General features: G+C 67.7%; 193 protein-coding genes and 3 riboswitches (2 of these 196 cut by a window edge). Of the genes, 98 read left to right on the top strand and 95 right to left on the bottom strand.

The annotated features are described in order from the left end of the window. From QT382_RS04240 to QT382_RS04220, 5 genes are all read right to left on the bottom strand, one after another. Positions 1–971 carry the 5' portion of a beta-galactosidase gene (locus QT382_RS04240; RefSeq protein ID WP_289252798.1) on the bottom strand. Its footprint begins 1,489 nt before the window's first position, so only the first 971 of its 2,460 coding nucleotides appear in the window; its start codon is at positions 969–971; its stop codon lies beyond the left edge, outside the window. A 9-nt stretch (positions 972–980) separates the two neighbouring features. Then, positions 981–1,613 (bottom strand): 2-dehydro-3-deoxy-6-phosphogalactonate aldolase, encoded by a 633-nt coding sequence (locus tag QT382_RS04235; protein ID WP_289252797.1) that lies wholly within the window; start codon positions 1,611–1,613, stop codon positions 981–983. Then, complete coding sequence (locus tag QT382_RS04230; RefSeq protein ID WP_289252796.1) at positions 1,610–2,572, bottom strand: 2-dehydro-3-deoxygalactonokinase; 963 nt, start codon at positions 2,570–2,572, stop codon at positions 1,610–1,612. The genes QT382_RS04235 and QT382_RS04230 overlap by 4 nt, the downstream gene beginning before the upstream one ends. Next, positions 2,572–3,720: a galactonate dehydratase gene (gene dgoD / locus QT382_RS04225; RefSeq protein ID WP_289252795.1), complete on the bottom strand. Its 1,149-nt coding sequence runs from the start codon at positions 3,718–3,720 to the stop codon at positions 2,572–2,574. Before dgoD ends, QT382_RS04230 begins: the two co-directional genes overlap by 1 nt. A 113-nt stretch (positions 3,721–3,833) precedes the next feature. After that, a complete protein-coding gene (locus QT382_RS04220) occupies positions 3,834–5,279 on the bottom strand; it encodes a GGDEF domain-containing protein (RefSeq protein WP_289252794.1) in 1,446 nt (481 codons plus the stop codon). 372 nt (positions 5,280–5,651) lie between these two features. Between QT382_RS04220 and QT382_RS04215 the strand changes: the two genes are divergently transcribed. From QT382_RS04215 to QT382_RS04205, 3 genes are all read left to right on the top strand, one after another. Continuing rightward, on the top strand, positions 5,652–6,506 hold the full coding sequence (locus QT382_RS04215) for a bile acid:sodium symporter family protein (protein WP_289252793.1): 855 nt from the start codon (positions 5,652–5,654) through the stop codon (positions 6,504–6,506). Positions 6,507–6,788: 282 nt separating this feature from the next. Continuing rightward, on the top strand, positions 6,789–7,223 hold the full coding sequence (locus QT382_RS04210; protein WP_289252792.1) for a hypothetical protein: 435 nt from the start codon (positions 6,789–6,791) through the stop codon (positions 7,221–7,223). Between the two features lie 10 nt (positions 7,224–7,233). Further along, positions 7,234–8,352 (top strand): hypothetical protein, encoded by a 1,119-nt coding sequence (locus tag QT382_RS04205; protein WP_289252791.1) that lies wholly within the window; start codon positions 7,234–7,236, stop codon positions 8,350–8,352. A 60-nt stretch (positions 8,353–8,412) separates the two neighbouring features. On the opposite strand, the gene QT382_RS04200 is transcribed toward QT382_RS04205, so the two are convergent. Next, positions 8,413–10,032, bottom strand: coding sequence for a rhamnogalacturonan acetylesterase (locus tag QT382_RS04200; protein WP_289252790.1), 1,620 nt, complete (start codon positions 10,030–10,032; stop codon positions 8,413–8,415). Between the two features lie 145 nt (positions 10,033–10,177). Between QT382_RS04200 and QT382_RS04195 the strand changes: the two genes are divergently transcribed. From QT382_RS04195 to QT382_RS04180, 4 genes are all read left to right on the top strand, one after another. Continuing rightward, entirely contained in the window at positions 10,178–11,536 is a 1,359-nt protein-coding gene (locus QT382_RS04195) for a TolB-like translocation protein (protein WP_289252789.1), read from the top strand. 430 nt (positions 11,537–11,966) lie between these two features. Beyond that, positions 11,967–15,131 (top strand): TonB-dependent receptor, encoded by a 3,165-nt coding sequence (locus QT382_RS04190; protein WP_289252788.1) that lies wholly within the window; start codon positions 11,967–11,969, stop codon positions 15,129–15,131. 78 nt (positions 15,132–15,209) lie between these two features. Then, complete coding sequence (locus QT382_RS04185) at positions 15,210–17,990, top strand: rhamnogalacturonan lyase family protein (RefSeq protein WP_289252787.1); 2,781 nt, start codon at positions 15,210–15,212, stop codon at positions 17,988–17,990. Continuing rightward, positions 17,987–18,964: a family 43 glycosylhydrolase gene (locus QT382_RS04180; RefSeq protein WP_289252786.1), complete on the top strand. Its 978-nt coding sequence runs from the start codon at positions 17,987–17,989 to the stop codon at positions 18,962–18,964. Before QT382_RS04185 ends, QT382_RS04180 begins: the two co-directional genes overlap by 4 nt. 12 nt (positions 18,965–18,976) lie before the next feature. Here QT382_RS04180 and QT382_RS04175 read toward each other — a convergent pair whose 3' ends face one another. Both QT382_RS04175 and QT382_RS04170 read right to left on the bottom strand, forming a co-directional pair. Further along, on the bottom strand, positions 18,977–20,581 hold the full coding sequence (locus QT382_RS04175; RefSeq protein WP_289252785.1) for a serine hydrolase domain-containing protein: 1,605 nt from the start codon (positions 20,579–20,581) through the stop codon (positions 18,977–18,979). A 369-nt stretch (positions 20,582–20,950) separates the two neighbouring features. Continuing rightward, positions 20,951–21,889 carry a LysR family transcriptional regulator gene (locus QT382_RS04170; RefSeq protein WP_289252784.1) on the bottom strand — a complete coding sequence of 313 codons (939 nt, stop codon included), beginning with the start codon at positions 21,887–21,889 and terminating at the stop codon, positions 20,951–20,953. A gap of 124 nt (positions 21,890–22,013) precedes the next feature. Here QT382_RS04170 and QT382_RS04165 point away from each other — a divergent pair, with 124 nt between their 5' ends. The 6 genes from QT382_RS04165 (at position 22,014) to QT382_RS04140 (ending at position 26,574) form a co-directional block, all read left to right on the top strand. Continuing rightward, positions 22,014–22,934 (top strand): alpha/beta hydrolase, encoded by a 921-nt coding sequence (locus QT382_RS04165; protein WP_289252783.1) that lies wholly within the window; start codon positions 22,014–22,016, stop codon positions 22,932–22,934. 11 nt (positions 22,935–22,945) lie between these two features. Beyond that, positions 22,946–23,875 (top strand): alpha/beta hydrolase, encoded by a 930-nt coding sequence (locus QT382_RS04160; protein ID WP_289252782.1) that lies wholly within the window; start codon positions 22,946–22,948, stop codon positions 23,873–23,875. Further along, the gene (locus tag QT382_RS04155; protein WP_289252781.1) at positions 23,872–24,510 is read left to right on the top strand and encodes an SDR family oxidoreductase; all 639 of its coding nucleotides are present in this window, start codon (positions 23,872–23,874) and stop codon (positions 24,508–24,510) included. Before QT382_RS04160 ends, QT382_RS04155 begins: the two co-directional genes overlap by 4 nt. 36 nt (positions 24,511–24,546) lie before the next feature. Beyond that, positions 24,547–25,140: a GAF domain-containing protein gene (locus QT382_RS04150; protein ID WP_289252780.1), complete on the top strand. Its 594-nt coding sequence runs from the start codon at positions 24,547–24,549 to the stop codon at positions 25,138–25,140. Continuing rightward, positions 25,134–25,817, top strand: a complete 684-nt coding sequence (locus QT382_RS04145) for a flavodoxin family protein (RefSeq protein ID WP_289252779.1) — start codon at positions 25,134–25,136, stop codon at positions 25,815–25,817. The genes QT382_RS04150 and QT382_RS04145 overlap by 7 nt, the downstream gene beginning before the upstream one ends. Positions 25,818–26,133: 316 nt before the next feature. Beyond that, on the top strand, positions 26,134–26,574 hold the full coding sequence (locus QT382_RS04140; RefSeq protein WP_289252778.1) for a hypothetical protein: 441 nt from the start codon (positions 26,134–26,136) through the stop codon (positions 26,572–26,574). On the opposite strand, the gene QT382_RS04135 is transcribed toward QT382_RS04140, so the two are convergent. The 7 genes from QT382_RS04135 to QT382_RS04105 all read right to left on the bottom strand — a co-directional run bounded on the left by QT382_RS04135 (position 26,475) and on the right by QT382_RS04105 (position 36,450). Continuing rightward, positions 26,475–27,362, bottom strand: a complete 888-nt coding sequence (locus QT382_RS04135) for an alpha/beta hydrolase family protein (RefSeq protein WP_289252777.1) — start codon at positions 27,360–27,362, stop codon at positions 26,475–26,477. The two genes, QT382_RS04140 and QT382_RS04135, sit on opposite strands and share 100 nt — an antisense overlap. Continuing rightward, positions 27,362–28,405 carry a glycoside hydrolase family 43 protein gene (locus tag QT382_RS04130; RefSeq protein ID WP_289252776.1) on the bottom strand — a complete coding sequence of 348 codons (1,044 nt, stop codon included), beginning with the start codon at positions 28,403–28,405 and terminating at the stop codon, positions 27,362–27,364. Before QT382_RS04130 ends, QT382_RS04135 begins: the two co-directional genes overlap by 1 nt. A gap of 58 nt (positions 28,406–28,463) precedes the next feature. After that, positions 28,464–31,136, bottom strand: a complete 2,673-nt coding sequence (locus tag QT382_RS04125; protein WP_289252775.1) for a glycoside hydrolase family 2 TIM barrel-domain containing protein — start codon at positions 31,134–31,136, stop codon at positions 28,464–28,466. Positions 31,137–31,150: 14 nt separating this feature from the next. After that, on the bottom strand, positions 31,151–31,483 hold the full coding sequence (rhaM, locus tag QT382_RS04120) for an L-rhamnose mutarotase (RefSeq protein WP_289252774.1): 333 nt from the start codon (positions 31,481–31,483) through the stop codon (positions 31,151–31,153). A 17-nt stretch (positions 31,484–31,500) separates the two neighbouring features. Beyond that, a complete protein-coding gene (locus QT382_RS04115) occupies positions 31,501–32,898 on the bottom strand; it encodes a glycoside hydrolase family 28 protein (protein WP_289252773.1) in 1,398 nt (465 codons plus the stop codon). A 2-nt stretch (positions 32,899–32,900) separates the two neighbouring features. Continuing rightward, positions 32,901–34,196, bottom strand: a complete 1,296-nt coding sequence (gene rhaI, locus QT382_RS04110; protein ID WP_289252772.1) for an L-rhamnose catabolism isomerase — start codon at positions 34,194–34,196, stop codon at positions 32,901–32,903. Positions 34,197–34,341: 145 nt separating this feature from the next. Further along, a complete protein-coding gene (locus tag QT382_RS04105; protein ID WP_289252771.1) occupies positions 34,342–36,450 on the bottom strand; it encodes a bifunctional rhamnulose-1-phosphate aldolase/short-chain dehydrogenase in 2,109 nt (702 codons plus the stop codon). Positions 36,451–36,883: 433 nt separating this feature from the next. On the opposite strand from QT382_RS04105, the gene QT382_RS04100 reads away from it, so the two are divergent. Together QT382_RS04100 and QT382_RS04095 are read left to right on the top strand one after the other, a co-directional pair. Continuing rightward, on the top strand, positions 36,884–37,765 hold the full coding sequence (locus QT382_RS04100) for a DeoR/GlpR family DNA-binding transcription regulator (RefSeq protein WP_289252770.1): 882 nt from the start codon (positions 36,884–36,886) through the stop codon (positions 37,763–37,765). Further along, positions 37,762–39,156: an FGGY-family carbohydrate kinase gene (locus QT382_RS04095; RefSeq protein ID WP_289252769.1), complete on the top strand. Its 1,395-nt coding sequence runs from the start codon at positions 37,762–37,764 to the stop codon at positions 39,154–39,156. The genes QT382_RS04100 and QT382_RS04095 overlap by 4 nt, the downstream gene beginning before the upstream one ends. A gap of 4 nt (positions 39,157–39,160) precedes the next feature. Here the strand turns inward: QT382_RS04095 and QT382_RS04090 are convergent, their stop codons facing one another. The 4 genes from QT382_RS04090 to QT382_RS04075 are packed head-to-tail and all read right to left on the bottom strand — an operon-like array spanning position 39,161 to position 44,318. Continuing rightward, entirely contained in the window at positions 39,161–39,838 is a 678-nt protein-coding gene (locus QT382_RS04090) for an HAD domain-containing protein (protein ID WP_289252768.1), read from the bottom strand. 54 nt (positions 39,839–39,892) lie between these two features. After that, a complete protein-coding gene (locus QT382_RS04085) occupies positions 39,893–40,927 on the bottom strand; it encodes a helix-turn-helix transcriptional regulator (protein ID WP_289252767.1) in 1,035 nt (344 codons plus the stop codon). Positions 40,928–40,953: 26 nt separating this feature from the next. Further along, entirely contained in the window at positions 40,954–42,516 is a 1,563-nt protein-coding gene (locus tag QT382_RS04080) for a hypothetical protein (protein WP_289252766.1), read from the bottom strand. A 50-nt stretch (positions 42,517–42,566) separates the two neighbouring features. Beyond that, a complete protein-coding gene (locus QT382_RS04075; RefSeq protein ID WP_289252765.1) occupies positions 42,567–44,318 on the bottom strand; it encodes a hypothetical protein in 1,752 nt (583 codons plus the stop codon). Positions 44,319–44,446: 128 nt separating this feature from the next. On the opposite strand from QT382_RS04075, the gene QT382_RS04070 reads away from it, so the two are divergent. Next, on the top strand, positions 44,447–46,408 hold the full coding sequence (locus QT382_RS04070) for a DUF2779 domain-containing protein (protein WP_289252764.1): 1,962 nt from the start codon (positions 44,447–44,449) through the stop codon (positions 46,406–46,408). Here QT382_RS04070 and QT382_RS04065 read toward each other — a convergent pair. Further along, positions 46,405–46,866 (bottom strand): helix-turn-helix domain-containing protein, encoded by a 462-nt coding sequence (locus QT382_RS04065; RefSeq protein WP_289252763.1) that lies wholly within the window; start codon positions 46,864–46,866, stop codon positions 46,405–46,407. The two genes, QT382_RS04070 and QT382_RS04065, sit on opposite strands and share 4 nt — an antisense overlap. Before the next feature lie 80 nt (positions 46,867–46,946). Here QT382_RS04065 and QT382_RS04060 point away from each other — a divergent pair, with 80 nt between their 5' ends. The 9 genes from QT382_RS04060 (at position 46,947) to QT382_RS04020 (ending at position 53,328) form a co-directional block, all read left to right on the top strand. Then, positions 46,947–47,465, top strand: coding sequence for a DUF2938 domain-containing protein (locus QT382_RS04060; RefSeq protein WP_289252762.1), 519 nt, complete (start codon positions 46,947–46,949; stop codon positions 47,463–47,465). 13 nt (positions 47,466–47,478) lie between these two features. Next, on the top strand, positions 47,479–48,054 hold the full coding sequence (locus QT382_RS04055) for a flavodoxin family protein (RefSeq protein WP_289252761.1): 576 nt from the start codon (positions 47,479–47,481) through the stop codon (positions 48,052–48,054). 11 nt (positions 48,055–48,065) lie between these two features. Continuing rightward, positions 48,066–48,293 carry a DUF2798 domain-containing protein gene (locus QT382_RS04050; protein WP_289252760.1) on the top strand — a complete coding sequence of 76 codons (228 nt, stop codon included), beginning with the start codon at positions 48,066–48,068 and terminating at the stop codon, positions 48,291–48,293. 43 nt (positions 48,294–48,336) lie between these two features. After that, the gene (locus tag QT382_RS04045) at positions 48,337–49,485 is read left to right on the top strand and encodes an acyltransferase family protein (RefSeq protein ID WP_289252759.1); all 1,149 of its coding nucleotides are present in this window, start codon (positions 48,337–48,339) and stop codon (positions 49,483–49,485) included. Between the two features lie 45 nt (positions 49,486–49,530). Beyond that, positions 49,531–51,240: an alpha/beta hydrolase family protein gene (locus tag QT382_RS04040; protein ID WP_289252758.1), complete on the top strand. Its 1,710-nt coding sequence runs from the start codon at positions 49,531–49,533 to the stop codon at positions 51,238–51,240. 97 nt (positions 51,241–51,337) lie between these two features. Then, entirely contained in the window at positions 51,338–51,664 is a 327-nt protein-coding gene (locus QT382_RS04035) for an ArsR/SmtB family transcription factor (RefSeq protein ID WP_289252757.1), read from the top strand. Positions 51,665–51,683: 19 nt separating this feature from the next. After that, positions 51,684–52,136 (top strand): ArsI/CadI family heavy metal resistance metalloenzyme, encoded by a 453-nt coding sequence (locus QT382_RS04030; RefSeq protein ID WP_289252756.1) that lies wholly within the window; start codon positions 51,684–51,686, stop codon positions 52,134–52,136. A 2-nt stretch (positions 52,137–52,138) separates the two neighbouring features. Further along, the gene (locus QT382_RS04025) at positions 52,139–52,642 is read left to right on the top strand and encodes an arsenate reductase ArsC (RefSeq protein WP_289252755.1); all 504 of its coding nucleotides are present in this window, start codon (positions 52,139–52,141) and stop codon (positions 52,640–52,642) included. Between the two features lie 11 nt (positions 52,643–52,653). Then, positions 52,654–53,328 carry an aquaporin gene (locus QT382_RS04020; RefSeq protein ID WP_289252754.1) on the top strand — a complete coding sequence of 225 codons (675 nt, stop codon included), beginning with the start codon at positions 52,654–52,656 and terminating at the stop codon, positions 53,326–53,328. Here the strand turns inward: QT382_RS04020 and QT382_RS04015 are convergent. From QT382_RS04015 to QT382_RS03990, 6 genes are read right to left on the bottom strand one after another with little or no spacing between them, the layout of a single operon-like run. Next, positions 53,294–54,586, bottom strand: a complete 1,293-nt coding sequence (locus QT382_RS04015) for a serine hydrolase domain-containing protein (protein WP_289252753.1) — start codon at positions 54,584–54,586, stop codon at positions 53,294–53,296. The two genes, QT382_RS04020 and QT382_RS04015, sit on opposite strands and share 35 nt — an antisense overlap. Positions 54,587–54,588: 2 nt before the next feature. Next, positions 54,589–55,800, bottom strand: a complete 1,212-nt coding sequence (locus QT382_RS04010) for a rhamnogalacturonan acetylesterase (RefSeq protein WP_289252752.1) — start codon at positions 55,798–55,800, stop codon at positions 54,589–54,591. Between the two features lie 56 nt (positions 55,801–55,856). Next, positions 55,857–58,571: an exo-rhamnogalacturonan lyase family protein gene (locus QT382_RS04005; RefSeq protein ID WP_289252751.1), complete on the bottom strand. Its 2,715-nt coding sequence runs from the start codon at positions 58,569–58,571 to the stop codon at positions 55,857–55,859. Positions 58,572–58,628: 57 nt separating this feature from the next. Next, entirely contained in the window at positions 58,629–60,254 is a 1,626-nt protein-coding gene (locus QT382_RS04000; protein WP_289252750.1) for an MFS transporter, read from the bottom strand. A gap of 22 nt (positions 60,255–60,276) precedes the next feature. Continuing rightward, positions 60,277–61,443 (bottom strand): beta-galactosidase BglB, encoded by a 1,167-nt coding sequence (gene bglB, locus QT382_RS03995; protein WP_289252749.1) that lies wholly within the window; start codon positions 61,441–61,443, stop codon positions 60,277–60,279. A gap of 5 nt (positions 61,444–61,448) precedes the next feature. After that, positions 61,449–65,327 (bottom strand): beta-galactosidase, encoded by a 3,879-nt coding sequence (locus QT382_RS03990; RefSeq protein ID WP_289252748.1) that lies wholly within the window; start codon positions 65,325–65,327, stop codon positions 61,449–61,451. Between the two features lie 202 nt (positions 65,328–65,529). Between QT382_RS03990 and QT382_RS03985 the strand changes: the two genes are divergently transcribed. Beyond that, positions 65,530–67,092: an alpha-N-arabinofuranosidase gene (locus tag QT382_RS03985; RefSeq protein ID WP_289252747.1), complete on the top strand. Its 1,563-nt coding sequence runs from the start codon at positions 65,530–65,532 to the stop codon at positions 67,090–67,092. Between the two features lie 95 nt (positions 67,093–67,187). Beyond that, positions 67,188–67,631: a VOC family protein gene (locus QT382_RS03980; protein WP_289252746.1), complete on the top strand. Its 444-nt coding sequence runs from the start codon at positions 67,188–67,190 to the stop codon at positions 67,629–67,631. Between the two features lie 12 nt (positions 67,632–67,643). Here the strand turns inward: QT382_RS03980 and QT382_RS03975 are convergent, their stop codons facing one another. Both QT382_RS03975 and QT382_RS03970 read right to left on the bottom strand, forming a co-directional pair. Next, positions 67,644–68,450, bottom strand: coding sequence for a LytR/AlgR family response regulator transcription factor (locus QT382_RS03975; RefSeq protein ID WP_289252745.1), 807 nt, complete (start codon positions 68,448–68,450; stop codon positions 67,644–67,646). Between the two features lie 19 nt (positions 68,451–68,469). After that, positions 68,470–69,537, bottom strand: a complete 1,068-nt coding sequence (locus QT382_RS03970) for a sensor histidine kinase (RefSeq protein WP_289252744.1) — start codon at positions 69,535–69,537, stop codon at positions 68,470–68,472. A 604-nt stretch (positions 69,538–70,141) separates the two neighbouring features. On the opposite strand from QT382_RS03970, the gene QT382_RS03965 reads away from it, so the two are divergent. From QT382_RS03965 to QT382_RS03955, 3 genes are all read left to right on the top strand, one after another. Continuing rightward, positions 70,142–70,579: a FixH family protein gene (locus tag QT382_RS03965; RefSeq protein WP_289252743.1), complete on the top strand. Its 438-nt coding sequence runs from the start codon at positions 70,142–70,144 to the stop codon at positions 70,577–70,579. Between the two features lie 7 nt (positions 70,580–70,586). Continuing rightward, positions 70,587–71,912 (top strand): cytochrome-c peroxidase, encoded by a 1,326-nt coding sequence (locus QT382_RS03960; protein ID WP_289252742.1) that lies wholly within the window; start codon positions 70,587–70,589, stop codon positions 71,910–71,912. Between the two features lie 76 nt (positions 71,913–71,988). Beyond that, entirely contained in the window at positions 71,989–72,864 is an 876-nt protein-coding gene (locus tag QT382_RS03955) for a hypothetical protein (protein WP_289252741.1), read from the top strand. On the opposite strand, the gene QT382_RS03950 is transcribed toward QT382_RS03955, so the two are convergent. From QT382_RS03950 to QT382_RS03915, 8 genes are all read right to left on the bottom strand, one after another. Further along, positions 72,842–73,447, bottom strand: a complete 606-nt coding sequence (locus QT382_RS03950) for a PEP-CTERM sorting domain-containing protein (protein WP_289252740.1) — start codon at positions 73,445–73,447, stop codon at positions 72,842–72,844. The two genes, QT382_RS03955 and QT382_RS03950, sit on opposite strands and share 23 nt — an antisense overlap. 32 nt (positions 73,448–73,479) lie before the next feature. Next, on the bottom strand, positions 73,480–75,576 hold the full coding sequence (locus QT382_RS03945) for a family 10 glycosylhydrolase (RefSeq protein ID WP_289252739.1): 2,097 nt from the start codon (positions 75,574–75,576) through the stop codon (positions 73,480–73,482). Positions 75,577–75,829: 253 nt separating this feature from the next. Continuing rightward, complete coding sequence (locus QT382_RS03940; RefSeq protein WP_289252738.1) at positions 75,830–76,762, bottom strand: M14 family metallopeptidase; 933 nt, start codon at positions 76,760–76,762, stop codon at positions 75,830–75,832. Between the two features lie 14 nt (positions 76,763–76,776). Next, positions 76,777–77,391 (bottom strand): TMEM175 family protein, encoded by a 615-nt coding sequence (locus tag QT382_RS03935; protein WP_289252737.1) that lies wholly within the window; start codon positions 77,389–77,391, stop codon positions 76,777–76,779. A 101-nt stretch (positions 77,392–77,492) separates the two neighbouring features. Further along, complete coding sequence (locus QT382_RS03930) at positions 77,493–78,134, bottom strand: RpiB/LacA/LacB family sugar-phosphate isomerase (protein ID WP_289252736.1); 642 nt, start codon at positions 78,132–78,134, stop codon at positions 77,493–77,495. A 256-nt stretch (positions 78,135–78,390) separates the two neighbouring features. Then, complete coding sequence (locus QT382_RS03925) at positions 78,391–79,242, bottom strand: hypothetical protein (protein WP_289252735.1); 852 nt, start codon at positions 79,240–79,242, stop codon at positions 78,391–78,393. After that, positions 79,239–80,855, bottom strand: coding sequence for a putative bifunctional diguanylate cyclase/phosphodiesterase (locus QT382_RS03920; RefSeq protein WP_289252734.1), 1,617 nt, complete (start codon positions 80,853–80,855; stop codon positions 79,239–79,241). The genes QT382_RS03925 and QT382_RS03920 overlap by 4 nt, the downstream gene beginning before the upstream one ends. Before the next feature lie 213 nt (positions 80,856–81,068). Further along, entirely contained in the window at positions 81,069–81,815 is a 747-nt protein-coding gene (locus QT382_RS03915) for a DUF6250 domain-containing protein (protein WP_289252733.1), read from the bottom strand. Between the two features lie 95 nt (positions 81,816–81,910). Here QT382_RS03915 and QT382_RS03910 point away from each other — a divergent pair, with 95 nt between their 5' ends. Then, entirely contained in the window at positions 81,911–82,984 is a 1,074-nt protein-coding gene (locus QT382_RS03910) for an aldose epimerase family protein (RefSeq protein WP_289252732.1), read from the top strand. Here the strand turns inward: QT382_RS03910 and QT382_RS03905 are convergent. Beyond that, the gene (locus tag QT382_RS03905; RefSeq protein ID WP_289252731.1) at positions 82,981–84,135 is read right to left on the bottom strand and encodes an alpha-hydroxy acid oxidase; all 1,155 of its coding nucleotides are present in this window, start codon (positions 84,133–84,135) and stop codon (positions 82,981–82,983) included. The two genes, QT382_RS03910 and QT382_RS03905, sit on opposite strands and share 4 nt — an antisense overlap. A 66-nt stretch (positions 84,136–84,201) precedes the next feature. Then, on the bottom strand, positions 84,202–85,095 hold the full coding sequence (locus tag QT382_RS03900; protein WP_289252730.1) for a LysR family transcriptional regulator: 894 nt from the start codon (positions 85,093–85,095) through the stop codon (positions 84,202–84,204). 89 nt (positions 85,096–85,184) lie between these two features. Here QT382_RS03900 and QT382_RS03895 point away from each other — a divergent pair, with 89 nt between their 5' ends. Continuing rightward, positions 85,185–85,751 carry a PAS domain-containing protein gene (locus QT382_RS03895; RefSeq protein WP_289252729.1) on the top strand — a complete coding sequence of 189 codons (567 nt, stop codon included), beginning with the start codon at positions 85,185–85,187 and terminating at the stop codon, positions 85,749–85,751. Between the two features lie 10 nt (positions 85,752–85,761). On the opposite strand, the gene QT382_RS03890 is transcribed toward QT382_RS03895, so the two are convergent. After that, complete coding sequence (locus QT382_RS03890) at positions 85,762–87,288, bottom strand: tryptophan halogenase family protein (protein ID WP_289252728.1); 1,527 nt, start codon at positions 87,286–87,288, stop codon at positions 85,762–85,764. Between the two features lie 106 nt (positions 87,289–87,394). On the opposite strand from QT382_RS03890, the gene QT382_RS03885 reads away from it, so the two are divergent. The 16 genes from QT382_RS03885 to modA all read left to right on the top strand — a co-directional run bounded on the left by QT382_RS03885 (position 87,395) and on the right by modA (position 112,926). Next, positions 87,395–88,618 carry an ROK family transcriptional regulator gene (locus QT382_RS03885; protein ID WP_289252727.1) on the top strand — a complete coding sequence of 408 codons (1,224 nt, stop codon included), beginning with the start codon at positions 87,395–87,397 and terminating at the stop codon, positions 88,616–88,618. Further along, positions 88,618–90,102 (top strand): xylulokinase, encoded by a 1,485-nt coding sequence (xylB, locus tag QT382_RS03880; protein ID WP_289252726.1) that lies wholly within the window; start codon positions 88,618–88,620, stop codon positions 90,100–90,102. Before QT382_RS03885 ends, xylB begins: the two co-directional genes overlap by 1 nt. Continuing rightward, positions 90,099–91,421, top strand: a complete 1,323-nt coding sequence (gene xylA, locus QT382_RS03875) for a xylose isomerase (protein ID WP_289252725.1) — start codon at positions 90,099–90,101, stop codon at positions 91,419–91,421. Before xylB ends, xylA begins: the two co-directional genes overlap by 4 nt. Before the next feature lie 166 nt (positions 91,422–91,587). Next, entirely contained in the window at positions 91,588–94,581 is a 2,994-nt protein-coding gene (locus tag QT382_RS03870) for a TonB-dependent receptor (RefSeq protein WP_289252724.1), read from the top strand. Positions 94,582–94,589: 8 nt separating this feature from the next. Continuing rightward, a complete protein-coding gene (locus tag QT382_RS03865; RefSeq protein WP_289252723.1) occupies positions 94,590–96,230 on the top strand; it encodes a GH35 family beta-galactosidase in 1,641 nt (546 codons plus the stop codon). Next, positions 96,227–98,416: a hypothetical protein gene (locus QT382_RS03860; protein ID WP_289252722.1), complete on the top strand. Its 2,190-nt coding sequence runs from the start codon at positions 96,227–96,229 to the stop codon at positions 98,414–98,416. The genes QT382_RS03865 and QT382_RS03860 overlap by 4 nt, the downstream gene beginning before the upstream one ends. Beyond that, on the top strand, positions 98,413–100,755 hold the full coding sequence (locus tag QT382_RS03855; RefSeq protein ID WP_289252721.1) for a glycoside hydrolase family 95 protein: 2,343 nt from the start codon (positions 98,413–98,415) through the stop codon (positions 100,753–100,755). Before QT382_RS03860 ends, QT382_RS03855 begins: the two co-directional genes overlap by 4 nt. Beyond that, the gene (locus QT382_RS03850; protein ID WP_289252720.1) at positions 100,752–102,068 is read left to right on the top strand and encodes a GDSL-type esterase/lipase family protein; all 1,317 of its coding nucleotides are present in this window, start codon (positions 100,752–100,754) and stop codon (positions 102,066–102,068) included. Before QT382_RS03855 ends, QT382_RS03850 begins: the two co-directional genes overlap by 4 nt. Beyond that, on the top strand, positions 102,065–103,426 hold the full coding sequence (locus tag QT382_RS03845) for a GH1 family beta-glucosidase (RefSeq protein ID WP_289252719.1): 1,362 nt from the start codon (positions 102,065–102,067) through the stop codon (positions 103,424–103,426). Before QT382_RS03850 ends, QT382_RS03845 begins: the two co-directional genes overlap by 4 nt. A gap of 11 nt (positions 103,427–103,437) precedes the next feature. Beyond that, positions 103,438–104,529, top strand: a complete 1,092-nt coding sequence (locus QT382_RS03840; RefSeq protein ID WP_289252718.1) for a LacI family DNA-binding transcriptional regulator — start codon at positions 103,438–103,440, stop codon at positions 104,527–104,529. A gap of 9 nt (positions 104,530–104,538) precedes the next feature. Continuing rightward, positions 104,539–105,966, top strand: a complete 1,428-nt coding sequence (locus QT382_RS03835) for an MFS transporter (protein ID WP_289252717.1) — start codon at positions 104,539–104,541, stop codon at positions 105,964–105,966. A 3-nt stretch (positions 105,967–105,969) separates the two neighbouring features. After that, positions 105,970–107,547 (top strand): family 43 glycosylhydrolase, encoded by a 1,578-nt coding sequence (locus QT382_RS03830; protein WP_289252716.1) that lies wholly within the window; start codon positions 105,970–105,972, stop codon positions 107,545–107,547. After that, positions 107,544–109,121 carry a GH39 family glycosyl hydrolase gene (locus QT382_RS03825; RefSeq protein ID WP_289252715.1) on the top strand — a complete coding sequence of 526 codons (1,578 nt, stop codon included), beginning with the start codon at positions 107,544–107,546 and terminating at the stop codon, positions 109,119–109,121. Before QT382_RS03830 ends, QT382_RS03825 begins: the two co-directional genes overlap by 4 nt. Positions 109,122–109,153: 32 nt before the next feature. After that, positions 109,154–110,308, top strand: coding sequence for a glycoside hydrolase family 5 protein (locus tag QT382_RS03820; RefSeq protein ID WP_289252714.1), 1,155 nt, complete (start codon positions 109,154–109,156; stop codon positions 110,306–110,308). A gap of 165 nt (positions 110,309–110,473) precedes the next feature. Further along, entirely contained in the window at positions 110,474–112,069 is a 1,596-nt protein-coding gene (locus tag QT382_RS03815) for a TonB C-terminal domain-containing protein (protein WP_289252713.1), read from the top strand. Positions 112,070–112,161: 92 nt separating this feature from the next. Next, the gene (gene modA / locus QT382_RS03810; RefSeq protein ID WP_289252712.1) at positions 112,162–112,926 is read left to right on the top strand and encodes a molybdate ABC transporter substrate-binding protein; all 765 of its coding nucleotides are present in this window, start codon (positions 112,162–112,164) and stop codon (positions 112,924–112,926) included. On the opposite strand, the gene QT382_RS03805 is transcribed toward modA, so the two are convergent. From QT382_RS03805 to gcvT, 6 genes are all read right to left on the bottom strand, one after another. Further along, positions 112,905–114,200, bottom strand: a complete 1,296-nt coding sequence (locus tag QT382_RS03805) for an MFS transporter (RefSeq protein ID WP_289252711.1) — start codon at positions 114,198–114,200, stop codon at positions 112,905–112,907. The two genes, modA and QT382_RS03805, sit on opposite strands and share 22 nt — an antisense overlap. After that, positions 114,197–116,476 carry an alpha-xylosidase gene (yicI, locus tag QT382_RS03800; RefSeq protein WP_289252710.1) on the bottom strand — a complete coding sequence of 760 codons (2,280 nt, stop codon included), beginning with the start codon at positions 116,474–116,476 and terminating at the stop codon, positions 114,197–114,199. Before yicI ends, QT382_RS03805 begins: the two co-directional genes overlap by 4 nt. A gap of 340 nt (positions 116,477–116,816) precedes the next feature. Then, positions 116,817–118,205 carry an L-serine ammonia-lyase gene (locus tag QT382_RS03795; protein WP_289252709.1) on the bottom strand — a complete coding sequence of 463 codons (1,389 nt, stop codon included), beginning with the start codon at positions 118,203–118,205 and terminating at the stop codon, positions 116,817–116,819. A gap of 55 nt (positions 118,206–118,260) precedes the next feature. Further along, entirely contained in the window at positions 118,261–121,137 is a 2,877-nt protein-coding gene (gcvP, locus tag QT382_RS03790) for an aminomethyl-transferring glycine dehydrogenase (protein WP_289252708.1), read from the bottom strand. A gap of 102 nt (positions 121,138–121,239) precedes the next feature. Beyond that, positions 121,240–121,614: a glycine cleavage system protein GcvH gene (gene gcvH / locus QT382_RS03785; protein ID WP_289252707.1), complete on the bottom strand. Its 375-nt coding sequence runs from the start codon at positions 121,612–121,614 to the stop codon at positions 121,240–121,242. Between the two features lie 54 nt (positions 121,615–121,668). Further along, on the bottom strand, positions 121,669–122,787 hold the full coding sequence (gcvT, locus tag QT382_RS03780) for a glycine cleavage system aminomethyltransferase GcvT (protein ID WP_289252706.1): 1,119 nt from the start codon (positions 122,785–122,787) through the stop codon (positions 121,669–121,671). 50 nt (positions 122,788–122,837) lie between these two features. Then, a riboswitch (glycine riboswitch) is annotated at positions 122,838–122,947 on the bottom strand. A 9-nt stretch (positions 122,948–122,956) separates the two neighbouring features. Continuing rightward, positions 122,957–123,061: riboswitch (glycine riboswitch) on the bottom strand. A gap of 53 nt (positions 123,062–123,114) precedes the next feature. Between gcvT and QT382_RS03775 the strand changes: the two genes are divergently transcribed. Both QT382_RS03775 and QT382_RS03770 read left to right on the top strand, forming a co-directional pair. Continuing rightward, on the top strand, positions 123,115–123,774 hold the full coding sequence (locus QT382_RS03775; protein WP_289252705.1) for a response regulator: 660 nt from the start codon (positions 123,115–123,117) through the stop codon (positions 123,772–123,774). Further along, the gene (locus QT382_RS03770; RefSeq protein ID WP_289252704.1) at positions 123,771–125,126 is read left to right on the top strand and encodes an ATP-binding protein; all 1,356 of its coding nucleotides are present in this window, start codon (positions 123,771–123,773) and stop codon (positions 125,124–125,126) included. Before QT382_RS03775 ends, QT382_RS03770 begins: the two co-directional genes overlap by 4 nt. A gap of 19 nt (positions 125,127–125,145) precedes the next feature. Here the strand turns inward: QT382_RS03770 and QT382_RS03765 are convergent, their stop codons facing one another. Next, complete coding sequence (locus QT382_RS03765; protein WP_289252703.1) at positions 125,146–125,733, bottom strand: PEP-CTERM sorting domain-containing protein; 588 nt, start codon at positions 125,731–125,733, stop codon at positions 125,146–125,148. 236 nt (positions 125,734–125,969) lie between these two features. Here QT382_RS03765 and QT382_RS03760 point away from each other — a divergent pair, with 236 nt between their 5' ends. Further along, positions 125,970–127,499 carry a DegQ family serine endoprotease gene (locus tag QT382_RS03760; RefSeq protein ID WP_289252702.1) on the top strand — a complete coding sequence of 510 codons (1,530 nt, stop codon included), beginning with the start codon at positions 125,970–125,972 and terminating at the stop codon, positions 127,497–127,499. A 63-nt stretch (positions 127,500–127,562) separates the two neighbouring features. Here the strand turns inward: QT382_RS03760 and QT382_RS03755 are convergent, their stop codons facing one another. Then, entirely contained in the window at positions 127,563–130,886 is a 3,324-nt protein-coding gene (locus QT382_RS03755; RefSeq protein ID WP_289252701.1) for an amidohydrolase family protein, read from the bottom strand. Positions 130,887–131,150: 264 nt separating this feature from the next. Between QT382_RS03755 and QT382_RS03750 the strand changes: the two genes are divergently transcribed. Together QT382_RS03750 and QT382_RS03745 are read left to right on the top strand one after the other, a co-directional pair. After that, entirely contained in the window at positions 131,151–133,688 is a 2,538-nt protein-coding gene (locus QT382_RS03750) for a hybrid sensor histidine kinase/response regulator (protein WP_289252700.1), read from the top strand. 65 nt (positions 133,689–133,753) lie between these two features. Next, the gene (locus tag QT382_RS03745; RefSeq protein ID WP_289252699.1) at positions 133,754–134,479 is read left to right on the top strand and encodes an energy transducer TonB; all 726 of its coding nucleotides are present in this window, start codon (positions 133,754–133,756) and stop codon (positions 134,477–134,479) included. Positions 134,480–134,566: 87 nt separating this feature from the next. Here QT382_RS03745 and QT382_RS03740 read toward each other — a convergent pair whose 3' ends face one another. Both QT382_RS03740 and QT382_RS03735 read right to left on the bottom strand, forming a co-directional pair. Continuing rightward, positions 134,567–136,024 (bottom strand): sensor histidine kinase, encoded by a 1,458-nt coding sequence (locus tag QT382_RS03740; RefSeq protein WP_289252698.1) that lies wholly within the window; start codon positions 136,022–136,024, stop codon positions 134,567–134,569. Further along, positions 136,021–136,686, bottom strand: a complete 666-nt coding sequence (locus QT382_RS03735) for a response regulator transcription factor (protein WP_289252697.1) — start codon at positions 136,684–136,686, stop codon at positions 136,021–136,023. The genes QT382_RS03740 and QT382_RS03735 overlap by 4 nt, the downstream gene beginning before the upstream one ends. Before the next feature lie 124 nt (positions 136,687–136,810). Between QT382_RS03735 and QT382_RS03730 the strand changes: the two genes are divergently transcribed. After that, complete coding sequence (locus QT382_RS03730) at positions 136,811–137,902, top strand: glycosyltransferase (RefSeq protein ID WP_289252696.1); 1,092 nt, start codon at positions 136,811–136,813, stop codon at positions 137,900–137,902. Next, on the top strand, positions 137,895–138,833 hold the full coding sequence (locus QT382_RS03725) for a glucosamine inositolphosphorylceramide transferase family protein (protein WP_289252695.1): 939 nt from the start codon (positions 137,895–137,897) through the stop codon (positions 138,831–138,833). The genes QT382_RS03730 and QT382_RS03725 overlap by 8 nt, the downstream gene beginning before the upstream one ends. A 10-nt stretch (positions 138,834–138,843) precedes the next feature. Here the strand turns inward: QT382_RS03725 and QT382_RS03720 are convergent, their stop codons facing one another. The 7 genes from QT382_RS03720 to mltG all read right to left on the bottom strand — a co-directional run bounded on the left by QT382_RS03720 (position 138,844) and on the right by mltG (position 143,645). Beyond that, positions 138,844–139,050 carry a hypothetical protein gene (locus QT382_RS03720; RefSeq protein WP_289252694.1) on the bottom strand — a complete coding sequence of 69 codons (207 nt, stop codon included), beginning with the start codon at positions 139,048–139,050 and terminating at the stop codon, positions 138,844–138,846. 163 nt (positions 139,051–139,213) lie between these two features. Beyond that, positions 139,214–139,852, bottom strand: coding sequence for an ankyrin repeat domain-containing protein (locus QT382_RS03715; protein WP_289252693.1), 639 nt, complete (start codon positions 139,850–139,852; stop codon positions 139,214–139,216). After that, on the bottom strand, positions 139,849–140,628 hold the full coding sequence (locus QT382_RS03710; protein WP_289252692.1) for a TatD family hydrolase: 780 nt from the start codon (positions 140,626–140,628) through the stop codon (positions 139,849–139,851). The genes QT382_RS03715 and QT382_RS03710 overlap by 4 nt, the downstream gene beginning before the upstream one ends. Before the next feature lie 23 nt (positions 140,629–140,651). Then, the gene (locus QT382_RS03705; protein ID WP_289252691.1) at positions 140,652–141,035 is read right to left on the bottom strand and encodes a PilZ domain-containing protein; all 384 of its coding nucleotides are present in this window, start codon (positions 141,033–141,035) and stop codon (positions 140,652–140,654) included. Further along, positions 141,032–142,039: a DNA polymerase III subunit delta' gene (holB, locus tag QT382_RS03700; RefSeq protein WP_502929810.1), complete on the bottom strand. Its 1,008-nt coding sequence runs from the start codon at positions 142,037–142,039 to the stop codon at positions 141,032–141,034. The genes QT382_RS03705 and holB overlap by 4 nt, the downstream gene beginning before the upstream one ends. Next, entirely contained in the window at positions 142,036–142,659 is a 624-nt protein-coding gene (tmk, locus tag QT382_RS03695) for a dTMP kinase (RefSeq protein ID WP_289254685.1), read from the bottom strand. Before tmk ends, holB begins: the two co-directional genes overlap by 4 nt. A gap of 2 nt (positions 142,660–142,661) precedes the next feature. Then, positions 142,662–143,645 (bottom strand): endolytic transglycosylase MltG, encoded by a 984-nt coding sequence (mltG, locus tag QT382_RS03690; protein WP_289254684.1) that lies wholly within the window; start codon positions 143,643–143,645, stop codon positions 142,662–142,664. Positions 143,646–143,741: 96 nt separating this feature from the next. Between mltG and ygfZ the strand changes: the two genes are divergently transcribed. The 3 genes from ygfZ to QT382_RS03675 are packed head-to-tail and all read left to right on the top strand — an operon-like array spanning position 143,742 to position 145,386. Then, entirely contained in the window at positions 143,742–144,680 is a 939-nt protein-coding gene (ygfZ, locus tag QT382_RS03685) for a CAF17-like 4Fe-4S cluster assembly/insertion protein YgfZ (protein ID WP_289252689.1), read from the top strand. A gap of 11 nt (positions 144,681–144,691) precedes the next feature. Then, positions 144,692–144,943, top strand: a complete 252-nt coding sequence (locus QT382_RS03680; RefSeq protein WP_289252688.1) for a DUF4936 family protein — start codon at positions 144,692–144,694, stop codon at positions 144,941–144,943. Between the two features lie 5 nt (positions 144,944–144,948). Beyond that, positions 144,949–145,386 (top strand): acyl-CoA thioesterase, encoded by a 438-nt coding sequence (locus QT382_RS03675; RefSeq protein ID WP_289252687.1) that lies wholly within the window; start codon positions 144,949–144,951, stop codon positions 145,384–145,386. 3 nt (positions 145,387–145,389) lie between these two features. Here the strand turns inward: QT382_RS03675 and QT382_RS03670 are convergent, their stop codons facing one another. Further along, the gene (locus tag QT382_RS03670; RefSeq protein WP_289252686.1) at positions 145,390–146,262 is read right to left on the bottom strand and encodes a YbgC/FadM family acyl-CoA thioesterase; all 873 of its coding nucleotides are present in this window, start codon (positions 146,260–146,262) and stop codon (positions 145,390–145,392) included. After that, entirely contained in the window at positions 146,259–147,167 is a 909-nt protein-coding gene (locus tag QT382_RS03665) for an alpha/beta hydrolase (protein ID WP_289254683.1), read from the bottom strand. Before QT382_RS03665 ends, QT382_RS03670 begins: the two co-directional genes overlap by 4 nt. A gap of 91 nt (positions 147,168–147,258) precedes the next feature. On the opposite strand from QT382_RS03665, the gene gbd reads away from it, so the two are divergent. Then, on the top strand, positions 147,259–148,407 hold the full coding sequence (gene gbd, locus QT382_RS03660; protein ID WP_289252685.1) for a 4-hydroxybutyrate dehydrogenase: 1,149 nt from the start codon (positions 147,259–147,261) through the stop codon (positions 148,405–148,407). Between the two features lie 8 nt (positions 148,408–148,415). Here gbd and QT382_RS03655 read toward each other — a convergent pair whose 3' ends face one another. Both QT382_RS03655 and aceA read right to left on the bottom strand, forming a co-directional pair. Further along, positions 148,416–149,114, bottom strand: coding sequence for a UCP032817 domain-containing protein (locus QT382_RS03655; protein ID WP_289252684.1), 699 nt, complete (start codon positions 149,112–149,114; stop codon positions 148,416–148,418). A gap of 245 nt (positions 149,115–149,359) precedes the next feature. Next, positions 149,360–150,649 (bottom strand): isocitrate lyase, encoded by a 1,290-nt coding sequence (gene aceA, locus QT382_RS03650; RefSeq protein ID WP_289254682.1) that lies wholly within the window; start codon positions 150,647–150,649, stop codon positions 149,360–149,362. Positions 150,650–150,965: 316 nt separating this feature from the next. On the opposite strand from aceA, the gene QT382_RS03645 reads away from it, so the two are divergent. Then, a complete protein-coding gene (locus tag QT382_RS03645; protein WP_289252683.1) occupies positions 150,966–151,535 on the top strand; it encodes a GNAT family N-acetyltransferase in 570 nt (189 codons plus the stop codon). Here the strand turns inward: QT382_RS03645 and QT382_RS03640 are convergent. The 5 genes from QT382_RS03640 to queG all read right to left on the bottom strand — a co-directional run bounded on the left by QT382_RS03640 (position 151,514) and on the right by queG (position 157,309). Beyond that, complete coding sequence (locus tag QT382_RS03640) at positions 151,514–152,116, bottom strand: MarC family protein (protein ID WP_289252682.1); 603 nt, start codon at positions 152,114–152,116, stop codon at positions 151,514–151,516. The genes QT382_RS03645 and QT382_RS03640 overlap by 22 nt on opposite strands. 41 nt (positions 152,117–152,157) lie before the next feature. Beyond that, positions 152,158–154,527 carry a TonB-dependent receptor gene (locus QT382_RS03635; protein ID WP_289252681.1) on the bottom strand — a complete coding sequence of 790 codons (2,370 nt, stop codon included), beginning with the start codon at positions 154,525–154,527 and terminating at the stop codon, positions 152,158–152,160. Positions 154,528–154,665: 138 nt separating this feature from the next. Further along, complete coding sequence (gene xerD / locus QT382_RS03630; protein WP_289252680.1) at positions 154,666–155,574, bottom strand: site-specific tyrosine recombinase XerD; 909 nt, start codon at positions 155,572–155,574, stop codon at positions 154,666–154,668. After that, positions 155,574–156,155, bottom strand: coding sequence for a chalcone isomerase family protein (locus QT382_RS03625; RefSeq protein ID WP_289252679.1), 582 nt, complete (start codon positions 156,153–156,155; stop codon positions 155,574–155,576). Before QT382_RS03625 ends, xerD begins: the two co-directional genes overlap by 1 nt. 50 nt (positions 156,156–156,205) lie before the next feature. Further along, positions 156,206–157,309: a tRNA epoxyqueuosine(34) reductase QueG gene (gene queG, locus QT382_RS03620; RefSeq protein ID WP_289252678.1), complete on the bottom strand. Its 1,104-nt coding sequence runs from the start codon at positions 157,307–157,309 to the stop codon at positions 156,206–156,208. Between queG and tsaE the strand changes: the two genes are divergently transcribed. Then, positions 157,310–157,792, top strand: a complete 483-nt coding sequence (gene tsaE / locus QT382_RS03615) for a tRNA (adenosine(37)-N6)-threonylcarbamoyltransferase complex ATPase subunit type 1 TsaE (RefSeq protein ID WP_289252677.1) — start codon at positions 157,310–157,312, stop codon at positions 157,790–157,792. Further along, positions 157,789–159,141: an N-acetylmuramoyl-L-alanine amidase gene (locus QT382_RS03610; protein WP_289252676.1), complete on the top strand. Its 1,353-nt coding sequence runs from the start codon at positions 157,789–157,791 to the stop codon at positions 159,139–159,141. Before tsaE ends, QT382_RS03610 begins: the two co-directional genes overlap by 4 nt. Before the next feature lie 30 nt (positions 159,142–159,171). Here the strand turns inward: QT382_RS03610 and QT382_RS03605 are convergent, their stop codons facing one another. The 7 genes from QT382_RS03605 to QT382_RS03575 form a co-directional block, all read right to left on the bottom strand. Further along, a complete protein-coding gene (locus tag QT382_RS03605) occupies positions 159,172–159,831 on the bottom strand; it encodes a peroxiredoxin (RefSeq protein WP_289252675.1) in 660 nt (219 codons plus the stop codon). Positions 159,832–159,957: 126 nt separating this feature from the next. After that, positions 159,958–161,163: a GGDEF domain-containing protein gene (locus QT382_RS03600; RefSeq protein WP_289252674.1), complete on the bottom strand. Its 1,206-nt coding sequence runs from the start codon at positions 161,161–161,163 to the stop codon at positions 159,958–159,960. A 5-nt stretch (positions 161,164–161,168) separates the two neighbouring features. Continuing rightward, the gene (locus QT382_RS03595) at positions 161,169–161,624 is read right to left on the bottom strand and encodes a type 2 periplasmic-binding domain-containing protein (protein WP_289252673.1); all 456 of its coding nucleotides are present in this window, start codon (positions 161,622–161,624) and stop codon (positions 161,169–161,171) included. 2 nt (positions 161,625–161,626) lie between these two features. Continuing rightward, a complete protein-coding gene (locus tag QT382_RS03590) occupies positions 161,627–162,892 on the bottom strand; it encodes a hypothetical protein (protein ID WP_289252672.1) in 1,266 nt (421 codons plus the stop codon). A gap of 91 nt (positions 162,893–162,983) precedes the next feature. Further along, positions 162,984–166,319, bottom strand: coding sequence for a S41 family peptidase (locus QT382_RS03585; RefSeq protein WP_289252671.1), 3,336 nt, complete (start codon positions 166,317–166,319; stop codon positions 162,984–162,986). Further along, positions 166,316–166,972, bottom strand: coding sequence for a DedA family protein (locus QT382_RS03580; RefSeq protein ID WP_289252670.1), 657 nt, complete (start codon positions 166,970–166,972; stop codon positions 166,316–166,318). Before QT382_RS03580 ends, QT382_RS03585 begins: the two co-directional genes overlap by 4 nt. A 103-nt stretch (positions 166,973–167,075) precedes the next feature. Beyond that, the gene (locus QT382_RS03575; protein ID WP_289252669.1) at positions 167,076–167,729 is read right to left on the bottom strand and encodes a PEP-CTERM sorting domain-containing protein; all 654 of its coding nucleotides are present in this window, start codon (positions 167,727–167,729) and stop codon (positions 167,076–167,078) included. Positions 167,730–167,931: 202 nt separating this feature from the next. On the opposite strand from QT382_RS03575, the gene mutL reads away from it, so the two are divergent. The 6 genes from mutL to QT382_RS03545 are packed head-to-tail and all read left to right on the top strand — an operon-like array spanning position 167,932 to position 176,091. Continuing rightward, on the top strand, positions 167,932–169,794 hold the full coding sequence (mutL, locus tag QT382_RS03570) for a DNA mismatch repair endonuclease MutL (protein ID WP_289252668.1): 1,863 nt from the start codon (positions 167,932–167,934) through the stop codon (positions 169,792–169,794). 31 nt (positions 169,795–169,825) lie between these two features. Further along, on the top strand, positions 169,826–170,956 hold the full coding sequence (locus QT382_RS03565) for a pseudouridine synthase (RefSeq protein WP_353957254.1): 1,131 nt from the start codon (positions 169,826–169,828) through the stop codon (positions 170,954–170,956). Then, on the top strand, positions 170,957–171,892 hold the full coding sequence (gene miaA, locus QT382_RS03560) for a tRNA (adenosine(37)-N6)-dimethylallyltransferase MiaA (protein WP_289252667.1): 936 nt from the start codon (positions 170,957–170,959) through the stop codon (positions 171,890–171,892). Continuing rightward, on the top strand, positions 171,876–172,535 hold the full coding sequence (locus tag QT382_RS03555) for an ABC transporter ATP-binding protein (RefSeq protein ID WP_289252666.1): 660 nt from the start codon (positions 171,876–171,878) through the stop codon (positions 172,533–172,535). The genes miaA and QT382_RS03555 overlap by 17 nt, the downstream gene beginning before the upstream one ends. Beyond that, positions 172,532–175,042 (top strand): ABC transporter permease, encoded by a 2,511-nt coding sequence (locus tag QT382_RS03550; RefSeq protein ID WP_289252665.1) that lies wholly within the window; start codon positions 172,532–172,534, stop codon positions 175,040–175,042. The genes QT382_RS03555 and QT382_RS03550 overlap by 4 nt, the downstream gene beginning before the upstream one ends. A 2-nt stretch (positions 175,043–175,044) precedes the next feature. Further along, positions 175,045–176,091, top strand: coding sequence for a lipocalin-like domain-containing protein (locus QT382_RS03545; protein WP_289252664.1), 1,047 nt, complete (start codon positions 175,045–175,047; stop codon positions 176,089–176,091). Here QT382_RS03545 and QT382_RS03540 read toward each other — a convergent pair whose 3' ends face one another. The 5 genes from QT382_RS03540 to QT382_RS03520 form a co-directional block, all read right to left on the bottom strand. Beyond that, positions 176,092–176,901, bottom strand: coding sequence for a GGDEF domain-containing protein (locus tag QT382_RS03540; RefSeq protein WP_289252663.1), 810 nt, complete (start codon positions 176,899–176,901; stop codon positions 176,092–176,094). An 87-nt stretch (positions 176,902–176,988) separates the two neighbouring features. Beyond that, entirely contained in the window at positions 176,989–178,548 is a 1,560-nt protein-coding gene (locus tag QT382_RS03535) for a DHA2 family efflux MFS transporter permease subunit (protein WP_289252662.1), read from the bottom strand. Beyond that, positions 178,545–179,786: an HlyD family secretion protein gene (locus tag QT382_RS03530; protein ID WP_289252661.1), complete on the bottom strand. Its 1,242-nt coding sequence runs from the start codon at positions 179,784–179,786 to the stop codon at positions 178,545–178,547. The genes QT382_RS03535 and QT382_RS03530 overlap by 4 nt, the downstream gene beginning before the upstream one ends. 17 nt (positions 179,787–179,803) lie before the next feature. Further along, entirely contained in the window at positions 179,804–181,207 is a 1,404-nt protein-coding gene (locus QT382_RS03525; protein WP_289252660.1) for an efflux transporter outer membrane subunit, read from the bottom strand. Between the two features lie 5 nt (positions 181,208–181,212). Next, the gene (locus QT382_RS03520; RefSeq protein WP_289252659.1) at positions 181,213–181,719 is read right to left on the bottom strand and encodes a MarR family winged helix-turn-helix transcriptional regulator; all 507 of its coding nucleotides are present in this window, start codon (positions 181,717–181,719) and stop codon (positions 181,213–181,215) included. A gap of 114 nt (positions 181,720–181,833) precedes the next feature. On the opposite strand from QT382_RS03520, the gene QT382_RS03515 reads away from it, so the two are divergent. Beyond that, positions 181,834–183,618, top strand: a complete 1,785-nt coding sequence (locus QT382_RS03515; RefSeq protein WP_289252658.1) for an ABC transporter transmembrane domain-containing protein — start codon at positions 181,834–181,836, stop codon at positions 183,616–183,618. Positions 183,619–183,645: 27 nt separating this feature from the next. On the opposite strand, the gene QT382_RS03510 is transcribed toward QT382_RS03515, so the two are convergent. Next, positions 183,646–183,798, bottom strand: coding sequence for a hypothetical protein (locus QT382_RS03510; RefSeq protein ID WP_289252657.1), 153 nt, complete (start codon positions 183,796–183,798; stop codon positions 183,646–183,648). Between the two features lie 152 nt (positions 183,799–183,950). On the opposite strand from QT382_RS03510, the gene QT382_RS03505 reads away from it, so the two are divergent. The 4 genes from QT382_RS03505 to xth are packed head-to-tail and all read left to right on the top strand — an operon-like array spanning position 183,951 to position 186,636. After that, on the top strand, positions 183,951–184,766 hold the full coding sequence (locus QT382_RS03505; RefSeq protein WP_289252656.1) for a thymidylate synthase: 816 nt from the start codon (positions 183,951–183,953) through the stop codon (positions 184,764–184,766). Next, positions 184,763–185,275 (top strand): dihydrofolate reductase, encoded by a 513-nt coding sequence (locus QT382_RS03500; protein WP_289252655.1) that lies wholly within the window; start codon positions 184,763–184,765, stop codon positions 185,273–185,275. Before QT382_RS03505 ends, QT382_RS03500 begins: the two co-directional genes overlap by 4 nt. A gap of 1 nt (position 185,276) precedes the next feature. After that, positions 185,277–185,855, top strand: a complete 579-nt coding sequence (locus tag QT382_RS03495; RefSeq protein WP_289252654.1) for a DUF4337 domain-containing protein — start codon at positions 185,277–185,279, stop codon at positions 185,853–185,855. A 13-nt stretch (positions 185,856–185,868) separates the two neighbouring features. Beyond that, entirely contained in the window at positions 185,869–186,636 is a 768-nt protein-coding gene (gene xth, locus QT382_RS03490; RefSeq protein ID WP_289252653.1) for an exodeoxyribonuclease III, read from the top strand. Here the strand turns inward: xth and QT382_RS03485 are convergent, their stop codons facing one another. Continuing rightward, the gene (locus tag QT382_RS03485) at positions 186,637–187,932 is read right to left on the bottom strand and encodes an NAD(P)/FAD-dependent oxidoreductase (RefSeq protein ID WP_289252652.1); all 1,296 of its coding nucleotides are present in this window, start codon (positions 187,930–187,932) and stop codon (positions 186,637–186,639) included. It abuts the gene before it with no gap. A gap of 129 nt (positions 187,933–188,061) precedes the next feature. Between QT382_RS03485 and QT382_RS03480 the strand changes: the two genes are divergently transcribed. Then, complete coding sequence (locus QT382_RS03480) at positions 188,062–188,568, top strand: PaaI family thioesterase (RefSeq protein WP_289254681.1); 507 nt, start codon at positions 188,062–188,064, stop codon at positions 188,566–188,568. On the opposite strand, the gene QT382_RS03475 is transcribed toward QT382_RS03480, so the two are convergent. The 3 genes from QT382_RS03475 to QT382_RS03465 all read right to left on the bottom strand — a co-directional run bounded on the left by QT382_RS03475 (position 188,551) and on the right by QT382_RS03465 (position 191,750). Then, a complete protein-coding gene (locus QT382_RS03475; protein ID WP_289252651.1) occupies positions 188,551–189,180 on the bottom strand; it encodes a bifunctional 4-hydroxy-2-oxoglutarate aldolase/2-dehydro-3-deoxy-phosphogluconate aldolase in 630 nt (209 codons plus the stop codon). The genes QT382_RS03480 and QT382_RS03475 overlap by 18 nt on opposite strands. Before the next feature lie 17 nt (positions 189,181–189,197). Next, a complete protein-coding gene (edd, locus tag QT382_RS03470; protein ID WP_289252650.1) occupies positions 189,198–191,018 on the bottom strand; it encodes a phosphogluconate dehydratase in 1,821 nt (606 codons plus the stop codon). Between the two features lie 102 nt (positions 191,019–191,120). Further along, entirely contained in the window at positions 191,121–191,750 is a 630-nt protein-coding gene (locus tag QT382_RS03465; protein WP_353957253.1) for a nucleotidyltransferase family protein, read from the bottom strand. Between the two features lie 167 nt (positions 191,751–191,917). On the opposite strand from QT382_RS03465, the gene pdxH reads away from it, so the two are divergent. Next, the gene (gene pdxH / locus QT382_RS03460; RefSeq protein ID WP_289252649.1) at positions 191,918–192,556 is read left to right on the top strand and encodes a pyridoxamine 5'-phosphate oxidase; all 639 of its coding nucleotides are present in this window, start codon (positions 191,918–191,920) and stop codon (positions 192,554–192,556) included. A gap of 2 nt (positions 192,557–192,558) precedes the next feature. Here the strand turns inward: pdxH and QT382_RS03455 are convergent, their stop codons facing one another. From QT382_RS03455 to QT382_RS03440, 4 genes are all read right to left on the bottom strand, one after another. Continuing rightward, a complete protein-coding gene (locus QT382_RS03455) occupies positions 192,559–194,610 on the bottom strand; it encodes a TonB-dependent receptor (protein WP_289252648.1) in 2,052 nt (683 codons plus the stop codon). A gap of 105 nt (positions 194,611–194,715) precedes the next feature. Then, entirely contained in the window at positions 194,716–195,057 is a 342-nt protein-coding gene (locus QT382_RS03450; protein ID WP_289252647.1) for a hypothetical protein, read from the bottom strand. Positions 195,058–195,088: 31 nt separating this feature from the next. Then, positions 195,089–195,634, bottom strand: a complete 546-nt coding sequence (gene msrA, locus QT382_RS03445) for a peptide-methionine (S)-S-oxide reductase MsrA (protein WP_289252646.1) — start codon at positions 195,632–195,634, stop codon at positions 195,089–195,091. Between the two features lie 61 nt (positions 195,635–195,695). Beyond that, positions 195,696–199,133 carry a DUF748 domain-containing protein gene (locus tag QT382_RS03440; RefSeq protein ID WP_289252645.1) on the bottom strand — a complete coding sequence of 1,146 codons (3,438 nt, stop codon included), beginning with the start codon at positions 199,131–199,133 and terminating at the stop codon, positions 195,696–195,698. Between the two features lie 51 nt (positions 199,134–199,184). Between QT382_RS03440 and QT382_RS03435 the strand changes: the two genes are divergently transcribed. Next, on the top strand, positions 199,185–199,976 hold the full coding sequence (locus tag QT382_RS03435) for a YdcF family protein (RefSeq protein ID WP_289252644.1): 792 nt from the start codon (positions 199,185–199,187) through the stop codon (positions 199,974–199,976). Positions 199,977–200,172: 196 nt separating this feature from the next. On the opposite strand, the gene QT382_RS03430 is transcribed toward QT382_RS03435, so the two are convergent. Then, the gene (locus QT382_RS03430) at positions 200,173–201,735 is read right to left on the bottom strand and encodes a UbiD family decarboxylase (protein WP_289252643.1); all 1,563 of its coding nucleotides are present in this window, start codon (positions 201,733–201,735) and stop codon (positions 200,173–200,175) included. A 277-nt stretch (positions 201,736–202,012) separates the two neighbouring features. On the opposite strand from QT382_RS03430, the gene QT382_RS03425 reads away from it, so the two are divergent. The 18 genes from QT382_RS03425 to tolA all read left to right on the top strand — a co-directional run bounded on the left by QT382_RS03425 (position 202,013) and on the right by tolA (position 216,644). Beyond that, the gene (locus tag QT382_RS03425; protein ID WP_289252642.1) at positions 202,013–202,828 is read left to right on the top strand and encodes a lytic transglycosylase domain-containing protein; all 816 of its coding nucleotides are present in this window, start codon (positions 202,013–202,015) and stop codon (positions 202,826–202,828) included. Between the two features lie 49 nt (positions 202,829–202,877). Then, a riboswitch (ZMP/ZTP riboswitch) is annotated at positions 202,878–203,003 on the top strand. Positions 203,004–203,062: 59 nt separating this feature from the next. Further along, positions 203,063–204,313 (top strand): serine hydroxymethyltransferase, encoded by a 1,251-nt coding sequence (gene glyA, locus QT382_RS03420; RefSeq protein WP_289252641.1) that lies wholly within the window; start codon positions 203,063–203,065, stop codon positions 204,311–204,313. 12 nt (positions 204,314–204,325) lie between these two features. Then, positions 204,326–204,769, top strand: a complete 444-nt coding sequence (gene nrdR, locus QT382_RS03415; protein ID WP_289252640.1) for a transcriptional regulator NrdR — start codon at positions 204,326–204,328, stop codon at positions 204,767–204,769. A 110-nt stretch (positions 204,770–204,879) separates the two neighbouring features. Further along, the gene (locus QT382_RS03410) at positions 204,880–205,422 is read left to right on the top strand and encodes a GspH/FimT family pseudopilin (protein ID WP_289252639.1); all 543 of its coding nucleotides are present in this window, start codon (positions 204,880–204,882) and stop codon (positions 205,420–205,422) included. Between the two features lie 151 nt (positions 205,423–205,573). Next, entirely contained in the window at positions 205,574–206,053 is a 480-nt protein-coding gene (locus QT382_RS03405) for a type IV pilin protein (protein ID WP_289252638.1), read from the top strand. Positions 206,054–206,055: 2 nt separating this feature from the next. Continuing rightward, positions 206,056–206,613: a pilus assembly FimT family protein gene (locus QT382_RS03400; protein WP_289252637.1), complete on the top strand. Its 558-nt coding sequence runs from the start codon at positions 206,056–206,058 to the stop codon at positions 206,611–206,613. Beyond that, positions 206,601–207,311 carry a PilW family protein gene (locus QT382_RS03395; RefSeq protein ID WP_289252636.1) on the top strand — a complete coding sequence of 237 codons (711 nt, stop codon included), beginning with the start codon at positions 206,601–206,603 and terminating at the stop codon, positions 207,309–207,311. The genes QT382_RS03400 and QT382_RS03395 overlap by 13 nt, the downstream gene beginning before the upstream one ends. Beyond that, positions 207,308–208,591 (top strand): pilus assembly PilX family protein, encoded by a 1,284-nt coding sequence (locus tag QT382_RS03390; RefSeq protein ID WP_289252635.1) that lies wholly within the window; start codon positions 207,308–207,310, stop codon positions 208,589–208,591. Before QT382_RS03395 ends, QT382_RS03390 begins: the two co-directional genes overlap by 4 nt. Before the next feature lie 2 nt (positions 208,592–208,593). Next, positions 208,594–209,766 (top strand): type IV pilus modification PilV family protein, encoded by a 1,173-nt coding sequence (locus QT382_RS03385; protein ID WP_289252634.1) that lies wholly within the window; start codon positions 208,594–208,596, stop codon positions 209,764–209,766. Between the two features lie 34 nt (positions 209,767–209,800). Further along, entirely contained in the window at positions 209,801–210,943 is a 1,143-nt protein-coding gene (gene ribD / locus QT382_RS03380; protein WP_289252633.1) for a bifunctional diaminohydroxyphosphoribosylaminopyrimidine deaminase/5-amino-6-(5-phosphoribosylamino)uracil reductase RibD, read from the top strand. Between the two features lie 26 nt (positions 210,944–210,969). Beyond that, a complete protein-coding gene (gene ribBA / locus QT382_RS03375) occupies positions 210,970–212,064 on the top strand; it encodes a bifunctional 3,4-dihydroxy-2-butanone-4-phosphate synthase/GTP cyclohydrolase II (protein WP_289252632.1) in 1,095 nt (364 codons plus the stop codon). A 6-nt stretch (positions 212,065–212,070) separates the two neighbouring features. After that, a complete protein-coding gene (gene ribH / locus QT382_RS03370) occupies positions 212,071–212,535 on the top strand; it encodes a 6,7-dimethyl-8-ribityllumazine synthase (RefSeq protein ID WP_289252631.1) in 465 nt (154 codons plus the stop codon). Next, positions 212,532–213,041, top strand: a complete 510-nt coding sequence (gene nusB / locus QT382_RS03365) for a transcription antitermination factor NusB (protein ID WP_502929807.1) — start codon at positions 212,532–212,534, stop codon at positions 213,039–213,041. Before ribH ends, nusB begins: the two co-directional genes overlap by 4 nt. Continuing rightward, positions 213,038–214,222, top strand: coding sequence for a pyridoxal phosphate-dependent aminotransferase (locus QT382_RS03360; RefSeq protein WP_289252630.1), 1,185 nt, complete (start codon positions 213,038–213,040; stop codon positions 214,220–214,222). The genes nusB and QT382_RS03360 overlap by 4 nt, the downstream gene beginning before the upstream one ends. Further along, on the top strand, positions 214,219–214,632 hold the full coding sequence (ybgC, locus tag QT382_RS03355) for a tol-pal system-associated acyl-CoA thioesterase (protein ID WP_289252629.1): 414 nt from the start codon (positions 214,219–214,221) through the stop codon (positions 214,630–214,632). The genes QT382_RS03360 and ybgC overlap by 4 nt, the downstream gene beginning before the upstream one ends. Then, on the top strand, positions 214,629–215,315 hold the full coding sequence (gene tolQ / locus QT382_RS03350) for a protein TolQ (RefSeq protein WP_289252628.1): 687 nt from the start codon (positions 214,629–214,631) through the stop codon (positions 215,313–215,315). The genes ybgC and tolQ overlap by 4 nt, the downstream gene beginning before the upstream one ends. Positions 215,316–215,318: 3 nt before the next feature. Continuing rightward, complete coding sequence (locus QT382_RS03345) at positions 215,319–215,756, top strand: ExbD/TolR family protein (RefSeq protein ID WP_289252627.1); 438 nt, start codon at positions 215,319–215,321, stop codon at positions 215,754–215,756. 3 nt (positions 215,757–215,759) lie between these two features. Then, on the top strand, positions 215,760–216,644 hold the full coding sequence (gene tolA, locus QT382_RS03340; protein ID WP_289252626.1) for a cell envelope integrity protein TolA: 885 nt from the start codon (positions 215,760–215,762) through the stop codon (positions 216,642–216,644). Positions 216,645–216,653: 9 nt separating this feature from the next. Here tolA and QT382_RS03335 read toward each other — a convergent pair whose 3' ends face one another. The 4 genes from QT382_RS03335 to QT382_RS03320 are packed head-to-tail and all read right to left on the bottom strand — an operon-like array spanning position 216,654 to position 218,991. After that, positions 216,654–217,151 carry a DoxX family protein gene (locus QT382_RS03335; protein WP_289252625.1) on the bottom strand — a complete coding sequence of 166 codons (498 nt, stop codon included), beginning with the start codon at positions 217,149–217,151 and terminating at the stop codon, positions 216,654–216,656. Beyond that, the gene (locus tag QT382_RS03330) at positions 217,148–217,828 is read right to left on the bottom strand and encodes an HvfC/BufC N-terminal domain-containing protein (RefSeq protein ID WP_289252624.1); all 681 of its coding nucleotides are present in this window, start codon (positions 217,826–217,828) and stop codon (positions 217,148–217,150) included. The genes QT382_RS03335 and QT382_RS03330 overlap by 4 nt, the downstream gene beginning before the upstream one ends. After that, on the bottom strand, positions 217,825–218,673 hold the full coding sequence (locus QT382_RS03325) for an MbnB/TglH/ChrH family RiPP precursor modification enzyme (protein WP_289252623.1): 849 nt from the start codon (positions 218,671–218,673) through the stop codon (positions 217,825–217,827). Before QT382_RS03325 ends, QT382_RS03330 begins: the two co-directional genes overlap by 4 nt. 21 nt (positions 218,674–218,694) lie before the next feature. Next, on the bottom strand, positions 218,695–218,991 hold the full coding sequence (locus tag QT382_RS03320; RefSeq protein ID WP_289252622.1) for a BufA1 family periplasmic bufferin-type metallophore: 297 nt from the start codon (positions 218,989–218,991) through the stop codon (positions 218,695–218,697). Between the two features lie 88 nt (positions 218,992–219,079). Here QT382_RS03320 and QT382_RS03315 point away from each other — a divergent pair, with 88 nt between their 5' ends. Together QT382_RS03315 and QT382_RS03310 are read left to right on the top strand one after the other, a co-directional pair. Continuing rightward, on the top strand, positions 219,080–219,658 hold the full coding sequence (locus tag QT382_RS03315) for a sigma-70 family RNA polymerase sigma factor (RefSeq protein WP_289252621.1): 579 nt from the start codon (positions 219,080–219,082) through the stop codon (positions 219,656–219,658). After that, positions 219,655–219,858: an anti-sigma factor family protein gene (locus tag QT382_RS03310; RefSeq protein WP_289252620.1), complete on the top strand. Its 204-nt coding sequence runs from the start codon at positions 219,655–219,657 to the stop codon at positions 219,856–219,858. Before QT382_RS03315 ends, QT382_RS03310 begins: the two co-directional genes overlap by 4 nt. Here QT382_RS03310 and QT382_RS03305 read toward each other — a convergent pair. Beyond that, positions 219,831–223,427 (bottom strand): hydantoinase B/oxoprolinase family protein, encoded by a 3,597-nt coding sequence (locus QT382_RS03305; RefSeq protein ID WP_289252619.1) that lies wholly within the window; start codon positions 223,425–223,427, stop codon positions 219,831–219,833. The two genes, QT382_RS03310 and QT382_RS03305, sit on opposite strands and share 28 nt — an antisense overlap. Positions 223,428–224,237: 810 nt before the next feature. On the opposite strand from QT382_RS03305, the gene QT382_RS03300 reads away from it, so the two are divergent. Then, complete coding sequence (locus tag QT382_RS03300; protein WP_289254678.1) at positions 224,238–226,127, top strand: GspE/PulE family protein; 1,890 nt, start codon at positions 224,238–224,240, stop codon at positions 226,125–226,127. 98 nt (positions 226,128–226,225) lie between these two features. Then, a complete protein-coding gene (locus tag QT382_RS03295) occupies positions 226,226–227,356 on the top strand; it encodes a sigma-54-dependent Fis family transcriptional regulator (protein ID WP_289252618.1) in 1,131 nt (376 codons plus the stop codon). A 13-nt stretch (positions 227,357–227,369) separates the two neighbouring features. Here the strand turns inward: QT382_RS03295 and QT382_RS03290 are convergent, their stop codons facing one another. The 3 genes in view from QT382_RS03290 to QT382_RS03280 are tightly spaced (at most 22 nt apart) and all read right to left on the bottom strand, a layout consistent with a single transcriptional unit that may run on beyond the window. Next, positions 227,370–228,458: a Kelch repeat-containing protein gene (locus QT382_RS03290; RefSeq protein ID WP_289252617.1), complete on the bottom strand. Its 1,089-nt coding sequence runs from the start codon at positions 228,456–228,458 to the stop codon at positions 227,370–227,372. 22 nt (positions 228,459–228,480) lie between these two features. After that, positions 228,481–229,068 carry a PEP-CTERM sorting domain-containing protein gene (locus QT382_RS03285; RefSeq protein ID WP_289252616.1) on the bottom strand — a complete coding sequence of 196 codons (588 nt, stop codon included), beginning with the start codon at positions 229,066–229,068 and terminating at the stop codon, positions 228,481–228,483. Between the two features lie 11 nt (positions 229,069–229,079). Beyond that, positions 229,080–230,023, bottom strand: the 3' portion of a protein-coding gene (locus tag QT382_RS03280; protein ID WP_289252615.1) for a metallophosphoesterase. It continues 835 nt past the right edge of the window; 944 of the gene's 1,779 nt are visible here — the last part of the coding sequence; the start codon falls outside the window, past its right edge; the stop codon is at positions 229,080–229,082.

Genomic DNA, 230,023 nt, shown 5'->3' with positions numbered 1-230,023 from the left:
CGGCGGCGGTACATGGCCGGCAGGCCGACCCCGTACTCGGCGCCGAGGAAAGGCGTCAAGGCGATGTCGGTCTCGGCCGTGCCGCGAGCGCTGGCGGCGGTCTGCGCGCCCAGGTCGCCGGAGACACGGCTGTCAAAGCGGAAGGCGTAGGTCTCCTTCGCCGGCAGCTCGGTCGCCGACTTCGACCAGGGCTCGTCCGGATAGCCGCCGAACACCGGCGTCACCTCGCCGCTGGGATAGACCGCGCCGTCCCAGCCGGTCACCGTATAGAGCGGAACGTCCATGCCGGCCTTGATCGCCAGCTGCTTGAGCGCGGCGATGTGCTCGGCGCCGCGGCCGGGGCCGCTCAGGTTGTATTCGTTCTCCAGCTGGAGGCCCATGACCGGGCCGCCGTCCTTCCAGAGCAGGTCTTTCAGCTGCTGGCCGATCTGGGCATAGAAGCGTTCGACGTGGAGGAGGTACTGGGCGTCATTGCTGCGCGTCGGCATGCTGTTGACCAGCCAGTCCGGAAAACCGCCGAAGCGCACCTCGGCATGCGACCAGGGGCCTATGCGCACCACGGCCTTGAGCCCGGCCTTGGCCGCCAGTTGGACAAAGCGACGCAGGTCGCGGTTGCCCTGCCAATCGAAGTGGCCCTGGTTCAGCTCATGGTGATTCCAGATCACATAGCTGGCGACGATGTCCACGCCTGCCGCCTTCATCTTCAGCAGCTCGGCTTCCCAGCTGGCGGCCGGGCTGCGGCTGTAGTGGAACTCGCCCATCACCGGCAGCCAGGGCTGGTCGTCAAGGCTCAGGTAGCGGCTGTTGACTGCCAGCCGCTGACCGTTCGGTGCCACGGCCGTGCCCAGCTTCAGATGGCCGGTGCTCGGTGCGGCGACCGGCGCGCTGGCGTCTATCAGCAGCAGGCGCTCCTCGGCCCGGGCGCACAGTGCGGCCGTCAGGCAGGCTAGCGCCAGCAGGGTTTTGATCATCACGGCCTGTCAGCCGCGCCAGGCGCTGACGAAGGCCCGCGCCCGCTCGGCCACCTGGGTTGCCGTCATGCCAGGCGCATAGAGAGCACCACCCAGGCCGAAGCCGGAAGCGCCGGCCTGGCGATAGGGCGCCATGCCTTCCGGCGTGATGCCGCCGACCGGCAAGAGCCGCAGATCACGCGGCAGCACGGCCCGCATGGCCTTGACCACCTGGGGCGTCAGCAACTCGGCCGGGAACAGCTTGACGGCATCGGCCCCGGCCTCCACGCAGGCGAAGGCCTCGGTGGGCGTGGCCGCGCCGGGCACGCAGAGCAGGCCCTGGGCCTTCACGTGGCGGACCACGCGAACATCGGCATGCGGCATCACGACCAGCTGGCCGCCGGCATCGCGGACCTGGTCGGCCGCGGTCATGCTCAGCACGGTGCCGGCGCCCATCACCGCATCCGCCGGCAGGCGGCGGGCCAATCGCGCAATCGAGTCCAAGGCCTGGGGCGAATTCAGCGGCACCTCGATCAGGCGGAAGCCGCTCTCGTACAGGCCGGTGGCGATGGCCTCGACCTCATCGGGCCGGACGCCGCGCAGGATGGCGACCAGGGGCAGGGCGGCGAAGGCCGCATCGAAACGATCGGTGATGCCGCTCATGGCGAGACTTCCTCGGTCAGCAATGCCAGCGCGGCCAGGCCGGCCGCCGCGGTATTGGGCAACTGCTCGACCGAGCCCAGGCCGAACAGGTCCAACGCCTTGGCATAGCGCTGGCAAAGCGCGGCTTCGCCAATCAGCAGCAGCGGCGCGCGGGCAAGAAAAGAGGACTGCTCGCGCCAGCGCAATCCGGCGCGCAGCTCGTGGCCGATGAGCAGACCCGAAAGATAGTCCGGCAGGGCGCTCGCGGCCAAGCGGCCGGTCAGGCCCAGCGTGCGGACCGAGAACAGTTGATGGCTTAGGCCCTCTTCACCGTGGTCGCGCGCCGCGCGCACGCCTTCGGCAAAGGCCGGCAGATCGTCCGTGGCCTCGTCAGCCATCAGCCTGCCCAACACCGAATGCTTGCGCAGCACGGCGAACAACTCGCCGGTCATCTGCGTGGCAAAGACCTGGACGGCGCCGCCTTGCACCTGGGCCCATTTGGAATGGGTGCCCGGCATGACGATGCAGGCGCCCTCGGCCAACTCGGGCCGCAGCGCGACGGCGCCCAGCACCTGGGTTTCCTCGCCGCGCATCACATCGGGCGTGCCGGCATCGCAGCGCAGGCCGGGCAGCAGGCGCACGGGCCGGCCGCGCCAGTCAACGGCCAATGCACCAGCGGCCAGTTGAGCCGCATCGGCCGGGCAGGCCGCATAGGGCACCTCGCGCCAGCCATGGGCGCTGCCCACCATGCCGCAAGCGAGGACCGGCACACCGGTGCCGTGCCAATCGCCTATCAACTCATCCAGCGAGGCGACGAAGGCATCGGCGCCACCGTGCAAGCTGGAGGCGCCGGCCGCCGATTGGCGTTGGCGCAAGACCTGGCCCTGGCCATCGATCAGCATGGCCCGCAGGCTGCTGCTGCCCCAGTCCAGGCCTATCAGCGCGGTCTCGCGCGGGAAACTGCTGTCCTCGACGCTCATCACCACTCCGCCACGCTGCCATCGGCATGGCGCCACAGGGGGTTGCGCCAGTCGGGCGCGTTCTGGCTGGCAGCGATCACCTTGTCTTCATCGACGACCACGCCCAGGCCCGGCTTGGGCAGGGGCTGGATGTAGCCGTCGGTGATGCGGAAGTCTTCCTTGTTCAGCACATAGTCCAGCAGCTCGCCGCCCTGGTTGTAGTGGATGCCCATGCTCTGCTCCTGCAGCACGGCGTTGTGCGAGACGAAGTCCACTTGCAGGCAGGCGGCCAGGGCGATGGGGCCCAGCGGGCAATGCGGGGCCAGGGCCACGTCATAGGCCTCGGCCATGCCGGCGATCTTCAGGCATTCGGTGATGCCACCGGCATGCGAGAGGTCGGGCTGGACGATGGCCAGGCCGCCGGCCTGGAACACCCGCTTGAACTCGAAGCGCGAATACATGCGCTCGCCGGCCGCCAGCGGAATGCTGGTGTGCTCGGCCAAGCGGGCATAGGTCTCGTCCTGCTCGGCCAGCACCGGCTCCTCGACGAATAGCGGCCGGTACGGCTCCAGTGCGCGCAGCAGGGGCTTGGCCATGGGCGCGCCTATGCGGCCATGGAAGTCGATGCCGAACTCGATCTCGTTGCCGAAGGCGGCGCGGATCTCGGCGATGCGTTCGACTGCCGCATCGACCTTCTTCGCGCTGTCGATCAGACCCATCTCCTCGCTGCCATTCATCTTGAAGGTGTCGAAGCCGCCTTCGCGTAGCCGCTGGATGTCGCGGATCACGTCGGCCGGCCGGTCGCCGCCGACCCAGGAATAGACCTTCATGCGATCGCGCACCAAGCCGCCCAGCAGCTCGTAGACCGGCGCGCCCAGCAGCTTGCCCTTGATGTCCCACAGGGCCTGGTCGATCCCGGCGATGGCGCTCATCAGGATGGCGCCGCCGCGGTAGAAACCGCCGCGGTACATGACCTGCCAGAGGTCGTTGATGCGGCTCGGGTCCTGGCCTATCAGATAGCGCTCGAACTCATGCACCGCGGCCTCGACCGTGCGGGCCTTGCCCTCGATCACGGGCTCGCCCCAGCCGGTGATGCCGGCGTCGGTCTCCATCTTCAGGAACATCCAGCGCGGGGCCAGGCGGTAGGTGGTGAGCTTGGTGATCTTCATGGGCATCGCAGCGTTGACGCCGCCAGCTTAGGCCGCCGACCTAGGCTGGAAATATGCCTTGTTTGCGCTCTCCTATCTCGTCTTTGGATAGCTGGACGCCCGGGCCCAGGCGCTCAGGCCGAGAAGGCCAGCTTGGGCCTGGCGCAATAGATCGTGCTGCGGTTCTTGCCGCTCTTCTTGGATTCGTACATCGCTTCATCGGCCTCGCTCAGGGCCTGGCGAATGCTCTCGGTACAGGCGCTGATGCCGACGCTGGCGCCGATACCGAGACCGATCTGGGCGATCTTGTCGACGATGCGTCCGGCAATCTTGTTGGCCACAGCCAGCGACAGCTCAGCGGGAACGTCCAGGCAGATGGCGAATTCATCGCCACCCAGCCGGCCGGCAACATCGGTGTCCCGCAACTCCGCGCGCAAGATCTCCGCGACGCGGACCAGCACCTCGTTGCCCCGATCATGGCCGTACTGGTCGTTGACCTCCTTGAACCCGTCGAGGTCGATGAACAAGGTGGCAAAGCCCGACGGCGCCCGGGTGCAGGCAGCCAGCAGCGTCTCGGCGCGTTCCGTGAACAGGGACCTTCCCGGGAGCTGGGTCAGCGGATCGTGGCGGCTTCGGTCGACCTGCACCGCGAGGTCGGCATTTTCTTCAGTGAGCTTGTCGACGGCACTGGCGGCACGCACGTAGGAGCGCTTCACCTCCTGCAGATAGACCAGCGGAACCACGAAGGCCGAGATCAGCGCGCCCAGGCGCCCGGCGTACCAGCCGACCGACAGCCGGGTCGTGCCAAGCATGGTGATCGCGTTGTCGCACAGCAAGGCGACCAGCGACAGGCCCAGCCAGATGTGCAGGACCTTCTTGAATCCGCTGACCAGCCACAGGGCGCCCAGCGCGATCAGCAGCAGCACCTGCAGTCCCGGCGCCAGGCCGGAGCTGTTGATGCCGCTGAAGTCTCCCTTGATGTCCATCACCGGCAGCAGGTCGTGGAAGCTGGTGACCAGCAGCCCGGTCGCAAACAGGGCCGTTGCCGTGATTGCGAAGCTGCCGAGCAGGGCAAGCTCGTGCCGGATCGTCGCTGCGCCGGGCTTGCGCAGCTCTCCATAAGCAAACAGCAGGATGCCCAGGGCCGGTCCGGCATGCCAGAAGAACCACAGCCAGATCATGGTCTGCGACCCGCCGATCAGCGGCCCGGATTCGGCGAAGGCGCCAGGGAAGGCCATCAGCTGCAGGACCAGCACGCCTGCCGTGAAGAAGCTGCCTGCGCTCAGATGCAGCAGCGACCGTGTCCGCGTGGCCTGGTAAAGGCCCATCATCAAGTAACCCGTCGTCAGGTACGAAAGGATGACGGCCGTCTGGTAGGACGGGAAGAAGGCCTGGAACTTCGGCAACTGCACGCCGGCGAAGGGCGCCAGTGCCAGCGTTGCCAATACAAGCACCAGGGCGATGTTGAAGGCTCGCCGCCGCTGGGCATCGCTGGCCTTGCGCGTGGCGGGGGAGCGGTCGTCCTCGACGGCCTGCTGGATCTGACGATCCGAGGATCTGCGGCTCTTCTGTGCTGCCATGGCCATTCCGTTCATTCCGTGTCCGAAACCTGCGCGCTGCTGCGACATTGCCGGCGGCTCCTCGGGACTGGCCCGAGCGCAAGGATTCGATCCCAACTTTCACAAGTTGAGTGCCTACCTGAACGGCTAACCATTCCACTCGCGTCGCGTGCTTTCGGGGGCCTGGCCCAACGCCCAGCCCGAGCACGTCTGGTCGGAAGAATTCTAGGCCGGCCCCAGACGGGTTCCCATCGGATTCCATCAAATAGTTCTCGGCCATATCAGGGTTCTGCGGCGACCGCTTGGCGTCATCCGGATCAGGGCTCTCCCGCAGAGCTGGAAGCGCTGCCGCTGCTACGCTCGCCGCAACTCAGAAAGACCAGGAGACGCAACTTGCAGCAAAGCGCCTTGTCCACCATCGGCCTGCCCCTGGCCCTGGCCATCATCATGCTGGGCCTGGGCCTGCATCTGCGGCTCGACGACTTTCGCCGCATCCTCAAACAGCCCAAGGCCATGCTGGTGGGCCTGGCCTGCCAGGCTTTGCTGCTGCCGGCCCTGTGCCTTGGGCTCAGCAAGCTCTGGGGCCTGCCGGGCAGCCTGGCCGTGGGCATGATGCTGCTGGCCGCCTCGCCGGGCGGTATCACGGCCAATCTGTATTCGCATTTGTTCAAGGGCGACGTGGCGCTGAACATCTCGCTGACCGCGATCAACAGCGTCACGGCCATCGTCAGCATTCCGCTGATCGTCAATTTCTCCCTGCTGCACTTCATGGGCAACCAGCAGGTGATTCCGCTGCAGTTCCAGAAGACGCTGGAGGTGATGCTGCTGATCCTGTTGCCGGTGGGCCTCGGTATGTTGGTGCACGCCAGGTTCCCGGCCTTCGCCCAGCGCATGGACAAGCCGGTCAAGATCGCCTCGGCCCTGGTCCTGGTGCTGATGATCCTGCTGATACTGCAGCGCGAATGGGCCCTGGTCGTGGCCAACTTCCAGCAGGTCGGCTCGGCCGCCCTGGTGTTCAATCTGGCCAGCCTGCTGGTGGGCTATGGCGCCGGTCAGCTGGCGCGGCTGAGCGAAGGCCAGAGCCGCGCCATCGCCTTCGAGATCGGCATCCACAACGGCACGCTGGCCATCTACCTGGCCCTGGCCGTGCTGAACGACGGCGGCATGGCCATACCGGCGGCGATCTACAGCCTGCTGATGTTCTGCACCGCCGCGCTGTTCGGCTTCTGGGTGGCGCGCAAGGGCTAGGGCCACTCAGGAGGCCAGCGCGCCGGCAAAGCAAGCGTAGCTCGTGGCATGGGGCGTGTGGCTTGGCCTTGGTGGTCTGTCCGCGTTGCACCCTGGTTCATCGAATGGGATGACGCGTGTGGCTTGAATGCCTAGTCCAACTCCATCCGAGTCTCCGGCCTGCAAGCTGCGTCGCCGTCGAGCAACGCAAATCGTCTGCGTTGTGGATGCATGTTCGCGGAGTGCTCAACACACTTGCGACCCTTATCGTTTTGCTAGGCGCAAAGCCGTGGGAGTTGCAGGATGGCCATACCAACTTTGGAGTTCTTCTCGTCCGACTGGTTGCAAGTTGCCGAGGGGATTCAGGTCGTAGAGCTTCGCATCGTTGCGAATCCACCAGTGGCCGCAGGGGTCGGCATCGTTGTCTTTGCGCGGAAGACGCCGCCAGCATCCAACCCACAGGCACCCTTCGGGAAGGTGGGAAATCCGGCTGTCATTGACAACCTGCCCAACACGCCGGCTGGCGCAGCCTTCCAGCTGGCAGTGCAGCGGGGATGCGACTACGTCATCCGATTCCAGGGTGAGGCGCACCTGCTGATGCCAGGCTTCCAGTCGGTGACTTGCGGCTTTATCTTCTCTCACGCCCAAGCCGTACTTGAGAACTTCGGTGGGGCCAAGACCGCCGCCAACGCCAGGGCTGCTGCGCTCAACGGGCAGACATTCTTCAGAACGCTGTGAGGAGCCACACATGCTGACACCTCAAATGAACTGCCGTCATGCCGTTGGCGTCATCGCATTGCTTCCGACTCTGGCCGTCGCGCAGTCGTCGTCGCTGGCGGATTTGATCAAGAGCGCCACCGTGCCCATGCCCATGTCGACGTCGCCGGCCAGCTTCCTGCTGGGCAACTCGGGCGAAAACGTTCCGCGACTGACCTCGTTCAGGGACTTCACTACGCAGGTAAGCAGGGCCTACGACGACAAGGGCAAGCTGGCAACGGCAGTTGCCGCCGAAGTCGCCCCCGGGCTTGCCATGGGGACAATGACATGGAGCGACATCGTCAACAGTCCCGCCCAGCGGATTTGGTCGCGAACCATGGTCTCGTTCGCATCCAAGGTCGGTACCGACAAGGAAGGGCCTCAGACATCTGTGGGAGTCCAGTCGATCTTCTGGGCCCCGGCGATGGACGACGCCCTCGCCAGCTTTCCCAAGACCTGCATGGATATCAGCAAGTCGGTTTCCGAAATTCCACCTGTGATCGACCCGGCCACTGGAAAACCGAAGCCAGTCGACATAGCAGCAGAGACGAAGAAGGCCGCAGAGGCCTGCCAGAAGAAGATCGACGGGAAGCTGACCAAGTGGAACCAGCCCATGGTCGCGGCGGGTGCGGGTCGTACCTTTGCCAGCACACCCGAAGCTGGCAAGCCTGCCGCCAAGGACAGGTCGTCGTACTGGCTGACGGCGGCCTACGGGGCAGACTTTGCTTACAAGGATGAGGCACCATTGGAAACCCGAAATGGCTTCTTGCTAACGGCTCATTTCCGCGCCACTACCAAGGTTCCGGTGACTGCAAGCAATGGCACAAGTGCCGAGGCGAAGCAGCGGCTGCAGGGCGTGAATATTCGGGTCGGGAATGCGGTTCTGGCAGGAATTCTCGAGTACTCGACCACTTCGAGTCGAGCCTCCGGTTTTGCCTTCGTTGATCGGAAACGCGGCGTCTTGGGTCTGGAGTACAAGCCCTTCGTCAAGGAGGACGTGTACTTCACCTTGGGAGTGGCCAGAGATACGGGACTGCCAGCGGCCCAGCAACAGCTGTTGGCAAAACTTCATTGGGGCTTTGGCAAGAGCCCGACCTTGCTAGCGAAGTAGTCGACGACCCAGGGATTCCCGCTGACGGCCCAAGTTGTTCCGGCCGGCCGCTTGCGTGGTTCAGGGTCTCAGCCAGCCTGCAAACGGCGCGCCCGGCAGCTGCCGGAGCCCGTCCACCACGCGCTCGGCATTGAACCTCGCGCCCGCGTCGTTGGTATGGGTGCGCGCATCCGAGAAGAAACCGGCCACCTGGTCGGCGCCCAGGCGGCGGTAGCCCTCGGTGACCAGCATGGTCAGGTCTATGAAGGGCACGCCGGCTTCCTTGGCGACCTGGGCGCCCCAGGCGGCGAAGTTCTCGAAGTCGCGGCCTTCCTGCCAGCGGTCCTTGTGTGGGATCGGCGAAAGCACGATGGGCGTGGCGCCGCGCGCCTTGGCGTCCGCGATGTAGCGCGCCAGGTACCAGCCGAAGGTGTGGACCTGCTCGCGGCTGCCATCGGGCTTGAGGTCCTCGACCACCTCGGGACCGATGCCGGCGCCCGAGGCGCGGCCCTTCATCGCCGGGTCGCCTATGCGGCCGCCGTCGTTGTGGCCGAACTGGATCAACACATGGTCGCCGGCCTTGAGCTGGGCGGCCACGGCCTCCCAGCGGCCCTCGGTCAAGAAGGTGCGGCTGCTGCGGCCGCCAATGGCGCGGTTGACCACGTTGAGCTTCTTCTCGTCAAAGAAGGCGGCGATCTTCTCGCCCCAGCCCCAGGCGCCACCCTGGCCGGCGCTGCGCACCGTGGAGTCGCCGATGATGAAAAGGGTGGGCAGCTGCGCGTCGCGCACCTCGTCGCGGGCCAGCTTGCTGGCATCGACGACCGGCCGGTCGTCGTCCTTGGCCACGAAGAAGCGTGGATCCAGCAGCTTCTGGTTGCGCAGCTCGCGGGCCACGATCTCGGCCGTGGCCTGGGCGCCGGCCCAGTTGGTGTGGGTGTGCTCTTCGGGCGTGACCTGCGGGAACAGCTTCATCACCGCTTCTCGGCCCAACTCGTCGTAGCGGCGCGCCACCAGCTCGTTGAGGTCGATGAAGCCGACCTTCTGCTGGCGCGCCACCTCGGCCGCCCAGCCGCCATAGCTGTCGGCCGCGCGGGCGATGCGGCCTTGCTCGTCCCAGCGCTTGCGCGGCACCGGCGAGCAGAGCACCGGCGTGGCGCCCAGCGCGCGGATCTCGCCGACGTAGCGGCGCAGGTAGGCGCCATAGCTGAAAACCACCTCCTTCTGGCCGGTCATCAGATTGTCGATTTCCTGGCTCTCTTCGCCCGTGCCCTTGATCGTGCCGCGGGCCCGGGTGTTGTCGTTGATCGCCGTGGCGTCGTTGTGGCCGAACTGGATCAGCACGGTGTCGCCCCGCTTGATGAAGGCCTTGCTGCGCTCCCAATGGCCGCCGGTGATGTAGGTGCGGCTGGACAGGCCGCCGATGGCGCGATTGACCACGTTGATGCGGTTGGCATCGAACAGCGCCGCGATCGGATTGCCCCAGCCCCATTGGCCGACTGGACCCAGGCCCTGGCCGTCGTCCTTGCCGTTGCGCACCGTCGAATCGCCGATGAAGAACAGCGTGGGCAGATCGGCGCGGGCCGGCTCGGGCAGGTTGACCTGGGCGGTGCGAGGATCGGTGTTCACCGCGGCCGGCAAGGGCTGGGCAACAGCGCCCAGCAGGGGCAGGAGGGCGAGCAGCGGAGCAAGAAAGCGCTTCATGGTGTTCAAGGCTTTGGACCTGCGGCGGATGCTAGGCGCAAAGCCTGCGCGCAGGCGAAGCAGCCTGCCAAAGACGCAAGAACATGAGCGATTCCAGCGGCCCTGCGGGGCTAGAGTCGCAGCGAATTTCAGCCGGGGTGCTTGCATGAAACGTTCGCTGTTCACGTCCCTTGTCGCGAGTCTGCTGCTGGCGCTGAGCCTCGATGCCTCGGCCCAGATAGGCCGGCGCTTCCCCTCGGAGCGCAAGGTGGTGCCGGACCCGGTTAGCGGGGTGCCCCTGGTCTTTCTGACCAGCCAGGCCGGCGGCGATTCCAAGATCTATCCCAGCCATCCGCAATGGACTTCGGACGGCGCCTGGCTGGTGTTCCGCTCCAACCGGGTCAGGGGCGAGGCCCTGGCGGTCAACGAGGCCACGGGCGATCTGGTGCAGGTCACCGAGGGCGGCTACGAGGGCATGCTCAATCTGTCGCAGACGGCGATGAAGCTCTACTTCCTGCGTGCCGACAGCAAGGCGCCGGGCAGCAAGGTCCGGCAGGCGGTGGAGGTGGACCTGGCGGCGGTGTTCGCCGACAGCGCCGCCGGCCGCATGCAGGCGGCAGACCGCTACCAGCGCGTGATCGCCACGCTGCCGGCCGAGCTGGAGGCCTTCGGCGACTGCGCCCTCGATGCCGACGGCCAGTGGTTCTACTTCCGCATCAACAGCAAGACGGTGGCAGCCAAGCATCTGCCGAGCGGCGTCAAGCCCGAGCCCAACTTCGGCCCGCGCAATATGGGCGCCGGCCCGACCGCCATCGCCAAGCTCAACGTCGCCACCGGCGAGCTGCGCCATGTGGTCTCGGTGCCGTTCCAGATCGGCCATATCCAGGCCAACCTCTGGAAGCCAGGCGAGCTGGTGTTCAGCTGGGAGACCGGCGGCAAGTCGCCGCAGCGCACCTGGTTCGTCAACGGCGACGGCAGCGGCCTGCGCAAGCTCTACCCTGAAGCGCCATACGAGTGGGTCACCCATGAAGCCGTGATCGGCAAGGACGAAGTCGCCCTGGCCATCATGGGCCACCGCGCCATTCCCGGCGTGGTCGATCCGAACCGCCCGCCGGGCACCGACGTGGGCGGTGCCAACCCGGGCCAGGACGCGGCCTGGGGCGACAGTGGCACGCGCGAAAAGCCAACCGGCCTGGCCATCGTCAATCTGCGGACCCGCGAGATGCAGATCGTCGGCCAGACGCCCTCGGGCAGCGGCCTCTGGCATGTGCATGGTTCGCCGGACGGCCGTTTCGCCGTCGGCGACGACTTCGATCGCCAGCTCTACCTGATAGACCGCCGGACCCGCGAAATGATGGTGCTGAGCGCCGGCCACAAGACCACGGCACGCGACCATGTGCACCCCACCTTCAGCCCGGACGGCAGGAAGATCCAGATCCAGTCGGCCCTGCTGTCGGCCGACGGCCGCGAGATGAACATCGCCGTGGTGCCGGTGCCGGAGTCCTGGCTCAAGCGGAAGCCGTAATCCGGGCGCTTCCAGATATTCGCGCGGCAAGGTATGGGCAGATACCCAAAAGGCCCAGCCTGTAAATCAAACGAATGAATTTCAGGGGCCGTCCCAGATATTGATGGCAGGCCGGCTCATACCCATTGAGGAGGCGCTGCCATATTGGCCGGGGACCGCCCGGCGCAGCGGCGCCGCAGCGGAGAACATCTGCCGCACTGCAGCAATTCGCGCAGCAAACTCGCAGCGATTTGATTGGAACCCTCGCGGTGGCTGCGCGAACCAGGAATCGCCTGGGCACTTGAGGGTTTCTGCGGAGGCCAAGCAATCATCCCCATGACCGTTTGATTGCCGGGTGGCACAGCGGCAAAGCAGCGTCCTAGACTAGCCGCAAAGCAGAAACAAAACGCCGTTCCAGGCATTTCCTTCCCAGCAGTTGGAGACAAACCCGATGGATCAAAAGACTTACGGCCGCGGCCAGCTTCCGCGTGTCAGCCCCCTGGTGATCGCCATGGCCGCCGCCCTGTCCGGTGGCCTGGCTCAGGCCCAGCAGACCACGCCGCCGGCCGAGGCCAAGCCCGCCGAGAAGCCCGCTGAAAAAGCGGCCGACAAGGACAAGACCAAGCAGCTCGAGACGGTGATGGTGAGCGGCATCCGCAGCTCGATCCGCAGTGCCATCGACCGCAAGAAGAACGCCGGCACGGTCAGCGATTCCATCGTGGCCGAGGACATCGACCAGTTCCCGGACAAGAACGTGGGCGAGGCGCTGTCGCGCATCACCGGCGTGCAGCTCTCGCGGGAGTTCGGCGAAGGCTCGCAGGTCTCGATCCGCGGCGTCGAACCCGACCTGAACCGGGTCGAGATCAACGGCATGTCGGTGCTGGGCACCAATGGCGGTGCCGGCCGCGGCGCCGAGCTGCGCGAGCTGGCCTCGGAGCTGATCCAGTCCATCGACGTGGTCAAGGGCACGCAGGCCCGCATGACCGAAGGCGGCATCGGCGGCACCGTGATCATCAACACCCGCAAGCCGCTGGACTTCACCAAGCCCACGCTGGCCGGCAGCCTGGCCGGCGAGCAGGGCAGCCTGCGCGGTGGCGTGCAGCCGCGTGCCACCGTGCTGGTGGCCGACAAGTTCTTCGACGGCAAGCTGGGCCTGATGGCCAACCTGGTCTACGACAAGATCTACACCCGCGGCGATTTCTCGCGCAACACCTCCTGGACCTTCCTGCGCGACTGGGACAACTCGGCCGAGAAGACCCTGACCAGCCTGAATGCCAATGCAGCCGCGGTCACCACCTTTGCGGGCTGCGCGGCGCTGACCAATGCCAACGACCGCACGCAGTGCCAGAGCCAGTGGTTCGACTACGCGCCGCGCATCTCGCGCTACGGCATCTGGGAGCGCAACCACAAGCGCAGCTCGGCCGAAGTGACGGCCCAGTACAAGTTCAGCGACGAGTTCGATGCCTGGGTGAGCTACCAGGTCAACAACCAGGCGCAGAAGCTCAATGACATGAACTTCGGCACCGACTTCACCGCGGTGAGCCGCCTGGCCAACACCGGCAACAGCCCGGTCTATCGTGCCGACGGCACGGTGCAGACGGCCGGCACCTGCACGGCCATCAGCACCACGGCCACGCCGGCCAGCATGACCATAGAGAACCACCACGTCACCAGCTACACGGTGGGCAACTGCCTGGCCGTGGCCGGCCAGGGCGGGCAGGGTGCCTTCTCGACCTCGGCGCGTGACTTCGCGCTGGACATCAAGTCCACCTATGCCACCACCGGCTTCAAGTACAAGAACGACAAGTGGAAGATCGATGGCCTGCTCGGCGACTCCAAGTCCGACTACCAGAGCGAGAGCAATGCCATCGTGCTGACGCAGAACGCGCCGGGCCTGGTCGTGAAGCTGGGCGCCGACCGGCTGCCGAACTTCACCTTCCCCAGCGGCTACAGCCCCGACAGCGCCTCGTCCTATGTGCAGGCCCAGCTGCAGTACCGCCCCTCGGCCACGCTCAACAAGGAGCGCCAGGGCAAGCTGGACTTCACCTACGACATCGGCCACAGCTTCTTCAACACCTTGTACTTCGGTGGCCAGGCGCGTGAGTCGCGCTCCAACCAGTACAACGGCGGCGGCTACCTGGTGCAGAACAACGGCAGCCTGACCAATACGACGGAAGCGGTGGACATCAATGCCCGCACCGCCAACATCAACCAGACCATCATCTTCGACCCGCTGTACACCGGCACGGCCCAGCGTCCGAACGACACCCAGACCTTCATCAACAGCGGCTTCCGCACGTCCTACGTGACCGGCGCCAAGATGCAGGAGATCATCAACGCGCTGCGCACCAGCTCGCCGGGCACCTTCTTCGGCGGCTACAAGGACATCAGCAACGTGCCGAGCAGCTGGACCGCACCGAGCTACGCCGCCTCCGTGGCCTCGGGCTATTTCGACACCAGCGCCTTCAACCACGCCTACCTCTACGAGACCCCGGGCAGCGACGGCAAGACCTATCCGCAGGTGCCGGCCTTCGACATCGCCGAGAAGATCAAGGCCGCCTATGTGCAGCTGGACTGGGGCACGGAGCTGCTGGGCATGCCGCTGGACGGCAACGTCGGCGTCCGCTACACCCGCACCGACGTCAAGTCCACCGGCCTGTTCACCGACCGCCAATGCGACCCGGCGGCGCTCACCACCTGCACGGTGCTGGTCAACAGCAACAAGGTCGTCGGCATAGAGAACAACTACAGCGACGTGCTGCCCAGCCTGAACGCCGCGCTGCAGGTGATCCCCGAAAAGCTGATCGTGCGTGCCGGCTGGGGCAAGGTGATGGCGCGTCCGGCGCTCAACCTGCTGGCACCCAACGTGACCTGCACCACCGGCAGCGGCCTGGCTTCTCGCGGCGGCGACGGCGTGGACGACTGCACGGCCGGCAACCCCGACCTCAAGCCCTACCGCGCCACCAAGAAGGACCTGAGCTTCGAGTACTACCCGAACCGCGACACGCAGATCAGCCTGGCCTTGTTCCGCACCAACATCGACACCTATGTCCGCGCCAACATCCGCACGCCGGGCATCGACTTCTTCGGTGACGGCCGATTGTTCGACGTGACCCAGTCGATCAACGGCCAGGGCGCGCGCACCCAGGGCGTGGAACTGGCCGGCCGCACGCCGCTGTCCTTCCTGCCGGGCTTCCTGAGCGGCTTCGGCGTCGATGCCAACATCACCCGCATGAGCTTCAGCTACGCCGCCGGCAACGAGCTGCTGAGCCCGCTGGACAACTCCATCCTGCCCTACCCGGGCCTGTCCACCCGCGCCTACAACCTGGGCCTGTGGTACGACAAGGATGCGTTCAACGCCCGCATCGCCTACCACCACCGCAACAAGTACTACACCGGCGGCAACGACGTCTCGGGCAACCCGAACTTCCGCGATGGCAGCGGCTACCTGGACGCCAAGATCCAGTACCGCTTCGACAAGAACTTCACCTTCTCGTTCGAAGCCAAGAACCTGACCAACCAGGCGGAGCTGACCTATGCCGGCGACCTGCAGCGCCCCAACGAGCTGGCCTGGTCGGGCCGCCGCTACTACCTGACCGTGGGCTACAAGCTCTAAGGCAACGAAGTGTCTCCTCGGCCGTAATCGGCCTTGTTGCAGCGGCTCCTTCGGGAGCCGCTTTTTTAGGACCTAACGATGCGCCTTGTCTTGTTCTCGTGGCTGTTCGCCGGCCTGGTCGCAGCCCAGGCCGCACCGCCGGCCAAGCAGATGGAGAGGCTGGACCGCGGCCTGGTCGCCGTGCCCGCGGCGCAGGGCGTGTTCCTGAGCTGGCGGCTACTGGGCACCGAGCCGGCCGGCCTGCGCTTCAACGTCTACCGCGGCGAGCGCCGGCTCAACGAGCAGCCGCAGACGCTGACCAACTTTCTTGACGCGCAGGGCAAGGCCGACAGCCGCTACACGGTGCGTGCCGTGCTGGACGGCAAGGAGCTGCCGGCCGAGGCAGCGGTGGCACCCTGGGCCCAGCCTTTCCTGAGCGTTCCGATCCAGAAGCCGGCCGATGGCGTGAGCCCGGACGGTGTGGCCTACAGCTACCAGGCCAACGACGGCTCGGCGGCCGACCTGGACGGGGACGGCCGCTACGAGCTGATCGTCAAATGGCAGCCGACCAATGCCAAGGACAACTCGCAGCGCGGCCACACCGGCCACACCTACCTCGATGCCTACAAGCTCGACGGCACACGGCTGTGGCGCATCGACCTAGGCCCCAACATCCGCGCCGGCGCCCACTACACCACCTATCTGGCCTACGACTTCGACGGCGACGGCCGGGCCGAAGTGATGATGAAGACCGCCGACGGTACGGTCGATGGCCGCGGCCGGGTGATAGGCGACGCCAAGGCCGACTACCGCAACGAGGCCGGCTATGTGCTGGCCGGTCCGGAGTTCCTGACCGTGTTCGACGGCCTCAGCGGCGCGGCCCTGGCCAGCACCGCCTATGTGCCGGCGCGCGGCGAGGTCAAGGACTGGGGCGATGCCTATGGCAACCGGGTCGATCGCTTCCTCGGCGGCGTGGCCTTCCTCGATGGCCAGCGGCCCAGCGCCGTGTTCTCGCGCGGCTACTACACACGGGCCGTGATCGCGGCCTGGGACTGGCGCGACGGCAAGCTGACCCAGCGCTGGGTCTTCGACAGCAATGACGCTGCGGCCGCCGGTGGCGCGGCCGTGGCCGGGCAGGGTGCCCATTGGTTCTCGGTCGCCGATGTCGACGGCGACGGCCGCCAGGACATCATCTACGGCGCCGCCACCATTGGTAGCGACGGCCGCATGCTCTACAGCACCGGCCTCTGCCACGGCGACGCCCTGCATGTAGGCCAGCTCGATCCGGCACGACCGGGCCAGCAGGTCTTCATGGTCCACGAGAGCCCGCGCTGCTACGGCGACCATGGGCTTGAGATGCACGATGCCGCCACCGGCAAGGTGCTGTGGAGCATGTCGGGCCAGGGCAAGGACGTGGGCCGCGGCGTCTGCTTCGACATCGACCCCAAGTACCCCGGCGCCGAATGCTGGGGCTCGGTCGGCGGCCTGATGACAGCTGGCGGCCAGCTGATCAGCGAGCAGCACCCGAACCGGATGAATTTCGCCGTCTGGTGGGATGGCGACCTGCTGCGCGAATCGCTGGACGGCACGGCCATAGACAAATGGAACCCGGCCGCGTTCCGCTTCGAGAACGTCCTCAACGGCAAGGCTTTTGATGCCGCCTCGAACAACGGCACCAAGGCCAACCCGGTGCTCTCGGCCGACCTGTTCGGAGACTGGCGCGAGGAGGTGGTCTGGCGCAATGCCGACAGCACGGCCCTGCTGATCTTCTCGACCGCACTGCCCACCGGGCACCGCCTGGCCACGCTGATGCACGACCCGCAGTACCGCATGCAGGTGGCAAGCCAGAACGCCGGCTACAACCAGCCGCCGCACACCAGCTTCTACCTGGGCGAGGGCATGAAGGAACCGGTGCGCGAGGCCATCTACACGCCGAGCGCCGGCGCACCGCGGCCGCTGTTCCGCGACCCGGTGCTGGATGGCGCCGCCGACGTGGCCCTGGTCTTCAACAAGGGCGCAGTTCGCTGGGAGATGTTCTATACGAATCGGCGCGCCACGCTGCGCCTGGACGATCCCAAGGATGTGAGCTGGGTCCATGCCACGCCGATAGGCATTGCCACCACCGACGACGGCAACCACTGGCGCGCGGCCGGCGAAGCCAAGTTCCCGGCCGAATGCACAGGCGCCACGCTGTGGGCGCCCGAGATCCTGGAAGTCGAGGGCGTTTACCACCTGTGGCTGACCATAGTTCCCGGCGTCCACAAGAACTGGACCGGCACGCGCTTCCTGCAGCACCTGACCAGCCGCGACCTGCGTGACTGGCGCTGTGAGGAGCGCGTCGATCTGGGCTCGGACAAGGTGATCGATGCCAGCGTGGTTCGCCTGGGCGAAGGCCGCTGGCGGCTTTGGTACAAGGACGAGGAGGGCTCAAGCAAGCTCAAGTTCGCCGACAGCGCCGACCTGAAGCGGTGGACGCCGCGCGGGCCGGTCTCGGCCCTGCCGGGCGAGGGCCCCAAGGTGTTCCGCTTCGGCGGCAAGTGGTGGCTGGTGGCCGATCTCTGGAAGGGCCTGCTGGCGATGCGCTCCGACGACGCCGAGCATTGGCAGGAGCAGCCGACGCGCCTGCTGGCCGACCCGGGCGTGCACGCCACCGACAAGGCCAAGGGCCAGCATCCCGATGTGCAGCTGGTCGGCGGCCGGGCCTTCATCTTCTACTTCGTCCACCAGGGCAACGAGGACGAAGCCAAGGGGGACGACCGCTACCATCAGCGCACGGTGATCCAGGTGGCCGAGCTGAAGCTGGATGAGAACGGCTGGTTGAGGCTGGACCGCAATGCGCCGCCGCCCGATCTGGGCCCTTTGTTTGGAAGCCGGCTATGAGAAGAATCAGCCATGCACTCGCCCTGGCCGCGGTCCTGGCCCTGCCAGCAGCGCAGGCCCAGAACCCGCTGAAGCTGGGAGAAAAGCTGCGCACGGCCGACCCCTCGGCCCATGTCTGGCGCGATGGCCGTCTCTACCTCTACACCTCGCATGACGAGGAATGCCAGGCCGACTTCCACATGAAGGACTGGCATGCCTTCTCGTCCACCGACCTGGTGAACTGGACCGCCCATGGCCCGGTGCTGGCGATCAAGGATCTGAAGTGGGCCGACGACTACGCCTGGGCGCCCGATGCGGCCTACAAGAACGGCAAGTACTACCTGGTGTTCCCGGCCGGCACCGGCGTCAAGGACCGGGAGGACCCCAAGCGCAGCACCAAGTGGATGGGCATAGGCATAGCGGAAAGCGATTCGCCCACCGGCCCCTTCAAGGACATGATTGGCGGCCCCTTGTGGCGCAAGCCCTATGCGAACGACCCCTCGCTCTTCATCGACGATGACGGCAAGGCTTATCTCTACTTCCACGGTGCCGGCGCCGACTACCGCGTGGTCGAGATGGCCGACGATTTGCGCAGCATCCAGGGCGACTTCGTCAAGATGGACATGGGCGGCCACGAGCCCAAGATGGAAGGGCCCTGGGTGTTCAAGCGTGAAGGTCTCTACTACTTCACCATGCCCGAGAACAACCGCGCGCTGAGCCACTACACGGCCAGTTCACCCAAGGGTCCCTGGACCTACCGCGGCGTGTTCATGGAGCCCGAGAACGGCAACAACCACCATTCCATCGTCCAGTACCAGGACCAGTGGCTGCTGTTCTATCACCGCTGGCTGGATGTGCCTGGGGCTGCTTGCGCCAAGAAGCAGAGGCATGTGGCGGCGGAGTATCTGCAGTTCAACGAGGACGGCAGCATCCGCAAGCTGGAGCGGACCAGCGAAGGCGTGGCGGACTTTGCGAAGAAGCGGGCAGGGCGCTGAGGCCCTGCCTCCTCAGTCGAACTTGCAGGCCGGATCGGCCGGACGGGGGGGCTTGTCCTTGCTGAGGTCCAGGCTCTGGATCTTTGGCGTCTCGGTCGGCGAAAGCGTCAGCGAGACATCGAGCGAGCCCTTTTCGCACTCCAGGCGATAGCTGCCACGCAAGGCAGTCTCTGCCTTGACGGCGCCCGGCTTGCAGGCGCCCAGACCTTCGCGCAGCGCCGTGATCTCGGTCCGCCGGCTGGCCAGCGGCGTGTCCAGGAACAAGGCGTCTGCGGCCAAGGCCTGGGCCCGCACATCGCTCCAGTCGGCTATCAGCTCGCTGCTGGCGCGCACCATCTGCATCAGCTGAGTCGAAGCCGTGGGCACGCGCGGCTTCAGCGCGCCGCTGTCCTGCAGCACCTGCAAGAGCAGACGGGTGACGGCACCGGCACTGGCATTGCTCTGGTTCAGCAGGGCGAACACGCCGACGCCGCGATCGGGCAGCCAGACCATGCGCGAGACATAGCCGGGCAGGCCGCCGCCATGCGACACCATGCGCCCCGAGCGACAGTCGTCGACGACATTGAGGCCGAAGCCATAGCTCGAGGCCTGGCCACCGAGCGGTGCACCGGGCACCGGAGGACGCGAGACCGTGATGGCCGGTGCGCCCAGGCCCGACTGCATCTCGCGCAGCGTGCGGCGCGAGACCGGGCCGGTCTCGGCGTCATTGCGGGCCGGGTAGGCGGCGAGCATGAAGGCGATGTAGCGCGCCAGGTCGTTCGAGCTGAGCATGAGCCCGCCCATGGCGCCGCCCGCCTCGCCGTCCTGGACCATGGGCACCGCCACGAACTTCTGCGGGCCTGGAGGAGCCTTGCGATGGCCCAGTGCCAAGTGCTCCTTGGGCACGGCCGCCGAATTCCAATAGCTGGAGTTCATGCCCAGGGGGCGCAGGATCTCCTCGGTGATGTAGCGCTGATAGGGGCGGCCCGAAGCCTGGCTCACGACCTGACCCAGCAGGACGAAGCCGAGATTGGAGTATTCGAACTCCGAGCCGGGAACCGTGGAGAAGCTGATGCCCTGCTTCATCCAGGCCGACAAGTCCTTGGCCGAAATGCCGATCAGGCGTTCGCCATAGGGGTTGTCTTCGGCCAGCCCGCCCGCATGGGCCAGCAGCTGGCGGATGGTGAGCGGCCCGGCATCGGCCGTGGGCTTGGCCCAGCCAGCCAGCTCGGGCACGAAGCGCGCGACCGGGTCGTCCAGATTGAGCCGGCCCGCATCACGCAGCTTCAGCACTGCCAGGCTGGTGAAGCTCTTGGTCATCGAGGCAATGCGAAAGACCGAGTCGGCAGTGACCGGCGCGCTGCTGGCCACATCGCGATGACCCAGCTGGCCCAGCAGCACCGGCTCTCCGTCTATCACCACGCCGTAGGCCAGGCCCGCCAGGCCACCGCGCTGCTGCGCCAGCTCCTGCACCATGGCCGGGATCTGCGCCAGGGCTTGTCGCAACTGAGTGGCCCGCTGCGCCGCGTTCTCGAATTGCGGTGGCGGCACTTGCGGGCCAGCCTGCGAGAGAGGAGCTGTGCCCAGCAAGGCCAGCAGGCCGGCAGTGAGCAGTCGGGTCGTCTGACTTAGGCGCATGGGAAGGTCTCCCGCTCTCGACAATGCGGCGATTCTGCGGCGGTGCGGTCAGGACCGGGCTGGTACGAACCCTTGATCGGGAGGGTCAGGTCTTTGCCCTGACACCCGCCCTGTGGCGCCGACAATCAGGGGCGATGCCGCGCAGAAAGTCAGCCCATCACCACCATGTCTACGTCGTGCTCTTGTCCGAGCGCGTGTGGAACGAGCCCGCATTCCGCCGGGCCAACCCCGAGCACGACATCCTCAAGCCCTGCCTCTACGTCGGCATGACAGGGCTCCAGGCTGAAGGCTGGCGCCAGCCAGCGGCCGCGTTTAGGTCCCCCATGCTTGGAGAACGTCGATGAAGCTGCGCGCGGTACCGCGGCCAAACTAGGGGCGATGCCTCTCCATCGCGAATTGCTCGCGCCGCACGACGAGGAAATCCATCAGTGCTCTGACCTTCGCCGGCATCTGTGCGCGGGACGGCACGTAGAGATAGAAGCCCGGGAACGGCCGGCACCAGGAAGCCAGCACCCTCACCAGCCGCCCGTCTTTCAAGTGCTGGCGGACGCAGATGTCCAGGTACTTGATCAAACCCACACCCTGCAGCGCCGCGTTGAGCATGTTCTCGTCGTCGTTGAACACGGCGTTGCCCTTGGGTTCAAAAGCCACCGTATGTGCTTCTGCGTCCGGTGATGTGAACGACCACCGGTCAATCGTGCCGCTGGAGGTGAACCGGTAGGCGAGGCAGTTGTGGCGCGTCAGGTCGGCCGGCGATTCCGGCAGTCCATGCCACTCGAAATAGGCCGGAGATCCCACCACCGCCATTTCAATCGGCGGTGTCACCGGCACGGCTACCACGTGCTCGTCCAGGCTCTCGCCCAGTCGCAGACCCGCGTCCATGCCGTCAGCCACGATGTTCGAGAAGCCATCGTTCAGCACGAGTTCCAGTCGCAGCTTGGGGTGGCGCGCCAGCAAGTCGCCCAGGTACGGCTCGATGAGCAGCCGAGCGGCAATGCGGGAGGAGTTCATGCGGATGAGCCCGGACGGCTCTTCGTGCGCTTCGCCCAGTTCGGAAACAGCCCTTTCAACGGCGTTCAGCGCAGGTTGCAGCACATCCAGCAAGCGCTGGCCTTCAGCGGTCAGAGACATGTCCCGCGTCGTGCGGTTCAGCAACCTCACGCCCAGGCGCTCCTCCAAGCCCTTCAGGTGCTGGGAAAGCGCGGCCCGCGTCACCTCCATCTCCGCAGCGGCCTTGGTGAAGCTGCGGTGGCGGGCGATGTGCGCAAACCAGGTCAGCGAGGACAGCAGTGACGGCTCGATAGGCATATTGGTTAGTTTAGCTACGCAGTCATGTTCGGAAAAGGCCGTTTATCAAAGTCAATCCAGTTCCTAGGATTCACTCACGTCGCAGCAATCAGACGACGTCTTCAACCGCCACCGGAGCGAATCCATGTCTTCCAACGTCAGCTTCAAGAACCTCAACGGCCAGGGCATCACGATGGCCGCCACCCTCCATTTCCCTGCCGGCTTCGACGAGTCGAAGAAGTACGCGACCGTCGTCGTCTCCCATCCGGGCGGCGGTGTGAAGGAGCAGACCGCCGGCCTGTACGCGAGCAAGCTGGCCGAGAACGGTCTGGTCGCCATCGCATTCGACCGCTCCTACCAGGGCGCGAGCTCGGGCGAACCGCGCCAGCTTGAGAACCCGTACGTCAGCACCGAAGACATCAGCGCCGTCATCGACTACTTGACCACGCTGCCCTACGTCGACCAGGCCAGGATCGGCGCCATGGGCATCTGCGCCGGCGCGGGCTACAGCGCCAATGCGGCCATCAACGACCGTCGCATCAAGGCGCTGGGCATGGTGAGTGCCGTGAACATCGGCCAGATGTTCCGCAACGGCTGGGAGAACAAGGTCAAGGATGCCGATGCCGTGGCTTACCTGGACTTCGGCTCCAACGCCCGCACCTCAGACGCCGGCAAGCCCGAGCTCGTCACCATCCCGCTGGCCCCGCTGAAGAAGGAAGACGCGCCCAACGCCGAGCTGGCCGAGGCCTGGGAGTACTACCACACGCCCCGCGCCGAGCATCCGCGTGCGCCGGGTTACGCGCTGGCCCGCAACCTGAACCAGATCATCACCTACGACGCCTACCACCTGGCCGAGGCCTTCCTGACCCAACCCATCCTGGCCGTCGCCGGCAGCGCAGCCGGCAGCAAGTGGATGAGCGATGACCTGCTGGCGCGTGCCGCGAGCAGGGACAAGACGCTGCACATCGTCCAAGGGGCCAACCACATGTCGCTGTACGACGTGCCGAGCTACGTGAACGAGGCGGTCGCCCAGCTCGCCCCGTTCTTCCAACGCACGCTGAAGTGAGGGGATCCACCATGAGCACCATCAAGACCGTCAGCTACCCCAACCTGGGTTGGAACACCGCCGCCGACATCCACCTGCCGCCGGGCTTCGACGAGACGAAGAAGTACCCCTCCATCGTCAGCACCCATCCCATCGGCAGCTGCAAGGAGCAGACCGCCGGCAACATCTACGCCAAGGGTCTGGCCGAAGCGGGTTTCGTCGTGCTGGTGCATGACGCGAGCTTCCAGGGCGCCAGTGGTGGCACGCCACGCTTCATCGAAGACCCGGCCATCCGCGTTTCGGACATCCGCTTCGCCGTGGACTACCTGCAGTCGCTGCCCTACGTCGATGCCGAGCGCATCGGCGCGATTGGCGTGTGCGGCGGCGGCGCCTACACCGTGCATGCCGGCATCACCGACCACCGCATCAAGGCGTTGGTATCCATCACCGGCGTGAACTACGGCCGGCTCATCCGCGAAGGCTTTGCCCAGTTCAAGCCGCGCGAACTCGCGGAGGGCATCGCCCAGATGCGCACGGCCCAAGCCCAGGGCGCCGAGCGCAACGCCGCGAATCTCCTGCCCGACTCCGTGGCTGCGGCGAAGGCCGCTGGCATCACCGACATCGACGTGCTGGAAGCCACTGACTACTACAAGACCGGGCGCGGCCAGCAACCCAACGGCGCAACGAGCCAGCTGATGTCCTTCAGCGGCGCCGCGATGGGCTGGGATGCCTTCCTGCAGGCCGAAGTGCTGCTGACCCAGCCGCTGATGATCGTCGTCGGCGACAAGCCGGGTGGCTTCGGTGCCTACCGAGATGGCTGGGAGATTTATGGCCGCGCGGCATCGACGGACAAGCACATCGTGGTGGTCGAGGGCTGGTCGCACTACGACCTGTACGACAAGCCTGAGCCGGTGTCCTTGGCCATGGCGAAGCTGGTTCCCTTCTTCAAGGATCGGCTGTGACGAAGGTCCTCGTCCTCGGCGCCAGCGGGCAGATCGCGCAATGGGTGGTCCGGTCGCTGGCCGCTGACCAAAGCATCCGGCAGACCTTGCTGATGCGCGATCCCAGGAAGCTCACCGGTCAGGAGCCGGCGAACGCCGAGGTCGTGATCGGCAGCGTGCTGGACAAGCAGCTGCTTCGGCAAGCTGTGAGCGGCCAGGACATCGTCTACGCCAACCTCACGGGCGATGACCTGGACAAGCAGGCCAGGGCGGTCATCGCCGCCATGGAGGCAGAGGCCGTCAAGCGCCTGGTCTTCGTGCTGTCGCTGGGCATCTACGACGAGGTGCCGGGCAGGTTCGGTGACTGGAACCGCGCCACCATCGGCGAGGACCTCAAGCCGTTCAGCCGGGCGGCAGCTGCGATCGAGGCGTCCGGTCTGGCTTACACGATCGTGCGCCCGGCTTGGCTCACGGATGATGACGAGGTCGACTACGAGCTGACGACCAAGGGTCAACCCTTCAAGGGCACGGTGGTTTCTCGAAGGAGTGTGGCCGATCTGATTGCGCAGGTCGTCACCCACCCGGGGCTGCACGTCCAAGAAAGCCTGGGCGTCAACAAGCCGGGCAGCGACGGCGACAAGCCGTATTTCATGTGAGCTGTGGCGGATCGTCGGTCACTTCTGGAGGGCATCGTGTGCTCAGACAACAAACAACGCTCGGACGAATTCGACCGCAGCTCGGGTGCCGCAGCTCTGGACGCCCGCCGCATCGTCCGCCATGTGCGCGAGCTGCTGGCTGCCGACGAGGTCAGCTACTGGTGTGTCGAGTCTGAGGACCGAGGACTGGCGGCGCGTCGAGTGGCCGCCACCGAACCCGACCCAAGCGGCGTCCAAGCGCCGCTACGGCTGAGCATGGAACAATGCGCCGGCTACTTTGCAGCAACGCAGGCCACGGGCCTGTTCATCAGCCAGGACGCTCTTCGTGATGACAGGATCTCCGGCACACGCGCGAGCTACCTGGAACCTCGCGACATCCAGGCGGTGCTCAGCATCAACCTATCTGTCGACTCCCAGTTGCTTGCCATCATCAGTTGCGCGCAGCGTGGCCGGCATCGTCATTGGAGCGCAAGCGACGTCGCAGTGATGCAGCAACTGTCTGCCGACCTCACCGTTGAATCCTGGCGTCGTCGCGAAAGGCGGGACGGCGTGGGTCCTTGTCGATTCCTTGGCATTCACCGGGCATTTCGGCTCAGACCTTTCAATGCCTGGAAGGGCATTCCATGCTGACGATCAGTTGGTGGCCCTGGTGGAAGTGGGGCGCCGCTGTGCTGGTGCTGGCCGTGTTCGCTGCCTTCGCCGTGCTCTTCGTGGTCACCCGCGTAGAGCTGCACCAAGCGAAGGTGTCCGCCCAAAGGCTCTCATCGAGTGCCCCGCAGACCGGCCCTGCGAGCCGCATCGCAGTCGTCTACTTCTCGCGATCCGGCAACACCGCCGTCGCAGCGGCGCACATCGCCCGGCGTATGGGCGCAGGCCTGTTCCGCCTGAAAGCGCCCGCTTACGACGTGGGACTGCCCGGGATCCTCCACGCACTGCACGACGCGCGGTCGCATGAGGCGGTCATTGCACCCACCACCCTGGACCTGCGAGGTTTCGACACGGTCTATCTCGGCTCTCCCATCTGGCTTTACAGCCCTTCGCCACCCATCTGGGAGTTCGCCAGGCGCAACCGATTCGACGGCAAGGATGTCGTGTTGTTCAACACCTTCAACAGCAAGTTCGAACAGCACTTCATCGACGAGTTCCGGCAGATCGTGCTCGCCCAGGGCGCGCGCTCGTTCAGGCACCTTTTCGTCAAGCGTGGCCGCATGGGTCGACAGCTGACAACGGGAGAGATGCTGGACCAGATCGACGCGGAGTGGTCCCTCGTGGAGGTTGCGGGGCATGCCAGCTCGCAGAACCCATGATCCAAAGGCCTGTGGCGCTGAACGGCTGCTTTGTGGATTTGAGGTCGGCAAGTCGGAACACCGAAGCCTCTGCACAGCCCCCTGTCGCCGCCGAGAGGTCAGCTTCAGGTTGTAGGTGCCGTTCGAAGCGGAGCGGCCGAGTGGGTGCAATCTCCAAGATCCGTATTGAAGGATGTCCGCTGCCCTGGTCGGCAACCACTCCCGGCCCGGGCTCTTGACGACGAGTTAACGGACCCCCAGGGCAAAATCCATTTGATCGGGGCGAGCCTGGTGCTAGGCCTGCCGGGACGCACACCTTGAAAATGGAGCAGCATCAATGGCACTGACGAAGAAGGGCGAGTATTGGTATGGAACGACGTCAGGCGACACCCAGGCCGAGCTGCGCAGCTACAGCCTTGCAAACCGCCATGAGGCCGTCCGATTTGCTGCGTCCAAATGTGATTGCGGATGCCGGACCTTCGCGCTGCAGACCGATGAAGAAGCCGGCGTGGCCATCCGCACCTGCACCGACTGCGGGCAGGAACACCTGATGGGCGACAGCGCGGACTACCTTGAAGGAGCCGCGCCTGAGACGCACGAGTGCGTGTGCGAGAACGAGGTGTTCGAGCTGGTGTCCGGTGTCTCCGTGCATGAAGGTACGCACGAGGTGCGCTGGTACTACATCGCCTGCCGCTGCGTGGAATGCAACCTGGTCGGGGTCTTCGCCGATTGGAAGTGTGAAGCGGGTGATGCGGCGGCCTTCCTCGCCAAGGTCTGAGTGGCAGCCATCCTTCCCTCCATCCAAGCCGCGGCCAAGTCAGGCCATTGATCCTGCGTCCCCTCCATCTCCCTCAACCCAAACCCATGCGGCGCCCTCGCAAACACATGGGCATCCACCTCCAGCCCAACATCCCGCGCCGTACGCAAGAGGTTCAGCGCATGCTCCACCGGCACGATGGTGTCCATCAGCGCATAGGCCAGGAACACCGGACAGCGCGGGATGCCATGCGGCTCGGCGGCAATGCCTATGGGCCAGGCGTCGTAGAAGGCCTGCTTCTCCGGCGGCGGGTAGTCGGGCTTGCCGGCGGGGGCCTTGTAGAGGCGGTGGTTGGCGTTGAGCGGGGCGTACGCGATCACGGCGCCGTGCGCTTGATAGGCATGAGCCTGGCAGCTCATCACGCCGGCCAGATGGCCGCCTGAGGACAGGCCGACATGGAACAGCGGTAGCGGCGGGAGCGTCGCAAGGTGGTCCAGCGCGCGCAGTCCGTCCTGCAGTGCGATGTCGAAGGGCTGGCCGTTCTGGCCAGGCAAACGATGCTGCAGCACATGGGCTTCCAGCCCGAGGCTGTTCAGCCATTGCGCAATCTCCACGCCTTCCTTGTCGTGCATCAGCTGCAGATAGCCGCCGCCGGCATAGACGATGGCGCGGGCGCGAGCCTTGCCCTCGGGCAGGTAGCTGTGCAGTTCGGCGCGCTTGACCTGGGTGAGCACCCGGTCGGGCCAGTCGCCCTGCAGCTGGTTGGGCGGGCCTTCGCTGAGTGCAAGGATGCGGTCGAGTTCCATCATCAGGGTCGGGTCTTGGATTCGGGCAGCGGCAGGCCGAAGTCGGGCATGCCGTCGGCGGTGAAATTGAGTGGCTGGATGCGGGTTGCGCGGCCGGTGTCCTTGAGCGGGTCGCCAGCGATGTCGCGGTAGTTGCGCGCATGGAAGACGTTCAGCACCTGGCCGTCGGGCTCGACCAGGAAGCTGTTGTGGCCGGGCCCGTAGATGCCGTTCTCCGCGCTGCTTGAGAACACCGGGACCGGCGACTTGCGCCAGGACTTGGCATCCATCAGGTCGGCCGATGCATCGGCCCACAGCAGGCCGAGGCAGTATTCGGCGCCTGTGCCCGCCGCCGAGTAGCTGATGAAGACCCGGCCGCCACGGACCAGCACGGCCGGTGCCTCGTTGACCTGGTGGCGCACCTGTTCCCAGTCGTACTCGGGCCGGCTCAGCAACAGCTGTGGACCCTCCAGCTGTGTGGGGCTGGCCATGCGTGACAGGTAGAGGTTGGTGCTGTGGTTCTTGCTGGCCGGATCGTTCTGGGCCCAGGCGAGGTAGCGCTGGCCGCGGTGCTCGAACAGCGTGGCATCCAGCGTGAAACTCTCCCACTGGGTCTTCAATTGGCCGCGTTCCAACCACTCGCCCTGCATGGGGTCGGCCGACTCGTTCTCCAGCACCCAGAGGCGGATCTTCCAAGGGTCCTTGGCCTCGCCGGCGCTGAAGTAGATGAACCAACGGCCATCGACGCGATGCAGCTCGGGGGCCCAGATGTGGCGGCTCATCGGACCCTGCTCATGCTTGCGCCAGAGCACCCGCGGCTCGGCCGTGGCCAGGCCGGCGATGCTGCGTGCACGGCGCAGTTCCAGGCGGTCGTACTCGGGCACGGTGGCCATCAGGTAGTACCAGCCCTCGTGACGCAGGATCTGCGGGTCGGCGCGCTGGGGCAGCAGTGGATTGGGCCAGGCCGGCGTCGCCGTCGTCTGCGCAAGCAACGCGGGGCTGAGCAACAGCGTCGCGACAGCGGCCAGCGCGCGGCGGCGGGTCACGCGAGGCGGACAAGGGTTCAAGCGGAGCTCTCCTTGCGCTGCAGCCAACGGCGGCGCTGGGGCGAGGCGGCGTGGCGGTTCAGCGGCATAGGGACTTCGGCTCCAGCGGCGTGGGATCCGCGCTTTGCGAGGGCAGGGCAAGGCCACGCGCCTTGGCCTCGCGGGCTATCAGTCCGCCACCGCCGAAGCGCTGGTAGGCCGGATCGGCCTGGGCTTGCGCCAACGGCACGAAGCGCGCGCCGGCCGCTTGCAGCCGCCGAAGCACCTCGGGCAGGGTGACCGCGCTGAAGGCGCCCATATGGGTCAGCAGCACCAGCGGCAGCCGTCGGCCGTAGACGGCCTCGGAGTCGGTCAGGGCCTGGGCGATGCCGGCATCGACGCCGCGCAGGTAATGGGCCGTCATTGCGGCCACGGCCGCTTCATTGCCGACGGCCTTGCAGCGGGCATAGGCGTCGCTGTAGTCCCAGTCAGAGAAAGACAGGCTTACGTCGGCGATGCGGTAGCCGCGTTCCAGCAGCCAGGTCCTTGCGGCCTCGCGCCGCTCGCCGTCGCCGACCGCGAGATAGGGGTAGCGGAACCAGCGCCAGTCGCTGCCCGCCATCAATCGAGCGATCAGCGGCTCACCGGCCACTACATCCTCTTGCCAGGCCTCCAGGCTGGCCGCGCGGCCCAGGTTCATGTGGCTGTAGCTGTGGTTGCCCAGCGGCTGGCCGGCGCGGCGCCAGGCAGCCAGGGCGGCATCGCCTTCCTGTTCGGCGCCCCGCGAATTGACGAAGCCCCAGGCCTCGGTCACGCCGGCTTCGCGAAAGGCCTGCAGATGGGCCTCGGCCACCTGCAGCCGGCTGACGCCGGGCGGCAGCGCGCCATGGACCGGCAAATCGTCCACCGTGATCGCCACGTCGAAGCGCCGTGCCTGCAGGCGGTAGTACGCGGCCATCACCTCGAAGGCCAGCTTCTTCTGGCCGGTCTCGGACAGCAGGCCCTTGCGGTTCCAGCCGTTCTGGTAGACCGGATGCTCGCGGCGCGGCGAGCGGAAGTCCTTCAGCACCCAGGGCGAGAGGCCGGTCAGCGTGGGCAGCTTGTCCAGCATCGCCAGCGTGGCGCGGTAGTAGGCGGCCTGGAATTCTTCCGACCATTTGCGCGGCTTAGGGCTGGCGTCGTGCACGCCGGCCAGCGCATCGGCGCCGAACTCGGAGGCGAGCAGCGGCTTGTCCGCCGGCAGCTTCCACTGCAGCTTCGCCAGGTCTTCGAGCTTGTCGTCGCCATACCAGCCGGCGTAGGTGTTGACCGCCACCACGTCCAGATGTGGCAGCAGCGGGTCGGCAATCTCCAGCACCTGGCCCTTGCGCTCCACCAGCAGGGCGGCGCTGATCAATCGACTGGGGTCGAGCGCGCGCACGGTCGCGGCAAGGGCCGCGTGGAAGCGGGTGCGGTTCTCCGCCACCGGCGTCTCATTGCCCACGCTCCACAGCACCAGGGCCGCACGGTTGCGGTCGCGGTAGATGGTCTCGGCCTGCATGCTGCGGGCCTTGTCCAGCACCGCCTTGTTGTCCCAATCGACCGTCCAGTAGACCGGGATCTCGCTCCAGACCAGCAGGCCCAGCTCGTCGGCCGCGCGCAGCAGGGTCTCGGCATGCGGATAGTGCGAGAGCCTCACATAGTTGCCGCCCAGGCCCTGCTTGACCTGCTGCAGCAACGCACGGGCCGCGGCATCGTCCAGCCGCCGTGCCGGATTGGCGCTTAGCTCTTCCTCGTGCAGCGAGACGCCGCGCAGGAATATCGGCTGGCCGTTGAGCAGGATCTGGCTGCCCTGGACCTCGATGGTGCGCAGGCCAATGCGGTCGACGACTCGGTCGTCGCCGCTCGCGAACTCGACCTCGTAGAGCGTTGGCGATTCCGGTGTCCAGCGCTTCAGCGCGGCCGGTGCCATGGTCTCGAACCGGGCCAGGCCCTGGGCGTCGGTGCGGGCTTCGAGCTTCAGGCCCAGGGCGGCAATGCTTAGCTTCACCGCTTGCCCGGCCGCGCGCGGGCCGTTCAGCTGGATGCTGCCGACCAGGCGCTGCTCTTTGGTCAGCTGCAGCGTCGCATCGTCGATGAAGGTGGCCGGCGTCTGTATCAAGCGCACTGGCCGCGTGATGCCGCCGTAGAGATCCCAGTCGGTGATCTCGCCGGGAATGCTCTGGCCGTCATGGCGCGAATCCACGCCGACGACCAGGCGGTTGCCCTGATCCCGCAGCGTGCCGGTGACCTCGATGACGAAGGGCGTGAAGCCGCCTTCGTGCCGGCCGACCTCCTGGCCGTTCAGGTAGACGAACGCGCGGTAGTTGACCGCCTCGAAGCGCAGAAAGCTGCGCTGGCCGGTCGCTGCCTTGGGCGCATCGAAGCGGCGCTGGAACCAGATCAGGCCGTCGTAGTAGCGCAGCTCCGGCTCGGCCGAATTCCAGGCCCCGGGGACCTGCATGGTCGGGCCGCGGTCCAGGTCGAACTCGAAGAAGGCCGTGCCGGCCTGCGCCTCGGCCGCGGCGATATCGACATCGCGGTGCCGCTGCATGCGCGACTTGGCGACCCAGCCGTTGATGTCGGTGAGGCCGGTGCGGTAGAGGTCCTTGGAATAGGTCCAGCGGCCCGACAGGTCGAGGTTCTGCGCGCGGCTGCTGCTGGCGGTCAGCAGAAGCTGGGGGCGCAGATGGTCAGCGGCCAGGGCCGGTGGGTTCACGGCCCACAGCAGGGCGAGCAGAAACAGACGCAGCATGGGCGGTCCTTGCCTCAGTCGAAATGGAAGACCGAGGGCAGGGCCCATTGCCTGGGCTTGTTGTCGGGCTCCACTTCCATCAGCGGCGCCATGTAGTCCCACCAGCGGCGCATCACCGGCTGTTTGGGCAGGTCGTCGAATGGGAAGCCCGGCTTGCGCCGCAAGACCGCGAACAGTGACAGGGTCTGCTCGTCCAGGAAGATCGAATAGTCGTGGATGCCGGCATCGCGCAGTGCCTGCGCCAGCTCGGGCCAGAGCTCGTCGTGGCGGCGTTTGTACTCGTCCACCACGCCGGGCTTGAGCTGCATCTTGAAGGCGAGGATTTCCGAATCGCTGCTTGTCGTCATGCTGTTGTCTCCGTCTCTTATTGAATGTCTTGTTCGGCCAGGCTGAGACCGGACACGTCGCGGCGGCGCAGGGCCAGGTCGATTTGCCAATGCGCAGGGGCCAGTCCGTTCAGCGCGATGCCGGCGCCGACCGAGATAGCCGCGCCCAGGTTCAGCCGGCTGTCGGTGAAGCGCCAGTCTTCGGCGTCCTGCACATGGCCGCCACGTGCGGCTTGCGCGTCCAGCTGTTCGAACGCAAAGCGCCGGAGCGGCGCCTCGGCATAGGCATCGACCTCGAACAAGGTCTGGCAGCCACGGGCCCGGAGCCGGTCTATGCGCACACCGGCCACGCGGGTGCGGCCTTGCTCAATCGGCACCGGCGTGGCGAGTGTGTGCCAATGGGCCGGTGCGTTCACCCGTTCGGCCTCGGGAATCTGCGTCCGGCTGTAGCCCGGGTTCCAGTTCATGGTCGCCCGCACAGCCACCGGCACATCGATCAGCTTCAGGTCCTGCAGGTTCAGGTCCTCGATGAAGCCGCCACGGCTGGGTGCCGACTTGAAGAGCAGGCCCACCGGCACGCCGCCATGGACCTGGATGCGGCTGGCCTGGACGCGGCGTATGCCGCCCGAGGTTTCGCTGCCAAAGGTCAGGCCGGCCGCACCTTCGCGCACCGTGCAGTCCGTGATCTCCACGTCCTCGCAGGGCCTGGCCACGCGCAGGCCATCGGCATCGCGGCCCGCCTTGAGCACCAGGGCGTCGTCGTTGACCGCGATGTCGGCTCGGCGGACCTTGATGCGGCGCGAGGAGTCGATGTCTATGCCGTCGGTCGAAGGGCCCTTGGCCAGCGAGGCATCGCCTTCGTTGTTGCGGATCGTCAGGCCGTCGACCTCCACGTCTTCCGAATAGCAGAGGTGCAAGGTCCAGAAGCCCGAGCGGCGCAGCAGCAGGCCTTCGCCGATGCGGACGCGGCTGGCGCGGAAGAGCTGGATCAAGCGCGGCCTTTGCGCGTCGTAGTCCGAGGCCCAGCGCAGGCCGCGCGGCTCGTAGGCAGCGCGCAGCTTCCAGTAGCTGGCCCAGAAGCTTTGGCCGTCGCCGTCTATGCAGCCTTCGCCGAGGATCTCGACCTCGCTCTGTTCATAGACATTGAGCAGGGCAGCCGGCCATTGCATCTCGATGCCGGCCACGCGCGTGGGCAGTAGCGGATAGTCGGCCAGCGATTGCGAACCCAGCAGCTTCGCGCCGCGCTCGATCTGCAGCTTCAAGCCGCTCTTGAGGAAGAGCGAGCCAGTGAGATAGGTGCCGGGTCTGAGCCGCAGCACGGCCCCTTGCGCGGAGGCCGCATCGATGGCGGCTTGCAGCGCCTGGGTCTCGAGCGTGCGGCCGTCGCCGCGGGCGCCGAAGGCCTGCGCGTCCAGGCAGGCCCTCGTGGTCTTCATCGTCAGACGATGCCGCTGCCGCTGGCTCCGGCCCTGGCCGGGCGCTTGACGGCCGCGCTTTCGCGATAGCCGCTCTCGCGGTAGCAGGCCACCGGGTCGGCCGCGCCACCGCTGCGCACGCGGGCCATGGCGAGGATGGGCGCCACGTCGGTGCGGAAGGCCTGCTTCAGCGTCTGCGCCGACTGCAGGGCGTCATTGGCTTCCTGGTGCGAGGCCAGGGCCTTGCGGTCCACCAGGGCGGCCTGCACGAAGGCGCGCTGTACTTCGGCGGCGCTGCTCATCAGGCTCTCGATCGGGTCGGTCACGTTGTGCGACTGGTCCAGCATGTAGGCCGGCGCGAAGGCCGCGCCATCGCGCAGCGCGGCATCGGCCAGCTCGTTGAAGACCAGGAACAGCTGGAACGGGTCGATGGAGCCGGAGTCCAGATCGTCGTCGCCGTACTTGCTGTCGTTGAAGTGGAAGCCGCCCAGCTTGCCGAACTGCGCCAGGCGGGCCACGATCATCTCGATGTTGGTGTTGGGCGCGTGGTGGCCCAGGTCCACCAGGCACTTGGCCTTGTCGCCCAGCAGCTGGGCGCAGGCGAAGCTGGTGCCCCAGTCGGCGATGGTGGTGGCGTAGAAGGCCGGCTCGAACAGCTTGTGCTCTATGTACATCAGCCAGTCCGAAGGCAGCGCCTTGTAGATGCTGCGCATGCTGTCGAGGTAGCGCTCCAGCGAGCCGCGCAGATTGTGCTGGCCCGGGAAGTTGGCACCGTCGCCGACCCAGACCGTGAGGCCCTTGGAGCCGAGCGTCCTGCCCAGCTCAATGCACTCGATGTTGTGGGCGATGGCCTGCTCGCGCACCGCGGCGCTCTGGGCGGTGAGGCTGCCGTACTTGTAGGTCTGGGCGGCGCCTGCCTGGTCCTGGAAGGTGTTGGAGTTGACGGCGTCGAACGTGAGGCCGAAGCGGGCGGCCTGCTGCATCAGCGCGGCCGGATCGCCTGGCTTGTCCCAGGGGAAGTGCAGGGAGACCGTGGGCGTGGCGCGGGTCAGCTGGTGGATGACGGCGCAGTCCTCCAGCTTCTCCATCACGTCGCGCGGCTCGCCCTGGCCGGGGAAGCGGGCGAAGCGGGTGCCGCCGGTGCCCACGCCCCAGCTGGGGATGGCCACGGCGAACTGCTGCGCCTGCGCCGTGATCTTCTCTATGTCCACGCCGCGGCGCGAGAGCATGCCGCCCAGCGCGTCGTAGTCGGCCTGCAGGTTGGCTTGCGCCTTGGCGTTGTGCGCGGCCACGCGGCCGGCGTCGATGAGGTGGTCCATGTCTGTCTCCTGATTTCGATTTTGCGGGCCGAGCGCCGGGCCGCTCCCTAGCCGGCCCGCATTGGGCGATGTGCTTGCGGTTCAATACCGCAAGCATCGCCGTCCCCGCGGGGGACCGGCCAAGGTACTCCTTGGACGAGGGGCTTCATCTTGTGAAGGCGGCCGCGTTGCCGGCGTCCACATTGATCACGTTGCCGGTGCTCTTGCCGGCCTTGTCGCTGGCCAGGAAGTAGACGGCCTCGGCGATGTCCTCGGGCAGCACGCTGAGCTTGAGCATGCTGCGCTGGCGATAGAACTCCTCGATGTCGTCCGAGTCGATCTTGTTCGAGGCGGCGCGCTCTTCCTTCCACTTGCCGTCCCAGATGCGCGAGCCGCGTATCACCGCGTCGGGGTTGACCACGTTGACCCGCACGCCCACGGCCGCGCCTTCCAGTGCGATGCAGCGGGCCAGGTGGATTTCGGCCGCCTTGGCCGTGCAGTAGGCCGAGGCACCGGCCGAAGCGACCAGGCCGTTCTTGCTGGCGACGAAGACCATGCTGCCGCCTATGCCCTGCTGCTTCATCAGACGGAAGGCGCCGCGGCCGACCAGGAAGTAGCCGGTCACCAGGATGTTCTGGTTGCGCTGCCAGATCTCCAGCGTCGTGTCCTCCAGCGGCGCGGCCGAAGCGATGCCGGCGTTGGAGACGAGGATGTCCAGGCCGCCGAAGCGCAGGGCCGTGGCGTTGAGCAGCGACTCGACTTGGCTTTCTGCCGTGATGTCGCCGCGCACCGCGGCCACGCTGTCTTTGCCCGCTGCCTTGGTCAACGCCAGGCGGGCTTGCTCCAGCGCCTCGGCGTCGATGTCGGTCAACATCACGCAGGCGCCCTCGGCCAGCAGCTGGCGGGCCACGGCCTGGCCGATGCCGCCGGCACCGCCGGTGACCAGGGCCACACGGCCGGCCAGGCTCTTGGGCTTGGGCATGCGCTGGAGCTTGGCTTCCTCGAGCAGCCAGTATTCGATGTCGAAGGCTTCCTGCTCGGGCAGGCCCACGTACTGGTCCACGCCATTGGCGCCGCGCATCACATTGATCGCGTTGACATAGAACTCGGCGGCGATGCGGGCCGTGGCCTTGTCCTTGGCGAAGGACAGCATGCCCACGCCGGGGATCAGGTAGATCACCGGATTGGCATCGCGCATGGCCGGGCTGGTCGGGCGCTTGCAGCGCTCGTAGTAGGCCGCGTAGTCGGCGCGGTAGGCATCGAGCTTGGCGTCCAGGCTGGCGAGCAGGGCATCGACGTCGGGCTGGGCCGGGTCGAAGTCCAGCACCAGCGGGCGGATCTTGGTGCGCAGGAAATGGTCGGGGCAGGAGGTGCCCAGGGCGGCCAGCGCCGGCAGGTCCTGGCTGCAGACGAATTGAAGCACGGCCGCGCTGTCGTCGAAATGGCCCAGCTTGCGCTCGGCCTTGCCTATGCGGCCGCGCAGGGCCGGCATCACCTTGGCGGCCACGGCGGCGCGGGCCTCGGCATCGAGCTGGCCATGCTTGGCGCCGCCGAAAGAGGGCTGGCGCTCGTTCTCGGCCAGCCACTGTTCGGCCAGGCGGATCATCTCCAGCGTGGTCTCGTAGCAGGACTTGGCGGTATCGCCCCAGGTGAACAGGCCGTGGCCCTCGAGGATGATGCCCTTGAGCTGGGGTTGCTGGGTGGACAGCGCTTCCAGCTTGAGGCCCAGGTCATAGCCCGGGCGCTGCCAGGCCAGCCAGCCCAGCTGGCCGCCGAAGATGGTCTCGGTCAGCTGGCGGCTGTTCTTGCAGGCGGCGATGGCGATGATCGCGTCCGGATGCATGTGGTCCACATGGGCCCGCTGGATGTAGGCATGCAGCGGCGTATCAATGCTGGCGGCGCGCGGATTCAGGTTGAAGGTGCAGTGGGGCAGGTAGTCCACCATCTCGTCTTCATGGGCCAGGCCGCGGTAGCGTTCTTTCAGCGCCCGCAGCTTGTCCATGTAGAGCGTCGAGAAGCCGTCGAGCTTGATCGAGCCGAGGTCGCCGCCGGATCCCTTGACCCACAGCACCTCGGTATCGAGGCCGCTCAGATAATCCTGCTGGATGATTTTCGCGGAGGTATTGCCACCGCCGAAATTGGTGACCCGCAAATCCGAGCCAAGCAGATTCGAGCGGTACAGCAGCAATTCGGGAGCACTCAGCGTGGCGGCCTTGGCGTCGTCCCACAGCGAGTTGATGGGTGCCCGGGACTGGGCTTGAGCGGAGTCGGTCATCGCAATGTCACCTGTGTTGATTCTGGCGGGCCTTCTGGACCAGCGGGGCCGGTATTCAGGGCGCGGCGGACGGCCTTTGCCGGCCGCTTCGGGGCGAAGTGTGATCCCAAGCCGGGCCGCTGTTTCATGGGCGGCGCAGTAAATCAAAAGGATGATTGATTCCCCGACCAGGCTCGGCCGGCTTCGTCCGAAGCAATCACGGACTTGAGCGTTTCTTGATTGACCCGCCCCGTACCCTGGCGTAACCTGCCCGCAGGCTGTCCAAGCGCTCGGATTCCTGATCGAAGTTGAGCGAAGCCGGAGCAGCCACCAGAACCAGAAGAACCCAGCCGTGCATGCGTTCCAGGGCCGCCAGGGCCCCGCATGAGGAGACAACACCGGCCGAAACCCCCAGGAAGCATCCGGGGTCCGGCCGACCGCCAAGGTGGCCGCGATGATCAATCACAAACGTCACAAGCGCCTGCTCAAGCTGCTCGACGAGCATGACCAGGCCTCGGTTCCGCAATTGATGGACTGGCTCGCGGCTTCGGCCGCGACGGTCCGCCGGGATATTGCCTGGCTGGCCGCCAAAAACCAGCTGACGCGCACCCGGGGTGGTGCCCAGAAACTCCAGCAGAAGAAACGCTCATTCAATCTGTCGAGCGAAACATTCCAGAGCAACATACTCGCCAACGCGGCCGAGAAAAGGGCCATCGCGAGGTATGCCACAGGTATGTGCCGGGACGGCGAGACCATCATCATCAATGGCGGCACGACCACCTACATGATGGTCGAGTTCCTGGTCGACCGGCAGCTCAAGATCCTCACCAACTCATTCCTGATGGCCGAGCGGCTGCTGGTCTCGAGCGACAACGAAATCATCCTGCCGGGCGGCAAGGTCTATCGCGAGCAGAACGTGATCCTGAGTCCGTTCGAGAACGACATCGCCCAGCACCATTACGCGGCCAAGATGTTCATGAGCGTCTACGGCCTGTCCATCCTGGGCCTGATGGAAGCCGACCCGCTGCTGATCCAGGCCGAGAAGCGGCTGATAGGCCAGGCCGAAGAGCTGGTGGTGCTGGCCGACAGCTCCAAGTTCAGCCGCAAGGCCGGCCTGATCCTGTGCGGCCTGAACCGGGTCTCGACCGTGATCACCGACACCCATGCTTCGGACAGCGCCGTGCAGCTGCTGGAGCAGTACGGCGTCAAGGTCGTGACCGTGGAGCCCGAGCCCTTCAGCGCCCTGAACGACCCGGCCTACGCGGTGGAGGGCGAGCCGCCCGAGATCGCCTCCCTGTTTCGGAGTCACGAAGCCGGACTGGTAGCCGCCGGATGAGCCTGAGTGACCCGGGTCGCCCCAGCGCCAGCCTCATCCTCGACATAGGCAAGACCAACTGCAAGCTCAGCCTCATAGACCCGGCCGGCGGCCTGCTGGCCGAGGTCCGCACGCCCAATGCGGTGAGGCATGACGGACCCTATCCGCATCACGACGTGGAGCGGCTGTGGGACTGGATGCTGGGCCAGATGCGCGAGTTCGCGGCGCTGGCCGAGGTCAAGGCCATCGTGCCCGTGACCCATGGCGCCACGGCCGCCCTGGTGGACGAGCGCGGCCTGGTCCTGCCGGTGCTGGACTACGAGCATGGCTTCGTCGATGAAGCCTATGCCGCCGTGCGCCCGGCCTTCGACCAGACCCAATCACCTGAGCTGTCAGCCGGCCTCAACCTCGGCCGGCAATTGCACTGGCTGGCGAACCGGCATCCCGCTGAGTTCGCCCGGGCCCAGGCCATCCTGATGTATCCGCAGTACTGGGCCTGGCGGCTTTGTGGCGTGCTGGCCGGCGAGGTCACCTCGCTGGGCTGCCACACGGATTTGTGGAATCCGGCGTCGCAGGACTATTCATCGCTGGTTGAAAGCATGGGCTGGCAGACCCAGCTGCCACCGCTGCGTATGGCCTGGGAGCGCCTGGGAGTGCTGACGCCGGAAGTGCGCGCGCTGACCGGCTTGCCCGAGGGCTGCGAGGTGGTCTGCGGCATCCACGACAGCAATGCCTCGCTGCTGCGCCACATCCTGGCCCGGCAGGCCGATGGCGGCGAACCCTGCACTGTGCTGTCCACCGGCACCTGGGTGATTGCGGCGGCCTTGGGCTCGGCGACCCGGCCGCTGGTCGAAAGCCAGGACATGCTGGCCAACTGCAACGTGCTCGGCGAGGCCGTGCCCTGCATGCGATTCATGGGCGGCCGCGAATTCGCGGCGCTGGCCGGCAGTCCGCCGGCTGAATTCGACCTGGGCGACATCGAGCGCCTGATCGCGCTCGGCACCCATGCGCTGCCTTGCTTCGCCGAGACTGGCGGCCCATTCGCGGGCCGGGTCGGCAGCATCGAAGGCCCGAAACCGAAGACGGCGGCCGAGCGTTCGGCCCTGGCCACGCTCTACGCCGTCCTGATGACCGACTGGTGCCTGGACGCGCTGGGCGTGGAGCAGGGCGCCATCGTGGTCGAGGGCGCGTTCACCGCCAACCCCTGGTTCGGTCCTTTGCTGGCCGGCCTGAAGCCGGACCGCCGCGTCGTCGTGTCCGACGACGCCAGCGGCACGACGGCCGGGGGCTGGCTGCTGCAGCAATGGGGCGCCAAGGCCGATGGCGAGCAACTTCAGCAGCCGGTGGCGCCGCTGGCCTTGCCGGGCCTGGCTGCCTATGCGCAGGGCTGGCGGCGCCGGCTGCCGAGCTAGCGGTTCAGAGCATCCGCCGCAGGCCTTCGCGGTCCGGGGCGGACACCAGCTCGCCCTCCAGCGCGGCCAGCAGGGCCTGTGCGGTGCGGTAGCCAACGCGCAGCTTGCGTTGCAGCGAGCTGATCGAGGCGTCTCGGCTGGATCGCACATGGTCGGCAGCGGCGCTGATCTGTTCGAACGATAGCGCCGGCAGCAGCCTGAGGGACTCCAACCAGGCCTCCAGCTGCAATAGCTGTGCCGGTCGCAAGCCCAGGGCGCCATCGCAGGCGATCAGCCGGTCGCAATGCACCGGGAACTCCCAGACCGAGTCGTCGAGGGCCAGCCAGGGGCGCCCGCCGCCATGCTCTTGCCAGTAGTTCAGGATCTCGGTGTGGCGGGCCAGCGCTCCGGTGTGGGCGGCGCCTGTGCATCCCTGGGCTCGCTCGGCCAGCGCCGTTGGCAGCAGGTCCAGCAAGTCCTTCCATTCGTGGTGGAAGCGCCAGCTCGATGAAATCACGACATCCAGGGTCGGCCAGCGGTGCAGCAGCGCCATCAGGGGGCCGGCTTGCTTGAACCAGACCGCGGGCGCCGCGCCGTTGGGATGCAGCACGCCATCGAAGTCCAGGAACAGCAGGGGCGCATGGCTGGCTGCGGACAAGCGGGGGCCGACGACGGGCCAGCGGACTTGGGGCAGGGGATTCATCGCCCCAGCATCGAGGCGCTTGCGACCGAATGGGTCGCAGCAGCCGCTCGTGGCTCAGCCCGATTTGCCGTGCCGCTGGAGTGCGGTCTCCAGCGTCTGACGGATCTCGTCCCTGAGCTCGGTCGGCGCGAGCAGCTCGATCTCGTCGATATGACCGAGCAGCCACCAGCGCAACTCCCAGCTGGGTTTCAAGCGCACCTGCAGCAGCACCCGGCCATCGGCCATTGGCGTCAGTTGCTGGGATTCGTCCAGCGGCGCCTCGTCCAGCACGGCCGCCAGCGAGGCGCTGCAGGCCAGCTTCAGGTCCAGCGCCTGGTTGGAAGCCATTGCGCCGAACTGGCCGCGCCCGTCCGCCATGGCTTGCGCCAGGCTCAGGCCCTCGGGAATCGCCACCGGCTCGGGCCGCATGGAAGCAGCCTGCACGCGGTGCAGGGCAAACAGGCGCGGCACCTCGTGCCGCGCGGAGTCGCTCAGGGCGACCAGGTAAAGCGCATGGCCGCGCAGCAGCAAGCCCAGCGGATGGAGCCGGTAGTGGGCGGCCTGGCTCGCCGAGCCCTTGCGATAGCGCAGGTCCAGCTGCCGGTCCTGCATCAGGGCCTCGGCCACTTCGGCCAGCAGGTCTTCAGTGGGCAGGGCCGGCGGCTTGAGGGCCAGTCCGGGCGGCACCACCTGCAGCTTGTCGGCCCAACGCCTCGCGCCGGCTCGCGGCCCCTGCCGGTCCAGCACCTGCTGGGCCTGGGCGAACAGCTCCTGCAGCCGCGGACTCCAGCTGGCCGGCAGCGCAGCCCGCAGATGCCGGGCCACCAGCACCAGGCTCAGCGCCTCGGGCGTGGACATGCCGGCCACGGCCTGCCGGGCCGCCATCGAGCGCCAGCGCCAGCCATGCGGCTTGCTGCCTTCGTCGCATTCGATCTCGAAATGCCGCTGCAGCAAGCGAAGGTCGCGCTGGACGGTGCGGGGCTCAACCGCATTGCCCCGCTCACCCAAGGCCTGGCGCAGCTCCGCCACCGTGGCCTGAGCGCTGACCGGCAGGGCCGACAGCAGGTCGAGAAGGCGGCGCAGGGACTTGGGGGTGGGGGAGGAGGGCATGGGTCTGAGCAGGGCGTCGAATCAGGCTAGTTGAGCAAGGCGATGGCTTGCTCGCGGAACTTCGTCTCCGGTTGAAGCAGTCCAATGGCTTGCATAAGGCTGTCTAGGATCGCCGCACGCAATCGCTCGTAGCTGAGATCGTGTGCATCCCTGTGCGTGTACAGGAAGGCCTTATCGTCGAACTTGCCAGCCCTTGCAGGCTCAAGGCTGGCCTCGCCTTGCTCATCCGCCGGCTTGTCTAGGGCGCGCACTTGCCACCACTCGGACGGCATTTCGTCCTCGCGTCTACCGAGCAGCTCGACGACAGCTGCCAGAGGTTCTGGATGCTTCAGCGGCTTGAGGACACTGACGAAATGCCGGTAGACGCACTCCTGAACCTGAACGCCGACGCGCAACACCTGAGTCTTGGGCGAGTCCAGGTCTGCTTCTTCATCGGTCGTGGAAATGAATTCGATGTTGAGGCCGGGCTTCGCTCGAGTCATGAAGGCCTGGTGCACGAGTGTCCAACCATTTGTTCTTAAATGGGCAATCTGCTGTTTGAGTTCACGGTTTGCTTCGTCGAACAGACGCTGCGAGAGCAAGCTGAATCCCAGCTTGCCGACCAGGTCGTGAAGTCTGTATGCATGGAAGCCGAGGCTGAGGTCATCACACAGCGCAGACAGGCATTCGCCATCTGGGCTGAAGAAGCGGTTCATTCGATCGACCACCCTGTCTCGCAAAGCCAGCAGCCGCTCGGTCGATTGGCAGTACTCCTGTACCAGACAGGGCGTCAATCGCTTGGCCAGAACCAGACCGCGGTCACCAGGGCCTGGCAGTACCGCTTCCTGAATCTTCAGAGCAGCGACCAACTCGCTCCATGGGAGCAGATCCCAGTCTGTGTCCGGGACTGCCGTCTCGCCATGGCTCGGAGCCAGCAGGATCCGCTTGATATTGCAGTGGGCGGCTGCGAACGTCCGCTGACCCGCGTCATCGCCTTTCGTGCCGTAGGCCCGGAGGAGCGCGTAGGGAGCATCCTTGCTGTGGGTCGTCGGGTCGCCACTGAGTTGGACATGAAACTTGGTCAGCCGCAGGTCACCCGGGTAGGTCTCACTGTCGACACGGATTTCGTCCAATTCAAGATCGATGCCCTTGCGCAGCTTCTTGTCATAGCCGCGCAGCTGCTCCGCTGTCGGCAGCGACTTGAATTTGGCCTCGATGATCACCAGCGGGGCGCGACCGGCCTGGCTAGCGAGTCGATCGCCTTTGGTCTTGTAGGCGGTGAGCAGGGTGCCGTCCATCAGCTTCATGACCGCGCCGTCCGGTTTGTCCACGCCGGGCGCGGCGAGTATCACCAGGTCGAGATTCGAATGCTCACGCCAGACCCAAACCTCGTCGGGCGGGTTCGGCCCGAACAGCCGCGCCAGCAAGCGGGTTCTTGCGGCTTGTAGTTCTGCGGTCCGCTGCGCAGGCGGAAGTTCGAGAACGAAGGCAATGAAATTGGTATGGAAAAGCTCCTTGGCACCTCTCGACATCGAAAAGGTCGGCGAGCTGGCGAGCTCATCCAAGGTGGGCTTGCAGATCTTGGACAGGCTGTTGCTTGTTTCTGTCATGTCGTGCCTTGCGGTACAGGTCTTCGGTCAGCGATGCACAGCCTAGCGCCCTAAGCCCGCACCACCCGCATCCAACTCCGCACCCGTGCCAAATCCACCGCACACTGCAGTTCCTCGTCTTCGGCCAGCACGGCCTCGGCCTCGACGCGTGCCAGGGCGCCCCAGTGGCGGTCGGACCAGTGGGCGATCAGCGCCTGGATGGCCTGGCGGCAGGCCTCGGAAGGCGGGCCGCCATGCAGGGGGCCGTGCAAGCTGGCGTCGACCCAGAGCCTGCCGCTGAAATAGTCGGCCTCGAGCAGGGCCAGCGAGCAGGGTTCGCGCTGGCCGGGCGGATACAGAAGCAGCCACTGCAGCCGGCCGATCAGGCTGTCGCCAAGGCGTGGGGTCAGGTCATGCCTGCCGAAGTAGGCCAGGGCCGCCCTAACTTCCTCGGCCGTGGAGAGGCAGCGCAGCTCGCGCTCGCCAAAGGTCTGGCTGGTTTCGAACAGCGGTGACCAGTGCAAGGCCCAGGCCGCCCGTCCGCTGCGTCGGGGTTGCTGTTGCAGGGCATGCCAGCGCTGCAGCCGCTCCATCCACCATTCGGGGGAAGCCGCCCGCCAGGGCTCGTGAATGGGATGGCCGGGCCAGATGTCGTCGTCATGGCTGCGTCGCCAATGGCCGTTGAGGCGTGGCAGCACCCGCGTCAGCAGCAGGTAGCGTGGCTCGCCGCCTTCCAGCGCGCAGGCCAGGGCCTCCCAGTCGCCGCGGTAGCGAAGACGCAACTCACGCAGCAGCCAGCGCCGGACAGCGACCGGCAGGCGCGAGTCATCGCATTGCTGCGAAGGGGCTTGGCCGAAGGACAGCAGCATGTCGAGCCGGGCCAGGCAACGGAAGGCGGCTTCGAGTGCCGCACCTCCGCAGGGCCAGGCCGCGGCGGGCAGTTGGCGGCATAGGCGGTAGAGGTCGGCATAGGCTTCGTAGGGGCGCCTCGTCACCTCCTGGCAGCTGAGCCCGGCTATGCGTCGCACGGCCCAGGCCGGCAGCAGGCTGGCCTCGGCCAGGGTGCGGACCAGGCGCCGCATCGGCAGCGGGGAGGAGGCCTCGGGCCTGGCGAGCCGGGCGAGCCAGCGCAGCTGGGCCAGGCGCCGTGGTCCGGCGACCGGGAGGCAGGCGAACATCAGGGCTATGGCGCCCCCGGCTCTGCGCATCAATTCGCGGCGGGCGAGGGCGGCGGCCTGTTGCCGTGGCGCCAGGATCCAGCGCAGCAGCGGCGGCAGCAGCGGATGCGGCGCCTGGTTGACGCCCATGGCCACCAGCTCGCCTTGCAGCGATCCCTGCCAGATTTGCAGCGCCATCGCGTCGCGCAGCCGCCATTCGGCCGGCACGATGAAGTTCATCAGTGCGGTGCGCAGGTTTTGCGGCAGCCGCCGCGCCTGCATCTGCCACGACCATTGGGTGCAGCGCCGCTGCACCCAGGCGACCAGGTAGCTGCACAGCTCGGCGATATCGGCGACGTCGTCGTTGCGACGGCCATGGGTCCGCGGCAGGCGCAGCGCACCGCAGGCATCGAGATAGGGGCCGGTGGGCAGGACTTGCGGCGTCTCGCCAGGAGCTTCGGCCAGCGCCCAGGCTCGCAGCGGCCCGGCGCCGCACAGCTGGGCGACCGGCTGCGCCCAGGCCGGGCTCAGCAGTTCGAGGGCGGTGGTCTGCCAGCTCGTCGGCAGGCGCGTCAACCAGTCCTGCAGTGATTCGGCCGAGACCGAGGCCAGGCTCAGCGGTGGAAGCGATCCTGGACCGAGGTCGGAGTGGCCTTGGGCGTGCATGGACGGCATGCTGGACCGGCCTGCGACGAGATGGGTCGCAGCCGGGTCTCGTCGTCGGACTTGCCTGACGCGGGCAGCGAAGGCCCTAGGATGCCGCTCATTCCTGCATCGGAACGGAGGCTCACTGCATGGCTGTCCACCGCTACCTGACCAAGAGCCGCTTCAAGCTGGCGACCGAATGCGGCACCAAGCTGCACTACACCGGCGATCCCGAGTACTTCAACAGCCGTGAAGACAACAGTTTTCTGGCCGCGCTGGCCGAAGGCGGCTTCCAGGTCGGCGCGCTGGCCTGCCTGATGCTGCCGGGCGGCGTGATGGTCGAGGAGCGCGATGCCGAGGGGCAGCTGGCCAGGACCCATGAGCTGCTGCAGCGGGACGAGGTCGTGATCTACGAGGCCACGCTGGCGCATGAAGGCAAGCTGGTGCGCGTGGACCTGATGCACAAGCAGGGCCGGACGATCGACCTGATCGAGGTCAAGGCCAAGAGCTATTCGCCGGGCGGCGATGCTGACTTCCGTGCGGCCCGCGCCGGATTCAAGGCGGCCTGGCTGCCCTACCTGCTCGACATTGCCTACCAGCATCATGTGGCGGGCCTGGCACTGCCGGGGTTCGAGATCCAGCCTTGGCTGATGCTGGCCAACAAGGAAGCGCGGGCCACGGTGAATGGCCTGGGCCAGGCCTTCAAGCTGAGGCGCCAAGGCAGGCAGATGCAGGTGGAGCTGGCGCCCGGCATCGCCGAGCGACTGGGCGAGCCCTTGCTGATCCGGGTGCCGGTGTCCAGCCAGGTGGCCGAACTGCAGGCCGGCACTTTGCGGGTGGGCGACGCCGAGCTGCCGTTCGCCGAAGCGGTGCAGAGGCTGGGCCGCGCCGGCCGCGGCGAGATCCGGATTCCCGGGCGGCCCTCGCAGGCCTGCGGGACTTGCGAGTTCCGCAGGCCGGAGCCCCCAGCTGCTGGCCAGCCGCGCAGCGGCTTTCACGAATGCTGGCGCGCCGCGCTGGGATGGAGCGATGCAGACTTCGCCGATCCCTTGGTGCTGGACCTCTGGAACGGCCGCCGCAAGGCCCAGTGGCTGGAGCAGGGCCTGTACAAGCTCAAGCAATTGCATCCCGAGGACCTGGGCGCCGATGCCGAGGCCGAGCCCGCACTGACCGGCCTGAGCACGCCGCAGCGGCAATGGATGCAATGCAGCGAGCATGGCCAGTGGACCGACCACGAAGGGCTGCGCCAGGCGATGGCGAGCTGGCGCTATCCGCTCAACTTCATCGACTTCGAGACGGCCATGCTGGCCATTCCCTACCAGGCCGGCCGGCGGCCCTACGAGGTCACCGCCTTCCAGTTCAGCCACCACCAGATGGATGCATCAGGCCGGGTGGTCCATGCCGCGCAGTTTCTCGATGCGCGGCCGGGTCAGGATCCGAACCGCGGCTTTGTCCGGGCCTTGCAGCGGACGCTGGAAGGCAATGCCGGCACGGTGCTGCGCTGGAGCCATCACGAAAACAATGTGCTGAACGCGCTGTACCGCCGCTTCGAGGAAGAGCAGCAGCCGGGCGATGACGAGCTGATGGCCTTCATCGCGAGCATCACCCACGACGATGGCCGTGAGGCCGGGCCCCGCAACATGGTCGACCTGTGCGAGCTGGCCCAACGGTTTTTCTACGCGCCCGGCACGCGAGGCAGCAGCTCGCTGAAGAAGGTGCTGCCGGCGCTGATGCGCTCCAGCCCCTGGCTGCGCAATTTCTACGGCCTGCCGGTCTACGGCAGCCCGGCCATGCCCAGCCTGAACCTGCAACAGCCCATGGCCTGGTGGGTGGCCGCTGAAGATGGCAAACCGCTGGATCCCTATGACCTGCTGCCTCGGGTCTTCGACGATCTCGATGCGAGCGAAATGGCTGGCCTCGATGCCGGCCTGGACAACGACCTGCAGGAGGGCGGCGCGGCCATGATCGCCTACGCCCGGCTGCAGCAGGAGGCCATGCCAGAGCCGGTGCGTGATGCGATCCAGCGTGCCTTGCTGCGCTACTGCGAACTGGACACCCTGGCCATGGTGATGGCGGTCCAGGCCTGGACCGAGGCGTCCCGGCCGGCCTAGGCGCGCGACCGGCTGTTTGGCTTCCTGGGCCGGGCGGCTGGCATCGCGGCAGGACCTTCGCGCCGGCGGTCCAGCGCTCCGGAGGCCGCCGCCTTGAGCAGCCGCCTAAAGGTCGGACATTCGGCATGGCTGGGCGCCGGGCAGGCGGCCGCATGGCGCAGGCCGCGGGCCACGGCCTGCAGATGGCTGATGGTCTGCTCGATCTCCTCGGCCTTGCTGGCCAGCAGGCGCCGGTCGATATTGGGCGCGCCGCCGGGCGCGAGCATGGCCTGGATCTCGTCCAGCGAGAGGCCGGCCGCCTGGCCCAGGGCGATCAGGGCCAACTGGTCGAGCACGGCCGGAGCGAACTGCCGGCGCGCGCCCTCGGGGCCCAGCGAGGCGATCAGGCCCTTCTTCTCGTAGTAGCGCAGGGCCGAGGCGGCGATGCCGGCCCGCTTGGCGACTTCAGAAATATCCATCGCGAAACCTCTTGACTTGAAGTTGACTTCAACTTCTAGAGTCTCGTTCATGGGCCGGAAGGCCGCAACGAGGAATCGCGATGACCCATTCACTCAGCCTGGATTTCGGCATCCGCATCGTCCTGATCGGACTGGGCGCCACGGCCGTCCTGGACCTCTGGCTGTTGCTCCTGAACCGGCTCGGCGTGGCGACCCAGCCGTTCGCGCTGATAGGCCGCTGGGTCGGCCACTTGTGGCGCGGCCGTGTGCACCACCCGGCGATTGCAAAGGCTGAGACTATCCAGGGCGAAGCGCTGCTGGGCTGGCTGACGCATTACGCAGTGGGCGTGGTCTTCGCAGTCCTGCTGGCCGGGGCCGTCGATCCGCAATGGATGAACGCGCCCACGCTGCTGCCGGCTTTTGCCCTTGGTGTTGCCACGGTGCTCGCGCCGTTCTGCCTGATGCAGCCGGCCATGGGCGCCGGCTTCGCTGCCTCGAAGACGCCCACGCCCTGGAAGAACCGGCTCAAGAGCCTGGCCAACCACGCGGTCTTCGGCCTCGGCCTCTTCGTCTCGGCGCTGGCCCTTCAGCAGCTCGCGCCCCTGTTTCCCCAATCCTGAAAGGAGTCCCACCATGAATCCCAAGCAACTCGCGGTGATCTATCACAGCGGCCACGGCCACACCGAGCACATCGCCCGCCAGGTCCAGCTCGGCGCGCAGCAAGCCGGCGATGCCCGGGTCGAGCTGATCAAGGCCGAGAGCCTGATCGCGCGGCCCGACGATCTGCAGGCCTACGACGGCTTCATCCTCGGCTCGCCCACCTACCTCGGCGGCGTGTCGGGCGTGTTCAAGAGCTTCATGGACGCCACCGGCCGGCTGTGGCGCCAGCAGGCGCTGAAAGGCCGGCTGGCGGCGGGCTTCACCGTGTCTTCGCTGCCGGCCGGCGACAAGCAGTCCACGCTTCAGTCCATGTTCACCTTCTGCATGCAGCACGGCATGCTGTGGGTCGGCAACCCCATCCTGCCCGAGCAGCACAGCGGCGTGGCCTATGAGGAAGCGGCCAATCGCCTGGGTTCCTGGTCGGGCCTGATGGCCCAGGCCGGCCATGCTTCTCCGGCCGATTCGTTTGCGCCGGGCGACATCAAGACCGCGCGCATGTTCGGACTGAATTTCGCCGAGACGCTGCGGCGCGTCGGCCAGCCGGCCTGACGGAGGAAACGATGCTGCCCGCCCGATTGGCTCCCTTGCTGTTCAGCCTGATCCTGTCCGGCCTGATGTCGCTGCTGGTGTCGGGCATCTCGACCTGGCGCGCCTTCGGCCTGGGGCCGAATTTCGCCGGCCATTGGAGCTCCGCCTGGCTCAGCGGCTGGCTGTTCGCCTTCCCGGCCGTGATGCTGGTGGCGCCGCTGACCCGACGCCTGGTCGAGCGGCTGACGGTGAAGCGCTAAGCCGGGACAGTTAGGGCGCAGGCTGCGGAGAGAATGCCGCCCCATGTCCCAGCACCCGTCACAGCACCCGGCGCAGCGCCTCCCCGGCCTCGACCTGCTCCGCAGCATCGCCATCCTTTGGGTGATGCTGTTCCATTCCTTCGTGGTCGGCGGCCTGGATGCCGACTGGCAATGGCTGTCGCGCTTCGGCTGGGCCGGGGTGGACATCTTCTTCGTGCTCAGCGGCTTCCTGATCGGTTCGCAGCTCTTGCAACCGCTCGCGCGTGGCGAGCCGCTGGGCTTTGCCGGCTTCTATGCGCGCCGGGCCTGGCGCATCCTGCCGGCCTTTGCCGTCATGCTGCTGCTCTACCAGGTGCCGCAGTTGCGTGAGGAACCCCATATCGAACCTTGGTGGAAGTTCGCCACGTTCACGCTGAACCTGACGATCGACTACGGCCTGAACGCCGCCTTCTCCCATGCCTGGTCGCTGTGCGTGGAGGAGCATTTCTACCTGCTGTTCCCGCTGCTGGCGGCGGGGCTGATGCGCAGGCCCTCGGCGCGCAAGACCGTGGCCCTTTTCGTCGGTCTGGTGCTGCTGGGCATCGCTCTGCGCGCCGGCATCTGGCTGCACGACACCGCGACTCAACCGCAGCGGCCCTGGTTCATCGAAGACCTTTATTACCCCAGCTGGACGCGGCTGGACGGCCTGCTGGTCGGCGTGATGCTGGCCTGCCTGCGGGTGTTCAGGCCGGCCCTGTGGTCGCGGCTGCAAGCGCGGGCCAACCTGGCACTGGTCGCTGGCCTGATCTTGCTCACGCTGGCGCTGCTGCTGTTCCGCGAGCGCACCGGCCTGGCGGCCAATGCCGTCGGTTGGCCGCTGCTGTCGCTGGGCTTCGGCGCCCTGGTGCTGTCGGCCAGCGATACGCGAGGCCTGCTCGGCCGCTGGACCGTTCCGGGTGTCGGCTGGATAGCCACCATCTCCTACAGCCTCTACCTGAGCCACAAGATGGCCATGACCCTGGCCCAGCAGTGGCTGCTGCCCCTGCTGCCGCCGCTGCCCAGCCTGGCGAACTTCGCGATCTATTGCGCGGCGGTCCTGGCCGGCGGCGCCTTGCTGCACTACGGTGTCGAGCGGCCGGGGCTGCACTGGCGCGATGCACGAGCCCGTGCCCGGGCGACCGCGGGGCCGGCCATGACCTTGGGCATGCACTAGGGCCGGAGCTAAGGTGCGGCAGCACCACCCACTCCGCTGATCTCGATGCGCCGCTGCCTGCTTGTCCTGCTGATCTGTACCCTGGCGGCGTTTGGCGCGCAGGCCTCGCCGGTGGCGCCTTGCGATTCAGACAGCCTGCGCCAGGCCGCGCTGGCCGCGCGCGAAGGTCCGGCGGGCCGCTATGGCAGCGGGCTGCAGATGCTGATCGTCGGGCCCTGCGGCGAGGGCTGGGCAGCCCAGCCGCTGCTCTCGGCAAACCCGGCCTTGCTGATTCGGCAGAAGGACGACCTGTACGGCTTCGCCGAACGCCCCGAGCGCCAGATCGCCTTCCGCCGCACAAGCGAAGGCCGTATCGATGCGATGCAGCGGGTGGGCAGCGGTGCCTGGTCGGAGCGGCGCAGCGATTCGGAGCCGGAAGCGCTTGAATGGCTGCTGGCCGGCCAGCCGAGCCAGGCTGCTGCCAAGTTCGTCGCAGCCGATCTGGACGAGGCGGCTGCCCTGGCCACGGCTGTGCTTTCGCGCCTGCCGTCGAAGCGCGCCGCGGTCCTGGCGTTTCTTGAAGAGCTGGCGCCACGCGGCCAAGGCTCGCCGTCCTTGCTGATGGCGCTGGGCGCGGCACGCGCTTCGCAGGGCCGGGTCGAGCCGGCCCACCAGGCCTATTGGGCGGCGGCCAAGCTGGATCCCGGGCGGCCCGGTCTGGCGGCAGGCTTGCGCTTGAGCGGCGCTGGCTACGCAACAGGCGAGGCCCGCTGGCCTTTGCCATTTCCGCTGACGGCGCTGCTGGCTGCGCCGACCGATATCGAGAAAGCCCAGGTCCTGGCCGACTGGAAGGCGCGCAAGATCGAGGTCACCGACGTCCAGGAGCTGGCTCGGCAACCGGCCTTCATGCCAGGCAGCAGTCTGGCCTTGTTGAGCTACCGGATGGCCGGCCAGCGGCAGTACGGCCTGGTCCTGCTGCCCGATCAGGCCGCTCCTGGATGCTGTGCCGTGCTGCTCGACATCAAGGGCACCAGCCCGGACTACGCGCCGCTGGACCTCAGCGGCCTGCGGCCACGCTCGGTGCGCGAGCTGGGGCCGGCCGCCGCCCGTACGCTGATCCTCTTTCCGGGCTTGCGGGGCGAACGCCTGGTGTTCGGCGGCAAGAGCTATGCATCGGAAGGCGACCGCCGCGACGGCTGGGACGGTGCGGCCGACGATGCCCGCGGCCTGCTCAGTGCCGCGCTGAGCCTGTACCCGGCAGGCGACGCCAAGCGCGTCTGCGCCTTCGGCCACAGCCGCGGTGCCACCGTGGCGATGCTGGCGGCGATCCGTGATGCGCGGCTGGGCTGCGTGGCGGCCGAGGCCGGGCCGGTCGATTGGTTCGCCCTGATGGGCGAGGAGGGCTGGCCACTGCAATCGGCCGTGCGCGAGGGCCTGCACCTGGGCTCGCAGCCCGGCCAATTGGGCGGCCAGTTCATCGAACGCTTCCTGGCTCCGGTGCTCGAAGGGCGCTGGTCCTTGCCGGAGGCGCGGCATCGCATGCTGGCGAGCTCGCCGCTGTACTTCGCCGAGCGCCTGCCGCCGCTGCTCGCGGTCTACGGCAGCGACGATGCCTCGGTGCCGGTGGCCAATGGCGAAGCGCTGCGCCGCGCACTGTCCCGTCGCGCTGCGGAGGCGGCGCAGGTGCTGATCCAGCCCGCTCTCGGCCATGACCTGGATCCGGTGGCCACGCCGGCCGCGGCCGGTGCCTTCTTGCGTAGCCGGCTGGGACTCTAAACCGATAGCCAGGCGGCGGCCCCGCGGCTGCAGGTGCTGATGACGGCGCAAAGCCTTGATGCTTGCATAAAATCGATAGTTCCAATAAAGTCGAAGCATGGATGAAATCGAAGCCGTCAAAGCACTGGCCGCGCTGGCCCAGCCACTGCGCCTGCAGGTGTTTCGGGCCCTGGTCGTCGTCGGCGAAGCGGGTCTGACGCCGGGGGCGATCCAGGAGGGCCTGGGCGTTCCGGCCGCCACCTTGTCCTTCCACCTGAAGGAGCTGGTCAACGCCGGCCTGGTCACCCAGGAACGCGCCAGCCGCAACCTGATCTACCGGGCGGCCTATGAGCGGATGAACGGCCTGCTCGCCTACCTGACCGAGAACTGCTGCCAGGGCCAGGCCTGCGAGGCCGCACCCGATGGCGGCAAGTCGTGCTGCTGAACCCACCAAGGAGACCGCCATGAAACGCTTCCATGTCCACGCCCACGTCGAAGACCTGCAGGCCAGCATCGCCTTCTATTCCGCTCTGTTCGGCGCAGTGCCGACGCGGCACGAGGCCGACTACGCCAAGTGGATGCTGGATGATCCGCGCATCAACTTCGCAATCTCCACGCGCGGTGGCAAGCCGGGCGTCGATCACCTGGGACTGCAGGCCGACGACGAGCAGGAGCTGGCCGAGCTGAAGGCCCGCGCCCGGGCGGCAGATCTGGCCCTGCAGGACGAAGGCGAAACCACCTGCTGCTATGCCCGCAGCGACAAGTACTGGCTGACCGACCCGCAGGGCATCGCCTGGGAGCAGTTCCATACGCTGAGTGACGTGCCGGTCTACAGCGAATCCCGCGTCGAGAAGGCTGAAGCCGGATCGGCCTGCTGTGCGGCCGCTTCCCAATCGGCGACCAAGGCCTGCTGCTGACCATGAGATTCAACGTTCTGATCCTCTGCACCCACAACTCCGCCCGCAGCGTGCTGGCCGAAGGCATGCTCAACCACCTGGCGCGCAAAGCGGGCAAGGCGGTGCGAGCCTTCAGCGCTGGCAGCGCGCCGAGCGGCCGGCTCAATCCGTTCGCGCTGGAGGCGTTGACGAAAGCCGGCGTGGACATCGACGGCTACCGCAGCAAGAGCTGGGACGAGTTCACCGGCGCCGAGGCGCCGCCGCTGTCCCTGGTCATCACCGTCTGCGACAGCGCCGCGGCCGAGCAATGCCCGGTGTTCTTTGGCGGCCAGGGCCAGCCGGTCAAGGTCCACTGGGGCTATCCAGATCCTTCGAATGCCGAGGGCGGTGACGAGGGCAAACGGCGGGCCTTCGAGCTCACCCGCCAGGCCATCGGCTACCGGATGCTGCAGTTGCTTGAGCTGCCGCTGGAGCGTCTGACGCCGGCCGAGCTGCGGCAGGCCCTGGTCGAGATAGCGCAGAGCTGAGGGACGCTGCGATGACGAAGATTTCTCTGCAGCGCCGGCTGGCGGCCGAGCTGCTGGGCACGGCCCTGCTGTTGGCGGTGGTGATCGGCTCGGGCGTGATGGCCGAGCGATTGAGCGGCGGCAATGTCGCCCTGGCCTTGTTGGCCAACACCTTGGCGACCGTGGGCGGGCTCTATGTGCTGATCGAGGTCTTCGGGCCGGTCAGCGGCGCGCATTTCAATCCGGCGGTCAGCGCCGTCATGGCCTGGCGTGGCGAGTTGTCGCGGTCTGCCTTGCTGCCCTATCTGCTGGCGCAGCTGATCGGCGCGGTGCTGGGGGCCTGGCTGGCCCATGCGATGTTCGAGCTGCCGCTCGCGCAGTTCTCGACCAAGCTGCGTGCAGGACAGGGGCAATGGATCGCCGAGGGCGTAGCCACCTTCGGCCTCTTGCTGGTGATCCTGCGCGCGCCGGCCGGCCGTGCAGCGGCCATGGTGGCGGCCTACATTGGCGCGGCCTACTGGTTCACCGCCTCGACCTCGTTCGCCAATCCGGCCGCGGTGGTCGGCCGGATGTTCAGCGACAGCTTCGCCGGCATTGCACCGGCCAGCGCGCCGGCCTTCATCGTGGCGGAACTGCTGGGCGCGATCCTGGCCTTGGGGGTGGATCGCTGGTTCAGCGCATCAGCGCCTGATACGTCAGCGCCTTGACTCGCAGGTGCAGGGTGCTGGTGCCCGCCGGTTTCAGCTGGGTCATCATCAGGATGATCAGCCGCTCCTTGGGGTCGACCGTGTACTGCGGGAAATAGGCGCTGCCCCAACCGAAAGCGCCTTCGCTGCCCAGGTCGCCGAAGGCGCCGGGCTTGCCGTTGACCCAGAAGCCCACGCCGAAGCCGTCGGCATCCATGGAGCCGGCCTTGCGGTAGAGATCGTCCGAATGGTTGGCCGTCATCAGTTCCACGGTCTTGGGCGCCAGCAGACGCTGGCCGTCCAGCTCGCCCTTGTTCAGGAGCATCTGCAGGAAGCGGGTGTAGTCGGCCGTGGTCGAGAGCATGCCGGCGCCGCCCGAGACCAGCTTGCGCGGGCCATGGATGAAGTCGCTCTTGCCGGCGGTCTCCATCAGCTTGAGCTGGCCGTTCTCGAGGCCGTAGACATTGGCCAGCCGCGCCGCCTTCTCCGGCGGCAGCCAGAAATGCGTGTCGACCATGGCCAGCGGATCGGTGATGCGTTGCTTGATGAAGCGGTCCAGCGGCATGCCGGACACCACCTCGACCAGGCGACCCAGCACGTCGGTGGCATAGCCGTAGATCCACTGCTCGCCGGGATGGGACTGCAGGGGCAGGGCGGCCAGGCGATCGGTCCATTGCTCCAGCGTCTCGTCCTTGCCGAGGATGTACCAGTCGGTCATGCCGGCCTGCTTGTAGGCCGCCGCGGCCGGGCCGCCGCCGTAGCTCATGCCGGCCGTGTGGCGCAGCAGGTCGCGGATGGTCAAGGCCCGCCGGGGCTTCTCCAGCAGATAAGGCTGGTCCGACCCGGCCGGCGCCGGCACGGCCACCTGCACCTTGGCAAAGGACGGGATGTACTTGGCGACCGGGTCCTTGAGCAGGAAGCGGCCTTCCTCGTACAGCATCATGGCAGCCACCGAGGTCAGGGCCTTGCTCATCGAGGCGATGCGGAAGATCGCATCTGTGCGCATGGCCTTGCCGTTCTCGATGTCCTGCTGGCCGAAGGCCTTGAACACCACCGGCTTGCCGTCGCGGGCCACATACATCACGGCACCGGCCAGCTGCTTCTGCGCGATCTGCTCCTCGATGGCGGCATCCAGGCGCTTGAGCCGCTCGGGCGAGAAGCCGGCGGCGTTGACCGTGGAAGCAGGCGCCTTCTTGCTCGGCGCTTCCGCTGTGGCAAGACCTGGCCCCAGGGCCAGCAGGGTAATCGACAGGGCGGAGAGCAGAAGCTTGTTCTTCATCGTCAGTCGCCCAGCGGGCGCAGATTTGTGAATCCAGGGCTGGGCGCGATTCTGAACGACTCGGGCGCTGGCGGCTTGGCCGGGTCTATGGAACCCAGGTCGTCGCGCAACTGGGCCGCCACCGGCACGCCGGCCTGCTTCAAACCCAAGGCCACCAGGCGGGCCAACTGGTAGCTGCCGTAGTTGTTGTGGTGGGTGTTGTCGAGCTTGCCGCTGTTCATCGGATGGGCCAGCTGGGTCCGCTCGACGCCCAGGCTCTCGTACATGGTCTTGCTCATCGCGTTCAGGTCGATGAAGGCGGCCTTCATCTCGACGGCGACTTCACGCGCCGCATTGGCGTACTCGATCAGGCTGGGCTTGATGCGGCCCTGCTCATCGAAGCCACGGCGCTCCATGGACGACATCACCACGGGCACGCCGCCGCGCTCGCGCACGGCCTGCACATGGCGGCGCAACTCGGCCTGATAGGTGGACGCATTGCCGCTGCCATCGCGCTGCTGCTTCTGGTCGTTGTGGCCGAACTGCAGGAGCACGGTGTCGCCGGGCTTCAGAGCGGACAGGATCTTGTCCAGCCGGCGCCGCGCAAGCGAATCGCGGTAGGTCTCGCCGGACTCCGCATGGTTGGCCACGGCCACGGTCGGCTTGAACAGCGCGGTCAGCATCTGACCCCAGCTGGCATAGGGCTCCTGCGACTGGTCGGCCACAGTGGAGTCGCCGAGCAGGAAGACCGTGGGCAGCTCGACCTTTTCGATCAAGAGGCGGCGCAGGGCCGGGGCCGGGCCGTTGATCTCCAGCGACAGCCGGCCGTCCCAGGCCCAGGCTTCCTCCACCGTCTCGCGCGGCGCCTTCAGCGCGACCACGCCCTCGGCGACGCTGCTGACCGCCGGAATCCGCGGCGTGCGGACGTTGACGATGAAGCTGCGCTCGCCGCGGCCGCCGGCCGGCAACTGCACAGCGTCCAGCATCAGCCGGCGCAGCTCGGCCTTGACCGTGGTGTCGCTGGCCTGCTCGCCGCCCAGCGTCGCCGTGACGCGGTAATTGCCTTCAGTCAGATCGACCGAGAAGAAGAAAGGCTGGCCCGCCGCATTGCGCGGGGCACTGGCTTCGTAGCCATGGCCGCGTTCCTTGCTGTAGACCAGCTCGGGCGTGATCCGAACATCAGCGGCCGCGCAGGGCGTGGCGAAGCAGAAGGCGCGCGGCGCTTCAGCCGCCATCGAAGAAGCTGCAGCGCAAACGAGAAGGGCCGAGCCCAGCAAACCGGCTCTCATGCTCAGCCCGGCAGGTGCTCGCCCACCAGGGCCAGGTTCTGTATCGCCGCCAGGCCCCATTGCGCCGTGTCGTTGGTGCTGACCCAGGCCGCCTCGTCCACAGGATTCAAGACGGCCGGACCGGCGATGCGCTGCGTCTTGGTCGGCTTGGCGCCAAAGCGATCGTCGCCCAGGAACTCGCGCCAGGCGCGCGCGGCCAAGGTCTTGTCGCCCTTCTTGCGAGCGGCAAAGGCGGTGAGCCGCGAATGGCCCACGCTCAGCACCGGGCTGCCGCCATGGGCAGCGCCCAGCACGCGGGCCTGCTCCTCCTTGCCGGCGTTGTAGAGCTCGCAGTACTGCAGCCAGGCCTGCTGGAAGGCGGGCACCTCGATCAGTTCGACCAGCTCGGCCAGAATCTCGACCGCGCCGAACACCGCGTTCAGATGGCTGGCTGCGACCGCCTTGCCATTGATGTTGTGCAGCGCGCCCTCGTTACCGCCTTCGGGCTCGTAGCCGGCCGGGCTGGCGCTGAAGAAGCCGTAGGGCATGCCGGCAATGCCTTCCATGCCGCGCAGGATCTTGCTGCGCCAGCGATTGCTGCCGGTGCGCTCCCACTCGGTCAGCCAGTTGGCCACCAGCGAGCACCAGTCGGTGCCGAAGCCTATGCGCGAGGGGTAGTCGCCCTTGGGCGGCTTGGCGGTGATCTTGCGGATCGGGTCCACCTCGTTGAGCTTGCGGTCCACCTCCAGCAGCTCGCGCATCACGTCGCCGACCCGCTCGTCGGCGGTCAGGTAGTAGTAGAAGCGCCGATAGGCCGAGGTGGAGATGCGCACCTGCTTGGCGCTGCAACCCCAGTGCTGCACGTTGTGCCGCGTGCCCAGGCCCTGGAAGCGGCCCGCATGGTAGATGTCCACCTCGCTGGTGTGGCGCACCATGGCCTCGGCGAACCGGAAGATGTCGGCGCGGCCGCTGCGCAGGAAGGCATACCAGAGCCAGAGGTCGGGCGAGAGCTCGGAGTTGTCCCAGGCAAAGCCACCCACGTCGTAGCGCCATTCATGGCGGTCGCTGTCGTAGGTGTGGCGGATGTCGCCGTAGTCCCAGAAGCCGTACCAGTGGCGCTGCTCGACCTCCTTGGCATAGAAGCCGAACAGGAAATCCAGCTTGTCCTCGATCCTGGCGCGGGCCGGCGTCGAACGGTCGGGCAGGCTCCAGAGCCTGCCGAACACGCCGGCCTGCAGCAGCCGCTCGGGCGAGGCCACCAGCTGCGGCGGGGTCTGCACGGCCTTGGCCATCTCGACCTGCCGCTCGCGCGTCGGGGTGGCCTCGACGGCCCAGAGCGTGATCTCGCTGGAGCGGGCGATGCCCAGCGGCGTGCCGAAGCCCTTCTCGTAGTCCTCGTAGGTCACCTCGAGGCCTTCGAGCTCCTGCTCATGGGTCTCCATGCCCAGGCCGTCGTGATAGAAGCGCAGGTCCATGGCCGGCGCCTCGGGCGAATGCATCCAGACCGTGACCTCGGCCGCCTCGCCGACGGCGTTGCGGATGTCCAGCTGGGTCGGATGGCGCTGCCAGAAGTCGCGCAGGCCGAAGACCACGCCGCCGCTGGCGCCGCCTATGTAGCCACTGCCCGGCGCGCGATGGCCCCAGGCCGCCGGAATCCAGCCATGGCCGGCCTTGGTGCGCTTCCTGATCTGGAAGCCGTCGGCCGACAGCTGGCCCAAGGAATAGTCTCCCCAGGCCGGGATGCGGTGGTGCAGCTTGCGCACCTGGGCGCCCCATTGCTCCAGCGGCGGGCAGGCCTGGCCGGCCAGCTGGGCGGCGCGCACCGCGGCGCCGGGGTCGCGGCGCAGGCCGGTGAGGTTGCGCACGCCCTCGGCCCACAAGCCTCCGTTCTCGCCGGCAATGCGCACATGGCGGTCGTGCAAGGCGTCGCGCATGGGAACCTCGAAGCGCAGGCCAATGCCGCGCAGGAAGTCCTTGTGCTCGTCGCCATCGAAGACGAAGGTGTGCATCACCCGCACCGACTCGGCGCCGGCATAGAAGTACAGCCGCACGCTGAACGGCAGCCAGCCGCGGCCTTGGGACTTGTGCTCGCCTTCGATCTTGACGACGGCCCGCACCGGCCCGCGCTGCTCGACCGTGAGCTTGCGGATCGCGCTCCTGAACTGGGTCTGGCGAACGGCGCCGGACTCGCTGTCGGGCTGGTCGTCGGTCTGGGCGATCAAATGACAGGCCCGCAGGATCTGCTTGCCGCCGCGCTCGATGCTGCGGATCAGCTGCTCGCCGCTGCGCGGCAGCACGGCGCGTATCAGGCCGGTGTCTATGCTGACCGTGTCGGCTTCTTCCTTGACGACCACGGCCTGCTTGGGCGCGGCGGGCGTTCCCGGCTCGACCTTCAGGCCCTGGCCCAGCGGCACGCCGGCCGGCATGGCGTGGGCGGTCCACTTGAGCGAACCGTCCGGCCAGTAGGCCAGTGGCCAGCTCTGCAGGGGCAAGACCTGGCCCTGCCCATCGCGCAGCAGGAAGTCCTGCTTGCGGTCCTTGACCCGACCGCGCGGCCAGGGCAGGCCCAGGGTCTGGCCCAGCTGCAAAGCGGGCGGTTCGGCGTCCAGCCAGCGCAAGCTCGAAGGGTCGCCGGTGGCAGGTGCCGCCTCGGAAGCCGTTGAGGAAGCGGCCAGCGGCGCTAGCGGCAGGGCGGCGGCACTGCTCATGAAGAAGCCGCGGCGGGTCAATTCAGACATGGCAATCCCCAGGGGTTTGCTAAGACAGGTAGCAGGCAGGGCGTGGGCAGCCAGCTTTCAGCGGCCGCGCCCCCACAGCGTGGAATAGCGCCAGCCGGTCAGGTCCTCGACCACCTGGCGGTTGTTCTCGGATTCGGCATCGACCGCGCCGCTGCGCAGCCGCTCGACCTCGTGCACCAGCACCGCATGGGTGGAGGCATTGAGCCGGAACGACCAGGCGGCCAGCAGGCCCAGGCCCATGACGACCAGCGGGCCCAGCACCATCAAGAGCGTGATGGTCTGTATCGCCTCGGGCGTCTGCTGGATGACCTGGCCCGGATGCAGCTTGGGCGAGACATAGCCGCCCAGCTCGATGATCCAGCCGCTGGCGATGATGGCGCCGGACTGGGCCAGCTTGCGCACCAGGGTCATCACGCCGGCGAAGATGCCTTCGCGGCGCTGGCCGGTCACGGCCTCGTCGATGTCGGGCAGGTAGTTGTAGACCGACCAGGGCACGAAGTTCAGCGTGCCGCGGCCCAGGCCCGCCAGGATGATGGGCACGAACAGCCAGAACAGCAGCGAAGCGCTGAAGCCTGCGCGCGTCGGATCGAAGGCCGCAAAGATGTTGGGGCCCAGGGTCTGCATGCCGGCCGCAAAGCCCTCGGGCCGCACGAGGAAGAACAGCAGGTACAGCCCCAGGGCCGCGCCGAACAGCGAGATCGCGATGCGGTAGGCCAGGGTCGGGCCGGTGCGGATGACGATTTGAATCGCCACCATCACCGAGATCAGCTGGGCCGCATACATCAGCGTCATCAGCTGCGAGATCACCAGCGTGGCGCCGGCCAGCACCGTGGCCACGAAGATGGGGAAGGCGGTGTTGAAGATGTCCTGCGACAGATAGCCACCGAGGTAGAGGCTCAGGTGCTGGCGGAAGGCGCGGATGCGCAGCGTGGAGAACAGGTCGCGGAACATCTTGCCCGGGATCTGCATCAGCACCCGCAGCTTGACGCCGCCATAGGTCTGCGACTTGGCCGACAGCTCGGCCGGGCCATAAGGCCGCTCCCAGCTGGTCAGCACCACGATCAGCACCACCAGCGAGAACAGGCCGCCGAAGATGGCCGCCATCACGAAGAAGGTCTCGGGCGAGTCCTTGCTGCCCAGTTGGTTGATGATCAGCGTGGGCAGGTAGGAGGCCAGGATGGCCGAGCTCTGGGCCACGATCATGCGGGCGCCGGCGAACTTGGCCTTCTCCTTGTAGTCGGTGCTCATCTCGGCCGCCAAGGTTTCCCAGGGGATGAGAAACATGGTGTAGAGCAGCTCGAAGAAGATGAAGCAGAACAGGTAGTAGTAGAAGCCGTGGCCGGTGCGGAAGATCAGCGCGAAGCTGGGCAGCAGCGGGATGGTGATCAAAAGGAACAGCTTGCGCCGGCCTATCTTGTGGCCTATCCAGGTGTGGCGCAGGTTGTCCGACACGTAGCCGATCAGCGGGCAGGTGATCGCTTCCAGCAGCCGCGGCAGGCCCAGGATCAGGCCCGACTCTACGGCGCTGAGGCCGCAGAAGGTGGTGAAGAAATAGAACAGCCAGCCGGTGATCACTGCCTGAGCGCCGGCGCCCAGCATGTCGCCCGAGCCCCAGCCCCAGTAGTTGACCCAGCTGGGGATGCGCACGCGCTTGGCGCTGGTCTTCTTGTTGTCTCCGCTCATTGCTTTTCTTCTTCTCGTTTCGTCAGATGAAGCGGTACATCAGCTCGCCCATGGTCAGCAGGGCCATGGCCTGGCCGAAGGGCATCGAGGTCAGCGGTATGTCCTTGTATTCCTGGAGGCTGTTGAACACCGGCGTGCCGAAGCTGACTTGCGTCAGCTCGCCGGCCGCATTGATCTTGGCGCGCACGGCCAGCGCGGCCTTGAGGCCCAGGGCCTCGTAGTCCTTGGCGAGGTAGCCCTTGCGCACCGCCTTCAGGATGCCGTAGGCAAAGCCGGCCGAGGCGGCGGCCTCTTCATACGAAGTCGGGTCGTCGAGCAGAGTGCGCCAAAGGCCCGATTCGGCCTGGCAGGCCGCCAGCGCCTTGACCTGCGCCTCCAGCGTATCGATCAGGTAGGTGCGCAGCGCATCGCCGGGCTTCAGGTCCAGCAGCTCGATGAACTCGGGGATCACGATGGTGACCCAGCTGTTCCCGCGCGCCCACAGCGCATTGGCGAAGTTGTGGCGGCCCTCGAAGCTCCAGCCGTGGAACCACAGGCCGGTCTTGCGGTCGGCCAGGTACTTGATGTGGACCAGGAACTGGCGCTTGGCCTCCTCCACATACTCCGGCCGGTTCAGCAGCAGGCCGATCTTGGCCAGCGGCAGCACCGACATCATCAGGGTGTCGTCCCACAGCTGCTGGTGGTTCACGCTGTTGTAGACGATGTGCTGGAAGCCGCCTTCCTCGGTGCGCGGCAGGCCTTGCATCACCCACTGGCCCCAGACGTCCAGGTAGGGCAGGTAGGTGCGGTCGCCGTTGCGCTCGTAGAGGTGGGCCAGGGTCAGGAAGGGCGCCACGGTATTGATGTTGCGCGAGGGCGTGCCTTCCTTGAATCGGGCCTCGAACCAGCTGGTCATGATCTGCCAGGCGCGCGGGTCGCCGGTCATCTCCCAGACCTTGTAGACGCCGTACAGGCCCACGCCATGGGTCCATTCCCAGCCGTTCCAGCCCTTGGTGTCCAGCACCCGGCCGTCGTCCAGGCGCAGCAGGAACTTGCCGTCCTCGTCACGGATGTTGACCAGGTTGTCGATCAGGCGGCGGATGGCGCCGAGGATGTCCTCGCGGTCCGCGCCCAGGCCGGCCGTGTGATGGGCCAGCAGCGGATGGATGCGGGAGGAATCGACGGGCTGGAGGATTTGCTGCTGGGTCATGATCGTTAGCGCTGGAGTTGGCGAGGTTGCGGCACGGGCTCAAGCTTGACACCGCCACGCGCGATGTGAAGGGGGACCAGCTTGAAGGCTTCCAGTGCATTGGCCGCTTGGCCGTCGGTGGTGACCGCCAGCGTCAGCGTGTTCTCGCCGTTGGGGTTGAGGATGCCGGGCGGTATCACGAAGACCCGCTGCGGCCCGATGTGGGCAATGAACTGGCCCATGTGCCAGCCGTTGACGAAGATCAGCGCGCGGTTCTCCACCTCGGAACGCGGCTGGCTGGTTTCGCCGAAGGCCAGGCCCAGCTGCACGTCGTGTCCGGCCGGCAGGTCGAGCTTGAAGTTCGTCCGCAGCCAGTAGCTGCCGGGCGCGGGCGGCGCGGCCGTGGGCTTGGTGGCTTCCCAGGCCGGGTCGGCCTTGCCGTTGAAGGGCAGGTACCAGCCCATGCGCTCGCCGTGCAGGCCGCCGTTGTTCATGGGGCCGCGCACCAGGTCGGCAATGTCCTCGCCGCCCTTGTTGCCCTGGATCTTCCAGGCGATGGGCACGGCGAAGCGCTGGCCGCCGCGCGGAGCCAGCGAGGCGGCGATCAGGCCGCGGGCTTCCTTGTGGGCGTCGTCGGCGAACAGGTCCCAGTTGTGCGAGTTGTTGCGCACCACCACAGCGAGCTGGTGTTCGCCCGGGGCCAGGTCTTGCAGCAGGCGCTTGAAGGTGTCGGTGGTCTCGGGGAAGGGCCGGCCGGTGTCGTGTTCCTGCTGGCCGAGGAAGCGGCCATCCAGCCAGACCTGGATCAGGCCGGCGCCGCCGCCGCCGAAGAACAGCTCCAGCTGCAGCGGCTTGCTCTTGTCGCTGACCGTAAAGCGGCCGCGGTACCAGACATCGCCGTGGTGGAAGCCGTAGTCGCTCATGGCCAGCACCGGCTGGCCCTTGTCTGGCGCGGTGTAGACATTGGCAGCCGAGACGCCGGCATCGGCCTTGCGCCAAGCGCTGTCGTCGAAGCCCGGTGCGGCTTCCAGCGAATCGAAGCGGCGGGTCCAGGCTTCCTGCATCAGGTCGGGCAGCTTGATGGCAAGCGGGCCGGGCAGGGCGCGGCTGGCTGTCAGGCTGTCGTCCTGCTTGCGAACGGCCAGGCGCTCGCCGTTGAAGCTCAGCTGCTTGATGCCGTCCGGCACCCAGACCCGCAGGGGGCTTTCCTGCTGGGTATCGCCTTGCAGCGCGAGCAGATCGCCTTCGATGGCGGCAGTGCGCATCAGGCCGGGGCCGTGCACCAGCACGGCTTCGCTTCCTGCCTGCAAGCGCCAAAAGGCCCAAGCGGTCTTCTCGTCGGCGATCAGCAGGCGCAGCGGCGCGCGGCCGCCTTCGCTGAGGGCGATCTCGATCAGGCCCTGGTGCACATAGTTGAGCCGCAGGTCGCCGGTCTTGGCATCGAAGACGACATCGGCCTTGCCGGCCAGCAGCTTGATTTGTGGCCTGCGTTCGAAGCGCAAGACGGTCTCGCCGTCTTCGCCGGCACGGCCATAGAGCAGGGCGAGGTCACGCGCGCCCTGGCGCATCTGGGCCTGCAGCTCGGAGGTCGAGTACACGAGCTGCTGGCGCTCCAGCGCATAGGACGCGAGCAAGAGCTTGGCATCCTGGCCCGAGAGCTGCAGCCTGCCGGCCTGCGGCACGCGGTAGCTGCCGTCACGCGTCTTCAGCTCGAACGAGAAGGCCTCGCTGCCGGTGTTGGACGAAGGGTTGTGCTGGGCGAACAGCACATGGCTGCCCAGGGCCTTGTTGAGGTTGTGATACAGCTTGATCTTGGGATTGGAGGGCGCGATCGGCTCGCCCTTGTCCATCTCGGCCAGCACCGGCGTGGCTGCCTGCACGAGCCCTCCCAGCTGCTTCAGCACATAGGCCTTGTCGCGCAGCGCGCGGGCCTCGTTGATTGGCGAGCCGTAGTCGTAGGAGGTGTAGACGATGGGCCCCGGCTGCCAGCCCCAGCTGGTGCCGCCATAGGCCATGTAGATGGAATGGATGGTCAGGGCATTGATCAGGCTGGCGCCGTAGAACACGCGCTGGTAGCCCGGGCCCTGGCGCTGGGCCGTGCATTCGTAGGTGCCGTTCGAGCCCCAGTAGTCGAACCAGCCGGCGCCGATCTCGGCCACGAAGCCCGGCGTGTTGGGCGAGGCCAGCGAGCCTATCTTCGGAGCGTTCGTGCCGTAGATGCCCCAGTCGGGCGCGCGGGCCGGCGCGCCGGGCCTGGCATCGACGCCGCAGACGCCGCCGGGATAGCCGTCGAAGGCATAGAGGTCGGTCGGCCCCGGGTTGGCAAAGGGCGCGGTGGAGTTCTTCGGCGTCCAGTCCGGCAGCCGCGAGGCGGCGTTGTGGAACAGCGGCAGGGTGATGCCGTCGGCCCGGGCCTTGTCGGCCAGGTGCTGCATGTGGCGGATGTTCTTGGGCTGGACCGAGAACAGCTCGTTCTCCAGCTGATAGGCGATGACCGTGCCGCCGCTGTTCGTCAGCTGGTGGCGGGCCACGATGGCGTTCACCTGGGTCAGCCATTCGTCGGCCGCGTCCTGGTACTCGGCCGCATCGGTGCGGGCCTCGGCGCGGTTGCGCAGCAGCCAGCCCGGGAAGCCGCCGGCCGTCAGCTCGGCGTTCACATAGGGCCCGGTGCGGGCGATCACGTAGAGGCCTTCCTGCTCGGCCATCTCCAGCACCCGCTCGATGTTGCGGACGTTGCTGAAGTCGTAGTGGCCCGGCTTGGCCGAGTGATAGCCCCAGGAGAAATAGATAGAGACCGCGTTCAGCCCCGAGGCCTTCATCTTCTGCAGCACGTCGCGCCAGAGGCTGGGCGAGGGCAGGCGGAACGGATGGAACTCGCCGGCGAACACCATCTCGCGGCGGCCGTCGATGATCAGCGAATGGCGGTCCCAGGCGATGCTCCTGGCCTTGCCCTTGGGCGCGATGACCTTGTCCAGCACGGCCGTGTCCTCGGCGATGACGGTGAAGTGGCGCACCGTGCCCGAGATGCCGCCCAGCTCCTTCCTGGCCGTCCAGGTGTTCAAGCCGTCGAAGCTGTCGGAATACCAGTAGCGCTTGGTCGTGTAGTCGTCGAAGTAGATGCGCCAGCCGCCGGGAATCTTCACCAGGGCCTGGCCTTCCGAGGGGCCGCCCCAGCCGGCCCAATCGCCGGTGCGGTCCAGCGTCCAGGGGCCTTGCAGCGAGGTGGCCGTGGCGCGCTCGATCAGCTTGGTGGTCTCGTTCTTGGTGAAGGCGACATAGCGGCCTTCATGCCGGATCACGAAGGTATCGATGTAGTTGCCCTGCAGGCCTTGCATCGGCACCGGGTCGGCGAAGCGCGTGAGGCTGGCGTCCAGGGCCTTGAGCAGATAGGCACCGAACGGGCCTTGCGTACCCGACTTCGACAGCGAGACCACGAGGCTGAGGCTGCCGTCCTCGTCGCGGAACCATTCCGGCGCCCAGACGTTGGTGACACCGGCCAGCTTGACCGGCAGGTCGATCAGGTGCGTCCAGTGGCGCAGGTCGCTGGAGCGGGCGATGCCCAGCGTGCTGCCCGACCAGTTGGTGGTGTAGGCCACGTAGTAGAGGCCGTCGGCGCCGCGCAGGATGGACGGGTCGCGCAGCAGCTCCTTGGCCGGCGTGTAGACCTCCGAGCCGAGCGAAGTGAAGGTGATGCCGTCGTTCGACGAGAACAGGCTCAGGGTGTTCTGCGAAGTGGCCATGAAGGCCGACATCAGAAAGGTCTTCTCGCCCTTGGGCACGGCGAGCTGCTTGCGCGCTGCGGCGCCCTGGGCCGCGCCTACCTGTCCGGGCAGGTCTTGCGCCAGGCCAAGCAGCGGTGCCAGCAGCGCCAGCAGGCTCAGCAATCGAATCAGGGCAGCGGGCATGGTGAAGGCAATGCAGCAGGGCTGTCTTGAGGATGGCTCGCAGTGTGCACGCAGAAGCTCTCAGCAATCGCTCAACAGCTTGCGAGATCGCAGCGGCCGTGCGATGCAGGGTGCCTATGGTTTCCCCTAGGGCTGAGTCTGGCCCTCGACTCGCTCAAACGATTGATCGCTGCACGGCAGACCTGGCGCCTAGCATGGCTGCATGAACAGAACACATGCCATGTCTCTGCTGACCCTGGTCGCGAGCCTGCTGATGGGCAGCGCGGCCGAGGCCCAGGTCAAGCTGACGGTGCTGGCCGACCAGCCCGGTGCCGTGATCCACCGCAATGTCTACGGCCAGTTCGCCGAGCACCTGGGCACCGGCATCTACGAAGGCCTTTGGGTCGGCCCCGAATCCAGGGTTCCCAATCTGCGCGGCTGGCGCATCGACGTGGTCAAGGCGCTCAAGAACCTCAAGGTGCCCCTGGTCCGATGGCCGGGCGGCTGCTTCGCCGACGAGTACCACTGGCGCGAAGGCATAGGCCCGCGCCAACAACGGCCGGTCAAGGTCAACACCACCTGGGGCGGCGTGGCCGAGACCAATGCGGTGGGCACGCATGAGTTCTTCGACCTGGTCGAGCAGGTCGGCGCCGAGGCGTATGTGAATGGCAATCTGGGAACCGGCAGCGCCCAGGAGACGGCCGAATGGCTGGAGTACATGACGGCCGAGGGCCAATCCACGCTGGCCGAGCTGCGCCGCAAGAACGGCCGCGACAAGCCTTTCCGCGTTCACTACTTCGCCATAGGCAACGAGGCCTGGGGCTGCGGCGGCCATATGCGGCCGGAGTACTACGTGGACCTGTACCGCCAGTTCGCCACCTTTGCCAAGGCGCCGCGTGGCAGCCGGCCGGTCTTCATCGCCAGCGGCGGCCATGACGAGCGCACCGACTGGACCGAGGCGCTGGCCAAGGGCCTCAAGGGCGTGCCCTTCGGCGCAATCTCGCACCATGGCTACACCCTGCCCACCGGCAAGTGGGACAAGAAGGGTAGCGCCGTCGGTTTCGGCGAGGACCAGTGGATCTCGACCCTGGCCCATACGCTGAAGATCGACGACTACATCGCCAGGAACAAGGCCGTGCTGGACCAGCACGACCCCAAGAAGCAGATCGGCTTCTTCTTCGATGAATGGGGCAGCTGGTACGACCCCGAGCCCGGCACCGACCCGGGCTTCCTGGTCCAGCGCAACACGCTGCGCGATGCGCTGCTCGCGGCCTTGCACTTCAACGTCTTCCACGCCCATGCCGACCGGGTGCGGATGAGCAACGTGGCCCAGATGGTCAATGTGCTGCAGGCCATGATCGTCACCAGCAAGGACAAGCTGGCCCTGACCCCGACCTACCACGCCTTCGAGATGTACACGCCCTTCCAGGACGCCACCTCGCTGGGCCTGCGGCTGGAGAACAACCCGGCCTACAGCGTGGGTGCGGTCAGCATGCCCAGCCTCAGCGCCACGGCGGCGCGCGGCAAGGACGGCCGGCTCTGGCTGGGCCTGGTCAACAGCGACCCGAACAAGCCGCAGGAGTTGCTGCTGGACCTGGCGGGCGCGGGTGCCGCGGTCACCTCGGCCAAGGGCCGGGTGCTCACCGCCGCGGCCATGGATGCCGAGAACCGCATCGGCGAGACCGAGCAGGTCCGGCCGCAGCCCTACGAGGCCGGCCTGGTCAACGGCAAGCTGCTGCTCAAGCTGCCGGCCAAATCGGTGGTGGTGGTCGCGCTGACTCGCTGAGGCCCTGAGGCGCCGGCCGGAACAGAAACACCGGCTTGCCCGGCGAGGGGCTAGCGGGTCTACTGCGGCGGTCGCCAGCCCAAAGCCGCATCGCCATGAAGATCCATTCCCTCACCCCCATCCTCAACGTCAGCAGCGTGGTCGACAGCCTGCTCTGGTTCGAGCGCCTGGGCTGGAGACGCTCCTTCACCTACAACGAGGGCGGCATGATCGACGGGGCCGAGTTGCGCAACGAGCACGGCGACGCCGGCTTTGCCGGACTCTGCGCCGGCGAGGCCCAGCTGTTTCTCTGCCAGGACGGCCAGGGCCTGCGCGGCGGCGCTCCGGCGCGCTTCCTCGGCGATGAAGCCGCGGGCGCCATGTGGATGAGCCTCTGGCTGGGCAGCCCAGCTGAGGTGGACGAGGCCCATGCCCTGGCCCTGGCTCACGGCATCACCGTGCTGTGGCCGCCGACCGACGAGCCCTGGGGCGTGCGCGAGTGCCGCATCATGCATCCGGACGGCCATGTGTTCCGGCTGTCGGCCGGGCTGGGCGAATGAGGCGCGGGACGGCTACATCGGCTTGAACAAGTGGCCGAAGGCGCGGCTGACCTTGAGCGGTCGCTGCAGGCCTCGCACGCTCAGGCTGTAGTGGCCGTTCTCGTCGCGCGTGGCGCTGAGGATGCAGTGGCTGTTGACCATCAGGCTTCGATGAACCTGGATGAAGTCTTCTGAATCGATGCGCGCCATCAGCTCGCGCAGGCTGATGCGCACCAGGGCTTCGGCGGTGGGCGTCACCACGTTCACGTATTTCTCGGTGGCCTCGAAGCAAATCACCTCGCTGACCGGAATCATGCGCACCGTGTTGCCCACGCCGGCGCGGATGACCTTGATGCGCTCAGGTACCTCGGCCTCGGGCGCGGCCAGACCCTGCAGGCGCTGCATCAGGGTGGCCAGGTCTCCGGCACCGGGCTGGGCCCGGCGCTCGGCCAGCCGGGCCTTGAGCCGCTCCACGCTCTGCTGAAGCCGCTCGGCCGTGGCCGGCTTGAGCAGGTAGTCGACCGCCGCGCGCTCGAAGGCCGGCACGGCATAGCTGTCGTAGGCGGTGACGAAGACGAACAGCGGCTCCGGGCGATCGTCCGGCCATTCGTCGGCCACGATCTCGGCCACTTCGAGGCCGGTGCGGCCCGGCATCTTGATGTCCAGGAACATGACGTCGGGTGCCTTGGACAGAGCCAGCTCGGCGGCCTGCAGGCCGTCCTCGGCCAGGCCGACGATCTGCAGCTCCGGCCAGAGTTCGCCCAGCAATCGGGCGAGGGTGCGGGCCAGCAGCGGCTCGTCTTCGGCAATGACGGCAGTGGGTGGGGCGAGCGGATTCATTCAGACCTCGTCTAGGGATTCAGGCGGGAAGATGGATGACGGCAGTGACGCCGGTGGGCTGGCGACGCTCCAGGCGCAGTTCGGCGCCCGGTCCGTAGACCACGCGCAGCCGGTCGCGTACATGCTGCAGGCCATAGCTGCTGTTGGCCGGCCGGGCCGCGGCGCTGTTGTCCTCGTCGGCCGGCAGGCCCAGGCCGCTGTCGCTGACCCGGATCTCCAGGCCGCCGGCCACGCTGCGGGCCGTGATCTCGATGCGGCCGGGCCCGACCTTGGGCTCCAGGCCATGCTTGATCGCGTTCTCGACCAGGGGCTGCAGCAGCATGGGCGGCACCACCGTCTGCTCCAGCTCGGCCGGCAGGTCCAGGCTGTAGCTCAGGCGCGTCCCCATGCGCAGGGCCATGATGTCCAGGTAGGCCCGCAGCTGGGCGAACTCGAGGCGCAGCTGGACCGATTCGGTCTGCGAGGCGGCCAGGGCGCTGCGCAGGTAGACGATCAGCTGGTCGATCATGGTCTCGGCCCGGTCCACGTCCTCGCGCAGCAGCGAGCGCAGATTGGCCAGGGTGTTGAACAGCATGTGCGGCTCCAGCTGCGCCCTCAGCAGGCGCAGCTGGGCTTCGACCGCCAGGCGCTGCGCCTCGGAGCGCGCGGCTGCCTCCTTGGCCAGTTGCTCGCGCGTGGCGTAGTAGTGCAGGCCCAGGCCGCCGACCAGCACGGTGAAGACGATGGGTATGGTGCTGATGTGCTGGTGGCCGACCATGTGCATCGGCTCGCCGAGCAGCACGAAGGCGATCTGGTGGCCGAGGAAGTAGCCGACCGGGATGGCGACCACGCCGGTCAGGGCCCAGCGCCGCGCCAGCGGCAGGCGCTCGAACTGTCGGGTCCGCTGCAGCAGCAGCGCCGTTGCGACCAGGGTCAGGCCAACGCATTCGGAGAACACCAGCAGCCGGGGCCAGGTGTCCAGTCCGGGGGCGAGGAAGAACAGCAGCGTGGCGGCCAGCGCCCAGAACAGCGCCGAGGCCAGCAATGCCGGCAGGACGCTACGCAGCAGTGCAACAGGCCATCGAACGGCGGGAACGGAACTGGGCATGGGATGGGCGTCGTCGGAGAGTCAGGAAGCCGGTGCCACTCTAGGGCCGGCCGGGTCGGCAGCCAAGCGCCGCCAGGGCGGGTTCTCCTCCCTGGCGCCGAGGACAACCCGGGTTGCTTACTTGGCTTCGCAGCTGCAGTCCGGGCCGCATTGGCATTGCGGGCCGCAGGCGCAGGAGGGCTGCTGAGGAGCGTGTTGGCTGGTGGTCTGGCAACCGCAGCCGCAGCTCGGGCCCGGGCAGGTCTGGCATTGGCAGGGGGTTTGCTGGTCTTGGTTCATGGTGAGGGTCCTTGCTTGGGTTGAGCCGGTGACGACTTGTCCTCGGCCAGCGAACTCTGACCGGCGCCGTCCGGCCTCGACATCGACTTGAGACGAAGGGTTGCGGCTTGTGCCGCAGCGGTCGTCGGCATCGACCGAACGGTCGCGGCTGCCGCCCTGCCTGCGCCCCGGCAGCGTGAGCACCGTTCGGTCGATGCGGAGAACCGCTGCCGGACAAGCGCCGACGCTTGATCGCAATCGCCTGTCGGCCCTGGACCGCGCCGCCGAAAGTCCGCTGCGGCGCCGGCAATCGGCCTCGCGCCGTCCACCACCTCAAGGAGTTCCCATGTTTCGCAGCCTTCGCACCCGCCTTTCCATCCTGGCTCTCGGCAGCCTGACCGCCTGCATGTCGGCGCCGCCCGACCTGGACCTGTCGCTGAACCGTCCCACCGTGAACGCGAAGTACCTGGTCGCCCTGCAGCCGCCGTCCGCGGCGCCGGCCATCAACCAGATGCACAGCTGGCACATCAAGCTGAGCACGCCCGACGGAGCGCCGGTCAGCGGCGCCCTCATCGCGGTCGATGGCGGCATGCCGCAGCATGGCCATGGCCTGCCGACCCAGCCCAAGGTGACCCGCGAGCTGGCGGCCGGCCTCTATCTGATGGAGGGCATGAAGTTCAGCATGACCGGCTGGTGGGAGATCAAGCTGGCGATCCAGGGCGCGCCCGGCGCCGACCGGGTCACCTTCAACACCGTGATCAAGAATCCCTCGGACAAGCGCTGAGCCGGCCATGCGCGGATTCAACACCCCCCTGGCCGTCCGCACGGCGCTGGCTGGCGCGGCCGCCGTCGTGCTGATGAACTGCATGGCCGCCGGACTGTGGCCCGGGTCGGGCTCCGTGCCGGTGCGCTGGAGCGCCGAGGAATTCGACCAGCTGGCCTCCTTGCGGCTGGCGGCGCTGCCGGCGACTCCGCGCGATCCCTCGAATGCCGTCGAAGCTTCGACCGCGGCCATAGCCCTGGGCCAGCGCCTGTTCTCCGACCCGCGCTTCAGCCGCAACGGCGCCGTGTCCTGCGCCAGCTGCCACGACCCGGCCCGGCAGTTCCAGGACGGGCTGGCCGTGTCGCGCGGCCTGGGCACGGGAACCCGCCGCGCCATGCCCGTGGTCGGCGCGGGCCACAGCCCCTGGCTGTTCTGGGACGGCCGCAAGGACAGCCTCTGGTCGCAGGCCCTGGGACCGCTGGAAGACGCGCTTGAGCATGGCGGCAATCGGCTGCGCTATGCGCGGCTGATGCAGCAGCACTACGGAAAGGAGTACGCACAGCTGTTCGGCACGCTGCCCGACTTCGGCGCGCTACCGCAGGATGCAAGCCCGCTGGGCACGGCCACCGAGCAGGCGGCCTGGCAGGGCATGGACGAAGCTTCGCGCGAGCAGGTCTCGCGGGTCTTTGCCAATCTGGGCAAGGCGATTGCCGCCTACGAGAAGAGCCTGCAGCCGGAACCGACCCGGCTCGACCGGTATCTCGATGCGCTGGTCCAGGGCGAGGCCCGCCAGACCGGACTGCTCGATGCCCAGGAGATCCGCGGCCTGCGACTCTTCATAGGCAAGGGCCAGTGCATCGGTTGCCACAACGGGCCGCTGTTCACCGACCAGCATTTCCACAACACCGGCGTACCGCAGCGCGACCCAGCCAAGCCGGATCGAGGCCGCGCGGCCGCCCTGGCCAAGGTCCGTGGCGATGAATTCAACTGCCTGGGCCGCTTCAGCGATGCCCGCGCCGAGCAATGCGAGGAGCTGCGCTTCCTGGTCGAGCAGGACGCCAGCCTGGAAGCCGCCTTCAAGACGCCGGGCCTGCGCGGCGTGGCGCTGCGGCCGCCATACATGCATGCCGGCCAGATCGCCTCGCTGGAGGAGGTGGTCCGGCACTACGTGGCGGCTCCGCATGCCGGGGTCGGCCATTCGGAACTCAGCCACCTGCATGACAAGGCCCCGGTCAAGCCGCGGGCCCACGGTGAACGGGAGCCCATCCTGCTGTCGACCACCGAGCAGCAGGACCTGGTGGCGTTTCTGAGAACCCTGTCTCCGGTCGGGGCGACGGGACTGGGCGCACGCTGACATGCGGGCGTGCGGCGCTCGCCCCGGCGTCCGGGAGGGGCGACGTAGCATAGGGATCCGTCGCCGGAGACTGCCCATGAAGTTGCGCGTCCTTCCATCCGCCTTGTGTCTTGCGCTCGGCCTGAGCCTGGCTGCGGCACGGGCCCAAACCGAGCCGCAGGCCCAGCCCAAGGTCGTGGCCCTGATCGCCACGCTGGGCGACCAGCTGACCATAGTCCGCAAGCGGCCGACGCGTATCAGCAATGTCGAACCCTATTCGCGCAAGGCCTTGCAGGTGGATGGCCAGTTGCTGAACTACTCGGTGCTGCGCGGCCTGGATGCTGCGGTGGCGGCGGCCGAGCCGGAGGCGCGCCGGGTGATGCTGCGCTGGCGGCCGTCCGAGGAGCTGACGGCTCAGCTGAAGAACGCCTCGATCAAGAACGCCGACGAGCTGCTGCTCGCTGCCCTGGTCGGCCAGCTGGCGCAGATGCCGCAGCGGGCGGAGTGGGAGCGCATCGAGGCCATCGTGCCCAGCTATGCCTATGTGGAGAAGGACGGCATGCCGCGACGAATCGGCGGCATTGGCATCTTCATCCAGCCGCTCGGCAGCCAATGGGACATCACCGACGAGGAAGGCGTGGACCGCACCGGCGAGTACAAGGCCGACGACTACGACACGGTGAATCCCAAGACCGGCGTCAAGGGCAAGGACTCATCCTTCGTCGCGCCCTACATCTACTTCGACCGGCTGACGCTGGATGCGAAGACCTTGGCGGTGCTGGCGCGCAAGCCGCATTACGCCAACACCAAGTACAGCGACCCCAAGTCCACCTCGATGGACGTGATGGACGGTCTCTCGCCGGCCGACCTGGTCAGCCACCTCAGCTCGCTGGTTGAGAAGGCCGCGTATCAGGCGATACGCGGCAAGGTGGAGGTCGAGGTCGGACCGGTCAAGCAGCTGCCGGGCAAGTGACGACAGCACGGCGGCGGCGCGCGGCCGCGCAGCCTGCGATGCCGGCAAGCGCCAGTGCTAGGGAACCGGGCTCGGGCACGGCGCCGACCGAGACGTCGTCGAAGTCCCAGTAGGACGCGAAGTTGCCGAAGCCGAAGCTGAGCTCGGTAGCTGCCGAGCTGGCCACGAACTCGTAGACGAACTCCTGGTAGCCGAAGGCGCCGGCGTTGGTGAGCAGCAATTCAGTGGCGCCACCGTCCCAGTTCATGGAGAAGAAATTGGGCATGTCCTGGCTGGCATCGGCCTCGTTCTGCAGCCAGAAGCTCAGGCGGTAGGTGGCGCCGGCCACGGTGGACAAGGTCTGCGAAATCAGGGCCGGATCGGCCGGCGAGGCGCCGAACGAGGCACCGACCAGACCCGAATGCGGCGCGAAGCCGTCGAAGTAGGAGTAGCTGTGGTTGCCGCTCAGGGTCCAGCCCTGGGTCGGATCGGGCGTGGCCTCGAAGCCGCCGTTGATGATGGGGCCGGCCTGGGCCGCGGCCGCGGTGCAGAGCAGGGCGGCGCTGGCGAGCAGGCGCTTGGCGGCCTGGAGTTGCTTCATCATGTTGCGTTCCTTTTGATCAGGGGTGGGGCGGCTTACTTGACGCGGCGCTTGTCGACCGCGACCACGGTCACGCTGCCGTTGGCCGTGCAGCCGTACTGGTTGCTGACCTTGAAGCCGTAGCTGTAGGTGCCGGCGGCCGTGGGGGCGAACTGGGCCGTGGCGCCATTGAGGGCGGTGAGGCCGGTGGCCGGTGTCCAGGCGAAGCTGCTGATGTCGCCGGCTTGCAGGTCCGAGGCTGTCAGGGTCAGGCTTTGCGCGCCCACGCCCAGCGTCACCGTGTTGACCGGATAGCCGGTGGTGGCCGCACTGGTGTTGGTGATCGTCACCGCCGGCTGCGGGATGGCGCCGACCACCGTGAGTTGGGCCGCGGCCGAAGCGCTGTTGCCAGCCTTGTCGATGGCGCTCAGCGTCACCGAGCTCGTGCCAATGTCGGCGCAGCTGAAGTGGCTGCGGCTCAGGCTCAGCGAGGCGATGCCCCAGTTGTCCGAGCTGCCGGCATTGACGTCGGCCGGCAGGATGTCGACGCTGCCGTTGGTCAGGTTGCGCGAGATGGCCTGGGTCTTGACCACGGGAGCGGTCGTGTCGTCGCTGACGAGGCTCGAGGCCGCGCTCTCGTTGTGCAGCCGGTTCAGGCTGGTCACCGCGTAGAAGTAGTACTTGCCGGCGGCGGCCGTGGTGTCGGTGAACGTGGTCTCGCCGGCATTGGTCAGGCCGACCAGGTTGGCCGGGTCCTCGGTGTTGATGGGCGCCAGTTCAGAACGGTAGATCGCGTAGCGGCGCACCTTCTCGAACTCGCTGCTGACCGCGGCCGGCTGCGACCAGGCCAGGCTGACCGAGTTGTTGGCATTGAGCGTGGCGCTCACGCCCAGCGGCGTGCCCGGGGTGAGCTCGGTCTTCCAGGGCATGGTCGGCAGCAGGGCCGGCTTCTTGTAGGTGGTGTTCATCAGCTCGGTGCGGTAGCTGAGCGGGTTGGACACCAGGAAGCCTTGGCGGAAATGGATCTGGCCGCTGATGCCGGCCGTGCCGCGGTTCAGGGCAATCTGCTTGACGATCTGGTTGTTCGGGTTGGCATCGGTCCAGCCCGTGGTGTTGACCTTGTAGTCGGCCAGGCCCATGTACATGTGGCGGCCGAAGGTGTTCTGGCTCCACCACGGCACCAGCAGCTGGTAGTCGGAGCCGGTCTGGCCTATGTACCAGTACAGCTGCGGCGCCAGGTAGTCCACCCAGCCCGACTGCAGCCACAAGCGGGTGTCGGCATAGCTGTTGGAGTAATGCTGGAAGGCGCCGGTGCTGGTCCAGGAACCGATGGCCGGGTTGGACGCGCCGTTCGGATAGCCCGGGTCGCTGCGGTAGATGCCCGAAGGCGAGACACCGAACTTCACCCAGGGCTTGGCCGCGCGGATGCTGGCGCCGATGCGCGAGATCAAGAGGCTGACGTTGTCGCGCCGCCAGTCGGCACGGCCGGCCGTGGTGTTGGCGAAGCCGCGCGGGTCGGCGGCATAGGCCGCGTCGTCGACGATGGTGCCGGACTGGTAGAAGTAGTCGTCGAAGTGCAGGCCGTCGATGTCGTAGCGGCTGACGATGTCCATCACCACGCCATGCACGTAGTCGCGCACCGCCGGCAGGCCGGGGTTGAGGATCTGCACCGTGCCCAGGGTCAACAGCCATTCGGGATGCTGCTTGGAGACATGGCTGGCGGCGTACTTCAGCGGGTCGTTGGCGGCCGAGGTGTCGGAGACCGCACGGTAGGGATTCACCCAGGCATGGATCTCCATGCCGCGCTTGCGGCTCTCGTCGATGGCGAACTGCAGCGGATCCCAGGCCGGGTTGGGCGCGGCGCCCTGGGTGCCGGTCAGGTAGTAGGACCAGGGTTCGCTGCTGGCCGGATAGAGGCTGTCGGACTGGCTGCGCACCTGCAGGAACACCGAGTTGATGCCGGTGGCCTTGTTGTGGTCCAGCAGCGTGGTCAGGGCCGTGCGTTGCTGTGCCGGCGTCTGGGTGCGGTTGGGCCAGTCCAGGCTCAGGTGGGTGCTGATCCAGACGCCGCGCAGCTCGCGCTTGGGCGTGACCTGGGCATGGCTGGTGGCCAGGGCGCAAAGCGCGGCGGCCAGGCATAGGAGCTTCTTCATACCGACATGTCTCCGTGGTGGGTGCTCTGAATGAAACCGGACAAGTTGTAGACCAATTTCAATTTCAGTAGACCATTAACGGTACCAATTTGGCAATGCGGATTGCTCGCCAATGCTCGGCAACCAGACCGCCTATTCAGGGGGTGCCCGGAGAAACTGGCAATGCGGCAGCCGACCCGGAGCTGGCGCGCTGCCGGGTTTTGTCACTAATTTGGACTACATATGGCCTAGAAACGACCCGGGCGAACGAGGCTCAGTGGCTCAGCAGATGGGCAATGGCGGCCGTGATGGTGGCCATCTGTGCCCGGTTGCATTCGGCCGGACTGGTGGACGGACTGTCCGGGTAGACCTCGGTGGTGGTCACGAAGCGGGCATCGGTGACGCCGCCGCACAGGCCCAGCAAGCGCTTGTCGTATTCGATGACGCCACGCTGCTGCAAAGGCGTGCCGATGATGCAGCCGTGCTCATCGGCCTCGGTGATCTGGGTCACACGCTCGACGGCATCGATCAGGGCGCGCTGGAACTCGGGCACGGGCCGCGCGGTATCGGCCACGACGTAGTAACCGTCCGGGATCGCATGCCAGTCGAAGGCCTTGCCGTCGCGCGCCGCCTTGGCCGGGCCGAACTCGCTGTTGTCGGTGTCGGTGGTCTCGTGCAGGTCCACATGCAGGTCCACCTTGCCGGCGTGCAGCTTGATGCAGGCCATGGCCTGGGCTGCTTCGGAGACCGGGCTGTCGGCGATGAAGTGCCGGTTCGGGTCCAGGGCCTCAGGGTTCCAGCGGTTGATGCTCTCGTAGCCCCAGGGGCTGATGCAGGGCAGGACCAGCAGATTGACCGAGTCCGCATGGTGGGCGAACTCCTGGGCTATCCACTGCAGGCTGCCTTGAACGCCGCTGGTCTCGTAGCCATGCACGCCGCCGGTGACCAGCACCGTGGGCCGGTCCGGATTCCAGGTCCGGCTGCGCACCGCGTACAGCGGATAGCGGCCCAGGCCCAGCCGGCTGTAGTCGATGGCGCCGTACTCGATCAGTTCGGCCTGCGCCGGCAGGTTCGATTTCAGCGGTGCCAGCACTTCGTCGGCATAGCTGCGCTTGATCTGCTGTTGCGCGAGCCAGAGAGATTTTTCGGCGGCTCCCCAGGGAAGACCGGGGCTGCCAATCGGATAGGGATGGGTGGTGCCGTTCATCGCGCGATCTTGCATCAGGCGGCGGCCACAGGGCGTTTGGCACGCCAGATCAGCAGGCCGCCCAGGGCCAGGCCGATCAGCGAGGCGTAGACGTTGAGCCGCATCAGCGTGGGCGTGCTGGCAAAGCAGAAGACCGCCAGGCCGATCAGATTGGCCTGGTGGGTGCGCCGCGCGGTGGCTGGCTCGACCGTCACCAGGCCGCGCCGCATCGCGGTCCAGTAGAAGAGAGTCTGCAGCAGCACGATCAGGCCTATGACGGGTACATAGACCAGCAGGGCCGTGAGATTGATCGTGTAGCGGCCCAGCAGGGCCGAGGCAAAGGGGAAGAAGCAGACCAGGGCCAGGAAGCTCAGCGCGCAGACCAGCACCGGCAGGTCGATCTCGCGCACCTGTTCGGCCAGGCGGTGGTGCCAGACCCAGAACAGGCCCAGCATGGCAAAGCTGAAGAAGTAGGCGCCTATCACGTAGCCGTGATGCATCAGCGCATGCAGCAGTTCCTCGGCGGAGTGCCGGTCTGACAGCTCGGGCACCTTCACCTCCAGCACCAGGATGGTCATGGCGATGGCGAACACACCATCGACCAGGGTTTCCAGGCGGCTGCGATGGATGCGAAAGGATGGCTTGCTCATGGGCGCGTGGCTCCGACCTCGGGAGGCCGGAGCATAGCCGCGGGGCTCTGGGCCCCGGCCCCGGGTTTCGCCGCAGTGGGCCGGCGAAACCGTCCCGGGAATCAGGCGCTCAGCACGCCCTGGATGTGCTTGGCGATGGCGTCGTCCTGGCAGTTCGGGAAGAACAGCTGCTGGAACTTTTCGCCCGAGACTGCGGCCTTGAGCAGGTCCTGGTCCACCGACTTCAGCACCGTCAGCATGTCCTTGCAGGAGGCGGCCTTGAGGTCCTTCAGGATGCCACGGTTCTTGGCCATGATGGCGGCGCGCTCCTTGGGATAGCCGGCGCCGCGCTCGTTCTCGAGCAGCTTGCGGTAGCAGTCCTGCAGGTTCAGTTCGGCGGCCCAGCCGAAGCCCTTGGCATAGGGCATGGACATGCAGTTGCCGTCGTTGATCTGGCCGAACAGGAAGGCGTCGGTCGGATCGATCACCAGGCCGCAGAACACGCCGGGCATGGAGTTGCAGGCCAGCATGGAGCCCATGCCGGTGCCGCAGCCGGTGACGACGAAATCGGCCGCCTTGGAGTTCAGGAGGATGCCGGCCAGCAGGCCGTTCATCACATAGGTCAGCGAGGCCTTGTCCTCGGGCGCGTACATGCCGTAGTGGTGGACCTGGTGGCCCAGCGGCTCGGCCACGGTCTTGAGTGCGTTGTGGACGATCTCGGACTTGGCGGCCTGGCTGTTTTCGATGATGAGGGCGATCTTCATGATGGCGGGCTGGCTTCCCGGAGGAGGCGTTGAAGGACGGTTCTAGGGCAGGCCTGGGCCTGAGGCTTGGACCGCTGGCGCCCAGGCCGCAGGGCCTGCGCGATGGGTGTCGCGCCAGCAGCTCCCCGGGGGCGGGGCAGGACGGCATGGTCCCTGGTTGCCACTGACTGGACGCCATTGTGCCCTGATGTCGGTGGCAAATGGAAAGCTGTTTCAAATAATCCGTTCACAGCGAACGGATTCTGGACCCCGAAGCTCAGCGGATGGCGGCCGGCTGGTCGCTCCAGGGGGCTTCGCGGTGCGGCGTCGCGGCGATGCCGACCAGCGGCCGACGATTCCAGTCGATCACCGAATCGCTGTGCAGCCTGTGGACGACCCAGAGGAAGTAGATCGAGGCCGGCACGCCCAGCAGGTCGAAGGGCAGGGTGATCGCCTCGTGATTGCTGGCCAGGGCCGCGACCAGATGCATGGCCGCACAGGTGGGGAAGACCGCCGCCAGCGACAGGCCGGACAGCGACCAGGAGCGGTCCAGCACATAGCGGCGCACCTGGGTCGCCACCAGGTACCAGCCCACCATGCCGTAGGTGACGGTCACGAAGAGATTGCTGCCCAGGATTACCGAGGCCATGCTGCTGCCGGGCGCCGCCGGCCCCTCGACCGGCAACTGGATGAATCCGCGGGCCGTGCAGATCAGCTGGGTGACCAGCGGGGCCGGCGCCATCATGGCCAGACCGGCCAGGAGACCGACGAGCAGCAGGAACACCGTGGCCAGCGCCGCCATCGTCGTGGGGCGCGCCAGCACGGTGCGGTCGCCTGGGCCGCCTAAGGCGGCCTCGATGCGCAGCAGGCAGAAGATCAGGCCGGCAGGCAGGCCCAGCAGGGTGATGCCCAGCAGCGAGGGCGAGACCGTGCCGCCGTTGAGTACACACCAGCCATGGGCCAGGTGATGCGGGCCGCAGCTGGCCGCCATCATCGAGAAGCCCAGGCCGAAGCGCGAGAGGCCGCGCGTGCGGTACTGGCTGACGGCCTCCCAGGCGCTCAGCAAGCCCAGGCCGGAATAGGCGGCGCCGACCAGCAGGTTCCCTATGCCAATCACCAGCCACATCATGGCGCGGACCCCGTCTTCTTTTCACCCATGGGCGCGCCGATGTGGAACAGGAATTCATCGATGAAGGCCGGGTGGGCCCTTCGCGCGTGACTGCCGAGCTTGGGCCGCAGGCGCTGCGCCCAGCTGACCGGCGCCTGCCAGAGCGGACGTCCCAGCAGCCGCGGAATCTCCGTGGCATCGACCGGCCGGGCGAACAGAAAGCCCTGCGCGACCGGGCAGCCCATCTCGGACAGGGCCGCGGCCTGCTCGGCCGTCTCCACGCCCTCGGCGATCACATGCTTGCCCATGGCATAGGCCAGGCTGAGGATGGAGGACACGATGGCCGTGTCGCCGGCCTCGGCGCCCAGGCCGTCGATGAAGGAGCGGTCGATCTTCAACACCTCGACCGGCAGTTCGCGCAAGCGGCTGAGGGCCGATTGCTCGGTACCGAAATCGTCGATGGCGACATAGACGCCGATGCGTCTGACCCGCTCCAGCATGTCCACCAGCTCCGTGGTCCGGCTCATCAGACCGCTTTCGGTCAGCTCCAGGCACAGGGCATCGGGCCGGATGCCGGTCTCGTCCAGCACCCGCTGCAACTCGGCGGCGAAATCCGGGTTGTCGAGCTGACGGGGCGAGATGTTGACCGTCATCGACAGGGCCGGGCCAATGCCTGCGGCCGACCAGGCGGCCAGCTGGCGGCAGGCCGTGCGCAGCACCTGCCAGCCCAGCTCGTCGATCAGGCGCGACTCCTCGGCCACCGGGATGAATTCCGCCGGCGGCACCTGGCCCAGCTCGGCGTGATGCCAGCGCGCCAGCGCCTCCAGGCCCACGACGCGCCCGGTCGCCAGCTTGACCTGGGGCTGGTAGTGGACGTAAAGGCCACCTTCGCGCAGCGCCAGGCGCAGCTCGGTCTCCACCCGCATCCGCCTCGCGACCCGGGCATGCAGCTCCTCGTTGAAGCGCTCCATGCGGTTGCGGCCGCGGCTCTTGGCGGCGTAGAGCGCGGTGTCGGCATCCCGCAGCAGCTGTTCGGCGGTCTGGGCGCCCGGCGCGGCCAGGGCGGCGCCAATGCTGACCGAGGTGGCCACCTCGCGCCCCGCCATGCGGATCGGCGCGGCCATCGTGGCCAGCACCAGCGCGCCGAGCTCGGACACCAGCCCCTGGTCGGCCTGGGGCAGCAACACCACCAACTCGTCGCCGCCGAAGCGGCTGACCGTGTCGGCAGCGCCCACGCAGGCCGTGATGCGGCGGCTCATCTCGCGCAGCAGCTCGTCACCGGCGTCATGGCCCAGGCTGTCATTCACCAGCTTGAAGTTGTCCACGTCGATGAACAGGACCGCGACCTGGGCCGCCACGGCAGCCTCGGCTTCCAGCGCCTGCTCCAGCCGGTTCAGCAGCACGCCGCGGGTCGGCAGGCCGGTCAGCTGATCGTGGGTGGCCGCATGGACCAGCTCGGCAATCGCCGCCAAGGTCTGCTGCTGGGAGCTCTCGTCGGCGTTCGACTGGTGGAGCAGGGCGTCGCTCATGGCCAGCAGCGAATCGCTGCGCCTGACGCCGAGCCGCCTTGCGGCATGGGCGAGTTCCTCCGAGCTGGGGATCGGCACCGGCTCGGTCATGGGCTTGTCATCCATGCACTTGCTCCACTCGCGCATCCTCCGAGAACTGCTGGCGCGCCAGCCCCGGTCGCAGCCACTTGCTGGCGGCGATCATTCCGCGCCAGCCTCAAATCGGCTTCGCAACCCTGATGGCAACAGGGCCTCTTGTGGTCTGCATTGAAGCATGAGCAGCCATCGGTGCCGCGGGCCGCAGGGCCGCCCGTCCGGCGCCCGATGCCGCCAATCGCCCTACTTTTGGGGGGTGGTCTCGGCCACCAGCTTGAAGCCCCAGACCTGCTGGCGCGACCAGGTGCTCCTGAGGCCGAAGTAGCCGGCCTTCAGCGGCTGCGGATCGGTGAAGGAAAAGAACAGCCGGCCGTCGACGCAGAAGCTCTGGCGGCCGTCGCGGGCCACATGCGTCTGCACCAGGTAGTCGCGGTTGGCATCGAGCAGATGGGCGGCGTCTCCATGCTCTTGAAGGAGCCTGCGCTCTCCGCCCTCGTATTTGCGCAGCCGGGTGCTGGTGTTGCTGTTGCCGCCCATGCCCACGTAGTACAGCTGCAGGTCGTCGTAGGACTCGAACACGCCATCTCGGCCGAAGGGCGGCCGGCCCGGCTGGCGCGGGTCGCTGGCCTGCCAGAACTGGTTGAGGTCGCTGAGCCTGTCGTTGGGCCCACCGGCCAGCACGACCCGGCGGCGGTATTCGATCAGGTAGCCGGTCGCCGGCAGCTCCAGGTCCAGCCAGACGGTGACGCCGCCGGCCGTGTCCAGCAGCAGGCGGCCCTGGCTGATGGTCACGCTGGAGCCCGGCTTGGGCGCGATCTCGGCAAGCCAGCGCGAGTCGGCGGCCAGCGGGCCGTCTGCACGGGGCGCGAAATCATCGGCATAGAGCAAGCGGCCCCTGGCCTTGAATACGTCGAAGTCACAGGCTGCATCAGGTGCAGCCGGGGCCAACGATGAGGCCAGCAGGCTGGCAACGAATAGCAGGTGGCGCATGGCGTATGGGTTTCGGCGGATGCTAATGGAGGCGCGCCTCTTCCTAGAATGGCCCGGCCCCCATGAGCTGATTACTCAAGCAGGAGAGCGTTTCGATGCCAAGCACAGAGTGCCGCGAGTACGGCCGGCTGCCCGACGGCCGGCCGGTCCATGAATACCGGCTGGACAACGGCCGCGGCCTCAGCCTCAGCTGCCTCAGCTATGGCGGCATCGTCACCGGGCTGTGGGTACCCGACGCCAACGGCCAGTCCGCCAACGTGGTGCTCAAGCTGGCCTCGCTGGACGACTATGTGCACCGCAACCAGGGCTTCGGCGTGATCGTGGGCCGCTATGCCAACCGCATCGCCAACGGCCGTTTCATGCTCGATGGGCGCGAGATCCGGCTGGACCGCAATGACGGCCTGCACAGCCTGCACGGCGGCCCGCAAGGATTCGGCGCCAGCCTCTGGCAGGCCGAGTTCGCCGAGCCACGCGCCGGCGAGGCCGCGGCTTTGCAACTCGCGCTGACCAGCCCGGACGGCGACCAGGGCTTCCCGGGCCGCCTGCAGGTCCGCGTGCGCTACAGCCTCGGGCTCGACGCCAGCTGGCGGATCGATTACGAAGCCGAGACCGACGCCCCCAGCCTCGTCAACCTCAGCCACCACGACTACTTCAACCTGGCCGGCCATGGCTCGGCGATGCGCCACCGGCTGTGCATCCCGGCCTCGCGCTACAGCGAGGTCGATGCCGGCCTGATTCCGCTCGGCCATGCCGAGGTGCAGGGCACGCCCTTCGACTTCCGCTCGGCTCGGCCCATCGTCTCGCGCATTCGCCAGGCTCACGAGCAGTTGCTGCGCGGCCGGGGCTACGACCACAACTTCCTGCTCGACGCGCCCTTCGACGGCGAGCTGCACCTGGCGGCGCGACTGGAAGATCCCGCCTCCGGCCGCTGCATGGAGATGTTCACCACCGAGCCGGCCCTGCAGTTCTATTCGGGCAACTACCTGAATGCGAGCCTGAGCGATGGCGAGCAGGTCTACCGCCAGGGCGACGGCCTGTGCCTGGAACCCCAGCATGCGCCGGACTCTCCCAACCACGAGGCCGGCCCCGACTGGCCGAGCACGGTGCTGCGGCCGGGCGAGCTCTACCGCAGCAGCACGCTGCATCGCTTTTCGACCACCGCGGCCTAGGGCGTCGGAAAAGTCCCGGGCAGCAGGATGCCGGCGTCCACTTTCTTCAGCTGCGTGTGGCCGCAGAAGGCCATGGTCACGTCCAGCTCCTTGTGGATGATCTGCAGTGCCTTGGTGACGCCGGCCTGGCCCATGGCGCCCAGGCCGTAGAGGAAGGCGCGGCCGGTCCAGCAGCCGCGGGCACCGAGGGCATAGGCCTTGAGAACGTCCTGGCCGGAGCGGATGCCGCCGTCCATGTGGACCTCGATCTTGCTGCCCACTGCATCGACGATGCGCGGCAGCGCATGGATGCTGGACTCGGCACCATCCAGCTGGCGGCCGCCATGGTTGCTGACCACCAGGGCATCGGCGCCGGAGTTGGCGGCCAGCTTGGCGTCTTCCAGGTCCATGATGCCCTTGAGGATCAGCTTGCCGCCCCAGCGCTGCTTGACCCATTCCACATCGGCCCAGGACAGGCGCGGATCGAACTGCTCATTGGTCCAGGCCGCCAGCGACTTCATGTCGCTGACCGCCTTCACATGGCCGACCAGGTTGCCGAAGGTCCGCCGCTGGGTGCCCAGCATGCCCAGGCACCAGCGCGGCTTGGTGGCGAGGTTGATCAGGTTCGCAATCGTCGGCTTGGGCGGCGCGGTCAGGCCGTTCTTCAGGTCCTTGTGGCGCTGGCCTATCACCTGCAGGTCCAGCGTCAGCACCAGGGCGCTGCAGCGGGCGGCGCGGGCGCGCTCGATCATGCGTTCCATCGCCTCGCGGTCCCGCATCATGTAGAGCTGGAACCAGAACGGCGCCTGGGTGTGGGCGGCAATGTCCTCGATCGAGCAGATGCTCATGGTCGACAGCGTGAACGGGATGCCGAAGGCCTCGGCCGCCTTGGCCGCCAGGATTTCGCCGTCGGCATGCTGCATGCCGGTCAGGCCGGTGGGTGCGATGGCCACGGGCATCTTGTACTGCGTACCCAGCATCTCGACCGCTGTGCTGCGGCCCTCCATGTTGACCGCCACGCGCTGGCGCAGCTTGATCTTCTGGAAGTCGGCCTCGTTGGCGCGGTAGGTGCCCTCGGTCCAGGAGCCCGAATCGGCATAGTCGTAGAACATCCGCGGCACGCGCTTCTTGGCGAGCTGGCGCAGGTCTTCGATGTTGGTGATGACGGGCATGGCGGGGACTCCGGCTGAATGCCCGCCATGCTATTCAAGCAAGGGCGGCCGGGTGCGGAATCCTCGTCAGGGCTTGCCCGAAGATTTTTCCTGTGGCGGCCGGGCGCAATGCGCCCGCAGCCAGTCCTCGAAGCGCCGTGCCGAGGCCGTGTCGGCATGGCGCAGCAGGCCGTAGTGGCGGGCCGCCGGGGCCGAGAGCTCGAACAGCCGCCGCAACTGGCCGCGCTCAAGCAGCGGGCCGGCCAGGCTGGGCCGGGCCAGCACCACGCCCTGGCCGCACAGTGCCGCCTCCAGCGTCAAGCCGAGGTCGACGAAGCGCGTGCCCTGTTGGGGCTCGGGCCAGTCCAGGCCGGCGGCACGGAACCAGGGCTGCCAAGGCTCGATAGGGCTGCGCAGCAGGGGCAGGCCGGCCAGGTCGGCCGGCTGCTTGATCGGATGTCGCTGCAGCAGCGAAGGCGCGGCCATGGGCGTGACGCGGTCCTGCATCAGCCACAGGGCCTCGTCGGCCACGCCCATGCGGATTTCAAGATCGGCCGGCGGTGTCGGCGAGTCCAGGAAGGGCGAGCTGACCGCCAGCTCGATCTCCAGCTCGGGCGCTTGCTGCTCGAAGCCGGGCAGGGCGGGCACCAGGATCAGCCGCGCAAAGGTCGGCGGCGCGCTGACCACCAGGCGCTCGCGGCGCTGCGTGCTGCGCCGGTGCTGGGGCATGGCGGCGAGCAGGGCCAGGGCCTCGACGACCTGGGCCAGGTATTCCTTGCCGGTGGGCGTCAGCGCCAGCGGCTTGGCCTGGCGCTGCAGCAGCGGCGTGCCAATCAGCGACTCCAGCACGCCGATGCGCTTGCTCAGGGCGCTGGCGGTCACGTGCAATTCCTCGGCGGCGCGCTCGAAGCTGCCCAGCCGGGCCGTGGCCTCGAAGGCACGCAGGCCTTCAACCGAAGGGAATCGCAACTCGTTCTGCATGGCGCTGCACTCTACACAGTGCGAAGGGCGTGCCGGATTTGGCAAACCACGCGGCCGGCCCTCGAAGGACGACATATGCTTGGCCCCCGATGAACCGCAAGACCGAACTGTCCTCCGACCTGAGCCGCTGGGGCCGCGCCATCGAACAGGGCCTGTTCGGCGTCTGGGACCTGGATCCCCGCATGGAGCTGGTGCACTACTCGCCGCGCTGGAAGGAGCACCTGGGCTTTGCCAATGCCGGTGCGCCCGACCACACCTCGTTCTGGCGCTGCCGCGTCCATCCCGACGACCTGGCCGGCATGATGCGTGCGCTGCGCTCCCACATCGAGGGCTTCAGCAAGCGCTACGAGGCCCGCTTCCGGCTGCGCAGCAATGGCTCGGGTTACCGGGTGATGCAGGCCCGCGGCGTGGCGGTGGAGCGCGACGCCGAGGGCAATGCCCTGCGCCTGATCGGCAGCCTGGTGGACCTGACCGACCGGCCGGCCTTGCCGCCGCGCGAGTTGCTGGTCGATCCGCTGTGGTCGGGCGACGGCGTCGGTCAGTCCCTGCCTTTTCATCGCGTGCTCGAAAGCCGGGCGCGCGACCGCGACGGCCTGCTCGATCAGGCCGCCGAGCTGCTGGATCTGAGCCTGCAGCAGACGGCCAGCAAGGCCTGACCCCCTTGCTTCAGGCGAGCGGTGCTGCCTTGGCATGCCGCTCCAGGTAGGCCGCATGGTCGGGCGTGCCGGCCACCGTCTGCGTGATCGCCTGGCGCACCCGCTCGAAGTGCTGGCGCAGCTGGTCCAGCGGCACGCGGTCGGCCAGCGGATCATGGCCTCGCGGCAGCACGCCAAGACCCAGCAGCAACGAGACCCAGGACGGTTCGGCAAAGCCCTCTGGGTCCAGGATGGCGACCCGGCCGGAGGCGCGGAACAGCTCGATCTGGTGGGCCAGCGTGTCGGGGATGGGCATGGCGGCGCAGTAGCGCCAGAACTCCGAATCGTCGCGCCGGGTCAGCTTGTAGTGCAGCACGATGAAGTCGCGGATCGACTCGTACTGCAGGGCCATCTTGCGGTTGAACTCGGCCGCCAGCTGCGGGGCGAAGCTGCGGTCCGGGAAGTATTGGATCAGCCGGCCGACGGCATCCATGATCAGCTGGATGCTGGTCGATTCCAGCGGCTCCAGAAAGCCGCCGGCCAGTCCCACGGCCACCACGTTCTTGATCCAGCTCTGGCGGCGCCGGCCGGCGGTGAAGCGCAGCGGCCGGGGCGAGGCCAGGGCGGGCGCGTCCAGCCCCTGCATCAGGATGGCCTCGGCGCGCTCGTCGCTGATGAAGCCGTTGCAATAGACATGGCCGTTGCCGGTGCGGTGCTGCAGAGGAATGCGCCATTGCCAGCCTGCCTCGCGCGCGGTCGAGGTGGTGTAGGGCGTCAGCGGCTCGACCCGGCGGGTCGGCACGGCCAGCGCGCTGTTGCAGGGCAGCAGGGCGCTCCAGTCCTCGTAGCCGGCCTTCATCGTGCCCTCGATCAAGAGCGCCCTGAAGCCCGAGCAATCTATGAACAGATCGCCCTCGATGCGCCGGCCGTCGGCCAGCTTGACGGCGGCGACGAAGCCGTCTTCCGGCCGCTGTTCCACCTCGACGATGGTGCCTTCGATGCGCTGGGTGCCGCGCTGCACCGCGTAGTCGCGCAGGTAGGCGGCGTAGAGCGAGGCATCGAAGTGATAGGCGAATGAGTAGGAGGCGGACGGTGAGGGCGCCTCGCCCTGCGGCGGCGTGAAACGGTTGGCGCGCGCCAGCTGGGTGGCCGTGGACCAGTCCTCGTAGGACGGCATCTCGCCCTGTTCGTTCAGCCTCAGCCAGTGCATGAAGGCCGAGCGGCCGTCGACCGCCGGGCCGAAGTCTCCGAAGCCATGGAAGAAGCGGTGGCCGAGATGGCCCCAGTCCTTGAACTCGATGCCCAGCTTGAAGCTGCCCTGGGTCTTGCGCACGAAGTCCGCGCCCTCGATGCCCAGGGCCCGGTTGTAGAAGCGGATCGGCGGCAACGTGGCCTCGCCGACGCCCACCGTGCCTATGTCGGGCGATTCCACCAGCAGGATCTCGCAGCGTTCGCCGCTGCCGCGCATGAACTGCTGGGCCAGCGGCGCGGCGGCCATCCAGCCGGCCGTGCCACCACCGACGATGACGATTCTCCTGAGGGCCAGGTCGTTCTCCATGCCTTGTCTCCTTGCCTAGGTGTTAACACCCAATTTATTTCGTGCAACGGTCGAACTAATATAGCGCTAAATCGCACGACACGATGCGACCCCTGGAGACAAACAAGTGCAAGCCGAAGCGGGCAGCCAGACGCTGCTCAAGCTCATCAATCGCATGGCCCTGGTGCGCCAGCTGTGCGTCAGCCCCGGCCTGTCCCGCGTGGACCTGGCCAATGCCGTGGGCCTGACCAAATCCACCGTCAGCTCGCTGGTGCGCGAGCTGCTCGGCGAGGGCTGGCTGGTGGAGCGCGAGGTGGTGGCCACCGGTGACCTGGGTCGCCGGCCCACGCCGCTGTTTATCGATCCCTCGCGGCTGCTGCTGCTCGGTGCCGAGGTCGACATCGAGGTGGTGCGCGTGGTCGCGACCTCGCTGACCGGCGAGGTCCAGGCCTGTGCCGTGGCCAACTATGAAGCGGCCAAGGGTGCCAAGGCCTGCATCACCGTGCTCGCCAATGCCCTGCTCAAGGTGCGCAAGCAGCTGGACGCGGCCCAGCAGATCATCGGCATGGGCGTGGGCCTGCCCGGCGGTGTGGACGAGGCACGCGGCGTGCTGAACTTCGCGCCCAACCTGGGCTGGCGCGACGTGCCGGTCGGCGAGCTGCTGGCCGAGAAGCTGCGCGGCAGCAACCTGGCCGAGGTGCCGCTGTTCCTGCAAAACGAAGCCGACGTGGCGGCGCTGGGCGAGATGGAGTTCAACGCCTCGCCGTCCTCGGACCCGCTGCTCTACGTCAGCATCAACCAGGGCGTGGGCGCCGGCGTGGTCGTCGGCGAAAGGCTGTTGACCGGCGCGCGCGGCTTTGCCGGCGAGGTCGGCCACATGGTGCTGCAGATCAACGGACCGCGCTGCTCCTGCGGCCGCCGCGGCTGCGCCGAAGCCTTGATAGGCAGCCGCGCCATCCTGCGCCATGCCGAGCTGGAAGAAGAGGCCCATCTGCCGGGCTCGATGGCCGAGGTGCGCTCGCGCCTGGCGGCGGGGGAGGACGAGACCAGCAAGGTCGTCGCCTCGGCCGGCCGCTACCTGGGCGTGCTGCTGCAGAACCTGGCCACCGCCTACGACCCGGCCTGCATCGTGCTGGGTGGCTCGGTGGTCGAGCTGGGCGAGCCGTTCCTGAAGTCGGCGCTGGAGACCTTGCAGGACTACTCCGCGGCTGCCAGCCTGCCATCGCCCACGGTCCGCACCTCGCGCTACGGCTCCAATGCCGTGGCCGTCGGCGCGGCCGGCCTGGCCCGCTACCGCCTGACCCGTCCGGCCCTGCCGCAGACCACGGCCATGGCGCGAGAGGGCGACTGATGTTCCTGGGCATCGACCTGGGCACCTCGGAAGTCAAGCTCTTGCTGCTTGACGGCCAGGGCGCCATCGTCGGTACGGCCGCCTCGCCGCTGCAGGTCTCGCGTCCGCAGCCGCTGTGGGCTGAACAAGAGCCCGAAGCCTGGTGGCAGGCCACGCAGCAGGCGGTGCAGACCCTGCGCGGCAAGCACATGAGCGAGTTCGCCCAGGTCCGCGCCATCGGCCTGTCGGGCCAGATGCATGGCGCCGTGCTGCTGGGCGAGGGCGAGCGCGTGCTGCGTCCCGCCATCCTCTGGAACGACGGCCGCAGCCATGCCGAGTGCCAGGTCTTGACGGAGCGTGCTCCGCAGCTGCACCGCATCGCCGGCAACCTGGCCATGCCCGGCTTCACCGCCCCCAAGCTGCTGTGGGTCGCCCGGCACGAGCCCGATCTCTTCGCCCAGATCCGCAGTGTCTTGCTGCCCAAGGACTGGCTGCGCCTGCAGCTCTCGGGCGACCAGGTCTCCGAGCCCTCAGACGCGGCCGGCACCCTGTGGCTGGACGTGGCGGCACGCGACTGGTCGGACGAGCTGCTGGCCGCCTGCGGCCTGAGCCGCGAGCAGATGCCGCGCCTGGTCGAGAGCAACCAGGTCTCCGGCCGGCTCAGGCCGGAGCTGGCCAAGGCCTGGGGCCTGGGCGCCGAAGTCCTGATTGCCGGCGGTGCCGGCGACAACGCGGCCAGTGCCATCGGCATAGGCGCGGTGAAACCCGGCGACGGCTTCATCTCGCTCGGCACCTCGGGCGTGCTCTTCGTCGTCAACGACCGCTACCGCCCGCGCCCGCAGAGCGCCGTGCACGCCTTCTGCCATGCGTTGCCACAGCGCTGGCACCAGATGAGCGTGATGCTGTCGGCCGCCAGCTGTCTGCGCTGGTGGGCCCGGCTGACCGGACAGGCCGAGGCGGCGCTGCTGGCCGAGGTCGAGCAACTGGACGAGCCTGCCCTGGCCGGCGCGCCCATCTTCCTGCCGTACCTGGCCGGAGAGCGCACGCCGCACAACAACCCCTTTGCCTCCGGCCTTTTCCAGGGCCTGACGCATGAGAGCGAGCGGGCCCATTGCAGCTACGCCGTGCTCGAAGGCGTGGCCTTTGGCCTGGCCGACGGCCTGGCGGCGCTGCAGGCCTCGGGCACCGAGCTGCGCGAGCTTTCGCTGGTCGGCGGTGGCGCGCGCAGCGCTTTCTGGGCCCAGCTGATCGCCGATGCGCTGGACCTGCGGATCCACACCCATGACGGCGGTGAAACCGGCGGCGCGCTGGGCGCCGCGCGGCTGGCGTGGCTGGCCGTCGGTGGCGACGAGGCCTCGGTCTGCAGCCGCCCGCCGCTGTCCGCCACCTACCTGCCGCGGCCCGCCGCCCAGGCCCGTCTTCAACCACGGCTCGCGTGCTTTCGCGAGCTGTACCGCCGGCTCGACGACCTGAGCCCGGCCCCGACCCCGAGCCGAACCCCATGAGCCAAAGCTACTTCCACGCCATTGCCCCCGTCCAGTTCAAGGGCCCGCAGAGCGACGACCCGCTGTCCTTCCGCCACTACGACAAGGACCGAATGGTGCTGGGCAAGACCATGGCCGAGCAGCTGCGCTTCGCCGTCTGCTACTGGCACAACTTCGTCTGGACCGGCATGGACCCCTTCGGCCTGGCCACCTTCGAGCGACCCTGGTTTCAGGGCGGCACGCCCATGGAGCTGGCCGAGCGCAAGGCCGAGGCGGCCTTCGAGTTCTTCGAGAAGCTGGGCGCCCCGTACTACTGCTTCCATGACCGCGACGTGGCGCCCGAAGGCGCGACGCCGCGCGAAAGCCACGAGAACTTCCGCCGCATGGTGGCGGTGCTGGGCGAGCACCAGCAGCGCAGTGGCGTCAAGCTGCTGTGGGGCACGGCCAATCTTTTCAGCCATCGCCGCTTCATGGGCGGCGCTGCTTCCAACCCCGACCCGGCCGTGTTCAGCATGGCCGCTTTGCAGGTGCGCGACGCCATGGATGCCACGCGGGAGCTGGGCGGCGAGAACTATGTGCTGTGGGGCGGACGCGAAGGCTACGAGACCCTGCTGAACACCCGGATGGGCCAGGAGCTGGACCAGCTGGGCCGCTTCCTGTCCATGGTGGTGGACTACAAGCACAAGATCGGTTTCAAGGGCGCCATCCTGCTGGAGCCCAAGCCGCGCGAGCCGTCCAAGCACCAGTACGACTTCGACACCGCCACGGTCTACGGCTTCCTCAAGCGCTACGGCCTGGAGCAGGAGGTCAAGGTCAACATCGAGGCCAACCACGCCACGCTGTCGGGCCACAGCTTCGAACACGAGATCGCCACCGCCGCGGCCCTGGGCATCCTGGGTTCCATCGACATGAACCGCGGCGATGCGCAGCTGGGCTGGGACACCGACCAGTTCCCCAACAACCTGCCGGAGATGGCGCTGGCGATGTACTACATCGTGCAGGCCGGTGGCCTGGGTTCCGGCGGCCTGAACTTCGATGCCAAGGTGCGCCGCCAGTCGATAGACGCGGCCGACCTGTTCCACGGCCACATCGGCGGCATGGACCTCTGCGCCCAGGCGCTGCTGGCGGCCGAGAAGCTGATCCAGGACGGCCGCCTGAAGGCCGCGCTCGATGCCCGTTATGCCGGCTGGGATGCGCCCGCCGGCCAGGACATCCTGCTGGGCCACCGCTCGCTGGAGCAGCTGGCCGAGCAGGTGCTGTCCGCCAACCAGGACGTGGCGCCGCAATCGGGCCGCCAGGAATACCTGGAGAACCTCGTCAACCGCGTGATCCACGGCTGAGATGGACGCACGCCTTGCTTCTTCACCGCTTTCCCGTTCCTGCCCGGGGCCATGGCGACCCTTCGCGTCGCGGCGCCCGACAAGGGTCCGGCGCGAATAGCCCTGCAGGCTAGAGCGACGGTCCGTCAAGACATTCATCAGACAAAGAGACCCAACAGGAGACAAGATGAAGTACCCGTTCCACAGGACTGCGATTTCCCTGGCGGCAGCGCAGAGCGCGCTGCTGCTGAGCGGCCTGGCGCAAGCCCAGACCGCACCCACGCCGCCGGCCGATCCCAAGGTCCAGAAGGTCGAGAGCGTGATCGTCACCGGCCGCCGCGCCGCGCTGCAGTCGGCCCAGAAGATCAAGCAGGAATCGGACGAGATCGTCGATTCCATCGTCGCCGACGACATAGGCAAGCTGCCCGACCGCTCGGTCACCGAGGTGCTGCAGCGCGTGGTCGGCGTGACCATCGACCGCACCATGGCCAAGAACGACCCCGAGCACTACTCGGTGGAAGGTTCGGGCGTGAACATCCGCGGCCTGTCCTACGTGCGCTCCGAGCTGAACGGCCGCGACACCTTCTCGGCCAACGGCGGCCGCGCCCTGAACTTCGAGGACGTGCCGCCCGAGCTGATGGCGGCGGTGGACGTCTACAAGAACCCGTCGGCGGTGCAGATAGAAGGCGCCATCGGCGGCCTGGTGAACCTGCGCACCGCCATGCCCTTCGACTACGCCGGCTTCAAGGGCGGCCTCACGCTGAGCGGCGGCTACAACTCGCTGCAGAAGAAGTGGAGTCCCAACGGCTCGGGCCTGATCTCCAACCGCTGGAGCACCGATGCCGGCGAGTTCGGCGCCTTGCTCAGCCTGGCGCGCAGCAAGACCACGACCCGCACCGACCTCTGGCAGGTCGAGCCCTACTACAAGGTCGACGGCACGCACTGGGTGCCCAAGGGTGCGCAATGGCGCGACTCCAATTTCGACCGCACCCGCGAAGGTACCTACGGCGCTCTGCAGTGGCGCAAGAACGATGTCAGCAGCTCGCTGACCTACTTCGAGTCCAAGTACAAGATGCACTGGGACGAGAACGCGCTGTTCGCCCAGTCCAATCCCTGGAACATCCAGATTGCCAATGGCGCCACCTATGGCCCCAACGGCCAGCTGCTCAAGGGCACGCTCAGCGCGCCGGCCGACGGTGGCGTCAACTTCGGTGCCGACACTCGCTACATGACCCGCGACTCGCGCACCCGCGACCTGGGCTGGAACCTCAAGTGGAAGGCCAGCGACGCCTGGAGCTTCAGCACCGACCTGCAGATCGTGAAGTCCAAGACCAATGCCTTCGACTCCACCATCGCCACCGGCCTGCAGATGCCCAAGGAGACGCTGGACCTGAGCGGCTCGGTGCCGCGCGTGGTGTTCGACGCCGCCGACCTGGCGGCCCTGCAGAACAAGGGCAACTACTACTGGGCCTTCACCATGGAGCACATGGACCGGAGCAAGGCAGAGTCCAAGGTCTGGCGTGCCGATGCCAAGCTCAACCTGGACCACCCGGTGCTGCAGGACCTGCAGTTCGGCGTGCGCATGACCGACCGCGACGCCACCACGATCAACTCGGTGCCTGGCTACAACTGGGCCGCCATCACCCAGACCTGGCAGCAGGGTTGGGACATCAGCGGCCTGGCCCGGCTGAACGACCCGCGCTTCAACGCGCCGGTGCAGCTGCACCAGTTCAACAACTTCTTCGGCGGCCAGAGCGTGCCCGGCATCTATGTGCCCGACGTGTCGCTGGCACAGGGCTTCCCGGGCACCTACACGGCCCTGCACAAGTACCACGACATCCTGTGCCAGGAATTCACCCAGGCCAACGGCTGGGGCAGCGGCTGCGCGGCCTGGACGCCGGCCAGCTTCGGCACCGATCCCTCGGGCACGAACGAGCAGCATGAGAAGACCCAGGCGGCCTACGGCCAGCTGCGCTTCGACTTCAGCGAGAGCAACAAAGTGCCGCTGGACGGCAACGTCGGTCTGCGCGTGGTGCGCACCGACATGAAGGCCAACGGCTACACGGTGTTCAAGAACAATGCGCCGGCCCTGCAGCCCGGCCAGAGTTATGGCGGCCTCGCCATCCCGTCCATCGCCAGCTTCAGCAAGCCCATGGTGGCCGAGCAGAACTACACCGACGTGCTGCCCAGCCTGAACCTGCGCTACAAGGCCAGCCCGGAGCTGCAGTACCGCTTCGCCCTGGCCAAGGCCGTGACGCGGCCCGACTTCTCGCAGATGCAGGCCTACACCACGCTGGCGCTGGACACCCAGCAGCACACCACCGGCAACAGCCTGGTGATCGACAGCGTGGGCCTGACCGGTTCGGCCAGCGGCAACCCGATGCTCAAGCCGGTCAAGTCCAACCAGCTGGACCTGACGGCCGAGTGGTACTTCTCCAAGAGCGGCTCCTTCACCGTGGCCCTGTTCGACAAGGAGCTGAAGGACGTCATCGTCAACCAGGCCTCGACCTTCCAGGTGCCCGATAGCACCGGCAAGCTGCAGAACTTCGTCGTCACCTCGCCGGTCAATGGCGCCAAGGGCACGGCCCGCGGCATCGAGCTGTCGTTCCAGCGCTACCTGGACATGCTGCCGGGCTGGATGTCGGGCCTGGGCCTGCAGCTCAACTACACCCTGGTGGATAGCAAGACCAAGCTCTACACCCCGGTGTTCGCGGCCTACTGCGGCGGCACGGACGGCGGCGCCGGCAACTACAACCTGAACATCAACGGCTGCGACACCGACGGCAAGGCCTTCGGCGACATGCCGCTGCAGAACCTGTCCAAGCATGCCTACAACCTGGCCTTCCTGTACGACTGGGGCCAGGTCTCGGCTCGCCTGGCCTACAGCTGGCGCTCCAAGTACCTGCAGGGCATCAACATCAACGGCACGCGCGGCAGCGACGGCCGCCTGGCCAACGGCAACAGCGTGGCCTGGGCCCTGCCGACCTGGAGTGCGGCCTATGGCCAGCTGGACGGTGGCATCACCTACCGCGTCGACGACAAGTTCAGCCTCAGCCTGGAAGGGCAGAACCTGAACAACGCGTTGGCCAAGCAGCTGATGCAGCAGCAGATCGGCTTCATGACCCGAGCGGTCAACTACACCGGCCGGCGCTACACGGTCCAGGCCAGCTACACCTTCTGAGCGAGGCCATGAAGACAGCGAAGCGTCTCTTCGCGGCGGCGCTGCTGGCAGGGCTCTGCTCGGCCCAGGCAGCGCCACCGTTGCCCCGCATCGTCGAGAAGGACGGCCGCCACGCCCTGATGGTGGACGGCCGGCCCTTCCTGATGCTGGGCGCCCAGGTCCACAACTCGAGCAACTATCCGGCGGCCCTGAAAAAGGTCTGGCCGGCGGTGCGCGATGCCGGTGCCAACACGGTGCTGGTGCCGGTGGCCTGGGAGCAGGTGGAGCCCAGCGAGGGACGCTTCGACTTCTCCTTCGTCGACACGCTGCTGGCCGAGGCCCGGCGCGAGGGCCGGCGCCTGGTGCTGCTGTGGTTCGCCACCTGGAAGAACACCAGCGCCCAGTACACGCCGGCCTGGGTCAAGCTGGACAAGCAGCGCTTTCCGGCCATGCGCGAACGCGAGGGCAAGGAGAGCTACTGCCTGTCGCCGTTCGGCGAGCAGACGCTGCAGGCCGACAAGAAGGCCTTCGTTGCCCTGATGGCCCATCTGAAGAAAGCCGATGCCCAGAAGCAGACCGTGCTGATGGTGCAGGTCGAGAACGAGGTCGGTTGCTACGGCCTGGTGCGCGACTTCGGCGGCAAGGCCCAGGCCGCCTTCGAGCAGGCGGTGCCGGCCGAGGTGCTGGCGCGGCAGAAGCCGTCGCCCGGTGGCGCTGCCAGCGGCCATTGGCGCCAGGTCTACGGCGACTATGCCGACGAGTATTTCCAGGCCTGGGCCATCGCCCGCTACATAGGCGAGGTCGCCAAGGCCGGCCGCGCCGCTTACGACCTGCCCATGTACGTCAACAATGCGCTGCGCAATCCGCTGGACCAGCCGCCCAAGCCCTGGAAGGGCGACTTCGCCAGCGGCGGTCCCACGCATGACGTGATCGCCATCTACAAGGCCGCGGCGCCGGCGCTGGACATCGTCGGCCCGGACATCTACAGCCCCGAGTCCGAACAGGTCGAGGCCAATCTGCGCCTGTTCCAGCGGCCCGACAACGCGCTGTGGGTGCCCGAGATCGGCAATGCCGCGGTCTATGCGCGCTACTTCTGGGCCATCCTGGGCCGCGGCGCGATTGGGGTCGCTCCCTTCGGCATCGACTACGCCGACTACAGCAACTACCCGCTCGGGTCCATGCAGACCGACAAGCGCATGGTCGAGCCCTTTGCCCGGGTCTTCGAGCTGTTCGCCCCCATGCAGAGGCAATGGGCGCAATGGGCCTTCGAGGGTCGCACCCGCGGCGTGGCCGAGGGCGACGACCGCAAGCCGCAGACCGTGCAGATTGGCGACTGGCAGGCCAAGGTCTCTTTCGGCGAATGGCAGTTCGGCGAACGCAGCTGGCCCCAGCTCAAGGACAAGCAGCCACCCGGCACCGAGCAGCCCGGCGGCGGCCTGGCCATCGCCCAGGTCGCGCCCGATGAATTCATCGTCGTCGGCCAGCAGGCGCGCTTGCGCCTGGAGCCGGCCGCCGGCAAGAGCGGCTTCCTGCTGCGCGCCGAGGAGGGCCGTTTCGACGCCCAGGGCCGCTGGCAGATGGAGCGGGTCTGGAACGGCGACCAGGTCGATTGGGGGCTGAACCTGCCGGCCCGGCCCACGCTGCTCAAGCTGAAGATGGCTCGGCCATGAGCGTTCAACGCCGTCATCTGCTGCAGGCCGCCGGCTTGGCCGCACTGCCACGGTTCTCGACCGCCGGCGAGGCCGGCTACGACTGGCGCAGCCTGGCCTTCGGCGCCGGTGGTTTCGTCGATGGCTTTGTTTTCCATCCGCGGGAGCGGGGCCTGCTCTATGCCCGTACCGACATTGGCGGCGCCTATCGCTTCAATGACGCGTCCAAATCCTGGGTGCCGCTGCTGGACCACCTGAGCAAGGCCGACTCGGACCTGATGGGCGTGCTGGCGCTGGCGGTCGACCCAAGCGATGCGAACCGGGTCTACGCCGCCTGCGGCCTCTACACCGTGGCCTGGGCTCGCAAGGCCGCGCTGCTGTCCTCCAATGACCGGGGCGCCAGCTGGCAGCAGCATGAGCTGGACTTTCGCCTGGCCGGCAACGGACCGGGCCGCGGCACCGGCGAGCGGCTGCAGGTCGATCCGAACCGGCCCGAGCGGCTCTTGCTCGGCACCACTGAAGACGGCTTGCAGCAAAGCCTGGACCGCGGCGCGCATTTCAGCCGGCTGGCCGGCTTCCCGGCCCGCCATGTGTCCCTGGTGCTGTTCGATCCCCGCAGCGGCCAGCCCGGGCAGGGCACGGCCACCGTCTATGTCGGCAGCCACGACCAGCCCGGCCTATATGTCTCGCACGATGCCGGCCAGAGCTTCGCGCGCGTGCCCGGCCTGCCGGCCCAGGCGCCGCAGCGTGCGGCCTTCGGGCCCGAGGGCTCGCTCTACGTCAGCTTCGCGGCGGGCGAGGGCGGGGCGGTGGTCAACCCCAGCCATGCCAAGACCGGCAGCGTCTGGCGTCGCGACCCGGCCGGCCGCTGGCGCGAGATCACGCCGGTCAAGCCCACGGCTTCCGAGCCCTTTGGCTATTCCGGCCTTGATGTCGATGCCCGCAAGCCGGGCCGCCTGGTGGTCTCGACCATCGAGCGCTGGTCGGCTGGCGACGAGGTCTTCCTCTCGGACGACCAGGGCGAGACCTGGACCGCCCTGAGCCCGCGCTCCCGCCATGACGACAGCCGCCATCCCTGGCTGCAGGCCTACCAGAAGAAGACGCGGCATCCGCAGGGCCATTGGCTGGCCGACCTCAAGATCGACCCCTTCGACAGCGAGCGCGCGGTGTACGGCACAGGCTATGGCGTCTGGATGAGCAGCGGCCTGGGCCAGGCCCGCGTGGACTGGCGCTTTGCCGTGGACAACATGGAAGAGACGGCGGTGCTGGGACTGGAAAGCCCCAGCGGCGGTGCCTCGCTGCTGGCCGCCATGGGCGATGTGTCCGGCGCGGCCTGGGACGACCTGAACCAGGGCCCGCGCAACGGCCTGTTCCTGCCGGCCGGCGAGACCTGCCGCTCGGTTTCGGTGGCCGAGCTCAAGCCCGGCATCGTCGCCCGCACCTCGGACATGGCGGCCACCGGCGGCTACTGCTCGGTGGACGGTGGTGCCAGCTGGCGGCCTTTCGGTCCCTCGAGCCGTGTGAGCAAGACGCGCGAGGGCTGGCGCGCCCCGACCGGCCAGGTGGCGGTGTCGGCGCAAGGCGGCTTCTTCCTGTGGGCACCGGACAAGCAGCCAGCGCTGTGGTCGCGCGACCGGGGCCGCAGCTGGTCGTCCTGCCAGGGCTGGCCGGTCGACGCCGAGGTGGCGCTGAGCCCGGTGGCCGACCGCACGGTGGAGGGCGTGTTCTACGTGCACGACCGGGCCGGCGGCCAGGTGCTGGTCAGCGTCGACGGCGGCGCCAGCTTCCAGTCGGCCATAGGCGGCCTGCCCAAGCTGCAGCAGTGGCAAGGCGCCCACCTGGCCTGTGCGCCAGGGCAGGCCCGCGACCTCTGGCTGGCCTTGCCCGATGGCCTGCTGCACATTCCCGGCGTCGATGCCAAGGCCCGCACGGTGCGCGGTGTCGCCGAGGCCTGGCGGGTGGCGCTGGGCAAGGCCGCCGAGGGGGCGAGCTACCACGCGGTCTATGTCTGGGGCCGGCTGATGCAGGGCGGCGCGGCGGTCGAGGGCCTGTTCCGCTCGATCGACGGCGGCGCCAGCTTCCAGCGCATCAACGACGACGCCCATCGCTACGGCCGCCTCAATGCAATGGCCGCCGACCCGCTGGAATTTGGCGTGGTCTACCTGGCCCCAGAAGGCCGCGGCGTGATCATCGGCAGGCCGGCATGAGCTTGCGCCTGCCGCTGCCCTTGCTGTTGATGTTGGCCGGCCTGGGCGCACAGGCCGCCGAGCTGGCGCTGCGCTACGACAGGCCTGCGCCCGAGACCCACGAGGGCTGGGAGCGGCAGGCCTTGCCGATTGGCAATGGCCGTCTCGGGGCCATGCTGTTCGGCCAGGTGGCGCGCGAGCGGCTGCAGTTCAACGAGATCACGCTGTGGACCGGCGACAGCAAGCAGATGGGCGCCTACCAGCCTTTCGGCGACCTGGTGGTGGAGCTGGACGGCCACGAGCAGCCGGCCACGGGCTACCGGCGCGAGCTGCTGCTGGACCAGGCGCTGCATCGCGTCTCCTATGGCGTCGGCCCCGTGCGCTTCAGCCGCGAGGCCTGGGCCAGCCATCCGGACCAGGTCATCGTCCTGCGCCTGAGTGCCGATGCCATCGGCCAGTACAGCGGCCGGGTCCGGCTGAGCGACCGCCACGGAGCGGTGCTGAGCGTGGCCGGCCAGCGCATCCAGGCCTTGGGCGCGCTGGACAACGGCATGGCCTATGTGTCCCAGATCCGGGTGCTGAACGAGGGCGGCTCGCTGCGTGCCGACGGCGACAGCCTGGTGTTCGAGCGCTGCGATGCCCTGACCCTGGTGCTGGCCGCCGGCACCAGCTATGTGGCCGATGCGGCGCGCCGCTTCCAGGGCGAATCGCCGCTGGCCCGCGTGAGCGCCCAGCTCGAAGCGGCCGCCGCCAAGCCGCTGGGGGCGCTGCGCGATGCCCATCGCCTCGACGTGTTCTCGCTCTTGGGCCGCGTCAGCCTGGACCTCGGCAAGAGCGCCCCGGAGCGCCAGGTCTTGCCCACCGACCAGCGCCTGGCCCGCTACACCCGCGAAGGCGCCGACCCGGAGCTGGAGGCCCTGTATTTCCAGTACGGCCGCTACCTGCTGCTGTCCAGCTCGCGCGATTCGCTGCCGGCCAATCTGCAGGGCCTGTGGAACGACAGCCCCACGCCGCCGTGGAACTCGGACTACCACACCAACATCAACCTGCAGATGAACTACTGGCCGGCCGAGGTGACCCACCTGGCCGAGCTGGCGCGTCCGCTGCACCGCTTCATCGAGAGCCAGCTACCGCAGTACCGCGCAGCCGTACGCGAGATGGCCGAGGCTGCGCTGGCCCAGCCCGGCGTGCCCAGGCCCGGCATCACGCCCTGGGGCGAGACATTCAAGGCCGTGGAACCCAGCTTCCTGCGGCCCGACGGCAAGCCGGTGCGGGGCTGGACCGTGCGCACCGAGTCCAATCCCTTCGGCGCCATGGGCTATCTGTGGAACCAGACCGGCAATGCCTGGTATGCCCGCCATTTCTGGGAGCACTACGCCTTCACGCAGGACCGCGAGTTCCTGCGCCGCGTGGCCTATCCGCTGCTGAAGGAAGTCTGCGAGTTCTGGATCGACCAGCTCAAGACCCTGCCGGACGGCCGCCTGGTGGCGCCGCAAGGCTGGTCGCCCGAGCATGGGCCGGTGGAGGACGGCGTCAGCTACGACCAGCAAATCCTCTGGGACCTGTTCAACAACACGGCCGAGGCCGCCGCCGTGCTCGGCATCGATGCCAGGTTTCGCCAGCAGATGGTCTCGATGCGCGACCGCCTGGCCGGACCCCGCGTCGGCAGCTGGGGCCAGTTGCTCGAATGGCTGGAAGAGAAGCGCGGCGACCCGGTGCTGGACACGCCGCGCGACACCCATCGCCATGTCTCGCACCTGTTCGCGCTCTACCCGGGCCGGCAGATCTCGCCGGCCCTGACGCCGGCCCTGGCCGCCGCGGCACGCAAGTCGCTGGAGGCGCGCGGCGATGCCGGCACCGGCTGGTCCATGGCCTGGAAGATGGCCTTCTGGGCGCGGCTGCAGGACGGCGAGCGCGCCTATCGAATGCTGCGCGGCCTGCTGGCCCAGCCCGGCGCGCGGGCCGCCGAGCAGCGTTCGACTTTCAGCGAGCACAACAACGCCGGCGGCACCTACGCCAATCTGCTGGATGCCCATCCGCCGTTCCAGATCGATGGCAATTTCGGCGCCACGGCTGCCATGGCCGAGATGCTCGTGCAGTCGCAGGACGGCGCGATCACGCTGCTGCCGGCCTTGCCCGCGGCCTGGCCGGACGGCGAAGTGAAGGGGCTGAGGGCGCGCGGCGGCTTCGAGCTCGACCTCCGTTGGAAGCAGGGCCGTTTGCTGGAAGCGCGGCTGCGTTCGGTGGCCGGCTCGGGCAAGGGCCAATTGCGCTACGGCGCGCGCAGCCTGAAGCTGGCGCTGAAGCCGGGCCAGTCGCTCCGGCTCGATGCCGGGCTGCGGATCCTGAAGAACCCATGAAAACGCTGTTGATACTGATGTCGCTCCTGCTCGCAAGCACGGCCCAGGCCCAGGCTGAAATGCCGCTCTACGTCGGCCAGGCCCAGCCCGGCTGGAAACTGGTGGTCACCGATTTCGAATCGCAGGCCCTGCTGCAGGGCGATGCGGTCACCGTGCCCAAGCCGGCCAAGCCGCAGGTGCCGGACAGCCAGGTCGGCCTGCGCCGCGAGGGTGATGCACTGACCCTGCACTGGCACCAGGCCTGGATCGCGGCCCTGCGCTTCGAGCCGCCAGCACCGCTGGACCTGCGGGCCTACCAGGCCGAGGGCGTGCTCGCCTTCGACCTCAAGGTCGCAGCCATGGCCGATGGTGGCCTGTCCATCAAGATGGGCTGCGGCCCGGCGAACTGCGAGCGCAAGATCAACCAGCTGATGGAGGCCCGGGCGATGGTCGGCAAGGGCTGGCAGCGCCTGGCTTTCAAGCTGTCCTGCTTCCAGCGCGACGGCAGCGACTACGGCGCGGTCCGCCTGCCTTTCTCGCTGGAAGGCAGCGGCATAGGCGAGGTCTCGGTGGCCCGCATCCGCTTGCTGCACAAGCCCGAGCCTGGCATGCAGTTCGTGCCTTGCCCGGACTACCGCACCGAATCGGTCACGCCCCAGCCGCTGATACAGCCCTGGGCCCTGACCTGGTGGATGCCGCGCCACGAGGAGAAGCTGGCCGAGATACGCCGCCGCGCCGCGGCCGGCGAACGCACCGAGCTGCTGATGATCGGCGACTCCATCACCCAGGCCTGGGACGACGTGGGCAAGCCCGTGATCGCCCGCACGGCCCTGGCCCAGTACCGTCCGCTCAGCCTGGGCTTTGGCGGCGACAAGACCGAGAACGTGCTGTGGCGGCTGCAGCATGGCGAGCTGAAAGGCCTGGATCCCCGGGTCGTGATGCTGATGATAGGAACCAACAACACCGGCGACCGGGCCGAGGATCCGCGCACCACGGCCGCCGGCATCCGCCGCCTGCTGGCCGAGATCCGCCAGCAGCTGCCGGCCAGCCGCATCCTGCTGCTGGCGGTGTTCCCGCGCGAGCAATCCAGCAGCGGCTTCCTGCGCCAGATCAACGACCGCATCAACGGCCTGATCTCCGGCTATGCCGATGCCGACGCCATCCATTTCCTGAACATCAACGAACAACTGACCCGGCCCGACGGTTCGCTGTCCACCGAGATCCTGCCCGACCTGCTGCACCTCAGCGAGGCCGGCTACCAGGTCTGGGCCGAGGCCATCACGCCCACGCTGCAGCGCCTGATGGCGCTGCCCCGACTTGCCAACAAGCCATGACTGCCTCGTTCACCTATTCCAGCCCCTTCCCGGATGCCTTCGTCTTCGGCGTTGCCGCCGCCTCGGCCCAGATCGAGGGCGCGGCCTTCGAGGATGGCAAGGGCGAGTCGATCTGGGACAAGTTCAGCCGCATCCCCGGCAAGGTCCACAACGGCGACACGCTGGACCAGGCCTGCGACCACTACCACCGCTTCGACGAGGACTTCGCGCTGATGGCCAGCCTGGGCGTCAAGCACTACCGGCTGTCCATCGCCTGGCCGCGCATCTATCCGAGCGGCGACGGCGAGATCAACCGCGCCGGCCTGGCCTTCTACCACCGCCTGTTCGACAGCATGGCCAGGCACGGCATCACGCCCTGGGTCACGCTGTTCCATTGGGACCTGCCCCAGTCGCTGGAAGACCGGGGCGGCTGGACCTCGCGGGTCACCGTCGATGCCTTTGCCCGCTATGCCGAGACCGTGGTCCACGAGTTCGCCGGCAAGGTCAGGCACTGGATCACGCTGAACGAGATCCGCTGCTTCACGCTGCTGGCCTATGGGGTCGGCAGCAAGGCACCGGGCCGGCGCGAGAGCGAGGCCGTGGTCAACCAGACCTATCACAACGCCCTGGTCTGCCATGGCCATGCGGTCAAGGCGGTGCGCACCTTCGGCGGCGAAGGCGCCCAGGTCGGACTCACCGACAACTGCGATGTCTGCGTGCCGGTCACGGAGACGCCGGCCGACATCGCCGCCGCCCGGGCCTGGTTCACCGAGCGCAATGCCCACATCCTGGGCGCCATCCATGCGGGGTGCTATCCGCAGGCCTATCTGGACCGGGTCGGCGCCCATGCGCCCAAGGTCGAGGCCGGTGACTTCGAGCTGATCTCGCAGCGCACCGACTTCCTCGGCCTCAACATCTACACCGCCACTTATGTGCGCGCCGGCAAGAGCGGCGCTGCCTACGAGCAGCTGGCCCTGCCGGCCCAATACCCGCGCGCCGACAGCCCCTGGCTGAATCTGGTGCCGCAGGCGATCTACTGGGCACCGCGGCTGTGCCAGGAGCTGTACGGCCATCGCTCGATCTACATCACCGAGAACGGCTGCGGCTATGACCTCGAGCCGGTTGCCAACGGCGAGGTGGTGGACCTGCACCGCCGCGACTACCTGCGCAACCACCTGCGCGAGGTGCACCGCGCCATCGCCGACGGCGTCGCGATCCAGGGCTATTTCTGCTGGTCCTTCATGGACAACTACGAATGGGAGGACGGCTACCAGCGCCGCTTCGGCATCGTCCATGTGGACTACAAGACCCAGCAGCGCACGCCCAAGCTCTCGGCCCGCTATTTCGCCGCCGTGATGCGCGAGCGCCGCATCCTCTGAGGACTCCGGCCATGAACACCAGCAGTTCCCCGCCACGCCGCATGCGCCATGCCGCCACGCTGGCCGACGTGGGCCGCGAGGCCGGCGTCTCGGCGATGGCAGCCTCGGCCGTGCTCAACGGTGCACGCACCTCGGCCCGGATTTCAGAGGAGGCGCGCCAGCGCATCCTGGCCGCGGCCGAGCGCCTGCGCTACCGGCCCAATGCCACGGCCCGGGCGCTGGCCGAGGGCCGCATGAACACCATAGGCGTGGCCACCACGCTGTCGCGCAACGAGCTGAACCAGTATTTCCTGGAGGTCTTCAACGGCGTGATCGAGGCTGCGGCCGAGGAGGGCCAGAACACCACGGTCTATGCGCTGCCCGACTGGCGCGATGGCGCCAAGCGCATCCCGGCGATCTGCGACGGCCGCATCGACGGCCTGATCCTGCTGGCCCCGCTGCTGGACCGCGAGGCCGCCCAGCACCTGCCCGAGCACACGCCCCTGGTGTCCATCCATGCCAACTGCGAGCTGCCCGGCGTGACCAATCTCGAATCGGAAGAGGAGAGCGGGGCGCACGCGGCGGTCAAGCAGATGCTGAGCCTGGGCCACCAGCGCATCCTGCATGTGGGCGGCCCCATCGAATCGCTGGGCGCGGCGCGACGGGTCACCGGCTACCGCCGGGCCCATGCGGAACTGGGCATCAAGCCGGCCGCCGACCATGTGATCCACGGCGACTTCACCGTCGAATCCGGCCGCCGCACGCTGGAGCACTGGCTGCGGCGCCACGCCGGCGAGCCATTGCCGCAGGCCCTGTTCGCCGGCAGCGACGCCATCGCCCTGGGTTGCCTGGAAACGCTGCGCGCTCGCGGCCTGCGCGTGCCGGACGACATCTCGCTGATGGGCTTCGACGACACCTTGCTGGCACGTTCGGCCCATCTGGCCACGGTGCGCCAGCCGCTGCGCGAGCTGGGCCATCGGGCGGTGCGCATGCTGGTCTGGCGCATCGATGCCAAGTGGCGCGGCTCGAACGACATAGCCCCCACCAGCATCGTGCTGCCCACCGAGCTGGTGCCCGGCGCCACGCTGGCGCCGCCCCGCACCACGCCTCTCACCATTGCCTGAGTCCCGATGATGAAGAACCCGAACGCTACGAATGCCGCCGTGTCCGATCGCGTGCCCCTGCCGCAGAAGCTGGGCTACGGCCTCGGCTCCCTGCTCGACATGTGGGGCCACTGGCTCTATCCCACGCTGGCTTTCCATGTCTACAACGTGTTCCTGGGCATGGCACCGGGCCTGATCTCGACGGCCCAGATGATCAAGATCTTCATCGACGCCGCCTCCGACGCGCTGTTCGGCTGGATCTCGGACAACACCCGCAGCCGCTACGGCCGGCGTCGGCCCTTCATCCTGGTCGGCGGCGTGCTGGCCGGCATAGGCCTGCCGCTGATGTTCGCCGTGGGCCGCGGCTGGAGCGATACCGAGTACTTCGTCTTCATGCTGGTCTCGACCGCGATCTACGTGCCGGTGATGAGCTGCTTCAACATGCCCTGGTCCAGCCTGGGCTCGGAGATGACGCCCGACTACCACGAGCGCACCAGCGTCATGTCGATCAAGAACGCGATCCAGAAGGCCCCCGAGCTGGCCATGTTCTTCGCGGCCCAGTTCACCACGCTGGCCGTGTTCAACGACGCCAGCGGCAAGCCCGACATCCTGCGCGGCGCCCAGACCTACTGCGCCATCCTGGGCGCCATCATGGTGGCGGTGTCGGTCATCATCTTCTTCACGGTGCGCGAGCGCTATTACCACACGGTGGTCAGCAAGAGCACCGAGCGCATTCCGTTCTCCGACACCCTGGGCCGCACGCTGCGCAACAAGCAGTTCCGCCATGTGCTGGGCATGAACCTGGCCTACGGCATGGGCACGGCCATGGTGGCGGCCCTGGGCTACTACGCCACGGTCTATTACGTCTGCAAGGGCGACGTGGCCCTGGCCACGAAATGGAACACCGCCATGGGCCTGGCCGGCATGGGCTTCGGCTTCCTGGGCATTCCCTTCTTCACCACCATCGCCCGGCGCAAGGGCAAGCGGGTGGCGATGATGACCGTGCTGAGCTTGGCGATCTGCGCCTTCATCGGCGACTGGTGGCTGTACGACCCCGAGCGGCCCTATCTGCAGCTGTTTGCCTGCGGCTTCGTCGCCTTCACCGGCGCGGGCTTCTGGACGCTGTACGGCTCCATCGTGGCCGACGTGGTGGACCATGACGAGCTGGAGACCGGCAAGCGCCGCGAGGGCAGCTTTGCCGCCTGCCAGAGCTGGATCTCCAAGGTCGGCATCGCCCTGGGCGTGGGCGCCTCGGGCTGGATCCTGCAGTTCACCGGCTTCGATTCCAAGCAGGCGATCCAGAGCGAGGAGGCGATCTTCATGATCCGCATCCTGCTGTCCGGCATCCCGGTGATCGGCCTGATGCTGGCCCTGGGGGCGCTGTTCCGCTTCGAGCTGACCGAGCAGCGCATGCTGGAGATCCGCGACCGCCTCGAGTCGCAGCGCGGCAAGGTCTGAGCCGTGAGCAGCCTCTCCCGACGGCAGGCCCTGGCGGCCGCGCTGGCCGGCGCCGGCGCCGTGCCTGCCATGGCCGCTCCGCAGTTCGGCCAGGGCCTGGAAGGCCAGCGCCGGGCCGACCTGGGCAAGGGCTGGTTCCGCAATCCGGTGGTGCCGGGCGACCATGCCGACCCGACCGTGCTGAAGGACGGGAGCGACTACTACCTGACGTTCTCGTCCTTCCAGTCCTACCCGGGTGCGGTGATCTGGCATTCCACCGACCTGGTGAACTGGACGCCGCTCACCGCCGCTTTGCAGCAGCCCATAGGCACGGTCTGGGCCATGGACCTGGTCAAGCACGAGGGCCGCTATTTCCTCTACATCCCGGTGCTGCAGCCGCAGCGCATGGCGATCTACGTGATCCATGCGGATCAGATCCGCGGCCCCTGGAGTGCGCCCATCGACCTGCAGATCGACGGCTGCATAGACCCGGGCCATGCCGTGGGCGAGGACGGCCGGCGCTATCTGTTCGTCAACGGCGGACGGCGGGTGCGGCTGAGCAGCGACGGCCTGCGCACCGACGGGCCGGTGCAAGCGAACGCCTGGACGCCCTGGCAGTACCCGGCCGACTGGGTGGTCGAGATGTATGCGCCGGAAGGTCCCAAGCTGTTCCGCCGCGGCGCCTGGTACTACCTGGTCTCGGCCGTGGGCGGCACGGCCGGTCCGGCCACCAGCCACATGGTCACCGTGGCCCGTTCGCGCTCCATCGATGGCCCTTGGGAGCATTGCCCGCACAACCCCATCGTTCGCACCCGCAGCGCCGATGAGCCCTGGTGGTCGCGCGGGCATGCCAGCGTGGTCGAGGGGCCGGGCGGCGACTGGTGGATGCTGTACCACGGCTACGAGAACGGCTTCAGGACGCTGGGCCGGCAAACCCTGCTGGAGCCCATCGAATGGACCGCCGACGGCTGGTTCCGCGCCAAAGGCGGCACGCTGGACAAGCCCTTGCCCAAGCCGCGCGGCGGCAAGGCCGGGCCGGCCGGTGCGACGCTGTCCGACGACTTCTCGCGCAGCCGCCTGGGCCTGCAGTGGAGCTTCCATGCACCCGGCGCCGATGAGGCTGCCCGGCTGAAGCACGGCGAGGGCGGCCTGGCGATGCGGGCCAAGGGCAAGGCTTTGGCCGATTGCTCGCCGCTGTGCTGCATCGTCGGCGACCGCAGCTACGAGGTCGAGGTCGAGCTGGAAGTGGAGGGCGAGGCCCACGGCGGCCTGGCCCTGTTCTACGACGAACGCGGCCATGCAGGCCTGGGCTTCAGCCGCAGCGAGATGCTGACCTACGGCTACGGCCAGGAGCAGGGCTGGATGCGCGAGAAGCGGGCGGCCGGCCCGGTGCGCATCAAGCTGCGCAACCGCGAGAACGTGCTGACCTGGTGGACCTCGACCGCCGGCCAGGACTGGAAGCAGTACGGCTGGCAGATGGAGGTCTCGGGCCTGCACCACAACGTGTTCGGCGGCTTTCTCGCGCTGCGCGTGGCACTGTTCAGCGCGGGGCAGGGCGAGGTTCGTTTCCGCCGCTTCATCTACCGAGGACTGCCTGCATGAGCCCCTTGCGCCGTCGACAGCTGCTGGCCAGTGCGGCCGCCTTGCCGCTGGGCTCGGCCGGCTGGGCCGCGGCCGAGCCGGAGCGCCGCATCCTGCTGGACCTCAGCCAGGCCCAGGCGCCGCTGGATCGCTTCTTCGATCACTGCGTGGGCTCGGACTATCCGGGCACGCTGTTCCGCGAGGATTCGCTGGCCCAGCTCAAGACCGCGGTGGACGAGCTGGGCTTTCGCTACCTTCGCTTCCACGCGATCTTCCACGACGTGTTCAAGACGGTGAGGCGTGACGAACGGGGCCAGCTGGTCTTCGACTTCGGCAACATCGACAAGCTCTACGACGCTCTGCTGGCGCGCCGCATACGGCCGCTGGTCGAGCTGGGCTTCACACCGCTGGCGCTGGCCACGTCGCCGCTGAAGATCTTCTACTGGGAAGGCAATACCTCGCATCCGCAGCCCGAGGGCTGGGTGGCCTTGACAGAGGCCTTCACACGCCATTTGCTGCAACGCTATGGCGCGGACGAGGTGCGGCAGTGGTACTTCGAAGTCTGGAACGAACCCAATCTGGACGGCTTCTGGGAGAAGGCCGACCAGCAGGCCTACTTCGAGCTCTACAGCCGCACGGCCAAGGCGATCAAGTCCATCGATCCGCAGCTGCGCGTCGGCGGGCCTTCGACGGCCGGCGCCGCCTGGGTGCCTGAGTTCCTCGCGCACGCCAAGGCCACGGACACGCCGGTGGACTTCGTCACCACCCACACCTATGGCGTGGACCATGGCTTCCTCGACGAATACGGCGTCGAGGACCGCCAGCTCTCGCCTTCGCCCGACGCCATCGTCGGCGACGTGAGCCGGGTGCGCGCGCAGATCGAGGCCTCGCACCGTCCGGGCCTGCCGCTGTTCTTCACCGAATGGAGCAGCAGCTACAACCCGCGGGACAAGGTCCACGACTCCTACATGAGTGCGGCCTATGTGCTGGCCAAGCTGCGGCGGGTGCAGGGCATGGCCCAGTCGATGAGCTACTGGACCTACAGCGACCTGTTCGAGGAACCGGGGCCGCCGGACGCGCCCTTCCACGGCGGCTTCGGCATGATGACCCGCGAAGGCCTGCGCAAGCCGGTCTGGTTCGCCTACAAGTACCTGGCCCAGCTGCAGGGCCGCGAAATCCTCAGCGGCGACGCCGACTGCTGGGCGGCGACCGACGGCAAGACGCTCCGGCTGCTGGCCTGGGACTGGCGCGACCCGGGCCAGAAGGTCTCGAACCGCAGCTTCTTCGGCAAGCCGCAGCCGGCCCGCCCGCTGGCGCCGCTGCCGGTGCAGCTGAGCCATCTGCAGCCCGGCCGCTACCGACTGCAATTGCGCCGCACCGGCTACGAAGCCAACGATGCCCATACCGCCTACCTGAAAGCGGGCTCGCCCAAGGCGCTGGATGCGAAGCAGCTGGCGGCCATGCAGAAGCTCACCGCCGACCGGCCGGAGCTGCAGCGCGAACTGCGCGTAGGCGCCGACGGCCGGCTGCAATTGAAGCTGCCCATGCGAACCCATGACGTGCTGCTGCTGAGCCTGGAACGGCTGGGCGGCTGAACCACGGCACCCCGTCAACGAGGACGAATGCGATGAACCGATTCCTGATTTGCCTGCTGCTTGGGTTGAGTGTCTGCACGCCGAGCTGCGGCGGTGGTGGTGGGCCAAGCCCCAGCTCGCCTTCGGCAACGGCAGCTCCGGCCAGCACCGGCATGCGCGAGATCACCAGCCTGCAGCTGTCCAGGCAGATGGGCGCCGGCTGGAACCTGGGCAATACGCTAGAAGCAATCGGTGGCGAGACGGCCTGGGGCAATCCCAAGGCGACGCAGCAGCTGATGGACGCGATCAAGGCGGCCGGCTTCAAGACGGTCCGCATCCCGGTGGCCTGGAAGCAGTACGCCGATGCCGGCGACAACATAGCCCCGCAGTGGCTGGCCCGCGTGGCCGAGGTCGTGGGCTATGCGCAGAAGGCCGGCCTGTTCGCCATCATCAATGTGCACTGGGACGGTGGCTGGCTGCAGCCCACCTATGCGGCCCAGTCCATGGCCAATGCCCGGCTGGCCAAGTACTGGACCCAGATCGCCAAGCACTTCCAGGCCTATGACGACACGCTGCTGTTCGCCGGCACCAACGAGGTGATGGTGGAGGGCGACTACGGCACGCCCAAGCCCGAGTACGTGGCGGTGCAGAACGGCTTCAACCAAATCTTCGTGACGGCGGTGCGCGCCACCGGCGGCAACAACGCGGTGCGCCACCTGGTGGTGCAGGGCTTCAACACCAACATCGACCACACCATCGCCTTCGCCCAGCTGCCCACGGACATGGCCAAGGACCGGCTGATGATGGAGATCCACTACTACGACCCCTACCACTTCACGCTGGACGAGAAGAGCGCGATCTGGCAATGGGGGGCCGGCGCCACCGACCCCAAGGCCACGGACAGCTGGGGCAACGAGTCGCATGCCGATGCCCAGTTCCAGAAGATGAAGACCGGCTATGTGGACAAGGGCATCCCGGTGATCCTGGGCGAGTTCGGCGTCATTGCCCGGACCCAGTACGCCGGCTCCGAGAAGTTCCGCCTGGCCTGGAACGGCTACATCGCCCGCGCCGCCTGGCAGCGTGGCCTGGTGCCGGTCTACTGGGACAACGGCCCCACCGGCGACAAGAGCATGGGCCTGTTCGACCGGGCCAGCGGCAGACAGGTCTATCCGGACCTGGTCAAGGCCATCGTCGACGCGACGCGCTAGACGAGCAGGGCGGGGCTCCACTTCGTTCGGCCTGCGCCAGGCCGGCAACCGGCTTGGCCGGACCGTGCCCAAGACTGCATCACAATCTGCGCCGGCGATGGGCCAGAAAGCGGAGATTCCGATGCAGCGATCAAGGCAGGGGCTGGAGTCCGGGAGCTGGTGGGATTGAGATTCCCTGCAGTCTCGGCGGCGGAGGTGTCGGCGGCTGACCGCTGGCCCCGGCATCGCAGGCGGTCGGCGCAGTGGCGCCGCTCGGCCGCGGCGCTGTTCTCGCTGCTGGCCCATGCCGTGCTGCTGAGCCTCACCTTCGGCACCGACGAGCTGGGCCTGCCCGGCCTGGGTCTGCCCTGGCAGCAGCGGCGCGCCGAAGCGACCGACATCCGCGTGGTGCTGGCGCCGCCACCGCCACCGGCACCGGCCGCATCGGCGATTCCCGAACCACAAGATCCGGCAGCGAGCGAACCGGCTCCGGCGGCGTCCATGCCGGAAGCCTTCACCGTGGTGGATGCACGGCCGAACGTGGTGCTTGAACCGCTGGCCGCGGCTCCTACGCCGCCACCAACGCCGGCGCCGACACCGGCCGTAACTCCCAGTCCCATCAGCCCAGCCCCCGAGCCGCCCGCACCGGCTCCGACTCCGGTCCCCGCCCCAGCCCGGACCGTCCTGGCCGCTGAGCGGGCACCCGATCTCAGGTGGTCGGTACCGCCGAGCTCATCGCTGTCCTCGTCGCCGGTGATTGCCTCGGCTTCCAGCCCCGAGCTGGCACCCGCCCTTGATCGCGCCAAGATCGAGGCGGAGATGGACAAAGCGGCGGAGCAAGCCCGGCTGGAAGCGGCCCGGTTGGAGGCCATTCGACAGGAAGCTGCACGTCAAGAGGCGCTGCGCTTGGAGGCTGCTCGCGTGGAAGCCGCCCGGCAAGAGGCCGCCCGTCTCGAGGCCGCAAAGCAGGAAACGGCGCGGCAGGAGCTGGCCAGGCAGGAGGCGGCTCGCCAAGAGGCGGTCCGCCAGGAAGCCAACAAGCAGGAGACTGCCCGGCTGGAAGCGGCGCGGCAGGAGGCGGCCCGTGTCGAAGCCGCCAGGCAGGAAGCGGCGCGAGTGGAGCTGGCCAAACAGGAAGTGGCTCGCCAGGCGGCCGCCAGGCAAGAGGCAGCACGTCAGGAAGCCGCTCGCCAGGAAGCGGCGCGACAAGAAGCCCTCAGGCAGGAGGCCGCCCGACGCGAGGCGGCCCGGCAGGAAGCGGCGCGGATCGAGGCGGCCCGCCTCGCAAGCATCAAGGCCGAGGCCGATGCGCGCGAAGCCCGGCTGCGCGCCATAGGCCAGCAGCTGAACGAGGAAGCGGCCAAGCGCGATGCGGCGGCCGCCGCGGCCCGGCCCTCGCAGGGCGCCTCGCTGCCGTACTCGATCAGCAGTCCGCGTCGCGGCCGCATCTTCGGCCGCACCGACAACAGCCCGGAGCTGGTGCTCTACGCCGAGGCCTGGTCCCGCAAGATCCAGCTGAACCAGACCTTCGAGATGGTCCGCGAGGCAGCCCGCCAGCCCCATGCCGATCCGCTGGTGATCGTGGCCGTGCGCAGCAATGGCTCGATCGAGTCGATCACCTTCGTCCGCTCCAGCGGTGTGCCGGCGCTGGACGAGGCGATCAAGCGCGTCATCCAAAGCCAGGAGAACTACGCCGAGTTCTCGCCGCTGCTGGCCCGCGAATACGACGTGGTCGAGATCCGCCGCACCTGGCATTTCGACATGGCCATCCGCCTCTACTGAATTGCGCGAGAGCCCGGCTGAGAGTCGGGCTGGCCCTGCTGCGGACGGCGTTATATTCCTCCGTATATTTCGCTACCCGTATGGAGTGACCCATGAGTGCATCCCCAAGTCCGGTTCTGCGGGGCCTGGCCAGCCTGTTGCTGTCGCTGGCCGGTGTCGCAGCGAGTGCGGCCGACCTCACGGTGTCTGCCGCCGCCAGCCTGAGCAATGCGTTCCGCGAACTGGCTCCGGCCTTCGAGGCCCAGCACCCGGGCACCCGGCTGCAGTTCAACTTCGCGGCCTCGGATGCCTTGCTGGCCCAGATCAGCAAGGGCGCGCCGGTCGATGTGTTCGCCTCGGCCGACCAGGAAACCATGGACAAGGCCGAGGCGCAGAAGCTGCTGCAGGCCGGCAGCCGCCGCAACTTCGTCAGCAATTCGCTGGTGCTGGTGGTGCCGGCAGCCTCGGCGCTGGCGGTGTCAGGTCTTGCCGACCTGCAGAAGCCCGAGGTGACCCGCATCGCCATAGGCAAGCCCGAGGGCGTTCCGGCAGGCCGCTATGCCAAGGGCGCGCTCGAGGCCGCCAAGCTGTGGAGCGTCGTCGAGCCCAAGGCCATCTATGCCGTCAACGTGCGCCAGGCGCTGGACTATGTGGCGCGGGCCGAGGTCGAGGCTGGCTTCGTCTACGCCACCGATGCGGCCATCCAGAAGGACAAGGTCAAGGTCGTCGCCACCATTCCAACCGAGACTGCCATCGCCTATCCGATCGCCGCCGTGACGGCCGCCCCCAATGCGGAGGCGGCGCGCAAGTTCATCGACTACGTGGCCTCGCCGGCCGGCCAGGCGGTGCTGGCGCGCTACGGCTTTCTGAAGCCCTGAGCGCCTGGCTCGTCCTGGCGCTGCGGAAACGGCGCCCACCAGGCCAGCAGCACCGGCGGGATGGACAGCAGCAGCACCCAGCCGAAGAAGCCGACGTACTGGTGGTTCACCGAACTCCACAGCCAGCCGCTGGCCGTGCCGGTGGCCCACTTGGTCAGGGCCATCACGCCGGTGGCCATCGCATAGTGCGCCATCTTGAAAGGGCCGGGCGCCACCTGCTGCATCATGTAGAGCATGTGGCCCACGGAGCCCATGCCGAAGCCGAACTTCTCCAGCGCCACGATGAAGGCGATCCAGGCCGTGCTGTCGGGCTGGCTCTGGCTCAGGTAGTAGTAGGTCAGGTGCGGAACATTGAGCACCAGGGCCAGGATGAAGAACGAGCGCGGCAGCGTGCGCCGGGCGACGAAGAAACCGCCGAGAAAGGCGCCAGCGATGAAGGCCAGGGTGCCCACGCTGCCGTTGATGTGGCCCAGCGCCTCGTTGCCCAGGCCCAGGCCGCCGGCCGTCCGGTCGTCGAGCAGGAACAAGGGGCCGAACTTCTCTATGAATCCTTCGCCGAAGCGGTAGAAGAAGATCACCGCCAGCATCATCCAGATCTGCGGCTTGGCAAAGAACGTGGCCCAGGCCTGGCGCATCGCGGCAAGGCCGTGGCCCTGGCCCTGCATGGATGAAGGCCCGCCGGGCGGCAGCACTCGCAAGTGCCAGAGTCCGAACAGGCCCATGCCTGCGGCGGCCAGCAACACCACGATGACCCAGCACTGCACCCAGGACAGGCCCAGGCGGTCGTGCAGCAGGCCGGTCAGCGAGACCAGCAGGCCCGAAGCCAGCACGGCGCCCAGGTTCCAGCACATGCCCTGCAGGCCGGAATAGCGCGCCTGCTCCTTCGTGCCCACGGTGGTCATGAAGACGCCGTCGGCCACCGTGTCCTGCGTGGCCGAGGCGAATCCGGTGATCCAGAAGAAGGCCAGCGACAGCCGGAAAAAGCCCTCCAGCGGCAGGCAGAGCGCGACGGCACCCAGCGTGGCCATCATCGTGAACTCCATGCTGATCACCCACCAGCGCTTGCTCCGGTAGGCCTCGAGCAAGGGCGCCCACAGCGGCTTGAGCACCCAGGGCAGGTACATCTGCGAGGTGTACAGCGCAATGTCCTCGTTGGGCACGCCCAGGTTCTTGTAGAGGATGGCGGCGACCACGCCCACCATCACATTGGGCAGACCCATGGCGAGGTAGAGCGTGGGCACCCAGCTCAAAGGATGGCGGGCGGCGTGGCTCATGCGTTGCGCGTCCAGACCAGCGATGAGGCCGTCGCTTCGCTCGGGCTACGCTGGCCACCGACCTCGATGCACCAGTGGTGCAGGGCGCCTTCGGTGAGCTCGGCCGTGTAGCGCTCGCCCGTCCGGCTGACACGCCCACGCGCCGCGATCCGGCCCTCGGGCGATGCGACCTCGAAGGCGCTGCTGGCGCCATCGTCGAGCTGGAAGACGCGCAGGCAGACGCCGTCGGCATAGTCGTAATCGGGCCGCTCGGCCTCGGCGCCCCAGGGCAGGACCGTGCCCGGCGCCACATAGAGCGGCAGGCTCAGGAAGTCGTGCTTCTCGCGATGCCAGCGGCCGCCGGCCTTGACCTCGCCCGACAGCAGATGGGTCCAGCGACCTTCGGGAAGGTAGAAGTCCACCTCGCCGTCCTCGCTGAACACCGGGGCCACCAGCAGGGCAGGACCGAGCTGGTACTGGCGGTCCAGCGTGGCGCAGGCCGGGTCATCGGGATGCTCGACCACCATGGCCCGCATCATGGGCACGCCGGTCTGCGTGGCGGCGATGGCCTCGGCATAGAGGTAGGGCATCAGCCGTTGCTTGAGCCGGGTGAAGGCCCGCAGCACGTCGCAGCTTTCTTCGTCGACCAGCCATGGCACCCGGTAGCTGCTGCTGCCGTGCAGGCGGCTGTGCGAGGACAGCAGGCCGAACTGGATCCATCGCTTGTAGACGGCCGGCGGCGGATTGCCTTCGAATCCGCCGATGTCATGGCTCCAGAACGCGAAGCCGCAACTGGTCAGCGACAGGCCGCCGCGCAGGCTCTCGGCCATCGATTCGAAGTTGGACCAGCAGTCGCCGCCCCAGTGCACCGGGAAGCGCTGGCCCGAGGCATAGGTCGAGCGGGCAAAGACCACGGCCTCGGCCAGGCCGCGCTCCTCTTTCAGCAGCTCGAACACCGCCTCGTTGTAGTGCAGCGCGTAGAGGTTGTGCATCTCCACCGGATCGGAACCGTCGTGGTAGCTCACGCCCTCGCTCGGGATGCGTTCGCCGAAGTCGGTCTTGAAGCAGTCCACGCCCATCTTCAGCAGGCGGCGCAGATGGTCCTGGTACCAGGCCTTGGCGGCAGGGTTGCTGAAGTCGACGATGGCCATGCCGGGCTGCCATTGGTCGGTCTGGAACACCTGGCCATTGCTCCGCTTGATGAAGAAGCCTTCGCGGGCTCCTTCGGCGAACAGCGGCGAGCGCTGGGCGATGTAGGGGTTGATCCAGAGGCTGATCTTCAGGCCCCGGCCATGCAGGCGGGCCAGCATGCCCTCGGGGTCGGGGAAGCCGCGCGGGTCCCACTGGAAATCGCACCACTGGAACTCGCGCATCCAGAAGCAGTCGAAATGGAAGACCGCCAGCGGCAGTTCGCGGCGCTTCATCTCGTCGATGAAATGCGTGGCCGTGGCCTCGTCGTACTGCGTGGTGAACGAAGTGGTCATCCACAAGCCGAAGCTCCAGGCCGGCGGCAGCGGCGCGCGGCCGGTGAGGGCGGTGAGCCGCGCGATCACATCCTTGGGCTTGGGACCAGCGAACACCACATAGGACAGGCTCTCGCCCTCACGGCTGAACTGCACCCGCGTGGTCTTCTCCGACGCGACTTCGAAGGAGACCGGTCCGGCTTCATCCACCAGCACGCCATAGCCGCGGCTGCTCAGGTAGAAGGGCACGCTCTTGTAGGCCTGCTCGCAGGCCGTGCCGCCGTCGCGGTTGCTGTTCTCGACCACCTGGCCGTTCTTGATCCAGGGCGTGAAGCGCTCGCCCAGGCCGTAGACGTATTCACCGACGCCGAGCTGCAACTGTTCGTGCATGAAGTTGCCATGCCCGGCGTGCTGCACATAGCCGAGGGCGCGCCAGTCGCTGCGGGTGAGCACCTGGTCGCCCTCGCGGAACACCAGGCTCCAGCCTTCGCCCTTACGGATCTCGACCGAGAGGGCGCCGCTTTGCAGGCGCGCATGGGTCTCGGTCTCGCTGGTCGAAACCTGGGGCCGGGTCTTGCCCGGCATGGGCACATGCAGGCGCGGCGCCTGCGAGGCACTGAAATGCTCGACATGGACGCGGATCGCGCCTTCGATGGGCGAGCTCAGGGTGAGGGTGAGGGTAGGCCCCTGCAAGGTGTCGCCGCGGTGCTTGATGGGCCGGGTCGTCGCCAGGATGACGAGGCGATCCTCATGCACCTCCACGGCGTAGGCTTCGCTCGCGTAATGCGCGGCCACGCCGGGCTGCAGCATCCATTGGCCATCGGTGAATTTCATGCGTCTCCTTTGCGGGGCCGCCTGCCCCGGCTCGTGGTCCTTGCTCGCCATGCCGAACGCGGCCATGGCCCGCTCGGTGCTTGACAAACCCAGTGGTTTATCGTTAAATCACGGCGATTCTTCTGAAATATCCGGTTCAATTCCTGGGTTCGAGTCTCCGCTCCAGAAGCTTGAGACTGGCTTGAGTGGCACTGGAATCTGCAGGCGCCAACATGGCGCAAAGACTCTCAGTCCGGGCGGCAGCATAGCCGAGGCCGGGCTGTTCGCGCGAGTCCTTGCTTTCCCGTAGACCGTTCGATGATCCGTACAGCCGCTGGCTGCACGGATCAACAGCTCATCGTCAGCACTCGACGATGTTCACCGCCAGGCCGCCGCGGGCCGTTTCCTTGTACTTGGTCATCATGTCGGCGCCGGTGTCGCGCATGGTCTTGATGACCTTGTCCAGGCTGACGAAATGCGTGCCATCGCCGCGCAGCGCCATGCGGGCCGCGTTGATCGCCTTGACCGAGGCGATGGCGTTGCGCTCAATGCAGGGGATCTGGACGAGACCGCCGACCGGGTCGCAGGTCAGACCCAGGTGGTGCTCCATGCCGATCTCGGCCGCGTTCTCGACCTGCTCGGGCGTGCCGCCCATCACCTGGCAGAGCGCCGCCGCCGCCATCGAGCAGGCCACGCCGACCTCGCCCTGGCAGCCGACCTCGGCGCCGGAGATCGAGGCGTTTTCCTTGTAGAGGATGCCGATGGCCGCTGCGGTCAGCAGGAAGTCGATCACGCCGTCGTCGTTGGCATGGTGCACGAAGCGCGAGTAGTAGTGCAGGACGGCCGGCACGATGCCGGCTGCCCCATTGGTCGGCGCCGTGACCACACGGCCTCCGGCGGCGTTCTCCTCGTTCACCGCCAGCGCGTAGAGATTGACCCAGTCCATCACCTGCAGCGGATCGCGCAGCGCGGCCTCTGGATTCGCGGTCAGGTCGCGGTGCAGCTGGGCCGCACGGCGCTTGACCTTGAAGCCGCCGGGCAGGATGCCCTCGGTCTTGCAGCCGCGGGTCACGCAGTCCTGCATCACCTGCCAGATCCTCAAGAGACCGGCGCGGGTCTCTTCATCGCTGCGCCAGTGCCGCTCGTTGCGACGCATGACTTCGGCGATGGAGATGCCGTGCGCCTTGGTCAGGGCCAGCAGCTCGTCGCCGGTCTTGAAAGGGTAGGGCAGGACCGTCGCATCGGGAGCGATCACCTTTTGCTTGGAACCATCGGCCGCCACCTCGTCGCTGACGATGAAGCCGCCGCCGACCGAGTAATAGACGCGGTTGGCGATCTCATTGCCTTCGGCATCGAAGGCCAGGCAGCGCATGCCGTTGGCATGGAAGGGCAATGACTCGCGGCGCTTGAACACCAGGTCCTTGGCTTCGTCGAAGCGCACGGCCTGCTTGCCGACCACGCTCAGGTCGCCGGCGCGAATCGCGGCGAGCAGCGAAGGAATCGCCTCGATGTCCACCGTGTCCGGCTCATGGCCCGCCAGGCCCAGCAGCACGGCCGTGTCGCTGCCATGGCCCTTGCCGGTGGCGCCGAGGCTGCCGTACAGGATGACCTGGACACGGGCCACGCGGGCCAGCAGGCCCTCATGGTCCAGGCGCAGCCCGAACAGGCGCGAGGCGCGCATCGGGCCCACCGTATGCGAGCTGGACGGACCGATGCCGATCTTGAAAAGGTCGAAGACCGAGACTGCCATGCAGACTCCTTGTTAGAGCCATTGAGGACCCTCGCGAGGCGAGGGGCTCACATCCTCACTCGTAGGCCGACACCGGCAGGCAGGAGCAGACCAGGTTGCGGTCGCCGTAGACGTTGTCCACGCGGCCCACCGGAACCCAGTACTTCTGGCGGCGCAGCGTCGCCACCGGGTAGGCGGCGGCTTCGCGGCTATAGGCATGGGTCCATTCGGTCTTAAGCAGGCTCTCGGCCGTGTGCGGCGCATTGACCAGAGGGTTGTCCTCGCGAGGCAGCTTGCCAGCCTCGACCTCGGCGATCTCGGCGCGGATCTGCAGCATGGCGTCGCAGAAGCGGTCCAGCTCGAACTTGGACTCGCTCTCGGTCGGCTCGACCATCAGCGTGCCGGCCACCGGGAAGCTCAGCGTCGGGGCGTGGAAGCCGTAGTCGATCAGGCGCTTGGCCACGTCTTCGGCGCTGACGCCCGAGGTCTCCTTCAGCGGACGCAGGTCCAGGATGCACTCGTGGGCCACGCCGCCACCCTTGACGCCGGCGATGTTGCCGCTGAAGTGGATGTCGTAGGCATCGGCCAGGCGGGCGGCCACGTAGTTGGCCGACAGGATGGCGGTCTCGGTGGCGGCGGTCAGGCCGTCGGCACCCATCATGCGGACATACATCCACGAGATCGGCAGCACGGCCGCGTTGCCCAGCGGCGCGGCGGACACGGCACCGATGGCGGTCTCGCTCTGGTAGCCGGCCGAACGGTGGGTCGGCAGGAACGGAACCAGGTCGGCGACCACGCAGACCGGGCCGACGCCCGGGCCGCCACCGCCGTGCGGAATGCAGAAGGTCTTGTGCAGGTTCAGGTGACTCACGTCGCCGCCGAACTCACCCGGCGCAGCCACGCCGACCAGCGCGTTCATGTTGGCGCCGTCGACATACACGCGGCCGCCATGCGAACGGACCAGCTGGCAGATCTCCTTCACATGGGTGTCGAACACGCCGTAGGTGGAGGGGTAGGTGATCATGATCGCCGCCAGCTTGTCGGCATGCTGCTCGCACTTGGCCTTCAGGTCGGCCAGGTCGATATTGCCTTCCTTGTCGCACTTGGTGACCACCACCTGCATGCCCACCATCTGGGCCGAGGCCGGGTTGGTGCCATGGGCCGACTCGGGAATCAGGCAGACCTTGCGATGGCCTTCGCCGCGCGACTCATGCCAGGCCTTGATGGCCAGCAGGCCGGCGTATTCGCCCTGCGAGCCGGCGTTGGGCTGCAGGCTGATGCCCGAGTAGCCGGTGGCTTGGCAGAGCCAGGCGGTCAGCTGCTCATTCAGCAGCGCATAGCCAGCCAGCTGGTCATGCGGTGCGAACGGGTGGACGCCAGCGAACTCGGGCCAGGTGACCGGAATCATCTCGGCCGTGGCGTTGAGCTTCATGGTGCAAGAGCCCAGCGGAATCATCGAGCGGTCCAGGGCCAGGTCCTTGTCGGCCAGGGCGCGCAGGTAGCGAAGCATCTCGGTTTCCGAGTGGTGCGTGTTGAAGACCGGGTGGGTCAGGTAGTCGCTCGTGCGGACCAGCTCGGCCGGGATCAGCGAAGCCACACCCTTCTCGAAGGAGGCCAGGTCTGCAGTGACGCCGAACACGGCCAGGATGGCGGCCAGGTCTTCGCGCGTCGTGGTCTCGTCCAGCGAGATCGTGAGGCTGTCGGCACCGGCGCGGCGGAAGTTCATGCCGGCGGCCACGGCGGCGGCCAGGATGGCTTCGGTCTTGGCACCGGTGCTGAGCTGCAGCGTGTCGAAGGCGCGGCCGTTGCCCTTGAAGTCACCCAGGGCCTTGGCCAGGATGGCCGTGTAGCTGGCCACGCGCTGGGCGATGCGCTTCAGGCCCTGCGGGCCGTGGTAGACCGCATACATGCTGGCCACGACGGCCGGCAGCACCTGGGCGGTACAGATGTTGGACGTGGCCTTCTCGCGGCGGATGTGCTGCTCGCGGGTCTGCAGGGCCAGGCGGTAGGCCGGGTTGCCATGCGTGTCCACGCTGATGCCGACCAGGCGGCCGGGCAGGTTGCGCTTGTACTCGTCCTTGCAGGCCATGTAGGCGGCGTGCGGGCCGCCATTGCACATGGGCATGCCGAAGCGCTGCGTCGTGCCCACGGCGATGTCGGCGCCTTGCTCGCCGGGCGACTTGATCAGCGTCAGCGCCAGCAAGTCGGCCGCGGCGATCAGCAGACCGCCCTGGGCATGGACCGCGTCGGCGATGGCCTGCAGCGAGCGGATCTCGCCGTTGACGCCCGGATACTGGACCAGGGCGGCGAAGCATTCGATCTTGCCGGCGTCCTCGGCCTTGCCGACCTGGACCGTGATGCCCAGCGGCTCAGCGCGGGTGCGCACCACTTCCAGCGTCTGCGGCAGCACGTCGTCAGCGACGAAGAAGACGGTGCTCTTGCTCTTGCCCACGCGGTCGGCCAGGGTCATGGCCTCGGCGGCGGAGGTGGCTTCGTCCAGCATCGACGAATTGGCGATGGCCATGCCGGTCAGGTCGCAGACCATGGTCTGGAAGTTGACCAGCGCTTCCATGCGGCCTTGCGAGATCTCGGCCTGGTAGGGCGTGTACGCGGTGTACCAGGCGGGGTTCTCGAGGATGTTGCGCAGGATGACGCCGGGCGTCAGCGTGTCGTAGTAGCCCTGGCCGATGTAGCTCTTGAGCACCTTGTTCTTGCTGGCGAGCGCCTTCAGTTCCTTCAGCGCCTGGACTTCGCCCACGGCAGCGGGCAGGTCCATGCCGACCGAGCGCTTGATGCTGGCAGGCACGATGGCCTCGATCAGCGCACGGCGCGAGGCCGAGCCGATGACGGACAGCATGCCGGCTTCGTCGGCGGCGTCGGGCCCGATGTGGCGGGCGTGGAATTCGGTGGCGTTCTCGAGCTCGGCGAGGGGCTTCAGGGCAGACATCAGCATGGCAACAATCCTTGCAAAGGCGCCGGCCGACTTGTGGTCAGGGCCGGCGCCGGTGGGGCCTGTTCGGTCGTTCAGGTCCCGTTTTCTTGAATCAGAGGCGAATCAGCTGTTCTTGACCAGCTCGTCGTAGGCCGTGCTGTCCATCAGCGCGTCCAGCTGGCCGGGGTTGCTCAGCTTGACCTTGAAGAACCAGCCGCTGTTCAGCGGGTCGGTGTTGGCCAGGGCCGGGTCGTTGCGCAGGTCTTCGTTGACTTCGGTGATCTCGCCGTCCACCGGCATGTAGACGTCGGCAGCGGCCTTCACCGACTCGACCACGCCGGCCACTTCCTTCTCGGCATAGCTCTTGCCGACTTCGGGCAGGTCGACGAAGACCACGTCGCCCAGCGCTTCCTGCGCGTGGACCGTGATGCCCACGATGGCAGTGCCGTCGGCTTCGATCTTGAGCCATTCGTGGTCGGGCGTGTACTTGATGGTCATGGTGGAGGGCTCCGTGTTGGTCGGATGAAAAGTAGGAACGATAGGGGACGACGATCAGCCGCGGTAGTAGCGGTTGGGCGTGAACGGGGTGGGCGAGACGGTCATAGGCGTGCGCTTGTCGCGGACGATGGCGAACAGCTCGGTGCCTTGCGCGGCATGGGCGGTGGCCACATAGGCCAGGGCGACCGGCTTGTTGACCGTGGGGCCCAGCGTGCCGCTGGTGACGACGCCGACTTCGGTGCCGTCGGCGGTGACGATCTTGGCGCCTTCGCGCACCGGCATGCGCTCGGAACCGACCAGGCCCACGCGCTTGCGGGCAGCGCCGCTGGCCAGCTGCTGGTCGATCACGGCAGCACCGGGGTAGCCGCCGGCACGGGCGCCACCGGCGCGGCGCACCTTCTGGATCGCCCAGGTCAGCGAGGCTTCGACCGGGTTGGTGTTGGTGTCGATGTCATGGCCGTAGAGGCACAGGCCGGCTTCCAGGCGCAGCGAATCGCGGGCGCCGAGGCCGATGGGCTTGACTTCCGGCTGGGCCAGCAGCTTGCGGGCCAGGGCCACGGCCTGGTCCTGGTGGACCGAGATCTCGTAGCCGTCTTCGCCGGTGTAGCCCGAGCGGGTCAGGAAGGTGGGGATGCCGTCCAGCTCGAAGAAACCGCCGGTCATGAAGGTCAGCTTGGCGACCTCCGGGTTCAGGCGCGACAGCGCGGTCACGGCCTCGGGGCCTTGCAGGGCCAGCAGGGCCTGTTCGGGCATGGTGATCACTTCGCACTGGCCGCCCAGCTTGGCCTGCATGTGGGCGATGTCCTGCTCCTTGCAGCCGGCGTTGACGACCACGAAGAGGTCGTCGAGTCGGCGGCAGACCATCAGGTCGTCGAGGATGCCGCCCTCATCATTGGTGAAGAGTGCGTAGCGCTGCTTGAAGACGCCCAGGTCGACGATGTCCACCGGGACGATGGTTTCCAGCGCTTCGGCGGCCTTGGGGCCGACCAGGCGCACCTGGCCCATGTGGGAGACGTCGAACAGGCCGGCAGCGGCGCGGGTGTGCTTGTGCTCGGCCATCACGCCGGTGGCGTATTGCACCGGCATGTCGTAGCCGCCGAAGGGCACCATCTTGGCGCCGAGTTCGATGTGGAGGGCGTGCAGCGGGGTCTTCAGCAGGGCATCAGCGGACATGGCAGTGGGCTCAGGGCAATCAAAGGTCCCACCCGGGTAGGGTGGGGGAGTTTGCCCAGGCTGTCCGTGGTACTTGAGAGATTGACCGCCGGCGAATCGCCCGCAGCTTGCCCCTTCAGTGGACGGGCTCGGGGGCCCGCCTCTCTCCAGCTTGGAACGCCCGCATCGGGGCGTTTTGTCAGTCCTTTTGCCTGAGCGTTCGAGACTTGGGATCAACCGGTGTCTCTGCGCCTTCGGCGGCTCCCGCTAGGGAACTCTCTCCTGACGGCGCGGATTGTAGCCAGGCTTTTAAGCGCCGCCTAAGTCGCCCATGCAGAATTTGCGCCCATGCGCATTCTTCTGGTCGAGGACGATTCCATGATCGGCGAGCAACTGCTGGAGCTGCTGCGCGCCGAAGCCTATGCGGTGGACTGGGTGAGGGATGGCGAGCTGGCCGACGCGGCCTTGCTGACCGAGTCCTACGACCTGGTCCTGCTGGACCTGGGCCTGCCCAAGCGCGACGGCATGAGCGTGCTGCGTGCCCTGCGCGCGCGCAAGCAGGCCATGCCGGTGCTGATAGCTACGGCACGCGATGCGGTGGAGCAGCGCATCGCCGGACTCGATGCCGGCGCCGACGACTACGTGCTCAAGCCCTTCGAGCTGCATGAGCTGCTGGCCCGCATCCGGGCGCTGCTGCGGCGTGCCAGCGGCCGGGCCGAACCCGTTTACGGCTACAAGAACGTGAGCATCAATCCCGCCACCCGCGAGGTGCTGCTGGAGGGCCGGCCGGTGACGCTGTCGTCACGGGAATGGGCCGTGCTGGAGCCGCTGCTGGCCCGCCCCGGCCTGGTGCTGTCGCGCCAGCAGCTGGAAGACAAGCTCTACAGCTGGAAGGACGAGATCTCCAGCAATGCGGTCGAGGTCTACATCCACGGCATCCGCAAGAAGCTGGGCGCCGGGCTGATCGAGAACGTACGCGGTGTCGGCTACCGGGTTCCCAAGGAATGAGCCGCCTGATCGCCTGGGGCCTGATGCCCCGCTCGCTGCGCAACCGCCTGGTGCTGATCCTGTTCGCCCTGTTGTCGCTGGCGGCGCTGCTGCAGGGGGGCAGCGCCTACCGCAATGCGCTGGCCGAGACCGACGAGATCTTCGACTACCAGATGCAGCAGATGGCCTTCTCATTGCGCGGCGACCTGGTCTCGGGCAGCGGCACGGTGAGCGTCCCTCTGGGCGAGGACCAGAGCTTCGATTTCCTGGTCCAGGTCTGGAGCCTCAGCGGCACGCCGCTGTTCCGCTCGCCCGGCGAGGACTGGCTGCCGCAGCGCGCGGTGCTGGGCTTCTCGGAGGTCGATTCGCGCGGCAAGCGTTATCGCGTGTTCTCGATGCAGACCCGCTACCAGGTGGTGCAGATCGCCCAGGACCTGTCGGTGCGCAGCCGCATGGCCCGACAGCTGGCCTTGCGTACGGTGGCGCCGGTCGCCCTGATGCTGCCCTTGCTGGCCCTGTCGGTGTGGTGGGTGGTCAGTGCTTCCTTGAACCCGGTCTCGAGGGTGCGCGAGCAATTGGCGCAGCGCCGGCCTGATGACCTGACGCCGGTGCCGGATCACGAATTGCCCAGCGAAGTGCAGCCGCTGGTGCGCGAGATGAATTCCTTGCTGGAACGGGTGCGGGCCGCCTTCGAGGCGCAGCAGCATTTCGTGGCCGATGCCGCGCATGAGCTGCGCTCGCCGCTGGCGGCGCTGAAGCTGCAGCTGGAATCGCTACAAAGGGCCGGTGGCGACGAGGAGCGCGCCGCCGCGTTCCAGCGCCTGGGCACGGGCATAGACCGCGCAGCCCATTTGATCGAACAGCTGCTGCTGCTGGCGCGAGCCGAGGGCCGCGAGCCTGCTGCGGTCAGGTCGGTGGACCTGGAATCGCTGTGCCGCGAGGCCGTGGTCGAGGCCTCGGACCCGGCCAGGGAAAAGCAGATCGACCTGGGACTGGAGGCCAGTGAGGCACTGACCGCGCACGGCCAGCCGGAAGCGCTCCGCATCCTGCTGCGCAATCTGCTGGACAACGCCATCAAGTACACACCGGCCGGCGGCCGTGTGGACCTGAGCCTGTCACAAGCCGGGTCGGGTCGGGCGCTGTTGCTGGTCGAGGACAGCGGCCCTGGCATCGCTTCCGAAGACAGCGAGCGGGTGTTCGACCGCTTCTACCGCGGCAACGGCCAGCTGCGCGCCCAAGGCGCCGGCCTGGGCCTGGCCATCGTGAAGGCCATCGCCGACCGGCATGGCGCGAAGCTGGAACTCGACCGCTCGCGCCGCCTCGGAGGCCTGGCCGTGCGAGTGCTGCTGCCCAGGGGCGACGCTGCCGGCTGAGCGGCCGGCAGGCGCACGCTCAAGCCGCTGCGGTCAACCGGCGGCGGCGCGTCCAAGCCAGACCCGCCAAGGCCAGGCCGGTCAACACCAGCGCACCGGGCTCGGGCAGGCGGCCGTCTTCGGCCTGGAACACCGCAAAGCCCCAGTTGCTGTCCGTGAAGTCGGTGTCCTTGCCACCGACAAAATCACCATAGCGTTGCCAATGGGCACCGGTCGTGTCCTGGTAGCCGGTCTGCTTGGCGGTAAATCGGCTGGTATCGCCGTCCTCGTTGTCCGCAAAGGCAAGCCACATGGCACCGCAGCAGGCGACGCCACCGCCAAGCGGGGCAGCCGACTCGGCATCCAGCACCGCCACCAGGGCGTTGGCCGCGTCATTGGCTGCCAGGGCATTGCCGAGAAAGCTCGGCAGGTTCACGCCAAACACCGAGTTGTAGGAGCCGAAAACGAAGGAGACGTTGTAGCTCGTGCCACCGACGTCGAGATGCTGGACCCCGGTGGCGACATTGCCGGAATAGGTGACAACCGGTGCGGCCGTGACCAGGCCACCGATCAGCAGGCCGCCGGCCAGCGCGAGTGGCTGCAGGAGCCGGGAGAGGGACTTCGTCATGATGACCTCCTGGACTTGGAACCGGGCGTTTGTGGCGAGCACAAATCGCGCCGCGTCGGAGCATGGAGGGAAACGCGCTTGCAATCAATCCCTTGCCATTGGCCTCAGGCCAAGCCCCTCGCTGTTTGTCGGGTTCTCCGACATCGGTACCGAGCGCCGCCCCTTTAAGCGACACCTAAGCCGGCCGCTGCAAAGTCCATTGCATCCGCTTTGTTCCCATGAAAGGAGACGATGTGATGAACACCGAACGAACCATTTCCGCCAAGCGCCTGGTCTGGGCCCTGGCCACGGCCGGCGTGCTGGGCGCGGCCACCGGCGCGCTGGCCATGAAGGGCAGCGCCGCCGCGATGGCACCGGCCCATGAGCAAGCGGCCCTGCTGGCCAGCGCTGCGGCGACGGCGACGGCAGCGGCCCCGCCGACCAGCGCGGCAGCGCCTACGACGCTGGCCTTGCCCGACTTCGCCAGCATCGCCGCCCGCCAGGGCGGGGCCGTGGTCAACATCAGTGTGACCGGCTCGACCAAGCAGGCGAACGGAGCGTTGCAGCGCCGCGTGCCGATCGACGAAGACGATCCGCTGTTCGAGTACTTCCGCCGCTTCCAGATCCCGGGCCAGCCGGGCCAGCGCGAAATGCCGTTGCGCGGCCAGGGCTCGGGCTTCATCGTCAGCGCCGACGGCATCATCCTGACCAATGCCCATGTGGTGCGCGATGCCAAGGACGTGACGGTCAAGCTGACCGACCGGCGCGAATTCACGGCCAGGGTGCTGGGCGCCGACCCCAAGACCGACGTGGCCGTGCTGAAGATCGAGGCCAGGAACCTGCCCGTGGTGCAGCTGGGTGCGACCAAGGACCTGCGAGTCGGCGAATGGGTGCTGGCCATTGGCTCGCCCTTCGGCTTCGAGAACAGCGTCAGCGCCGGCGTGGTCAGCGCCAAGGGCCGCGCCCTGCCGCAGGAGAGTTTCGTACCGTTCATCCAGACCGATGTGGCCATCAACCCCGGCAATTCGGGCGGTCCGCTGTTCAATGCGCGCGGCGAGGTGGTCGGCATCAATTCGCAGATCTACAGCCAGAGCGGCGGCTATCAGGGCCTGTCGTTCGCGATTCCCATCGAGGTGGCCAACCGCGTGCGCCAGCAGATCGAGAAGGGCGGCAAGGCCCAGCATGCGCGCCTGGGCCTGGTGATCCAGGACGTGAACCAGGGCTTCGCGGATTCCTTCAAGCTGGACCGGCCCGAGGGTGCCCTGGTGGCGAGCGTGGAGGAGGGCGGCCCGGGTGCCAGGGCCGGCCTGCGCTCGGGCGACGTGATCCTTGCGCTGGACGGCAAGCCCATCGTCGCCTCCAGCGACCTGCCGGCGATGCTGGGCCTGGCCACGCCGGGCGAATCGGTCAAGCTCGAGGTCTGGCGCCAGGGCCGGCGCGAGACGATTTCGGCCAAGCTTGGCGACGCCTCGGACAAGCCCGCGCTAGCGGCCGAGGCCGACGACCAGGCCTCGCCCGGCCAGCCCAAGCTGGGCCTGGCCCTGCGTCCGCTGCAACCCGAGGAGCGGCGCGAAAGCGGCGCGCGGGACGGCCTGCTGGTCCAGGACGTGACAGGGCCGGCCGCCAGCGCCGGCGTGCGCCCCGGCGATGTGCTGCTGGCGATCAACGGCACGCCGGTCGGCTCGGTCGAACAAGTGCGCAAGGTGGTCGGCGAAGCCGGCAGGTCGGTGGCCCTGCTGGTCCAGCGTGGCAGGGACAAGATCTTCCTGCCGGTCAAGCTGGGATGAAGATCGAGGATTGAATGAAAAAGGGGCCGCTGCTGCGGCCCCTTCGCTTTGTTGCGCCAGCGGTCAGTGACCGTGGCCGTGCGACATCGACATCTGGTCCATGTCTATGGGCATCCCGGCACCGGCCGCGCCGTCGAAGAAGAAGGGCTTGCGCGGCTTGTTGCGCGACACCACTTCGTTCATCGTGCCCGGCTCGTAGACCCTGCCGTTGATCATCACCTGGCTGATGCGGTCGCTCTGGCGGATGTCCTTGAGCACGTCGCCGTCGATGATCACCAGGTCGGCCAGCTTGCCGACTTCCAGCGAACCTATGTCCTTGTCGAGGCCGAGGTAGCGGGCCGGGTTGAGCGTGGCGCTGCGCAGCGCTTCGAGCGAGCTCATGCCGCCCAGGCCGAACATCCACATCTCCCAATGCGCACCCAGGCCTTCGCGCTGGCCGTGGGCGCCGATGTTGGTCGACACGCCGGCGCGCTGCAGTTCGGTCGCGGTCTTGGCCACCTGGATGACGTTGAAGTCTTCCTCGGGGGCGGTCTCGCGGCGCACGCTGCGCGGCACCAGCACGCTGGCCGGCACGTACTTGCTCAGGATGGGGTGCTTCCAGACCTCGGTGCGCGCGTACCAGTAGTGCTCGCCGTCCAGGCCGCCGTAGGCCACGTTCAGCGTCGGCGTGTAGCCGACTTGCGTCTGGCTCCAGAACTGCTTGACGTCGTCATAGACCTTGGCGATGGGCAGCGCATGCTCGACGCCGGTATGGCCGTCCACCACCATGCTCATGTTCAGCTGGAACATGGAGCCGCCCTCGGGCACGACCATCATGCCGGTCTGGCGGGCCGCCTCAATCACCTGCTGGCGCTGCTCGCGGCGCGGCTGCTGGTAGCTCTTGACGCTGATCGCGCCGACCGCCTTCATCCGCTTCAGGTGGGTGAGGGCGTCCTCGTAGTTGTTGATCACCGCCGTGAACGAGGTCTTGGCGCCGTAGAGGATGGTGCCGGTGGAGTAGATGCGCGGGCCGACGACCAGGCCGGCACGCTGCATTTCGGACTGCGTGAAGATCTCGCCCGTGCTGTTGCTGGGGTCGTGGATGGTGGTCACGCCGAAGGCCAGCGAGGCGTAGTTGACCCAGCTCTGCTGCGGGATCAGCGAGCTCTCGCCCATGCCGCCATGCCAGTGGGCATCGACGAAGCCCGGCACCACGGTCTTGCCCTTGGCGTCGATGGTCTTGGCATCGGCCGGCACCGCCACTTCGCCGCTCTTGCCGACGGCCACGATGCGGTTGCCGTCCACGACCAGCACGCCGTTCTCGATCACCTCGTCACCGCGCATGGTGGCGATGCGGGCGCCGGTGATGGCGATCTTGCCGGCGGGCTTGTCGCTGGCCTGCTGGAAGCCGATCTTCTGGCCGTTCTCCTGCGGCTTGTAGCTGGCCGGCTTGCCGTCGGCGCCCACGGCGAAGGCCTGGGCCAAAGGCGCGGTGAACAGCTCGTCGCCGAGCGAGAAGTGCAGCTTCTGGCTGTCGCCAGACCAATGCATCTGCTCACCGGCATTCACGTCCAGCTGGCGCACCGGGATGCTGTCCATCTTGGGCGCGACGCTGATCGGCTTGCCGGTCTGGGGCAGGGGGATCACATAGGCGTGGAAGCGCTCGGTGAAGCCCAGCCACTGACCGTCCGGCGAGATCGCGTACTCGGCGCCGTTGTCGCTACGGGCGACCTCGGTCTCCGTGCGTTCCTTCAGGTCGATGCGGACCAGCTTGCGCAGACTGTCGACCTCGCTGGTCGACTGGCTGCGGCTGACGTAGACGAAGTCATTGGAAGCGCCGAACTGCGGCGAGTCTCCGTCCTTGGCGATGCGCTGCGGCTGGCCCTTGCCATCGGCCGCCACCAGGTAGACGCCGTTCTCCATGCCGTGCCAGGGCGTGGTCAGGAAGCCGCCGCGCGACTTCTGGTAGACCACGCTCTTGCCGTCGGGCGAGAAGCGCGGCGCCAGGTACTTGCCGGGCGCGCTGGTCAGCACGGTTTCCTTGCCGCTGGCGACGTCGAGCTTGCGCACCGCGCCCAGCTTCTCGTCGTTCCAGCTGACGTAGACCAGCTCCTTGCCGTCGCGCGAGAAGCTGGGGAAGAACTCGAAATGCTCGCCCTGCTGCTTGGTCAGGCGGCGCGGCTGGCCATTGCCAGCCAGGTCCTTGACGTAGAGATGACCCAGGGCCGAATAGACGGCCGTCTTGCCGTCCGGCGAGACGCGCACCCAGCGCAGCATGCGAACGTCGAACTGGTCGGGCGCCACCACCTGCGCCACGCGCAGGGCCTCGCGCACTTCACGCGTGTCCTTGACATGGAACGGGATCTCGGCGGCGCTGCCCTTGAACGGGTCCACACGCCAGAGCTTGCCCTGGGCCCAGACCACGATCTGCTTGGCATCGGGCGTCCAGGCGAACGAGGGATAGACGCCGTAGACCGACCAGGATTCCTGCAGGTCGCGTTCCAGCTGGCCCCAGGCCGGGAACTCGCGGCCGGTGGCCAGGTCCTTCAGGAACAGCGTGCTCTGGTTGCGGATGCGGCGCACGAAGGCCAGGTACTTGCCATCGGGCGAGGGCGTCGGGCGGATCGCGCCGCCGGGGCCCTGGACAAAGGCTTCGGTCGTGCCGTCGCGCAGGTCCTGGCGGAAGATCTTGAAGATCTCGCCATTGCCGTCCTTGTTGTATTCGAAGCTGCGGCCGGGCGTGGCGTCGTTCGAGTAGTACAGATGGTTGCCGTCCGGCGACAGGGCCGGCTCGCCCAGGTCCTTCTGCCAGTTGGGCTTCTCGTTCAGTTGCAGGCCCTTGCCGCCGTCCAGGTGGTACATCCAGATCTCGCCCGAGCCGGCCGAGCGGGTGCCGGTGTAGTGTTTGCGGGCCAGCAGGTACTTGCCGCTGGGATGCCAGATCGGGTTGTTGAGCAGGCGGAAGTCTTCCTTGGTGACCTGGCGGGCATTGCTGCCGTCGGCATTCATCACCCAGACGTTGTCGCCACCGGCGGCATCGCTCAGGAAGGCGATCTGCTTGCCGTCCGGCGACCAGCGTGCCTGGTGCTCCCATGCCATCGAATGGGTCAGGGCCTTGGCCTCGCCACCGGCGATGGGCATCACATAGAGGTCGCCGAGCAGGTCGAACACCAGGCTCTTGCCGTCGGGGCTCACGTCCACGCTCATCCAGCTGCCGGTTCGGGTGTCGATGCTGACCGTCTTGGACGGACCGGGCGGTGTATTGACGTTCCAGCTCGGCTTCTTGGCGCCGTCGGTCGAGGCAGCAGGGGCCGGGGACTGGGCGTTCGCGCCCTGGCTCAGGCCCAGGATCAGGGCGGAGGCCAGCAGGCTCAGGCGCGGATGGCGCATGGCGGCGAAAGTGGACATCGGACGACTCTTTCGTTGTGAGAAGGAGGAAAGAAAGAAAACAGGCGGCGCGAAGCATAGCGGGCTCGGGGAGGGGTGGCCAAAGGCAGGGCGGGTCATCCCGGATGGTCAGGCCATGCGACGAAATCCCCGCGCAGACACAGCGATCACCGTGAGCTGTGCGCTCTGTAACCAGGACTTGCTTGCGGCCTTGACAGAAATCGTCGAGCATCGGCGCACATGCATCGTTGGATCGCCGCCTCGCGGCTGTTCTAGGGGGACGGTGTGCAGTTGCTTGCAGAGTTGGCCACGCCCGACGTGGCCGTCGATTCGCTGGCCTCGCGGCCTGGCTTTCTGGCGGACCAGGTTGCCGGCCCTTCGGCCAGGCGGCGTGCCCTGCTGACGCTGGGCCTTTCGCTGTTGGTCTTCCTGGCCCTGGCACCGCTGGCGCGCGTTCAGCTCTCGCCGGTTCCGGCCTTCATCCCCATCTACGAAACTGCCCTGGTCGTCAACGACCTGATCACGGCCGTGCTGCTGTTCGGCCAGTACCGCATCCTTCGTTCGCGGGCGCTGCTGTCGCTGGCCTGCGGCTATCTGTTCACCGCCCTGGTGGCCTGCGTTCACGCACTGAGTTTTCCGGGCCTGTTCGCGCCGGCCGGCTTGATCGGCGGCGGGAGTCAGACCACGGCCTGGCTCTACATGCTCTGGCATGCCGGTTTTCCGCTCTACGTGCTGGCCTATGTGCTTCTGAAGCAGGGCGGTCAGCGGGCAGGGCGCCGGGAAACCTGGGCCCTGCCGGGCCTGACGGTCTGCCTGGTCGCGGCCGGAGCGCTGCTGGCCACGGTCGGCGAAGACTGGCTACCGGCTTTGATGCGCGGAAATCGCTATGCACCGGCCATGCTTGCCACGGTCACGTGCGTCTGGGCCTGCAGTCTGCTGGCGCTGTACAAGCTCTGGCGCCTGCCCGAGCGCAGCGTTCTGGACCTCTGGTTGATGGTGGCGCTATCGGCCTGGCTGTTCGACATCGCGCTGTCCGCTCTGCTGAACGGCGGACGCTACGACCTGGGTTTCTATGCCGGCCGCATCTACGGCCTGATCGCCTGCAGCCTGGTCTTGTTCGAACTGCTGCTGGAAAACGCCAGCCTCTACAACCGCCTGGCCCGCCAGTACGAGCGCGACCGCCTGGTCAGCGCCGAACTCGAAGTGGCGCGCGATGCCGCCGAGACCGCCAACGTGGCCAAGAGCATGTTCCTGGCGAACATGAGCCACGAGATCCGCACGCCCATGAACGCCATCGTGGGCCTGACCACGCTGATGCTGGAAACCAAGCTCGACGGACGCCAGCGCGACTACATGCGCAATGTCCACACCTCGTCCAAGGCGCTGCTGACCTTGCTCAACGACATCCTCGACTATTCCAAGGTCGAGGCCGGCCGCATGACACTGGAAAACGAGGAATTCAGCCCCGAGGAGACCATAGAGAACGTCGGCAACCTGTTTGCCGCCAAGCTCGAGGAATCAGGGCTTGAGCTGCTCTACCGGGTCGAGAAGGATGTGCCCCAGCGTCTGCTGGGCGATGCGCTGCGTTTGAGCCAGGTTCTGAACAACCTGGTGGGCAATGCCATCAAGTTCACACCGCGCGGCGAGATCGTCATCGGCCTGGAACAGGTGGCGCGGGCCGAGGGCAGGGTGCAGCTTCGCTTCAGCGTCAGCGATACCGGCGTGGGCCTATCGAAGGAGCAGCGGCAGCGCCTGTTCGAGTCCTTCAGCCAGGGCGACCGCAGCGTGGCGCGCAAATACGGCGGCACCGGCCTGGGCCTGGCCATCTGCAAGCGCCTGGTCGGCCTGATGGACGGCGAGTTCACGGTCGGCAGCACGCCGGGCGAGGGCAGTTGCTTCAGCTTCACCGCCTGGTTTGGCGAAACCGTCAGCAAGTCTCAGCCGCCCGACCTCCATCGCATCCTTGGCATGCGGACCCTGGTGGTGGACAACCAGCCCACGGGCCGCCTGATCCTGCAGCAGCAACTGCAGCGCTGGCGCTTCCAGGTCGCCACGGCCTCGTTCGGTGACGAGGCCCTGCACAAGCTGCGGCGCGCCGAGGCGGTGGCGCCTTATGAGCTGGTGCTGCTGGACTGGAAGGCGGCCGGCCATCACTTCATCGAGCAACTCTGGCCCCTGGTGGCCGAGCGCAAGGCCGAGCCGCCTATCCTGGTAGTTATGGTCAATCTGCATGCAGCCGACCAGGTGCAAGCGCTGCTGGAAGGCAATTCTCGAGCGCTGATGCTGGTCAAGCCGGTGACGCCCTCGCGCCTGTTCGAAGCAATCGTCCAGCTCCAGCATGCAGGGGCCGAGCCGCCGTCGGAACCGGCGCCGCGCAAGTCGGATTGGGCCGCCAGCCTGCAGCCGCTGCGCGGTGCGCGGGTGCTGCTGGCCGAGGACAACCCGGTCAACCAGCAGATCGCCATGGCCTTCCTGGCCATGGGCGGCCTGGAGGTCACGGTGGCCGCCAACGGCGTCGAGGCGGTGGACTGGTTCAAGCGCGACCGTTTTGACGTGATCCTGATGGACGTCCAGATGCCCGAACTGGACGGCATCCCGGCGACACGCCTGATTCGCAGCTTGCCCGGCGGCGATGCCATTCCCATCATTGCGATGACAGCCGCCGTGCTGGACGAAGACCGGCAGGAATGCCTCGCCGCCGGCATGAATGCCCATGTGTCCAAGCCCATAGACCCGAGCGAGCTGATCCGCACGCTGCTGGCATGGGTGCCTCCAGTCGAGACAGGAACCCGGCCCGCGGCATCTTCGGCGCCTGGCTCCTGACTCACTGACGGACTTGCTTGCTTGCTAGACTGCCGCTCCAGGCAAGCCAACAACGAGGTAGGGACATGGCAACGAACAAGTCAGCGTTTGGGCCGATGCTGTCGGCCGTCATTGCATCGATGCTCGGTGCGTCCGCGCCCGCCGCTACCGAGAGCCTGTCGCCCCAGCAGCGGCAACAACAGGCCGAGACCGGCGAACAAGTGCGCCTCACGGCCGTCATTCATTTCGACTTCCAGGGGCAGGCCCGCGTGGTCGACCTGCGCAACGTCAGCGGCAACCTGCCTCAGGGCTTCAAGGAGACTTTGCAGCAACGCCTGCTGGCGGTGAAAGTGCCGCCGCCGACGCTGAACGAGCAACCGGTGGACTGGCGGACCGGCGCCTTGATCTCGCTGGGCATAGAGCGCCAGGCCGATGGCGGCGGCCAGCTCACGATCAAGCAACTGCGCTTTGTGCCCTTGGCCGTTTTCACCGGCATGCTGGACCTGCCGCGTGCCGTCTCGTCGGCCAACAATTTCGACCATCGCTTCGAAGTCGTCTGCGAGATCGACGCCGAAGGCCATTGCGATGCCAGTGTGGAAGCCCCGGTGCCCATGCCCGAGCCGGTTCGCAAATGGGCCTTGGACAGTGCCAAGCGCTGGCAGTTCGAGCCGCAGCAGCTCGCGGGCCAAGCCCAGCCGGGCAAGGTCCGCGTGCCGATGTGGCTGCAACAACCCTTTGGAGAGGAAGCCCATCGACCGATCGACTTCCGCGTGATCGAGCCGTTCTACCGGATGCGCTCGTCGCGGGAATAGGTGGCGATGGCCGGGCGGTCGGGCTGGGTCGGACGACCGGTTTCGGCGCCCGATCAGTTAGTTGACATAATACACATTGTCGAACAATCAGGGCGAGGCAAAGTCAGCGGCCAAGCCTTCAAAAACAACGCTGGCCCGCAGCCCGTGCCCGGCGAATCCGGTGTCCAGCACCAGCCTTGCATGCATCAATCCCGCGAAGCGTTCGCAGATGGCCAGCCCGAGGCCAGAGCCGGCGCCCAGTTCGGCGCCGGCATCGCCTTGCTTCCAGCGGTCGCGCAGGCGCTGGCGCTGCTCGGCAGGAATTCCCGGCCCCTGGTCAATGACCGACAGCCAGATTTCGCCGGCGACGCGGCTGACCACGACGCTGATGCTGTCATGGCCACCGGCCGGCGCGCGGCCGTAGCGGAATGCGTTGTCCAGCAGATTGCCGAGCAAGCCCTCGACCAGCGCCCGGTCAGCACGGACGAACACGTCTTCGTCCAGGCCGGCGGCGACCAGTTCGACGCCCAGCGCATCGGCGCGTGGCAGCCAGCCCAGCATCAGCTCGCGGACACAGTCGTTCAGCTTCAGCGGCTTCAGGCTCAGGGCCGAGTCGGCTTCCTTGGCCAGGGCCAGGGCCAGCAATTGCTCGACCAGATGGCTGGCGCGCTTCTCGCTGCGCAGCACCGCCACCAACTGCTCGCGCCACTGGCTGCAGTCCTCCTGTGCCAGGCCGAATTCAGCAGCTGCGCGCACGCCGGCCAGCGGCGTGCGCAGCTCATGGGCGACATTGCCGGCGAATTCGCGCTGTGCTGACAGGCTCCAGGCCACGCGCTGCAAGAGGCCGTCGATGGCGTTTGACAAGGCCTGCACGTCGCTGGACGGTGCGCCGCCGTTCTGCACTCTGGGTAGCGGCGTCAGATCGGCTGAATCGCGGCTTTCGATCGTCTGCGCCAGCTCGGTCAGCGGCTGCAGCTCGGCATGGATCAGGCGCCGCAGCCAGAGCGCCAGACCCAACAGCAGCAAGGCCTGTGGCGCAATCGATGCGACGAACAAATGATTCAGCAAGGTATCGCGGCTGCCGCTGGTGCCGGCAACGACGACGCGATACGGCAAAGGCAGTTGCCGGCTCAGCACTACGCCATGCAGGCGGATGCGGCCGTGGCGCATGTCGGCGTACTGGATCTCGTTGCCGTCCAGCTCCTCGGGCAGGATCAGGCCGCGCGTGCCGGCCACCAGGCGGCCGTCGGCGGCCAGCACGGCGTAGTAGTTGGTCTCGGTCGCGTCGTAGAGGATGGACTGCATGTCCTCGTCGCTGACCTCGAGCTTGAGCTTGCCGTCGCGCAGCTTGACGTGGGCGGCCAGCAGCTGGGCGTCGTCCAGCATCGAGCGGTCATAGGCCAGCTTGGTGAAATAGGCCGCCGTATAGAGGCCGACCAGGCTGCCGAGCACCCAGGCCAGCAGCAGGGCGGGCGTCAGGTGGCGCAGCAGCCGGGTGCGCAGCGAGGTGGGCTTGGAAGCCCGGCTTGCGAAAGGCAATCGGCCGCCCTGCCCGTCCGCGCTCACGCCTCCGGCTCCATCAGATAACCCAGCCCCCGCAGCGTGCGTATCGCCGCGCCGCTGCCCTGAAGCTTCTTGCGCAAGCGTGAAACGAAGGCTTCCAACGCATTGCTGCCCAGCGCGTCGTCCAGGTCCGACAGCTTTTCGGACAGCATCCGCTTGCTGACCACGCGGCCGGGCGGTGTCATCAGCTCCCACAGCACGTCGAATTCGCGCGCCGGCAGCTCCAGTTCGCTGTCGGCCAGGAAGATGCGACGCGAGCGACGGTCCAGGCGCAGCTGGCCCACCTGGACCTGATCGTCCAGGTCCAGGCGGCGGCGCACCAGGGCGCGCAACCTGGCCTCGACTTCGGCCAGCTCGAAGGGCTTGCCCAGGTAGTCGTCGGCACCCGCGTCCAAGCCCTGGATGCGCTCCTCGGTCCGGTTGCGGGCGGTCAGGATGAGAACCGGCGTGCGGTCACCGCGCGCCCGGGCTTCGCGCAAGGCCAGGAGGCCATTCCCATCAGGCAGGCTGAGATCCAGCAGCACGGCATCGAAGGCCTGCACCTTCCACAGCCAGCGGGCTTGCTCCAGGTCGACTGCATCGTCCACCCGATGGCCGGCCTGGCTGAGGCTGCCGTTCATGATGGATCGCAGGGTGGGGTCGTCCTCGACCAGCAGGATGCGCATGGGGGCGCACTGTAACGGTCCTCGCCCCGCCCCCGCGAGCCGAGGGGCGACGAGTCAGCATCCGGTCAGGCCCTGGCGGAGATAAACGCGTCGGTCCCTGCCCCCCTGCCTGTCTGCCCCGCCGATGAAGATCTCCGCTGTTCCTGCGCGCCCGGTCTGGCGCATCCTGCACCTGCTTTTTTCGCCGCGTCTGGCCGGTTCGGAGCGCTATTGCCTGGACCTGGCCGAACGCCAGGCCGAGTTGGGCCACGAGGTCCATGTGCTGGGCCAGCGTGGCTCGGCCATGGAGCAGGCGTTGCGAGGCAGTGCCGTGAATTTCCATGCGCTGAGCTGGCCTTTGCTGCGCGGCTGGCAGGCCCGCCACCTGATCGCCCAACTGGCGCCCGACCTGGCCCATGCCCACCTGAGCCCGGCCTGCAAGGCGCTGGCAGGATTGGGCAGCGACCTGGCCACCGTGGCCACCCTTCATGTGGGCTACAAATCGCACCAGCATGCAGGCTTGGACGGCCTGATCTGCGTCAACCACAGCCAGCAGCAGCGCCTCGGCGATTATACCGGCCGGCAGCGCGTGATCCCGAACTGGTTGCCCGCCATGCCCACGTCGGTCGATGCCCGCGGGCGCTGGCGTGCCAAGCTCGGGCTGGGCGAAGCGCAGCCCCTGGTCGGTGCCGTTGGCCGACTGCATCCCAGCAAGGGGATGGACCTGCTGATCGAAGCGTTCAAGGCCCAGGCCCCGGCCGAAGCCGCCCTCGTCATCGTGGGTGAAGGCCCGCAGCGGGCCGAACTGGAGAGGCTCGCTGCCGGCGATACCCGCATCCGCCTGCTGGGCTTCCAATCCCAGGTCGGCGAGATCCTGCAGGCGCTGGACCTGTTCGTCTCCCCATCCCGCGAAGAGTCCTTCGGCCTGGCCCTGGTTGAGGCCATGTCGGCCGGCCTGCCGCTGCTGTCCTCGGCCACCGAAGGTCCGCGCGAAATCCTGGCCGGCCGTGAAGCCGTGCTGGTCGAGCCCGGATCGGCATCTGATCTCGGCCGCGGCCTGGCGCAGGCCTTGGCCAAGGTGCAAGGCCAGCGGCTGGCTCGCCAGGTTCATGACATGCAAGCCTTCGAACCGCAGCGCGGCGTGGCGGCGATCAACGAGCTCTATGCGCAGCTGCTGCAGGACAGGCGCCTCGCAGCGGCAAAGCTCGGTGCCCTGCCCATTGCCAGCCATGCTTAAGCGGCCGCGCAGCGACTTCTGGCAGGTCGGCGTCGTGCCGGAGCGCATTGAGTCGGTCAGCGAGGAAACGGGCCTGCTGGAGCAGCGCGACAAGATCCGCTGGTTGCCCGACCCAGGGCCCTGGCGTTACCTGGCCGACCCCTTCGGCCTGCAGCGCGCCGGCCGTACCCATGTCTTCGTCGAGGCCTACGACTACCGGACCAAGCATGCGGTGATCGAGCGCCATGAGTTCGGCCCGGACCTGGAATGGCGCGACAGCAGCGTGGCCCTGGCCCGGCCGTTTCACCTGTCCTATCCCTATGTGGTGGAAGATGAGGACGGGGCGCTGTTCATGGTGCCCGAGAGTCACCAGGCCGGCGAGATCGCGCTGTACCGGCCGCAAGGCTCGCTGGACAGCTGGGTGCGTGAGACCGCCCTGCTGCCGGACACGCCGGGTGCGGAGCCTTCATTGATCAAGTACCAGGGGCTTTGGTGGATGTTCTTCACCGTCGTCGGCGCCGGTGCCCGCGACCAGCGCGAGCTGCACCTGGCTTATGCCGAGCGGCTGACCGGCCCCTGGAAGCTGCATCCCTTGAATCCGGTGCTGGAGGACAGAGCCGGTGCCCGGCCCGGCGGCACGCCCTTCGTGGCGCCCGATGGTGCCTTGCACCTGCCGGTGCAAGACTGCAGCCGCAGCTACGGCGGTGCCATCCGCATCTTGCGCATCACGCGCTTGAACGAGCGGGAGTTCGTCTGCCGGCATCTGCCGGCGAGGCTGGAAGGCCAGCTGGTGTCCGACAGTCACACGGCCGGCCTGCACACGCTTTCGAGCTGCGGCCCGTTGAGCTTGCTGGACTGCAAGCGGGTTTCACGCTCACGCACCCGCCAGTGGCTGGACCTGCAGCGGCGCTGGCGCCGCCTGGCCGGGACCGAGGCCCGACCGTTCAAATAGCAATCAGGCGTCAGTAGCCTTCGCCGTCGGCCGCGTCCAGCATGCTGTCGAACTGGGCCGAGTCGGCGTGCGGAATGGCCGGCTTGTCCAGCGGGCGGAACACGCGACGGCGCAGGCGGTTCAGGCGCTCCGAGCATTCGACCTCGCGCACCACGCGCTCCAGGTCCAGCAGCATGGCGAACGGGTTGGCGGCGGTTTGGGCTTGGGTGTCGATCATCACGGTCTCCATCGCTTGGAATTCGATGGGATGACTCTAGGCACCCAGCCCCTTTCCTCGTAGTCGGCCCGTCGCCAAACGGCTTGTCGGACAAATTCCTAGGTGGCTGTCAGCGCAGGGTTTCGTTCGTGAAACGCGTCACGAATCCCCGGCTGGACCGGCCTCAACGGGCCGCGGCGAGGATCTTGGCGGCCAGCGCTTCGCGGCCGGCACCACTCGCGAAATCGGCCGCGGTGTTGCCGTTTTCATGCGAGAGCCGCACGTTGGCGCCCTTGGCGATCAGCAGCTCGGCCGTCGCGACCGGGGCATAGCGCACCGCCATCATCAGCGGCGTCGAGCGGTTGGGTGCGCGGGCATCGATGTCGGCGCCCTGCTCCAGCAACCAGGCGGCCGTGCCGTTGTCCGGGCCGCTGCAGGCGTAGTGCAGCGGTGTCCAGCCAGCGCGGTTGATGGGAGCGCCGCGTGCCACCAATTGCTTGACCAGGTCGAGGCGGCCGCGGATGGCCGCCATCATCATGGGCGTCTCGTTGGCCGCATTGGCCTGGTCGACCTTGGTGGCCTGGTGTTCGATCAGCCGGGCCGCGGCCGCATAGGCCTCGGCGCGCAGCGCCAGGATCAAGGCGGTATTGCCGTTGCCGTCGACCGCATTCGGATCGACGCCGCGCTGCAAGAGCTTGTTCAAGGAACCGAGGTGGTCGCGGTCGGCCGCCACCTGCAGGTCCTTCTCGTCCGGCGTGAGCGCCAGCGCCAGGCCGCTGGCGGCCAGCAGCAGGGCGGCGATCAGGGCTTGCTTGGTCTTCATGCGGGCATCCTGAAAAGGGTCCGGCAGTTGGCCGTGGTCTGCGCCGCGACCTGCTCCACCGAGACCTGCTTGACGGCCGCCAACTGGGCCGCCACATGCGGCACATAGGCGGGGCTGTTCATCTTTCCGCGGTAGGGCACGGGCGCGAGATAGGGGCTGTCGGTCTCGATCAGCAGCCGCTCCAGCGGCAGGGCCTCGGCCACGTCGCGCAGGTCTTGGGCATTCTTGAAGGTCAGGATGCCCGAGAACGAGATGTAGAAGCCGGCCTCCACCGCCGCCTTGGCCACGCCCAGGTCTTCGGTGAAGCAATGGAACACGCCGCCGGCCTGCTCGCCGCCCTCCTCCTGCAGCAGCCGCAGCGTGTCGGCGGCACTGGAGCGCGTGTGGATGACCATGGGCTTGCCGGCGATCTTGGCAGCGCGGATATGCGTGCGGAAGCGCTCGCGCTGCCATTCCATGTCGGCCAGGCTGCGGCCGTTGAGGCGGTAGTAGTCCAGGCCGGTCTCGCCAATGGCCAGCACCTTGGGATGGCGCGCCGCCTCGACCAGGTCCTCCACCGTCGGCTCGCGCACGTCCTCGTTGTCCGGATGCACACCCACTGTGGCCCACAGCTGCGGATGCTGCTCGGCCAGGGCCAGCACGCTGGGGAACTCCTCCATCGTGGTGCAGATGCAGATGGCCTGCTCGACCTGCGCCTGGCGCATCGCGTCGAGGATCTGGGGCAGCTGGGCGCTCAGCTCCGGGAAGCTGAGATGGCAATGGGAATCGATGAACATGGCGGCGACCGAAAAGCTCGGTCTCAGATCGTCTGCGTGGGCTTGGACGAGGAGATGGCGGTGCCCAGCAGTTCTTCGATCTTGAGCTTGATCAGGCGGGTCTTCTCGTCCGAGGGGAACTTGACGCCCACACCCTGCGTGCGGCCGCCAGAGGCATTGGACGGCGTGATCCACGCCACCTTGCCGGCGACCGGGTAGCGCTGCGGGTCGTCGGGCAGCGACAGCAGCAGGTAGACGTCGTCGCCCAGCTTGTAGTCGCGGCTGCTCGGCACGAACAGGCCACCGTCGGTGAAGATGGGCATGTAGGCGGCGTAGAGCGCGCCCTTCTCCTTGAACACCAGCTGGATGACGCCGGGCCGGGCACCGCCCTGAGGCGACGGAACTGCTGCGGGAGTGTCACTGCTCATGGGCGCAGTGTACCCACGGCTTCGGCGATAGCGCTCTGGCCTTGGCCGACCAGGGATTCCAGCAACAGGCCGGCGTTGAGCGGATGCTCGGCATGCCGCATCGCCCTCTGCAAGGCCTGACCCCAGGCTTGCAGCGGCGCGCCCTGCCGCACCTTGGGCAGGGCCTCGGCCGGGAAGTAGCTGGGGCCGGCGCCATGGGCCAGGCGCAGCAGGTCATGGTTGAGGCGCTGCAGCGCGTCGATGGCACGCGGCACCGGCCAATCCGAAATCGCCGACACCTCGCCGCGCGCCAAGCGCTTGGGCAGGGCCAGCCAGGCGGCGGCGCTGAGACCGTCCTGGGCCCAGCCCTGGGCCAGATTGGGCCGGCCGCCGGCCGCCCGCAGCAACACCTCGGCCTGTTCCACGCCCTGGCCGGCCAGCCAGCTCACCGCCTGCTCTCTGGCCGGCAGCGCGAGGCTCAGGGCCTGGCAACGGCTGCGTATGGTCGGCAGCAGGGCCTGCGGCTCATCGCTGGCCAGCACGAAGCGCAGCAGGCCCGAAGGTTCTTCCAGCGTCTTCAGCAAGGCATTGGCAGCCACAGTGTTCAGCGCCTCGGCCGGATAGATGACGACGACCTTGGCCTGGCCGCGCGCCGAGGTGGCCTGGGCAAAGGCCAGGGTGGCGCGCACCGCATCGATCTTGATCTCGCGGCTGGGCTTGGTCTTGCTGGCCTTGGTCTCGCCCTCGCCCGCCTCGTCCGCCAGCCCGAGCCCTTCGCGCAGGGCCTCGGGCACCAGCAGCTGGAAATCGGGATGGGTGCGCGACTGCAGGAGCTTGCAGCTGGCGCACAGACCGCAGGCCGGGCCCTGGCCGCGGCTGCTTTCGCAGAGCCAGCTGGCGGCCAGTTGCATGGCCAGGTCGAACTGGCCGACGCCGGCCGGCCCCTGGATCAGCAGCGCATGCGAGCGCAGGCCGAGCCCGGCCTGCAGTGCCTTGTGCAACCAGGGCAGCAGAGAGCTGCTCACCATCCACGCGCCTCAAGCGCGGCACGCACCTGGGCCGCGACCTCGTCGACCGTCTGGCCGGCATCGATGCGCACGAAGCGCTGCGGAAAAGCCGCCGCCCGCTCGGCATAGCCGGCACGGACGCGGCTGAAGAAGTCCAGGTCCTGCTGCTCGAAACGGTCCGCCTCGCGGGCCGCCGCGCGCCGCTGGGCGGCGACCTGCGGGTCCACATCGAACCACAGAGTCAGGTCGGGCTGTCGGCCTTGTCCTTGCAGCACCCATTGCTCCAGCGTGCCCAGCGTCGAGAGGTCCATGCCGCGGCCATGGCCCTGGTAGGCGAAGCTGGCATCGGCAAAACGGTCGCAGACCACAGTGTCGCCGCGCTGCAGCGCCGGCTCGATCACGCGCACCAGGTGGTCGCGCCGGCCGGCGAAGACCAGCAGGGCCTCGGTCAGGCTGTCCATGCTGCTGTGCAGGAACAGCCCGCGCAGGGTCTCGGCCAGCTCGGTGCCGCCGGGTTCGCGGGTCTGGACCACCGTGGCGCCGCGGCTTTCAAGCCGCTCTACCAGGGCCTGCAGATGGGTGGACTTGCCGGCCCCATCTATGCCTTCGATGCTGATGAATCTACCGCTGCCGCCCACGCTCAATGACCACGCTGATACTTGTTGACGGCGCGATTATGCGCGGCGAGGTCTTCGCTGAATTCGCTGCTGCCGTCGCCGCGAGCGACGAAGTACAGCGCCTTGCTCCGCGCCGGATGCAGGGCCGCCTGCAGCGAAGCCGCGCCCGGCATGGCGATGGGCGTCGGCGGCAGGCCGCTGCGGGTGTAGGTGTTGAAGGGCGTGTCGGCCAGCAGGTCGCGCTTGCGCAGATTGCCGTCGAAAGCCTCGCCCAGGCCGTAGATCACGGTCGGGTCGGTCTGCAGCGGCATGCCCAGCTTCAGACGGTTGATGAAGACCGAGGCCACCATGGCCCGGTCGGCCGCCGCGCCGGTCTCCTTCTCGACGATGGAAGCCAGGATCAGGGCCTCGTCCAGCGTCTTCAAGGGCAGGCCCGGATCGCGCTGCTCCCAGGCGGCCTCCAGCCGGCGCTGCAGGGCGGCGTGGGCGCGCCTGAGCACGGTGAGGTCGCTGACGCCGCGGCTGTAGGCATAGGTGTCGGGGAAGAAGCGGCCTTCGGCGGCCTGGCCCGATGCGCCCAGCGCGCTCATCAGCTCGGCTTCGCTCAGGTTGGCCGTCGTGGCCTTGAGCGCCGGTGCCTTGGCCAGGGCCGCGCGGAACTGGCGGAAGCTCCAGCCCTCGATCAGCCTCACCTGCTCCAGCACCTCGTCGCCGCGGACCATCTTGGCCAGCAGTTCGCGCGGCGTGATGCCGGCATGGACTTCGTAGCTGCCGGCGCGGATCTGGCGGGACTGGCCGGACCAGCGGAACCATTGGTAGAGCAGGCGTCCGTCGGTCTGTACGCCGGCCGCGACCCAGGCCTCGGCCACGGCGCGCGGATTCATGCCCGGCTCTATGGACAGCTCCACCGCCGGCTTGTCGAGTTGCAGGGGCTGCTGCAGCCACCACCAGGCGGCGCCAGCCAAGGCGGCCGCGACGAGCACAGCCAGCAGCAGCAGGCCGATCAGCCAGCCTGCGACACCGGCGCCCTTGCTCTTGTTCTTCCTGCGGCTCAAGACCCGACGACCTCTGTTGATTAGCGGGCGCTGATGATAATCGCGGCCATGACCGAGAACTCCAAGACAAGTGGCGCGCTGCGCCTGGCCGACTGGGGCCTGATCCGAGCCCAGGGCGAGGAAGCCGCCAAGTTCCTCCATGGACAGCTGACGCAGGACGTGGTCCTGCAGACGCCCAACCAGGGGCGCCTCGCCGGCTACTGCTCGGCCAAGGGCCGCTTGCTGGCCCTGATGCTGGCCTACAAGCGAAACAGCGACGAGCTGGTGCTGGCCCTGCCCTCCGAACTGCTGCCGGCCACGCTCAAGCGGCTATCGATGTTCGTGCTGCGCGCCAAGTGCAAGCTCAGCGATGCGTCGAACGAGCTGGCCCTGTGGGGGCTTGCAGGTGAAGCTGCCCGCGCTGCGCTCGGCGATCAGGCGCCGGCCGAGGTCTGGGCAGTGACCCACATCGCCAACAAGCTCGTCATGCGCCTGCCCGACGCCCTGGTCGAGGGCCAGTCCCTGTCCCGCTACGCCCTGCTCCAAGCCGCCGATGAGGCCGCACCGGCCTTGCCCGCGCTCACGGCCGAGACCTGGCAATGGCTGGAAGTCCAGGCCGGCCTGGCCTGGGTGCGCGGCGCCACGGTCGAGCAGTTCGTGCCACAGATGCTCAACCTCGAGCTGCTGGGCGGTGTCAATTTCCAAAAGGGCTGCTACCCGGGCCAGGAAATCGTGGCCCGCAGCCAGTACCGCGGCACGATCAAGCGCCGCACCTTCCTGTTCAAGGCGGAGGGCCCGGCCCAGGTCGGCCAGGAGCTGTTCCACAGCGCCGACGCAGAGCAGCCGGCCGGTCTGGTGGCGGCCGTGGGCACCGACCAGGGCCAGGTCTTGCTCCTGGCCGAAGTCAAGCTCGCGGCGCTGGAGGACGGCAGTCTGCACCTGGGCAGCGCGACCGGCCCGCAGCTCCAGCAGCGCCCCCTGCCCTACGAGATTGCCGAGCCTCAGTGAGCGCGCGGGCCATGGCCGAAGAGCTTTACGTCTATTACAAGCTGCGGCCAGAAGCCGCCAGTGCAGCGCGAGCGGCCTTCGAATTGGCGCGCGCATCGGCGCCGGTTCGGTTGCTGCAGCGCCCAGGCAGCGATGGACTGCTGACCTGGATGGAGATCTACACGGAAACGCAGCTTCACTGCGAGCCTCGCATTGCGGCTGCCCTGGGACCCTTCGTCCTCGGCGACCGGCATGCGGAATGGTTCGAGCCGCTGAGCGGCTGAACGCCATGGACTGGCAGTTCACGCAGCCCTTCACCCTGGCCTTACAGCCGCAAGCGGCCGATATCGACGGGCTCAATCACACGAACAACGCGGTCTACGTGCAGTGGTGCGAGCGCGTAGCCTGGGCCCATTCGGAGTCGCTGGGCCTGAGCCTCCCTGACTACCAGCGCCTGGACCGCGCCATGGCCATACGCCGGGGCGAATACGACTACCTGCTGCCCTCGCTGCTGGGCGAGGAGCTGCTGCTCGGCACCTGGCTGACCGGCAGCGACGGCAAGCTGGCGATGGAGCGCCGCTTCGAGCTCAAGCGCGCCGCGGATGGCGTGACCTTGATGCGCGGGCGCTGGGAGCTGATCTGCATTGAGATGAGCAGCGGGAGGCCGAGGCGCATGCCGGCTGAGTTTCTGCAGGTCTATGAGCAGGTGCTGGTACGCCCGGCCTGAGGCTCAAACCCCTCGCACCATCTCCACATGCCCTATGCCCGCCTCCTCGAAGCGCTCGCCGCGCTCGACGAAGCCGGCGCGCAGATAGAAGTTCACCGCTGACAGCTGGGCGTGCAGCAGCACCTCGGTGTAGCCGCGTGAGCGGCCTTCCTTCATCAGCGCGTCCAGCACCTCGCGGCCGATGCGGCCGCTGCGCATGCTGCGGATCACGGCCATGCGGCCGACCTTGGCGACGCCGGGCACATGCTCCAGCAGGCGGCCGGTGGCCAGGGCGCGGCCGAAGCGGTTGTAGGCCACGGCATGCAGGCAGCCGTCGTCGGCCGCATCCCATTCCAGCTCGGCCGGAATCTTCTGCTCATCGACAAAGACCTCGTGGCGGATGCGGTGGGCGTCCTCGCCCAGCTGGCTCCATTCACCCAGCTTGACGGTCACCATGGGCTCGCCCGCCTCGAAGGCGTCGATGGTGCCGCGCAGCGCCTGCGGCACGGCCTTGGGCACCTGCTTCTCGGCATCGGCGAACACATAGACCAGCTCGCCCAGCACCAGCAGCTCGTCGCCACGGAACACGGCGGCCTGCAGGGTCATCGAGGTGTTGCCTATCTTGAGCCGGCGTATGCCCACGTCGAGCTGGTCGTCGTAGCGGGCCGAGCCCAGGTACTCGAGCGTGGCCTTGCGAACGAACAGGTCGCCGTCCAGGGTCTTCATGGACTCGGCATAGGGCAAGGCCATGGCCCGCCAGTAGCCGCCGACGGCCGTGTCTATGTAGGTCAGGTAGTGGCCGTTGAAGACGATCTGCTGGGCGTCGATCTCGGCCCAGCGCACGCGCAGCCGCTCCAGGTGGCGGAACTCGCTGCGCTTGAGGACGGGGGTGCTCATGGGTTCAGGGCCTCCTTGATCGCCTGGGCGCAGCGCTCCAGGGCGCTGAGCGCCTCCGGAATCGAGCGCCCCATCTTGATGAAGTCGTGAGTCACGCCGCGGACCAGCTCCAGGTCCACCGCATTGCCGTTGGCGCGCAGCAGGTCGGCATAGGCCACGCCCTCGTCCACCAGCGGATCGCATTCGGCCAGCAGCACGAAGCAAGGGGCGAGCTCGGCATGGTCGTCGGCCAGCAGCGGCGCGAAACGCCAGTCCTTGCGGTGGTGGAAGTCTATGTAGTGGCCGAAGAACCAGTCTATGGATGCGGCGTCGAGCAGAAAGCCGTTGGCGAACAGCTTGTGCGAAGCCGTGTCGGCATGGGCCGTTGTGCCCGGCGTGATCAGCAGCTGCAGAGCCAGCTTCAGGCCTTGATCGCGGGCATGCAGGGCGCTGACCGCGGCCAGCGTGCCGCCGGCGCTGTCGCCGCCGACGGCGAGCCGCGAGCCGTCCAATCCCAGGGACTCCGCCGACTCCGCCAACCAGCGCATCACGGCCCAGCAGTCGTCCACGGCTGCCGGGAAGCGGTGCTCGGGTGCCAACCGGTAGTCCAGCGAGATCACGGCCGCGCCGGAGCGCAGGGCCAGCTGGCGGCACAGGCTGTCGTGGGTCTCGAGGCTGCCTATGGTGAAGCCGCCGCCATGGAAGTACAGCAGCACCGGCAGCTTGTCGTGGCTGGGTGCATAGAGGCGGGCCGACAGCAGGCCGTCGGCGCCGGGCAGCTTCAGGTCCTCGACCCGCTCCAGCGGCGCGCGCGGCAGGTCCAGGATCTCGGCCCCCATCAGGTAGGCGATGCGGGCCTGCTTGGGGCTCAGGCTGTGGAAGGCGGGTCGGTTGGCGCGATGGATGCGCTGCAGGACACCGGCCATGCGCGGTGTCAACAAGGTGCTACTCAAGAAGGGCTCCAGGGCTTAGGCTCGACCTGTTTTTTGGTGGCGCGATTTTGGCAGAGAGCAAGACATGGCCCTGATCCAGTACCTGACCCAGATCCAGCTCGACTACGGCGCAAGCGCCCTGCTGCCGCAGGAATGCGAGCGAGTGGGCATCAAGAAGCCGCTGGTCGTCACCGACCCCGGCGTGCGGGCGGCCGGCGTGCTCGACAAGGCGCTGGCGGCGTTTGGCGGCCAGGCGCTGGCGATCTTCGACGCCACGCCCAGCAACCCGACCGAGGCCGCGGTGCGATTGGCGGTCGAGCAATACAAGAGCGCTGGCTGCGACGGCCTGGTAGCCATAGGCGGCGGCTCCAGCATCGACCTGGCCAAGGGCGTGGCCATCGCTGCCACGCATGAAGGACCGCTCAAGACCTACGCGACCATTGAAGGCGGCAGCCCGCGCATCACCAAGGCCGCCGCGCCGCTGATCGCCGTGCCGACCACAGCCGGCACGGGCTCCGAGGTGGCCCGGGGCGCCATCATCATCGTGGACGACGGCCGCAAGCTGGGTTTCCACAGCTGGGAGCTGATGCCCCGGGTGGCGATCTGCGATCCCGAGCTGACCCTGGGCCTGCCGCCGCTGCTGACCGCAGCCACCGGCATGGATGCGATTGCCCATTGCATGGAGACCTTCATGTCGGCCGCCTTCAATCCGCCGGCCGACGGCATCGCCCTTGAAGGCCTGCGCCGCGGCTGGGCCCATATTGAGCGAGCGACCCGTGATGGCAGCGACCGAGAAGCAAGGCTCAACATGATGAGCGCCAGCATGCAGGGCGCCATGGCCTTCCAGAAAGGCCTGGGCTGCGTGCATTCGCTCAGCCACAGCCTGGGCGGCGTGAACCCGCGGCTGCACCACGGCACCTTGAATGCGATGTTTCTGCCGGCCGTGGTGCGCTTCAACGCGGCCCATCCCAGCCTGCAGAACGAAGGCCGGCTGCAACGCATGGCCCAGGCCATGGGCCTGGAAGGCAGCGATGCCGAGGGCAAGGCCATCGCCGAAGCCTTGGGCGAGATGAATGCGCGTCTCGGCCTCGCGACCGGCCTGGCCGCGCTGGGCGTGCAGGAAGCGCAGTTTGAGGCGGTGATCGAGCATGCCCTGCTCGACCATTGCCACAAGACCAATCCGCGCCTGGCCAGCAGCGAGGACTACCGGGCCCTGTTGCAGGCCTCGATGTAGCCGCGGGCTCAGCTGCCGCAGCCGCCTCCGCCACAGCTGCTGCCGCAGCTGCAGCCCCCTCCCCCGTCGCCGCAGCTCGAACTGCTGCCGCAGCTGCTGCCGCCGGAGCCACCGTCGCTCATGGCCTTGCGGCGCTCGGCCATGGCGATTTCTTCGTAGCTCAGCAAGCCCAGGCCGGCCATTGCAGCGACGCCCATAGCAGGATGCGGGCTTGGCCTGCCCACCGGTCGGCCGCGTTCGTCCTGGTCCTGGTGGAAGAGCTGGCTGCCGTAGCCGCCGAAGCGGTAGGCCCAGCCGTTCGGCGCCTTGAGCAGCCGGTCGGCCGCGAACAGCAGCGGCAGCTTGCGGCCCAGCGGCGACAAGCCTTCGTTACGGCAGGCCGCCACCCAGCAGCGCGACAGCGATTGGTCCAGCGGCGCCTGCATCTCGGCCCGCTCCACATGAGGCAGGACGATGCCGAAATGCTGCTGCTGGAAGGCCGCGAGCCCGGCCGGCTCGTGCTTGAGCCAGAGATGCCAGACCGAGTCGGCCGCCCGCGAAGGCAAGGCGCATTCGCCCTTGTCCGACTGTTCCTTGCAGCTGTCGAAGAACTGCAGCAGGGCGCCGGCCGCCAGCAGCCAGTCGGCTTCGTCGGGTCGCCAACCCGGCATGTCTTCGTTGATGCGTTCCAGCCAGAGCTGCTGGATCCGCGGCGGAATCTTGTCCACCAAGCTTGCGAGATCGGCGGATCGCTGACGCAGTTCCCGCCGGTTCGAGGCCGTCTTCCAGCCCAGGCGCCAGCGGGCCCAGGTTCCCTTATGTTCTTGTCGGATGCTCTCTGTCATCTTGTCCTCCAGTTCTCGTTGTTGTCGGTATCGCCAATGTGCGACATCGCCATGACCAAATCATGACAGGCGCAAACAAAAAGACCGGGCCTAGGCCCGGTCTCGTACTTCAGGTCGGATGCCGACGATCAGCCATGTTTCTTGTCGAAGAACTGTTCGTCCTCCGTAGAACCCTTGAGAGCGGCCGTCGAGGCGTCGCGTTCGATGGTCGTGGTCACGGCGTCGAAGTAGCCGGTACCGACCTCGCGCTGGTGCTTCACGGCGGTGAAGCCCTTTTCGGCGGCGGCGAACTCGGCTTCCTGCAGCTCCACGAAGGCGCTCATGTTGTTGCGGGCATAGCCGTAGGCCAGGTTGAACATCGAGTAGTTCAGGCTGTGGAAGCCGGCCAGCGTGATGAACTGGAACTTGTAGCCCATGGCGCCCAATTCGCGCTGGAACTTGGCGATGGTGGCGTCGTCCAGGTTCTTCTTCCAGTTGAACGAGGGCGAGCAGTTGTAGGCCAGCAGCTTGCCGGGGAACTTGGCGTGGATGGCCTCGGCGAACTGCTTGGCGAAGGCCAGGTCGGGCTTGCCGGTCTCGCACCAGATCAGGTCGGCATAGGGCGCATAGGCCAGACCGCGGCTGATCGCCTGGTCGATGCCGTTGCGGGTACGGAAGAAGCCTTCGACGGTGCGCTCGCCGGTGCAGAAGGGCTTGTCGTTGTCGTCGATGTCGCTGGTGACCAGGTCTCCGGCTTCGGCATCGGTACGGGCAACCAGCACGGTGGGCACGCCCATGGTGTCGGCAGCCAGGCGGGCGGCCACCAGCTTGGCCACGGCCTCGCGGGTCGGCACCAGCACCTTGCCGCCCATGTGGCCGCACTTCTTGGCGGCGGCCAGCTGGTCTTCGAAGTGCACGCCCGAGGCGCCGGCCTCGATCATGGCCTTCATCAGCTCGAAGGCGTTCAGCACGCCGCCGAAGCCGGCTTCGGCATCGGCCACGATGGGGGCGAAGTAGTCGATGTCGTCCTTGCCTTCGCTCCACTGGATCTCGTCGGCGCGCTTGAAGGTGGCATTGATCTTCTTGACCACCTTGGGCACCGAGTCCACCGAGTACAGCGACTGGTCGGGGTACATCTCGCCGTTGCTGTTGGCGTCGCCGGCGACCTGCCAGCCCGACAGGTAGATGGCCTTCAGGCCGGCCTTGACCTGCTGCATGGCCTGGTTGCCGGTCAGCGCGCCGAGCGCATTGATGAAGGGCTCGGTGTTGACCAGGTTCCACAGCTTCTCGGCGCCGCGCTTGGCCAGCGTGTGCTCGATGGGCACCGAGCCGCGCAGGCGGACCACGTCGGCGGCGCTGTAGCCGCGCTGGATGCCTTTCCAGCGCGGGTTCTCGGCCCAGTCCTTTTCGAGGGCGGCGATCTGCTGTTCACGGGTCATGTTCGTCATGGCTTGCTCCTGCGGGGCGGTGAGGTTGGGAGAGGAAGAAAAACGCGTTTGAGTCGGCGACTCGATGGCTCAAATCTATGCCTGCTCGCCAAGTCTTGGAAGACTTATGTCTTATATAAGACTAAATATTTTGTTATTTCAAATCAATGACTTGGGTTTTGTTTTTCGGAATGCGGAAATGCATTCGCCATCATGAGAAAAATTGCGGCGATGCAGCAACGACACATTTCACGATTCGAAATGGGCGTTTTGGATCATGAAAAGTGCACCGGAATAGACTGGCCCCGCCCTCGAGGACCACAAGCCCATGACCCAACTGCTGACCCCCAGGCTGCGCCTGGAACCCTTTGCGCCCGAGCATCTGGACGGACTCCAGGCCATGAACCGCCAGCTCGAGGTGATGCGCTACATCAGCGGCCGGCCCGAGACCCGCGAGGAGACGCTGGCCAGCATCGAGCGGGTGCAGGCCCGCTGGGCCGACTGGGGCTATTCCTGGTGGAGCTTCTTCGCGCGCGAGAACGGCCGCCTGGTCGGTGCCGGCTGCATCCAGCATCTGGACCGGGACTCGGCCCAGGCCCATGAAATCGGCTGGCGCCTGCAGCCCGATTGCTGGGGCAAGGGCCTGGCCTCAGAGGCTGCCGAACACATGGCGGCCTTTGCCTTCGAGCATCTGAAGGCACCCCTGCTCTGCGCGATCTGCCATCCCGACAACCAGGCCTCGGCCCGCGTGATGCAGCGCCTGGGCATGGGCTACCGCGGCTTGGAAACCTGGTACGACAAGGAATGGTCGACCTATGCAATGACGGCCGAGCAGTGGGCCGCCTCAGGCCGCCAGGTCGAGCTGCAGATCCTGGGTCAGAGACCGCCGACGAAGTAGCGCTTCAGGCCGGCCAGCACCATCTCCACGCCGATGGCGGTCAGCACCAGGCCCATCAGCTTCTCTATGGCCGAGACCACCGAATCGCCGAGCAGCTTGCGGATGCGGTCGCACAGCAGCAGGGTCAGGAAGGAGATCACCAGGGCCGTGGCCAGGGCGCCTATCCATTCCCAGATGCGCTCCGGCTGGCGCGAGGCCAGCAGCAGCACGGTGGCCATGGCCGAGGGGCCGGCCAGCAGCGGTACGGCCAACGGAAAGATCAGCGGTTCCTTGCCCGGCTCCAGGCCGTAGGACGAGTCGCCGCTGGAGCCGAAGATCATGCGGATCGCAATGATCAGCAGGATCACGCCGCCTGCCACTTCCAGCGAACGCTCCGACAGGTGCATCACCCGCAGAAAGGTCTCGCCGAAGAACATGAAGGCCAGCAGCACGATGAAGGCGATGCCGACCTCGCGCAAGGCCACCCGCGTGCGCCGCTCCCGCGGCACCTCTCGCATGATGGGGATGAAGATGGGCAGGCTTCCCAAGGGATCCAGCACCAGCAGCAAGAGGATCAGGGCGGAGAGAAAGCTATGGTCCATGACAGCGATTCTCTCCGTCCTGATCGGGTTTCAAAGCCTGCTTAGAAAGTGCCGCTCAGCGAGACCCCAATGGTCCTTGGCTTCATGTAATAGGCCTGACGCACCGACTGGATGTTGGGCTGCTGCAGCACCTTGTGGTTGTTGCCGGCGTTCTTGATCGAGAAGTTCAGGTCCCACTTGTCGAAGTTGATGCCCCAGCTGGCGTCGACCGTCATGTAGGCCGGGCGGTCGTAGTCCGGTTCGCCGCGCACCAGGGAGCCGTGGCTGGCGCCGGTCCACTGCGTGTTCAGGCGGGCAACGCTGTCGAAGCCGAAGGCCTTGAACAGGTATTCGCCGCCCAGCTTGAAGCTGTACTTGGGCACGCCCTGGATGCTGTCGCCCTTGCGGACGTTGGGCAGGCCGTCATCGCCCATGCCCAGCGAGGGCACGTCCTCGGCGAACACGGCCTTGTTGTAGCCGCCGCCGCTGCTGATGGTGAAGTCGGGCGTGATGCGGGCCTTCAGCTCGAACTCGACGCCGTCGCTCTTGGCCTTGCCGACATTGGTCTCGAAGTCGAAGCCGGCGGTCGGCAGGTAGACGTCCTGCTGGATGTTCTTCCAATCGATGTGATAGGCCGCCAGGTTCAGCATCACCTTGCCGCCCATCAGGCGCGACTTGCTGCCGACCTCGTAGCTGCGCAGGCTGTCCGGGCCGAAGGCCGCGGTCTGGGCGAACGTCATGCCCAGCTTGGCCAGGTCGCTGATGTTGGCGGCGATCGCCGGGATCGGCCGGTTGGCGCCACCGAGGCGGAAGCCGTCGGCGACGTTGGCATAGAGGCTGGTGTCCGCATCCATGTCCCAGGTCAGGGCAAAGCGCGGCGTGCTCTTGTTGGCCTTGGTGTCGATGGCGGTTGTGGACGGGCCGCCGGCGAAGAAGAAGTCGCCCTCGCGCTTGAAATCCTCGCTGGACTTCAGGTAGCGCATGCCGGCCGTCAGGCGCAGTGACTTGCTGAAGTGGTAGGTCAGCTCGCCGAACACCGACTTCTGCTTGGTGTTGTAGTGGCGGGCAGAGAAGTAGCTGTTGTCGTTGGCGAAAGCGCCGGTGTAGATGCCCGAATCGTCCACCCACTGGTGGGCGTCATAGATGTTGACGCCATTCTTGGTGAAGGCCTGGGTGATGCCGAACACCGGCTCGTTGTCGGCCACGTCGGTCTTGGTGGAGGCTGCGTAGATGCCGGCCACCCAGGTGATGGGCGTGCCACCGGCCTGGTAGTCCTTGGAGGCCAGGCGCAGCTCGATCGACTTCTGGTCGATCTTGTTGTCCAGATACACGGCCGACGGCAGGTAGGTGACGATGTTGGCCACCGCCGGGTTGGCGATCAGGCTGCCGATGTAGCTGGAGTTGATGCTGGTGCCGTCCTGCGTGCGGTTGAACTTGCGCTGGTAGGTGTTGACGATGGCGGTGAAGTCGGCAAAGCCCAGGTCGCCGTTCAGGGTCAGCGAAGGCACGGTCAGCTTGTCGTCGCCCGGCTCGCGCATGATCTTGGAGGTCTGGAACAGGGCCAGCGGCTTGTCGGCGTTGAACTCCTGGTAGCTGCCCACGTTCAGGTACGACGCATCGATGTCCTTGCTCTTGCTGTGCTGGTAGAACAGCGCCGGCGTCAGGCTCCAGTCCTTGTTGAACTGGAACTTGGCCGAGAGCTTCAGCACCGTCCAGTCCACGTCGTTGATGCCCTTGTCGATGACCTGCAGGGTCTTGGGGCTGACCTGGTCGATGTAGCCCGCGTCATGGCCAGCCTGCACACCGATGCGCAGCGCCGCCACGCCCTGCTGCAGCGGCACGTTCAGCACGCCCTGGGCCATGTAGTTCATGCCGCCATGGCTGGTGCTCGAGACCTCGGCCAGCACGTCGCCGGTGAATCGCTTCAGGTCGGGCTGCTTGCTGATGAAGCGCAGCGTGCCGCCCATGGAGCCGGCGCCGTACAGCGTGCCTTGCGGGCCGCGCAGCACTTCCACGCGCTCCAGGTCGAAGAAACGCGGCTCGGCCGTGCCCTGGCTATAGAGGTTGCGGGTGGTCAGCGAAACGTCGTCCAGATAGACGCCGACGGTGGCCGAGCCGGCCTGCGAGCTGACGCCGCGGATCTCGATGGTCGAAAGTCCGGCGCCGCCCTGGCTGCTGAACGAGACGTTGGGCAGGTTGCGGGTCAGGTCGGCAAAGTCCAGGATCTGGCCTTCCTTCAGCGCCTCGCCGCCAATGGCGGTCACGCTCAGCGGCACCTTGCGGGCGTCTTCCACCCGCTTCTGCGAGGTCACGACCACGGTTTCCAGTTGCTGGCGGCTTTCGGCCGTGGGCGCGGCGGCCTGCTGGGCCAGCGCGGGAGCGGCCAGAACGGTCATCGCTGCGGTGGCGATCAGGGTCGGCTTGAAATTCATGATCGAAGGACCTCGGGGGCTGTTGTTTTCGAAGCCGCCATGCTGCTCAGCCTTGCGCACCGAAGCAAGCCTTGGTGTGACGCAAATGTTTCACTTGTTGTAGGGAGGTCTCACCAGCCCGGCGGCTGGTACGCGACCTCAGCCTCGCGGATGGTGCTGGGCGTGGATCTGCCGCAGTCGCTCCCGTGCCACATGGGTGTAAATCTGGGTTGTGGACAGGTCGGCATGACCGAGGAGCAATTGCACGGCGCGCAAGTCCGCGCCATGGTTGAGCAGGTGCGTAGCGAAGGCATGGCGCAAGGTGTGCGGCGAGATGGCGCTGCGGATGCCTGCCAGCAGGGCGTACTTCTTGACCAGGTTCCAGAACATCTGCCGGCTCATGCCGGCGCCCTGCACGGTGACGAAGAGCTCGTCGCAGCGCTGGCCGGCCAGCAGCGTGTTGCGGGCCTCCTGCAGATAGCGCAGCAGCCAGCCATGGGCTTCTTCACCGAAGGGCACGAGCCGTTCCTTGGAGCCTTTTCCGGTGACCCGCAGGGCGGTCTCCTTGAGGCCCACATGCACGCTCTTGAGCTGAATCAGCTCGCTGACCCGCAGGCCGCTGGCATACATCAGCTCCAGCATCGCGCGGTCGCGCAGGCCCAGGGCCGTGTCGGTGTCGGGTGCATGCAGCAGGGCCTCGACCTGGGCCTGGCTCAAGGTCTTGGGCACGCGCAACGCCTGCTTGGCGTTGTGCAGGCGCAGGGTCGGGTCCTGCGTCATCCGACCTTCCCTCAGGCCCCAGCGGAAATAGCGCTTGAAGACGCTGAGCCGGCGGTTGACGCTGGTGGCCTTGCTGGCCGCATGGCGCGCGGCCTGGTAGGCCAGCAGGTCGGCCTCGGTGCTGCCATCCAGGCTACGGCCCAGCTCCTTCGCCAGCCAATCCGCCAGCAGTTGCAGGTCACGCTTGTAGGCCGCCAGCGTGTTGCCGGACAGGCCATCCTCTATCCACAGCGCTTCAAGAAAGCGGTCGATGCCCGCCTGGCTGAGTTCGCGCGCAGCCCGGTCCATCAGGGGATGGGCTGGTCCAGCATGCCAGCCTTGAGGCGGTCGTTCGTGGGCTTGGCGCCCAGAAAGACCTTGAGCAGAGCCAGCATCGGTTCGTTGCCGGGCGCGGGCGCACCGAAAGCCTTGCCGTTGACGCTCAGCTGCGTGCCCTGCTGGGGCACATGGTCCATGTTGATCAGGTCGCCCTTGCGCAGCTTGCCGACCAGCTCGATGTTGTGGATCAGGGCGGGCAGCCTCGCGGCGATCAGCTGCTGCTCTTCAGGAGTGCAATTGCGGGCCACGCCCTTGTGGATGGGCTTGATCAGTTCTTCGACGCCGACGCCCATCAGCATGCGCATCTGGATGCGCTTGGGTCCGGCGTTGGCGAACACCGCCTCGGCGGTGTCGGCCTTGCGGCTCAGGTAGAGCGCCGTCAGGTAGCCCCTGAAACCGAATTTGCTGAACAGGCCGGTGCCGTTCAGGACCAGGGTGCTGCCGCCCAGCTGGATCTCGTCAGCGAAATCATGGTCCTCAAAGCGCTTGGCCCAGCTCGGCAGCGTGGTGGCGGCACCGCTCAGCAGCAGCGCTCGTCTCGTCAACTTCATGGGTTCTCCGTGTCGGGACGCTAGCCTAACGCGGCCGGCAGCACCGGGGCCTACAGACTTTCGCTCAGCGCCCATTCGATGTGCTCGGCCACCAGGGGCGATGCCTGGGGCAGCTCCCGGCTCAGCGCGGCGCGGATTTCGGCGTCGTCAGCCGCCCGCAGCGCATTGCCCATGGCCACCGCCAGGTTGCGACGCCAGCGCTGGTGGCCGATGCGACGTATCGCCGAGCCCTCGGTGCGACGCAGGAATTCCGCCTCGTCCCAGCGCCAGAGCTGCAGCAGCGTGCCGGCCTGCAGGCCTTCGCGCGGATCGAAATCCGGCAACGGGCTGCGGCGCGAAAACTTGTTCCAGGGGCAGACCAGCTGGCAGTCGTCGCAGCCGTAGATGCGATTGCCCAGCAGCGGCCGCAGCTCCGGCGGAATCGGCTCGTCGCTTTCTATGGTCAGGTAGGAGATGCAGCGCCGCGCATCCACCCGGTAGGCGCCGGTGATCGCGCCGGTCGGGCAGGCGTCCAGGCAGGCCGTGCATTGGCCGCAATGGCCGCTCACCGGCGCGGTCTCGGGCAGCGGCAGGTCGACGAAGATTTCGCCGAGGAAGAACATCGATCCGGCCTCGCGGTCCAGCAGCAAGGTGTGCTTGCCCCGCCAGCCAATACCGGAGCGGCTGGCCAGCTCCACCTCCAGCACCGGCGCGGAATCGGTGAACACGCGGTAGCCCAGCGGGCCCACCGCCTGCTCCAGCTGCGTGGCCAGTTGCTGCAGGCGGTTGCGCAGCACCTTGTGATAGTCGCGGCCCCGGGCATAGATCGACACCTGGGCCTGCTGCGGCCGGGCCAGGCCCTGCCATTCGATGGCCTGCCAGCCTTCGGGCGAGTCGGTCGGCAGATAGTCCATGCGGGCGGTGATCACCCGCAAAGTGCCCGGCACCAGCTCGGCCGGCCGGGCGCGCTTGAGGCCATGGGCCGCCATATAGCCCATGCTGCCGTGCTGCCCCTGCGCCAGCCAGGCGAGCAGGCCCGGCTCGGCGTCTGCCAGGTCGATGCCGGCCACGCCAATCTGTGAGAATCCCAGCGCGCCGGCCCAGCCGCGCATCTGTTCCAGCAGCGCGGCACCGTCAAAGGCGGCACGCGCTTGACCACCCGGAGTCGAAGACATTTGGCCATTCTAGAAAGCCGTGAACTGAGCTGGCCCGACGAGGCCGCCTGCCAGCAGTTTGCTGAAGCCCTGGCCCATGCGCCGGGCCTGATGGACGCCAGCATCGAGCTGCAGGGCGGCCTGGGCGCCGGCAAGACCACCCTGGTGCGGCACCTGCTGCGCGCTCTGGGCGTCGAGGGCCGCATCAAGAGCCCCAGCTATGCGGTGCTGGAAAGCTACGAGCTGCCGCAGGGCGTGGCCAGCCATTTCGATTTCTACCGTTTTGACGATCCGCGCGAATGGCTGGACGCCGGCTTTCGCGATGTGTTCGTGGCGCCCGGTCTCAAGCTCAGCGAATGGCCCGACAAGGCCGCCGGCATGCTGCCCGTGCCCGACCTGGCGATCCACATGGAAGCCCTCGACGACCAGAGCCGCCGGGTGCGCATAGACGCCGGCACCGAGCGCGGCCGTGCCCTGCTCGCGGCGCTGGGGCCCTCCTCGTGAGCCGCCGCGATTTCCTCTGCCAGACCGGCAGCGTGGTCCTGCTGCTGCAGGCACCGCAGTTGCTGAGCGCGGCCCCCAACGCCGCCAGCATCGTGGCCGTGCGGGTCTGGCCGGCGGCCGACTACACGCGGGTCACGCTGGAGTCGGACAAGCCGCTCAACGCCAAGCATTTCCTGGTCGACAAGCCCGACCGCCTGGTGATCGACATCGAAGGCCTGGAGCTGAGCCCCGGCCTGCGCGAGCTGATCGCCAAGGTGAGGCCGGACGATCCCTACATCGCCGGCGTGCGGGTTGGCCAGAACACGCCCACCGTGGTGCGCATCGTGCTCGATCTGAAGCAGCTGGCGGCGCCGCAGATCTTCACGCTCAAGCCGGTCCAGCCCTACCAGCACCGCCTGGTGTTCGACCTCTATCCGGCCGAGGAGCCCGATCCGCTGCTGGAGCTGCTGCGCGAGAAGGAACGCGCCGAGAAGCAGGCCACGGCCTCGGTCAACGACGCGTTGAACGAGTTGATAGGCAAGATAGGCCGCAGCGAAGACCTGCCGCGCAAGCCGGAGAACGCCGCCAGCGCGCCAGCGCCTGCTGCATCACGTCCAGCCGCGCCGGCATCCTCGGCAGCACCGCGCAACCTGGACCGGCTGATCGTCATCGCCCTGGACCCCGGCCATGGCGGCGAGGATCCTGGCGCGGTCGGTCCCAGCGGGCTGAAGGAGAAGGACGTGGTGCTGGCCGTGGCGCTCAAGCTGCGCGAGCGGCTGAGCGCCAACCGCAATATCCGCGTGATCCTGACCCGCGATGCCGATTTCTTCGTGCCCTTGCACGAGCGGGTGCGCAAGGCGCGCCGGGTGCAAGCCGACCTGTTCGTCTCCATCCATGCCGACGCCTTCGTCACGCCGCAGGCGCGCGGCGCCTCGGTGTTCGCGCTCAGCGACGGCGCCGCCACCAGCGCCGCGGCGCGCTGGATGGCCGAGCGAGAGAACGCCTCGGACCAGATAGGTGGCATCAATACGGTGCGCACCAAGGACACGAACGTGCTCAAGGCCCTGCTGGACATGAGCACCACGGCCCAGATCAAGGACAGTCTCAAGCTGGGTTCCGAGGTGCTGGGCCAGATAGGCCAGGTCGGACGGCTGCACAAGAAGCAGGTCGAGCAGGCCGGCTTCGCGGTGCTCAAGGCGCCGGACATCCCGTCCATCCTGGTCGAGACCGCCTTCATCTCCAACCCGGAGGAAGAGGCCAAGCTGCGCAGCCCCGACTACCGCCAGCAGCTGGTCGAAGCGCTGGCCAGCGGCATTGCCAAGTACTTCGCCAAGAACCCGCCGATGGCGCGGCAGCGCCCGATGTCCTGAGTGCTGCCGCGGAGGGAGAGCAGGCCCGGCTTACTTGGGCTGCTTGACGATGCGCAGGTAGGGCTTGGGCGCCTTCCAGCCTTCGGGGAAGAGCTTCTTGGCGTCCTCGTCCGAGACCGAGCCGGCAATGATCACGTCCTCGCCCTGCTTCCAGTTCACCGGCGTGGCGACCTTGTGCTTGGCGGTCATCTGCATGGAGTCCAGCACGCGCAGGATCTCGTCGAAGTTGCGGCCCGTGGTCATCGGGTAGGTCATCATCAGCTTGATCTTCTTGTCCGGACCGACGATGAAGACCGAGCGCACCGTGGCATTGGTGGCGGCCGTGCGGCCTTCCGACGTACCCGCCTCCTCGGCCGGCAGCATGTTGTAGAGCTTGGCCACGGCCAGGTCGGTGTCACCGATCATCGGGTACTGCGGCAACGCTCCTTGCGTCTCCTCGATGTCGGCAGCCCAGCGCGAATGGTTGTCCACCGGGTCGATGGACAGGCCGATCAGCTTGCAATTGCGCTTGGTGAATTCCGGCTGGATCTTGGCCATGTAGCCCAGCTCGGTGGTGCAGACCGGTGTGAAGTCCTTGGGATGCGAGAACAGGATGGCCCAGCCCTCGCCTATCCAGTCATGGAAGCGGATCTGGCCCTGGGTGGTGGCCGCCGAGAAGTCCGGGGCCGTATCGTTGATGCGCAGTGACATGCTTGCTCCTGAGGCGCCTTTGAACAATGGATATGCGGGTTGGTCCGCCCGGCGCAGTACAGGCGCGGCCAGAGTCGGAATTTACGAGCTTTTTCGTCCCGCCGTCACCGTCCCGGGCCGGCAAATTCAGCCCAGGGTCTCAACCCGATTGCGACCCTTGGCCTTGCTGCGGTAGAGCGCCCCGTCGGCGCGCCCCAGGATCAGCGGAATGTTGTCGCCGCTCCGGTAGGCGCTGACGCCGAAGCTGCAGGTCTTGCGGCCCACGACCTCGAAGTAATGCGCGGCCACCAGGGCGCGCAGCTTTTCGGCCAGGGCCATGGCGCCCTCCAGCGGCGTGTCGGGGCAGATGATCAGGAATTCTTCGCCACCCCAGCGGCCGAAGATGTCGACCTCGCGAATGCCGGCGCCGAGCAGACCGGCCGTCTCGACCAGCACCCGGTCGCCTATGGCATGCCCATGGCAGTCGTTGACCGACTTGAACAGGTCCACGTCCAGCAGCACCAGCGAAAACATGCTGCCGTAACGCTGGCTGCGGTTCAGCTCGTACTCCAGCACCTGGTCGAGCTTCAGCCGGTTGAAGGCGCCGGTCAGCGGGTCGGTGGACGAGAGCCGCAGCAACTCCTCGTTCTTGGCCACCAGCTCGCCGCGCTGCGCCTGCACCTCATCGAGCGCTGCCTGGGCGGCGTCGAGCATGGTGTTGGCACTGGAGGCCAGCAGGCGGATCTCTTCGGTGGCGCCGGTCTGGGTGACGTCCAGGCGCGCCGGGCTGCCCGGCGCCATCTGCTTCATGGAATCGGCCAGCTGCACCAACGGCTTGACCAGCAAGGCGCGCAGCACCAGGGCCATGATCAGGGCGGCCACCCCCATCTGCGCCAGCATCAGCAGCGTCTGGAACAGGGCCGCACGAATCACCACTCCGCGCACATGGGCGTCGTCCTGCACGACACGCAGCGTCCCTATGCGCTCCAGATGATCGACCGGCGAAAAAAGCGCGAACTCGCGGCCGGCGCTGAAGTCGACCTGCTGGCGCGAGCCGAGCTCGGCGCGGAAGCCTTCTCCGGCCTCGATCCGGACCGCCAGGATGGCCGGATTGGCCAGCAGTCCTTCCAGCACGCCGCGGGCGATCTCCTGGTTGGAGGCAAAGGCCGCCACCTCGGCCTGGGCCCGCACCGTCTGCACCAGTTGGCGCTGCAGCGACTCGGCCTCGTCGAGCTGGTGGCGGTGGAAATAGGCGTAGCTGAAAAGGCCGGCCACCAAGGCGAACAACAGCAGGCCCAGGCCCACCGTGAGCACCAGCCGAACTTCGATCTTGTCGCTGCGCCATTGCTTCATCGGGTTCAGTCCTTGAGGCGTAGCACCGGCTTGACCGAGGCATTGAGCAAGGCGGCGTCTATGTAGCCAATGGCCATGCGGTCCTGGCTGACCGCTTCACGCACGGCCAGGCTGTCGGCCAGGATGGGAGGTGGCAGCACTTCGCCGCTGAAGCGCAGCCGTGCCCAATAGGCATTGACCTGCTTGATCTCCATGCCATTGAGGGCGCTGAAGAAACGCTGCCGGACCACGCTGCCCGAGGGCTGCTCGTAGACCAGGGCCGGCTGGGCCGTGACGTCGGCACCGGCGAACTGTCGGGTGCGGCCCAGGTAGAGGTCTGACACCTGGCGCGGCTGCAGGGCCTTCAGCGGGTTGTCGGGATGGACGATCACCACGAGGTCGGCACCGGCGATCAGCGGCCAGGCCAGGCCCACGACCAGCAGCCAGGCCAGGCGGATCGGCAGGCGCAGGCGGTGTCCCATGGTCAGAAGCTGAAATCCAGCGTCAGCGTCGTGCTGTTGACGCTGCGCCCTTGCATGTTGATGGCCAGGCTGCGCCACCACAGGCCATAGCCCGAAGGCCTGACCTCGGTGTGATCCCACTGCAGCTTCAGGGCTGCCTGTGGCAACAGGTCCCAGCGCAGGCCCAGCGAGCTGCTGCGCTGGTCAATGCGCGTGGTGTTGACGGTGAACAGCGCCGGATCGCGCAAGGTGGCGTTGAACGCTCCCCAGTCGTTGCGGGCACCGCGCACGCCGTTGCCGGGCCGCGAAACACTGTGCAGCAAGAAAGGCGTCCAGTCGCCGAAGCGCCGACCCAGGCCCAGGTAGGCCATGCGGCCATGCGGAAGCACCGCCTGGGTGGACGTGGTGCGGCCCAGCTCGGCCTGGGCCACCCAGGTTCCGTTGTCGAAGGCCGCTCCCAGCGTCGTGTAGCTGATGCGAGCGCCCTTGAATGCCAGGTCGGTGCGCAACTCGGCCGCTTCGGTGCTGACGCCGGGAATTGACGCTGCCGCCACCTGATCCAGACCCTGGTGCAGTGCTGCGAAGGCCGACGGGTCACGCGCCGAGGTAAAGCGCGAATGCGCCAGCTTCAGCCGCCACAGACGACCCTGGCGACTCAGCGACAGGCTCCAGAGCCGGTCCGCACGGAAGTCGTAGCCGGCACCGATGGGAATCGTGCCCCGCGCCGTGCCCAACTGGGCTTTCCAGATCCAGCGTGCCGAGCTCGACTGGACCACATAGGAGGCGTCGCCACCGTCGATCGAGAAGATCGGCAGCCAGCCGTAAAACTCCAGCGGCGGCCTAACCCAGGTGTAGGCATAGCCGACGTTGCGGTGGTCGGACATCAGGAAGGCGTCGTAGCTGACCCGGCCCAGACGCAGATTGACGTCGGCGCGCGGACGCAGGGCCAGGTAGGCCAGCTCCAGCGAGTTGTTGAAGTTGACCCGGTCCTGGTCGCGCAGCAGCAGCTGGCCGACCAGGTCGACCGTGCTGCCCAGCGGCAGTTCCGCCTGCAGGCCCAGGCGTGAATCGACCCGCCAGCTGCTGCCGGTGGCCTCGCCGTCGCGGGGGCGCTGCGTCACATCACGGGCCGGCGCCATATTGCTGCGGTTGTCGCTGACCTGGCCGAGCGTGCCGAAGCCGGCCAGGCGCAGGCCCTCGGCCGAGACCGTGGTCATGGCAAGCAGGGTCAGGGCACCGGCCAGCCAGCGCGGCCTTGCCCCCTGCCCGGTCCTCGACTGTCCCGACATGCCGGCTCCCATGCTGCGTGGCTCGGCCTAGCCTAGCGCAGCCGGACGGGCAGTGCCATTGGCGCTGCCCCCGGGGTCAGGTCTGTCTCGCCTACTTGCCGAGCGTGGCCGGTGCCGGCGGCGTATGGCGCTGGATCGGCTTCCAGGTCTTCAGACGCTCCAGCACATTGGCGATGGCCGCGTCCAGCTGCGGGTCCTGGCCGCGGTTGACCGCGCCCGGATCCAGTTCCACGTCGATGTCCGGCGCCACGCCCTCGTTCTCGATCCGCCATTCGCCTTCCGGCGTGTAGAAGCGGAAGTAGGGCACGACCAGGGAACCGCCGTCGATCAGGTTGGGGTTGATCGAGATGCCGATCAGGCCGCCCCAGGTGCGCTTGCCGATCAGCGGTCCCAGGCCCACGCGCTTGAAGCTGTAGGGCATGAAGTCGCCGCCGGACCCGGCGTCCTGGTCGATCAGCATGGCCTTGGGGCCGTAGATCGCGCCGCCCGGCGTGTCGAACACCAGGCCGTCGCGGTCCTTCCAGCTGGCCAGGTAGGGGCGATTCAAGAGCTCGGTCACGTAGTTGGCCGCCTGGCCGCCACCGTTGCGACGGTCATCGACGATCAGGCCCTGCTTGTCGATCTGCGGGAAGAACATGCGGTTGAAGTACTGATAGCCGCCGGCGCCGGTGTCGGGCATGTAGACGTAGGCAACCTTGCCGCCCGACTTCTGCTGCACATACTGGCGGTTGCGTTCAATCCAGTCCCACTGGCGCAGGCCGGCCTCGTTGGCGATGGGCTCGACCACGATGTCGCGGCTGCCCTTGCCCGTGGCATCCGCGGCCAGGGTGACGGTCAGCTGCTTGCCGACCTGGTTCTCCAGCAGCGAGTACAGGTTGGTCGAAGCCTCGACCTGGCGGCCGTTGATGGCCATCAGGTAGTCGCCGGCCTTGCCACCGGCGCCCGGCACCGCCAGCGGCGCCTTCAGGAAGGGATTCCAGCGGTCGCCGGCATAGACCTTCTTCAGCTTGTAGCGGCCTTGGTCAATCTCGTAGTCGGCGCCCAACAGGCCGACGGCAACGGCAGCTTCCTGGTGCACGTCGCCACCGCCTATGCGGTTGTGGCCGACCTGCAGCTCGCCAATCATCTCAACCAGCAGGTCGTTCAGGTCTTCGCGCCGCTGCACATGGGCCAGCAGCGGCAGGTAGCGCTTGTAGACGCCGTCCCAGTCGAGGCCATGCAGGCCCGGGTCGTAGAAGTATTCCTTCTCCATCCACCAGGTCTCGTCGAAGATCTGCTTCCACTCGGCGCGCGGATCGACCTTGACCCGCAGGCCGCTCAGGTCGATGGGCTTGGCATCGGCCTTGTCGTTGGCATCGGCAATCTCCAGCTTGCCGCGGCCGGCGTCGATCAGCAGCTTCTTGCCGTCGGCACTCAGGTCATAGCCGTTGATGCCGGACTTGAGCAGCTTGCTCTTGCGCTCCTCGAAGTCGAAGCGGTGGAGGTCGCTGTTCGGATTGGCAGCGTTCTGCGGCAACTCGCGGCTGGAGCCGGGCTGGCGGCGTTCCATGTAGAACAGCGCGCCATCGGCGGCCACGGCCAGGCTGTCATAGTTGCGCTCGGGCACCGGCAAGGCGACCAGGCGCTGCTGCAGGCCCTCGAAGTCGATGCGCACCGGCTTGGCCGCTTCCTTCTTCTCGGCGGGCTTGGCGGCAGCGGGAGCCGAAGCGGCGGAAGCGGCCGCGGCAGCTGCCTCGGGCTTCTTGGCTTCGTCCTTCTTGGCTTCCTCGTCACCGGCCTTGGGGGCCAGCGGCGACTTGCCGTCGGCGGCCAGCACCAGGGCGTAGAGCCCGGCGCGAATTGGACGCTCTTGTGTCGACATGTCCAGGCCGACCGCCGAAGGACCGGCATTGATCGAGGCGCTGAAGAACAGGTAGTCGCCCTTGGGCGAGAAGGCCGGGTTGTCGGCGTGGCTCAGGCCGTCGCTGACCTCGTGCGTCTTGCCGCTCTGCAGCTCGGCCAGGCGCACCTGGCCCATGTGGTTGCCCGCCGTCACGGCATAAACCAGGAAACGGCTGTCCGGCGAGAAGCCGGCATTGAAGCTGCCCTGGCGGCGCGGGCTGGAGTCGACTTTGACCAGCTGGCCCTTCCTGGGGCCATCGGCCAGAGACAGCGTGTAGAGGTTGAGGTGGTTGTCCTCGATGGCCAGCAGCTGACCATTGGGCGCCCAGTCGCGCAGCGTGTAGTAGCCGGTCTTGGGCAGGTCGATCACCTCGGGCTTGCCGGTGCCGGTCTGGCTCTCCAGCACCAGTTGATGGCGCATGCCCGGGGCATCGGAGATGTAGGCCACGCGCTGGCCGTCGGGGCTCCAGATCGCATCCTTCTCGCGCACGCCCGAGCTCTCGGTCAGGTTGCGCACGGTGCCGTCCTTGACCGGCACGGTGAACACCTCGCCGCGGGCGCTGACCAGGGCGCGCTTGCCGGTGGCCGACAAACGGGCCGAGGTGATGTTGCGCGAGGCGTCCTTCCACTGCGTGCGAGCCTGGATGGAAGGCGTGTTGATCGCCACCTTGATCTCGCGCGCCGCGCCGCCGTCCAGGTTCAGCTCCATCAGCTTGCCGCCGACTTCGTAGACCACCGTACGGCCCTGCGATTCCACCGCCTTGACGTCCCAGCCGGTTTCCTTGGTCAGCTGGCGCAGCGCCTTGGTCTTGGGATTGAAAGCGAACAGGTTGGCCGCGCCGTTGTTGCGGTCGGAGATGAAGACCACCTCGTCGCCGGCCCAGACCGGGTTGATGTCGCTGGCGTTGACGTGGGGAATCTGCTCCCACTGGTTGGTGGCCGGGTCGATGATCCAGACCGGCGGCGTGGTGCCGCCGCGGCTCTGGCGCCAGCCGGCCGTGCCGGCATAGGCAGCGCGGTAGGGACGGAAGGCCAGCTTCTTGCCGTCGGCGCTCCAGCTGCCCTCGAAGGCCACGGCCTCCATCAGCTTGCGCTCGAAGCCGCCGGTGGCATCGATCTCGAACAGCTGGTTGCTGCGGTTGTTGGCCACCTCGCGCGGGCTGGCGAACAGCACGCGCTTGCCGTCGGCGCTCCAGCCGCTGACCACGTCGGCCCCCGGATGCCAGGTCAGGCGCCGCGGCTGGCCGCCCTCGACCGGCATCACGTAGACATCGGTGTTGCCGTCATAGGCGGCCGAGAAGGCGATCTGCTTGCCGTCCGGCGAGAAATGCGGATTGGACTCGCCGGCCGCGTGCGTGGTCAGACGACGCGGATTGCTGCCGTCGCGCTCGGCGATCCAGAGGTCGCCGGCATAGACGAAGGCCAGGTGCTTGGCCGAGATCGCCGGCTGCCGCAGCAGCCGGGTCGGCTCGCTGGCCGACGCCTGGGTGGCACCGGCCAGAGCCAATGCGGCGAGCAGAACAGTCTTCTTGAGGCGGAACTTCATGCAGTCTCCTTGTTGTGGCGGCGCAGCTTGGATCTCAAGCCACCGCCTATCGCGATCAGGCCGGGGAGGATGATCATGGCCCAGATGATTTTTTCCAGATTGGCCTGCACCCAGGGTACGTTGCCGAACAGGTAACCGGCCAAGGTAATGCCCACCACCCACAGCGCGCCGCCGGTGATGTCGTAGAAGGTGAACTTGCTGCGCGTCATCTGCGCCACGCCGGCCACAAAGGGGGCGAAGGTCCGCACGAAGGGCATGAAGCGCGCGATCACGATGGTGATGCCGCCATAGCGCTCATAGAACTCATGCGCCTGGTTGAACGCCTTGCGGTTGAAGAAGCGCGAGTCCTCCCACTGGAAGACCTTGGGGCCGAAGTAGCGGCCTATGGCGTAGTTGCTCTGGTTGCCGGCAATCGCGGCCGTGAGCATCAGCGCTATCGACAGGCCCAGGTCCAGCAGGCCGGTGCCGCACATGGCACCGACGATGAAGAGCAGCGAGTCGCCCGGCAGAAAGGGCATGACCACCACGCCGGTCTCGATGAAGATGATCAGGAACAGCAGCGCATAAATCCAGGCGCCGTGAGCGGCCACGAAGGTGGCGAGATGCTTGTCCACATGGACGACGAAGTCGATCAGCAGCGCGATGAAATCCATGGCGGCGCATTATGGGTGCAGCCCAATGAAAAGCCCCTCGGCATCGCTGCCGAGGGGCTTGCATTGAGTAGCCCGTTAAGGCGACTGAGCTCTTGACCGTCGATCAGGCGGCCTTGCGGCGACGGCTGGCGGCGATGCCGGCCAGGCCCAGGCCCACCAGGGAAAGGGTCAGCGGCTCGGGCACTTCACCGCCGGGGGCGTCCGCCACCAGCAGAACCTTTTCCCAGTCCGAGCTGTCGTTCAGGCCAATGAAGTTGCCGGCGCGCCAGCCACCGTTCATCGCGCCGCCACCTGTGTGCCAGCACAGACGGTCGCGGTCGTTGCCGCCAGTCCATTCCGATTCAGCGGTGTCACAGCTGGTGCGGCTGACGATGTCACCCGCTCCTGCAAAACCCCACGAATAGCTGGAGTTGAAGTACCACTCGACGTTATTGGCGCTGTGCGTGGTGTTGCCCGTGCCGGTGTCGAAGATCACGTCGGCGTAGTTAGCAGCAGCCAGCACTTCAAACATGTCGCTGCCGACGCGCCGGGCCGCCATCATCAGCACGTCGCCGGTACAGCCCGCCAGGACAGAGCTGATCGCAGTACCGGTTGCGCCATAAGTGGAGGAATAGCACTGGGTATAACCCCAGGACGCCACCGTGGCGGCGCTGACGTCGTTCTGAACGCCGCTGGGCAGGGTCGAGGCCTGGGCCGAGGGGGCGAAGGCGGCGGCAGCCAACGACAGTGCAGCAGCCAGGGTCTTGATCTTCTTCATTCGATACTCCTGAAAAGCTTGGAATGGTCAACGCCAGTTTCCAAGCAGTTTGCATGCCACCTTGGCTTGCACTTTGCAAATCAACCACTTGCAAGAATTCATCCTTCAATCTAGGGATGCCTGTCAACTTGTTCGACACCCGCACTTGCAGGGCCGGAAACCTGCCGGCAAGGCCAGGGTGACGGCTCCCTACAATCCGCCCATGCTCCCGACGTCCCCTGCCGGCACCCGCCGCGCGATCCGCGAACTCCCCGATGAACTGATCAGCCAGATTGCCGCCGGCGAGGTGGTCGAACGCCCGGCCTCGGTCGTGCGCGAGCTGGTCGACAACGCGCTGGACGCCGGCGCCACCCAGATCCAGGTCAAGCTGATGGCCGGCGGCGTGCGGGCCATCGTGGTCGAGGACGACGGCCTGGGCATTCCGTCCGAGGAATTGCCGCTGGCGCTGCGCCGCCATGCGACCAGCAAGATCCGCTCGCTGGAAGAGCTGGAATCGGTGGGCACCATGGGTTTCCGCGGCGAGGCGCTGGCCGCCATTGCCTCGGTGTCAGAGATGGCGATTGCCAGCCGCAGCGAAGGCGCGGCCCATGCCCATCGCATAGACGCCCGCTCCGGCGAGCTGAACCCGGCGGCCCGGGCCCGCGGCACCAGCGTCGAGGTGCGCGAGCTGTTCTTCAGCACGCCGGCCCGCCGCAAATTCCTCAAGACCGATGCGACCGAGCTGGCCCACTGCATCGAGTCGGTGCGCCGCCATGCACTGGCCCGGCCCGACGTGGGCTTTTCGGTCTGGCATGAAGGCAAGCTGGTCGAGCAATGGCGCGCCGGCTCGGCCGAGCAGCGCGTGGCCGATGTGCTGGGCGAAGACTTCGTGAACGAGAGCCGCGCTGTCGAAGGCGGCGCCGGCCCCTTGCGCATCCATGGCCGCGCGGGCCTGCCCGAGGCGGCCCGCAGCCGCGCCGACATGCAGTACGTCTACGTCAACGGCCGCTTCGTGCGCGACAAGCTGATCGCCCATGGCGTGCGCTCGGCCTACGAGGACGTGCTGCACGGCCACCGCCAGCCCTGCTATCTGCTGTTCCTGGAGATCGATCCGGCCCTGGTCGATGTCAACGTGCACCCGACCAAGATCGAGGTCCGATTCCGCGACGGCCGCGAGCTGCACCAGCGGGTGCGCTATGCGGTGCAGGACGCCCTGGCCGTGTCGCGCGCCGCCGAGGCCGCCGACGTGATTGCCACGGCCCAGCAGGTCGCGGCCACGGTGCCGGGTCACCGACCCTCGCCCGGCAATCCGCCGTCCTGGTTCGGCCAGACCACGGCTGCTGAAGCACCAGCGCCGACCTATGGGCCAAGCACGGTGCCGAGCTGGCGCAGCAATACCCAGACTTCGCTGGGCCTGGCTGAGGTCGAGGCGCTGTATGCGCCGCGGGCACCGGTCGCCTTGCCGGAGGGCAGCAGCGCAGCCCCTGCCCTGCCCGCCCACGACTGGGCGCTGGGCCGGGCCATTGCGCAGATCCAGGGCGTCTACATCCTGGCCGAGAACAGCCAGGGCCTGGTCATCGTCGACATGCACGCAGCCCATGAACGCGTGGTCTACGAGCGGCTCAAGGCCTCGCTGGGCGCGGCCGAGATCGAATCGCAGCCGCTCTTGATCCCGATGACCTTTGCCGCCACGGCGCAGGAGATCGCCACTGCTGAAGCTCAAGCGGCGACGCTGATGCGCCTGGGCCTCGACGTGGCCCCGCTGTCCAGCAAGATGCTGGCGGTGCGCGCGCGGCCCTCGGCCCTGGCCGGCGGCGACGTGGTCGAACTGGCGCGCGGCGTGCTGGCCGAGCTCGGCCAGTTCGACGCCAGCCAGGCCATCGAACGGGCCCAGCACGAGATCCTGGCCACCATGGCCTGCCATGGCGCGGTGCGCGCCAACCGCCAGTTGACGCTCGACGAGATGAACGCCCTGCTGCGCGACATGGAGCGCACCGAGCGCGCCGACCAGTGCAACCACGGCCGCCCGACCTGGCGCCAGCTGACGATGAAGGAACTGGATGCGCTGTTCCTGCGCGGCCGGTGATCCAATAGCGCCTTAGCGAAAGACCGACTCCATGGCTACGTTGAAACTGAACAAGAAGCCGGCCCCAGCGGCCAAGACTGGCGGCGGCGAGCGCCGCGCCCCGGTACGCGGCACCGGCGTCTCGCGCAGCCGGCCCACGCTGGCCCAGGCCCAGGCCGACCGTGCCGAGCGGCAGGCCGCCTTCGAACAGCGGCGTGCCGAAGAAGGCCGGGCCGAACGCGAGGCCGCCCGGCCGGCACGCCCCAGCCAGCCCGCTGCAAGACCCGCCGCCAAGCCCGCGTTCCGCCGCGAAGAGCCGGCGGCTCCCCAGGCACCGCGCCGCGACCAGCGCCGCGCCACTGGGCCGGCGGCCTTCGATGCACCTTCACGCCCGCCGCGTCCCCAGCGTCCCGTCGAGCCCTCTCCCGAAGGCGAGCGCCTGTCCAAGCGCATGAGCGAGCTGGGCCTGGCCTCGCGCCGCGAAGCCGATGAATGGATTGCCGCCGGCTATGTCCGCGTCGATGGCCGAGTCGCCGAGCTGGGCCAGCGCGTCGGCCCCGAGGTCAGGATCGAGATCGCGCCCGAAGCCCGTGGCGAGCAGGCCGCGCGCGTGACCATCCTGCTGCACAAGCCGATCGGCTATGTGTCCGGCCAGGCCGAGGATGGCTATGAGCCGGCCGCCGCCCTGATCAAGCCCGACACCCATTGGAAGGACGACGCCTCCGGCCTCAAGTTCAACCGCGGCCAGCTGCGCAACCTGGCGCCGGCCGGACGCCTGGACATCGACTCCACCGGTCTCTTGGTGCTGACCCAGGACGGCCGCATCGCCAAGGCCCTGATTGGCGAGGACTCGCTGGTCGAGAAGGAATACCTGGTGCGGGTCGAGTACGGCGCCCGCCCCGATGCCAAGGCCCAGGAAGGCTTCCCCGAGCAGGACCTGGACCGCCTGCGCCATGGCCTGGAGCTGGACGGCGTGCAGCTCAAGCCGGCCCAGGTCAGCTGGGCCAACGAGGACCAGCTGCGCTTCGTGCTGCGCGAGGGCCGCAAGCGCCAGATCCGCCGCATGTGCGAGCTGGTCGGCCTCAAGGTCGTGGGCCTGAAGCGGGTGCGCATTGGCCGCATCCCGCTGGGCAAGCTGCCCCAGGGCCAGTGGCGCTATCTGATGCCCTGGGAACGCTTCTAAATGAAGTCGCCCGTCTGCCTGGCCGGTCCCACCGGCTGCGGCAAGACCGCTGCCGCGCTGAAGATTGCCGAGTACCTGCCGGTCGAGATCATCAGCGTCGATTCGGCCCTGGTCTATCGCGGCATGGATATTGGCACGGCCAAGCCGACCCGCGAAGAGATGGCGGCCGTGCCGCATCACCTGATCGACATCCTCGATCCGTTGCAGTCCTACTCGGCCGCCGAGTTCGCCAGCAGTGCAAAGCAGCTGGCTGACGAGATCCTGGCGCGGGGCCGGCTGCCGCTGCTGGTCGGCGGCACCATGCTGTATTTCAAGGCCTTGTTCGACGGCCTCTCGGCCCTGCCCCAGGCCGATGCCGACCTGCGCGCCCAGCTGGACGACGAGGCCGAGCAGATCGGCTGGCCGGCCATGCATGCCAAGCTGGCCGCCATCGATCCCGAGACGGCCGCCCGCCTCGCCCCCAATGATTCGCAGCGCATCCAGCGCGCCCTGGAGGTCTGGCAGCTGAGCGGCAAGACCCTGTCGCAGCTGCACGCCGAACCGCAGCGCAGCGAGGGCGTGGACTGGCCGCTGCTGTCGCTGGAGCCGCAGGACCGGGCCTGGCTGCACAAGCGGCTGGATCAGCGCTTCGAGCAGATGCTGGATGGCGGGCTGATCAACGAGGTCAAGGCCTTGCGCGGGCGTGGCGACCTGTCGCTGGACCTGCCCTCGATGCGCTGCGTCGGCTACCGCCAGACCTGGGAGGCGCTGGACCGCGACGATTTCCGAGACCTGGCCGAGCGCGGCAGCGCGGCCACCCGCCAGCTGGCCAAGCGCCAGATCACCTGGCTGCGCAGCATGCCTCAGCGCCAGGTCGTCGATTGCCAGCATCCGGACGCCGCCCTGCATGTGCTGGCCGCGTTGGAAAAGTGCCTGCGCGATGGCACCGGTTCTTGAAGCCCGGGCGCTGGGCAAGCGCTATGGCGAGACGCCGGTGTTCGCCGGCCTCTCGCTGCAATTGCAAGCCGGCGAACTCGTGGCCTTGCTGGGCGAATCCGGCAGCGGCAAGTCCACGCTGCTGAACTGCCTGGCCGGCCTGGATCGACCCGACGAGGGCCGGGTCTTGCTCGAAGGCCAGGCCCTCAGCGAACTGGACGAGGCCGCGGCTGCGCGCATGCGCCGCGCCCGGCTGGGCTTCGTGTTCCAGGCCTTCCATGTGCTGCCGCATCTGAGCGTGGCCGAAAACGTCGGCCTGCCGCTCCTTCTGCTGGGGCGCGAAGACCCGGCCCGGGTCGCCGATCTGCTCGCGGCCGTGGGGCTGGCCGGCCTGGGCGAACGCCTGCCGCGCCAGCTCTCCGGCGGCCAGCTGCAGCGCGTGGCCATTGCCCGCGCCCTGGTCCACAAGCCGGCCCTGGTGTTGGCCGACGAGCCCACCGGCAACCTGGATCCGCGCCATGCCGAGGCGGTACTGCGCCTGCTGGTCGAGCAGACCCGCGCCGAAGGCACGGCCTGCCTGCTGGTCACCCATTCCGAACGTGCCGCCGCCCATGCGGACCGCCGGCTCCGACTGGCCGAGGACGGCCTGGAGGCGCTGGCGTGACCCTGGCCTGGCGCTGGCTGCGCAGGCTGTCGCTGCCGGCCCTGCGCCAGGAAGCTTGGCGCCCTGCCCTGGCCCTGCTGGCCGTGGTGCTCGGCGTGGGCCTGGCCTATGGCGTGCACCTGATCAACAGCGCGGCCCTGGCCGAGTTCGGCGCCGCGGCACGCAGCGTCGAAGGCCGGCCCGACCTGGTCGTGCGGCCGGTGGCAGGCGGCGAAATCACGCTGGCGCTTTTCGAGCAGATTGCGGCCAGCCCTGGCGTGGCCGTTGCCGCTCCAGTGATCGAGGCCGCGGTCCAGGCGCGCGACCGCGAAGGCCTGGCCATGCCGCTGAAATTGCTCGGCGTGGACCTGCTGCAGCAGGCACAGATCAGCCCGGAGCTGATGCCCCGCCTGGCATCGGGCCGCGACGGCTTGGCCGGCCTTTTGGACCCACAGCGCCTGCACCTGAACGCTGCCGCCTTGCGCCGCCTGCCACAGGGCAATGCTCCTTTAGTGCTGCGCCATGCGCGGGGCTCGGACCTGGCCAGTAGTGAACTGCAGCGCGGTGGACAAGTGGCCGCCGCCGGCACGCCGCTGGCCGTGATCGACATTGCTGGCGCGCAGGCCTTGCTGGGAAGATACGGTCTGGACCGCATCGAGCTGCGCCTGCTGCCCGGGGTGCGCAGCGAAGCCTTCATCAAAGGCCTGGCCCTGCCGGCCGGCGTGCGCGCCGCACCGCCGGCCGACAGCGGCGAGCGCATCGCCGATCTCAGCCGGGCCTACCGGGTCAACCTGGGCGTGTTGTCGCTGATGGCGCTTTTCACCGGCAGCTTCCTGGTGTTTGCCGTGATCGCGCTCTCGGTCGCGCGGCGCCTGCCGCAGCTCGCGCTGCTGGGGGTGCTCGGGCTCTCGGGTCGCGAGCGCGCCGGCCTGGTCCTGGGTGAAGCGGCGCTGCTCGGCAGCGTGGGGGCGACGCTGGGCCTGCTGCTCGGCTGGGGCCTGGCGGCCGGTGTGCTGCGCCTGCTGGGCGGGGATTTCGGCGCCGGCCTCGGCCTGGGCAACGCCGCCGCTCTGCCGCCTGTCCAGCCCTGGGCCGCCGCCGTTTTCGGCGGGCTGGGATTGCTGGTCTGCGTGGCTGCGGCTGCCGTTCCGGCCTGGGGCACTAGGCAGATGGCCGTGGCCCAGGTTCTCAAGGGATTGGGGGGGCTCGCACAGCATCCCTGGCCGGCCTGGTTGGGTCCGGTGATGCTGCTCGGTGCCGTCGTGCTGGCCTTGTTGCCGCCGATTGGCGGGCTCAGCCTCGGCGCCTATGCGGCCATGCTTCTTCTGCTACTCGGCGGCCTGGCGGTGCTGCCGCAGATGCTGCGTGCGCTGCTGGCGGTGTCCACCGGACGCAGCGCCCTGGCCCTGCTGGCGCGGCGCCGCCTGTCCGAGCACGGCCCCGAGGCCATGCAGACCCTGGCCGGCGTGCTGGTGGCGCTGGCGCTGTCCGTGGCCATGCTGGTGATGGTCGGCAGCTTCCGCAGCTCGCTGATCGCCTGGCTGGACCAGATGCTGCCCGCCGAGCTCTATGTGCGCAGCGCCCTGCGCCCCGGCACGGCGCTGCCGGAAGCTTTCATCGAGCGGGTGCAAAAGAGCGGGATCGCCCGCCGCATCGCCCTGCAGCGCAGCCTGCGTGCCGAAGGACCGGACGGCGCGCCGATGATGCTGCTGGCGCGCGAGATCGTTGACGAGTTGCGCCTGCCCCTGGTCGGCACCTTGGCCGAACCGCCAGCGGCGGGCCAGGTGCCGCTCTATGTCAACGAATCGCTGCGCGACCAGGGCGCCGAGCCCGGCAAGCCCCTGCGGCTGACACTGGCCGGCGGGCGGGTGCTGGACGGCTTCGTCCGCGGCGTCTGGCGCGACTACAGCCGCCAGAGTCCGGCCGTGCTGGCGCCGCTGGCCGAGGTGCGCCAGGTCAGCGGCGATCCATCGACCAGCGAGCTGCTGCTGTGGCTGCCCGAAGGCGGCGATGCCAAGGTCGCCGTCAAAGCGCTGCGCGCCGCCGCCGATGCACCGGACGACATCGAGATCGCCGAGGCCAGCGATCTGCGGGCGCTGTCGCTGAAGATCTTCGACCGCAGCTTCGTGCTGACCCATGGCCTGCAGGCCGTGGTGCTGGCCATTGGCCTTTTCGGCGTGGCAGCCAGCCAGTCGGCCCAGACCTTGGCGCGGCGGCGCGAGTTCGGCCTGCTGCGCCATCTGGGCCTGACTCGTCGCGAGCTGCTTTCTCTGCTGGCCCGCGAGGCCGTGCTGCTGGCGGCCTGCGGCGCGCTGCTCGGCTTGGCCCTGGGCCTGGCGATCAGCGCCGTGCTGGTCTTCGTGCTGAACCCGCAGAGTTTTCACTGGAGCATGGACCTGCACCTGCCCTGGACTCGCCTGGCCCTGCTGATCGGCGCCATGTTCGCGACCGCCGTGGGTGCGGCCCTGCTGGCCGGGCGGCAGGCCCTGTCGGCCGATGCCGTGCAGTCGGTGAAGGAGGATTGGTAGCGATGCTGCTCCATCGCCGTCGCCTGCTGAGCCTGGTCGCTGCTTCGACCCTGCCCTTGGCGTCGACTCAGGCCAAGGCCGCCGGGCTGCGCTTTCCGCATGACCATGGCGCCCATCCGGGCCTGGCCGTCGAATGGTGGTACCTGACCGGCCTGCTGGGCGAGGAGCATGGCTACCAGCTGACCTTCTTCCGCGTCCGCGGTCCATCGGCCATGGACAGCGGTCGGTTCTCAGCCCGCCAGCTGCTGATAGGCCATCTCGCCCTCAGCGATTTGAAGCAAAAGCACCAGCGCCATGACCAGCGCCTTGCACGGGTTGGTTTCCAGCATGTGCAGGCGGCCGAGGGCGACACGGCGCTTCGCATCTACGACTGGCAGCTACAGCGCAAGCCCGATGGCAGCTACCTCGCCCGTGCTGCATCCGCCACGGCCGGCTTCGCGCTGGAGCTGGAACTGGCGCCAACCCAGCAGCTGCTCTTGCAAGGCGAGCAAGGGCTCTCGCGCAAGGGGCCCACGAGCTACAGCCACTACTACAGCCAGGTCCAGCTGCAGACCCGCGGCCGCCTGCAGCTGGAGGGCCGGGAACGGGTCGTCCAAGGCCGCTCCTGGCTGGACCATGAATGGACCGACCAGTTGCTGGAGCCCGAGGCGGTCGGCTGGGACTGGCTGGGCATCAACCTGCTCGATGGCGGTGCCCTCACCGCTTTCCGGCTGCGGCGTGCCGATGGCAGCACCCTGTCCACCGGCGGCAGCTGGCGCAAGCCCGATGACACGCAGCGCAGCTTTGCCGAGGGTGAGCTGCGCTTCGAAGCGCAGCGCCGCTGGCGCAGCCCTTCGAGCAAAGCGGACTATCCGGTCGAATGGCGGCTCGAGTCGCCGCTGGGGCCCCTGCAACTCAGGGCCCTGTTCGAGGCCCAGGAGATCGATGCACGTCGCAGCACCGGCCTGGTCTATTGGGAAGGTGCCTCGGAGCTGCTGGACTCGCAGGGCCGGCGCATCGGCCTGGGCTACCTGGAGATGACGGGCTACGCCGCCAGGTTCAGCCTCTGATCAGCCTCTGATCACCGGCGTGCGACGCTGCAGCAGCCGGGCATCGGCCCGCACGCAGTTGCGGCCGGCCGCATGGGCTTCGCGCAGCGCGTTCTCGGTGGCCTGGACCAGGGCCTGCAGCGAGCCATGCTCTTCCTGCAATGCCGCCACGCCCAGGCTGGCACTGACCTGCAGCGTCTGGACCTGCCACTGGAAACCCAGCTTCTCGGTGCGCTCGCGCAGCCGCTCGGCCACGTCCAGCGCACCCAGCGGATCGGTATCGGGCAGCAGCACGATGAAGCGGTCATCGTCGAAGCGGGCCAGCAGATCGGGCTGGCGCAGCTGGGCCTGGGCGCTCTCGGCCAGTGCGGCCAGCAGCAGCTCGCCGCAACGCATGCCGAAGCGGCTCTGTACCTGGCTGAAATGATCAACCTGCAGCAGCACCAGAGCGCAGGGCCGCTGGTAGCGGCGCGCGGCGGCCAGTTCGCGCTCGGCGGCGGGAATGAAATGGCGACGGTCGCAGAGCCCGGTGGCCGGATCGACCGTGCCCTCGCGGCCCAGCAGCTGCAAGGCCTGCTCCAGCGGTTCTATCAAAGCAACCAGCAGGCCGCTGGCCAGGCCGGCGCAGATGGCGGCACCGGTGGCACCGACCAGCAGGCTGCTGGTGGCCGGCACAGCCAGGATCCATCCGATCAGCTGGGCCAGCGCCACGCAGGGCAGCCAGGTCGCCGCGAACAGCCCGGCCCAGACCAGGCTGCTGCCGCGCTGGCGGCGCAGATCAGCCAGCTGCTGCAGCCAGTGCGGGGCTTCGGGGATGGCAGGGGTGCTCATGAATGAGGGAGGCCTGTGCCGAAGGATCGGCACAGGCCTATTCAAGCACAAGCCGGCCCGTCTGCGCCGTCCCGTGCCCCCCGGAAATCAGTGAGCGCCGCCGGCGTCCACCGGCGCCGCACCGAGCCGGGGCGGCCGGCGCGTCATCCAGACGAAGGCGATCAGGGCCAGGAACAGCACGGCCGAGGCCAGGAAGATATCGTCCGCGGCCCGGGTGAAGGCCTGCTGGTCGATCAGGCGGTTGATCTGGGCCCAGGCCTGTTCAGGGGACAGGCCGGTGCCGGTCAGCCGGGCAATCGTTTCGCCCGCCACCGGGTCGCCCTGGGCCAGCCGCTCCACCATGTGCTGGTGGTGCAGCGTGGCGCGGTTCTCCCACAGCGTGGTCGAGATCGAGGTGCCCATGGCGCCGGCCGTGATGCGGACGAAGTTCGACAGGCCCGCGGCGGCCGGCATGCGATCCGGCGCGATGCCGGTCAGGGTCAGCGTCGACAGCGGGATGAAGAAGAAAGCCAGCGCCGCGCCCTGCAGGATGGTCGGCACCATGATGGTGGCGAAGTCGGTCTGCGTGGTGAAGTTGGAGCGCATGGTCAGCACCACCGCGAACATCACGAAGGCGAAGCTGCCCATGGCCCGCGGATCGAAGCGGCTGACATTGCGCCCCACCAGCGGCGACAGCAGGATGGCCAGCGCGCCCACCGGCGCCAGCGCCATGCCGGCATCGGTGGCCGTGTAGCCCATCCACTGCTGCAGCCACAGCGGCAGCAGCACCACATTGCCGAAGAACAGGCCATAGCCAACCGACAGCGTCAGCGCCCCGACCGCGAAGTTGCGGCTGGCGAACAGGCGCAGGTCCACGACCGGATGCTCGTCGTACAGCTCCCAGACCAGGAAGAACAGGAAGCACACGACCGCCGTGACCGCCAGGATCTGGATCTCGCCGCTGGCGAACCAGTCCAGCTCCTTGCCCTTGTCCAGCATCAGCTGCAGCGCGCCCACCCACAGCACCAGCAGGGTCAGGCCCACGCCGTCGATCGGCAGCTTGGCTGTCGGCGTCTCGCGCTTGCGGTAGATGCTCCAGGTCAGGTAGGCCGCGAACAGGCCCACCGGCACATTGATGTAGAAGATCCAGGGCCAGGAGACGTTGTCGGTGATCCAGCCGCCCAGCAGCGGCCCGACCACCGGCGCGACCAGGGTGGTCATGCCCCACAAGGCGAGCGCCGTCCCCGCTTTCTCGCGTGGATAACTGGCCATCAAGAGGGTCTGCGACAGCGGAATCATCGGGCCCGCCACCAAGCCTTGCAGCACGCGGCAGGCCACCAGCATCTCCAGCGAATGGGCGAAGCCGCACAGCCAGGAGGCCAGCACGAAGAGCAGCACGCTCATCGTGAACAGGCGCACCGCGCCGAAGCGGCGGGTCAGCCAGCCGGTCAGCGGCACCGAGATCGCATTGGCCACGCCGAAGCTGGTGATGACCCAGGTGCCCTGCACCGGGCTGACGCCCAGGTCGCCCGCAATCGCCGGCAGCGACACGTTGGCGATGGACGAGTCCAGCACGTTCATGAAGGTTGCCAGCGACAGTGCCAGCGTGCCCAGCACCAGGCTGGAGCCCTGCAGCGGCGCCGGTGCAGATCCAGCCTGCTGACTCATCCGTTCACCTTGGCGCGCGGTGCGGTCTTGATCGCACGGCCCAGATTGGCCTTGATGATGCGGTCCACGTCGGCATCGGCGGCGGCCTCGGCGCGCTCATGCACCTTGGTCTCGACACTGGCCGAGGGACGGGCCGTATCCACCAGGGACTTGCCGCCCTGGTCCGACACGTCCACGTCCACGTTCATGGACAGGCCCACGCGCAGCGGATGCTCGGCGACCTGCTTGGGGTCCAGGGCAATGCGCACCGGCACGCGCTGCACGACCTTGATCCAGTTGCCGGTGGCGTTCTGCGCCGGCAGCAGGGCGAAGGCGGCGCCGGTGCCGGCGGCCAGGCCGACGATCCTGCCGTCGAACTCGACCTTCTTGCCGTACAGGTCGGCCACCAGCTTGGCGCTCTGGCCAATGCGTAGGTGGTTGAGCTGGCCTTCCTTGAAGTTGGCATCGACCCAGGCCTGCTGCAGGCCCACCACGGCCATCAGCGGCGCGCCGGCGGCCACGCGCTGGCCCAGCTGCACGCTGCGGCGAGCCACCCAGCCGTCCACCGGCGCCGGCAGCTCGGTGCGCTGCAGGGCCAGGAATGCTTCGCGCACACGGGCCGCGGCACGCTGCACATTGGGATGCTGCTCGGCCGGCACGCCATCGGTCAGCACCTGGTTGCTGGCCAGTTGGTCGCGGGCAGCGGACAGGGCCGACTGGGCCGCGGCCACGCTGCTGTCGGCGGCCTTGATCTGCGACTGCACATGCTCGAATTCCTCGCGGCCGACGGCGCCGGTCTCGACCAGCGGGGCGCGGCGCTTGGCGTCCGCCTGCAGGCGGTTCAGCTCGGTCTGAGCGCGCTGCACATCGGCCTCGCGCAGCTTGATCTGGGCATTCAGCGTGCTGTTGTTGGCGTAAAGCGTGCGCACCTCGCGGACCGTCTGGGCCAGCTGGCTCTCGGCCTGCTCCAGGGCCACACGGGCATCGGCCGGGTCCAGACTGACCAGGGGTTGGCCGGCCTTGACGTAGTCGGTGTCGTCGGCATGGATGGCTCGCACCGTGCCGCCGACCAGGGGCGTGATCTGGACCACGTTGGCCTGCACATAGGCGTTGTCGGTGCTCTCGTGCTTGCTGCCTATCAGCTTGTCGTAGGCCACGTAGCCGGCCAGGGCCAGCAGCACGGCCACGCTGAGCAGGGTCAGCGCCTTCTTGCGCTTGCCGTTGCCGTTGGAGGGGGTGTTGTTGATTGCTTCGCTCATGGTGTTTCGCTTGATGTTCAGTTCGTCGTGTTCTCGTTCCAGCCGCCACCCAGGGCGCGGATCAGGCCGACCTGGCCCTCCAGCGACTGGGCGCGCAGGTCGAGCAGCTGGCGCTGCTGCTGCAGCAGGCCAAGCTGGGCGTTGTGGACCGCGAGCTGGCTGCCGAGGCCGGCCTGGCGGCGTTGCTGCGCCAGCTCCAGCAGGCGGCGCGACTGCTCCAGCGCCTCGTTCTGCTCGCCGCTCTGGGCGCGCAGCGACTGCAGGCCGGTGTACTGGTCGCTGGCATCGCGCACCGCTTCGACCAGGGCCGCGTTGTAGGCGGCCACGGCCGCATCGGCTTCTGCGGCATTGCCCTTCAGCTGGGCGCGGAGGCGGCCGGTGTCGAACAGGGGCAGGCGCAGCGACGGTCCGAAACCGTATTGCCGGCTGCCTGCATTGATCAGGTTGTCGAGACCGATCGAGCTGAAGCCGGCAAAGGCGCTCAGCGTGACATTGGGGAAGAACTGGGCCCGGGCCTCGCGCACCGTCTGCGTGGCGGCCTCGACGCGCCAGCGTGCGGCCACCAGGTCGGGGCGGCGGCCCAGCAGGTCCAGGGCCGGTGCGACTTCGCTCGGCCAGGCCTGGGCGGCGGGCAGCTTGGCGTTCAGGCTGTCCAGGGCCTGCGGTGCCTGCACCGTCAGCGCCGCCAGCTGATGGCGCAGCACGGTGGCTTGCTCGTTCAGGACCAGGCGCTGGCGGCGCAGCTCGGGCAGTGGCAGCTCGGCATTGCGCAGCTCCTGGGCGGTATCGAGACCGGCCTCGTTGCGCTGGCGAACCAGGGCCAGGGCAGCCTGACGCTCACCCAGCATCTTGTCGACCAGCTCAGCCTGCGCCTGCACCCGCGCCAAGGCCAGGTAGGCGCGGCTGACCTGGGCCGAGAGGCTCAGTCGGGCGGCGGCCATGTCGGCGCTGCTGGCCTTCTGCTGGCCCAGGGCCGCGTTCAGCGCCGCCGCATGCTTGCCGAAGAAGTCCCACTCGTAGCTGACGCCGGCCTGCAGCGTAGCCGTGGTGCGGATGGTGCCGGCGATGGGCGGCGGGACCAGGCCATGCTTGGTGAACTGCTGACGGGTGCCGTCGAAGCCCACGCCCAGCACCGGCTTGTCGGCGGCGCCGGCCGCTTCGACGAATGCCGCGGCCTTGTTCATGCGAGCCTGCACCAGGGCCAGGCTGGGCGACTCGGCCAGGGCACGCGCTATCAGCGCGTCGAGCTGGCCATCGTTGAAGGCGCTCCACCAGTGGCTGTCGAAAGCCGGACCGGCCGCTTCGCTCAGACCCAGTTGCTGGCCTTGCAGCGGCTGGGCCGGCTTGGGCAGGTCGGGGATCTGGGCGCAGGCGCCCAGAAGGGCAGCGGCCAGGGCCACCAGGGTCGGTTGGATTTTCATCATCGTCATTCGGACTGGATTTCGTCTTCGTCGTTGTTCTGCGCGGCGCGCAGCGCTTCGCCATTGGCAGCAAGGCGCTGCAGCATCGAGACCAGGCTGCGCCACTCTTCACGCGTGAAGCCGCTCAGCAGCTGGTTGAAGATCTCGGACAGCACGGCCGGCACCTCGGCGGTGGCCTGCTGGCCCTGCTCGGTCAGGGACACGATGACCACGCGGCGGTCTTCGCTGCTGCGTTCGCGGCGGACCAGGTCCTTGGCTTCCAGGCGGTCTAGCAGCCGGGTCAGAGCACCGGGGTCTATGTTCAGCTCGGAGGCAAGCAGGGCCACGGGACCGGGCCCCTGCAAGCGCAGATGCAGAAGCGGCGCCCATTGGGCATGCGTCAGGCCCAGCGGCCCCATGTGCCGATCGGCCATGCAGACGATGGAACCGGTGATGCGCTTGATCAGCCAGCCCAGACTTTCGTCCCGGCGATAGGTCTGGGCGCTGTAGAACTTGGCGGGCTTTGGAGGCATGGGTCGAAATTTAATTGCCTAGGCAATGATTGTCAAGGCAAGTAATCGGCCACAATGCCTGTCACCCCGCCGCGGGACTTGGGAAACCGGGACCGCGCCTCACCTGGATCCGCCATGACCCAAGCTGCAAGACATGAACTGAGCAAGGCCGCGCCGCGTGCGCTGGGCGGCCTCTGGCCCTTTCTGCGGCCCTACCGCGCCCGCATCAGCCTGGCCCTGGTGTTTCTGACGCTGGCGGCCATGACCACCCTGGCCCTGCCCCGCTTCCTCGGCACGCTGATAGACACCGGCCTGGTGCCGGCCGATCCGGGCGCCCGCATCATGGCCTTGCGCGAGCATTTCCTGGCCCTGTTCGGCGTCGGCGCCCTGCTGGGCCTGTTCTCGGCGCTGCGCTTCTACACCGTGACCTGGCTCGGCGAACGGGTGACGGCCGACCTGCGCAATGCGGTCTACCGGCATGTCTTGAAGCAGAGCCCCGAGTTCTTTGAGACCACCCAGACCGGCGAGGTCCTGAGCCGCATCACCACCGACACCACCGTGGTCCAGACCCTGGTGGGCTCCAGCCTCTCCATGGGCCTGCGCAACGGCCTGATGGGCATTGGCGCCCTGGTAATGCTGGTGGTGACCAATCCCTATGTGATGACCCAGGTGCTGGGCATCCTGGTACTGGTGGTGCTGCCGGCGCTTTACTTCGGCCGCCGCGTGCGCAAGCTCAGCCGCGCCAGCCAGGACCGCGTGGCCGACACCAGCGCCATCGCCGCCGAGGTGCTCAATGCCGTGACCGTGGTGCAGAGCTACACGGCCGAGAATCGCGAGGCCGAGCGCTTTGCCGGCGCCAGCGAAAGCGCCTTCGACACCGCCCGCAAGCGCACCCGGGTCCGCTCGCTGCTGGTGGCCTTCATCATCACCGCCACATTCGGCTCGCTGCTGTGGGGCCTCTATCAAGGCACACAGGCAGTGATCGCCGGCAAGATCAGCGCCGGCCACCTGGGGCAGACCGTGATCTACGTGAGCCTGCTGGTCTCCAGCGTGGCCGTGCTGGCCGAGGTCTGGGGCGACATGCTGCGCGCGGCCGGCGCCACCGAGCGCCTGGTCGAACTGCTCGACACCCAGAGCCCGGTGCGCGAACCCACGGAACCGGCTGCGCTGCCGGCCAGCCAGGGCGGCGCCGCGCTGAGCCTGGAGAACATCGTCTTCCACTATCCGTCGCGGCCCCAGCATGCGGCGCTGAGCGAGCTGAGCCTGCAGATAGCCCCCGGCCAGACCGTGGCCCTGGTCGGGCCCAGCGGCGCCGGCAAGAGCACGGTGTTCCAGCTGCTCTTGCGCTTCTACGACGCGCAGTCCGGCGCCATCCGCCTCGACGGCGTGCCCATAGACGCCCTGCCCCTGCAAGCCCTGCGCGAGCGCATAGGCCTGGTGCCGCAGGACAGCGTGATCTTCTCGACCAACGCGCTGGAGAACATCCGCTATGGCCGGCCCGGCGCCTCAGACGCCGAGGTGATGGCGGCCGCCAAGGCCGCCTTTGCCGACGACTTCATCCGCCAGCTGCCGCAGGGCTACGAGACCTTCCTCGGCGAGCGTGGCGTGCGCCTCTCCGGCGGCCAGCGCCAGCGCATCAGCATTGCGCGCGCCATGCTGAAGAATCCGCCGCTGCTGCTGCTAGACGAAGCAACCAGCGCCCTGGATGCCGAAAGCGAGCGCATGGTGCAGGCCGCGCTGGAAGTGGCCATGCGTGACCGGACCACCCTGGTCATCGCCCACCGCCTGGCCACCGTGCAAAAGGCCGACCGCATCGTGGTGCTGGACCAGGGCCGCATCGTCGAGCAGGGTCGGCACGAGGAGCTGATCCAGGCCGGCGGCGTTTATGCGCGGCTGGCGGCCCTGCAGTTCCAGGGCTGAGCCGGGGCCGCCGCCCCGGTGCCGGGCTCAGCCCGGCTTGTTCTTCAGCTTGCCCTTGGGCATGACGGCGGTGAGCGGCGCAATGGGCCGCGTGGAGACCGACGAGGAATCCTTGGCAGGGCTGCTGTCCTTCTTGGGCTTCTTGCTGGACTTGTCGTTGCGCTGTACACCTTTTGGCATGGCCTGTCACCCTTTCTAGGTTTTCATGGTTGATCGATGGATGGATGGCTGCGGTTCAGCGACGCCGGCGCGCATGAACCGAACGGCCGGATGCTAGCCCGGCGGGCGCTGCTGCGGCACCCAGCCTTTCCCGGCTGCATAGAATCCCGCCCATGACAGCCGCCGCCCCCGCTTCCGCCCAGTACGAAACCTTCATGCGCCATGTCTATGAGCAGGGCGTCAGCAAGAGCGACCGCACCGGCACCGGCACTCGCAGCGTGTTCGGCTACCAGATGCGCTTCGACCTGGCCCAGGGCTTTCCGCTGGTGACCACCAAGAAGGTGCACCTGAAGTCCATCATCCTGGAACTGCTGTGGTTCCTGCGCGGCGACTCCAACGTCAAGTGGCTGCAGGAACGCGGCTGCACGATCTGGGACGAATGGGCCCGCGAAGACGGCTCGCTGGGCCCGGTCTACGGGGTGCAGTGGCGCAGCTGGCCCAAGGCCGATGGCAGCCATGTGGACCAGATCGCCGAGGTGGTCAAGCAGCTCAGGACCAACCCCGATTCGCGCCGCATCATCGTCAGCGCCTGGAACGTGGCCGAGCTGGACCAGATGGCCCTGATGCCCTGCCATGCCTTCTTCCAGTTCTACGTGGCCGACGGCAAGCTCAGCTGCCAGCTCTACCAGCGCAGCGCCGACATCTTCCTCGGCGTGCCCTTCAACATCGCAAGCTATGCCCTCTTGACCCAGATGCTGGCCCAGCAATGCGATCTTGAACTCGGCGACTTCGTCTGGACCGGCGGCGACTGCCACATCTACAGCAACCATTTCGAGCAGGTTGAGACCCAGCTCTCGCGCCAGCCCCTGCCCTACCCGAGCATGAACATCAAACGCCGCCCGGCCTCGATCTTCGACTACGAGTACGAGGACTTCGAGCTGGTCGGCTATGAGTCGCATCCTGCTATCAAAGCGCCTGTGGCCGTATGAGTTTGATCACCTTGATCGCCGGTGTCGCCAGCGATGGCGCCATCGGCCGCAACAACGAGCTGCTCTGGCGCTTGCCCGAGGACCTGGCGCATTTCAAGGCGCTGACACTCGGCCATGCCGTCATCATGGGCCGCAAGACCTGGGAATCCATCCCCGAGCGATTCCGGCCGCTGCCCGGGCGTCGCAACATCGTCCTGAGCCGCCAGCCGGGCTTGCAGCTCGCGGGTGCCGAGGTCTTGCCCACGCTGCAGGAGGCCCTCGCTGCCTGCGCGACCGATGACCAAGTGTTCATCATCGGCGGTGCGCAGATCTATGCGGCCGCCCTGCCGCAGGCCCAGCGCCTGGAGCTGACCGAGGTCGAGGCCGCGTTTGCCGATGCCGACGCCCATTTCCCGGCCTGGGACCGACAAGCCTTCAAGCAGGTTTCACGCGCTTCGCACCAGAATGCCGCGGGCCTGGCCTTCCATTTCACGCGCTACGAGCGCCAAGACACGCACAAGGATCTCTGACATGTCCGGACATGGTTTTCACGTTCACGGCCCGCATGACCATGAGCTCGAGCATGCGGCCCAGCATGAGCCCAAGGGCCTGGCCGGCCAGCTGGCAGTGATCACAGCCATCCTCGCCACGGTCGGCGCCATGTTCTCCTACATGGGCGGCGCCACCCAGGCCAATGCCGGCCTGTACAAGAACGACGCGGCGATCAAGAAGACCGAGGCCGCCAACAAGTGGTCCTACTTCCAGTCCAAGAGCGGCAAGCAGAACCTGGCCGAGATCGCCATGGACCTGGCGCCCAGCGAAGAGCAGAAGGCCAAGTACCGCAGCAAGATCGAGCGCTACGAAGCGGAGAAGAACCAGATCAAGGCGGAGGCCGAGAAGCTGGAGGCCGAATCGGCCGAGTGGGACCACAAGAGCGCCGAGCAACTGCACCAGCACCACCGCTGGGCACAGGCGACCACGGCCCTGTCCGTCTCCATCGCCCTGGCCGCCATCGCCCTCTTGACCAAGAAGCGCTGGATGGAGATCGCAACGATAGGCATGGGCCTGGTCGGCGTCGCCCTGGGCGGCGTGGCCTGGTTCCACCTCTGACAAGGACTCCGCGATGAAGCTCGCCACCTGGAACGTCAACTCGCTGGGCGTGCGGCTGCCGCAGCTGCTGGACTGGCTGGCGGCCAATCCGATCGATGCCCTGGTCCTGCAGGAAACCAAGCTGACCGACGACAAGTTCCCCACGATGGAAATCGGCGCGGCCGGCTACCAGGTCCAGTGGTTCGGCCAGAAGACCTACAACGGCGTGGCCCTGATCAGCAAGACACCGGCCGAGGCCGTGGTCAAGAACATCCCGGGCTTCGCCGACGAGCAGGCTCGCGTGATCGCCGGCACCGTGGCCGGGGTGCGCGTGATCGGCGCCTACTTCCCCAACGGCCAGGCGCCCGACAGCGAGAAGTTCGTCTACAAGATGGCCTGGCTGGATGCGCTGCGCGCCTGGGTGGCCGACGAGCTCAAGAGCCACGACAAGCTGGTGCTGATGGGCGACTACAACATCGCCCCCGAAGACCGCGACGTCTACGACCCCGTGGCCTGGGCTGGCCAGATCCACTGCACGCCGCAGGAGCGCGGCCATTTCCAGGGCCTGCTGGACCTGGGCCTGGTCGATGCGTTCCGGCTGTTCGAGCAGGCGCCCAAGAGCTGGAGCTGGTGGGACTACCGCAACCTCGCCTTCCGCAAGAACCAGGGCCTGCGCATCGACCACATCCTGGTGAGCGAGGCGCTCAAGTCCGGGGTCAAGTCCTGTGTGATCGACAAAGTGCCGCGCAAGAACGAGCGGCCCAGCGACCACGCGCCGGTGGTGGTCGAGATCGAGCGCTAGTCAGCCCGGCAGGCTTTCGCGCAGCGCATCGCGCAATTCGGCCCAGCTGTAGCTGGCCTGCGCCGCCAGCAGGCCGGCCTTGCCGAACACCGGCGTCAGGCCGTAGCGCTGCAGCGAAGCCGGCAAGGCCGACTTGCCGCTGATCGCGTCGGCCAGCAGTTCGCCCGCCACTGTCGTCGGCGCCACGCCGTGACCACCGAAGGCCTGGGCGAACCACAGGCCAGGCGCCAGCTGGCCGATTTGCGGCATCTTGTGGCGGGCATAGCTCATCAGGCCGCCCCAGGCATGCTCGATCTTCAACGAGGCCAGCTGCGGATAGACCTTGAGCATGTCGGCTCTCAGCAGCTCGGCGATGCGCACCGGCTCGCGCTCCAGGATGGAAATGCGGCCACCCCAAAGCAGCCGGCGGTCGGCCAGCATCCGGTAGTAGTCGAAGGCAAATCGGTTGTCGTAGAGCGCGGCCGGTGTGCGTATCGGATCCAGGTCAGTTGGCAAGGGTTCGGTCGCCATCACATAGGTGGCGATGGGCAGGCGCACGCCGGTCAGCGAAGGCAGCAGGCCCTGCAGATAGCCGCCGCCGGCAATCACCAGTTGCTCGGCACGCAAGCTGGCGCCATGGCTGGTGCGTATCAGATGGCCACCGCCCGCCACCGCATCTATTGCCTCCACACCGCTGTGCTCATGGACCCTGCCGCCGTCATCGGCAATCAGCTTCGCCAGGCCCAGCGCGTACTTGAGCGGATGGAAGTGAAAGGCATCGCGCTCCCGCAAGGCAGCACCGTAGCGCTCGCTGTCCAGCCATTGGCGGACCTGGTCGGGCGCGATTTCGTCCCAGCTCACGCCGAATTGCTCGCGCAGCCAGCGCGCTTGCTCGCGCAGCTGGCGCTCAGCGCGGCGGCTGCCGCGGAACCAGTTGAGCCACAGGGCGCCACCTTCTACGCGCTCGCAGTCCAGGCCGTGGCTCTCGATGCGGCGGCGTATCAGGCCGACGGCATCGCGGCTCAGCGCGTAGAGCTCGCGGGCCGGTGCCAGGCCGAGGTCGTTCACCAGGTCGGAAGCATCGCGGCTGTAGCCACCGAAAACGAAGCCACCATTGCGGCCCGAGGCACCGTGGCCTATGGTTCTGGCCTCCAGCACGGCCACGCTCTTGCGGCCTCGCTCTTGCAGGCCGCGCGCCGTGGCCAGGCCGGCGAAACCGCCGCCGAGGATGGCGGTCTCTACGAAAGCTGTGGAGCCCACGAGTGGCTTGAATTCGATCCCGGGCGCGGTGGCGGCGTAGTAGCTGTCGAAAGGCATCACCGCATTCTGCCGGGCCTCGCCTGTCTCCTAGATGGCAGCGCGGCACAAGGGCATTTGCCTAGCATCACAATGATCCGAACGAAACCGATGGAGCAGGCGATGAGTGATCAGGTGCTGGAGCAGTGGATGGCCGACGAGGCCGCCATCCGGGAGAAGCGCAGAGGCTATGGCGTGGCGCGGCCGGATCAGGTCATGGGCCGCAGCGGCCTGCAGCTGCTGGAGGCCATGCTGGCCGGCGAGCTGCCGGCGGCGAATATTGGCGAGACCATGGACTTCAGCCTGATCTCGGTGAAGCATGGCGAGGCCATCTTCCAGGGCAAGCCGCAGCGGCGCCACTACAACCCCATGGGCAGCGTGCATGGCGGCTGGTACGCCACGCTGCTGGATTCGGCGCTGGGCTGCGCCGTCCACACCACCATGCCGGTGGGCCGCGGCTATACGACGCTGGAGTTCAAGGTGAACCTGGTGCGTGCGCTGGACGAGCGCGTGCCCCTGGTGCGCGCCATCGGCCGGGTGGTCCATGGCGGCAAGCAGGTCGCGACGGCGGAGGCCGAGCTGGTCGGCCACGATGGGCGCCTGTACGCCCATGCCACGACGACCTGTCTGATCTTCGACTTAGCCGCGAAGACTTGAGGCTGCCTTGGCCAGGGCCGTGATACGGCCCCAGTCGCCGGCGTCCATCGCATCCTGCGGCGTCAGCCAGGAGCCGCCGCAGACCTTGACGTTCGGCAGCGACAGGAACTGAGGTGCCGTCTCAGGCGTGATGCCGCCGGTGGGGCAGAAGGCGATGTCCGGGAACGGACCGGCCAGGGCCTTGAGCAGGTTCACGCCGCCCACGGCCACGGCCGGGAACAGCTTGAGGAAGCTGAAGCCGGCGCTGCTGGCCTGCATCACCTCGCTGGCCGTGGACACGCCCGGCAGCAGCGGCAGGCCGAATTCCTTGCAGGCAGCGGCCAGCGCATCTGTGTAGCCGGGGCTGACGCCGAAGCGGCAGCCTGCATTCTTGGCCGCCTGCACATCGGCCGCCGTGCGCAAGGTGCCGGCACCAACGATGGCCTCGGGCACGGCCCGGGCCATGGCCTCCATGGCCTGCAGCGCCACCGGAGTGCGCAGAGTCACCTCCAGCACCTTGACGCCGCCGGCCACCAGGGCCTCGGCCAGGGGCACGGCATGCTCCAGCTTCTGGATCACGATGACGGGAATGACGGGGCCGTGGCTGGCCAGGCTGAGGGTTTCGTTGCTCATGGATTTCAAAGCCGGGGTTACAGCCAGGTGACGGCGCCTTCTTCGGCGGTCTTGACATTGCGACGGAAGCCGCCGAACAGCTCGCGGCCCAGGCCGTGGCCGTTGTCGTCGACCTGTTCGGACCTGATCTGGGCCTGCTCGCGGGCCGCCCATTCGGCCTCAGGCACCAGGGCCAGCAGCTCGCCCTTGATGCCGTCGACGCGCACCAGGTCGCCATCGCGCAGCTTGCCCAGCGGGCCACCGGCCAGCGCCTCGGGCGAGACATGGATGGCCGCCGGCACCTTGCCCGAAGCGCCGCTCATGCGGCCATCGGTCACCAGGGCCACCTTGAAGCCCTTGCCCTGCTGCACCGCCAGCGGCGGCGTCAGCTTGTGCAACTCAGGCATGCCATTGGCCTGCGGGCCTTGGAAGCGCACAACGACGACCACGTCGCGCTCCAGCTCGCCGTTCTTGAAGGCGGCCAGCATGCTTTCCTGGTCGTCGAAGATGCGCGCCGGCGCCTCGACCACATGGCGGTCTTCCGGCACGGCCGAGACCTTGATCACCGCACGGCCGATGTTGCCGGCCAGCAGCTTGAGGCCACCGGTGGCGCTGAACGGGGCGGCGGCGGTGCGGACCACGCTGTCGTCGCCGCTGGTCGGGGCCAGGTCTTGCCAGGCCACGCCCTGCTCGGCCGCATGCGGCAAGCGGGTGAACGGACGCAGCGAGGGGCCGGCCACGCTCACCACGTCCTCATGCATCAGGCCGGCGTCCAGCAGCTCGCGGATCACGAAGCCCGGGCCGCCCGCGGCCTGGAACTGGTTCACGTCGGCCGAGCCGTTCGGATAGACGCGGGCCAGCAGCGGCACGACGCCGGACAGGTCGGAGAAGTCGCTCCAGTCGATCAGGATGCCGGCCGAGCGGGCCACGGCCACCCAGTGGATCAGGTGGTTGGTCGAACCGCCGGTGGCCAGCAGGGCCACCATGGCGTTGACGATGGCCTTCTCGTCGACCAGCTTGCCGATCGGCGTGTACTCGCCCTTGGGCGTGATGCGCAGCGCCGTGCGTACGGCCTCGCGGCTCAGGCGCTCGCGCAGCGGGTCATGCGGATGGACGAAGGCGGCGCCGGGCACATGCAGGCCCATGGCCTCGAGCAGCATCTGGTTGCTGTTGGCCGTTCCGTAGAAGGTGCAGGTGCCAGCTCCGTGATAGGCGGCGGACTCGGCCTTGAGCAGCTCGTCGCGGCCGACCTTGCCCTGGGCATAGAGCTCGCGGACCTTGGCCTTGTCGTTGTTGGACAGGCCCGAACTCATCGGACCGGCCGGCACGAAGACGCAGGGCAGATGGCCGAAATGCAGGGCACCGATCAGCAGGCCGGGCACGATCTTGTCGCAGATGCCCAGCAGCAGGGCCGCGTCAAACACATCATGCGAAAGCGCGATGGCCGTGCCCATGGCGATGCTGTCGCGCGAGAACAGACTGAGCTCCATGCCCGGCAGGCCCTGGGTGACGCCGTCACACATGGCCGGCACGCCACCAGCCACCTGCACCGTGGCGCCCTGCTTCGCCGCTTCGTCGCGTATCAGGGCCGGATAGCCCTCGTAGGGCTGGTGGGCCGACAGCATGTCGTTGTAGGCCGTGACGACGGCCAGGTGCGGCGCCTTCTCGGCAACGATGCGCAGCTTGTCGTTGGCCGGCATCGCAGCCACCGCGTGAGCGACGTTGGCGCAGCCCATGCGTTCGACACCGCGCTTGCGACCGGCCAGCTTGTCGATCTGGGCCAGATAACGCGCGCGCGATGCGCTTGAGCGCTGACGGATTCGCTCCGTCACTTCGATCAGGATTCGGTTCTTGTCCATGCAACACGCGGCGATGTAACTCGCCCGGGTGAAATCAAGTAACCATATTACAGGAACAGGATGGCCCGCTGGTTACAGACCGGGTACGCCTTTCATCAGGCCTCAGCGACTCGATCCCAGGGTCTCGCGGGCCTGTTCGCCGCGCAGCCGGGCAAGGTCTTCCACCGTGTCCACATCGACCAGCACGCCGGCGTCGTCCACTTCCACCGGCTGGGCCGGATAACGGGCCAGCAGGCGGCGCGCGCCTTCGTCGCCTTCCAGGGCCACCAGCTCCGAATACAGCTCGGCGCTGAAGCCGACCGGATGGCCGCGCTGGCCACGGTACTGGGCGAAGGCAACCGGATACTGCTCGATGGCCTCGGCCACGGCGAGCAGCGTGGCTGGCTGCAGCAGGGGCATGTCGCCGGGCACGATCAGCCAGCCCTCGGCATCGCCGGTGGCGGCCACGCCGGCCGCGATGGAAAAGCCCATGCCGAGCGGATTGGGCCGGCCCCGGCTGGTCAGTTCGGGCACCTTGATCAGGTCGCTCGCCGCGACCAGGTTGGACACCATGGGCGCCAGCTTCTCGCTGGACACCACCACCACCCTGAGTTTGGTCTCGAGCGCATGGGCCACGGTGCGCGACAACAAGGTCCCACCACCCAGGCGCTGCTCCAGCTTGTGCCCGGTGCCTCTAAAGCGCTGGCCGCGCCCCGCGGCCAACACGACGACTACGGGTCGTCGCTTGATCATCTCTACTTCCTTCGTCAGCGGCCGACGGACGAATCCGCCCTGTGCCCATGGAAACGAATATGACGTGCGCCCAGCGCACCAGCCACTGGGGCCTTCCATTAAGGGAAGGTATCAATAAGGCCTTGCGCATATGTGGCTTGCTCTAGTGGGGCCGTCATACTGCAGCCATGAGCAAACTCTCCGACATGCGCAAGAGCTACGAGCGCGCCGAACTCGACGACGAGGCCGCCGCCGGCGAGCCGCTTGCCCAGTTCAGGCAGTGGTTCGACGAGGCCCTCAAGGCCGAGGTTCCCGAACCCAATGCCATGACGCTGGCCACCGTGGGCGCAGACGGCCGGCCCTCGACCCGCATCGTGCTGGTCAAGGACGTCGATGCGCGGGGCCTGGTCTGGTACACCAACTACGACAGCCGCAAGGGCCGGGAGCTGGCCGCCCATCCGTTCGCTGCCCTGCAGTTCCACTGGGTCGAACTGGAGCGCGTGGTGCGCATCGAGGGTCGTGTCGAGAAGGTGGACGAGGCTCAGTCCGATGCCTACTACCAGTCGCGCCCGCTGGATTCTCGGCTGGGCGCCTGGGCTTCGCCGCAGAGCCAGGTGATCGGCTCGCGGGCCGTGCTCGTGGCCAATGCGGCCAAGGCAGCGGCCCAGCACGGGCTGAACCCGCCCAGGCCTCCGCATTGGGGTGGCTTCCGCCTGGTGCCCGAACGCTGGGAGTTCTGGCAGGGCCGCAAGTCGCGCCTGCATGACCGGCTTTGCTACCGGCTGCAGGCGGACGGCCAATGGCTGCGCGAGCGCCTGGCGCCCTGAGTTCAGAACCGGAACTGCACGCCGGTCTGGACCGCGCGGCCCGGCAGTGGCGCCAGGCCACGTATCGTCAGCGGACTGCCGGCGTTGAAGGCCAGCTGGTTGCCGAGGTTGTCCAGCCGCAGGTACCAGAGCGCATCGTTCTCGCCCAGGCGGAACTGGCGAGCAATGGCCAGGCGCACGGTGCCGTAGCCGGCCGTCGCCCGGTCGAGTGCCGGCACCCGGTCCTGGCGTGCCACGCCGCGCCATTCCAGGCGGTTGGACCAGGGGCCCTGGCGCCATTCGGCGGCCAGCACGGCCTTCATCGGAGCCAGCCGCGGCAGCGGTTCTCCGGTGGCAAGCTCGGTGCCTCGCACGGCGTCCAATGCAGCTGAAACTTTCAGGCTGCCGGCGGCGAGCTTCCACTCCTGGTGGGCCTCCAGCTCGAAGCCCTGCAGCTGGGCCCGCACGCCATGGTAGGCGTAGACCGGCTGTTCACCGCCCTCGCCATCGTCCACCTGTTCGCCAGTGGCCTGCAGCGCGATGTAGTTGGAGAAGCGGGTGCGATACAGACCCAGGCGCAGCCCGGCGCCGTGGGCTTCCCAGCCCAGGCTGAGCTCGGCACCGCGGGCCTTTTCCAGCCCCAGCAAGCGGTCGCCACGTTCGAAGGCGCCCGAAGCCACGTGGATGCCGTTGGCATACAGCTCGGCAAAGGTAGGCGACCTTTCGCTCTGGTTCAGGTTGAGCGCCAGTTCCCAGCTCGAAGACAGGTGCCAGTTGGCGCTGAGCGAAACGCTGCCTGGCTTGAAGCGGCGCGCATCCGGTGCACCGAAGCGCGGCTCCGCAGCATCGGCGCCGTCGCCGTCCGAGTTGATCCGGACTTGCTCACGACGCGCACCGGCACTGAGATGCCAGTCGCCCAGCTGCAGCTGTTCCAGGACGAAGAGCGCCGCGCTGCGTGTGCGCGTGGTCGGGACCAGGGCCTCTTCGCCCAGCGCCGAGAAGTCGCTGCGTTCAAGCTGGGTGCCTATCACGCCGCGCAGCGAGCCTAGCGGCTCATGCTCGGCCTCGATGCGCAGGTCCTTGCCGCGGCTGTTGAAGACCGTGCCCACGGCGCCATCGCCCTCGATCTCGCGATGCTCGTAGCGGCTGGCCGATGCCTGCCACCGCAGACGCCGCAGCGGGCCGTCGCTCCAGCGCAGTTCGCCGGCATTGGCCAGGCGCTGGCGTTCCATCTTGATCTTGACGTCGGGCTCGACGGTGACGCCGTAGTCGCTGCGGTAGCCGTCGAAGGACAGGCCGACATAGCCGTTGGCGAGCTGGCGCGAGGTGCCCAGGGCGCCGCCCTGGCTGTCGCTGGCCGAGTTGCGCACCCGCTGGCCGGTCTGGCCCTCGGAATCGGTGAAGCGCGGCACGCGCAGGTCGCTGGTGCGGCGGCCGGCCAGGTCGGCATGCCAGGCCCAATCGCCGGCACCGCCGTCCAGCACGGCGGCGGCGCTGCGCTCTCCATTGGCGCCGCCCAGGCGGAATTCGGTGACGCCGCTGAGCTCGGCCTGGCGCTGGCGCGGGATGCGGTTGTCCAGCGTGTTGACCACGCCGCCCAGGGCATTGCCGCCATAGAGCAGGGCCGAGGCACCGCGCAGCACTTCCACGCGTTCGATGACCAGCGGATCGATGGGCACGGCATGGTCGAAGCTGAGGCTGGAAGCATCGACCGAGGCGCCCGAGTTGCTCATCAGGCGCACGCGGTCGCCGTCGAGGCCTCGGATCGTCGGCCGGTTGGCGTTCGGCCCGAAGTAGCTGGAGCCGACGCCGGACAGACCACTCAGCGTGTCGCCGAGCGAAGTGCCGCGCTGCAGGGTAAGGTCGTCGCCAGCGAGACTGCGGAGCTGGCCGGGCGCCTCGTTGCTGCGCAGCGGATTGCCGGTCACGGTCACCGTGCTCAGCTTCTCGTTGGACGTGCGGGCTGCCGGTGCTTCGGAAGGACCGTTGTCGGCCTGGGCCAGGTAGGGGACGCAGGCCAGGGCCAGCGCCGTCAAGCGATACCGCTTGGGATTCTTGGGTTGGATGAACAACATGGACGGAATGCTCTGCGGACGGCCAAGGCCTGTGCAGCCTTGGCGCCAATACACCTCTGCTCCGCGGCAGCCACAGCAAGGGCCGACGCGGAGCGCCTGAAGGGCTCAGGCCAGGGAGGGTGGGCCGCGAGCCCGGGAGGCCGCAGGGGCGGCCTGGGGCTGACCAGCAGGCAGCGTCAGCGGTGCTGCCTGAGCCGTGGCCAGCGGCTGCCAGCTGGGCGCCGGGCAGTCGAAGCCCAGTTGCTGGTTCAGCTGGTCGAACAGCTGGCAGTCCTTGCTGCCCTGTTCGTGGCCGAAGGCCTGCTTGCCCAGCTCGATCTTCTGCCCGTGGAGCAGACCGTGCCACTGGCCCAGGGCCTGGGTGGCCAGCACCGTCGCGGCCAGCCACAGCACCAGCCAGCCGAAGCGGCGGGTGTGTTGGCGCAGACGGTACAGCGAGCTTTGCATGGCGGCCGCTATTGTGCCGCTTCGCGCCGGATCAGGCAGTGCCGTTCTTCATCAGCCGTGCGAAGGTCTTGTGGAACTTCTCGACCTTGCCGGCCACGACGAAGGCGCAATAGCCCTGCTCCGGATGCCGGGCGTAGTAGTGCTGGTGGTAGGCCTCCGCCGGCCAGTAGTCGCGGATGGGCAGCAGTTCGGTGACCACGCGGCCATGGTGGGCCTCATTCGCCTCGTCCAGCACCTGGCGGCAGACGGTTTCTTGCTCGGGACTGTGGAAATAGATGCCGGAGCGGTATTGCGTGCCCACGTCGGCGCCCTGGCGGTTCAAGGTGGTCGGATCGTGGATGACGAAGAACACCTCCAGCAGCTCGCGCAAGCTGACCTGGGTCGGGTCGAAGTCGATGCGCAGCACCTCGGCATGGCCGGTGTTGCCCGAGCAGATCTGCTCGTAGTTGGGGTTGGCCAGATGGCCCATGGCATAGCCGGATTCGACCTGCGCCACGCCGCGGACCAATTCGTAGACCGCTTCCGTGCACCAGAAGCAGCCGCCGGCGAGCGTGATGCGTTGCAGGGGCTGGGTCATGGCGTTCTCCTTCGGTCGGGGGCTGGGGGCGGCGAGCATAGACCAGGCCGGTTCGCCCTGCTCAGGGCGCTTCGAGTGCCAGTTCGACCTGTGGGGCTCCGCTCTTGGGCGCAGCCAGGAACAGGCGCTCATTGGGCACGCCTCGGGCGATCAGGGCGTCCCGCACGAGCACCGCACGGGCCAGGGCCAGCTGGCGCGCGGCCTCGGCATCGATGCTGTACGAATCGAGCAGCAGCTTCTCCATCTCGGCCGCTGGCAGCTCCTTCAGCAGGCCGACCAGATTGCGCGGCCGGGTCTTCAGCTCGCTGCGCAGGTAGACCGAGCGCAAGAGCTGCTCGCGGCCTGGCTTGGCGCTCGCGTCGCGCCGCTGCTCGCGCTGGCGCTCGGCCTCGATGGCCTGGTTCAGCTTCCCTTGCTTCAAGGCTTCACGCTCGCTGTCCAGCGAGGAGCTACCAATGATGGACAAGCGCAGCTGTGGCCGGTCGTTCAGGGCCTTGGCCAGCTTGTCGAGCTTGCCCATGCCGTCGGCACCCAGCTCACTGGCGCCTTGCGCCATGGCCAGCACGCTACTGTCTTCATGGCCTCCGCCGGCCAGCAGGCTGAAGGGCGAGGTCAGGGCCTTGCCTATCAGGTTGAGGAACAACCGCCAGACCAGGCCGCCGACGCTGAACTCGGGATCATTGATCGAGCCCGAGACCGGCAGGTTGATGTCGATGACGCCGTCGCGGTCCTTCAGCAGGGCCAAGGCGAACTTGACCGGCAGCGAGGTGGCCTCCGGGCTGTCGACCTTGTCGCCGAACGTCAGCTGGTTGAGGATGACCTGGTTGTTGGCCTGCAGTTGGCCGCCCGGCGCGATCTTGTATTCCAGCTTCGTGGAAAGCTTGCCGCGCTCGATGGCGTAGCCGGCGTATTTGCCGGCATAGGGCGACAGCGGCGCCAGCTCGATCTCGCTGGCCTGGGCCTTGATGTCCAGCGCCAGCGGGCTGATCGCCACCTGGCCGCCTATCTCCAGGCGGCCGGTGCCGGCCACCTTGCCGTGCAGCTCCACCGTGGACATTTGCTGGCTGTCGCTGCTCAGGGCACCTATGCGGCCTTCCAGCTCGCTCAGGCGGGCGTTGTAGTTGGGCCGGATGAAACGGTCGCTGAAATCGACCTTGCCGCCGCTGAGCTTGATCGGCCCGAGCTGGTACTGCGGAGCCGGGCCCGGGGCCGCTGCGCCAGCCTTCTCCGGCTGCTGCACGCCGCGCAGATTGAAGTGGCCTTGCGGGTCGATGTCGAGCCTGGCAAAGAATTCGGCCAACTCGCTTTCGGCAACCGCCAGGCGCGGCGCCTCGTTCGGAGCCAGGGCGAGGCGCAGCTTCTTCAGGTCCAGGCTCCGCCAGCTCAGCAATTCCTCTCGGCTTTCGCCACGGGCCAGACGCAGCAGCAGATCGTTCAGCTGCAGATCGCCGCTCAGCTGAATCTTTGGGCCCTCGACTTCCACATCGCCCTGCCAGCTGGCATCGGCGCGCTGCAGGCGAACGCCCATCTGCTGCTCCACATAGGGGCTGATGCCACCCAGCGGCAGATGCTCGATCTGCAGCCGGCCGGCCAGCTTGGCCTGCGGCAGCTCGACGCGGCCGTTCCAGCGCAGGCGGCCGCTTTCATCCACCTTGGCCCGGCCCTCGCGGACCGAACCCAGCTTCAGCGCCACCTGCAAGGGGCTGCTGGCGGGCTGGCCCCAGGCCAGTTCCTGCAGCTTGATACCGACCTCGCTGGCGACCAGGTGCACAGGCCGCGGCATGCTCGCGTCCTGCACTTCGACCTGGCCCTGCTCCAGGCTGAGGCCGGCCAGGCTGAGCTGCCAAGGCGCGGCATTGCCTGCCGCCGCCTTGTCATGCGCCGGCGGCAGCCATTGCTCGAAATTCCAGCCGCCCTGCTCCGCCCGCTTGATCGTGGCCCGCGGCTGCGCCAGCCGCAGCTGGCCGGCCTTGACTCGCTGCTTGGCAGGCAGGACTTCGGCCTGGTCCAGCGTCAGCGAAGCGAGCGAGAGTTCGGTGCCGGCCTTCAACTGCTCCAGCTTCAGGTCGCGCAGACTCAGCTGCGGAGCACTGCCCGCTTCCAGCGGCTGCTCCCATTGCACGGCCGCCGCGGTGTTCAGCTTGCCGCTCAGCTTCAGGGGCAAGACCGGCTTCAGATAAGCCTCGATGCTGGTCAGCGAGAAATCCTGCACCTGTGCATCGGCCTTGAGCGCCTGCTTGGACAACTCGCCCTTGGCCGAGAGCTGCGCCTTGTCCAGCCCCATGGACAGCTCGAAGCGGGCCGGCTGCTCCACCAGGGGCCACTTCAGGCTTTGCAGCCTGAGTTCGATGGGATCGAGCTTCAGCTTGGTCGCGACGGAGTCGTCGTGCAGCGCCAGCGAGGCCTTGCGCAGGCTCAGCTTATCGATGGCCAGGTTCCAAGGAGCCGCAGCGGGCGCTGAAGCTGCCACTGGCGGGCTCGCCGGCATGGGCAGTTGAAGCTGGCCTCGTGCATCCCGACGCAACTGCAAGGCCAGGCCGTCGATCTGGATATCGCCGAAACGCAGCTTGCGCTGAAGCGGCTGGAACTCGGCAATGCCCAGCTGCAGCCCCTGCCAGGCCAGGGCCTCGCGGCCGGACTGACTCAGCGCCCAGTCGGCGGCGCGCAACTGGCCGCTAAGGTCCAGCTGCGGTGCCTGTTTCTCGGGCCGCGAGAACGTGAGCTTGAACTCGGCCGACAGCTTGCCGCGCACCAGCTGCAGCGGCAGATCCTTGGGCAGGTAGACCGCATAGGGTTGCAGGTCGGTCTCGGCCAGCTTGAAGTCCAGCGAGCCGTCATGGCGAGGATCAAAAGGCCGCAGCGAAGCCTGGCTGCCGAAGGCCACGCCGTTGAGTCGCCCCTGCAGGCGCGGCTGCACCTGCACCTGCTCGTCGGTGTCCAGGCTGGAGACGAAGGGCAGCTCCAGGTCCAACTGGTCGAGCCTGTGCTGGCAGCCGGCCGGCCTGTCGTCGACCAGCACTTGCCCGCCCAGCAGACGGATGTTGTAGAGCGCGAAATCGGGCTCCTTGCCGGCCGGCGCCTCGTCGGGCTTGGCGGCGAAGCGTTTGAGCAAGTCGTCGATGCTGGAGTGCCGTTCGTCCAACTGGGTCACACGCAGCACCGGCTGTTCGATGCTCAGGGAACCGAGCACCGGGCTCAGGTGGATGAGGGAGCGCCAGGACACCCGGGTGTCTATGCGCTGGACTTGCAACAGGTCTTCATCGCCCCCTGGCGCCGGCCCTATGCGCAGCGCCTCAAGCACCAGACCGAGTCGCCAGGGCTGGAAATGGGCAGCGCCTATCGTGACCGGCCGGCCCAGGGCTTCGCTCGCCAGTTGCGCACCACGCTTCTCAATCCATCCTGGCAGCAGCGCCCAGGCCAGCAGCAGTGGCAACAGGATCACCGCCGCCACGACCAGCAGCCAGCGCCGCATCTTGTTGTTGAGGGTCAGACCTTGCATTCGCTTCTTACCTGGCATGCCGGCTATTGTCCTGGACCTACGATAGCGCCCATGCTGACACCTGACGACGCCCTTTACGCCCTGAAACCACTGCTGCTGACCTTGCTGCTGCCGCCTACGCCGGGCTTGGTGCTGATCGCCATAGGCAGCATCAGACTTCGAAAGAAGCAGCGCGGCATCTTGTGGATCGTTTTTGGAGCGCTCTATTGTTGGATGGCTTGCACCGAACGAATGGGCCATGGTGTGGAGCGCCTGCTGGGCCTGCCCCCAGCTCTGAGCATCGAGCAGCTCGAGCAACTGGCACACAGCCCGCAGACGGCCGTCCTGGTGCTGGGCGGTGGCAGCCTCGCCGAGGTCCCTGAGTACCAGGGTGAGGCAGACTTGGGGGCCCTGTCGCTGGCCCGGCTGCGATATGGCATCTGGCTGGCCCGGCGGCTCGACCTGCCCTTGGGATTCACCGGCGGCATCTCGCCTTTCGGCGACGCTCGCCGCCAGCCTGAAGCCGTGTTGGCCGCTCGCATAGCGCAGCAGGAATATGGGTTGAGGCTCACATGGGCCGAGTCGCGATCACGCACCACAAGGGAGAACGTGGTGCAGACCCTGCCCCTGCTTCGATCCAACGGGATCAAGCGAATCGTGCTGGTGACGCACGCCATGCATCTGCCTCGGGCGATGCGAGCCTTCCGCCAGGCGGGCGCCGCCGACATCGAACTGGTGCCCGCAGGCATCGAATACCGTGCAGAAAACAGCTGGACTTTGAGCGACTGGCTGCCAAGCAGCCAAGGCTTTCTTCGCTGCCGCTACGCGACCATCGAGGCTCTGGGCTTGCTGACAGGCCGTTGACAGGCTTCCAGAAATGACAAACCCCACCCCTGTCGGGGTGGGGCGGACGGCTAACGCCGCCTTTGGGGCTCCGGAGCGATTTGCCCCAGGGCTCCTGGCGCGCAGAGACTGCGCCAGAGGTAGAACCTGCGAACAGGCCTCACAAAATTAGGCGAGGCTCGGCGCGGATACAAGGTGACGACGGATCCGGCAAACCCTAGTTGCGATAAGCGCCGAAAAGTTGTTCGAACAGCGCGTCGGCCCGCCGCTGAACCGCCGAGTCCATGCTGATCGTGCGACCCCATTCGCGTGCCGTCTCGCCGCGCCACTTGTTGGTGGCATCCAAGCCCATCTTGCCCCCCAGTCCGCTGACCGGCGAGGCGAAATCCAGATAGTCGATCGGCGTGTCCTCGACCAGGGTGGTGTCGCGCACCGGGTCCATGCGGGTCGTGATCGCCCAGACCACTTCCTTCCAGTCGCGGATGTTCACGTCCTCGTCCACCACGACGATGAACTTGGTGTACATGAACTGCCGCAGGAAGCTCCACAGGCCGAACATCAGGCGCTTGGCGTGGCCGGGATAGGCCTTCTTGATGGAGATCACCGCCATGCGGTAGCTGCAGCCCTCGGGCGGCAGGTAGAAATCGACGATCTCGCTGAACTGCTTCTGCAGGATGGGCACGAAGACTTCGTTCAGCGCCACACCCAGGATTGCCGGCTCGTCGGGCGGCTTGCCGGTGTAGGTCGAGTGATAGATCGGATTGCGGCGTTGCGTCAGCCGGCTCAGCTCGAAGACCGGGAACCAGTCCTGCTCGTTGTAGTAACCCGTGTGGTCGCCGTAGGGGCCTTCAAGCGCATGCAGATAGCCGCCAATCTCCTTCAGCGGCACGCCGTCTTCGCTATGTCCAGCGAAGCCGGTGGCAGCAGTCGGGATATGGCCCTCCAGCACGATCTCGGCGCTGGCCGGCACCTGCAGCATGCGTCCGCCCTCGCCCACCTCGGTATCCACGAGCTCGGTCCGTGAGCCTCGCAGCAGGCCTGCGAACTGGTACTCCGAAAGGCTGTCCGGCACCGGCGTCACGGCGCCCAGGATGGTGGCCGGGTCGGCCCCCAGGGCCACGACGATCGGGAATGGCTGGCCCGGGTTGGCCTGCGCAAAGGCTCGGAAATCCAGGGCCCCGCCTCGATGTGCCAGCCAGCGCATGATGACTTGCCGGCGGCCAATCAGTTGCTGGCGGTAGATGCCGAGGTTCTGGCGCAGACGCGGATTCGGTACCGATTGCGGTCCACGGGTCACGACCAGGCCCCAGGTGATCAGCGGCGCCACATCGCCGGGCCAGCAGGTCTGGATGGGCAGGCGCCTCAGGTCGATGTCGGTCGCCTCCAGGACTTCTTCCTGGCACGCTGCCTTGCGGGCGACGCTGGGTTTCATGTCCCACAGCGACTTCGCCATCTGCATCAGCCGACCCACGTCCTTGATGCCCTTGGGTGGCTCGGGCTCCTTGAGGCTGGCCAGCACCTGCCCGACTTCCCGCAGCTCGGCCAGGCTCTCGGCGCCCATCCCTAGGGCCACGCGGCGGGTCGTCCCGAACAGATTGGTAAGCGCCGGTGTCTGGAAGCCGGTCGGGTTCTCGAACAGCAGGGCCGGGCCTTCGGCACGCAGCACCCTGTCACTCAGCGCAGTCATCTCCAGCACGGGCGACACCGGATCGGCGATTCGGCGCAGCTCTCCAAGCCGGTCCAACCCCTGGATGAAATCCCTCAGATCCCTGTATTTCATAACCAAACGTAATTTAACAAAGGCCTTATAGCCTTGACCGGTTATTGTCGGACCGTAAAATCCGCACGCCCAAAACAGGGTTAACCCGTGCTGCCGCCTTTTCGGGAGGGTTGCAGCGCGCCGCTGACTATGGACGCCGTCCTGGCCAAGACTGACCAGCCGCAGTGCTGCAGTGACTGGTCTAGCAATGGGCGGTCCATTATCACCGTCACCCGACGCCAAATCGCCGGCCCAAAAGGCCCGCGACACAGCGCGGTGCGGAGAAGAAAGGAGTCACATGACAGCGCGTCGTGATCTGCAATCCCTGAGCGACAAGGCCTCCGCGGCCTTGTCTCTGTTTTTCAAGGACATCGGCCAAGGCCTGCTCGTCGTTAGCCACAACACCCTCGCCCTTGTCGGCCTGGCGGTGGTGACGGTGCTGCTGACCGTGTTCTCGCAAGCCGAGCTTCGCCACAAGTTCGAGTCCGCTGCCCTGGGTTGGCTCAATGCCCGCAGCGAAGCCCGTGCCGAAGCTGAAGGCAAGTTGCTGGCCGGCCTGACCGAACCCGATGCGGTCAGCCGTGCCACTGCCGCCGATCCGCGCGAACTGCCGCGCCAGCAAGCCGCCGTGGCCCTGTGGCTGGCCCGCAAGTACCGCGTGGCGCCCGAGCCCATCAGCCGGCTGGTCCAGGAAGCCTGGTCGGTCGGTCAGCGGGCCCATGTCGAGCCGACCCTGATCCTGGCCGTCATGGCCGTCGAGTCCGGCTTCAACCCCTTTGCCCAGAGCAGCGTCGGCGCCCAAGGCCTGATGCAGGTGCTGACGCGCGTGCATGACGACAAGTACGAGGCGTTTGGTGGCAACCATGCTGCCTTCGACCCGATCACCAATCTGCGCGTCGGTGCCCAGGTGTTGCGCGACTGCATACAGCGTGCCGGCAGCATCGAGGAAGGCTTGCGTCACTACGTGGGCGCCGCCAACCTGCCGGACGATGCCGGCTATGCCGGCCGGGTGCTCGCCGAGCATGAAGCGCTGAAGGCGATTGCCGCCGGAAAACCCATGCCCAAGCCGCCGGCACCCAAGCCGGCCGACGACCAGGTTGCCTTGCTTCGCTGAGACGCGCTCGCCAAGTTGGGCGTCTGCCGGGATGGCAGACGTTACACTGCGGCCTTCGCGCGACTGGCGATCAGGGTCGAGCCTTCGATCTGAGGTGGATGACACCGTGGAGCGCGAGCGGCCGGGGCTGGTCTTATAGCCCGTCCGTCACCAGCCGTTCGCCTGGGCAGCCCCGCGATTCCGCGCTAGCGGAGCCGTGTGCGGCGCCACCCTATCAAACATCCAGCAGCCACTATGTTCGATCGCAGCCAATCCACCCTTGCCAATGTCGATCCCGAAGTCTGGGCCGCCGTCCAAGCGGAGAACCAGCGCCAGGAAGACCACATCGAGCTGATCGCCTCCGAGAACTACACCTCGCCGGCCGTGATGCAGGCTCAAGGCAGCCAGCTGACCAACAAGTACGCCGAGGGTTACCCCGGCAAGCGCTACTACGGTGGCTGCGAAAACGTCGATGTGGTGGAGCAGCTCGCCATCGACCGCCTGAAGCAGCTCTACGGCGCCAACTTCGCCAACGTGCAGGCCAACTCCGGCTCGCAGGCCAACCAGGGCGTGTTCTTCGCCCTGCTGCAGCCCGGTGACACCATCATGGGCATGAGCCTGGCCGAAGGCGGCCACCTGACCCATGGCATGGCCCTGAACATGAGCGGCAAGTGGTTCAAGGTCATCAGCTACGGCCTGAACGACAAGGAAGAGATCGACTACGACGCGATGGAGAAGCTGGCGCGCGAGCAGAAGCCCAAGCTGATCATTGCCGGCGCCTCGGCCTACTCGCTGCACATCGACTTCGAACGCTTCGGCAGGATCGCCAAGGAGATCGGCGCCTACCTGATGGTCGACATGGCCCACTACGCCGGCCTGATCGCTGCCGGCGTCTATCCCAATCCGATGCCGCATGCCGACGTGGTCACCTCGACCACCCACAAGAGCCTGCGCGGCCCGCGCGGCGGCATCATCCTGACCAACAGCGAAGAGATCGCCAAGAAGATCAACTCGGCCATCTTCCCCGGCCTGCAGGGTGGCCCGCTGATGCACGTCATCGCCGGCAAGGCCGTGGCCTTCAAGGAGGCCCTGAGCCCCGAGTTCAAGACCTACCAGGAGCAGGTGGTCAAGAACGCCAAGGTGCTGGCCGAGACCCTGATCGAGCGCGGCCTGCGCATCGTCTCGGGCGGCACGCAGAGCCATGTGATGCTGGTGGACCTGCGTCCCAAGGGCCTGACCGGTAAGGAAGCCGAGGCGCTGCTGGGCCAGGCCCACATGACCTGCAACAAGAACGGCATCCCGAACGACCCGCAGAAGCCCATGGTCACCAGCGGCATCCGCCTGGGCACGCCGGCCATGACCACGCGCGGCTTCAAGGAAGAGCAGGTGCGCGCTACCGCCCACCTGATCGCCGACGTGCTGGACAAGCCCAACGACCCGGCCGTGATCGAGACGGTGCGGGCCAAGGTCGCCGCGCTGACGCGCGACTTCCCGGTCTATCGCTGATCAAGCGTCGGCATGCGCTGTCCGTTCTGCAGCCATAGCGAAACCCAGGTCGCCGAGACCCGGGAATCCGACGAAGGCGACGTCGTCCGCCGGCGACGTCGCTGCCTGGGCTGCGACAAGCGCTTCACCACCTACGAGCGGGCCGAGATCGCCCTGCCCTCGGTGGTGAAGAAGGACGGCACTCGCGCCGACTTCGACCCCAGCAAGCTGCGCGCCTCCATGCAACTGGCGCTGCGCAAGCGGCCGGTCAGCATCGAGCAGATCGACGCCGCCCTGGCGCGCATTGAAGAGAAGCTGCTGGCCAGCGGGGCTCGCGAGCTGCCCTCGACCAAGCTGGGCGAACTGGTGATGCGCGAACTCAAGCGCATAGACAAGGTCGCCTACGTCCGCTTCGCCTCGGTCTACCGCAGCTTCGAGGACGTGGACGAATTCCGCCAGCTGATCCGCGACATTTGATCAACCCCACCACGGTGGGGTGAAGGCTTCCCTCCTGGCTAGGAGGAAGGCTTGCGCCCGAATTCCCAGAATCTTGTTCGCGAGAGCAAGAACAGATGAGGGAGGACGGGATGGCAAGCCCAAGACACAGCCTGCGCGGCCTGAGCCTGGCCGAATGCCTGATCAGTTGCGTCGTCACCTGCCTGCTGTTGCGATGGGCCCTGCCCAGCCTGCAGGAAATGCGTCAACGTGAACGCCTCCGAGCCGTGGCAGCCCAGGTCATGACGGACCTTATGCAGGCGCGAAGCGAGGCTTTCCGGCTGGATACCTCGGTGCAGATGCGTTTCAGCAATCATCCCAACGGCAGCTGCTACCTGATATTCACCGGACCCACGGCCGATTGCAGTTGCAGCGACGAAGGCCGGGCGGTCTGCGTCCGCGAGGGGCGGCTGATGAAGCTCCAATGGATACCAGCCCAGCAAGCCGCCGTGGTCCGCTCCAACGTGTCAAGCATGACCTTTTCAGGCTACCGCGGCACGGTCAGCCGGACCGGCAGCATCGACATCACCTCCAGCAACGGCCGATTGGGGATTCGCCATGTGGTCAGCATCGCGGGCAGGGTCCGCAGTTGCTCGCCAGGTGGCAGCTACCGCCACCTCAGCATCTGCACCTGAACCCTGTGGCCGACGCCGGAGCGTCGGCGCAGTCGACACCCGGCCAAATCCTTCCCCCCGGTCCGGGGGGCGGTGCTGACAAGCGGTGGAACTGGCCAGACAGCCGGTATTTCACCGGTTAGCGCGGCGGTTGAACTGCGAATAATTGCGCATGTTTGCGAAAAAGCTCCCTCGCCCAAGCTTGCCGGCCGGCCGTCGTTCGGCCCAGCCAGGGTTCACCCTGATGGAGTTGCTGATCGCCGTGGTCATTGTGGGTGTCTTGGCGGCGGCGGCACTGCCGGCCTACAACCAGTACATGAAGCGCAGCCGCCGGGCCGATGCGGCCAGCGCATTGAGCACCCTTCAGCAGGCCCAGGAACGCTACCGGGCCAATCAGCCCAACTACGCAGACAACCTGGAGCGCTTGGGCATCAGCAGCAGTGTTTCGCCGCAGGGGCACTACACGATTGCCATCATCGCCAGCAGCAGTACCGGTTACACGCTGACCGCCACCGCGCGCAGCAGCAGCCCGCAGGCCGGCGACACCGAATGCCTGTGCATGAAGCTGCAGATGCAGGGCGGCCAGGCGATCTACACCGCCGGAGCCACGGCGGAAGCCGCCGTCACCAACGGCAAATGCTGGCCGCAATGACCATGAGCAAACACCCTCAGCCACGCGGCATTACCTTGGTCGAGATGCTGGTCGTTCTGGCAGTGCTCGGCATCCTGATGGCGGTCGCCGCACCCTCGATTGCCGACATGATCGCCCGCCGCCGCGTGCAGATGGTGGCGGCCGAGCTGACCACCAACCTGGCTTATGCGCGGTCCGAGGCCGGTGCACGGCCCATGCCCATGTTGATCTCGTTCGGCTCCGGCAGTACGGGCAGTTGCTACACATTGTTCATCAAGGGCAATCGCGGTGGCAATTGCAATTGCGCGCTGGGCGTGGGCAACGCCTGCTCGGCCCGCGGCAGCAACAACGTCGAATTCAAGACGGTCGTCATTCCGAACTCCACGGGGACCTCGATCAGTGCCAACGTGGTGGCAGCTCAATTCAATTCGCCACAGATGACGGTCACGCCGGCCGATGTGTCGATCACCGTGACCAACCATCGCGTCGGCGCGCTGCGACTGGATCTGGGCCTGATGGGCCGGGTCGCCAGTTGCAGCCCCGATGGTTCGATTCCGGGAGTCATTCGATGCCCAAGCTGACGCCGACAATGGCCCGGCAGCGTCAGCGCGGCCTGGGCCTGGTGGAGACCATGGTGGGCATCACCGTGGGGCTGATCGTCGTGGCCGGCGCCACGCTGATGGTGACCAACCAGATCACCGACCACAAGCGACTGGTGCTGGAAACACAGGTGCAGCAGGACTTGCGGGCCACGGCCGACCTGGTCCTGCGCGAAGTCCGGCGGGCCGGGTATTGGGCAACGGCCACCGACAGCGTCTGGGCGCCCGGCTCCGCTGCGCCGACGACCACCAACCCCTATGCGTCCATGACGCCGGCCTCGGCCGCATCGAGCAATGTGCTGACCATCAGTGCCAGCAAGGCCGAACGGCCGGCTCAGGAAGACAACATCACCACCGCCGATGAGACCCACCGCTTCCGTCTCGTCAACGGCACGCTGTATTACCAGTTGTCTACCGACACCTCGGACCAGCCGCTGACCGATCCGAACAGCGTGCGCATCACCGAGTTCACGGTCAAGCTGAATGTTCAGACCGTGCCGCTGAGCGACTTCTGCACGACGCCCTGCTCGGCGGGCAATGCCAACTGCCCGCCGGTCCAGTTGGTCCGCCATGTCCTGGTCACCATCAGTGGCCAGGCCGTGCACGACCAGGCCGTGACGCGCAGTGTGGAGGTCGGCTCCAGGCTGCGCAATGACAGCATCGTCGGGAACTGCTCATGAAGACGCCGCAAGCCCCCTTCATGCGTCGCCAGTCCGGTGCGGCCACTCTGGCCGTGGTGATGATGCTGTTCCTCATCGTCGCCATGCTGGCCGCGTTCGCGAGCCGCAACATGGTCTATGAGCAACGCATCGCCGGCAACTACTACCGGGCGGGCGTGGCATTCGAGGCTTCGGAGGCCGGTGCCGAATGGACGCTGGCCATGCTCAACGCCGACAGCGTCGGCAGCAATTGCGCCAATGCCGCATCCGGCACGGACTTCCGAAGCCGCTACCTAAGCATCAACCAGAGCACCCGCGCGATCAGCAATGTGCTGCCGCAACAACCGGTGGCGGCTTGCGCCTACAGCGGTGTCAACAGCTGGGCCTGCCAATGCCCGGCAGACGGTACGCTGAGCATGCCGACCCAGGCCACCAACAGCGGGCTGCAGCCGATGTTCAGCGTCATGTTCGGACCTGGCAGTCGCCCCGGAACGGCCCATGTCCAGGTGACCGGATGTACAGGCGTCACCGATTCCTGCGCCAATCTCTACACCGCCGCCGCCAATGCGCTGGGCCGCTCCGACATGAGCATGGACGTGGCCTTGGTCAGCGCCTTGAAGATGCCGCCGGTGAGCCCGCTGGTGGCACGCGGCCAGGTCTTCGCTGGCTCGCCCGCCGCACTGGGCCTGATCAACGCCGCCGCCGGCGGTTCGGGCCAGCTGGTTCAGACCGGCTACCCGCTGCTGGCCGGCGACCTGGCCCAGGCCGAGGGCGTGCCCGGCAGTCTGGCTGCAGACAGCATGATCACGGACGACGCCACGCTGCGCGGAACGGCCGCCGAAGTCTTCTTTGCGTCCTTCTTCGGGATGAACAGCGACCACTATCGCGATCAGCCCAAGATGCGGACCGTTGCCGTGGCCAATTGCGCGTCGGGCGACTGCGCGGGCCAGCTGTCCACCATGATCACGGCAGGTGCACAGATGTTCTGGCTGGACCGTCCGGCGACGCTGGCCACCAATCTGTCGCTGGGATCCGCCAGCAACCCGGTCATCATCGTGGTCAACGGCGACCTGACCATCACCGGTCCGCTGCGGGTCTACGGTCTTCTCTACGTCCGGGGCAACCTGAGCTGGAGCAACGACAGCGGTCTGCCGGCCTTTGTCAGTGGCAGTGTTGCCGTCGAAGGCAACGTGACCATCAGCGGCTCTGCCAACATGGCGTACGACGCCAATGCCATGCAGATCCTCAACAACCAGCGCGGCAGCCTCGTCCGTGTGGCCGGCAGCTGGTGGGATCGGTGATCATGAACACGCCGCAACCCCGCATTTCCTACCGCCGGTCAGCGCTTGGCGTAACCCTGATCGAGGCCATGGTCGCCCTGCTGATCATGTCCTTCGGCATGCTGGCGCTCGTCGGCCTGCAGGGCAATCTGCGCCGCAGCGGCGACGTGGCCAAGCAACGCGGTGAGGCGACCAAGCTGGCCCAGAGCCACATGGAATCCGTGCGCGCCATTGGAGCACTCCTGGCCGCCAGCGCACCGCCCAGCACAGTCGCCTTCAGTTCGCTGAGTACGGCGTCCAGCGCCAGCATAGGGGCGGCCAGCAGCAACACCAGCTACGCGCTGATGCGCAGCGTCACCCGGGTGGACACGCCTCCCATGGCCATCGTGGATGTAGCCTTGAACTGGACCGACCGCGCCAGCGAAAGCCAGCAGGTCCGCCTGTCCACCTTTGTGGCCGGCGTCGACCCAGCACTCAGCGGTTCTCTGCAGCTGCCGCCGCCCGGAGGCGTGTCCAGTCGACGGCCGCAGTCCCGCAGCGTCGACATTCCCAGCACAGCGAAGGACCTCGGCGAAGGCCACAGCGTCTTCAAGCCGGATCCTTTCGGCACGGTGGCCTGGGTCTTCAGCAATCTGAGCGGCGAGATCACCGGCGTCTGCACGGGCATTGCAATGGCGACGCAGACGCGTGACCTGACCGTTGCCGATGTTTCGGCCTGTGGCAGCGCCAAGGCCTATCTGCTCAGTGGCTACGTCCGCTATTCGATGGACTCGCCGCCAAACCCGGACCTGCCCAACAGCTCCTTCATGTCGTTTGGCCTGACGCTGACCGTCGACGCACCGGCTGACTATCCGCTCACGCCCAGCTACCAATGTTTCGCCCGACAGGCTGATGCTGTGACGGGTGGCTACTACTGCGCGGTCTATCCCAAGGCCACGGGTCTCTGGAGCGGCCGACTGGATCTGAGCGGCTTCTCGCTGGGCGCGTACAAGGTCTGCCGGTACTCAGCCGACTACGACGGCAATGGCAGCATCTCCAACGCCGAGCATCCTGCGAGCTACGCCGACGTCAAGGGCGCGTTGACCCAGCAGAACTTCCTGCTCATCCGGGCCACCAACAGCTGCCCGGCCGGCCACGGCGTGGACACCAGCGTCGGCCACTTCACCAACACCCGGACCGAGCAGCACCAGCCGTGAGCTGAGCTGGGCGAGCGGCGGCTAGACTGCCGGCATGCCCGAGGCCAGCCCCACCTTTCCCGACGCCGCCAGCGCCATGCGCCGTGCGCTGCAGATGGCCGAATCGGCCATCGGCCTGAGTGATCCGAACCCGCGCGTCGGCTGCGTCATCGTCGACACGCAAGGCCAGCTGCTCGGCGAAGGCCATACCCAGGCCGCCGGCCAGGCCCATGCCGAGGTGATGGCGTTGCGCGATGCCGCAGCGCGTGGCCGTCAAGTCGCCGGTGCCACGGCCTATGTGACCCTGGAACCCTGTTCGCACCACGGCCGCACGCCGCCCTGCTGCGATGCGCTGATCAAAGCCGGAATCGGCCGCGTGGTGGCGGCCTGCGTGGACCCGAATCCGCAAGTCGGCGGCCAGGGCCTGGCCCGGCTGCGGGCCGCCGGCCTCCAGGCCGAGCTGGGGCCGCTGGGCGACGAATCGCGGGAGCTCAACATCGGCTTCTTCTCGCGGATGATCCGCGGCCGGCCCTATGTGCGGCTCAAGGCCGCCGCCTCGCTGGACGGCCGCACCGCCCTGCCCGACGGCCAGAGCCAGTGGATCACGGCCGAGCCGGCCCGCCGCGACGGCCATGCCTGGCGCAAGCGCGCCGGCGCGGTGCTGACGGGCATCGGCACCCTGCTGGACGACGATCCGCGGCTCGACGTGCGCCTGGTCGAGACCGCCAGGCAACCGCTGCGGGTGGTGATCGATTCGCGGCTGCAGACGCCGCCTGGTGCTCGCTTGCTGGCGCCGCCCGGCGAGGTTCTGATCTACGCCGCCCAGGCCGATGAAGCCGCCGCGGCAGCCCTGCGCGACCAGGGTGCGCAGATCGCCCTGCTACCCAACGCGCAAGGCAAGGTCGACCTGGCCGCGGTGCTGCAGGACCTGGCGTCCCGCGGCATCAATGAATTGCACGTCGAGGCCGGCCACAAGCTCAACGGCTCCTTCTTCCGCGAAGGCCTGGTCGACGAGCTTCTGCTCTACCTCGCACCCAAGCTGATAGGCCTGGGCCGTGAGGTCGCCAGCTTCGGGCCGCTGGCCAGCCTGAGCCAGGCCATCGAGCTGGATTGGCTGGACCAGATGCCGGTCGGCCGCGACCTGCGGCTGCGTGGCCGGCCCCAGGGCCGTCTAGAGGCCTGGCTCCCCCGGGGGTGAGCGCCGCGCCGCCTACAATCGCGGCCATGCCCATCTCCCCTGTTCCCGAGCTGGTCGCCGAGCTGGCGGCCGGCCGCATGGTCATCCTGGTCGACGAAGAAGATCGCGAGAACGAGGGTGACCTCGTGCTGGCGGCCGACCATGTGACGCCCGAGGCGATCAACTTCATGGCCAGGTTCGGCCGCGGCCTGATCTGCCTGACCCTGACCCGCGAACGCTGCGAACGCCTGCAGCTGCCGCCCATGGCCAGCCGCAACGGCACCAAGCACGGCACGGCCTTCACGGTCTCCATCGAGGCCCGTACCGGCGTCACCACCGGCATCTCGGCCGCCGACCGCGCCCGCACGGTGCAGGCTGCCGTCGCCCGCGGTGCCGAGGCCAACGATCTGGTCCAGCCCGGCCACATCTTCCCGCTGCAGGCCCAGGACGGCGGCGTGCTGATGCGCGCAGGCCATACCGAAGCCGGCTGCGACCTGGCCCAGATGGCCGGCCTGAGCCCCGCCTCGGTGATCTGCGAAATCATGAAGGACGACGGCACCATGGCCCGCCTGCCGGACCTGGAAGTCTTCGCCGCCGAGCATGGCCTCAAGATCGGCACCATCGCCGACCTGATCGAATACCGGAGCCGCAATGAGTCCCTGGTCAAGCAGGTGGCCGAGCGCAAGCTCAACACCGCCCAGGGCGAGTTCGATTGCCGCGTGTTCCGCGACCGCACCGGCGCCATCCACCTGGCGCTGAGCCACGGCCAGTGGAAGCCTGAAGACGAAGTGCTGGTGCGGGTGCACGAGCCGCTGTCGGTGCTGGACCTGCTGGACGCCGGCCCCTGCAGCCATTCCTGGCCCCTGCCCCAGGCGCTTGCCGCCCTCAAGCGCGAGCCCCATGGTGCGGCTCTTCTGCTGAACTGCGGCGAAGAAGCCGAAGCCCTGCTAGGCCGTCTGCAAGGCGAACGCAGCAGCGGCCCGGCCGGCACCATGGACCTGCGTACCTACGGCGTCGGCGCCCAGATCCTGCGCGAGCTGGGCATCCACAAGATGCGCCTGCTCGGCAGCCCGCGCCGCATGCCCAGCATGGCCGGCTACGGCCTGGAAGTCACCGGCTTTGTCGCCGCCGCCAAGGAGTAAGCCCAGATGCAAGACGCCGACAAGGGCTCGACCCTGCAACTCGACGGCAGCCTGCTGCGAGTGGGCATAGTCCAGGCGCGCTTCAATGCCGCGCTGACCGACAAGCTGGCCGAGCAATGCAAGGCCGAACTGCTGAGCATGGGCGTGACCGAGCGCCATCTGCGCCACGTCACCGTGCCGGGCGCCCTGGAGGTGCCCATCGCGCTGCAGGCCATGGCCGACAGCGGCGACTACGACGCCCTGGTGGCCCTGGGCTGCATCATCCGCGGCGAGACCTACCACTTCGAGCTGGTGGCCAACGAGAGCGGCGCCGGCGTGACGCGCATCTCGCTGGACCACCAGATCCCGATCGCCAACGCGATCCTGACCGTCGAGAACGAAGCCCAGGCCTGGGCCCGGGCCGAGGAAAAAGGCCGTGATGCCGCCCGCGTGGCGGTCGAGATGGCCCTTCTTTTGAAAGAACTGCAGTGAGCACCCCCAGCAACGAGAAACCGCTGCCCAAGCCCGGCAAGCCCAAGACCCTGGTGAAGAAGCCAGGCGCCAAGTCGGCCCGCCGCCGCGCCCGCGAGGCCGCGCTGCAGGGCCTGTACCAATGGCTGCTGACCGGTGACGAAGCCGGCGTGATCGACGCCCACACCCGCGAGCAGCAGGACTTCGACAAGGCCGACCGCGCCCACTACGACGCCATCCTGCATGGCTGCATCCACGAGGCCGCCGACCTGGACGCCGTGCTGGCCCGCCATGTGGACCGCGAGACCACCGAGCTGTCGCCCATCGAGCATGCCGTGCTGATGATCGGCGCCTACGAGCTCAAGCACTGCATCGACATCCCCTACAAGGTCGCGATCAACGAAGCGGTCGAGCTGGCCAAGAGCTTCGGCGGCACCGACGGCCACAAGTACGTCAACGGCGTGCTGGACCGCGCGGCCGTGGACCTGCGCCCCACCGAAGTGACGGCAGCGCGCGCCGGCAAATGAGATTGGCTGATCGGCTCGACCACATCGAGCCCTTCTACGTGATGGAGTGCGCCAAGGCAGCGGACGAGATCTCGCGTGGCCCGCTGTGTGATGCGGCCCGGGGCGGCCGGCGCATGATCTACCTGAACATTGGCGAGCCGGACTTCAGCGCACCGACGCTGGTCCAGCAAGCCGCGCAGGTCTGCATTGAAAGCGGCCGCACTCAATACACCCAGGCCACCGGCCTGCCGACCCTGCGCCGCAAGCTGAGCGACTGGTATGGCCAGCGCTTCGGCCTCGCCATCGCGCCCGAGCGCATCGTCATCACCGCCGGCGCCTCGGCGGCTTTGCAGCTGGCCTGCCTGGCCCTGTTCCAGCGCGGTGACCAGGTGCTGATGCCGGACCCCAGCTATCCCTGCAACCGCCATTTCGTCGCCGCGGCCGATGCCGAGGCCGTGCTGTTGCAGGCCGATGCCGCCAGCCGCTTCCAGCTGACGGCAGCCCAGGTCGAACAAGCCTGGACCGAGCGCACGCGCGGCATCGTCCTGGCCTCGCCCAGCAACCCCACCGGCACCTCGATAGACCCGGCCGAGATGCGCGCCCTGGTCGAGGCGGTGCGCTCGCGCGGTGGCATCAGCATCGTGGACGAGATCTACCTGGGCCTGTCCTACGACCCGCGCTACGGCCAGAGCGCCCTGGCCTGCGGCGAGGACATTGTCTCGGTCAACAGCTTCAGCAAGTACTTCGGCATGACCGGCTGGCGCCTGGGCTGGCTGGTGCTGCCCAGCGAGCTGGTGGCGCCGGTCGAGAAGCTGGCGCAGAACCTTTTCATCTGCGCCTCCACCGTGGCCCAGCACGCAGCCCTAGCCTGCTTCGAGTCCGAATCCATCGCCGAGTACGAGCGTCGCCGCGCCGCCTTCAAGGCCCGCCGCGACCTGGTCGTGCCGCTGCTCAACGAGCTGGACCTCAAGGTGCCGGTCGAGCCCGACGGCGCCTTCTACTGCTGGATCGACTGCTCGGCCCACAGCCCCGACAGCTGGGACTTCGCCCACCGCCTGATGCGCGAGGCCCAGGTCGCCCTGACGCCGGGCCGCGACTTCGGCCGTGCCGACCCCGAGCGCTGGCTGCGCCTCTCGTTCGCCAGCAGCGAGGCCGACCTGCGGGAAGCGCTGGCACGGCTGAAGGCATTGCTCAAGTCATGAGCCACACCTTGTTTCAGCAGGGCCTGCGGGTGTACTGGGAAGATACCGACGCCGGTGGCATCGTGTTCTACGCCAACTACCTCAAGTTCTTCGAGCGGGCCCGCACCGAATGGCTGCGTTCGCTCGGCTTCGAGCAGCAGAAGCTGCGCGACGAGACCGGCCTGATGTTCGTCGTCAGCGAGACCTCGGTGCGCTACCTGGCACCGGCCAAGCTGGACGACTGGCTGACCGTCACGGTCGAGTTGCGCGAGGCCGGCCGCGCCAGCATGACTCTCTTCCAGCAGGCCCGCCGCGGCGAGGATCTGCTGGCCGAAGGCCAGATCCGCATAGGCTGCGTGGACTCCGCCAGCCTGCGGCCCAGCCGCATTCCCTCCTCTCTCCTCCAGGCCCTGTCCCCCCAGCAGCCATGAACCAAGACCTGTCCATCGTCTCCCTGATCCTGCATGCCAGCCTGATGGTCAAGCTGGTGATCGCCGCCCTGCTGGCCGTGTCGCTGGCCAGCTGGAGCGTGATCTTCAGCAAGTTCTTCGCGCTGTCCAAGGTCAAGGCCAGCAACGAGGCCTTCGAGCAGGAGTTCTGGTCGGGCAAGAACCTGAACGAGCTGTTCTCCACCGTCTCGGCCAAGCAGAACGGCGCGCCGCTGGAGCGCATCTTCGTGGCCGGCATGCGCGAATTCCTGAAGCTGCGCGAGCGCCGCGTCGCCGAGCCCAGTGCCCTGCTGGACGGCGCCCGCCGCGCCATGCGGGCCAGCTTCCAGCGCGAGCTGGATGCGATGGAAACCCACTTGTCCTTCCTCGCCTCGGTCGGCTCGGTCTCGCCCTATGTGGGCCTGTTCGGCACCATCTGGGGGATCATGCATGCCTTCGTCGGCCTGTCCAACCTCACGCAGGTGACCCTGGCCACGGTGGCGCCCGGCATCGCCGAAGCGCTGGTGGCCACGGCCATCGGCCTGTTCGCCGCCATCCCGGCGGTGCTGGCCTACAACCGCTTCGCCCGCCAGATCGACCGCAGCGCGATCACGCTGGAGACCTTCATCGAGGAGTTCTCCAACATCCTGCAGCGCAATGCCGGCCAGCCGGCCGCCGGGAAGTAAGCCATGCCTGCGATGAGCTCGCGAGGCGGCGGACGGCGCCGCACGATCAACGAGATCAACATGGTGCCTTTCATCGACGTGATGCTGGTGCTCTTGATCATCTTCATGGTCAGCGCCCCGCTGATCACCACCGGCGTGGTGGACCTGCCCAGCGTGGGCCGCAGCAGCCAGCAGCCGGTGCATGTGGTGCACGTGATCGTGGGCGCGGATGAGAAGCTCAAGATCCGCGTCGACAGCGGCGAGCCCGAGCCGGTGGGCCTGAGCGCGCTGGCCGACCGGGTCAAGCAGGCCCAGCAGGGCGATGCCAAGACACCGGTGGTGATCTCGGCCGACAAGGCCGTGCGCTACGAGGCCGTGGTCAAGACCATGGACAAGCTGCAGTCGGCCGGCGTGCAGCGCGTGGGCCTGGCGGTCAAGCAGGGCTCCTCGGGCGAGCACTGAGCCATGCAGAACAGCCTGCTTCCGATGCCGGGCCTATCCCTGCGGCCACCGCAGGCGGTGGGCATGGGGCGCGGCTTCGGCTTTGCATTGGCAGCCCATGTCTTGCTGGTGGTCGCGCTCAGCCTCAGCGTGCAGTGGCATTCGAGCACGCCCGAAGCCTTCGAGGCCGAGCTGTGGTCGGCCGTGCCTCAGGCCGCTGCGCCGGCCCTGACCCAGCCCGAGCCCGAACCGCCCAAGCCGGTGGTCGAAGACAAGCCCGAGCCGCCCAAGCCCAACGTGCAGGAGCTGCAAGCCCAGCGCGAAGCCGAGATCGCCATCGCCAAGGCCAAGAAGCGCGAGGAGCTGGAAGCCAAGCGCCTGGCCGAGATCCGCGAGCGCGAGAAGAAGGAAAAGCTCGAGAAGGAACGCGAGGCCAAGGAAGCCAGGGAAGCCAAGGAAAAGCAGGCCAAGCTGGATAAGGCCAAGCTCGAGAAGCAGGAAAAGGACAAGAAGGACAAGGCCGCCAAGGAAGCGGAAGCGCGCCAGGAGGCCGCCCGCAAGGACATGCTCAAGCGCCTGCAGGGCCTGGCCGGCGCCACCGGCGCGGCCGATGCCACCGGCACGGCCCAGCAGAGCAGCGGCCCCTCGGCCGGCTACGCGGGCCGCATCAAGGCGCGCATCCGGCCCAATATCGTCTTCGACGTGGGCGCCACCAACCCGGTCGCCGAGATCGAGGTGCGCGTGGCACCGGACGGCCACATCATTTCCAAGAAGCTGCTCAAGCCCAGCGGCGACGCGGACTGGGACCGCGCCGTCGAACGCGCCATCGACAAGACCGAGACCCTGCCGCGCGACATCGATGGCCGCGTGCCGCCGGTCATCGTCTTGAGTCTCCGCCCGCGCGAATAGCGCGGCCTTTCAGCGCCCTGCCCCGCGAGTCAACCAGCGGCGGCGCCACCAGGCGTCCACCGACAGCTGGCCCGGCCCCCAGATCGCCACGGCGACCAGCAATGCGCCCCACAGCTGATGGCCTGCGAGGGCGGCCGGAGGAATGTCCTCCAGGCTCAGCACCGCCATCAGGTTGACCATGCTGAGGCCCAGGGCCGCGAAGCGTCCGCCCAGTCCCAGCACCAAGAGCACCGGCAGCACCAGCTCACCCGCCGTGCCCATATAGGCCGCCAACTCCGGCGGCAGCAGGGGCACGTGGTATTCGTCCTGGAACAGGGCCAGGGTGCTGGACCAGTCGCGCAGCTTGCTCAGGCCCGATTGGAAGAACACCTGGGCCACGAACAGCCGCGCGCCCAGCAGGGCCAGCGACTGCAGCCAGCCCAGCGGACGCTGGTACCAGGCCTCGCCGGTCGGCGCCTGGCCCGGATCGCTCAACAGGCACAGCAAGGACATCAAGAGCTTCTTCATTTGTGGCTTTCTATGGCTTGCAGCCAGGGCTCGCGCAGGGCGCGCTGCAGCCAGGCCGCGAAATCGAATACGGGGTGTTGGGCCAGCGTGGCTTCCAGTGCCGGGCCGAGCGCCCGGCCGGAGAGCAGTTGGCGGAAAAACTCGGCCTGGTCGGCGGCCAGCACTTCATGGACCGCACGCCAGCCGCTGCGCCAGACCAGCACATCGCCGCCGAGCAGGCTCAGCCCCGGCATCAGCTTCAGCATCAGCTCGGCCGGATCGTGACCGCCGTCCAGCCTCTGCAGCGAGGCCAGATCGAGTTCTGCATCGGCCGCACGCTCGGCTTCATGAAAGGCCCACAGCAGGCGCGCCTGCTCGGGCAGACGTTCCGGCATGCCGGCCTGCTCGGCCATGAAGGCGGCCAGCTCCGCGCCCCAGCGCGCCAGGTCGCCCTGTACTGGAGGATGGCGACGCCACAGCGCCCAGGCCATGGCGGCGAATTGCTCGTCGCCGAGTTCGTCCTTCAGCGGCTGGTAGACCGCTGCCAGCGCCCGCTCGGCCGTGGCCTGGGCATTGAGCCGGTAGGCCTTGAGCCCCCGCGCCACGCCGGCCTGGCCTGCGGTCAAGCCATCAGGGCTGCTGCTGCCCAGCAGCGCGGCCAGCAGGGCCTGCTGTCGTTCCAATTCTGCGCTGCTCATCGCCTCATCCTCGACGCTGCCATGGCGGCTTCGTCCAGCAGCACCTCGAGCGCCGGGACTTCGGTGTCCCACTCGACCAGCGTGGGCACCGGGCCGCAATGCGCGAGCGCGCTCTCGTACAAGCGCCAGACCGCGGGCGCCACCCGGCTGCCGTGGTCGTCGATGACGATGTCACCCAGGTCGACATGGCCGGCCAGGTGGATCTCGGCCACGCGGCCGGGCTCGACCGCCTTCAGCCAGTCCTCGCACTGAAGCAGCGCCGCCTCGCCTTCGAGGCCGCCGTTCAGCGCGTTGACCATCAGATTGTTCACATCGAGCAGTAGCGAACAGCCGCTGCGGCGGCACAGCTCCATCAGGAACTGCGGTTCGGCCCGATCGCCCGGCTCGCTCCGCCAGGCCAGGTAGGCGCTGAGGTTCTCGACGGCGATGGGCCGCTTCAGGCGCTCCTGCACCTGCTGCACATTGGCCACCATCAAGGCCAGGCTGGCCTCGCTGAAGGCCACGGGCAGCAGGTCGTTGGCATGGATAGGCTGGCCACCCGGCCGGCTGGCGCGGGCGAAGCTGGCATGGTCGGAGACCAGGACCGGATCGATGCGCTCGACCAGTTGCGCCAGCTTGTCCAGATGCCAGGCATCCAGCCCGGCGGCCGAACCCAGCGACAGGCCCACGCCATGCAGGCTGACCGGGTAATGCTCACGCGCCCCGGCCAGCACCTGCAGCGTGGCGCCGCCCTCGGCAAAGAAGTTCTCCGAGTGGACCTCGATGAAGTCCAGCCCGGGACGGCGGCGCATCAATTCCTCGTAATGAGGCTGGCGCCAGCCAATGCCGACGGCGTCGGTTCGCATGGCGGTGGCCCGGCTTGCTGCTTACTTCTTGCCGCCCTTCATCTTGGCCTTGGCCTCGTCGGCGGACAGGCCGCCCTTGGCCTTGCAGCTGCCCTTGTCCACATAGATCCACTCCTCGGCCTGGCCGTCGGTTTTGGCCAGGCCGGCGCAGGAATGGCTGCCGCTGAGGTTGGAGCAGTCATTGGCGCCGGCCTTGGCGATGCCGTAGCACTTCTCCTTGGTCTTGGTGTCCTTGGCGTCGTGGGCCGAGGCGCCCTGGGCCAGGCCCAGGCTGAGGGCGGCCGCCAGGGCCGAGGACAGGATCTGCTTGGTCTGCATGCTTTGCTCCTTGGGTTGTGGGGTCGGGCACGAAGCCGACTGCGCTAGTGTCGCAACAGATGGCCCAGTCCTTACACTGCCGCCAGCCATGAGTTCGCAAGACATCGCCACCGCCCTGGAAAAGCTGCGCCCGCAGCTGCTCCGTTTCGCCTCGCTGCAGCTGAGGAATGCCGCCTGGGCCGAGGACGCCGTCTCCGAAACCCTGCTGGCGGCCCTGGAAAAGCCCCAGGCCTTTGCCGGCCAGAGCCAGCTCAAGACCTGGCTGATCGGCATCCTCAAGCACAAGCTGGTGGACCAGATCCGCCGCAACAGCCGCGAGCTGTCCACCACCACCGAGGACGACGAACATCCGTTCGAGGACGACTTGTTCCGCTCCGACGGCCATTGGCGCGACATGCCGCAGGACTGGGGCGACGACCCCGAGCAAGCGCTGCGCCAGGTCGAGTTCATCAAAGTGCTGGAGGCCTGCGTGGACAAGCTGCCGGGCCAGCAGGGCCGGCTGTTCATGATGCGCGAATGGCTGGAGCTGGAGACCGACGAGATCTGTAAGACCTTGGGCGTCAGCTCGACCAATCTGTGGGTGATGCTGCACCGGGCCCGGCTCCGGCTGCGCGAATGCCTGGAGCTGAACTGGTTCAGCGCGACCGAAAGAAAGATGAAGGCGTGACCCTCAAGAGAACTTGCAAGCAGGTCAGCGGTCTGGTGCTCAGCGCCGAAGACCAACGCCTGCCATTGAAGGAACGCCTGGCCGTGCGCCTGCATCTGTGGGCCTGCACGGCCTGCACCCGTTTCGTCGGCCAGGTGGCCCTGATGCGCAAGGCCACGGCCCGCTGGCGCGGCTACAGCGAAGACTCCTCGGCCGACTGAGCCCCATAGCCGCCACCGCCCGGCGTCCGGATGCAGATCAGGTCGCCGGCCTGCAGTGCCACCGAGCCCAGGTGGCCCAGCGGCTCTACGCTGCCGTCTGCCCGTTCGACCCAGTTGCGGCCCGGCGCGCCGGCGTCGCCACCGGCCAGGCCGAAGGCCGGTACCAGGCGCCCATTGCTGAGGATGCTCACCGTCATCGGTTCCAGGAAGCGCAGCCGGCGCAGGCCGCCGTCACCGCCCGGCCAACGACCGGCTCCGCCGCTGCCGGCCACGATCTCGTAGGACTCCAGCCGCACCGGGAAGCGGAACTCCAGCACCTCGGGGTCGGTCAGCCGCGAATTGGTCATGTGGGTCTGGACCACCGAACAGCCGGCGAAGCCCTGCCCCGCGCCTGAGCCGCCGGAGATGGTCTCGTAGTACTGGTGGCGCTCGTTGCCGAAGCTCAGGTTGTTCATGGTGCTGGGAGCCGAGGCCATCACGCCCAGCGCACCATACAGAGCATTGGTGATCGCGCTCGAGGTCTCGACATTGCCGGCCACCACCGCCGCGGGCGGCCGTGGATTCAAGAGCGAGCCCTCGGGCACGGTGATGCGCAGCGGCCGCAGGCAGCCGGCATTGAGCGGTATGTCGTCATCGACCAGGCTGCGGAACACATAGAGCACGGCCGCCGTCGTCACCGAGCGCGGTGCGTTGAAGTTGTTGCTCTGCTGCTCGCTGGTGCCCGTGAAGTCGATCTCCGCCGAGCGCGTCTCGGCATCGACCCGCACCCTCACCTCGATGGCCGCACCGTTGTCCAGGCGCTGGACGAAATGCCCATCGCCCAGCCGGCCCAGCGCGCGACGCACCGCGGCCTCGGCGTTGGCCTGCACATGGCCCATGTAGGCGCGCACCTGGCCCAGGCCTTGCTCGGCCACCAACTCCAGCAGGTCGCGCAGGCCCTTCTCGTTGGCGGCAATCTGGGCTCGCAGGTCCGCGACGTTCTGGTCGGGCTGGCGTGCCGGCCAGGGGCCCGAGGCCAGCTGCGCCCGCAGCTCGGCCTCGCACAGCTGGCCGGCGCGGCACAGCAGGACGTTGTCGAAGCGCACGCCCTCCTCTTCGATGCTGCTCGAGAACGGCGGCATCGAGCCCGGCGTGATGCCGCCTATGTCGGCATGGTGGCCGCGCGAGGCGACGAAGAACTCGGGCTTGTCGCCGCCCTCCAGATAGACCGGGGTCACCACCGTCATATCCGGCAGGTGGGTGCCACCGCTGTAGGGATCGTTGAGAAGGTAGACGTCGCCCGGCCGCATCGCCGGGTTGCGCGCCATCACCGTGCGTATCGAGTCGCTCATCGAGCCCAGGTGCACCGGCATGTGCGGAGCATTGGCGATCAGGGCGCCCTCGGCATCGAACAGCGCGCAGGAGAAATCCAGCCGTTCCTTGATATTGACCGAGTGGGCCGTGTTCTGCAGCCGCAGGCCCATCTGCTCGGCGATGGCCATGAAGCGGCGGTTGTAGAGCTCCAGCCGCACCGGGTCGGCCGCGGTGTCGCCTTCGCTGCTATCTCGCCGGCGCGCCTCTATTCGGCTCAGGCGCAGGCAGCCGTCGGCCTCGACCCGGGCCTGCCAGGCCGGTTCCAGCACGGTGCAGGCGTTGGCCTCGGTGATCAGGGCCGGCCCGGCCACCGTGGCACCGGGACGCAGCGCTTTGCGGCTATGGAGGGCGGCCGGTAGCCAGCGGCCGTCGGCATGCAGCTGCACCGCCTGCTCCGCTTCCGGTTGATAGCTGGGTCCGGCATCGCTACTCGCCGGCAGCGCCGTGCCGGCCACCAGCAGCCGCACCGAAGCCGATTCGATGACCAGGGGCCGGTCGGGCATCAGCAAGGCGAAGCGCTGGCGGTAGGCCTGTTCGAAAGCAGCGTGCAGCTCCGCTAGCGAGGGCTGCATGGCGCAAGCCAGCGACAGGGCCGTATCACTGCCGCGGTAGCGCAGTTGCAGGCTGGCCTCGACGCGGTTTTCCTCGCCGTCCAGATCCTCCCGGGCCGCGGCAGCCAGTTCGGCCAGGCAGGCCTCGGCGGCGGCCAGGCCGGCTGCATCGAAGTCCAGCTCCAGCGCCCGCTGGCGCGAGCTGCCGCGCTCGGCCAGGCCCATGCCGTAGGCGCTCAAGAGGCCGGCCAGCGGATGGATCAGCACCTGGTCCATGCCCAATGCATCGGCCACCTGGCAGGCATGCTGGCCGCCGGCGCCGCCGAAGCACTGCAGGGTGTAGAGCGAAAGGTCGTGGCCACGCGCCACCGAGATCTTGCGGATTGCATGGGCCATGTGGGCCACGGCGATCTGCAGCGCACCGGCCGCTGCTGCCTCGGCCGAAGCCAGGCCCGCCTCGGCGGCCAGCTGGGCAAAGCGCTCGACGACCACGCCGCGGTCCAGCAGCTGGTCGCCCGCCGGCCCGAACAGCGCCGGGAAATGCTCGGGCGACAAGCGCCCCAGCAGCAGGTTCGCATCGGTCACGGTCAACGGCCCGCCGCGGCGATAGCAGGCCGGGCCGGGGTTGGCGCCGGCGCTCTCGGGACCCACGCGCAAGCGCTCGCCGTCGAAGCGAACGATGGAGCCACCGCCGGCCGCCACCGTGTGGATGGCGAGCATGGGCACGCGCAGCCGCACGCCGGCCACCTCGGTCTCGAACTGGCGCTCCAGCTCGCCGGCATAGTGCGAGACGTCGGTCGAGGTGCCACCCATGTCGAAGCCGATCAGGCGGCTGCAGCCGGCGGCCTCGCCGGTCCTGGCCATGCCGACGATGCCGCCGGCCGGTCCGGACAGCACGGCATCCTTGCCCTGGAAGCGTGCCGCCTCGGCCAGGCCGCCGCCCGACTGCATGAACAGCAGCGGCACACCCGGCAGCTGCGCGGCCAGTCGGTCCACATAGCGCCGCAGCAACGGCGAGAGATAGGCATCGACTACCGTGGTGTCGCCACGCGAGACCAGCTTCATCAGCGGGCTTACCTCATGCGAGACCGAGACCTGCTCGAAGCCCATGCGGCGGGCCAGCGCGGCCGCCTGCCGTTCATGCTCGACATGCTTCCAGCCGTGCATGAAGACGATGGCACAGGCCCGCAGGCCAGTCTCAAGCGCGCCGCGCAGTCCGGTTTCCAGCGTCTGCAGATCCAGGGCCCGTACCGTCTCGCCATCGGCCGACGTTCGCTCATCGGCCTCGAGCACCTGGGCGTAGAGCTGCTCGGGCAGGACGATGTGGCGTTCGAAGATGCGAGGCCGCGCCTGGTAGGCGATGCGCAGCGCATCGCGGAAGCCGCGCGTCGTCACCAAGAGCAGCGGCTCGCCCTTGCGCTCCAACAGCGCGTTGGTCGCCACCGTCGTGCCCATGCGCACGCATTCCACCCGGTCTTCGGTGATGGGCTCACCCACTGCCAGGCCCAGCAGCCGGCGCATGCCTTCTATGGCCGCGTCCTCATAGAGCCCCGGCGCCTCGCTGAGCAGCTTGAGTGGCATCAAGCGCCCGTCCGGCGCGCGGCCTATGAGGTCGGTGAAGGTGCCGCCCCGGTCGATCCAGAACTGCCAGCGCCCCGGGGCCATGCCTTGCCTGGAATCCTGCACTTGTGCGTCCCTGTGTTGGTCCGGCGCCATTGTGGCGTCCGCGGCAGCGCACGGCCGTGTTCCTCCGGGGGCGACCCAGGGGCCTTTGCGCTTAGCATTCGGCTCTGCAACAAGAATGAAGTTCGCTGGAGACTCCGCATGTCCGATCCGTCCGCCTCGATTCCCTGGCCCCATGACACGGTCAGGTCCGATCTCGAGGAGCTCGGTGGTGGCGCGGCCCAGCCGCCGTTCTACTGGCCCACGCCGCCCTATGCGGCCTATCCGCAGCCGGCCGCCCAGCGCGCACCCGAGCCCTGCGAGATCCTGGGGCTGAACAACAGCCGCAACATGGGCTTCATGATCCGCTACTCGACCAGCGACCGCCTGGTGCAGATCAAGGTGCCTCCGGCCCGCGCGCCCATGCCGCTGAAGTTCAGCCAGTTCCGGGTGCTCAAGCTGATGGCGCCGCTGCCGGCCGCGCCGCGCGACCCGTCCGAGGCCCACAACCCGCTGTCGCTGGACCATCGGCCCCGCGCGCCATTCCGCCTGGTGTTCGCCGGCGGCGGCGACCTGAACGGCATCACCATCGGCCACCACCAGGACGGCCTGGGCCTGTTCCTGTTCGTGCCGCCCAATGAGGACACCGACGAGGTCCATCGCCTGTTCATTCCCCGTGAGGCGATTGCCAGTTTCGACATCGGCGAGCGCATCGGCGACCTGCTGGTGGACGCGCGCGCTGCCACGACCGAGCAGGTCGAGGCCGTGGCCCGTGAGCAGGAGAACCTGCGCGCGCGCAAGGTTGGCGAGATCCTGGTGGCCAAGCAGGTGGTCACCAGCGAGCAGTTGCTGCAGGCGGTGGAGCAGCAAGCCAAGATGCCCATGGTGCGCATCGGCGAGGCCCTGCTGGCCCTGGAACTGATCACGCCCGATCAGCTGGAAGACGCGCTGAGCACGCAGCGCCAGGACCGCTCGGTGCCGCTGGGCGAATTGCTGGTGCGCAAGCGCGTGGTCAACCGCCAGGCCCTGCAGTCGGCGCTGGCGCGCAAGATGGGCTACCCGCTGGTGGACGTGGAGCAGTTCCCGGTCGAACCCGAGGCGGTGCGCAAGCTGCCCTATGCCATCGCCAAGCGGCTGGAGATGATGCCGCTGATGATGCGCGACGGCCGGCTCATCGTCGCCATGGAAGACCCGACCCGGCGCGACGCCATCGACGAGGCCGAGTTCATCACCCAGGTCAAGGTCGTGCCCACGCTGGCCAAGGTCGGCACGCTGCAGTTCGCCCTGCCCGGCATCTATGACCGCTTCGGCGGCGATCAGGTGCCGCGCGGCGAGGTCAACCTGCCGAGCTTCCAGGCCGACTTCGAGCTGGACAACGCCGACAAGCTGATCGAGACGCTGGAGCGCGAGGGCATGGAGCGCGGCGGCGGCCGCGAGGACGAATCGCAGATCGAGCAGAGCGACAACTCGCTGGTGCGCCTGATCAACACCATGATCATCGAGGCGCATTCGCAGGGCGTGTCCGACATCCACATCGAGACCCACCCGGGCCGCGAGAAGCTCAAGATCCGCTTTCGCAAGGATGGCCATCTCAAGCCCTACCTCGAGCTGCCGCACACCTACCGCAATGCCGTGATCGCGCGCATCAAGATCATGTGCGACCTCGACATCTCCGAGCGCCGCAAGCCGCAGGACGGCAAGATCAACTTCGCCCGCTTCTCGGCCCAGCACCGCATCGAGCTGCGCGTGGCCACGATCCCGACCAACAACGGTCTCGAGGACGTGGTGATGCGCATCCTGTCGTCGGCCAAGCCGATTCCGCTGGCCAAGCTCGGGCTCACGCCCCCCAACCTCGCCAACCTCACCGACGCCATCGCACGGCCCTATGGCATGGTGCTGTGCGTGGGCCCGACCGGCTCCGGCAAGACCACCACGCTGCACTCGGCCCTGGCCCACATCAACACCTCGGAGCGCAAGATCTGGACCGCCGAGGATCCGATCGAAATCACCCAGAACGGCCTGCGCCAGGTTCAGGTCAACCCCAAGATCGATTGGACCTTCGCCAAGGCGCTGCGCGCGTTTCTGCGCGCCGACCCGGACGTGATCATGGTCGGCGAAATCCGCGACGAGGAGACCGCCCAGATCGCCATCGAGGCCTCGCTGACCGGCCACATGGTGATGTCCACGCTGCACACCAACAGCGCGGCCGAGACCGTGACCCGGCTGCTGGACATGGGCTGCGACCCGTTCAATTTCGCCGACTCGCTGCTGGCCGTGCTGGCCCAGCGCCTGGTGCGCCGGCTCTGCCCGAGCTGCCGCGTGGCCGAGCCGCTGAGCGAGGCCGACCAGCACGAATGGCTGGACGACTACCTGCATGTGTTCCCGGTGGACCACCGGCCCTCGCGCAGCGCGCTGCTGAAGGACTGGGTCGCCCATCACGCGGTCAACGGTCAGCTGCAGCATTTCCACAGCCCCGGCTGCGCCCAGTGCGAACACACCGGCTTCAAGGGCCGGGCCGGCCTGCACGAGCTGCTCAGTGTGTCGCGCAACATCCGCCGCCTGATCCAGACCGGCGCCCGCGCCGAGGAGATCCAGCACGCGGCCCTCGTCGAGGGCCTGCGCACGCTGCGCCAGGACGGCATCGTCAAGGTGCTGGCCGGCATCACCTCGATGGCCGAGGTCCGCGCGACGAGCAACACCTGACACCAGGCTTGCAAGCCCGGCTGGGACAAGCCCGGCTTGCAGCCTTCGGTGGCCATGGGCGATAGTCCAAGCTGCTTTTGGCAGCATGGAGTGTTCCGATGGCGCAAGCACAGGGTCTGCAAGGCACGGGCAACCAGCCGCGTGCGACGCTGGAGCTGCGTCATTCGCAAGACATCGCCAGCTCGCATGAGCGCTGCCAGGCCTTCGGCCTGAGCCCGGGTGACGAGCCCGACCTGACCCGCGTCAACGGCTCGGCCCTGCAAGACCTGCAGCACCGCAATGCCAGGCTCTGCGCCCAGGCCCTGCCGGTGATGGAGATGCTGTACGAGCAGCTGACCCATGCCCAGAGCATGGTGCTGCTGACCGACGCCAGCGGCGTCATCCTGCATGCGCTGGGCGACCCTGGCTTCCTGCAGCGCGCCCAGCATGTGGCACTGTCTCCCGGCGCGCTCTGGGCCGAGGCCGACAAGGGCACGAACGCGGTCGGCACGGCCCTGATGACAGAGGCGCCGACCCTGGTCCATGGCCAGGAGCATTTCCTGCGGGCCATGCATTTCCTGACCTGTTCGGCCGCGCCCATCTTCGACCACAAGGGCGCCCTGCTGGGCGTGATCGACGTCTCCGGCGACCGCCGCAGCTACCACCCGCACACGCTGGCCCTGGCCACCATGTCGGCCCGCCTGATCGAGGACCAGTGGTTCGCTGACCGCTTCCGCCACACGACCCGGCTGCATTTCCATACCGGCTTGGCCGGTCTGGGCACGCTCAAGGAAGGCCAGCTGGCCCTGGACGAGCAGGGCCAGGTGCTGGGGGCCAACCGCCGGGCGATGGAATTGCTGGGCCTGCCCGGCGCCGGCCTGCGCCGCGAGAACGTGGCCAGCCTGTTCGGCCAGTCTTTCGGCGAGCTGGTCGACCAGGCGGCCGGCGATGGACTGATCCAGCTTTGGCACGGCAGCAAGGGCCTGCAGGCCAAGCTGAGCCTGTCCATGGGCCAGTCGGTGGCGCTGCGCGGCCTGCCGTCGGAGCTGGTGATACGACCCTCGCCCGTCGAGCTGCCACGGCCGGTGGCAGCAGCCGCCAATCCCAGCTTCCACAACCTGCGCCAGACCGAGAGCCAGGCCATCCAGGCCGCAGTCCAGGCCAGCGGCGGCAACCTCTCGCTGGCCGCCCGTGCCCTGGGCATTGGCCGCAGCACGCTTTACCGCAAGCTGCGCGCCATGAACGGCTGAGCGAGCCGGCTTCTCAGCGGCGGCGGAAGGCTTCGGCGCCGGACAAAGTCTCGACTTCGTTGATGCCACCCACCAGCAGCACGCGTCCGTCGACCAGCAAGGTCGCCGAATGCTTTGAGCGCGGCGCCTGCAGGCCGCCGGCCGCCACCCAGCGCTGCTGGGCCGGCTCGTAGACCTCGGCCGAGCCCGCCGCATTGCCTATGCCACCTGAAGCGAGCAAGGCGCCGCCGGGCAGCAGGCTGGCCGCATGCAGCTGCCGGCCGTTGGCCATGGCCGGGCCGGCGCGCCAGCGGCGCGTCGCCGGATCGAAGAATTCGGTGGACGCCAGCACCTTGCTGGCATCGAAACCGCCGACCACGAAGACCGTGCCGTCCGGCATCAGGCTGGCCGTGTGGCTCCAGCGCACGCCCGACAGCTCGCCAGCGATCAGCCAGCGGTCGGCCTTGGCGTCATAGAGCTCGGCGCTGTTGTTGCCACCGCCGTCGCTGAGGCCGGCCACGGCCAGCACCAGGCCGTTGGCCAGCAGGGTCTGGGTGTGCATCTGACGACCTGAGCGCATGGAAGCCACCGGCGACCAGGCATCGCTGCGCGGGTCGTAGGCCACGCAGCTGTCGAAGGTGATCGTGTCTTCCAGGTCCTCGCCCACCGGGAAGCCAATGCCGCCGCACACCAGCACGCGCTTGTCGGGCAGCAGCGTGGCCTGGTGGTGCGAGCGGCGCACGGCCGGCAGCGAAGGCGTGGAGAACCAGGTGTTGGCCTGCGGGTCGAAGATCTCGACGCTGTCCAGGTACTGGCCGCCGTCGATGCCGCCGGCCACCAGCACCCGGCCATCGGCCAGCAGCGTGGCCGTGTGGTGGGCGCGGGCCGTGTTCATCGATTCCGAGGTGGCCCAGTGGCCGGTCTGCGGGTCGTAGATCTCGACGTCCTTGATGGCCTGCCCGCCGCTGCCGGTGCCGCCGGCCACCATCAGCAGGCCGTCGCGCAGCCGCGTGGCCGTGTGGCCTTCACGCGGCACGCGCATGGCCTCCTGGGGGGTGAAGCCCTGGGCCGAGGCCAGGCCGGCCAGGGCCCACAGGACCAGTGCATAGCAGCGGGCGAGCATGCTCATCTCTCCTGGCTGGCGCTCAGCGCGAGGAACGACGGCGCAGGCCCAGGGCGGCCAGGCCGCCGACCACCAGCAGCAGCGAGGCCGGTTCCGGCACCGCGCCAACGGTGACGCCGTTGGTGTCGGCCACCAGGGCATTGCCCCAGGCGTCGCTCAGCATGACGTTGGAGAAGCCGAGGCTGCTCGTGCCGCTGTGCAGGGTGTCGAAGCTCAGCGTGGCCAGCACGAAGCTGCTGTTCTGGAAGCTCAGGTTGTCCAGGAAGCTCAGTTCGAACAGGCGCACGCTGTTGCCAACCAGGCCGCTGCCCAGGTCGAAGGCCTCGACGCCGAGCTGGCCCAGACCATCGCCCAGGCTCAGCGAGGAAAAGGCCAGCTTGAGCGGATCGAAATCGATCATCAGGTCCATCGCGGCCAAGTCGTCGCTGGCGGCCAGGCCGTCGATGCGGACGTCCAGCTTCAGCGGCTGGCCCACGGTGACCGGGTTGCTGGAGGGCACCAGGCTGAGGGTCGAGGCCGAGGCGTCGAAGCTGGCGGCCAGCAGGGCCGCTGCGACCAGCAAGCCGGCAATCATCTTGTTCATCATGGTCTTGTGTCCTTGGAGGTTCATGGGGAGTTCGTTCATTGGGCGATGGCGCAGTTCGGCAGCGTGCACAGCAGGCTGAGCTTGCGCAGATCCAGCAGGCTCAGCTTGCCGTCGCCGTCCAGGTCGGCCGTGGCGGTGGCCGGCACCAGGTTGGCCAGCATCTGGTTCATCAGGTCCACGTCGCGGCTGTCGATCACGCCGTCGCCATTGAGGTCGCCATCGCGGCTAGGCGCCACGGCGAACTCGCCGCCGCGGTTGACCACGGCCCAGACGGTCTTGCTGGCATGGTCCACGCCATAGGTACCGAGGGCGTAGCTGGCCTTCCAGGGGCCTGCGACGAAGCGCGCCGTGCCGCCGAAGTTGCGCGTCACGGCCGGCACCCACTGGCCGTCCTCGTCCTTGTTCATCAGGGCCAGGGCGCCACGGGCGCTGTCCTCGTAGCGGACCGACAGCGCATAGCTGTCACCCTGCTCGCTGCCGATGGCGTTGTGCATGCCCCAGAGGGTCAGCACGTCGCTCTTGAGCTGAGGCGCATTGGCCTCGGCGCGCGGCGCCCAGCCGGTGTTGATGTCCTGCACGCCATAGCGGCCGTCGTACATCTTGGACGACTCGCCATTGCTGCCGCCCAGGATACTCATCGAGGTGCCGGCCCAGCCGGCGGCCTTGGGGCTGGCATCGGCCACGCCGACGAAACTGCCGCCGTGCGGTATCACGAATTCCTTGCCGATCAGGCTGTAGCCATAGGTCTCGCGCTTGACGAAGTTCAGCGTCGGCGTGGCGCGCAGGTCGCAGTCCTTGCCGGCACCCAGCGAGCCGCCGCAGCCGTTGTCGCTGGCGTAGTGGACGACGGTCAGGTTGGGGCCGTCTATGGTGGCGATGTAGTAGCCGACCGTGAACAGCTCCTGCGAGATCGGCGTCTCCTGGCGATTGGCGCCGTTGTAGGTCTGGTCGTTGGACGGGATGGTCGGGATGTAGAACT

It is taken from the genome of Pelomonas sp. SE-A7, from assembly GCF_030345705.1.
Classification (GTDB): Bacteria; Pseudomonadota; Gammaproteobacteria; order Burkholderiales; family Burkholderiaceae_C; genus JAUASW01.
This window is presented reverse-complemented; position numbering and strand designations above follow the sequence as displayed.

Coding starts and splice junctions, on each gene's coding strand:
- QT382_RS04235 (WP_289252797.1), bottom strand. CDS start 1,613: ATGAGCGGCATCACCGATCGTTTCGATGCGGCCTTCGCCGCCCTGCCC.
- QT382_RS04230 (WP_289252796.1), bottom strand. CDS start 2,572: ATGAGCGTCGAGGACAGCAGTTTCCCGCGCGAGACCGCGCTGATAGGC.
- dgoD (WP_289252795.1), bottom strand. CDS start 3,720: ATGAAGATCACCAAGCTCACCACCTACCGCCTGGCCCCGCGCTGGATG.
- QT382_RS04220 (WP_289252794.1), bottom strand. CDS start 5,279: ATGGCAGCACAGAAGAGCCGCAGATCCTCGGATCGTCAGATCCAGCAG.
- QT382_RS04210 (WP_289252792.1), top strand. CDS start 6,789: ATGGCCATACCAACTTTGGAGTTCTTCTCGTCCGACTGGTTGCAAGTT.
- QT382_RS04205 (WP_289252791.1), top strand. CDS start 7,234: ATGCTGACACCTCAAATGAACTGCCGTCATGCCGTTGGCGTCATCGCA.
- QT382_RS04200 (WP_289252790.1), bottom strand. CDS start 10,032: ATGAAGCGCTTTCTTGCTCCGCTGCTCGCCCTCCTGCCCCTGCTGGGC.
- QT382_RS04195 (WP_289252789.1), top strand. CDS start 10,178: ATGAAACGTTCGCTGTTCACGTCCCTTGTCGCGAGTCTGCTGCTGGCG.
- QT382_RS04190 (WP_289252788.1), top strand. CDS start 11,967: ATGGATCAAAAGACTTACGGCCGCGGCCAGCTTCCGCGTGTCAGCCCC.
- QT382_RS04185 (WP_289252787.1), top strand. CDS start 15,210: ATGCGCCTTGTCTTGTTCTCGTGGCTGTTCGCCGGCCTGGTCGCAGCC.
- QT382_RS04180 (WP_289252786.1), top strand. CDS start 17,987: ATGAGAAGAATCAGCCATGCACTCGCCCTGGCCGCGGTCCTGGCCCTG.
- QT382_RS04175 (WP_289252785.1), bottom strand. CDS start 20,581: ATGCGCCTAAGTCAGACGACCCGACTGCTCACTGCCGGCCTGCTGGCC.
- QT382_RS04170 (WP_289252784.1), bottom strand. CDS start 21,889: ATGCCTATCGAGCCGTCACTGCTGTCCTCGCTGACCTGGTTTGCGCAC.
- QT382_RS04165 (WP_289252783.1), top strand. CDS start 22,014: ATGTCTTCCAACGTCAGCTTCAAGAACCTCAACGGCCAGGGCATCACG.
- QT382_RS04160 (WP_289252782.1), top strand. CDS start 22,946: ATGAGCACCATCAAGACCGTCAGCTACCCCAACCTGGGTTGGAACACC.
- QT382_RS04145 (WP_289252779.1), top strand. CDS start 25,134: ATGCTGACGATCAGTTGGTGGCCCTGGTGGAAGTGGGGCGCCGCTGTG.
- QT382_RS04140 (WP_289252778.1), top strand. CDS start 26,134: ATGGCACTGACGAAGAAGGGCGAGTATTGGTATGGAACGACGTCAGGC.
- QT382_RS04135 (WP_289252777.1), bottom strand. CDS start 27,362: ATGATGGAACTCGACCGCATCCTTGCACTCAGCGAAGGCCCGCCCAAC.
- QT382_RS04125 (WP_289252775.1), bottom strand. CDS start 31,136: ATGCTGCGTCTGTTTCTGCTCGCCCTGCTGTGGGCCGTGAACCCACCG.
- rhaM (WP_289252774.1), bottom strand. CDS start 31,483: ATGACGACAAGCAGCGATTCGGAAATCCTCGCCTTCAAGATGCAGCTC.
- QT382_RS04115 (WP_289252773.1), bottom strand. CDS start 32,898: ATGAAGACCACGAGGGCCTGCCTGGACGCGCAGGCCTTCGGCGCCCGC.
- rhaI (WP_289252772.1), bottom strand. CDS start 34,196: ATGGACCACCTCATCGACGCCGGCCGCGTGGCCGCGCACAACGCCAAG.
- QT382_RS04105 (WP_289252771.1), bottom strand. CDS start 36,450: ATGACCGACTCCGCTCAAGCCCAGTCCCGGGCACCCATCAACTCGCTG.
- QT382_RS04100 (WP_289252770.1), top strand. CDS start 36,884: ATGATCAATCACAAACGTCACAAGCGCCTGCTCAAGCTGCTCGACGAG.
- QT382_RS04095 (WP_289252769.1), top strand. CDS start 37,762: ATGAGCCTGAGTGACCCGGGTCGCCCCAGCGCCAGCCTCATCCTCGAC.
- QT382_RS04090 (WP_289252768.1), bottom strand. CDS start 39,838: ATGAATCCCCTGCCCCAAGTCCGCTGGCCCGTCGTCGGCCCCCGCTTG.
- QT382_RS04085 (WP_289252767.1), bottom strand. CDS start 40,927: ATGCCCTCCTCCCCCACCCCCAAGTCCCTGCGCCGCCTTCTCGACCTG.
- QT382_RS04080 (WP_289252766.1), bottom strand. CDS start 42,516: ATGACAGAAACAAGCAACAGCCTGTCCAAGATCTGCAAGCCCACCTTG.
- QT382_RS04075 (WP_289252765.1), bottom strand. CDS start 44,318: ATGCACGCCCAAGGCCACTCCGACCTCGGTCCAGGATCGCTTCCACCG.
- QT382_RS04070 (WP_289252764.1), top strand. CDS start 44,447: ATGGCTGTCCACCGCTACCTGACCAAGAGCCGCTTCAAGCTGGCGACC.
- QT382_RS04065 (WP_289252763.1), bottom strand. CDS start 46,866: ATGGATATTTCTGAAGTCGCCAAGCGGGCCGGCATCGCCGCCTCGGCC.
- QT382_RS04060 (WP_289252762.1), top strand. CDS start 46,947: ATGACCCATTCACTCAGCCTGGATTTCGGCATCCGCATCGTCCTGATC.
- QT382_RS04055 (WP_289252761.1), top strand. CDS start 47,479: ATGAATCCCAAGCAACTCGCGGTGATCTATCACAGCGGCCACGGCCAC.
- QT382_RS04050 (WP_289252760.1), top strand. CDS start 48,066: ATGCTGCCCGCCCGATTGGCTCCCTTGCTGTTCAGCCTGATCCTGTCC.
- QT382_RS04045 (WP_289252759.1), top strand. CDS start 48,337: ATGTCCCAGCACCCGTCACAGCACCCGGCGCAGCGCCTCCCCGGCCTC.
- QT382_RS04040 (WP_289252758.1), top strand. CDS start 49,531: ATGCGCCGCTGCCTGCTTGTCCTGCTGATCTGTACCCTGGCGGCGTTT.
- QT382_RS04035 (WP_289252757.1), top strand. CDS start 51,338: ATGGATGAAATCGAAGCCGTCAAAGCACTGGCCGCGCTGGCCCAGCCA.
- QT382_RS04030 (WP_289252756.1), top strand. CDS start 51,684: ATGAAACGCTTCCATGTCCACGCCCACGTCGAAGACCTGCAGGCCAGC.
- QT382_RS04025 (WP_289252755.1), top strand. CDS start 52,139: ATGAGATTCAACGTTCTGATCCTCTGCACCCACAACTCCGCCCGCAGC.
- QT382_RS04020 (WP_289252754.1), top strand. CDS start 52,654: ATGACGAAGATTTCTCTGCAGCGCCGGCTGGCGGCCGAGCTGCTGGGC.
- QT382_RS04015 (WP_289252753.1), bottom strand. CDS start 54,586: ATGAAGAACAAGCTTCTGCTCTCCGCCCTGTCGATTACCCTGCTGGCC.
- QT382_RS04010 (WP_289252752.1), bottom strand. CDS start 55,800: ATGGCGGCTGAAGCGCCGCGCGCCTTCTGCTTCGCCACGCCCTGCGCG.
- QT382_RS04005 (WP_289252751.1), bottom strand. CDS start 58,571: ATGTCTGAATTGACCCGCCGCGGCTTCTTCATGAGCAGTGCCGCCGCC.
- QT382_RS04000 (WP_289252750.1), bottom strand. CDS start 60,254: ATGAGCGGAGACAACAAGAAGACCAGCGCCAAGCGCGTGCGCATCCCC.
- bglB (WP_289252749.1), bottom strand. CDS start 61,443: ATGACCCAGCAGCAAATCCTCCAGCCCGTCGATTCCTCCCGCATCCAT.
- QT382_RS03990 (WP_289252748.1), bottom strand. CDS start 65,327: ATGCCCGCTGCCCTGATTCGATTGCTGAGCCTGCTGGCGCTGCTGGCA.
- QT382_RS03985 (WP_289252747.1), top strand. CDS start 65,530: ATGAACAGAACACATGCCATGTCTCTGCTGACCCTGGTCGCGAGCCTG.
- QT382_RS03980 (WP_289252746.1), top strand. CDS start 67,188: ATGAAGATCCATTCCCTCACCCCCATCCTCAACGTCAGCAGCGTGGTC.
- QT382_RS03975 (WP_289252745.1), bottom strand. CDS start 68,450: ATGAATCCGCTCGCCCCACCCACTGCCGTCATTGCCGAAGACGAGCCG.
- QT382_RS03970 (WP_289252744.1), bottom strand. CDS start 69,537: ATGCCCAGTTCCGTTCCCGCCGTTCGATGGCCTGTTGCACTGCTGCGT.
- QT382_RS03965 (WP_289252743.1), top strand. CDS start 70,142: ATGTTTCGCAGCCTTCGCACCCGCCTTTCCATCCTGGCTCTCGGCAGC.
- QT382_RS03960 (WP_289252742.1), top strand. CDS start 70,587: ATGCGCGGATTCAACACCCCCCTGGCCGTCCGCACGGCGCTGGCTGGC.
- QT382_RS03955 (WP_289252741.1), top strand. CDS start 71,989: ATGAAGTTGCGCGTCCTTCCATCCGCCTTGTGTCTTGCGCTCGGCCTG.
- QT382_RS03950 (WP_289252740.1), bottom strand. CDS start 73,447: ATGATGAAGCAACTCCAGGCCGCCAAGCGCCTGCTCGCCAGCGCCGCC.
- QT382_RS03945 (WP_289252739.1), bottom strand. CDS start 75,576: ATGAAGAAGCTCCTATGCCTGGCCGCCGCGCTTTGCGCCCTGGCCACC.
- QT382_RS03940 (WP_289252738.1), bottom strand. CDS start 76,762: ATGAACGGCACCACCCATCCCTATCCGATTGGCAGCCCCGGTCTTCCC.
- QT382_RS03935 (WP_289252737.1), bottom strand. CDS start 77,391: ATGAGCAAGCCATCCTTTCGCATCCATCGCAGCCGCCTGGAAACCCTG.
- QT382_RS03930 (WP_289252736.1), bottom strand. CDS start 78,134: ATGAAGATCGCCCTCATCATCGAAAACAGCCAGGCCGCCAAGTCCGAG.
- QT382_RS03925 (WP_289252735.1), bottom strand. CDS start 79,242: ATGATGTGGCTGGTGATTGGCATAGGGAACCTGCTGGTCGGCGCCGCC.
- QT382_RS03920 (WP_289252734.1), bottom strand. CDS start 80,855: ATGGATGACAAGCCCATGACCGAGCCGGTGCCGATCCCCAGCTCGGAG.
- QT382_RS03915 (WP_289252733.1), bottom strand. CDS start 81,815: ATGCGCCACCTGCTATTCGTTGCCAGCCTGCTGGCCTCATCGTTGGCC.
- QT382_RS03910 (WP_289252732.1), top strand. CDS start 81,911: ATGCCAAGCACAGAGTGCCGCGAGTACGGCCGGCTGCCCGACGGCCGG.
- QT382_RS03905 (WP_289252731.1), bottom strand. CDS start 84,135: ATGCCCGTCATCACCAACATCGAAGACCTGCGCCAGCTCGCCAAGAAG.
- QT382_RS03900 (WP_289252730.1), bottom strand. CDS start 85,095: ATGCAGAACGAGTTGCGATTCCCTTCGGTTGAAGGCCTGCGTGCCTTC.
- QT382_RS03895 (WP_289252729.1), top strand. CDS start 85,185: ATGAACCGCAAGACCGAACTGTCCTCCGACCTGAGCCGCTGGGGCCGC.
- QT382_RS03890 (WP_289252728.1), bottom strand. CDS start 87,288: ATGGAGAACGACCTGGCCCTCAGGAGAATCGTCATCGTCGGTGGTGGC.
- xylB (WP_289252726.1), top strand. CDS start 88,618: ATGTTCCTGGGCATCGACCTGGGCACCTCGGAAGTCAAGCTCTTGCTG.
- xylA (WP_289252725.1), top strand. CDS start 90,099: ATGAGCCAAAGCTACTTCCACGCCATTGCCCCCGTCCAGTTCAAGGGC.
- QT382_RS03870 (WP_289252724.1), top strand. CDS start 91,588: ATGAAGTACCCGTTCCACAGGACTGCGATTTCCCTGGCGGCAGCGCAG.
- QT382_RS03865 (WP_289252723.1), top strand. CDS start 94,590: ATGAAGACAGCGAAGCGTCTCTTCGCGGCGGCGCTGCTGGCAGGGCTC.
- QT382_RS03860 (WP_289252722.1), top strand. CDS start 96,227: ATGAGCGTTCAACGCCGTCATCTGCTGCAGGCCGCCGGCTTGGCCGCA.
- QT382_RS03855 (WP_289252721.1), top strand. CDS start 98,413: ATGAGCTTGCGCCTGCCGCTGCCCTTGCTGTTGATGTTGGCCGGCCTG.
- QT382_RS03850 (WP_289252720.1), top strand. CDS start 100,752: ATGAAAACGCTGTTGATACTGATGTCGCTCCTGCTCGCAAGCACGGCC.
- QT382_RS03845 (WP_289252719.1), top strand. CDS start 102,065: ATGACTGCCTCGTTCACCTATTCCAGCCCCTTCCCGGATGCCTTCGTC.
- QT382_RS03840 (WP_289252718.1), top strand. CDS start 103,438: ATGAACACCAGCAGTTCCCCGCCACGCCGCATGCGCCATGCCGCCACG.
- QT382_RS03835 (WP_289252717.1), top strand. CDS start 104,539: ATGAAGAACCCGAACGCTACGAATGCCGCCGTGTCCGATCGCGTGCCC.
- QT382_RS03825 (WP_289252715.1), top strand. CDS start 107,544: ATGAGCCCCTTGCGCCGTCGACAGCTGCTGGCCAGTGCGGCCGCCTTG.
- QT382_RS03820 (WP_289252714.1), top strand. CDS start 109,154: ATGAACCGATTCCTGATTTGCCTGCTGCTTGGGTTGAGTGTCTGCACG.
- modA (WP_289252712.1), top strand. CDS start 112,162: ATGAGTGCATCCCCAAGTCCGGTTCTGCGGGGCCTGGCCAGCCTGTTG.
- QT382_RS03805 (WP_289252711.1), bottom strand. CDS start 114,200: ATGAGCCACGCCGCCCGCCATCCTTTGAGCTGGGTGCCCACGCTCTAC.
- yicI (WP_289252710.1), bottom strand. CDS start 116,476: ATGAAATTCACCGATGGCCAATGGATGCTGCAGCCCGGCGTGGCCGCG.
- QT382_RS03795 (WP_289252709.1), bottom strand. CDS start 118,205: ATGGCAGTCTCGGTCTTCGACCTTTTCAAGATCGGCATCGGTCCGTCC.
- gcvP (WP_289252708.1), bottom strand. CDS start 121,137: ATGCTGATGTCTGCCCTGAAGCCCCTCGCCGAGCTCGAGAACGCCACC.
- gcvH (WP_289252707.1), bottom strand. CDS start 121,614: ATGACCATCAAGTACACGCCCGACCACGAATGGCTCAAGATCGAAGCC.
- gcvT (WP_289252706.1), bottom strand. CDS start 122,787: ATGTCCGCTGATGCCCTGCTGAAGACCCCGCTGCACGCCCTCCACATC.
- QT382_RS03775 (WP_289252705.1), top strand. CDS start 123,115: ATGCGCATTCTTCTGGTCGAGGACGATTCCATGATCGGCGAGCAACTG.
- QT382_RS03770 (WP_289252704.1), top strand. CDS start 123,771: ATGAGCCGCCTGATCGCCTGGGGCCTGATGCCCCGCTCGCTGCGCAAC.
- QT382_RS03765 (WP_289252703.1), bottom strand. CDS start 125,733: ATGACGAAGTCCCTCTCCCGGCTCCTGCAGCCACTCGCGCTGGCCGGC.
- QT382_RS03760 (WP_289252702.1), top strand. CDS start 125,970: ATGAACACCGAACGAACCATTTCCGCCAAGCGCCTGGTCTGGGCCCTG.
- QT382_RS03755 (WP_289252701.1), bottom strand. CDS start 130,886: ATGTCCACTTTCGCCGCCATGCGCCATCCGCGCCTGAGCCTGCTGGCC.
- QT382_RS03745 (WP_289252699.1), top strand. CDS start 133,754: ATGGCAACGAACAAGTCAGCGTTTGGGCCGATGCTGTCGGCCGTCATT.
- QT382_RS03735 (WP_289252697.1), bottom strand. CDS start 136,686: ATGCGCATCCTGCTGGTCGAGGACGACCCCACCCTGCGATCCATCATG.
- QT382_RS03730 (WP_289252696.1), top strand. CDS start 136,811: ATGAAGATCTCCGCTGTTCCTGCGCGCCCGGTCTGGCGCATCCTGCAC.
- QT382_RS03725 (WP_289252695.1), top strand. CDS start 137,895: ATGCTTAAGCGGCCGCGCAGCGACTTCTGGCAGGTCGGCGTCGTGCCG.
- QT382_RS03720 (WP_289252694.1), bottom strand. CDS start 139,050: ATGATCGACACCCAAGCCCAAACCGCCGCCAACCCGTTCGCCATGCTG.
- QT382_RS03715 (WP_289252693.1), bottom strand. CDS start 139,852: ATGAAGACCAAGCAAGCCCTGATCGCCGCCCTGCTGCTGGCCGCCAGC.
- QT382_RS03710 (WP_289252692.1), bottom strand. CDS start 140,628: ATGTTCATCGATTCCCATTGCCATCTCAGCTTCCCGGAGCTGAGCGCC.
- QT382_RS03705 (WP_289252691.1), bottom strand. CDS start 141,035: ATGAGCAGTGACACTCCCGCAGCAGTTCCGTCGCCTCAGGGCGGTGCC.
- ygfZ (WP_289252689.1), top strand. CDS start 143,742: ATGACCGAGAACTCCAAGACAAGTGGCGCGCTGCGCCTGGCCGACTGG.
- QT382_RS03680 (WP_289252688.1), top strand. CDS start 144,692: ATGGCCGAAGAGCTTTACGTCTATTACAAGCTGCGGCCAGAAGCCGCC.
- QT382_RS03675 (WP_289252687.1), top strand. CDS start 144,949: ATGGACTGGCAGTTCACGCAGCCCTTCACCCTGGCCTTACAGCCGCAA.
- QT382_RS03670 (WP_289252686.1), bottom strand. CDS start 146,262: ATGAGCACCCCCGTCCTCAAGCGCAGCGAGTTCCGCCACCTGGAGCGG.
- QT382_RS03665 (WP_289254683.1), bottom strand. CDS start 147,167: ATGGCCGGTGTCCTGCAGCGCATCCATCGCGCCAACCGACCCGCCTTC.
- gbd (WP_289252685.1), top strand. CDS start 147,259: ATGGCCCTGATCCAGTACCTGACCCAGATCCAGCTCGACTACGGCGCA.
- aceA (WP_289254682.1), bottom strand. CDS start 150,649: ATGACCCGTGAACAGCAGATCGCCGCCCTCGAAAAGGACTGGGCCGAG.
- QT382_RS03645 (WP_289252683.1), top strand. CDS start 150,966: ATGACCCAACTGCTGACCCCCAGGCTGCGCCTGGAACCCTTTGCGCCC.
- QT382_RS03640 (WP_289252682.1), bottom strand. CDS start 152,116: ATGGACCATAGCTTTCTCTCCGCCCTGATCCTCTTGCTGCTGGTGCTG.
- QT382_RS03635 (WP_289252681.1), bottom strand. CDS start 154,527: ATGAATTTCAAGCCGACCCTGATCGCCACCGCAGCGATGACCGTTCTG.
- xerD (WP_289252680.1), bottom strand. CDS start 155,574: ATGGACCGGGCTGCGCGCGAACTCAGCCAGGCGGGCATCGACCGCTTT.
- QT382_RS03625 (WP_289252679.1), bottom strand. CDS start 156,155: ATGAAGTTGACGAGACGAGCGCTGCTGCTGAGCGGTGCCGCCACCACG.
- queG (WP_289252678.1), bottom strand. CDS start 157,309: ATGTCTTCGACTCCGGGTGGTCAAGCGCGTGCCGCCTTTGACGGTGCC.
- QT382_RS03605 (WP_289252675.1), bottom strand. CDS start 159,831: ATGTCACTGCGCATCAACGATACGGCCCCGGACTTCTCGGCGGCCACC.
- QT382_RS03600 (WP_289252674.1), bottom strand. CDS start 161,163: ATGAAGCAATGGCGCAGCGACAAGATCGAAGTTCGGCTGGTGCTCACG.
- QT382_RS03595 (WP_289252673.1), bottom strand. CDS start 161,624: ATGGGACACCGCCTGCGCCTGCCGATCCGCCTGGCCTGGCTGCTGGTC.
- QT382_RS03590 (WP_289252672.1), bottom strand. CDS start 162,892: ATGTCGGGACAGTCGAGGACCGGGCAGGGGGCAAGGCCGCGCTGGCTG.
- QT382_RS03585 (WP_289252671.1), bottom strand. CDS start 166,319: ATGAAGTTCCGCCTCAAGAAGACTGTTCTGCTCGCCGCATTGGCTCTG.
- QT382_RS03580 (WP_289252670.1), bottom strand. CDS start 166,972: ATGGATTTCATCGCGCTGCTGATCGACTTCGTCGTCCATGTGGACAAG.
- QT382_RS03575 (WP_289252669.1), bottom strand. CDS start 167,729: ATGAAGAAGATCAAGACCCTGGCTGCTGCACTGTCGTTGGCTGCCGCC.
- mutL (WP_289252668.1), top strand. CDS start 167,932: ATGCTCCCGACGTCCCCTGCCGGCACCCGCCGCGCGATCCGCGAACTC.
- QT382_RS03565 (WP_353957254.1), top strand. CDS start 169,826: ATGGCTACGTTGAAACTGAACAAGAAGCCGGCCCCAGCGGCCAAGACT.
- miaA (WP_289252667.1), top strand. CDS start 170,957: ATGAAGTCGCCCGTCTGCCTGGCCGGTCCCACCGGCTGCGGCAAGACC.
- QT382_RS03555 (WP_289252666.1), top strand. CDS start 171,876: ATGGCACCGGTTCTTGAAGCCCGGGCGCTGGGCAAGCGCTATGGCGAG.
- QT382_RS03545 (WP_289252664.1), top strand. CDS start 175,045: ATGCTGCTCCATCGCCGTCGCCTGCTGAGCCTGGTCGCTGCTTCGACC.
- QT382_RS03540 (WP_289252663.1), bottom strand. CDS start 176,901: ATGAGCACCCCTGCCATCCCCGAAGCCCCGCACTGGCTGCAGCAGCTG.
- QT382_RS03535 (WP_289252662.1), bottom strand. CDS start 178,548: ATGAGTCAGCAGGCTGGATCTGCACCGGCGCCGCTGCAGGGCTCCAGC.
- QT382_RS03530 (WP_289252661.1), bottom strand. CDS start 179,786: ATGAGCGAAGCAATCAACAACACCCCCTCCAACGGCAACGGCAAGCGC.
- QT382_RS03525 (WP_289252660.1), bottom strand. CDS start 181,207: ATGAAAATCCAACCGACCCTGGTGGCCCTGGCCGCTGCCCTTCTGGGC.
- QT382_RS03520 (WP_289252659.1), bottom strand. CDS start 181,719: ATGCCTCCAAAGCCCGCCAAGTTCTACAGCGCCCAGACCTATCGCCGG.
- QT382_RS03515 (WP_289252658.1), top strand. CDS start 181,834: ATGACCCAAGCTGCAAGACATGAACTGAGCAAGGCCGCGCCGCGTGCG.
- QT382_RS03510 (WP_289252657.1), bottom strand. CDS start 183,798: ATGCCAAAAGGTGTACAGCGCAACGACAAGTCCAGCAAGAAGCCCAAG.
- QT382_RS03505 (WP_289252656.1), top strand. CDS start 183,951: ATGACAGCCGCCGCCCCCGCTTCCGCCCAGTACGAAACCTTCATGCGC.
- QT382_RS03500 (WP_289252655.1), top strand. CDS start 184,763: ATGAGTTTGATCACCTTGATCGCCGGTGTCGCCAGCGATGGCGCCATC.
- QT382_RS03495 (WP_289252654.1), top strand. CDS start 185,277: ATGTCCGGACATGGTTTTCACGTTCACGGCCCGCATGACCATGAGCTC.
- xth (WP_289252653.1), top strand. CDS start 185,869: ATGAAGCTCGCCACCTGGAACGTCAACTCGCTGGGCGTGCGGCTGCCG.
- QT382_RS03485 (WP_289252652.1), bottom strand. CDS start 187,932: ATGCCTTTCGACAGCTACTACGCCGCCACCGCGCCCGGGATCGAATTC.
- QT382_RS03480 (WP_289254681.1), top strand. CDS start 188,062: ATGGCCGACGAGGCCGCCATCCGGGAGAAGCGCAGAGGCTATGGCGTG.
- QT382_RS03475 (WP_289252651.1), bottom strand. CDS start 189,180: ATGAGCAACGAAACCCTCAGCCTGGCCAGCCACGGCCCCGTCATTCCC.
- edd (WP_289252650.1), bottom strand. CDS start 191,018: ATGGACAAGAACCGAATCCTGATCGAAGTGACGGAGCGAATCCGTCAG.
- QT382_RS03465 (WP_353957253.1), bottom strand. CDS start 191,750: ATGATCAAGCGACGACCCGTAGTCGTCGTGTTGGCCGCGGGGCGCGGC.
- pdxH (WP_289252649.1), top strand. CDS start 191,918: ATGAGCAAACTCTCCGACATGCGCAAGAGCTACGAGCGCGCCGAACTC.
- QT382_RS03455 (WP_289252648.1), bottom strand. CDS start 194,610: ATGTTGTTCATCCAACCCAAGAATCCCAAGCGGTATCGCTTGACGGCG.
- QT382_RS03450 (WP_289252647.1), bottom strand. CDS start 195,057: ATGCAAAGCTCGCTGTACCGTCTGCGCCAACACACCCGCCGCTTCGGC.
- msrA (WP_289252646.1), bottom strand. CDS start 195,634: ATGACCCAGCCCCTGCAACGCATCACGCTCGCCGGCGGCTGCTTCTGG.
- QT382_RS03440 (WP_289252645.1), bottom strand. CDS start 199,133: ATGCAAGGTCTGACCCTCAACAACAAGATGCGGCGCTGGCTGCTGGTC.
- QT382_RS03435 (WP_289252644.1), top strand. CDS start 199,185: ATGCTGACACCTGACGACGCCCTTTACGCCCTGAAACCACTGCTGCTG.
- QT382_RS03430 (WP_289252643.1), bottom strand. CDS start 201,735: ATGAAATACAGGGATCTGAGGGATTTCATCCAGGGGTTGGACCGGCTT.
- QT382_RS03425 (WP_289252642.1), top strand. CDS start 202,013: ATGACAGCGCGTCGTGATCTGCAATCCCTGAGCGACAAGGCCTCCGCG.
- glyA (WP_289252641.1), top strand. CDS start 203,063: ATGTTCGATCGCAGCCAATCCACCCTTGCCAATGTCGATCCCGAAGTC.
- nrdR (WP_289252640.1), top strand. CDS start 204,326: ATGCGCTGTCCGTTCTGCAGCCATAGCGAAACCCAGGTCGCCGAGACC.
- QT382_RS03410 (WP_289252639.1), top strand. CDS start 204,880: ATGGCAAGCCCAAGACACAGCCTGCGCGGCCTGAGCCTGGCCGAATGC.
- QT382_RS03405 (WP_289252638.1), top strand. CDS start 205,574: ATGTTTGCGAAAAAGCTCCCTCGCCCAAGCTTGCCGGCCGGCCGTCGT.
- QT382_RS03400 (WP_289252637.1), top strand. CDS start 206,056: ATGAGCAAACACCCTCAGCCACGCGGCATTACCTTGGTCGAGATGCTG.
- QT382_RS03395 (WP_289252636.1), top strand. CDS start 206,601: ATGCCCAAGCTGACGCCGACAATGGCCCGGCAGCGTCAGCGCGGCCTG.
- QT382_RS03390 (WP_289252635.1), top strand. CDS start 207,308: ATGAAGACGCCGCAAGCCCCCTTCATGCGTCGCCAGTCCGGTGCGGCC.
- QT382_RS03385 (WP_289252634.1), top strand. CDS start 208,594: ATGAACACGCCGCAACCCCGCATTTCCTACCGCCGGTCAGCGCTTGGC.
- ribD (WP_289252633.1), top strand. CDS start 209,801: ATGCCCGAGGCCAGCCCCACCTTTCCCGACGCCGCCAGCGCCATGCGC.
- ribBA (WP_289252632.1), top strand. CDS start 210,970: ATGCCCATCTCCCCTGTTCCCGAGCTGGTCGCCGAGCTGGCGGCCGGC.
- ribH (WP_289252631.1), top strand. CDS start 212,071: ATGCAAGACGCCGACAAGGGCTCGACCCTGCAACTCGACGGCAGCCTG.
- QT382_RS03360 (WP_289252630.1), top strand. CDS start 213,038: ATGAGATTGGCTGATCGGCTCGACCACATCGAGCCCTTCTACGTGATG.
- ybgC (WP_289252629.1), top strand. CDS start 214,219: ATGAGCCACACCTTGTTTCAGCAGGGCCTGCGGGTGTACTGGGAAGAT.
- tolQ (WP_289252628.1), top strand. CDS start 214,629: ATGAACCAAGACCTGTCCATCGTCTCCCTGATCCTGCATGCCAGCCTG.
- QT382_RS03345 (WP_289252627.1), top strand. CDS start 215,319: ATGCCTGCGATGAGCTCGCGAGGCGGCGGACGGCGCCGCACGATCAAC.
- tolA (WP_289252626.1), top strand. CDS start 215,760: ATGCAGAACAGCCTGCTTCCGATGCCGGGCCTATCCCTGCGGCCACCG.
- QT382_RS03335 (WP_289252625.1), bottom strand. CDS start 217,151: ATGAAGAAGCTCTTGATGTCCTTGCTGTGCCTGTTGAGCGATCCGGGC.
- QT382_RS03330 (WP_289252624.1), bottom strand. CDS start 217,828: ATGAGCAGCGCAGAATTGGAACGACAGCAGGCCCTGCTGGCCGCGCTG.
- QT382_RS03325 (WP_289252623.1), bottom strand. CDS start 218,673: ATGCGAACCGACGCCGTCGGCATTGGCTGGCGCCAGCCTCATTACGAG.
- QT382_RS03320 (WP_289252622.1), bottom strand. CDS start 218,991: ATGCAGACCAAGCAGATCCTGTCCTCGGCCCTGGCGGCCGCCCTCAGC.
- QT382_RS03315 (WP_289252621.1), top strand. CDS start 219,080: ATGAGTTCGCAAGACATCGCCACCGCCCTGGAAAAGCTGCGCCCGCAG.
- QT382_RS03305 (WP_289252619.1), bottom strand. CDS start 223,427: ATGGCCCCGGGGCGCTGGCAGTTCTGGATCGACCGGGGCGGCACCTTC.
- QT382_RS03295 (WP_289252618.1), top strand. CDS start 226,226: ATGGCGCAAGCACAGGGTCTGCAAGGCACGGGCAACCAGCCGCGTGCG.
- QT382_RS03290 (WP_289252617.1), bottom strand. CDS start 228,458: ATGCTCGCCCGCTGCTATGCACTGGTCCTGTGGGCCCTGGCCGGCCTG.
- QT382_RS03285 (WP_289252616.1), bottom strand. CDS start 229,068: ATGAACCTCCAAGGACACAAGACCATGATGAACAAGATGATTGCCGGC.